The 230,686-nt window shown below is 43.8% G+C and carries 190 protein-coding genes, 7 tRNA genes and 1 pseudogene (2 of these 198 cut by a window edge); 107 read left to right on the top strand and 91 right to left on the bottom strand.

Annotated elements, in window-relative coordinates:
* Together hemL and QJS82_RS11295 are read left to right on the top strand one after the other, a co-directional pair.
* Positions 1 to 661 carry the 3' portion of a glutamate-1-semialdehyde 2,1-aminomutase gene (hemL, locus tag QJS82_RS11300; protein ID WP_281490550.1) on the top strand. Its footprint begins 641 nt before the window's first position, so only the last 661 of its 1,302 coding nucleotides appear in the window; its start codon lies beyond the left edge, outside the window; the stop codon is at positions 659 to 661.
* Positions 662 to 894: 233 nt separating this feature from the next.
* Complete coding sequence (locus QJS82_RS11295; RefSeq protein WP_281490549.1) at positions 895 to 2,658, top strand: AMP-binding protein; 1,764 nt, start codon at positions 895 to 897, stop codon at positions 2,656 to 2,658.
* A 162-nt stretch (positions 2,659 to 2,820) separates the two neighbouring features.
* Here QJS82_RS11295 and QJS82_RS11290 read toward each other — a convergent pair whose 3' ends face one another.
* Positions 2,821 to 3,228 (bottom strand): Mpo1-like protein, encoded by a 408-nt coding sequence (locus tag QJS82_RS11290; RefSeq protein WP_281490548.1) that lies wholly within the window; start codon positions 3,226 to 3,228, stop codon positions 2,821 to 2,823.
* Positions 3,229 to 3,741: 513 nt separating this feature from the next.
* Between QJS82_RS11290 and ppx the strand changes: the two genes are divergently transcribed.
* From ppx to QJS82_RS11265, 5 genes are all read left to right on the top strand, one after another.
* Positions 3,742 to 5,277, top strand: a complete 1,536-nt coding sequence (gene ppx / locus QJS82_RS11285) for an exopolyphosphatase (RefSeq protein ID WP_281490547.1) — start codon at positions 3,742 to 3,744, stop codon at positions 5,275 to 5,277.
* Positions 5,278 to 5,591: 314 nt separating this feature from the next.
* Positions 5,592 to 6,395: an acetyl-CoA carboxylase carboxyltransferase subunit alpha gene (locus QJS82_RS11280; RefSeq protein WP_281490546.1), complete on the top strand. Its 804-nt coding sequence runs from the start codon at positions 5,592 to 5,594 to the stop codon at positions 6,393 to 6,395.
* A gap of 174 nt (positions 6,396 to 6,569) precedes the next feature.
* Complete coding sequence (gene tilS, locus QJS82_RS11275) at positions 6,570 to 8,180, top strand: tRNA lysidine(34) synthetase TilS (protein ID WP_281490545.1); 1,611 nt, start codon at positions 6,570 to 6,572, stop codon at positions 8,178 to 8,180.
* 168 nt (positions 8,181 to 8,348) lie between these two features.
* Positions 8,349 to 9,182: a pyrroline-5-carboxylate reductase gene (gene proC, locus QJS82_RS11270; protein WP_281490544.1), complete on the top strand. Its 834-nt coding sequence runs from the start codon at positions 8,349 to 8,351 to the stop codon at positions 9,180 to 9,182.
* Positions 9,183 to 9,339: 157 nt separating this feature from the next.
* Positions 9,340 to 9,909 carry a YggT family protein gene (locus tag QJS82_RS11265; RefSeq protein ID WP_201564470.1) on the top strand — a complete coding sequence of 190 codons (570 nt, stop codon included), beginning with the start codon at positions 9,340 to 9,342 and terminating at the stop codon, positions 9,907 to 9,909.
* A gap of 122 nt (positions 9,910 to 10,031) precedes the next feature.
* Here the strand turns inward: QJS82_RS11265 and QJS82_RS11260 are convergent, their stop codons facing one another.
* Positions 10,032 to 10,826: a hydroxymethylpyrimidine/phosphomethylpyrimidine kinase gene (locus QJS82_RS11260; RefSeq protein ID WP_281490543.1), complete on the bottom strand. Its 795-nt coding sequence runs from the start codon at positions 10,824 to 10,826 to the stop codon at positions 10,032 to 10,034.
* A 355-nt stretch (positions 10,827 to 11,181) separates the two neighbouring features.
* On the opposite strand from QJS82_RS11260, the gene QJS82_RS11255 reads away from it, so the two are divergent.
* From QJS82_RS11255 to QJS82_RS11245, 3 genes are all read left to right on the top strand, one after another.
* Positions 11,182 to 11,271 (top strand) — tRNA-Ser (locus tag QJS82_RS11255).
* Positions 11,272 to 11,457: 186 nt separating this feature from the next.
* A tRNA-Arg gene (locus QJS82_RS11250) sits at positions 11,458 to 11,534 on the top strand.
* 266 nt (positions 11,535 to 11,800) lie between these two features.
* Positions 11,801 to 12,454: an RDD family protein gene (locus QJS82_RS11245; RefSeq protein ID WP_281490542.1), complete on the top strand. Its 654-nt coding sequence runs from the start codon at positions 11,801 to 11,803 to the stop codon at positions 12,452 to 12,454.
* Between the two features lie 101 nt (positions 12,455 to 12,555).
* Here the strand turns inward: QJS82_RS11245 and QJS82_RS11240 are convergent, their stop codons facing one another.
* The 11 genes from QJS82_RS11240 to QJS82_RS11190 form a co-directional block, all read right to left on the bottom strand.
* Complete coding sequence (locus QJS82_RS11240; RefSeq protein ID WP_281490541.1) at positions 12,556 to 13,569, bottom strand: calcium/sodium antiporter; 1,014 nt, start codon at positions 13,567 to 13,569, stop codon at positions 12,556 to 12,558.
* 173 nt (positions 13,570 to 13,742) lie between these two features.
* Entirely contained in the window at positions 13,743 to 14,123 is a 381-nt protein-coding gene (panD, locus tag QJS82_RS11235) for an aspartate 1-decarboxylase (RefSeq protein WP_045443274.1), read from the bottom strand.
* A 153-nt stretch (positions 14,124 to 14,276) separates the two neighbouring features.
* The gene (gene pth / locus QJS82_RS11230) at positions 14,277 to 14,858 is read right to left on the bottom strand and encodes an aminoacyl-tRNA hydrolase (RefSeq protein ID WP_201618983.1); all 582 of its coding nucleotides are present in this window, start codon (positions 14,856 to 14,858) and stop codon (positions 14,277 to 14,279) included.
* Between the two features lie 197 nt (positions 14,859 to 15,055).
* On the bottom strand, positions 15,056 to 15,733 hold the full coding sequence (locus QJS82_RS11225; RefSeq protein ID WP_281490540.1) for a 50S ribosomal protein L25/general stress protein Ctc: 678 nt from the start codon (positions 15,731 to 15,733) through the stop codon (positions 15,056 to 15,058).
* Between the two features lie 289 nt (positions 15,734 to 16,022).
* Entirely contained in the window at positions 16,023 to 16,970 is a 948-nt protein-coding gene (locus QJS82_RS11220) for a ribose-phosphate pyrophosphokinase (protein ID WP_149490452.1), read from the bottom strand.
* A 110-nt stretch (positions 16,971 to 17,080) separates the two neighbouring features.
* A tRNA-Gln gene (locus QJS82_RS11215) sits at positions 17,081 to 17,156 on the bottom strand.
* 242 nt (positions 17,157 to 17,398) lie between these two features.
* Positions 17,399 to 17,474, bottom strand: a tRNA-Gln gene (locus QJS82_RS11210).
* A 187-nt stretch (positions 17,475 to 17,661) separates the two neighbouring features.
* Positions 17,662 to 18,189 carry a hypothetical protein gene (locus QJS82_RS11205; protein ID WP_281490539.1) on the bottom strand — a complete coding sequence of 176 codons (528 nt, stop codon included), beginning with the start codon at positions 18,187 to 18,189 and terminating at the stop codon, positions 17,662 to 17,664.
* 40 nt (positions 18,190 to 18,229) lie between these two features.
* On the bottom strand, positions 18,230 to 19,195 hold the full coding sequence (ispE, locus tag QJS82_RS11200) for a 4-(cytidine 5'-diphospho)-2-C-methyl-D-erythritol kinase (RefSeq protein WP_281490538.1): 966 nt from the start codon (positions 19,193 to 19,195) through the stop codon (positions 18,230 to 18,232).
* A gap of 68 nt (positions 19,196 to 19,263) precedes the next feature.
* A complete protein-coding gene (lolB, locus tag QJS82_RS11195; RefSeq protein ID WP_281490537.1) occupies positions 19,264 to 19,890 on the bottom strand; it encodes a lipoprotein insertase outer membrane protein LolB in 627 nt (208 codons plus the stop codon).
* Positions 19,891 to 20,113: 223 nt separating this feature from the next.
* Positions 20,114 to 22,072: a tetratricopeptide repeat protein gene (locus QJS82_RS11190; protein ID WP_281490536.1), complete on the bottom strand. Its 1,959-nt coding sequence runs from the start codon at positions 22,070 to 22,072 to the stop codon at positions 20,114 to 20,116.
* 666 nt (positions 22,073 to 22,738) lie between these two features.
* On the opposite strand from QJS82_RS11190, the gene hemA reads away from it, so the two are divergent.
* From hemA to QJS82_RS11170, 4 genes are all read left to right on the top strand, one after another.
* Positions 22,739 to 24,118: a glutamyl-tRNA reductase gene (gene hemA, locus QJS82_RS11185; protein WP_281490535.1), complete on the top strand. Its 1,380-nt coding sequence runs from the start codon at positions 22,739 to 22,741 to the stop codon at positions 24,116 to 24,118.
* Positions 24,119 to 24,296: 178 nt separating this feature from the next.
* Positions 24,297 to 25,430 carry an aminotransferase class V-fold PLP-dependent enzyme gene (locus QJS82_RS11180; protein ID WP_281490534.1) on the top strand — a complete coding sequence of 378 codons (1,134 nt, stop codon included), beginning with the start codon at positions 24,297 to 24,299 and terminating at the stop codon, positions 25,428 to 25,430.
* 187 nt (positions 25,431 to 25,617) lie between these two features.
* Entirely contained in the window at positions 25,618 to 26,055 is a 438-nt protein-coding gene (locus QJS82_RS11175; RefSeq protein ID WP_271133818.1) for a YeeE/YedE family protein, read from the top strand.
* 112 nt (positions 26,056 to 26,167) lie between these two features.
* The gene (locus QJS82_RS11170) at positions 26,168 to 26,587 is read left to right on the top strand and encodes a DUF6691 family protein (protein WP_183619622.1); all 420 of its coding nucleotides are present in this window, start codon (positions 26,168 to 26,170) and stop codon (positions 26,585 to 26,587) included.
* A 120-nt stretch (positions 26,588 to 26,707) separates the two neighbouring features.
* On the opposite strand, the gene QJS82_RS11165 is transcribed toward QJS82_RS11170, so the two are convergent.
* Entirely contained in the window at positions 26,708 to 28,372 is a 1,665-nt protein-coding gene (locus tag QJS82_RS11165; protein WP_281490533.1) for an AMP-binding protein, read from the bottom strand.
* 493 nt (positions 28,373 to 28,865) lie between these two features.
* Between QJS82_RS11165 and QJS82_RS11160 the strand changes: the two genes are divergently transcribed.
* Positions 28,866 to 31,001, top strand: a complete 2,136-nt coding sequence (locus QJS82_RS11160; RefSeq protein ID WP_281490532.1) for an FAD-dependent oxidoreductase — start codon at positions 28,866 to 28,868, stop codon at positions 30,999 to 31,001.
* 87 nt (positions 31,002 to 31,088) lie between these two features.
* Here the strand turns inward: QJS82_RS11160 and QJS82_RS11155 are convergent, their stop codons facing one another.
* The 6 genes from QJS82_RS11155 to QJS82_RS11130 form a co-directional block, all read right to left on the bottom strand.
* Entirely contained in the window at positions 31,089 to 31,856 is a 768-nt protein-coding gene (locus tag QJS82_RS11155; protein WP_438656718.1) for a tetratricopeptide repeat protein, read from the bottom strand.
* A 151-nt stretch (positions 31,857 to 32,007) separates the two neighbouring features.
* Positions 32,008 to 32,529, bottom strand: coding sequence for a hypothetical protein (locus QJS82_RS11150; RefSeq protein ID WP_281490531.1), 522 nt, complete (start codon positions 32,527 to 32,529; stop codon positions 32,008 to 32,010).
* Positions 32,530 to 32,575: 46 nt separating this feature from the next.
* Entirely contained in the window at positions 32,576 to 33,181 is a 606-nt protein-coding gene (locus tag QJS82_RS11145; protein WP_281490530.1) for a hypothetical protein, read from the bottom strand.
* 1 nt (position 33,182) lies between these two features.
* Positions 33,183 to 33,722 (bottom strand): PAAR domain-containing protein, encoded by a 540-nt coding sequence (locus tag QJS82_RS11140; protein WP_281490529.1) that lies wholly within the window; start codon positions 33,720 to 33,722, stop codon positions 33,183 to 33,185.
* A 220-nt stretch (positions 33,723 to 33,942) separates the two neighbouring features.
* The gene (locus QJS82_RS11135; protein WP_281490528.1) at positions 33,943 to 34,962 is read right to left on the bottom strand and encodes a lipoate--protein ligase; all 1,020 of its coding nucleotides are present in this window, start codon (positions 34,960 to 34,962) and stop codon (positions 33,943 to 33,945) included.
* Positions 34,963 to 35,098: 136 nt separating this feature from the next.
* Positions 35,099 to 36,697 carry a GMC oxidoreductase gene (locus QJS82_RS11130; protein WP_281490527.1) on the bottom strand — a complete coding sequence of 533 codons (1,599 nt, stop codon included), beginning with the start codon at positions 36,695 to 36,697 and terminating at the stop codon, positions 35,099 to 35,101.
* A gap of 380 nt (positions 36,698 to 37,077) precedes the next feature.
* On the opposite strand from QJS82_RS11130, the gene trpB reads away from it, so the two are divergent.
* On the top strand, positions 37,078 to 38,304 hold the full coding sequence (trpB, locus tag QJS82_RS11125; RefSeq protein ID WP_281490526.1) for a tryptophan synthase subunit beta: 1,227 nt from the start codon (positions 37,078 to 37,080) through the stop codon (positions 38,302 to 38,304).
* Positions 38,305 to 38,399: 95 nt separating this feature from the next.
* Positions 38,400 to 39,302, top strand: a complete 903-nt coding sequence (locus tag QJS82_RS11120; protein WP_281490525.1) for a DMT family transporter — start codon at positions 38,400 to 38,402, stop codon at positions 39,300 to 39,302.
* A gap of 74 nt (positions 39,303 to 39,376) precedes the next feature.
* Here QJS82_RS11120 and QJS82_RS11115 read toward each other — a convergent pair whose 3' ends face one another.
* Together QJS82_RS11115 and QJS82_RS11110 are read right to left on the bottom strand one after the other, a co-directional pair.
* Positions 39,377 to 39,550: a hypothetical protein gene (locus QJS82_RS11115; RefSeq protein WP_281490524.1), complete on the bottom strand. Its 174-nt coding sequence runs from the start codon at positions 39,548 to 39,550 to the stop codon at positions 39,377 to 39,379.
* 32 nt (positions 39,551 to 39,582) lie between these two features.
* Positions 39,583 to 39,873, bottom strand: a complete 291-nt coding sequence (locus tag QJS82_RS11110) for a hypothetical protein (protein WP_281490523.1) — start codon at positions 39,871 to 39,873, stop codon at positions 39,583 to 39,585.
* Positions 39,874 to 39,954: 81 nt separating this feature from the next.
* On the opposite strand from QJS82_RS11110, the gene QJS82_RS11105 reads away from it, so the two are divergent.
* Positions 39,955 to 40,506, top strand: coding sequence for a hypothetical protein (locus QJS82_RS11105; RefSeq protein WP_281490522.1), 552 nt, complete (start codon positions 39,955 to 39,957; stop codon positions 40,504 to 40,506).
* Positions 40,507 to 40,598: 92 nt separating this feature from the next.
* Here QJS82_RS11105 and QJS82_RS11100 read toward each other — a convergent pair whose 3' ends face one another.
* Complete coding sequence (locus QJS82_RS11100) at positions 40,599 to 41,744, bottom strand: hypothetical protein (protein ID WP_281490521.1); 1,146 nt, start codon at positions 41,742 to 41,744, stop codon at positions 40,599 to 40,601.
* Between the two features lie 389 nt (positions 41,745 to 42,133).
* Here QJS82_RS11100 and nemA point away from each other — a divergent pair, with 389 nt between their 5' ends.
* On the top strand, positions 42,134 to 43,237 hold the full coding sequence (nemA, locus tag QJS82_RS11095; RefSeq protein ID WP_281490520.1) for an alkene reductase: 1,104 nt from the start codon (positions 42,134 to 42,136) through the stop codon (positions 43,235 to 43,237).
* 115 nt (positions 43,238 to 43,352) lie between these two features.
* On the opposite strand, the gene QJS82_RS11090 is transcribed toward nemA, so the two are convergent.
* Positions 43,353 to 44,336, bottom strand: a complete 984-nt coding sequence (locus QJS82_RS11090) for a pirin family protein (protein ID WP_281490519.1) — start codon at positions 44,334 to 44,336, stop codon at positions 43,353 to 43,355.
* A gap of 302 nt (positions 44,337 to 44,638) precedes the next feature.
* Positions 44,639 to 45,940 carry a BaiN/RdsA family NAD(P)/FAD-dependent oxidoreductase gene (locus QJS82_RS11085; RefSeq protein ID WP_281490518.1) on the bottom strand — a complete coding sequence of 434 codons (1,302 nt, stop codon included), beginning with the start codon at positions 45,938 to 45,940 and terminating at the stop codon, positions 44,639 to 44,641.
* Between the two features lie 548 nt (positions 45,941 to 46,488).
* On the opposite strand from QJS82_RS11085, the gene acs reads away from it, so the two are divergent.
* Both acs and QJS82_RS11075 read left to right on the top strand, forming a co-directional pair.
* Positions 46,489 to 48,450, top strand: a complete 1,962-nt coding sequence (gene acs / locus QJS82_RS11080; RefSeq protein ID WP_201564545.1) for an acetate--CoA ligase — start codon at positions 46,489 to 46,491, stop codon at positions 48,448 to 48,450.
* Positions 48,451 to 48,879: 429 nt separating this feature from the next.
* Positions 48,880 to 49,998 (top strand): NAD(P)/FAD-dependent oxidoreductase, encoded by a 1,119-nt coding sequence (locus QJS82_RS11075; RefSeq protein ID WP_281490517.1) that lies wholly within the window; start codon positions 48,880 to 48,882, stop codon positions 49,996 to 49,998.
* Here the strand turns inward: QJS82_RS11075 and QJS82_RS11070 are convergent.
* Entirely contained in the window at positions 49,985 to 50,866 is an 882-nt protein-coding gene (locus tag QJS82_RS11070; protein WP_281490017.1) for an IS982 family transposase, read from the bottom strand. The genes QJS82_RS11075 and QJS82_RS11070 overlap by 14 nt on opposite strands.
* Positions 50,867 to 51,197: 331 nt before the next feature.
* On the opposite strand from QJS82_RS11070, the gene QJS82_RS11065 reads away from it, so the two are divergent.
* The 3 genes from QJS82_RS11065 to pgsA all read left to right on the top strand — a co-directional run bounded on the left by QJS82_RS11065 (position 51,198) and on the right by pgsA (position 53,528).
* Positions 51,198 to 51,578 (top strand): MgtC/SapB family protein, encoded by a 381-nt coding sequence (locus QJS82_RS11065; RefSeq protein WP_281490516.1) that lies wholly within the window; start codon positions 51,198 to 51,200, stop codon positions 51,576 to 51,578.
* Between the two features lie 453 nt (positions 51,579 to 52,031).
* Positions 52,032 to 52,682 carry an IS1595 family transposase gene (locus tag QJS82_RS11060; protein WP_068325289.1) on the top strand — a complete coding sequence of 217 codons (651 nt, stop codon included), beginning with the start codon at positions 52,032 to 52,034 and terminating at the stop codon, positions 52,680 to 52,682.
* A gap of 267 nt (positions 52,683 to 52,949) precedes the next feature.
* Positions 52,950 to 53,528, top strand: a complete 579-nt coding sequence (pgsA, locus tag QJS82_RS11055; protein ID WP_233449093.1) for a CDP-diacylglycerol--glycerol-3-phosphate 3-phosphatidyltransferase — start codon at positions 52,950 to 52,952, stop codon at positions 53,526 to 53,528.
* Positions 53,529 to 53,625: 97 nt separating this feature from the next.
* Here pgsA and QJS82_RS11050 read toward each other — a convergent pair whose 3' ends face one another.
* Positions 53,626 to 54,120: a pyridoxamine 5'-phosphate oxidase family protein gene (locus QJS82_RS11050; protein ID WP_281490515.1), complete on the bottom strand. Its 495-nt coding sequence runs from the start codon at positions 54,118 to 54,120 to the stop codon at positions 53,626 to 53,628.
* A 527-nt stretch (positions 54,121 to 54,647) separates the two neighbouring features.
* On the opposite strand from QJS82_RS11050, the gene purL reads away from it, so the two are divergent.
* On the top strand, positions 54,648 to 58,658 hold the full coding sequence (gene purL, locus QJS82_RS11045) for a phosphoribosylformylglycinamidine synthase (protein WP_281490514.1): 4,011 nt from the start codon (positions 54,648 to 54,650) through the stop codon (positions 58,656 to 58,658).
* A 242-nt stretch (positions 58,659 to 58,900) separates the two neighbouring features.
* Here purL and QJS82_RS11040 read toward each other — a convergent pair whose 3' ends face one another.
* The 9 genes from QJS82_RS11040 to QJS82_RS11000 form a co-directional block, all read right to left on the bottom strand.
* Complete coding sequence (locus QJS82_RS11040) at positions 58,901 to 59,650, bottom strand: DUF3800 domain-containing protein (RefSeq protein WP_281490513.1); 750 nt, start codon at positions 59,648 to 59,650, stop codon at positions 58,901 to 58,903.
* A gap of 350 nt (positions 59,651 to 60,000) precedes the next feature.
* Entirely contained in the window at positions 60,001 to 60,555 is a 555-nt protein-coding gene (locus tag QJS82_RS11035) for a DinB family protein (RefSeq protein WP_281490512.1), read from the bottom strand.
* Between the two features lie 84 nt (positions 60,556 to 60,639).
* On the bottom strand, positions 60,640 to 60,831 hold the full coding sequence (locus tag QJS82_RS11030; protein ID WP_281490511.1) for a hypothetical protein: 192 nt from the start codon (positions 60,829 to 60,831) through the stop codon (positions 60,640 to 60,642).
* Between the two features lie 29 nt (positions 60,832 to 60,860).
* Entirely contained in the window at positions 60,861 to 61,745 is an 885-nt protein-coding gene (locus QJS82_RS11025) for an N-acetylmuramoyl-L-alanine amidase (RefSeq protein ID WP_281490510.1), read from the bottom strand.
* A gap of 93 nt (positions 61,746 to 61,838) precedes the next feature.
* Positions 61,839 to 62,609, bottom strand: a complete 771-nt coding sequence (locus tag QJS82_RS11020) for an MOSC domain-containing protein (RefSeq protein ID WP_281490509.1) — start codon at positions 62,607 to 62,609, stop codon at positions 61,839 to 61,841.
* 245 nt (positions 62,610 to 62,854) lie between these two features.
* Positions 62,855 to 63,268: a ribosome silencing factor gene (gene rsfS / locus QJS82_RS11015; protein WP_281490508.1), complete on the bottom strand. Its 414-nt coding sequence runs from the start codon at positions 63,266 to 63,268 to the stop codon at positions 62,855 to 62,857.
* 153 nt (positions 63,269 to 63,421) lie between these two features.
* Positions 63,422 to 64,318, bottom strand: a complete 897-nt coding sequence (locus QJS82_RS11010) for a nicotinate-nicotinamide nucleotide adenylyltransferase (RefSeq protein WP_281490507.1) — start codon at positions 64,316 to 64,318, stop codon at positions 63,422 to 63,424.
* Between the two features lie 205 nt (positions 64,319 to 64,523).
* The gene (pta, locus tag QJS82_RS11005) at positions 64,524 to 66,680 is read right to left on the bottom strand and encodes a phosphate acetyltransferase (protein ID WP_201619032.1); all 2,157 of its coding nucleotides are present in this window, start codon (positions 66,678 to 66,680) and stop codon (positions 64,524 to 64,526) included.
* A gap of 66 nt (positions 66,681 to 66,746) precedes the next feature.
* Complete coding sequence (locus tag QJS82_RS11000; protein ID WP_201564576.1) at positions 66,747 to 67,979, bottom strand: acetate/propionate family kinase; 1,233 nt, start codon at positions 67,977 to 67,979, stop codon at positions 66,747 to 66,749.
* Between the two features lie 707 nt (positions 67,980 to 68,686).
* Between QJS82_RS11000 and tnpB the strand changes: the two genes are divergently transcribed.
* The 5 genes from tnpB (at position 68,687) to QJS82_RS10975 (ending at position 74,127) form a co-directional block, all read left to right on the top strand.
* Positions 68,687 to 69,841 carry an IS200/IS605 family element RNA-guided endonuclease TnpB gene (tnpB, locus tag QJS82_RS10995; RefSeq protein ID WP_281490506.1) on the top strand — a complete coding sequence of 385 codons (1,155 nt, stop codon included), beginning with the start codon at positions 68,687 to 68,689 and terminating at the stop codon, positions 69,839 to 69,841.
* Between the two features lie 226 nt (positions 69,842 to 70,067).
* Complete coding sequence (gene lptM, locus QJS82_RS10990) at positions 70,068 to 70,394, top strand: LPS translocon maturation chaperone LptM (RefSeq protein ID WP_281490505.1); 327 nt, start codon at positions 70,068 to 70,070, stop codon at positions 70,392 to 70,394.
* A gap of 237 nt (positions 70,395 to 70,631) precedes the next feature.
* The gene (lysA, locus tag QJS82_RS10985) at positions 70,632 to 71,861 is read left to right on the top strand and encodes a diaminopimelate decarboxylase (RefSeq protein ID WP_281491716.1); all 1,230 of its coding nucleotides are present in this window, start codon (positions 70,632 to 70,634) and stop codon (positions 71,859 to 71,861) included.
* Between the two features lie 258 nt (positions 71,862 to 72,119).
* The gene (gene dapF / locus QJS82_RS10980; protein ID WP_281490504.1) at positions 72,120 to 73,007 is read left to right on the top strand and encodes a diaminopimelate epimerase; all 888 of its coding nucleotides are present in this window, start codon (positions 72,120 to 72,122) and stop codon (positions 73,005 to 73,007) included.
* Positions 73,008 to 73,086: 79 nt separating this feature from the next.
* On the top strand, positions 73,087 to 74,127 hold the full coding sequence (locus tag QJS82_RS10975) for a tyrosine recombinase XerC (protein WP_201619116.1): 1,041 nt from the start codon (positions 73,087 to 73,089) through the stop codon (positions 74,125 to 74,127).
* Between the two features lie 98 nt (positions 74,128 to 74,225).
* Here the strand turns inward: QJS82_RS10975 and QJS82_RS10970 are convergent, their stop codons facing one another.
* Positions 74,226 to 75,113: a carbon-nitrogen hydrolase family protein gene (locus QJS82_RS10970; protein WP_281490503.1), complete on the bottom strand. Its 888-nt coding sequence runs from the start codon at positions 75,111 to 75,113 to the stop codon at positions 74,226 to 74,228.
* A gap of 343 nt (positions 75,114 to 75,456) precedes the next feature.
* On the opposite strand from QJS82_RS10970, the gene rpoN reads away from it, so the two are divergent.
* Together rpoN and hpf are read left to right on the top strand one after the other, a co-directional pair.
* Positions 75,457 to 77,151 carry an RNA polymerase factor sigma-54 gene (gene rpoN, locus QJS82_RS10965; RefSeq protein WP_281490502.1) on the top strand — a complete coding sequence of 565 codons (1,695 nt, stop codon included), beginning with the start codon at positions 75,457 to 75,459 and terminating at the stop codon, positions 77,149 to 77,151.
* A 463-nt stretch (positions 77,152 to 77,614) separates the two neighbouring features.
* Complete coding sequence (gene hpf, locus QJS82_RS10960) at positions 77,615 to 77,995, top strand: ribosome hibernation-promoting factor, HPF/YfiA family (protein WP_201564601.1); 381 nt, start codon at positions 77,615 to 77,617, stop codon at positions 77,993 to 77,995.
* 262 nt (positions 77,996 to 78,257) lie between these two features.
* Here hpf and thiS read toward each other — a convergent pair whose 3' ends face one another.
* The 4 genes from thiS to QJS82_RS10940 all read right to left on the bottom strand — a co-directional run bounded on the left by thiS (position 78,258) and on the right by QJS82_RS10940 (position 80,665).
* The gene (gene thiS / locus QJS82_RS10955) at positions 78,258 to 78,458 is read right to left on the bottom strand and encodes a sulfur carrier protein ThiS (RefSeq protein WP_281490501.1); all 201 of its coding nucleotides are present in this window, start codon (positions 78,456 to 78,458) and stop codon (positions 78,258 to 78,260) included.
* A gap of 153 nt (positions 78,459 to 78,611) precedes the next feature.
* Positions 78,612 to 78,986 carry a DUF423 domain-containing protein gene (locus tag QJS82_RS10950; protein WP_201629177.1) on the bottom strand — a complete coding sequence of 125 codons (375 nt, stop codon included), beginning with the start codon at positions 78,984 to 78,986 and terminating at the stop codon, positions 78,612 to 78,614.
* A gap of 76 nt (positions 78,987 to 79,062) precedes the next feature.
* The gene (gene rpoH / locus QJS82_RS10945; protein WP_201545792.1) at positions 79,063 to 79,926 is read right to left on the bottom strand and encodes an RNA polymerase sigma factor RpoH; all 864 of its coding nucleotides are present in this window, start codon (positions 79,924 to 79,926) and stop codon (positions 79,063 to 79,065) included.
* A 241-nt stretch (positions 79,927 to 80,167) separates the two neighbouring features.
* Positions 80,168 to 80,665 carry a sulfurtransferase TusA family protein gene (locus QJS82_RS10940; protein ID WP_281490500.1) on the bottom strand — a complete coding sequence of 166 codons (498 nt, stop codon included), beginning with the start codon at positions 80,663 to 80,665 and terminating at the stop codon, positions 80,168 to 80,170.
* Between the two features lie 559 nt (positions 80,666 to 81,224).
* Here QJS82_RS10940 and QJS82_RS10935 point away from each other — a divergent pair.
* A complete protein-coding gene (locus tag QJS82_RS10935; protein ID WP_281490499.1) occupies positions 81,225 to 82,856 on the top strand; it encodes a M48 family metallopeptidase in 1,632 nt (543 codons plus the stop codon).
* Between the two features lie 64 nt (positions 82,857 to 82,920).
* On the opposite strand, the gene QJS82_RS10930 is transcribed toward QJS82_RS10935, so the two are convergent.
* Positions 82,921 to 83,370, bottom strand: a complete 450-nt coding sequence (locus QJS82_RS10930; RefSeq protein ID WP_281490498.1) for a GatB/YqeY domain-containing protein — start codon at positions 83,368 to 83,370, stop codon at positions 82,921 to 82,923.
* A 204-nt stretch (positions 83,371 to 83,574) separates the two neighbouring features.
* On the bottom strand, positions 83,575 to 83,790 hold the full coding sequence (gene rpsU / locus QJS82_RS10925) for a 30S ribosomal protein S21 (RefSeq protein WP_010195908.1): 216 nt from the start codon (positions 83,788 to 83,790) through the stop codon (positions 83,575 to 83,577).
* A gap of 416 nt (positions 83,791 to 84,206) precedes the next feature.
* Between rpsU and QJS82_RS10920 the strand changes: the two genes are divergently transcribed.
* The 4 genes from QJS82_RS10920 (at position 84,207) to QJS82_RS10905 (ending at position 86,804) form a co-directional block, all read left to right on the top strand.
* A complete protein-coding gene (locus QJS82_RS10920) occupies positions 84,207 to 84,599 on the top strand; it encodes a hypothetical protein (RefSeq protein WP_281490497.1) in 393 nt (130 codons plus the stop codon).
* A gap of 106 nt (positions 84,600 to 84,705) precedes the next feature.
* Positions 84,706 to 85,218 (top strand): c-type cytochrome, encoded by a 513-nt coding sequence (locus tag QJS82_RS10915; protein WP_281490496.1) that lies wholly within the window; start codon positions 84,706 to 84,708, stop codon positions 85,216 to 85,218.
* Positions 85,219 to 85,313: 95 nt separating this feature from the next.
* Entirely contained in the window at positions 85,314 to 86,372 is a 1,059-nt protein-coding gene (tsaD, locus tag QJS82_RS10910) for a tRNA (adenosine(37)-N6)-threonylcarbamoyltransferase complex transferase subunit TsaD (protein ID WP_281490495.1), read from the top strand.
* 60 nt (positions 86,373 to 86,432) lie between these two features.
* Positions 86,433 to 86,804, top strand: a complete 372-nt coding sequence (locus QJS82_RS10905; RefSeq protein WP_201619043.1) for a CrcB family protein — start codon at positions 86,433 to 86,435, stop codon at positions 86,802 to 86,804.
* A gap of 72 nt (positions 86,805 to 86,876) precedes the next feature.
* Here the strand turns inward: QJS82_RS10905 and QJS82_RS10900 are convergent, their stop codons facing one another.
* From QJS82_RS10900 to potA, 4 genes are all read right to left on the bottom strand, one after another.
* Complete coding sequence (locus QJS82_RS10900) at positions 86,877 to 87,767, bottom strand: LysR family transcriptional regulator (protein WP_201619044.1); 891 nt, start codon at positions 87,765 to 87,767, stop codon at positions 86,877 to 86,879.
* A 132-nt stretch (positions 87,768 to 87,899) separates the two neighbouring features.
* Positions 87,900 to 88,742 carry a spermidine/putrescine ABC transporter permease PotC gene (gene potC, locus QJS82_RS10895; RefSeq protein ID WP_281490494.1) on the bottom strand — a complete coding sequence of 281 codons (843 nt, stop codon included), beginning with the start codon at positions 88,740 to 88,742 and terminating at the stop codon, positions 87,900 to 87,902.
* On the bottom strand, positions 88,742 to 89,620 hold the full coding sequence (potB, locus tag QJS82_RS10890; RefSeq protein ID WP_281490493.1) for a spermidine/putrescine ABC transporter permease PotB: 879 nt from the start codon (positions 89,618 to 89,620) through the stop codon (positions 88,742 to 88,744). Before potB ends, potC begins: the two co-directional genes overlap by 1 nt.
* Positions 89,620 to 90,894 carry a spermidine/putrescine ABC transporter ATP-binding protein PotA gene (gene potA, locus QJS82_RS10885; protein ID WP_281490492.1) on the bottom strand — a complete coding sequence of 425 codons (1,275 nt, stop codon included), beginning with the start codon at positions 90,892 to 90,894 and terminating at the stop codon, positions 89,620 to 89,622. The genes potB and potA overlap by 1 nt, the downstream gene beginning before the upstream one ends.
* A gap of 514 nt (positions 90,895 to 91,408) precedes the next feature.
* Between potA and QJS82_RS10880 the strand changes: the two genes are divergently transcribed.
* On the top strand, positions 91,409 to 92,047 hold the full coding sequence (locus QJS82_RS10880) for a carbonic anhydrase (RefSeq protein WP_201619048.1): 639 nt from the start codon (positions 91,409 to 91,411) through the stop codon (positions 92,045 to 92,047).
* A 114-nt stretch (positions 92,048 to 92,161) separates the two neighbouring features.
* The gene (gene gloA, locus QJS82_RS10875) at positions 92,162 to 92,746 is read left to right on the top strand and encodes a lactoylglutathione lyase (RefSeq protein WP_281490491.1); all 585 of its coding nucleotides are present in this window, start codon (positions 92,162 to 92,164) and stop codon (positions 92,744 to 92,746) included.
* Positions 92,747 to 92,877: 131 nt separating this feature from the next.
* Here the strand turns inward: gloA and QJS82_RS10870 are convergent, their stop codons facing one another.
* From QJS82_RS10870 to ribA, 3 genes are all read right to left on the bottom strand, one after another.
* Positions 92,878 to 93,348, bottom strand: coding sequence for a c-type cytochrome (locus QJS82_RS10870; protein ID WP_281490490.1), 471 nt, complete (start codon positions 93,346 to 93,348; stop codon positions 92,878 to 92,880).
* 294 nt (positions 93,349 to 93,642) lie between these two features.
* Entirely contained in the window at positions 93,643 to 94,611 is a 969-nt protein-coding gene (hemF, locus tag QJS82_RS10865; RefSeq protein WP_201619119.1) for an oxygen-dependent coproporphyrinogen oxidase, read from the bottom strand.
* 75 nt (positions 94,612 to 94,686) lie between these two features.
* Positions 94,687 to 95,370: a GTP cyclohydrolase II gene (ribA, locus tag QJS82_RS10860; protein ID WP_281490489.1), complete on the bottom strand. Its 684-nt coding sequence runs from the start codon at positions 95,368 to 95,370 to the stop codon at positions 94,687 to 94,689.
* Between the two features lie 677 nt (positions 95,371 to 96,047).
* On the opposite strand from ribA, the gene dxs reads away from it, so the two are divergent.
* Together dxs and QJS82_RS10850 are read left to right on the top strand one after the other, a co-directional pair.
* Positions 96,048 to 98,096 (top strand): 1-deoxy-D-xylulose-5-phosphate synthase, encoded by a 2,049-nt coding sequence (gene dxs / locus QJS82_RS10855; protein ID WP_281490488.1) that lies wholly within the window; start codon positions 96,048 to 96,050, stop codon positions 98,094 to 98,096.
* Positions 98,097 to 98,381: 285 nt separating this feature from the next.
* Positions 98,382 to 99,209: an inositol monophosphatase family protein gene (locus QJS82_RS10850; RefSeq protein ID WP_201562429.1), complete on the top strand. Its 828-nt coding sequence runs from the start codon at positions 98,382 to 98,384 to the stop codon at positions 99,207 to 99,209.
* A 77-nt stretch (positions 99,210 to 99,286) separates the two neighbouring features.
* Here QJS82_RS10850 and QJS82_RS10845 read toward each other — a convergent pair whose 3' ends face one another.
* Both QJS82_RS10845 and QJS82_RS10840 read right to left on the bottom strand, forming a co-directional pair.
* A complete protein-coding gene (locus tag QJS82_RS10845; RefSeq protein ID WP_281490487.1) occupies positions 99,287 to 100,726 on the bottom strand; it encodes a WS/DGAT/MGAT family O-acyltransferase in 1,440 nt (479 codons plus the stop codon).
* 263 nt (positions 100,727 to 100,989) lie between these two features.
* Positions 100,990 to 101,829, bottom strand: a complete 840-nt coding sequence (locus QJS82_RS10840; RefSeq protein ID WP_281490486.1) for a thiazole synthase — start codon at positions 101,827 to 101,829, stop codon at positions 100,990 to 100,992.
* A gap of 461 nt (positions 101,830 to 102,290) precedes the next feature.
* Here QJS82_RS10840 and gspE point away from each other — a divergent pair, with 461 nt between their 5' ends.
* The gene (gene gspE, locus QJS82_RS10835; RefSeq protein WP_281490485.1) at positions 102,291 to 103,832 is read left to right on the top strand and encodes a type II secretion system ATPase GspE; all 1,542 of its coding nucleotides are present in this window, start codon (positions 102,291 to 102,293) and stop codon (positions 103,830 to 103,832) included.
* A gap of 106 nt (positions 103,833 to 103,938) precedes the next feature.
* Here gspE and QJS82_RS10830 read toward each other — a convergent pair whose 3' ends face one another.
* Together QJS82_RS10830 and QJS82_RS10825 are read right to left on the bottom strand one after the other, a co-directional pair.
* Positions 103,939 to 104,442: a RidA family protein gene (locus QJS82_RS10830; protein ID WP_281490484.1), complete on the bottom strand. Its 504-nt coding sequence runs from the start codon at positions 104,440 to 104,442 to the stop codon at positions 103,939 to 103,941.
* 74 nt (positions 104,443 to 104,516) lie between these two features.
* Positions 104,517 to 105,302, bottom strand: coding sequence for a DUF4442 domain-containing protein (locus QJS82_RS10825; protein ID WP_281490483.1), 786 nt, complete (start codon positions 105,300 to 105,302; stop codon positions 104,517 to 104,519).
* A 461-nt stretch (positions 105,303 to 105,763) separates the two neighbouring features.
* Here QJS82_RS10825 and QJS82_RS10820 point away from each other — a divergent pair, with 461 nt between their 5' ends.
* The 16 genes from QJS82_RS10820 to QJS82_RS10745 all read left to right on the top strand — a co-directional run bounded on the left by QJS82_RS10820 (position 105,764) and on the right by QJS82_RS10745 (position 122,656).
* On the top strand, positions 105,764 to 107,209 hold the full coding sequence (locus QJS82_RS10820; RefSeq protein ID WP_281490482.1) for an McrB family protein: 1,446 nt from the start codon (positions 105,764 to 105,766) through the stop codon (positions 107,207 to 107,209).
* 18 nt (positions 107,210 to 107,227) lie between these two features.
* On the top strand, positions 107,228 to 108,838 hold the full coding sequence (locus QJS82_RS10815) for an McrC family protein (protein ID WP_281490481.1): 1,611 nt from the start codon (positions 107,228 to 107,230) through the stop codon (positions 108,836 to 108,838).
* Positions 108,839 to 109,084: 246 nt separating this feature from the next.
* Positions 109,085 to 109,161: transfer RNA gene (locus QJS82_RS10810), tRNA-Pro, on the top strand.
* A gap of 93 nt (positions 109,162 to 109,254) precedes the next feature.
* Positions 109,255 to 109,331, top strand: a tRNA-Arg gene (locus QJS82_RS10805).
* Between the two features lie 38 nt (positions 109,332 to 109,369).
* Positions 109,370 to 109,445, top strand: a tRNA-His gene (locus QJS82_RS10800).
* A gap of 636 nt (positions 109,446 to 110,081) precedes the next feature.
* Positions 110,082 to 111,023 carry an AraC family transcriptional regulator gene (locus tag QJS82_RS10795; RefSeq protein WP_281490480.1) on the top strand — a complete coding sequence of 314 codons (942 nt, stop codon included), beginning with the start codon at positions 110,082 to 110,084 and terminating at the stop codon, positions 111,021 to 111,023.
* Between the two features lie 397 nt (positions 111,024 to 111,420).
* The gene (locus tag QJS82_RS10790) at positions 111,421 to 112,545 is read left to right on the top strand and encodes a hypothetical protein (RefSeq protein ID WP_281490479.1); all 1,125 of its coding nucleotides are present in this window, start codon (positions 111,421 to 111,423) and stop codon (positions 112,543 to 112,545) included.
* A gap of 79 nt (positions 112,546 to 112,624) precedes the next feature.
* On the top strand, positions 112,625 to 113,827 hold the full coding sequence (gene gspF, locus QJS82_RS10785) for a type II secretion system inner membrane protein GspF (RefSeq protein ID WP_281490478.1): 1,203 nt from the start codon (positions 112,625 to 112,627) through the stop codon (positions 113,825 to 113,827).
* Positions 113,828 to 114,320: 493 nt separating this feature from the next.
* Entirely contained in the window at positions 114,321 to 115,628 is a 1,308-nt protein-coding gene (locus QJS82_RS10780) for an RNA-guided endonuclease InsQ/TnpB family protein (protein WP_281490477.1), read from the top strand.
* 241 nt (positions 115,629 to 115,869) lie between these two features.
* Complete coding sequence (gspG, locus tag QJS82_RS10775) at positions 115,870 to 116,313, top strand: type II secretion system major pseudopilin GspG (RefSeq protein ID WP_281491715.1); 444 nt, start codon at positions 115,870 to 115,872, stop codon at positions 116,311 to 116,313.
* A 291-nt stretch (positions 116,314 to 116,604) separates the two neighbouring features.
* Positions 116,605 to 117,162, top strand: coding sequence for a protein-disulfide reductase DsbD domain-containing protein (locus QJS82_RS10770; RefSeq protein ID WP_281490476.1), 558 nt, complete (start codon positions 116,605 to 116,607; stop codon positions 117,160 to 117,162).
* A gap of 103 nt (positions 117,163 to 117,265) precedes the next feature.
* Positions 117,266 to 119,470, top strand: coding sequence for a protein-disulfide reductase DsbD (dsbD, locus tag QJS82_RS10765; RefSeq protein ID WP_281490475.1), 2,205 nt, complete (start codon positions 117,266 to 117,268; stop codon positions 119,468 to 119,470).
* 378 nt (positions 119,471 to 119,848) lie between these two features.
* Entirely contained in the window at positions 119,849 to 121,288 is a 1,440-nt protein-coding gene (locus tag QJS82_RS10760; RefSeq protein WP_281490474.1) for a phospholipase A, read from the top strand.
* Between the two features lie 27 nt (positions 121,289 to 121,315).
* The gene (locus QJS82_RS10755) at positions 121,316 to 121,462 is read left to right on the top strand and encodes a hypothetical protein (RefSeq protein ID WP_281490473.1); all 147 of its coding nucleotides are present in this window, start codon (positions 121,316 to 121,318) and stop codon (positions 121,460 to 121,462) included.
* Between the two features lie 46 nt (positions 121,463 to 121,508).
* Entirely contained in the window at positions 121,509 to 122,456 is a 948-nt protein-coding gene (locus tag QJS82_RS10750; RefSeq protein ID WP_438656714.1) for an IS256 family transposase, variant Zn-binding type, read from the top strand.
* Positions 122,457 to 122,536: 80 nt separating this feature from the next.
* Positions 122,537 to 122,656, top strand: a complete 120-nt coding sequence (locus tag QJS82_RS10745; RefSeq protein ID WP_281490471.1) for a prepilin-type N-terminal cleavage/methylation domain-containing protein — start codon at positions 122,537 to 122,539, stop codon at positions 122,654 to 122,656.
* A gap of 231 nt (positions 122,657 to 122,887) precedes the next feature.
* On the opposite strand, the gene QJS82_RS10740 is transcribed toward QJS82_RS10745, so the two are convergent.
* The 3 genes from QJS82_RS10740 to mutS all read right to left on the bottom strand — a co-directional run bounded on the left by QJS82_RS10740 (position 122,888) and on the right by mutS (position 127,116).
* The gene (locus tag QJS82_RS10740) at positions 122,888 to 123,424 is read right to left on the bottom strand and encodes an REP-associated tyrosine transposase (protein WP_281490470.1); all 537 of its coding nucleotides are present in this window, start codon (positions 123,422 to 123,424) and stop codon (positions 122,888 to 122,890) included.
* Positions 123,425 to 123,631: 207 nt separating this feature from the next.
* Positions 123,632 to 123,955 (bottom strand): ferredoxin FdxA, encoded by a 324-nt coding sequence (gene fdxA / locus QJS82_RS10735; RefSeq protein WP_149492489.1) that lies wholly within the window; start codon positions 123,953 to 123,955, stop codon positions 123,632 to 123,634.
* A 92-nt stretch (positions 123,956 to 124,047) separates the two neighbouring features.
* Positions 124,048 to 127,116, bottom strand: coding sequence for a DNA mismatch repair protein MutS (gene mutS, locus QJS82_RS10730; protein ID WP_281490469.1), 3,069 nt, complete (start codon positions 127,114 to 127,116; stop codon positions 124,048 to 124,050).
* 263 nt (positions 127,117 to 127,379) lie between these two features.
* On the opposite strand from mutS, the gene tnpA reads away from it, so the two are divergent.
* The 4 genes and pseudogenes from tnpA to QJS82_RS10705 all read left to right on the top strand — a co-directional run bounded on the left by tnpA (position 127,380) and on the right by QJS82_RS10705 (position 132,968).
* Entirely contained in the window at positions 127,380 to 127,778 is a 399-nt protein-coding gene (gene tnpA / locus QJS82_RS10725; protein WP_201629848.1) for an IS200/IS605 family transposase, read from the top strand.
* A pseudogene (locus tag QJS82_RS13775) lies at positions 127,775 to 129,055 on the top strand (RNA-guided endonuclease TnpB family protein). Before tnpA ends, QJS82_RS13775 begins: the two are co-directional and overlap by 4 nt.
* Before the next feature lie 357 nt (positions 129,056 to 129,412).
* On the top strand, positions 129,413 to 132,187 hold the full coding sequence (secA, locus tag QJS82_RS10710; RefSeq protein ID WP_281490466.1) for a preprotein translocase subunit SecA: 2,775 nt from the start codon (positions 129,413 to 129,415) through the stop codon (positions 132,185 to 132,187).
* Positions 132,188 to 132,416: 229 nt separating this feature from the next.
* Positions 132,417 to 132,968: a hypothetical protein gene (locus tag QJS82_RS10705; RefSeq protein WP_281490465.1), complete on the top strand. Its 552-nt coding sequence runs from the start codon at positions 132,417 to 132,419 to the stop codon at positions 132,966 to 132,968.
* A gap of 146 nt (positions 132,969 to 133,114) precedes the next feature.
* Here QJS82_RS10705 and QJS82_RS10700 read toward each other — a convergent pair whose 3' ends face one another.
* The 5 genes from QJS82_RS10700 to QJS82_RS10680 form a co-directional block, all read right to left on the bottom strand.
* Entirely contained in the window at positions 133,115 to 133,864 is a 750-nt protein-coding gene (locus QJS82_RS10700; protein WP_281490464.1) for a YsnF/AvaK domain-containing protein, read from the bottom strand.
* 175 nt (positions 133,865 to 134,039) lie between these two features.
* Positions 134,040 to 134,888 (bottom strand): PRC and DUF2382 domain-containing protein, encoded by an 849-nt coding sequence (locus tag QJS82_RS10695; protein ID WP_281490463.1) that lies wholly within the window; start codon positions 134,886 to 134,888, stop codon positions 134,040 to 134,042.
* 505 nt (positions 134,889 to 135,393) lie between these two features.
* Positions 135,394 to 136,575, bottom strand: a complete 1,182-nt coding sequence (locus tag QJS82_RS10690; RefSeq protein ID WP_281490462.1) for a thiolase family protein — start codon at positions 136,573 to 136,575, stop codon at positions 135,394 to 135,396.
* Between the two features lie 138 nt (positions 136,576 to 136,713).
* Entirely contained in the window at positions 136,714 to 138,063 is a 1,350-nt protein-coding gene (locus tag QJS82_RS10685) for a homoserine dehydrogenase (RefSeq protein ID WP_281490461.1), read from the bottom strand.
* Between the two features lie 225 nt (positions 138,064 to 138,288).
* Positions 138,289 to 139,149, bottom strand: a complete 861-nt coding sequence (locus tag QJS82_RS10680) for a DsbC family protein (RefSeq protein ID WP_281490460.1) — start codon at positions 139,147 to 139,149, stop codon at positions 138,289 to 138,291.
* 402 nt (positions 139,150 to 139,551) lie between these two features.
* On the opposite strand from QJS82_RS10680, the gene QJS82_RS10675 reads away from it, so the two are divergent.
* Complete coding sequence (locus QJS82_RS10675) at positions 139,552 to 140,475, top strand: DUF808 domain-containing protein (RefSeq protein ID WP_281490459.1); 924 nt, start codon at positions 139,552 to 139,554, stop codon at positions 140,473 to 140,475.
* Positions 140,476 to 140,654: 179 nt separating this feature from the next.
* On the opposite strand, the gene QJS82_RS10670 is transcribed toward QJS82_RS10675, so the two are convergent.
* Entirely contained in the window at positions 140,655 to 145,070 is a 4,416-nt protein-coding gene (locus tag QJS82_RS10670) for an Rne/Rng family ribonuclease (protein ID WP_281490458.1), read from the bottom strand.
* A gap of 1,266 nt (positions 145,071 to 146,336) precedes the next feature.
* On the opposite strand from QJS82_RS10670, the gene QJS82_RS10665 reads away from it, so the two are divergent.
* Entirely contained in the window at positions 146,337 to 147,347 is a 1,011-nt protein-coding gene (locus QJS82_RS10665; RefSeq protein ID WP_281490457.1) for an RluA family pseudouridine synthase, read from the top strand.
* Between the two features lie 154 nt (positions 147,348 to 147,501).
* Positions 147,502 to 148,215, top strand: coding sequence for an HAD family hydrolase (locus QJS82_RS10660; RefSeq protein ID WP_281490456.1), 714 nt, complete (start codon positions 147,502 to 147,504; stop codon positions 148,213 to 148,215).
* Between the two features lie 188 nt (positions 148,216 to 148,403).
* Here the strand turns inward: QJS82_RS10660 and yihA are convergent, their stop codons facing one another.
* The gene (gene yihA / locus QJS82_RS10655) at positions 148,404 to 149,207 is read right to left on the bottom strand and encodes a ribosome biogenesis GTP-binding protein YihA/YsxC (RefSeq protein ID WP_281490455.1); all 804 of its coding nucleotides are present in this window, start codon (positions 149,205 to 149,207) and stop codon (positions 148,404 to 148,406) included.
* A 408-nt stretch (positions 149,208 to 149,615) separates the two neighbouring features.
* On the opposite strand from yihA, the gene QJS82_RS10650 reads away from it, so the two are divergent.
* The 4 genes from QJS82_RS10650 to QJS82_RS10635 all read left to right on the top strand — a co-directional run bounded on the left by QJS82_RS10650 (position 149,616) and on the right by QJS82_RS10635 (position 152,793).
* Complete coding sequence (locus QJS82_RS10650) at positions 149,616 to 149,954, top strand: c-type cytochrome (RefSeq protein WP_281490454.1); 339 nt, start codon at positions 149,616 to 149,618, stop codon at positions 149,952 to 149,954.
* Between the two features lie 356 nt (positions 149,955 to 150,310).
* Entirely contained in the window at positions 150,311 to 150,979 is a 669-nt protein-coding gene (locus QJS82_RS10645) for a c-type cytochrome (RefSeq protein ID WP_281490453.1), read from the top strand.
* 255 nt (positions 150,980 to 151,234) lie between these two features.
* Positions 151,235 to 152,377 carry a hypothetical protein gene (locus tag QJS82_RS10640; RefSeq protein WP_281490452.1) on the top strand — a complete coding sequence of 381 codons (1,143 nt, stop codon included), beginning with the start codon at positions 151,235 to 151,237 and terminating at the stop codon, positions 152,375 to 152,377.
* On the top strand, positions 152,377 to 152,793 hold the full coding sequence (locus QJS82_RS10635) for an RnfH family protein (protein ID WP_281490451.1): 417 nt from the start codon (positions 152,377 to 152,379) through the stop codon (positions 152,791 to 152,793). Before QJS82_RS10640 ends, QJS82_RS10635 begins: the two co-directional genes overlap by 1 nt.
* 50 nt (positions 152,794 to 152,843) lie before the next feature.
* Here QJS82_RS10635 and QJS82_RS10630 read toward each other — a convergent pair whose 3' ends face one another.
* Positions 152,844 to 153,263, bottom strand: a complete 420-nt coding sequence (locus QJS82_RS10630) for an outer membrane protein assembly factor BamE (RefSeq protein ID WP_183619781.1) — start codon at positions 153,261 to 153,263, stop codon at positions 152,844 to 152,846.
* A gap of 324 nt (positions 153,264 to 153,587) precedes the next feature.
* Here QJS82_RS10630 and fur point away from each other — a divergent pair, with 324 nt between their 5' ends.
* On the top strand, positions 153,588 to 154,022 hold the full coding sequence (gene fur, locus QJS82_RS10625) for a ferric iron uptake transcriptional regulator (protein WP_201562358.1): 435 nt from the start codon (positions 153,588 to 153,590) through the stop codon (positions 154,020 to 154,022).
* A gap of 127 nt (positions 154,023 to 154,149) precedes the next feature.
* On the opposite strand, the gene QJS82_RS10620 is transcribed toward fur, so the two are convergent.
* Complete coding sequence (locus QJS82_RS10620) at positions 154,150 to 155,271, bottom strand: PilT/PilU family type 4a pilus ATPase (RefSeq protein WP_201619098.1); 1,122 nt, start codon at positions 155,269 to 155,271, stop codon at positions 154,150 to 154,152.
* 174 nt (positions 155,272 to 155,445) lie between these two features.
* Positions 155,446 to 156,501 carry a type IV pilus twitching motility protein PilT gene (locus QJS82_RS10615; RefSeq protein ID WP_149490560.1) on the bottom strand — a complete coding sequence of 352 codons (1,056 nt, stop codon included), beginning with the start codon at positions 156,499 to 156,501 and terminating at the stop codon, positions 155,446 to 155,448.
* A 424-nt stretch (positions 156,502 to 156,925) separates the two neighbouring features.
* On the opposite strand from QJS82_RS10615, the gene QJS82_RS10610 reads away from it, so the two are divergent.
* Complete coding sequence (locus QJS82_RS10610; RefSeq protein WP_438656712.1) at positions 156,926 to 157,642, top strand: YggS family pyridoxal phosphate-dependent enzyme; 717 nt, start codon at positions 156,926 to 156,928, stop codon at positions 157,640 to 157,642.
* 90 nt (positions 157,643 to 157,732) lie between these two features.
* Here the strand turns inward: QJS82_RS10610 and paeA are convergent, their stop codons facing one another.
* From paeA to QJS82_RS10595, 3 genes are all read right to left on the bottom strand, one after another.
* Positions 157,733 to 159,010, bottom strand: coding sequence for a polyamine export protein PaeA (gene paeA / locus QJS82_RS10605; RefSeq protein ID WP_281490449.1), 1,278 nt, complete (start codon positions 159,008 to 159,010; stop codon positions 157,733 to 157,735).
* A 205-nt stretch (positions 159,011 to 159,215) separates the two neighbouring features.
* Positions 159,216 to 159,917 (bottom strand): IS1 family transposase, encoded by a 702-nt coding sequence (locus QJS82_RS10600; RefSeq protein WP_200662116.1) that lies wholly within the window; start codon positions 159,915 to 159,917, stop codon positions 159,216 to 159,218.
* A gap of 193 nt (positions 159,918 to 160,110) precedes the next feature.
* Complete coding sequence (locus QJS82_RS10595; RefSeq protein WP_201562350.1) at positions 160,111 to 161,814, bottom strand: NAD+ synthase; 1,704 nt, start codon at positions 161,812 to 161,814, stop codon at positions 160,111 to 160,113.
* 706 nt (positions 161,815 to 162,520) lie between these two features.
* Here QJS82_RS10595 and QJS82_RS10590 point away from each other — a divergent pair.
* The 4 genes from QJS82_RS10590 (at position 162,521) to epmA (ending at position 166,344) form a co-directional block, all read left to right on the top strand.
* A complete protein-coding gene (locus QJS82_RS10590; protein ID WP_281490448.1) occupies positions 162,521 to 162,661 on the top strand; it encodes a hypothetical protein in 141 nt (46 codons plus the stop codon).
* Between the two features lie 146 nt (positions 162,662 to 162,807).
* Positions 162,808 to 163,989, top strand: coding sequence for an AI-2E family transporter (locus QJS82_RS10585; protein ID WP_227692274.1), 1,182 nt, complete (start codon positions 162,808 to 162,810; stop codon positions 163,987 to 163,989).
* A 126-nt stretch (positions 163,990 to 164,115) separates the two neighbouring features.
* Entirely contained in the window at positions 164,116 to 165,228 is a 1,113-nt protein-coding gene (locus QJS82_RS10580) for a 4-phosphoerythronate dehydrogenase (protein ID WP_281491714.1), read from the top strand.
* A gap of 90 nt (positions 165,229 to 165,318) precedes the next feature.
* On the top strand, positions 165,319 to 166,344 hold the full coding sequence (gene epmA / locus QJS82_RS10575) for an EF-P lysine aminoacylase EpmA (protein WP_281490447.1): 1,026 nt from the start codon (positions 165,319 to 165,321) through the stop codon (positions 166,342 to 166,344).
* Positions 166,345 to 166,496: 152 nt separating this feature from the next.
* On the opposite strand, the gene QJS82_RS10570 is transcribed toward epmA, so the two are convergent.
* The 6 genes from QJS82_RS10570 to QJS82_RS10545 form a co-directional block, all read right to left on the bottom strand.
* Positions 166,497 to 167,135, bottom strand: coding sequence for an NAD(P)H-binding protein (locus tag QJS82_RS10570; RefSeq protein WP_281490446.1), 639 nt, complete (start codon positions 167,133 to 167,135; stop codon positions 166,497 to 166,499).
* Between the two features lie 341 nt (positions 167,136 to 167,476).
* Positions 167,477 to 167,926 (bottom strand): YaiI/YqxD family protein, encoded by a 450-nt coding sequence (locus QJS82_RS10565; protein ID WP_281490445.1) that lies wholly within the window; start codon positions 167,924 to 167,926, stop codon positions 167,477 to 167,479.
* Positions 167,926 to 169,305, bottom strand: a complete 1,380-nt coding sequence (locus tag QJS82_RS10560; protein ID WP_281490444.1) for a 5-(carboxyamino)imidazole ribonucleotide synthase — start codon at positions 169,303 to 169,305, stop codon at positions 167,926 to 167,928. Before QJS82_RS10560 ends, QJS82_RS10565 begins: the two co-directional genes overlap by 1 nt.
* Before the next feature lie 297 nt (positions 169,306 to 169,602).
* A complete protein-coding gene (gene purE, locus QJS82_RS10555) occupies positions 169,603 to 170,163 on the bottom strand; it encodes a 5-(carboxyamino)imidazole ribonucleotide mutase (protein ID WP_281490443.1) in 561 nt (186 codons plus the stop codon).
* A 117-nt stretch (positions 170,164 to 170,280) separates the two neighbouring features.
* Positions 170,281 to 171,246 carry a metallophosphoesterase gene (locus tag QJS82_RS10550; protein ID WP_281490442.1) on the bottom strand — a complete coding sequence of 322 codons (966 nt, stop codon included), beginning with the start codon at positions 171,244 to 171,246 and terminating at the stop codon, positions 170,281 to 170,283.
* 195 nt (positions 171,247 to 171,441) lie between these two features.
* Positions 171,442 to 172,050: a rhomboid family intramembrane serine protease gene (locus QJS82_RS10545; RefSeq protein ID WP_281490441.1), complete on the bottom strand. Its 609-nt coding sequence runs from the start codon at positions 172,048 to 172,050 to the stop codon at positions 171,442 to 171,444.
* A 625-nt stretch (positions 172,051 to 172,675) separates the two neighbouring features.
* Here QJS82_RS10545 and QJS82_RS10540 point away from each other — a divergent pair.
* The 3 genes from QJS82_RS10540 (at position 172,676) to QJS82_RS10530 (ending at position 176,705) form a co-directional block, all read left to right on the top strand.
* On the top strand, positions 172,676 to 173,392 hold the full coding sequence (locus QJS82_RS10540) for a hypothetical protein (protein ID WP_281490440.1): 717 nt from the start codon (positions 172,676 to 172,678) through the stop codon (positions 173,390 to 173,392).
* A 32-nt stretch (positions 173,393 to 173,424) separates the two neighbouring features.
* Positions 173,425 to 174,639 carry an IS256 family transposase gene (locus QJS82_RS10535; RefSeq protein WP_281490439.1) on the top strand — a complete coding sequence of 405 codons (1,215 nt, stop codon included), beginning with the start codon at positions 173,425 to 173,427 and terminating at the stop codon, positions 174,637 to 174,639.
* 461 nt (positions 174,640 to 175,100) lie between these two features.
* Positions 175,101 to 176,705 (top strand): OmpA family protein, encoded by a 1,605-nt coding sequence (locus tag QJS82_RS10530; RefSeq protein WP_281490438.1) that lies wholly within the window; start codon positions 175,101 to 175,103, stop codon positions 176,703 to 176,705.
* A gap of 125 nt (positions 176,706 to 176,830) precedes the next feature.
* Here QJS82_RS10530 and nagZ read toward each other — a convergent pair whose 3' ends face one another.
* A complete protein-coding gene (gene nagZ / locus QJS82_RS10525) occupies positions 176,831 to 177,901 on the bottom strand; it encodes a beta-N-acetylhexosaminidase (protein ID WP_281490437.1) in 1,071 nt (356 codons plus the stop codon).
* 554 nt (positions 177,902 to 178,455) lie between these two features.
* Here nagZ and QJS82_RS10520 point away from each other — a divergent pair.
* Positions 178,456 to 180,666, top strand: coding sequence for a carboxy terminal-processing peptidase (locus tag QJS82_RS10520; protein ID WP_201562450.1), 2,211 nt, complete (start codon positions 178,456 to 178,458; stop codon positions 180,664 to 180,666).
* Positions 180,667 to 181,195: 529 nt separating this feature from the next.
* Here the strand turns inward: QJS82_RS10520 and QJS82_RS10515 are convergent.
* Positions 181,196 to 181,681 (bottom strand): FKBP-type peptidyl-prolyl cis-trans isomerase, encoded by a 486-nt coding sequence (locus QJS82_RS10515; protein ID WP_149490575.1) that lies wholly within the window; start codon positions 181,679 to 181,681, stop codon positions 181,196 to 181,198.
* 403 nt (positions 181,682 to 182,084) lie between these two features.
* Between QJS82_RS10515 and QJS82_RS10510 the strand changes: the two genes are divergently transcribed.
* Complete coding sequence (locus tag QJS82_RS10510; RefSeq protein WP_438656710.1) at positions 182,085 to 184,094, top strand: M61 family metallopeptidase; 2,010 nt, start codon at positions 182,085 to 182,087, stop codon at positions 184,092 to 184,094.
* Between the two features lie 157 nt (positions 184,095 to 184,251).
* Here the strand turns inward: QJS82_RS10510 and copM are convergent, their stop codons facing one another.
* Positions 184,252 to 185,088, bottom strand: a complete 837-nt coding sequence (copM, locus tag QJS82_RS10505; protein ID WP_281490435.1) for a CopM family metallochaperone — start codon at positions 185,086 to 185,088, stop codon at positions 184,252 to 184,254.
* 259 nt (positions 185,089 to 185,347) lie between these two features.
* Positions 185,348 to 185,974: a pseudouridine synthase gene (locus QJS82_RS10500; RefSeq protein ID WP_281490434.1), complete on the bottom strand. Its 627-nt coding sequence runs from the start codon at positions 185,972 to 185,974 to the stop codon at positions 185,348 to 185,350.
* 668 nt (positions 185,975 to 186,642) lie between these two features.
* On the opposite strand from QJS82_RS10500, the gene icd reads away from it, so the two are divergent.
* Complete coding sequence (gene icd / locus QJS82_RS10495) at positions 186,643 to 187,902, top strand: NADP-dependent isocitrate dehydrogenase (protein WP_281490433.1); 1,260 nt, start codon at positions 186,643 to 186,645, stop codon at positions 187,900 to 187,902.
* A gap of 216 nt (positions 187,903 to 188,118) precedes the next feature.
* On the opposite strand, the gene QJS82_RS10490 is transcribed toward icd, so the two are convergent.
* From QJS82_RS10490 to QJS82_RS10480, 3 genes are all read right to left on the bottom strand, one after another.
* Positions 188,119 to 190,338: an NADP-dependent isocitrate dehydrogenase gene (locus QJS82_RS10490; RefSeq protein WP_281490432.1), complete on the bottom strand. Its 2,220-nt coding sequence runs from the start codon at positions 190,336 to 190,338 to the stop codon at positions 188,119 to 188,121.
* A gap of 830 nt (positions 190,339 to 191,168) precedes the next feature.
* A complete protein-coding gene (locus tag QJS82_RS10485) occupies positions 191,169 to 191,552 on the bottom strand; it encodes a transposase family protein (protein ID WP_281490431.1) in 384 nt (127 codons plus the stop codon).
* 8 nt (positions 191,553 to 191,560) lie between these two features.
* Entirely contained in the window at positions 191,561 to 192,001 is a 441-nt protein-coding gene (locus tag QJS82_RS10480; RefSeq protein WP_281490430.1) for a transposase family protein, read from the bottom strand.
* A gap of 186 nt (positions 192,002 to 192,187) precedes the next feature.
* Here QJS82_RS10480 and QJS82_RS10475 point away from each other — a divergent pair, with 186 nt between their 5' ends.
* From QJS82_RS10475 to glyA, 3 genes are all read left to right on the top strand, one after another.
* A complete protein-coding gene (locus QJS82_RS10475; RefSeq protein ID WP_281491713.1) occupies positions 192,188 to 193,546 on the top strand; it encodes a GNAT family N-acetyltransferase in 1,359 nt (452 codons plus the stop codon).
* 86 nt (positions 193,547 to 193,632) lie between these two features.
* Positions 193,633 to 194,133 carry a chorismate--pyruvate lyase family protein gene (locus tag QJS82_RS10470; RefSeq protein WP_281490429.1) on the top strand — a complete coding sequence of 167 codons (501 nt, stop codon included), beginning with the start codon at positions 193,633 to 193,635 and terminating at the stop codon, positions 194,131 to 194,133.
* Positions 194,134 to 194,546: 413 nt separating this feature from the next.
* Positions 194,547 to 195,803 (top strand): serine hydroxymethyltransferase, encoded by a 1,257-nt coding sequence (gene glyA, locus QJS82_RS10465; protein ID WP_281490428.1) that lies wholly within the window; start codon positions 194,547 to 194,549, stop codon positions 195,801 to 195,803.
* Between the two features lie 106 nt (positions 195,804 to 195,909).
* Here the strand turns inward: glyA and gltS are convergent, their stop codons facing one another.
* The 4 genes from gltS to QJS82_RS10445 all read right to left on the bottom strand — a co-directional run bounded on the left by gltS (position 195,910) and on the right by QJS82_RS10445 (position 199,872).
* On the bottom strand, positions 195,910 to 197,184 hold the full coding sequence (gene gltS / locus QJS82_RS10460; RefSeq protein WP_201619822.1) for a sodium/glutamate symporter: 1,275 nt from the start codon (positions 197,182 to 197,184) through the stop codon (positions 195,910 to 195,912).
* Positions 197,185 to 197,268: 84 nt separating this feature from the next.
* Positions 197,269 to 197,667: a barstar family protein gene (locus tag QJS82_RS10455; protein WP_281490427.1), complete on the bottom strand. Its 399-nt coding sequence runs from the start codon at positions 197,665 to 197,667 to the stop codon at positions 197,269 to 197,271.
* Between the two features lies 1 nt (position 197,668).
* Positions 197,669 to 198,412: a ribonuclease domain-containing protein gene (locus QJS82_RS10450; RefSeq protein WP_281490426.1), complete on the bottom strand. Its 744-nt coding sequence runs from the start codon at positions 198,410 to 198,412 to the stop codon at positions 197,669 to 197,671.
* A 158-nt stretch (positions 198,413 to 198,570) separates the two neighbouring features.
* Positions 198,571 to 199,872: a glutamate-5-semialdehyde dehydrogenase gene (locus QJS82_RS10445; RefSeq protein WP_281490425.1), complete on the bottom strand. Its 1,302-nt coding sequence runs from the start codon at positions 199,870 to 199,872 to the stop codon at positions 198,571 to 198,573.
* Positions 199,873 to 200,423: 551 nt separating this feature from the next.
* Here QJS82_RS10445 and QJS82_RS10440 point away from each other — a divergent pair.
* The 9 genes from QJS82_RS10440 (at position 200,424) to QJS82_RS10400 (ending at position 209,805) form a co-directional block, all read left to right on the top strand.
* Positions 200,424 to 200,768 carry a hypothetical protein gene (locus tag QJS82_RS10440; RefSeq protein WP_227670488.1) on the top strand — a complete coding sequence of 115 codons (345 nt, stop codon included), beginning with the start codon at positions 200,424 to 200,426 and terminating at the stop codon, positions 200,766 to 200,768.
* A 357-nt stretch (positions 200,769 to 201,125) separates the two neighbouring features.
* On the top strand, positions 201,126 to 201,923 hold the full coding sequence (locus QJS82_RS10435; protein WP_281490424.1) for an ABC transporter ATP-binding protein: 798 nt from the start codon (positions 201,126 to 201,128) through the stop codon (positions 201,921 to 201,923).
* Between the two features lie 362 nt (positions 201,924 to 202,285).
* Entirely contained in the window at positions 202,286 to 203,086 is an 801-nt protein-coding gene (locus QJS82_RS10430; RefSeq protein WP_201619827.1) for a transporter substrate-binding domain-containing protein, read from the top strand.
* Between the two features lie 124 nt (positions 203,087 to 203,210).
* Positions 203,211 to 204,149, top strand: coding sequence for a transporter substrate-binding domain-containing protein (locus QJS82_RS10425; RefSeq protein ID WP_281490423.1), 939 nt, complete (start codon positions 203,211 to 203,213; stop codon positions 204,147 to 204,149).
* Between the two features lie 162 nt (positions 204,150 to 204,311).
* Entirely contained in the window at positions 204,312 to 205,274 is a 963-nt protein-coding gene (locus tag QJS82_RS10420; protein ID WP_281490422.1) for an ABC transporter substrate-binding protein, read from the top strand.
* Between the two features lie 437 nt (positions 205,275 to 205,711).
* Positions 205,712 to 206,461, top strand: coding sequence for an ABC transporter permease (locus QJS82_RS10415; RefSeq protein WP_201562301.1), 750 nt, complete (start codon positions 205,712 to 205,714; stop codon positions 206,459 to 206,461).
* Positions 206,462 to 206,473: 12 nt separating this feature from the next.
* Positions 206,474 to 207,199 (top strand): ABC transporter permease, encoded by a 726-nt coding sequence (locus QJS82_RS10410; protein ID WP_149490594.1) that lies wholly within the window; start codon positions 206,474 to 206,476, stop codon positions 207,197 to 207,199.
* Positions 207,200 to 207,262: 63 nt separating this feature from the next.
* Positions 207,263 to 207,979: a fumarylacetoacetate hydrolase family protein gene (locus tag QJS82_RS10405; protein WP_281490421.1), complete on the top strand. Its 717-nt coding sequence runs from the start codon at positions 207,263 to 207,265 to the stop codon at positions 207,977 to 207,979.
* Between the two features lie 359 nt (positions 207,980 to 208,338).
* Complete coding sequence (locus tag QJS82_RS10400) at positions 208,339 to 209,805, top strand: alpha/beta fold hydrolase (protein WP_281490420.1); 1,467 nt, start codon at positions 208,339 to 208,341, stop codon at positions 209,803 to 209,805.
* Positions 209,806 to 209,955: 150 nt separating this feature from the next.
* On the opposite strand, the gene hslO is transcribed toward QJS82_RS10400, so the two are convergent.
* The gene (gene hslO / locus QJS82_RS10395; protein WP_201562293.1) at positions 209,956 to 210,936 is read right to left on the bottom strand and encodes an Hsp33 family molecular chaperone HslO; all 981 of its coding nucleotides are present in this window, start codon (positions 210,934 to 210,936) and stop codon (positions 209,956 to 209,958) included.
* Between the two features lie 407 nt (positions 210,937 to 211,343).
* Between hslO and QJS82_RS10390 the strand changes: the two genes are divergently transcribed.
* The 12 genes from QJS82_RS10390 (at position 211,344) to QJS82_RS10335 (ending at position 226,770) form a co-directional block, all read left to right on the top strand.
* Positions 211,344 to 212,327, top strand: coding sequence for a glutamate/aspartate ABC transporter substrate-binding protein (locus QJS82_RS10390; protein ID WP_281490419.1), 984 nt, complete (start codon positions 211,344 to 211,346; stop codon positions 212,325 to 212,327).
* 95 nt (positions 212,328 to 212,422) lie between these two features.
* Entirely contained in the window at positions 212,423 to 213,169 is a 747-nt protein-coding gene (locus QJS82_RS10385; RefSeq protein WP_183619867.1) for an amino acid ABC transporter permease, read from the top strand.
* Positions 213,166 to 213,837, top strand: coding sequence for an ABC transporter permease subunit (locus QJS82_RS10380; RefSeq protein WP_183619868.1), 672 nt, complete (start codon positions 213,166 to 213,168; stop codon positions 213,835 to 213,837). The genes QJS82_RS10385 and QJS82_RS10380 overlap by 4 nt, the downstream gene beginning before the upstream one ends.
* Before the next feature lie 127 nt (positions 213,838 to 213,964).
* Positions 213,965 to 214,927 carry an IS30 family transposase gene (locus tag QJS82_RS10375; RefSeq protein WP_281490418.1) on the top strand — a complete coding sequence of 321 codons (963 nt, stop codon included), beginning with the start codon at positions 213,965 to 213,967 and terminating at the stop codon, positions 214,925 to 214,927.
* A gap of 100 nt (positions 214,928 to 215,027) precedes the next feature.
* The gene (locus QJS82_RS10370; RefSeq protein WP_201562444.1) at positions 215,028 to 215,810 is read left to right on the top strand and encodes an amino acid ABC transporter ATP-binding protein; all 783 of its coding nucleotides are present in this window, start codon (positions 215,028 to 215,030) and stop codon (positions 215,808 to 215,810) included.
* A gap of 219 nt (positions 215,811 to 216,029) precedes the next feature.
* Complete coding sequence (locus tag QJS82_RS10365; RefSeq protein WP_281490417.1) at positions 216,030 to 217,262, top strand: FAD-dependent oxidoreductase; 1,233 nt, start codon at positions 216,030 to 216,032, stop codon at positions 217,260 to 217,262.
* A 330-nt stretch (positions 217,263 to 217,592) separates the two neighbouring features.
* A complete protein-coding gene (locus tag QJS82_RS10360; RefSeq protein ID WP_281490416.1) occupies positions 217,593 to 219,347 on the top strand; it encodes an AMP-binding protein in 1,755 nt (584 codons plus the stop codon).
* 144 nt (positions 219,348 to 219,491) lie between these two features.
* Complete coding sequence (locus tag QJS82_RS10355; RefSeq protein WP_281490415.1) at positions 219,492 to 221,102, top strand: carboxyl transferase domain-containing protein; 1,611 nt, start codon at positions 219,492 to 219,494, stop codon at positions 221,100 to 221,102.
* 254 nt (positions 221,103 to 221,356) lie between these two features.
* Complete coding sequence (locus tag QJS82_RS10350; protein WP_281490414.1) at positions 221,357 to 222,151, top strand: enoyl-CoA hydratase/isomerase family protein; 795 nt, start codon at positions 221,357 to 221,359, stop codon at positions 222,149 to 222,151.
* Positions 222,152 to 222,310: 159 nt separating this feature from the next.
* Positions 222,311 to 224,434: an acetyl/propionyl/methylcrotonyl-CoA carboxylase subunit alpha gene (locus tag QJS82_RS10345; RefSeq protein ID WP_281490413.1), complete on the top strand. Its 2,124-nt coding sequence runs from the start codon at positions 222,311 to 222,313 to the stop codon at positions 224,432 to 224,434.
* 22 nt (positions 224,435 to 224,456) lie between these two features.
* A complete protein-coding gene (locus QJS82_RS10340; protein ID WP_281490412.1) occupies positions 224,457 to 225,377 on the top strand; it encodes a hydroxymethylglutaryl-CoA lyase in 921 nt (306 codons plus the stop codon).
* A 205-nt stretch (positions 225,378 to 225,582) separates the two neighbouring features.
* A complete protein-coding gene (locus QJS82_RS10335) occupies positions 225,583 to 226,770 on the top strand; it encodes an isovaleryl-CoA dehydrogenase (RefSeq protein ID WP_201619840.1) in 1,188 nt (395 codons plus the stop codon).
* Between the two features lie 231 nt (positions 226,771 to 227,001).
* On the opposite strand, the gene QJS82_RS10330 is transcribed toward QJS82_RS10335, so the two are convergent.
* Both QJS82_RS10330 and QJS82_RS10325 read right to left on the bottom strand, forming a co-directional pair.
* Positions 227,002 to 227,730, bottom strand: coding sequence for a pantothenate kinase (locus tag QJS82_RS10330; RefSeq protein WP_281490411.1), 729 nt, complete (start codon positions 227,728 to 227,730; stop codon positions 227,002 to 227,004).
* Between the two features lie 37 nt (positions 227,731 to 227,767).
* Complete coding sequence (locus QJS82_RS10325) at positions 227,768 to 228,718, bottom strand: biotin--[acetyl-CoA-carboxylase] ligase (RefSeq protein ID WP_281490410.1); 951 nt, start codon at positions 228,716 to 228,718, stop codon at positions 227,768 to 227,770.
* Positions 228,719 to 228,896: 178 nt separating this feature from the next.
* Between QJS82_RS10325 and QJS82_RS10320 the strand changes: the two genes are divergently transcribed.
* Positions 228,897 to 229,700 carry a sulfite exporter TauE/SafE family protein gene (locus QJS82_RS10320; RefSeq protein ID WP_281491712.1) on the top strand — a complete coding sequence of 268 codons (804 nt, stop codon included), beginning with the start codon at positions 228,897 to 228,899 and terminating at the stop codon, positions 229,698 to 229,700.
* A gap of 8 nt (positions 229,701 to 229,708) precedes the next feature.
* On the opposite strand, the gene QJS82_RS10315 is transcribed toward QJS82_RS10320, so the two are convergent.
* Complete coding sequence (locus tag QJS82_RS10315; RefSeq protein ID WP_281490409.1) at positions 229,709 to 230,008, bottom strand: DUF4298 domain-containing protein; 300 nt, start codon at positions 230,006 to 230,008, stop codon at positions 229,709 to 229,711.
* Between the two features lie 139 nt (positions 230,009 to 230,147).
* On the opposite strand from QJS82_RS10315, the gene QJS82_RS10310 reads away from it, so the two are divergent.
* Positions 230,148 to 230,686: the beginning of an AAA family ATPase gene (locus QJS82_RS10310; protein WP_281490408.1), read on the top strand. It continues 3,418 nt past the right edge of the window; only the first 539 of its 3,957 coding nucleotides appear in the window; its start codon is at positions 230,148 to 230,150; its stop codon lies off the right edge, out of view.

Genomic DNA, 230,686 nt, shown 5'->3' with positions numbered 1-230,686 from the left:
CATTCCAACCCAAGAATTCCATGATACTTTGCGCGCAGAATGTACCGCCAACGGCGCGGTATTGATTTTTGATGAAGTGATGACCGGTTTTCGTGTCGGACTTGGCGGCGCGCAAGCGCATTTTGGCATTGACCCTGATTTAACCTGCTTTGGTAAAATCATCGGTGCCGGCTTACCAGTCGGTGCTTTCGGTGGTAAAAAAGACGTGATGTCTTGTATCGCACCACTTGGCGGCGTTTATCAAGCGGGTACGTTATCAGGTAACCCACTGGCAATGCGCGCCGGTATTGCGATGTTTGAAGACTTAACCGTCGATGGCTTTTATGCGGAATTATCAGCGAAAGTAGATCAGCTCGTTGATGGTTTTCAAGCTGCTGCGGATAAGCATGGTATTAACTTGCGTACTAATAAACTGGGCGGCATGTTTGGTATGTTCTTTGTTAAAGACAAGGCGACAAACGTACCGCAAAACTTCGATGAAGTGACCGAATGCAATATGGACGTGTTTAATACTTTCTTCCATGGCATGTTAGATCGCGGTATCTACCTTGCGCCATCTGCTTATGAAGCGGGCTTTATGTCAATCAAACATAGTGATGCAGACATTGAAGCGTCTATTAAAGCGGCTGACGAGATTTTTGCTGAAATGGCAAAAGCTTAGTTTACTGCTTTGAAGTTTAGCGTTATAAATAAAAACCAGCCAACGTGCTGGTTTTTTATGTCTAAAATCTTTATCTTTTATACTTTCATTACAAAAAATAAAGATTTTTTGTAATGAAAGTATAGTTTAAAAAACTAAGACTGAGATAAATCCTTTGTTGAGTGAGTGCAAAATAGAGAATAAGTTGTGCTATTCTGAGACTAATAATAACAACTGAGCAAGGATGCTAACCGATGAATACTAGTTTTGATAATAATGCACCTAGTAGTACCACGCCGCCGCTATGGCAGGCTGCTTATGAGCAGTATGGACTCAGAAATAACCTAGATGAGTTAGAAGGTAAGCAAAACTTAATAGATTTACTACAACCAAAGATAGATCAGTATAGTGACTCTGTGGCCTTTAGTATGGGGGCTGCAACGCTCACCTTTGGGCAATTAGATATCGCTAGTCGCCGTTTTGCTGCTTTTTTGCAAGCACAAGGTATAAATAAAGGCGACCGCATCGCCGTCCAACTGCCCAACATATTGCAGTATGCCGTGGTGTTACTTGGTTGTATGCGGGCAGGAGCGGTACTGGTCAATGTCAATCCGATGTATACCCATTATGAATTGGCGCATCAGCTGACGGATGCTCAAGCCTGTGGTCTTATCGTCCTCGATGGCATGAGCTCTGCTTATGAGCAGTTAGACGATGCAGTTAAGGCGCAACTTAAATGGGTCGTCAGATGTTCTATAGATCCTAACGCTGCCATATCTGATAATGATATTGCCTTATTGAGTCAGATTGGCGCACATAAGACCCCCTCAACCAATGAATCCGATAGCGTATCAGAATCAGTAACGGATAATGAGCCATCATCGCAAGAAGATATAGCGCCTGAGAACATAACGTTTGCGCGCATTATGCAGTCGCAGCGTGAGCAAGACTTTAAAGCTGTGACTATCGAGCGCGAGGATTTGGCGTTATTACAATATACTGGTGGTACAACAGGTAAGCCCAAAGGCGCGATGCTGACGCATTATAATGTCATGGCTAATGTCTGCCAGTGTTATGCAATGTTTGGCAGTGCGATTGAAGCAGGACGTAGTGAGCAAATTAAGATACTCAATCCTTTGCCGCTCTATCATATCTTCTCATTTACGGTCTGTGGTTTGCTTGGGATGTATGGTGGTTGGGAAGATATATTGGTCACTAACCCGCGTGATATTGACGGGCTAGTCAAAACCATTGAGCAGCATCGTCCGCATGTCATACCTTCGGTCAATACTTTATTTATTGGTATGTTGCATCATCCAAAGTTTGCCAGTCTTGATTTTAGTCGCTTGGCCTTATCTATCGGTGGTGGTACCGCAATCATAAAAGCGGTATCTGATCAGTGGCAACAAGTCACCGGCATGATAATCAATGAAGGTTACGGCATGTCCGAAACCTCTCCAGTTATCTCTTTTAATCCACCTGGGATTAGCAGTTTTAATGGTAGCGTTGGTCTGCCACTAGCGATGATGGATATCAAAATCATTGATGAAGATGGCGGCTCTTGCGTGATAGGTATACGCGGAGAAGTCGCTATCAAAGGGCCACAAGTGATGCGTGGTTATTGGCAAAGAGACAATACTGATACCTTTACTGAAGACGGCTATTTTAAATCAGGCGATATTGGAGTGATGAATGCTGAAGGCTTTTTGACGCTCGTTGACCGTAAGAAAGACATGATATTGGTCTCAGGCTTTAACGTTTATCCCAACGAAGTAGAAGCGGCGTTAACTGAGCACTCAAAAGTGCTAGAAGTAGCGGTAATTGGTATTGCAGATGCGCATAGCGGTGAAGTACCCAAAGCGTTTGTGGTGAAAAAAGATTCGAGCTTGACGGTAGAGGAGTTACAAGACTTTGCAAGCGAGCGTCTTACAGGTTATAAACGTCCGCAGTCATACGAATTTATCGATGAACTACCTAAGACGGCAGTTGGTAAGATATTGCGCAAGTCTTTACGCTAAAGGCACATTTTATTTAATCTAAAAAAGAGCTTAATATTATTGAAACTCTTAAAAATATTTAAGCTCTGAAAATTATAAAAACACTGAGCTGCAAAAAATTGCAGCCCAGTGTTTTTTTTCATTTTCCATATAGCACCTTAATAATCACTGAAAGGTTTGGCTTTATCTGACCTTATCAAACTTACGGTCTTTTAAGCTGAGTCTACCGCGTAGCACATCGCTATACATGCGGAAGTCGCTGGCAAAGCTTTGTAGAGGGAATTTAAAAGAGGCCGGTTTGTTCTTTTCAAAGAAAAAATGCCCGACCCACGCGCAGGCATATCCTGCCGCAATCCCTTTCAGTAGTGGTTTTGCCGAGCGGTTTTTAACAGACTTTGCCAATCCCAAAAGTCCAAAGCTACTACCAGCGAAATGCCATCGGCGGCAAGCGATATTTTGATGTTCGTTTAAATAAAAATCGTAAAATTTCAGCTTGGCTGGACGTTTTATATGGATAAGGCTGCTATGACTGGTTTTTTCCGTGCCAGCAGGAGCGTTGGTTTTTGCGGCTTGGGCGGTTGTCTGATTCATAACTTTTGCTTCCTTGCAGGTTGTTATTGATTGCGCGTCATCATTCCATGATGGGCTTTAATGGTAAAAATGGGTGCTTATTATATATATATCGAATTATATCTATCGAACACTTATCGCTATAAGTAAGTGCTTGTTCTCTATTATAATATAGAGAATGACGGCGGTAGCAAGCCCATATTGTTAAATAGGCTATGTTAAAAAAGTATGAGAAGTGGCCGCTGTTTTTTAAGGCTAAAGAGTGTTTATTTTCGGTTTAATGCGTAGGTAGTAGTGCTAGCGTCTTACTTGCCAGTGTTTTGCATAAATGTTTTAATGGCAAAACTTGCTATAATCCGCATAATAATAGTTTCAATATATAAAAGCCTTATTATAAAAGCTCTGGTTTATATAAGAAAACCTTATATAAAAATCCTTATATAAAAACCTTAAGTTCCATTCCATGTATTCTTTATTTTAAAAGCCTTGGCGCTCTTAAATATCTTTTTATCTGACACGGTAACGATCTCGCTTATGCCCAAAGACTACCTGAAAAACCCACCACCTGCTGATGATGAAATGATGGCAGCCATTGATATTGGCTCTAACAGTTTTCATTTAGCCATTGCACGCCTCAACCATGGTGAGGTGCGAAAAGTGGTGTCTATGTCTGAAAAGGTGCAGCTTGCTGCCGGACTCGATGAGAATAATATCTTGGGCGCTGCTGCTGAAAAGCGCGGTCTTGAATGTTTAAGCCGCTTTGTCGCGCGTTTAGATTCGGTGCCACCTGAGCGTATCCGCGTCGTCGCGACCAACGCCTTACGCCAAGCCAAAAACGCCAATGACTTTATCACTCGTGCCAATAAAATTTTGCCCAAACCGATTGAGATTATCGCTGGACGCGAAGAGGCGCGTTTGATTTATTTGGGCGTCTCGCATACCAATGCCAGTAGTGATAAACGCTTGGTCATTGATATTGGCGGTGGTTCGACAGAGTTTATCATTGGGCAAGAGTTCGATCCGTTATTGACCGAAAGCTTACAGATGGGCTGTGTCGCCTTTACCCAGAAGTATTTTGCGGATGGCTTGATTACCAAAGACGCCTTTAATAATGCCATCTCAGCTGCCCGTAAAGAGGTGCTAGCGATTAATGGGCGCTATCAAAAAGTTGGCTGGAGTAGTGTCGTTGGCTCGAGTGGCACGATTAAAGCGGTGCGAAATGTCCTTGTCTCAAAAGGCTGGGCAGACGAGCAAGAACGCATCACTTATAAAGGTGTTAAAAAGTTAGAGAAATTATTGCTTAAAATTGGCAACGTCGATGACATTGATTTAGAAGGCGTGAAAGAACACCGTAAAGCCGTCTTTCCAGCGGGCGTTGCGGTATTGCGAGCCATCATGAAGGTGCTCGGCATCGAGACCATGGTGTACTCAGATGGCGCGCTACGCGAAGGCGTCATGTACGATATGCTCGGCCGCTTTGCAAGTGAAGACGTGCGTGACCGCAGTGTCTTGGCACTGATAAAGCGCTATTCAGGCGATAAAAAACAAGCCAAACAAGTGGTTAAAACCAGCCTTAATTTATTTGAACAAGTCAAAGCCAAGCTTGCACTCAATAGCGAAGATGGTGACTTACTCAGACGGGCGGCGTCCTTACACGAAATAGGCTTGGCGATAGCCCATAGCAGCTACCATAAGCACAGTGCTTATTTGATTGAATACTCTGATATTCCTGGGTTTTCGCAAGTGGATCAAAAGCGGATGGCACAATTGATGCTTAATCATCGCCGTAAGCTTAAAGCGGATATGCTAGAGCAGACGTGTACCATCGGCGGTGATTCGCTCGTTTATTTGTGTTTGCTGCTACGCTTAGCGGTACTGGCGCATCATAGTCGCAGCGATCATGAGTTACCAGAATTAGAGCTGAAAGTGATTGATGATAATCGCTGGCAAATCACAGTTGGCGAAAGTAGTGAGCACTATGCTTTCTTATTATCAGATTTGCATACTGAGGTTGAGCAGTTTGCTAAATGGGGCGTGAAACTGAGCGTGGTTGAGGCCAAGTGTGATTGAAGCATCAGTGCTAATTCTTGATACTGGCTTTTGACATTGATTTTTAACATTGATGTTTAATGCTAAGCCGTTACTATTGTAATAATTGCGCTACAGATTAACGTAACAAAAGCGGCGTTGTCGGTAATGTCATGCTATTTAAGATGTGCTACTATAGCTTCTATTGAGTTTACAACTGTACTTTGATAATCGATTGTCCAAAAGCCGATAGCGCCGATAATCCTGTTATTTAGCTTTGTCATCTAACATTGTCGTTTAACAGCGCCATTATTAAATATCACTACATTATATAGAATTACGAAAGGGAAGCGTCTATGAGTACCGTCTGGGATAGCGTTCAGCTTGCACGGCATGCCAAACGTCCATTGTTTATGGACTATGTGAATCAGCTGTTTACCGAATTTGATGAGTTGCATGGCGACCGTGCTTATGCAGATGATAAGGCTATCCTTGGCGGTCTTGCGCGCCTAGATGGTCAGCCTGTGATGGTGATTGGTCAGCATCGTGGTCGTAGTACGCGCGAGCGTATCGCCCATAATTTTGGCATGGCAAACCCCGAAGGCTATCGTAAAGTTATTCGCTTGGTGAAAATGGCTGAGCGTTTTAACATTCCGGTGATGACCTTTGTCGATACCCAAGGCGCTTACCCCGGTATTGGTGCTGAAGAGCGCGGGCAAGCGCAAGCCATCGCCGAAAGTATCGCCGTGTTTTCTAGCCTTAAAGTCCCTATCATCGTTACCATTATCGGTGAAGGTGGCTCAGGCGGTGCATTGGCAATAGGCGTTGGCGATAAGGTAAATATGCTGCAAAACAGTATTTATTCGGTTATTTCTCCTGAGGGCTGTGCGTCTATCCTGTGGAAAACGGCCGAAAAAGCACAGGATGCCAGTGAAGCATTAAAATTAAATGCCATTAATCTCTATCAAATGGGCTTAATTGATGCGGTTATCGATGAAGGTGAGGGTGCCCATATTCAGCCGCAGCCAGTCATGACGGCGCTAAAAGCATTAATCGTTGAGCAATTAGATGAGATTAAAGATATCGATGCGTATGAGCGTTGCGAGCTGCGTTATGAGAAGTTAAAATCCTTTAACTCAGAAGTGATGTTGCCTTGCTAAGCATTTATATGAAAGTATATTGCTAGGTTACTTAAACTTAGCTTTTAACGATATCAATTTACGCTTAATGTTAAAATAAAAACGTGTCATTTTTGGCGCGTTTTTTTGTGCCGATTCATTTATATGTCAATTGATTTATACGTAGATATAGCCACCTAATAAATAAGAATGATTATGACAAGTAGTGCAATCCTTTCCCATCCTATTGAGCCGATAGCCACCCTGCCTATTGATGATGCTTTAGCAGAAGCGTTATTAAGCAGTCTGGCTGAATATGGTGAGCAGCTACATGGTCGCCGACTTTGGCTGGCCTGTAGTGGTGGGCGTGATTCGTTGGCACTGGCAGCACTTTGCGTACAGCTTTATCGCCAAGGTAAATTGCCATTTTTGCCGCAATTACTGCATGTCAATCATGGTCTGCACGCAGATAGTGGCGCTTGGGCGCAGCATGTGGCTCAGTGGGCCAAGGTGCAAAAGATACCTTGTCGGATTTTACGCGCCCAAGTGGACGGTCATGATGAACAAGCCGCACGCCAAGCACGCTATGATGTGATGCGCGCGCAACTTAATCAAGATGATGTATTACTATTGGCACATCATGCCGATGACCAAGCGGAAACGGTTTTAATGCGCTTGATTCAAGGCGCCGGGGTAAATGGTTTATCGGCTATGCAGCCGTGGCGCATTCAAACGCAGGGTGCGCATCGTATAGCGTTATGGCGACCTTGGCTGACTATCAAACGCGCCACTATCAGTGCCTATGCTCAGCGTTTAAAGCTGCCTTATATCGATGACCCAACCAACGATGCTGGTGATAATGTACGTAGCGGCTTGCGTCGAGATATTATGCCGATATTGGCGAGCTATAACTCCAACGTTATTGATAATATTGCTCGTAGCGCGCAGTTACTAAGTGATGCACAATTAATAATCAATGCCCAAGCAGGCGAGGATTTGCAACAGATAGAGATTGCATCATTACAGCTACCACCTGCCCAGCGCGCGCTAAATATAGATAAATTGCAAAAACTACCGATTTATCGTCAGCGGCAATTATTGCATTATTGGCTTGGTCAAGATGAACCGTTACCGCCTGCCAAACAGCTCGTCGATGATGTCTTAAGTCTAAGCCAACGTGATAATAATGACCATCAAACGGTGCTATTTTGGCAAGGTCGCAAAGCGTCTTATAGCATTCGCCGCTATCGTCAGCAGCTTTATCGTCTAAGTAGCGACTGGCTCAAATGGCTTGAGTTGCCGCTTACCGAGCAGGCGCAAACCTTATTTAATTTTACTGAATCTAATCCTATTGGGGCTGATGTTCATGCAACTGGAAGACAATCCGTTGCAATTAATTTACGTAATGATGATAAATTTGCTTGGCAATTACAGATTCTGCCAAATGAAGTAATGCAGCTATTAGAAAGCTATAACGTAGAAAGCGATAAAGATAAGCTTAAGATTACCTTTGCGCCATTAGGTCGCAATCAGCATGTGCAAACCGCACTGGCCTCACGTCCACAAGCGGGCAAAAAGCTTTATCAAAACTTGGCTATTCCATTATGGATGCGTGAGAGTTTGGTGGTAGTTAGTGTGGCTTTTATGAATAAAGGCAACAGTGAAAGCGAGCTTTTAGAAAGTGAGCACTTAATAGAACTGCCTATTTTATTAATATCACCTTTTGAAAGCTGGGCGTTGAATGCTGAGCAGGCGAATATTAATGTAGATATAAAACAGCTTGTCGCATTTATCACCAGCCATTTAACTCTGCATAAAACCTGTTAAATAATAAATATGCGACGTTCTATAGTGATGATTACTTAAACAGCAACGCCATTACTGAGCCTTTGAATTTATCAAACGACGCCAGTAGCAGTATGGTAAACTGAGTGTCATTTTACCTATCATTATGTTAGTTTGAATGCCTTTGCATTTTTTGAATAGGAGACACGTATGTCAGTATTAGATAATAAGAAAATCAGCTTTATCGGTGGCGGAAATATGGCGCAGGCTTTGATTAGCGGGCTAGTCAGCTGCGGCGTCAAACCGAGTCTGATTACCGTTGCTGATCCGAGTAGTGAAGCGCGCGAGCAATTGGCTGCGAAAGGATTGAATACGGTTGATCCAACTGCCGATGCAAAAGCGGCGGTTATCGGTGCTGACATCGTGGTATTGGCGGTGAAGCCGCAAGTCATGAAAGCAGTGATTAGTGGTTTTGTTGACGTTTTAGACACGCAGCTGGTGATTTCAGTGGCAGCAGGATTATCGACTGCGCTGTTATCAAATATGCTAGGTGGCTATGGTAATATCGTCCGTGCGATGCCAAATACGCCGGCGATGATTCAAATGGGCGCAACGGGTCTGTACGGTACGGATGATATTTCTGCCGAACAAAAGCAATTGGCAACCGCAGTGATGGAAGCCTCAGGTTTGGTCATGTGGGTCGATAATGAAGAACACATGCATGCGGTTACCGCCGTATCAGGCTCAGCGCCCGCTTATATGTTTTACTTTATCGAAGCGATGGTCGATGGCGCAGTGGCGTTAGGATTGGATAAAGAGCAAGCGTCAGCACTGGCGCTGCAAACCATGCTGGGCGCGGCAAAAATGGCGCTGGGTAGTGAAGATGCACCAAGCGAGCTACGTCGCAAGGTCACCTCGCCAAATGGTACGACTCAAGCAGCTGTTGAATCCATGCAGGCCAATGACATCAGTCGTCAAATTGTTGAAGCCATGCAGGCTTGTTATGACCGTAGCCAAGCGCTGAGTGAAGAGATGAGTAAATAGCTAGTCGCTACTTGTCATCAACCTTTTGTAAATAGGGTATATCATGATTTATGAGATGCCCTATTTAAAATTATAAAAATTTAAAGTCATAAAAATGCCTGATAATGACATTCGTCATCCTAAATCCCGTTAATAATGTCACATTGAGTAGCACTTCATGAACAACCTGTTATTGCAAATTTTTGATTTGGTCACTACCTTCGCCATGATGTTGGTGTTTATCCGTTTTATGCTGCAGTTTGCTGGAATGGATGCTAGCAATCCTATGGTTGCCCCTGCTTATAAAGCCACCCATATCGTCGATGTGTTTGGGCGTATTTTCCCAACCGTCGCCCAAGGTCGTATTAGTATTGCTGCCATTGTATTGATGTTTTTAATTCGCCTGATTGATATCTCTGGTAAGGCAGCTTTGACGCATAAAGGTATTGCGCCTGTACCGCTATTTTTTACTGGTACTATCAGCTTGGTATTAGACTTTTTGCGTATGTGCCGCTATCTCGTTATCGGTTCTATCATTGTGAGCTGGATTGTGGTGTTTACCCAATCTCAGCATCCGATTATTGGCATTATTGTTAATTTAGCGGAGCCAATTTTAGCGCCGTTTCGCCGCATTACGCCAAACCTAGGTATGATTGATTTATCACCGATGGTTGCCTTTTTCGCCTTTTATTTACTTGAGATATTTATCGGTGGATTGGCATCAAGCTTTATGCCAATGTTGGGCTAAATGCCAATGGTGGGCTAAGTTAAATTCATTAAGTAAAAGTTAGTATCAAATCGAACACTGAATAAAAAGGCGCTCTATAAAATATAGAGTGCCTTTTTTTTATTTACCATCTATAGATTATTCTAAAATTCTACAAAACGATTGGGTATCAATTGGGCGTTAGCATTATCAGGGTGCGGCGCATCAGCGGCACGCAGCGTTTGGGTAATCCAACTATCCGCCGCTTTTACCGCCTCGACAAGCGCATCGCCCATTGCTAAGCGTCCAGCGATAAAGCTTGCTAATGAGCAGCCAGAGCCATGAAATTCGCCTTTTAGGCGTGGTAAGACACTTTTATGTACCATCTCTCCTTTGATATACAGATACTGCTCGATATCACCACTATCAAAGTCGTGTGAGGTCTTAACCAATACGGCATGACACCCTTTGGCGCATAGTTTTTGCGCACCGATATGCAAATCTTGCTCACCGCTTAAAGCCCGTAGCTCATGGGTATTTGGGGTGATTAATGTCGCATAGGGGAGCAGCTCTCGAAACGCCGTTACCAAGGTTTGCTCATCACCTAAGCTGCCACCGCTATTGGCAACCAATACCGGGTCGAGTACAAATGGCGTGTCAGCTGCGATAACCTGCTCAGCAAACAAACGCGTCAGCATAGCAATATTGTCAGTGGTGCCAAGCATACCTGACTTAATCACGCGCACAGGTAAATCATCGAGCACTGTGGTCGCCTGCGCTTCTAGCAAGGCGGCAGCACAAGCCTCAAAACTAAATACTTGCTGCGAGTTTTGTATAGTGATTGCCGTACAAGCGATGGCGGCATGTGCGCCTGCTTGGCCAATCGCCTCGATATCCGCTTGTAATCCAGCACCGCCTGACGGATCCAATCCTGAAAAACACAGTACCACTGGTCGCATAACCCTTCCTTTTATCTATTCTACAATGAATCATAAATACTATAGCCATCCATTGCCCAAAAAGCCATAGCCATTAGATTCTCGTCAATCAATAGTAAAGCCTAAAATAAAATTGGCTTTTTATGGCTAAATCAGGTGATTTTCACCCTTAAAAAATAATAAAGCCATTTAAATCGATAATTATGGCAAATGTAGGGTTAAATCTGTAGACAACGCTTGCAATTCGTTTCGGCTTTGCTATAATACCGCCCACGGCATAAGACGTATCATTAGCATCGATACTGTGTTTAAAAGGATATTTGGCTTAAAAAGCATTTTTTAATAAGAATATTCCGATAAGTGTCTTAAATCGTTCGGTGAAGTGGGTGAGTGGCTGAAACCAGTTCCCTGCTAAGGAACCATACGTGTAAGCGTATCGAGGGTTCGAATCCCTCCTTCACCGCCATTTATTCAGTTGTTATAAAGAGTAATAACGCAGAAATTGGCGTTAATGATTTTTTTAGTATCAAGTTTAAAAATAATTTGAATTTAACTAAAAAAGATGTTGACACAAGCGAGATTATCTATATAATGACCAACCTAATTTACTGCAATTGTTCTTGAATAATTCAGTAGATAATGTGCAAAGTACGCGCTTGTAGCTCAGTTGGATAGAGCACTTGGCTACGAACTAAGGGGTCGGGAGTTCGAATCTCTCCAAGCGCACCATTTGCATACTAGCTTATTTGTTCATGTAACTATTAAGCTAAAACTAAATCAATCGCCTGTCTTATGACAATTTGGCGATTTTTTTATGTCTGTCGTTTTTGTAGAGTTGCTATTTTAATGAGCTTCTCCCCCAATTTATTGCCTTCCTTCTAAATTTCAGTCAACAGCCTTTTGCATCAGAAGTCTTGTCTTATCATAATGTACGCTAAGTGCCTGAATTACGGTACAATGAGCGCTCTATTTTCCGCTTGTTATGGGCTTGTATCATGTCAAAATCGTCACCAAAAGCTGCTACTAAAGCAAAATCGCCACGCAAACAATCAGCGCATCAAACCCCTGCCGTTGAAGAAGCGATGGTTGCCAAACCTGGCACGCGCTTGGCGGCTATTCTTTATGATGGTATGTTGATTTTGGCTTTATTGTTTTTGGTCGGGACCATACTGACCGTGATTGGTACGCTATTGACGATGGAGACGGGCACGCAATCGCAACAAGCCAGATCGCTGCCGACGTGGTATCAGAATGCCATAATGACACCGTCATTTATACTGACGCTAGTGGGCTTCTATGGGCTGTTTTGGCGCCGCGGCGGGCAAACATTAGGTATGCAAACGTGGCGCTTAAAGACGGTCAATAATAGTGGTCACCTGCTAACGTGGGGGCAGTCGTTTAAGCGTATCTTGGCGGCGAGTCTGATGCCGCTGATATTTGGCCTTATTGGTAGTGTCATCGGTGGTTCACGGGCTATCTTATTGACCAGTGCCTTTTTGGGCTTTATTTTTAACTATGCCTTTTGTCTATTTAATCGTCGCGGTCTTGCGGTACAAGACATGCTCTCGAATACCATCACCTTAAAAATGCCAAAAACTGAGAATGAAGGGCTGTGGCGGGTGATTAGAAATCGCAAAGCCAATAAATAAGATGCTCAATATTTAAAATCTTTAATGTTAAGAGTCTTTAGTGTTAAGAGATTTTAACGTTAAGAGGCTTTAACGTTAAAAGGTTATAAAATCAAACGGCTTTATAGATTAGCGGTTTGCATCAGCCATAGCGTATAGCCGACAAAGAATAGCATCAGCGTTGCGCCAGACGTGCGACCAAATGGGCGTTTGCTGATAAAGGCAAAGAGAGATAAAACGACAAGCAATAAGGTGATGACGCCCATCGTCAGCACATCACGCGATAAGATGATTGGATTGGCTGTAATTGGTGCGATAAGTGTTGCAAGCCCAACAACGCCCAAGGTATTAAAGATATTAGAGCCAATAATATTGCCCAATGCCATATCATGCTCGCCTTTACGAGCGGCGGATAAGCTTGCGACCAGTTCAGGCAAAGACGTCCCAATAGCGACGATGGTCAAGCCAATAATCAGCTCGCTCAACCCCCAAAAAGTCGCCAATTCAACCGCACCCCAAACAATCGCGCGTGAGCTGGCAACCAACATCAATAATCCAAGAAATAGCCCACCCAAACCCCGTATTAAACTGGGTTCAGTATTATCTGATTTTTCTGCTTGGCTTTCTAATAACTCACTATCTACGATATTACCGTGACTGATTTCATCTACGTGTTTTAAGCTGCCTTCACGTAAGCTCATCACGATTTGAATAGCCAAAACCACCACAAGCAATGCCAACAGCACCAATCCATCATTAAAGCTTAGCAGCCCGTCACGCAGCTGCCACGCCGCCAAAGCAGTAATTACTACCAGTATCGGCAGATCACGCTTAACGATGCCTTTATGGATGATAATGGGGCTTATCAGTACCGTTGCACCCAATACCAAAGCGATATTGATGATATTTGAGCCGTAAGCGTTACCCAATGCCAACTTAGGGCTGCCTTCTATTGCGGCTAATACTGATACCACCATTTCAGGGGCAGAAGTGCCAAGCCCTAAAATAATCACCCCAATCAAAAAACTTGGCACATTTAGCTTTTTTGCCAGTGCGGTCGCACCATCAATAAAAACATCCGCGCTCCAAACCAAAATTGCCAAACCGACCAATACTGCAACAACCGCCAACCACATCAGTAATTTCCTTTCTTATAAATGGATAAATGAATAAATAAATGTAAAAAAAGCCGAATCCTATTTAGATTCGGCTTTCTTATTAAAATACAGTATTTACGTAGCTAACCATCCACTATTTATTAGCATTAAGCGTATTTTTGTGAAAATAAACACCTTAACATCGATAGTTATTAAGCAACTTGTACCGGAATGATATTGGCAGTGTCTTTGACGGTATTGTCTTCGTTGCAATAAACCAGCTTTGGCTGATAAGTTGCTGCTTCTACTTCATCAAAATGGGCATAAGCACAGATGATGACGATATCGCCTAAATCTGCCATATGGGCGGCGGCACCATTTAACGAGATAATACCAGAGCCCGCTTCAGCGCGAATCGCATAGGTGCGAAAGCGTTTGCCGTTGGTGACATTATAGATGTCGATAGATTCGTTTTCGCGTAGACCAGCAAGGTCGAGTAAGTCACCGTCGATACCGCATGAGCCTTCGTAGTGCAGCTCAGCATGAGTAACACGGGCGCGATGTAATTTGCACTTGAGCATGTTAAGTAGCATAGGTTGCTTCCTTAGGGTAACTGATATAAATGAGTCAAATCAAAAGCTTAATGGGGACAAGGTTGCTAGAATAAAAGTTATTTGCCTAAAAGTCACTGCTAAATTTACGTGTTAGTAATTTAAATGACTTAAAGTAATGCAAATAACGGCAGCTTATTCCGGTACTTTAAAGCCATTAATCTGTGAACGCGCTTTTTCAATATCGCCATCTAATAGCAATGGCAAGGCATCAAAAGCAGCACTTAAGGCACTATCAATGGCGATTTGCTCATCGGGAGATGCTTTCGATAACACGTGACCGCTGACTTTAGACTTATGACCAGGATGACCAATGCCGACACGTAGACGATGAAAGTCGTTGCCTATATGCGGCGTGATATCACGTAGACCATTATGACCGCCATGACCGCCATCGGTTTTGAGCTTGATGCTGCCGGCTGGAATATCGAGCTCATCATGGGCAATCAGCAATTCATCATTTTTAATGCCATAAAAATTAACCATCGGCACCACTGACTGACCGGATTTATTCATAAAGGTCAGTGGCATCAGCAGACGCACGTCATGCCCATGAATTTGCCCACGTCCTGTCACCCCGTGGAATTTTTTGTCAGGGGCGAGGGCGATATTAAACTGCTGAGCCAAATGATGCACGAACCAAAATCCTGCATTATGACGCGTAAACATATACTGCTGACCAGGATTACCAAGACCGACAATAAGCTTTATGGCCATAAAAACACCCTGCTTAAATTTAATAAATGAGTGGTAAGGCTTGTGATGATGCTATTTATTGATAGCACAACTGTTATTTTTCAAACCTTACTTACAAAAACAGCAGGAGATATTCATCACCTGCTATTTTTTTGACTAAACGAACCTTATATTACATAGTAAACGCTAGATTGCAGTCTCTATGTAACGGTGGTTTATTATTCGCCGTCTTTGTTTTCAGTAGCTTGCTCAGTTGCAGGTACGTCAGCGGCATCAACTTCTGCAGCGTCTTCGTCAACTTCTTCAACCGTTGGTGGCTGCATGTTAACGATAGTACGGTCGTGTGCATCTTCCATGTCAAGATCAAAGATAATCACGCCTTCAGGTAGTTTGATGTCTGATAGACGGAATAGATCACCGATTTCCATGCCTGATACGTCAACTTCTAAGTATTCAGGTAGTTGTGATGGTAGGCAAACGATTTCAACATCAGTCACTAGCGTAGATAGAACACCGCCAGCTTTCGTACCAGGCGCTTCTTCACGACCAGCAAAATGTAATGGAACGTTCATGTTGATTTTCTGACCTTTCACAATGCGCTGGAAATCAGCATGCATTGGGAAACCTTTAGCAGGATGGCGCTGCAAGTCTTTGATAACTACTTGTTGCTCATCGCCTTTATCGGTAGTGATGGTCAAAATTTGTGAGAAAAACGCTTCATATTCAAGCGATTTTACTAGCTCGTTGATTTTGATTGAGATAGGAGTTGGTTCTTCACCGCCACCGTAAATGATAGCAGGAACTAGGTTCTGCTTACGTAGGCGGCGGCTCGCACCTTTACCTTGTTGTTCAGCAGAGCGGTCAACTGCGTTGATTGCAAAATGATCAATAGCCATGGATATAATCCTATAGAGAGTATGTGAAGTATCTACCAGCAATAACAGACTTGCGACCAGTCTATCACCGGATAATCAATACTTTAGAAAGTATCAATCATGTCGCTAAGTATAAAAACCTACAAATAATAGGGGTTAACGAATGATGAATACAGGCGCGCATTATACGTGATTCTTTAACAATAATAAAGACCTAGGTAAAATGGTGCGCGACCATCTTACATAAAAAAACGCCAAGTCATTAAACTTAGCGTTTTTTTAGTAATATATTTTTTAGCGAAAGAAAATCTTAAGCATCAAACATGGCGCTGATTGATTCTTCGTTATTGATACGGCGTAAGCTTTCAGCCAGCATCGGTGCGATGCTCACTTGACGAATTTTGCTACAGGCTTTAGCTGCGTCAGACAATGGGATGGTATCAGTAACCACAATTTCATCGAGTGCTGATTCGCTGATGTTTTTCAGCGCATTACCCGATAGGACAGGGTGGGTAATATAAGCCAATACGCGGCGCGCGCCGTTTGCTTTTAGTGCTTCAGCGGCTTTGCATAACGTACCTGCGGTATCGACCATATCATCAACGATGACGCAATCACGGTCACGGACATCACCGATGATGTGCATCACTTGTGATTCATTGGCACGGGCACGGCGTTTATCAATAATCGCCATGTCGGTATCGCCCAACTGCTTCGCCATCGCGCGCGCACGCACCACACCGCCAACGTCAGGTGAAACCACCATGATGTTGTCATAATCTTGTTTTTTAAGATCATTCAATAATACAGGGGTACCGTAGATGTTATCGACTGGGATATCAAAGAAGCCCTGAATCTGATCTGAGTGCAAATCAACGGTCATGACGCGATCGATACTGACGATGTTTAGCATGTCAGCGACGACTTTAGCAGAGATAGGTACGCGAGCTGAACGCGGACGACGGTCTTGACGGGCATAACCGAAGTAAGGCATGACAGCGGTGATACGGCCAGCACTAGAACGACGCAAGGCGTCGGCCATCATCATGATTTCCATCAAATTGTCGTTGGTCGGTGCACAAGTAGGCTGCATGATAAACACGTCTTTACCGCGTACGTGTTCTTTGATTTCCACGGCAATTTCGCCATCAGAAAAACGCGTGATGTCAGCTTTACCAAGAGGTATATGGAGATGATCGGCTACGGTTTTTGCTAATTCTGGGTGGGCATTACCCGTAAAAATCGCCAAATAAGGCATGACAGAAGTCCTATTGATTAACTCAAGCAGCGACCGCTAAGCAGTATCAAACTGCTCAAATTTAGAAAAGAGTATGGAAAACTATTGATGACTACTATTACAGTAAAAAATGGCAGGGGTAGCTGGACTCGAACCAACGGATGTCAGGATCAAAACCTGATGCCTTACCAACTTGGCTATACCCCTGTAATGTCTAGGCTGTGTACGTCGATATCTAGGCATAATTTATACTAAATTACGCTTAAAATAGCGTCACGACCTGTTCGTTATATTATAAACAGATAAACTGTCTACAATATAACTTTTCCCTAACGGTGTTCATTGCGAACTATACCGAAACTGGGATAACGTTGTCAATGTCAATAAAATAAGCGTTTATTTAAAAACGGCTTATAATGACGACATATCGAACGCTTTACACTTAAAAATGGCAGGGGTAGCTGGACTCGAACCAACGGATGTCAGGATCAAAACCTGATGCCTTACCAACTTGGCTATACCCCTATTGAGGCGACCTATTATAAATAAATATTTAGATTTTGCAAGTCATTTGCGCCTTTTTATGGCTTTTATTATAAATAGGTCGAAAATAAAACCGATGTTGAGTTAATGAAAATTTATATATGGTATTTATACTCATTTTATTTATACGCTATGAGTAGGGTTTGGCCTCAGTTTTAGCTTGTATAGGCTAATTATTTGGTAAATCTGTAGCGTCCATAAACTGTGAACCCAAAAATACGATATATCTATTTTCCAAGCATTTAGGGTTGGCTTGTTGCTCGAAATTATAATTGTAACTAGGGTCGTATTTCCCGCCGCTTAAGGGTCCGTTAGTAAATAGCTCAGTGTTCAAAGGTATATCAACGCCATTGGCGGTCAGAGTCTGGGTCTCCTCATTCCAAGTGGTTATGCCATGAGGAAACACAGGAACGTTAAGCCTATCATCGTTTTGGATAAGCAAACAGCCGTCTTTCATAACCAAAATGCCGCCCATAGCTGGTTCTATTTCCGCACCATGTTTATATGGATAAGTAAAAAACTGGGCATAGGGCTTATTCTTAAAATCGTTAATACTGCTATCACTGGCCATATTATCGATAGATACTTTTGGCGCAGGTAACGTGACGTTTTGAGTATCAGAATTGTTGGTGCAGGCTGTCATGGCTATTGAAAGGGCCAAAATACTTATTGATAACGTAAAAGAATTGCCTTTCATGATAAATAACCTTTAAGCGAAGAAAATCATATTATTAATTCTATTTAACTTGTAGATTCCCCACTACGTACGCCGCACAAGGCGCATTGTTAACCCACTTTGCCAACAGCGTTTTATCATCAATAATACTCGCATCCAATGGCAAGAACACGGCGCTACCAGAGCCGGTCATACGAGCTGTGCTGAGTGCTTGCATCTCTAAGCCTTGCAAATACCGTAATGCCGCATCGACAGCCGGAGCGAGACTGGTGACGACATGACTAAACACATTTTGATAAGGTGTATTTAAACGTTGCACATAGTCATTGGTCTGGCTTTTGATAATGTCAATGGATAGGGCGTCGATATCTCGTTGTAGCTTTGGATGGGCGAACAGCTTAGCCGTGTTCACATGGGCGTTTGGGGTTAAGACTAAATATTGCTGCTCGGGCAAATCAATCGCTGTCAGCTCCTCGCCAATACCCATGGCAATCGCATCTTGCCCAAAGATAAATATCGGCACATCGGCGCCAATGCTTGCGCCAATTTTTATCAGCTCATTTTGATTAAAGTTGAGCTGCCAGATCTCATTTAAAACTAATAATGTCGTTGCCGCATTGGATGAGCCACCGCCTAAGCCTGCACCCATTGGTAAGTGCTTATCCAAGGTGATTTGCACTGAGTGCAGCTGCTTAGGTAGTCTGTCAGCTTGAAGAGCAAATGCTAGTAACGCTTGGGCGGCTTTAAAAATCAGATTGTCATCGATACTACTGGTTATGGTGTCGGCACCAGACAGCGTGAGAAGCTGATGACATAGCTTATCAGCGTCTAAGGTCTTATCTATAATAGAAAATGCTGCGTCGTCTACAAGCGTGAAATGCAGATAATCGCCCCAGTCAAGCAGGCGAAAGACGGTTTGCAGATTATGATAGCCATCAGCGCGCTTACCGGTGATATGCAAAAATAAATTAATCTTTGCCGGTGATAAGCGCGTGATAACCGATGTTGTTGTGGGGCGTTCAGTCATAAATAAATGTCTTTATGAATTGTTCGTAAATATCACAATGTATTCTGCTTTCTACTTTCTGCGTATTACTATTGTTTTTGATGATCGATGGTCATCACCACTTTATTGCCTTGTGACTGCATCGCACTGATTTTATTTGGCAGTTTATCATTGCCCTTATAAGTGAAACTGGCTTGCCATTCACCATTAACTGAGCTAATCAAACGGTTCTGGGCATCAAGCTGTGGCGCGCTGTCTGAAGGCGCTGGGCGACCCGATATCCAATACGGCATTTGTGAAATCGGTGCTTGCCAGCCAGTCGCTTTTTTTAGCAAAGTTTCAGGGTCATCGGCGGTTAAAGTGCCAGTTTTTTCACTGACTAAAGTCGCCGACTGACCATTATATTCGATATTGGTTTTGCCAATACCGAGCGCGCCAATCAATTCGATAGCAAAGCGGTCATTTTGTTGACCCCATGCATAAAACGCACTACCGCCTTGGTTTCCTGAATTGTCCTTACTAGGGGTTGTGACCCCGATTTTGCCCGTGATATTAAAGCTCTCAAGTTTTTTTGGTTGACCTTGTACCGTGCCAATAGGCTGATTGGTAGCGTTGGCGGTTTTTAGTGACTGGCAGCCAGAGGTAATCATAAGCGCGGTGGTTAAAGCAGTGAATAGCGCCAGTTTAGTTGGCTGAGTTTTTTTTAATACGGACATGGTTATTCCTCAAAAGTGACAAATGTACAAAATTAATGTTTTGATATTTAGAAGCTCATATATTTAAAAGCTTAAAAAGAGCTTAGCTTAAGCGTTATTTGTTACTCGCTGATGCGCGGCTGTTCATTTCTTATAACTGACTTGTAGTTTTTATGGTAAGCGTTTTTTTATTTTTATGCGCATTTTATGATGAGTATTAAATAAGTTTTAAGCAAAAAACGCATTAATAAAGCTGTATCCGGTCGTTGATATTGCGCTGCCCAAATGAGAAGCGCTGTTGTAAGTCTGCCAGTAATGCTTCGACTTTCTCATTATTGCCCAAGCCTTGATAAGCGCGTAGTAACAGCGTACCTGAACGTAGGGTCGGGAAGACGTCATACGGCGTTTGTAGATAGTCGATGACCTGCTGGTAGTCCTCGGTCGCTAAAGCATCTGCTGCCAGTATGTTGAGTGCTTGCAGATGCAGCTCATTGTCATAGCGCGGGTCATCATAACGGATTTGGATAATAGACGTTGCCAACGCTAAACCTTGCTCAGAGCTGCGCTCATTGGCTAGCAATAGCTGCGCGTAACTGAGCTGATAGGAGAGATTGGTCGGGTCAAGCGTTTGCAAATGATTGAGCAAAGTACGCTTAACGATATAATCGTTTTTATCATCAAGGAGTTGGACGCGGGCAAATAGTAGCATCTCATTATTAGGGTATTTGCGAGCGGCGCGCGTTAATAACCGTAGCGCTTCATCGGCTTCGTTTTGCTGCCACAAGATATCCGCTTGCATCACAAAGCTGTCAGGGGCGAAGACGCTAAAGTCTTTACGCAGCTTCTCTAAAGTTGCGATGGCTGCCTCGACGTCATCATTGAGCAGCTCAAACGAAACCACTTTTCGACGTGCTTCTAATACCAAGTCTTCTTGCATGACGCCATTGAGATAGTATTTTGCTTGCTCAAAGCGCTGCTGGCGCTCGGCACTGATACCAAGATAGTAGTAAGCTTGGTCAAGGTAAGCCGGACTTTTGGCCAACATATTGAGTAGCTGGTCAGCGCTGGCGTATTCTTCAACGTCTAAGCTGACCAGTGCGGCCAGCAAGGTAATCTCTTCATCATCGACAAAGCGCTCATGGGCGTCAAGCAATAGCTGCCAAGCCTGCTCGCTTTGTTTTAAATCCAGTAAGTAGCGAATCTCATATAAATATAAGCTCTTGCTATCAGGATTACGTAGGCGGGCTTGGCTAATATAATGAATGACTGCCTCTGATGGCTCAGTCTTGCGCAATATATCGGCTCTTAAAGTAATGAAAGGCACGTAATCAGGTTGACGGGCTAGGGCGCGATCAATATGGACAATGGCAACCTCAGGCTCATTAAACTGATACAGCAAACCGGCTTTTAACACTGACAAAGAAGCGTTTTGCTCACTATCGATAGGTTGCAGGGCAGCAAGTAATTCGCGTTTGTCTTCATCAGTGCTGGGATAAATGCCAATCAGAATTTCGCTAAGATCGGCACGCGGATCATAGCTTAAAATACGATTTAGGCTTTCGCCTGCCAATTCATAATCATGAGCGCGCAAGGCTAAGTGCGCCACATAAAACCACGCGGGCACGTGGTCGGGGTTTTGGTCTTGCCAAGTTTTGGCAAAGCGCAGCGAATCCTCAACGCTCTCATTACGTAAAGATAGGCTCAGCGCGCGCTCAAATACTGCGGTCGCATCTTGCTTAAAAGACTGCTGCTTATAAATGGTCAGCGCGCGCTCGGTATCATCGCGATCCGCGGCAAACTCGGCATCTAAAAGCGCGTACAGACTTGGCTCGCTAAGCGTCACTTGCCCGCCGCTTGTCGGTGCTAGACTGTTGACATTAGCCACGTTTTCAGTGGTTTGTGGCTGTTGATTAAATGATTGCTTGGTAAGCGTTTTATGAGCAGAAGTATTAATAGAATTTTCACTACTAGCATCACTAATATTTACATCACTAATATTTACATTATTAGTATTGGCATCATTGGCGACGACGGCAGAGATGTCATAGGAGCTGATATGTAATGAGGGGCTGATGTATTTGGCGTGGGCAGGTAATCCTAGGCATAAGCAAACGGCCAACGATAAAGTTAGCTGATGGCGCTGGCATAGCCGCTCAATAATAGCGTGCAATAAAGCGCGCAGGCGAGACTGATCATGATGCATAGGTTGCAATCTAAAGGATGAGCCAAAAAAAATCATAGCTAGCAGTGTTTACCCATTATTTACCCGTCAAATCGTTTGCAGCATAACAAGGTGATTTTATTGTTATTATTTTAGAAATAGCCGCGAAGAAAACCCGTCACTAGCATTATAAGAGTAGATTGAGGGGATAAACAATAGCGTCCGTGTTACTCAGATATTAGCAATATTTAGAGGATTAAGTAACTGCTAAATTATCCTAAGTTGGCTGTAATCACTCAATTATTGAATAACCTGCCATTGTTAATCATCACCGCCGGTCATTGCTAATAAACAAGATGAACGCTACTAGCGTTTTTTAAATTTAGCTATTTAGCAGCATTTACTTGAAAAGCCGTCATAGCAGTTGATTTATCACGGCCATGCCCAGATACAGACAAATACCATCGCCAAGCGTTGCCTGTTAAATAAAGCTGGCAATAATGATATAATAAGCGCTTTTTAGGCGTTTACACTGTGTCTCTCGTGGCGTATTGTGCGCATTGTTTATTAAAGACATTTTTTCAAAGACAGTTTATCAAGCGCTGTCTGTGAAAAGCTGTTTTTTAGCACTGCTGATTGAATAGGATTTCTTAACATTCTAAGAGCGTTTGGCTGGCAGGTAAACGTTATATTTATGGTCTATCAATAATGAGATTAGTGGTCATTGGGGTCAATCACAAAACCGCACCAGTCGCTCTACGAGAGCGCTTGGCGCTTGTTGGTGACGATGTGAATATCGCCCTTAAACAGCTAGAGCGCTTTACCGATGGTAGCGTCATTGTCTCTACTTGTAACCGTACTGAGATTTATGCGCTCGTCCCGCAAATCTCATTACCGCCAGAATCAGGCGCACATTTAGCAGAGCCACAAGCTGCTACTATTGCCAGCAATAATGCAATCGCTACGCAGACTGCTTCAGCGGCCATCAGCGCCCATATTCTAAAAATCAAAACATGGCTGGCGGATTTTAAACAGTTGTCGTTGGATGAGATTGACCCTTATCTTTATGTGCACCGTGATACTCATGCTTTGACCCATTGGCTCAGAGTCGCCGCTGGTCTTGACTCGATGATATTGGGTGAGCCGCAGATACTTGGTCAAATCAAGCGTTCTGTGCATTTGGCGCAGGATCAAAAAGCCCTAAGCAATCAGCTCGGCTGGATTGTCGATCAGGTATTTGCCGCCGCCAAACGCGTGCGTAACGAGACCCAAGTGGGCGCGCAAGCGGTATCCCTTAGCTATGCCGCTGCCAAATTAGTGACGCAAATATTTGACGATTTGCCCAGTCGTACCTTATTAGTCGTCGCAGCAGGCGAGATGAATCGCTTGGTAGCAACCCATATTGCAGGGCTTGGAGTCGGTCGGGTTATTATTTGTAACCGTAATCCTGAGCGTGCTGAAGCATTGGCCGCTGAGCTGCGTCGACCTGATCGCATTATAGAGGTGAGAGCGCTGCAAGAGTTGCCACAGGTATTGGCAGAAGCCGATATTGTCAGTAGCTGTAGTGGCAGCATGGATGTGCTGATTGATAAAACCATGACCTTGCGCGCGCTTAAAAGCCGTCGCTATCAGCCGATGCTGATGATTGACTTGGCGGTGCCGCGCGATATTGATTCGACCATTAGCCGTATCGATGATGTTTATCTGTACTCTGTCGATGATTTGCAACACGTGATTGCCGGTAATATTGAGCAACGTAGGCAAGCGGCGGTCGATGCTGAACTGCTCGTCAGTCAATTGGTCGTTGAGATGGATCGGCGCTTTCAAGTGCGCCAAGTCGGCAAAGATATTCAGCAATATCGTGCGCGCACCCATGACCAAGTCGATAAACTGCTGCATGAATCCATTGCTAAGCTGCAACAGGATAATGCCAGCCCTGAGGACATTCTTATTGAGCTGTCGCGACGTTTGACCCAGACACTGACCCATGCACCATCGAAGCTGATGCGTAAAGCGGCCCGTGAAGGTGATAATGAGTTGCTAGATTTTGTGGTTTCGGGATTACAAGAGGCGCATCGCGGTCGCTAAGCCATTTATCAAACCACTCATCTAACTAGCCGCTAAATGATTTGCTAAACACGGGTTGGTTTTTTGCTAAATTACCCCCTATAATCGATAGAGCAAAAAACATCAGTGATGTGGCAAAACCTCAGCCATGCCCAAAACCCAGTAACCAAATTTTCTCTTATTATACTAGGAGCGTCCTATGACTGCATTACGTCAAGATATTGATCCAAACGGCTTATTAGAATACTCAGTGGTCTATACTGACCGTGCCCTAAACCACATGTCAAAAGTCTTTCAGCAAGTCATGAACGACTTATCTAGCGACTTAAAATCAGTCTATAACGCTGATGCCGTTGCCATCGTTCCTGGTTCTGGTACTTATGGCATGGAAGCCGTGGCGCGTCAATTGGCCAATGATGAAGATTGCCTGATTATCCGTAACGGTTGGTTTAGCTATCGTTGGACGCAAATTTTAGAAAAAGGCAAAATTGCCAAGTCGTCTACAGTATTGACTGCCAATCGTGAAGAGGGTGATACCCCAAAGCCGTTTTCTCCAGTTGCTATCGATGAAGCGGTTGCTAAAATCAAAGCTGAAAAACCAGCCATGGTTTTTGCTCCGCACGTTGAAACCTCATCTGGTATTATTTTATCAGAAGACTATATCAAAGCATTGGCCGAGGCCGTTCATAGCGTTGGCGGCTTATTAGTCATTGACTGTATCGCTTCAGGTTGCGTCTGGCTCGATATGAAAGACTTGGGCATTGACGTGCTTATTAGCGCGCCGCAAAAAGGCTGGAGCAGCACACCGGGCGCAGGTTTGGTCATGCTAAGCGACGCTGCGGTGCAAAAAGTAGACAGCACCGAGTCTGATAGCTTTAGCCTAGATTTAAAACAGTGGTTAAATATCATGCGCGCCTATGAAAATGGCGGTCATGCTTACCATGCGACGATGCCAACCGATAGCTTACGTCAGTTCCGCGATACCGTTAATGAGGCCAAAGAAGTGGGCTTTGATAAACTATGTGCGGCACAGTGGGAGCTTGGTAAGCGCGTCCGTGAAGTATTAGCTACTAAAGGTATTGAAAGCGTGGCGGCAGAAGGTTTTGAAGCGCCGGGCGTCGTGGTTGCTTATACCGAGCGTGATGATATGCATAAAGGGAGCGCCTTTGCTGAAGCTGGCATGCAAATCGCTGCTGGTGTCCCGTTAAAAGTAGGCGAGCCTGATAACTTTAAAACCTTTCGCTTAGGTCTATTTGGTCTTGATAAATTGACCGATGTCGACGGCGCGGTACAGCGTTTTGAAAAAGCGCTTGATGAAGTACTGGCTAAATAGTTTAAATAATTACTATATTTATAATAATGACGGTATTTATTAAGCTGTTTTTATAGTAAAAAAATACTGAACCTGTGTAACGAGGGTTCAGTATTTTTTTACCTATTTATTATATTTTATTATATAATGTATTTATATAAAACGAATTTAAATCTGTATTTGATAAAAATTGGCTTAGGTAAACATTATGAGTATACAAATAGACTGGCAGGCATTTACGCCAATCTCCTTGGTAGGTGGTCTGATGCTAGGGGTGGCGACCGTTATTCTGCTATTGGGTATTGGTCGTATTGCGGGTATTAGTGGTATTTTCTCAAGTCTTTTAAAGCCCAAGCGCGTTGAGATGTGGCAGGTGTTATTTATCGCCGGTCTTGTTATCTCGCCGTTATTATATCGTTTGGTCAATCCGTTACCAGTGATAGAAGTAAGTACTTCTATACCGTTATTAATTGGCGCAGGTTTGCTGGTCGGCTTTGGCACGCGTTTAGGTTCAGGCTGTACTAGCGGCCATGGTATCTGCGGTAATGCGCGACTGTCACCACGTTCGATGGCGGCGACGGTGACCTTTATGTTGTTTGGTATTGTGACGGTTTATGTTGGTCGCCATGTCTTGGGCTTGATTTAAAAGTCATATAGGCAGTACGTTGCGAAGACAGCGATGAATATCGTTTATAACAGCTAGTCATAATAGATTGTTATAACAGCTTGGATTAACACATTAGGTGCGAGAAACAAACATGCTAAAAAATATAATTGGATTACTGGCAGGGTTATTATTCGGTTTTGGACTGCTGATATCAGGGATGACCGATCCTGTTAAAGTACAGGGCTTTTTGGACGTCTTTGGTGCGTGGGATATTTCTCTAGCACTGGTAATGGGCGGCGGTCTGGCGGTGGCGATAGTCGGCGTGCAACTGGCTAAGCGGCAAAAGAATAGCTGGATTGGCACCTTGATTGAGATGCCAACCAAAACCACCATCAATAAAAAACTGCTAATCGGCGCGATGCTATTCGGTATCGGTTGGGGCTTGGTGGGTATTTGCCCAGGACCAGGAATCGTGCTGCTAGGTACAGGACAATGGCAAGCGTACGTCTTTATCCCAGCGATGATAATCGGTATGCTGGTTTACCAATGGCTTGAGCCAAAACTTAATTAGTCGTTAGGTTGATAATAATCTTAGTTTTCTTAGTTCAATAAAAAAGGTCAGCCTAATTCAATTAGGCTGACCTTTTTTATACTCAATGACTTAGCATACAAAAATCTTATATTGCATTTTTTACGTGGTACTTGGGCTGACTTTTGGCGTCTCATGTGCCAATGATTTTGCCGCCTGACGCAGCTCAAACTTCTGTACTTTACCGGTGCTGGTTTTAGGGATTTCAGCAAAGATAATATATTTAGGTACTTTAAAACCAGCCAAATGCTGCTTGCAGTGCGCCATCACATTATCACGCTGTAAGGTGCTGCCAGCATGAATCTCGATAAAGGCGACAGGCACTTCGCCCCATTTATCATGCGGCGCGGCGACGACAGCACAGCTTTGCACTTCAGGCATTTTATATAAGACGTTTTCGACTTCGATACTAGAGATATTTTCGCCACCTGAGATGATGATGTCTTTAAGCCTATCCATGATTTTGATATAGCCATCAGGGTATTTAACGCCCAAATCGCCGGTACGGAACCAGCCGTCAGCAAAGGCTTCTTCGGTCGCTTTACGGCTTTTTAGGTAGCCTTTCATTACCATATTACCGCGCAGTGCCAGCTCGCCCATCTCTTCGCCATCTGCAGCAACCGGCTCAGTAGTGCCTTGTTTAAAAAGCTCAAAGCCTGTCATCAAATGCGACGTCACACCTTGGCGTGATTTCTTTTGCGCGCGAGCAGCGACATCAAGCGCATCCCATTCTTGTTGCTCAGCGCAGACAGTGACCGGCCCATAGACTTCGGTCAGACCATAAACGTGCGAGATATGAAAGCCCATTGCTTCCATAGCGGCAAGCATGGTTTCAGACGGCGGCGCGCCGGCGACCCAGCCTTTGACTTCATGGTTAATGGCTTCTTTATATTCCGGTTTACCGCCAGCAATCATATTGTGTACTACCGGCGCTGAGCAATAATGCGTGACTTTATGCTTGGCAATCAGCTGCAAAATCAAATCAGCGTCAATCTTACGCAAGCAGACGTTGACGCCCGCGCGCTCAGCGATGGTCCATGGAAAGCACCAACCATTACAGTGGAATAATGGTAGCGTCCATAGATACATCGGGTGCTTGGGCATATCCCAATCTAAAATATTGGAGACGGCATTGAGCGTGGCACCGCGGTGATGATAGACCACACCTTTGGGTTTGCCAGTGGTGCCAGAGGTATAGTTGAGCGCAATGGCATCCCATTCATCTAATGGTTTTTCCCAATTATCCAAACTGTCTGAGCTGGCGATTAATTCTTCATAGCTCATACTACCAAAACGCTCGATATTGAGCGCCGCATCGGTTGCATGAATAACGATGAGATTAGGAAAAGCTTCATCAATCATCTCAGCATGCTCAGCAAACTCGCTGTCTAAGATTAATACTTTAGCTTCTGAATGTTGCAGACAAAAACTTAACGCATTGATATCAAGACGGGTATTTAAAGTGCAAAGTACGCCACCTGACATGGGTACGCCAAAGGCACATTCGACCATCGCTGGGGTGTTTGGCATCATGACCGCCACGGTATCATTTTTATCAATCCCCAATTTACGCAGACCATCCGCTAATTGACGGCAACGATCGTAGGTCTGTTGCCACGTTTGCGTGAGGTTATTGTGTTCTAAATCGTCATAGATGATAGCGGTCTTATCAGGATAGACCTGTGCGCTACGGATGATGAAGTCAATAGGGGTAAGCGGTTGATAGTTGGCAGCGTTTTTGCCAAGACCTGTGTGGAAGTCTGTCATTAGGATAGTCCTTTATCGTATTGCTAGTATTCGATGGTGCAGAGATTTAGCGAAGCGGTTGCTGATACTCAATAAAACTCGTATTTCGCTTAGTATATGCTTTATATATCTAGCATGTCATAGCTCATGCTCATAGCGTATTTCTATAACAATGCCCTAGCTATTATAGCCAATCAAAGTGAAAATTGGGCAGGTTTTGTGGGGTTTGCTTTGCTAAATGCCGTAAAATCGAGTCATAAACCAAGTTGCTGAACATTCGCATCAATATATTGCTCACTCATCAGTCGCTTGTCCGCATAGCTGATAAGAATGGCGGTGTGTTAGGATAACGGTAATACTAAATCCCGCAGCCTAGCTATTTTAAAAAGCCTAACTGTTTTTAGAAAAATAATTATTTTTAAAAGCTTAACCATTTCTAAAAAGCTTAAGCATTTTTAAAAAGCCCAATTAGTTTTAATAAGTAGTCCCACAAACCATTCATAAGGAAAATGATATGACCGCCAGCCGCACTGCCAATACCATTGAGACCGCCAGCACCAACGCCCACTACCCGCATTTATTTGAGCCGCTCGATTTGGGCTTTACCACGCTTAAAAATCGCATGGTGATGGGCTCGATGCACACAGGGCTTGAAGACCGTTTTTATAATTACGGTAAACTGGCGGCGTATTTTGCTGAACGTGCGAAAGGCGGCGTGGCAATGATGATTACCGGTGGTATTTCACCCAATCGTGAAGGTTGGTTGCTACCAGCTGGCGGTACGATGAACACGCGCGCTGATGTCCTTAATCATCAACGCGTCACTCGTGCAGCACATAAATATGATAGCAAAATCATCATGCAAATCTTGCACAGCGGTCGCTATGGTTATCATCCTTTTGCAGTGTCAGCAAGCCCGATTAAATCGCCAATCTCGCCATTTAAACCCCGTAAGATGAGCATTAAAAACATCGAGCAAACTGTTAAAGATTACGCCCGCTGTGCAAAACTTGCCAAACAAGCCGGTTATGATGGCGTCGAAATCATGGGCTCAGAAGGCTATTTGCTCAATCAATTTTTATCGCGTCATGTCAATAAACGTACGGATGAGTACGGCGGTGATATTCAAAATCGTATGAAGTTTGCGGTCGATGTCGTTAAGGCGGTACGTGAAGCGACGGGTGAAGATTTCATTATCCTATTCCGCTTGTCAGTGATTGATTTGGTCAAAGACGGTAACGTCATGGATGAAGTCATCACTGTCGCTAAAGCCTTAGAAGAAGCGGGCGTTACCATTATGAATACTGGTATCGGCTGGCATGAAGCGCGTGTTCCGACGATTGTCACCAGTGTGCCGCGTGCGGCTTTTGTTGATTTCACCGCTGAGATTAAAAAGCATATCAGCATCCCAATGATGGCAGCCAACCGTATCAATATGCCTGAAACCGCAGAAGACATCGTCGCTAGTGGTCAGGCTGATATGATTCAAATGGCGCGTCCGTTCCTAGCTGATGCGCATTGGGTGAATAAAGCCAAAAATGGCCAAGCCGACCGTATCAATACCTGTATCGCCTGTAACCAAGCTTGCCTTGATCATACTTTTGAGAATAAACGCTCGACCTGTTTGGTCAATCCACAAGCTTGCTATGAGACAGAATTGGTTTATAAGAAAACCAAAAAACCTAAAAAGGTTGCGGTTATCGGTGGCGGCGTCGCTGGCATGTCAGCCGCTCATGTTGCCGCGCTACGTGGTCATGACGTCACCTTGTTTGAAGCGAAAGATATTTTAGGCGGTCAGTTTAACTACGCCAAGGTCATCCCGGGTAAAGAAGAATTCTTTGAAACCATTCGCTACTATATCAATGAGCTTGAGCACTTAGGCGTTGAGATTAAACTTAATACCAAAGTCGATAAAGCCATGCTAGAGAAAGCCAAGTTCCATCATGTCATCGTCGCAACTGGTGTAGTACCGAGAAGTCTTGAAGGTAAGCTAGAAGGGGCTGATTTACCACAAGTGATGAGCTATGCTGAATTGCTTTCAGGTGAGAAGTCCGTTGGTGAAACTGTTGCTGTGATTGGTGCTGGCGGTATTGGCTTTGATGTTAGCGAATATCTCACCGCCAATCACGGTCAGTCATTAGATAAAATCGGTCCTGACGCGCTAAAAGATCCAAGCTACCGCACCACGCCGCAGTCTATCAGCGAGTGGCGCGAAGAGTGGGGCGTGACCTCTGATACCAATTATCAAACCGAGGGTGGTTTGATTAAGCCTGAAGCCATCAAGCCGGTGCGCCAAGTATACTTGATGCAGCGTACCAAAGGTCGTTTGGGCAGTGGTCTTAATAAAACCTCGGGCTGGGTACATCGCGCTCACGTTAAATCGCACGGCGTCATCCAAGTATCAGGCGCCCAGTACGATAAAATTACCAATGAAGGCATTTGGATCACCAATAACCAAGGTCAAAGCCAGCTGTTACGTGTCGATAGCGTTGTGGTTTGTGCGGGTCAAGAGTCAGTCGTTGAGCTGATGCCAAACGTTGGCGATGCGCCAGACGCGCAATATCACTTAATTGGTGGTGCGAAACTGGCAGCTGAGTTGGATGCCAAACGAGCGATTCGTGATGGGGCTGAGGTTGCTGCAGCGATTTAAGGCTTGATTTAAGATCGTAGTGTTAATTTAGCAGACGGCAGGGGAGTGATTTCCTGCTGTTTGTTTAATTATAAGTTATGACTTTGTTTAGTTCCTCAAGCTATCTTCAATATAACCCAAGGTGAGACCAGTTTCTTGTGTACTGTAAATGGTAATTCCAGTATCGTCAATTTTACCATTTATGACCAATCTACCAATGCGATTGCTGGCTTCTTGATTGCCTTGCTCGGCCGCTTTTTTGTACCATTCAAAAGCTTTATCATAATCTTGCGGCACGCCATAGCCATTCTCGTAGAGACCACCAATATTAAGTTGTGCCACATCTAACCCTTGGTCAGCCGCTTTGGTATACCACTCAAAAGCTTTGTCATAGTCTTGCGTCACACCATAACCGTATTCGTAAAAATTACCAATATTATTTTGAGCGTCAAAAGATCCATTGTTAGCTGCTAATAGATACCACTGCATTGCTTTTTGATAACCTTGCTCAATACCAATACTCTCATGATACATAATCCCGAGATTGAATTGAGCATCAGTGTATCCTTGGTTAGCAGCTTGTTGAAACCATTCAAGTTTTTTTATCTCATCTTGTTCGACAGCAATACCTTCATTATATATAACTCCAAGATCGAATTGAGCATTAGCATATCCTTGGTTGGCAGCTTGCTCGATCCATTCAAATGCTTTTTGATAATTTTGATCTACGCCCAGCCCTTCATAATACATAATACCTAGATAATGTTTAGCAGGAACATAACCTTGATTAGCAGCTTTTTGAAACAGTTCAAAAGCTTTGTCATTATCTTCAGGGACTGAGTCACCTTCATAGTAGGCTAGTCCGAGTTTATATATTTCAGCAGGGGGGGCGTTGATTAGATAATATAGGTGTGTTTGAAGACTCCGCTGAACAAGCAGAAGTTATTAAGCTACTGGATAGCACTGTCGCTAGCAATATAGACTGGGTTAAAGGGGGGTTCTTCTTTAATACATTTAATTTTTCTTGTCACTCAGGTGTATAAGGATAGTCAAATTTTCTTTGAAAACTTATAAAGTGTTCTTCCTTGTCATCCAAGCCTCCGATTGAAACTACTAATAATTGCTTATCTAACTTGGAGTAAATAGTCTGTTTTAAATTGATGTTATCAGAGTTTAAGCATACCTTCTGACCATTTTTTAAGGAAAAATAATCTTTATTTGCAGGTTTAATTTGTATTTTGACATGACTACTTACTTCTGCGTTCGGGTCTAATATAACAAGCTCTTCCATTTTGATATAATTAAAGTTTATAGGATTATCCATGACAGTGGCAGAGCTAAATATTGGCATAAAACATAGGTCACCTTTACTATTTTTCGATATATCAACACTGCCTTCAATAGGAGGCCTATGCGTAGGATAATCTTGAAAACATCCAGAAAGACTAACTACTAACACTATAAAGTTGAATTTGAAGAGATGAAGTATATAAGATTTAGTAGTTTCATCAATACGTGTTTTTCTGCTTTTCTGCATGAATGAAGACATCACAAAATATCCTTTCTAATATTCAATAATAGTTATATTGTTTTTATTATTTTTTGACTACTGTATCCACAATTATCCTATAATGAGTTAAATAAGCATCGTTGCGATTAGTGGTTCTTATTGAGTTTCTGAGTTCAACATGCAGTCCATTTTTCATAGCCCAATAATCTGCAACGATAGACGCTTGTTGTTCTACTCCATAATCAAGTAAATCTTTTCGAACATCAAGCTGATATGTATATGCACCATTTCCTAAACCAGCTTTACTTGGAAGCTCTATCAACACTTGCGAAGTACCAGCACGTGTTAATACGGCTTGTCCATTTTGATATTGCCAAACATGAGTCATTTCATGTATAAAGAAATGCTTAGTACTAGCTGAAGCTAAAGAAAAGTCTTTCGTGTAGACATCAGGAGCAAAATATATATTACCATCAGGAGTCATAACTACTCTCTTACCCTGAAAAAAAGCCCATTTTCTGTCATAGATATGTACTTTAGTGTAATCTATGCTATTACCAAACATTTCTTTAGCAAGGTTTGTTTCACCCGAAGTTAGCTTCCTTCCTATCTCCACATCTATACATTTATTACCATTGTTATCAGCTCTAGTTAAATGGTAACTACCGCAGCTAATCTCTCTTTGTGCCATGTTATTCGTCCTTACCTACCAATAAATAGATATTTACTTCTGTTGAATAGTTTGCTTCAATTATCTCTGTAAAGCCTTTAACGTCTGTCTGACCCTCAACTGATTTTCCATCATAAACTAGTCTATAATTTACATGAGCTAATGGTAGTTGAGTAACTTTATCAAGTAATTGAAATCTATCATCGTAAATCTCATCCTCTATCTTTTCATCAAATAAGCTATCTACATCCGACTTCACAAACTGCAAAGGCACCGCCTGCTCAACCCCAAACACTTCAAAGTCAGACTCAGCAAACGACTGTTGATTAGCAATCAGCTTAGCACCGCAGCTGGTGACATCACCGCCTCGTGCAATAGGCGCACCATCGACGATAAAGGATGCATCACCACTAAGAATGGTGGTGACCTTTTTGCATTTTTTACAGATGACTTTATCGCCTTTACGCGCGACAGGAATACCGTTATGAGTGGTATGCGGTGAGCCGGAGACGACCGTCCCACCATGAGAGGTCTTTGCGCCGACGGTTATATAGGCTGCCATAGTGCTACCTTGCTTAAATATTTAAAGTTTGGACTTTTATAGCGGATCTATTATTTGCATCACATTATAGAGGGCAAAAGCGCAAAATATCAAACTTAAGTTTATTTAAAGCTATAAATGATATGACAACCTTAGTCGGCGTAAACTATGAAAGCTTTTGAGAAATTGACTGCAGGAGGAAATTGAGTCCCTTTATTTATTATTAATGACAAGCAAAAATCTACCCTTCCATTTCACCACGTAACCACGCAGACACGTCATCAATCTGCGCTGCCAAATCAGGATGCGCTCTGCTGAGCTCATCAAACTTAGCTTTAATGTCATGCTTGTCGTACTTAACATCTGCCAGTGATTCTTTTAACAGATCAATCAATTCAACGTTTAGCGCATCAGAGAAGATAACCACTTCGCGTATCACTGCTTGCTTGACATCAAGGTGCAAATCAATAATGCCCCAATCAAATCGCGTCTCAATGTGATGGGTAAATTCAGGCGTCTTGCCAAAGCGCCAATCCCAATCTGCCATCTGCTGATAGTATTTATTCAAGTTAGGCTGCTTGGCGAGACTGGCTTCATCCAATTCTTCTATTGGCGCAGTGTCACCATAACCTTTGTCGCGATAGTATTCGCAAAACGCCTCGATAATCGCCTCGGATAAAGTCTCGTGATTGATATCCTCGTTAAACTCGACCAGATTAGCGACGCGCGCACGCACCGATTTGATACCTTTTGCTTTGAGTTTAAGGGGATGCGGATTAAGGTAATCGCCCAGCTTTTGCATATTGGCGTTTACCAGCAACGTGCCGTGATGAAAGCTACGATCCGCCGCATGTTTAAAGGCGCTGCCTGATATTTTCTTATCACCGACTTGCATGTCGTTACGCCCAGATAAATCCGCCTCTATACCCAATTTTTTTAATGCATTGATGATAATGGTAAAGTTCGCTTCTTGGTCGTAGTCGTCTTTGGGCGATAAAAAGGTAAAGTTGGTATTGCCCAAATCATGAAACACCGCGCCACCGCCACTCTGACGCCGCGCCAAAAACACATCGTCGGCTTCCATCTTATCGATTTTGCATTCTACCCATGGGTTTTGCGAGCGCCCAATGACCACGGTATCGCTATTGCGCCATAAGAACAGTGTGTGTGAGTCGGGATTGAGCGTATTAAATATCCAATCCTCTGTGGCGAGGTTAAACCAAGGGTTGGTCACGGCAGATTTTAAGATGCGCAGTTTCATTGTTTGTCCTTTTTATTATGGAGATTGTTAGTAGAAGCTATTGTTGCTGATGCGAGGCTTTAATTCAATGAGGATGTGATGAGGATTTTGGTCTTCAGTTCATGAGCGTTTCTTATCTATCCAATTCTCCAGCAAGCTACCCAAAATCTTCCCTCAAAATACTCGCCATATTACGCTCGGCAAGTCCGGTGATAAACACATACGGATTGACGCCAGCGCTACCGGGAATTAACGCGCCATCTTGCACATAGATATTTTCGTGCCCTTTTAAGCGCCCAACTTCATCAGTCGCCAAGCCTAATACACAGCCGCCAAGCGGGTGATAGCAGAAGTTATCGCCGAAGCCTTTGGTGAATAATAAGCTTGAAGTAGAGCCACCATTTACTTTGGCGAGTTTCTCGATCAGCTCTTTAGCAGCGTTTACTGAGTACTCGTTTTGCTCGCGTTTCCAGTTGAGTTTGACGGTTTTTGTGGCTTTGTCATAGTAATAGTTGCCGCGTTCTGGGTTGTCAGTGATGGCGAGATATAGCGTTGTCCACGTCTCAAGTCCTAGCGGTAATGGCGCGAGTTCGGCAAAGATTTTGTATTTTGAACCGCCTCTATCGCCGTCCCACATATTGATGCCTTTGACCGGAATGGTAGATTGGGTAGTGCCAGCCGCGTGGACGAAATTGCGTCCGGCCATGATGTTGCCGTTTGGCCCCCAATGTTGTCCGATATGCTCGTTTAGATGCTTAAGCTTGCCTTCCGCTTGGCTTTTGAGTAGCAGCTCTGAGGTGCCTGTACTGCCGGCATTTAGAAATAACTTATCGCAGGTATAATGTTCAACTTTATCGATGCCGCCCGTGGTATTGAGGACATGAACTTCTAATCTGAGTTGCTCATTATCGAGCGCTTGGATGCTATTGACTTTGCGCAAGGTTTTTACGGTGACATTGCCTGTGGCTTCAGCATCTTTTAGGTAGGTTAAATCAAGTGAAAATTTGCCAGCATTATTACCATAAATGACTTCACCGCCGAGTGCTGACGGATAGACTTCGCCACGCGCTTCTTTTTGCATATAATCAAAGTCATAGCTATTACCAAAGAATTCGGTTTTAAGTCCCGCTTTTGCTGCTTGGCGTTCAGCAGCGCGAGTGTATTCATAATGCTCGGACTCATTAAAAAACGATTCAGGAATTTGGCTGACTTTCAGATTTTTCATGGCACGGGGAAAATAAGTATCGTACATCTCATCAGAATTAATCCATGGGAACACTGCTTCAAAGTGCGTGCGTTTTGGCTGAATGGCAATCGCGCCATTGACGATAGAGCCGCCGCCATAAGCACGCCCTGCGAATACTTTCATATCGTCGTATTCGATTAAATCCAACACCCCAGGATATTTTCTGATAGGAATTGGAATCGGGATAGGGGCGTTTGGCATATTGCTAAACCAGCTTGAGCGTTTATCGGCGCTAATCATTTTGCAAAACGTATCATGCTCGGGTGTTCTGTCCCAGCGCATCCCCATCTCAAGTATCAACACTTTATGACCTTTTTCGCTTAATCGTAGCGCTGATACCGCGCCGCCATAGCCACTACCGACGATGATATTGGGAAAGTATCCCGCTTGGGTGATGGTGCTTGGTAGTTTTGGCTGCTTGGCAAGCGTTTGGCAGCCACTCACCGCAGCGGAGGTGCTGATAGCGCCTAAGCTTAAACCCATCGCTTTAATCAGTTGGCGTCGTTGCATGGTGTATCCTAATTTGATATTTAAGCTAAAAAAAGCCCGAGTTGAATAGTATTAGCTTTCGCCTGCAAAGGTGCGCTAAGCCAAGCGAGCATCATACTAACAAACAAATGTTGCGTTATTATTTCAGTCACGCGATTGATTCAATGCTTATAGGAAAAAGGACTTTAATTTACTCATAGTCCTTGCCAGCTTTTAGTCAACCACTCGGCCAATCTTGTTAGATTGATTCGTAAACTTGACCGAATAGAGAATTTCGCTTATTATCTTGTTTCAATGTACTAGAACACAAATACATTAAAACATTCTTATCATTAAAAACGCTAAATAATTCGGCAAAGACAATAATATTAGTAATTAATTTAAAACAATAAGGCTTAACTATGACAACGAAAAATACCGCCACGGGCTACGGTTTACATCAATCCATCTTGCCGAATAGTGAGGGCTTATATGGTGAGTTCGGTGGCAAAATTGCCCACCCTGAGCTTGCCAAAGCCATGAGCGAGATCGAAGTAGGTTTTCGTGAAATCATTAAAAATGATGATTTTATCGCTGAGATGAAGCGCTTACGTGAGACTTATGTCGGTCGTCCAAGTCCTATTTATCATGCGCAGCGTTTGACAGAGCATTGCGGCGGTGCCCAGATTTATTTTAAGCGCGAAGATTTAAACCATACGGGCGCACACAAGATTAATCACTGTTTGGGTGAAGTGTTATTAGCCAAAAAATTAGGCAAAAAAAAGGTAATCGCCGAAACGGGTGCAGGGCAACATGGCGTAGCATTGGCAACGGCAGCGGCCCTGATGGGTATGGAGTGTGAGATTCACATGGGTGTGGTCGATATTAAAAAAGAACATCCGAACGTCAGCCGGATGAAGGTTTTGGGTGCCAATATCGTGCCAGTCTCACGCGGCGCAGGTACGCTAAAAGAAGCAGTCGATAGCGCTTTTGAGACTTATTTGAATGAGCTTGATACTAGCATGTTTGCGATTGGCTCGGCATTGGGACCAGCGCCATATCCTGAAATGGTCAGCTACTTTCAGTCAGTGGTCGGACATGAAGCACGGGCGCAGTTCCTAGCGACGACGGGTAAGCTGCCTAATAAGGTGGTCGCCTGTGTTGGCGGCGGCTCAAATGCTATTGGCATGTTTAGCGGCTTTTTTGATGATAAAAGTGTAGAAAAAATTGGCGTGGAACCTGCAGGTGAGGGCTTGGATACGCCCAATCATGCGGCGACGATGTCACTGGGCGTCAAAGGCGAGATTCACGGCTTTAAGTGTTATGTATTGCTTGATGAAAAAGGCGAGCCTGCACCGGTACATTCGATTGCCTCTGGTCTAGATTATCCGGGCGTTGGACCACAGCATTCGCATTTACGAGACTTGCAACTGGCCACTTATAAATCAGCGACTGATGCAGAATGTTTAGAAGCCTTTATGGCGCTATCACGCCTTGAAGGTATCATTCCGGCTTTAGAGTCGGCGCACGCCATTGCCTATGCGATGAAAATCGCCAAAGATATGTCAGCGGATGAGACGGTTTTGGTCAATTTATCAGGGCGCGGCGATAAAGATATTGATTTTATTTTGGATAAGGTAAAGCTATAAAAAATTGATAAGAAGTATAAAAAAACAACAGCTCTCAAGCGTGTAACCAGTTATCATCGTGGTTTTTTTACTCTAACGCTTGATAGGATTTACCCATGTCCAACCGCGACCTCATTATTTTTATGACATTGTCCTTTATGTGGTCGCTGTCCTTTATTTTTTACCGTGTCGGCGTGCCAGAATTTGGCTCGCTAGCATTTGCCAGTTTGCGCGTGGTGCTAGCTGGCTTGACCATGCTGGTTTTTGTCTTAATCAGCCCAAAAAACAGAGCAGGCATCCGTGATAACTGGAAAGTTTTGACCCTAGTCGGACTGTTTTCTGCCGCTATCCCTTTTATCCTGTTTGCCTTTTCAGCCCGCTCGGTCAATGCTGGGGTGTTGGCGGTGCTTAATGCGTCTGTACCGATGATGAGCGGTTTTATCGCCAGCACCTTTTTTAAAGACCGACTGTCAAAAAAACAAATTATCGGCTTAATTATTGGCGTGATCGGCGTGATTATTTTGATGAGTGAGAACTTATTTGGCGGCAGCGGGCAGGGCGCTGAGTCAGGCTCAGGGTTACTGCCGATGGGCTACGCATTATTGGCCTGTGTTGGTTATGCGGTCGGTGCCAATATCACCAGAAACTATTTATACGATGTCTCGCCGGTGGCGATTACCGCAGGCTCGCTTATCATTGCCAGTATTATCATGCTGCCGATAGCGGTGTATGAGTTTCCCTATGGCAAAACCATTAGCCTCACTGCTTGGGTATCAGTGATTTGTATTGGTGTATTCTCAACCGCCATCGCGCTGATTTTCATGAATCAATTGATTAAAAGTATCGGTCCGATGCGAGCGACCAGTATTACCTTAGTGATTCCGATTTTTGCCATTATTTTAGGCTATCTGCTGCTTGGTGAAGCTTTAGACACGCCAGCGATTATCGGCTCGGTGGTGATATTATTTGGTACGTATTTGTCTTTAGAGTTGTCTATCAAAAAGATGCTTAAATCCTAAGATATTGATTTTTTCTAATTGATAAATAGCCTTTTAATCAATGGCGCTTAATTAACACCTTCTACCATAATAAGTTAAATGGGAAAGGTAATGATGTCAAACGCCTTGGCAAATGGCATCAGCGCTTTCAGCCTTTTTTCTTCTGCTAATACTTTGTCTGGTTGATAATGATAAAAATTTAGAGTGGTCGGTTGCGGCAAGCAATAGGCGAGCGTCTCGATATTTTTCACCGCCGGAGCCACCGTCACAGGGAGGCGCCAGAGATTTTTTGTACAGCGCGTCATACCACCCGCGAAGCCGTCATGACAAGTAAAATCAAACCCTTCAAGCTTAGCAGTTTCACCGGCGCTAGTAGATGAGTCGGTTTTTCAAACCATAATATGGTGGCAATGCATCCTTGCTTTGATGTGCAGCCTTGCTCGCCTATTCTTATTCTAAAATATGGCGCATTGAATGCCGGCATCGGCTTAAAGGAAAAATAAGCCAAATCTACTTGCTCTAAAATATCAATAAATTCACGATATCTCTTGGCGCTCTGCACCAAATAGCTGCGCTTTTCTCCAGCAAACACAATGGCATGCTCAACGCCTTGAATAGGCGCAGCGCGCCCGCCAAATATTAGGTATTTGGGGTAGAGAACTTACAAGTTATTTTGCCGCCTATCGCTGGCGGTGATGGGGTAACACCGGGACCAGCTACTGATAAGTTGTCCTTACCGTTAGCGGGTAAGACCGAAGTTAAGATGCCGCAGTCAGTCAATTTAGATTTCCAAACGGGCCTCAGTGAAAAGTATCAGCTTTTAGGTATGGTCAACGCCCGCTGGGTAGATTGGAGTAACTTTAGTGTTGCCCCGCCTTTGGCATCGTTATCAACACAAGAGCCCTTAGCTGCTTATAAAAAAGACTGTTACGGGGTTGAGGTGGCACTGGGTAAGCAGTTTAATCCAAAAGTCTCAGGCGAAGTACGCTTGGGTTATGACCATGGTACTGGTGCGCCGCTCAGTTTATTAGGACCTTATGACTCTATCAAAAGCTTGAGGTTAAGCGCGCAATACAAACTGACCGAGCAGCTTAGTGTTTCTGCGGGCGGTCAATATATGTGGTTTGAAGGCGGTCCAGTCGATACTAAGGTTGATGGTCGGGTGGCCAATATCGATGATGGAACGGGCTACGCGCTCGGTATGAAACTTGGTTATCATTTTTAAGAGTTGACTGAGATTGTTTGTTAAAAATAACGATTAGAAAAAGCACTTACTTTAAAAAGCAGGTGCTTTTTTATTGCTTGAAATGCGCTTTATTAATCAACGCTTATATCTTGGCAAAACAACCCTTCCAAGCATTCTCGATTATCCCCATCAGTACGCCAAATGGATGGTATCTGCATCGCTTGATTTAATCGATAATAGGTCATTGACCTATAGTGCATCCCGTCACCATCTTTATCGGTACTAAGCGCTGGATAAAGCTGTTGACGCTCACTATCGGACAACGCCATAAAATTAAGATAGTTTGTTGCATCTTTTGCTAAAATACTATCGGGACGTTTGCTGAGTGCAACCATCGTCTGCTTATACTCTGGTTCTAGAAACTCACGAATATCATCATCCGTCCATCCGGTATTGTCTGAGCCAAAAAATAAGTAATAGCGATACGAATCTAGTAGCATCTTGGCATCTTGCACAGCATAGCCATTTGGATAACGCGTTATATAATCTTCCCAAAACACCGCCCGCTCAACCAACTCTTCAAAAGAGGTAGTAATGGCGGCATCACTCAAAAAAATGTCTTGATTTTCTATTGCCATCCGCTGGATAAATGCTTTTTGGTCTTGGCGCAAATAAGGGGTAAATATATCAGCCATTGCTTTCAAATCATGATTAAAGGCATAGTAACCTTCGCCTAAATTGTAAACTCTAACATCAGCATCATTTTGGATGAGGCCAACCAAGTAGCGTACGCGTGGGCTCAGATTGTTTAATTTTTCTTCCGGCGCTTTTTCGCCTTCCTCTAAGGCATTCATCACGTCAAAAAAATCTTGGTCAAATTCTGAATTACTAATATCAGTTTCCTCCCATAAAAAACGCTCATACATCGCTTGATAGTCTTTTAGCAGATTTAAGACTTCGGCATTACTGGCCGTTGGTAAACAGGCTGTTAATTGTTTTTGGATGGCATAAATAGCGTCAATCTTGCTGCTGTTATCCACTTTTCCCATGGATTTACTCAATACTAAACAGGTTTTTGCGTCTAGCGCTGAGTCTGTTGCGGTAGTCGTTTTGGTTGCTGATTTTTCTAAGGATGCCTGCTTATTGACTTGTTCTGTATTTTTCGCCTCATTTGCTTCAGATAACGTATCTGATTTGGGTTGGCAAGCGCTCACACCCACGCTCACACCCAAGAGGAAAATTAGCCCTATCGTAAGTGATAATATGGTTTTTTGCATGGACTCTATCCCTTCAGTGAATGCCAAAAAAGTGAAGGCTAATAATGGTGATAGTTATTTATAAAATTGGCAAAAGAAGAGTGGGTGGCGCATGTAACGTTTAATAAAATTCCCACTGATTTTATTAGCTTAATACCCTTATAAGGTCATATAAATAATAGCGTTTAAAAGGTTGAAAATATACTTGTGTCGGTGTTTTTGTTTGTAAGTTTTACTTGGAATCCTCCTCTCTACCCCCTATAAAGAATACGGCTGATAAATAGACGGCTTCATAATGATAAGTGACAATATGATAAGTGACAATATGATAAGTGACAATGACAAGCGCTATTTATCAATATTTAACCACTGTTAAATCCGTATTTTTATAACAACAAACAAGGCATCTCATGGCACACGATAACTTATTCGAACCCGTAAAAATGGGCATTCAAACTCTAAAAAATCGCATCATCATGGCACCGTTGACCCGCTTACGTGCGGTTGAACCGGGCGATGTTCCTACGGCGTTAGCCAGTGAATATTATGCGCAGCGTAGTGGTGCAGGATTGGTCATTACCGAAGCGACGCAGGTATCTTTTCAAGCAAAGGGCTATGCGGGCGCGCCAGGTATTCATACCCAAGACCAAACGACGGCATGGAAAACCATCGTTGATAATGTTCATGCTAAAGGCGGCAAAATTGTCGTCCAGTTATGGCACACGGGTTTGGTAGCCCACGAAAGCGTCCAACCAGATGGCAAAGCACCTATCTCAGCGTCTGATATCGATGTTGGTGTACGTACCTCATTGCGTGACAGTAATAATCAAGCGATTCGCGTTGCTGCTACACCGCCACGCCCAGCCACGCTTGAGGAAGTGCAACAAGTTATCGCTGACTTTGGGCTTGCGACCAAAAATGCCAAAGAAGCAGGCTTTGATGGCGTAGAGATTCATGGCGCGCATGGTTATTTACTGCATCAGTTTTGGGTTGAGCAAACCAACCAGCGTGATGATGAATATGGCGGTAGCCGCGAGAATCGTGCGCGTTTGACCCTTGATGTCATCGATGCTTGTGTCGCTGCGTGGGATGCTGACCATGTTGGTATTCGCGTATCACCGCTTGGTACGTTTAATAATGTCGAAGCGGGCTACAATGAAGACGAAAACATCTGGCTAATTGAGCAGATTAATAAGCGCGGTTTGATGTATCTGCATCTCTCTGAGCCTGACTGGGCGGGTGGTACGCCTTATAGCCCTGAATTCCGTCAGCGCGTTCGTGATGCTTTTGGGCAGATGATTATTGCTGCTGGTGGCTATACCGCTGAAAAAGCAGAGCAAAACATCAAAGATGGCTATATCGATGCGGTTGCTTTTGGTCGTGACTATATTGCCAATCCTGACTTAGCGGAACGTATCCGTGAAGGTGCGCCGCTTAATGAGCAACATCCGCAAACCTTTTATGGTGGTGGTACGGAAGGCTATACTGATTATCCATTTTTAAACCAAGCATAAATGTTGATCGGATAAATCATTCAACGGGCTTTATTGATTAGGATAAAGTGACAATGCATAAAAAAGCCACCCTGCGATAATCAGCAAGGTGGCTTTTTTAATGGGTAATATTTGGCTATTTACCAAAGTTACCCATTTGATAGTCACGAAACGTTTGCTTTAACTCTGCTTGGGTATTCATAACAAACGGCCCATAGCCTGCTACTGGCTCACCGATAGGCTCACCACTTAGTAGTAATAACTTAACCGTACTTGGCGCGTGCTCATCATCAGAGAGCTTAGGGTATGTCAGCTTAATGCTAACGCTTACCGGCGTTGCTGATGGTTCATTGGCAGCATTGATATCAGAATCAAGATCAGTATCACTTGGCGTGGCAAACTGAATCAGACTACCTGCGCTCACTGGGGTATCATTAATCAGTAGCGTACCTTCTTGTACCAATATCATGACATTATGGCTGTTTGGCACTTGCAGCGTCGTTGAGCCAGCGCTATGCAATGCAATATCCCACATATTGATAGGCGTAAAGGTACTTGCCGCGCCTGTCGTATCTTGCCACTCGCCTGCAATAATCGCTGCTTTACCTATCTCATTTCCGTTTTCATTATCGGTTAAATTAACGATAGGTAAGTCATCGCGTTTCAGCGTCTGATATTTGGGCTCAGTCAGCTTATGGGCGCTTGGCAAATTGACCCATAATTGCACCATGCTAAAAGGACCGCCACGCTGACCAAAGGCTGGCGAGTGGAACTCTTCGTGCATAATACCGCGCCCTGCGGTCATCCATTGCACATCGCCTTCTTGGATGACGCCATAACCACCGGCCGAATCAGCATGACTAATCTCGCCGGCGTAGGCAAGCGTTACCGTCTCAAAACCTTTATGCGGATGCTGCCCGACGCCGTGCGGCTGCGTCTTATAGTTTGGATTTGGGGCAAAGTTGGTCGGCTGACCATAATCTAATAATAAAAACGGGTCGGTATGACGATAATTAAAATCAGGATCGTCATCTAGGTGATTGAACAAGGTTTTGACATAAAAACCGTCGCCGACCCAATGCGGCTCTTTATCGCCATGAATATGTTTGATGGAACGCATTGAACACCTCGTAAGCCTAAGCGTATTAATAAATACCCATCTAATTAACAGTTATTCTTTAGCCACAATTATCTAACACGAGTTATTTAAATGCTCATGATTAAATAATAATGCTTCAATAATAACGTTCTGCTAACTATTAAGTAATTCTAAATTTATATGAGTCTATATAATGATTATATTCACAATTATCAAGCGTTTGGTGGTTTCTATCTCATTTGGATAACCTGCGTTTAGATAACTGGTGTTTGAATAGCTAGAATTTGAATAGCTAGCGTTTAAATTCAAGATATGCCTTAATATCAAACCACTTCGCCGCAAACAAAACCGCTGGCCCATGCCCATTGAAAGTTATAGCCACCAAGCCAACCGGTGACATCGAGCACTTCGCCGATAAAATATAGTCCGTCTTGATGTTTGCTTTGCATGGTCTTTGACGAGACTTCATCGGTTGTGATGCCGCCGCGCGTGACTTCAGCGGTTCGATAGCCTTCGGTGCCAGATGGTTTTAGCTGCCAGCCGTTCAGCGTTGTCCCAAGCTCTATCAGGCGCTCATCTTTAATATTGGCAAGCTCGGTATCTTTGATATCGTCCCACAAATGCGTTTGTAGCGCTGCCAGCAGTTTTTTCGGCAAAGCATTGTCGGTATTGTCTCCCAAAACCGTCCGGATAAGCTGGCGTGGGTGTGATTTTTTATGGGCAAGAAAAAGCGCCGTCATATCTATATCAGGCAGCAAATTGATGGTGATGGTTTCGCCAAGATGCCAATAATTGGACAGTTGTAGCATAGCCGGACCAGACAGACCGCGATGGGTAAAGAGCAGCGGCAGCTTAAAGGAGATGCGCTCATTACTAGCAATCACCGGCAGACTGATACCGGCAAGCGTACGAATCAGCTCACCGGTTTTATCGGTAAAGGTAAAAGGTACAAGGCTGGCATCGGTTGCTACCAGCGTATGTCCAAACTGCTGCGCAAGCTCGTAACCAAATCCGCTCGCGCCGAGTGTCGGAATCGATAAGCCGCCCGTCGCTACCACGACCGACTCGCAGCGATAGCTGGTTTGCGGCAGCTTGCTTTGATTGCCAGTATCTTTCCTCTCTTGTTTTTCTTTTTTACTCAGGCTTTTACTGGTAATTAATTCAAAGCGGGTTTTTTCATTATTCTCACAAGTTTTTACTTGTTCGATGTGGGTATTGAGTCTGACTTGCACACCCACGGCGGCGCATTCATCAAGAAGCATGGTTAAAATATCTTGCGCCGAATCATCACAAAATAGCTGCCCGTGCTCGCGCTCATGGTAAGGGATTTTATGCTGCTCAACCATGCCGATGAATTCCCAACTCGGATAACGGCTCAGCGCGGATTTACAAAAATGCGCATTGCTACCGATAAAATGCTCAGGCTCGACGAAGTAATTGGTAAAGTTGCAGCGCCCGCCACCTGACATGAGGATTTTTTTACCGGCTTTGTTGGCATGGTCGAGCACCAAGACGCGGCGACCACGGCGACCAGCGGTGAGCGCACAATATAACCCTGACGCACCAGCGCCGATGACGATGACATCATAGTGATTGTGTGATGGTGCATTGCGGGTATTTTCCATGACGATATGTTCCAAAAAGCGAGAGGTTATAAAGGTTAAAATAAAAGGTAGCTATAAAGGCAGTAATAAAAGTAGCTATAACATTAACAATAAAATTAGTAATAAAATAAATAGTAGGTTTTGAGGAAAAAAATAGCAGGTTATTGACTATAGCTTGCCGCTATTTTGAAGCCGATCTTTAAGGTAGCCATTGTCCATGTTTTCTTTCAGCTTACAAGGATTAAATAAGGCGATGAGAGATTCTCTATCCACCGAAAACTGCCAAAGATTCTAAATAGCCAGGTATGGAGAATATTATTGAATAATTAAGCAAAAGACGAAATAAGCGTGGCCTTATCAAGTATACAGCTGTGCAGCGGAATTGTTGTGATTCACGGTTGATGTCTTGCAACCCTCGCGCTTATTTGTCAAACTATCCTTAGGTGTCACATTATGGAAGATGACGCTTATCACCTGTAGCAACGATTGTTGTTTGGCGACTGGCGTTCGACGTCAGTCGCTTCATGAAAGCCGCTACAGGTCATAATAATTAGAAAAGGATGACTACGATGACTCAGAAATCATTTCCTCTCACGGCTGAATTTGTCGCCGCTGCCAATACCACCGCCGAACAATACACTAAAGAATACCAACAATCCATTGCGTCACCTGAGGCAAATGATGCCTTTTGGGCGAAGCGCGCCGAGCTGATTGATTGGATAAAAAAACCCACCAAAATTAGCAATGTTAATTATGACTTAGAAGATTTTCATATCAAATGGTATGAAGATGGTGAGCTTAATATCTCAGTCAACTGCCTTGACCGCCATGTTAAAAATAATCCCTATAAACCGGCGATTATTTGGGAAGGTGACCATCCGTCACTGCATAAAATCATCTCATTTAAAGAGCTGCATGAAGCGGTTTGTCGCCTAGGTAATGCCATGCGCAAACTTGGGGTGAAAAAGGGCGATCGCGTCACCTTATATATGCCTATGATACCAGAAGCAATGGTGGCAATGCTGGCGTGTACCCGTATTGGGGCGGTGCATTCGGTGGTGTTCGGCGGCTTTTCTGCTGAGAGTTTGGGCAACCGTATTATCGATAGCCAATCTAAATTGGTCATCACCGCTGACGAAGGTATCCGTGGTAATAAGCGCACGCCGCTCAAAGCCAGTGTCGACCGCGCTTTAGATATGGATGGCACCGATAGTGTGACCAACGTCATTGTCGTGCATCGTACGGGTAATTCTGTACCAATGAGTGGTCGCCGCGATGTTTGGTATCACAGTTTGGTCGATGGTGAGTCAAAGCATTGCGAACCTGAAGTGATGAATGCTGAAGATCCGCTGTTTTTGTTATATACCTCAGGCTCAACCGGCAAGCCCAAAGGCGTGTTGCATACCACCGGTGGTTATATCACTTATGCGCTTTCTACCTTCCGTGATGTGTTTGATATTAAAGAAGACGATGTCTACTGGTGTACGGCGGATGTCGGCTGGGTGACGGGTCATACCTATGCTACTTACGCGCCGCTTGCCAATGGTACGACGACCGTTATGTTTGAAGGCGTACCAGAATATCCAACGTGGGCGCGTATCGGTCATATTATTGATAAACACCAAGTCACAGTTTTGTACACGGCACCGACGGCGATTCGCGCCATGATGAAAGAAGGTGATACCTTTGTCCGTGAGTCGAATCGTTCAAGTTTGCGCTTGCTCGGCACCGTTGGTGAGCCGATTAATCCTGAAGCGTGGGATTGGTACTATCATGTCGTCGGCGGCGGTAAATGTCCGATTGTCGATACGTGGTGGCAGACGGAAACCGGCGGTATTTTACTGGCGCCGATACCGGGCACGGTAGATATGAAACCGGGCGCGGCGATGAATCCCTTGTACGGTATTGTACCCGTCGTCGTTGACGGTGATGGCGAGATACTCGAAGGCTCTGCCGAAGGCAACCTTGCAATTAGCGGCGGCTGGCCGGGGCAGATGCGTACCATTTATAATGATCATGAGCGCTTTTTAAAGACCTATTTTACAGAATATCCGGGCTACTACTTTACGGGTGATGGCGCGCAGCGAGACGAAGACGGGCATTATTGGATTACCGGACGGGTAGATGACGTGCTCAATGTCTCAGGACATCGATTGGGCACCGCAGAGATTGAGAGCGCGGTAGTTGCGCATCCGGCGACCGCTGAGGCGGCTATCGTTGGTATGCCGCACGACATTCGCGGTATGGGTATTTGCGCCTTTATTATCCTAAAATCGGGTGAAACTGCCACCGAATCCCTAAAATCAGAGCTGAATCGCCATGTACGTATGGAGATTGGTCCGATTGCCAATTTAGATGCTATCTATATGGTCAATGTGCTACCCAAGACGCGCTCTGGGAAAATCATGCGCCGTATTCTGCGTAATCTTGCAGCAGGGCAATATGTTGGACTGGGTGATTTATCGACCCTTGCTGATAGCGCCGTTATCAATGAGCTAGTTGATGTGGTGAAAGCTGAACGCGGAGACTGATAGTAGCTATTAGATAGGTATCTAATAGCTATCGATAAATAAAATAGTCAAAAGTGATTTTTTAGCGCCAATAGCCAATACTTAGGCTTATAAATAAGTTTTTATAAGTGTAAGTAAAACAATAAAGAGCCATGTTAGCAAAAATAGCATGGCTCTTTTACGTAGACGTTATTGATATTGACCGGCTGTAAAGGTTCAATATATTTAATATAGCTATGCTGTTTTAATCGCTTCAGCTTCTATGGTTTCTATAGTCAGTTTAAGATAAAAGAGCCACGTTCAAAACAATCTTCTGCTGGTATAAATTTTCTTCGCTTGCTGTGCGCTTCGCACTCCAGAGGCTTCGAAAAATCCATCCCAGCAGCACGGTGTTTTTTTACATTGAATCTACTATATTTTGCTCCCTACTTTATAAGGTTTACTGTCATTATGCCCGACACTTCTTTGCAGCTTGCTCAGACATCATCGCCGAAAATTGCCATTATTGGTGGCGGCTTAACGGGCTTATTTACCGCAACCTTATTAGAGCGAGCTTTTAGCCAAATGAATGACCAGCAAATGAATGACCAGCAAGTTAATGACAAAGCCTTAATACCAGAAATTACTATTTTCGAAAAATCGCGCAGCGTCGGTCGTTTAGCGACTCGTTATCGCACCGATAGCCATACTGGTAAAAACTGGCAATGGGCATTTGGTGCGCAGTTTTTTACCGCCAAGAGTGCAAGCTTTCAGCAGTTTATTAAGCCTTGGTTACAGACAGGTTTGCTACAGCCTTGGTGCGCGCAAGTAGTGAGCTTAACGCCAATAGATGCGAATAATCAGACAGCTGATATTCAAGCTAAAGAGCAATGGAGTAGGGTTCAGGCGCGCTATATCAGTACACCAAAAATGACCAGTTGGGGGCGAGCATTAGCCGATGAATTACAGCATACGACCATAACATTTAAAACCCGCGTGGCACCTTTGGTTCAACGTAACCAAGCACTGGATAATAAAGTCAGCAAAAAAACCAGTCAGAAAACCGAACTGTTTGATAAAGACGGCAACAGTCTTGGCAGTTTTGATTGGGTCATTTGTACCGCACCAAATGCTCAAGCTGTAGAGCTGATGGCAAATAGTGGTTTTTCTGAATTAGCAAAAATCACTGAGCCACAAATGCAAGCCTGCTATACCTTGATGCTTGGCTGGGATGATAAGCAGCCATTGCCTGAATTATTAAAGTATCAGGAAATGGTATGGGATGTGGCGTATGTGCAGGATTCTATACTTGATAGAATCTTTATCGAGCAACAAAAGCTTGCCCATGATGAGCTATTACCCAGTATTACTATTCATGCGCGCAATGATTGGTCAGAGCAGCACGTTGATGCCGATATCGATACGATAAAAGCGCAGTTATTAGCAGCCGCCAAGCAAGCTTTAGATTGGAATGCAGACAGTACACCGAGCCAAATTGACTGTCATCGCTGGCGTTATGCTGCGACCGTCAAGGTTTCTAATACAGACTCTAATAATACAGATGCTAACCCCACTCTCAACTTGAAATAAGCAAATCAAACTGAAGAGGCGGATTACCAAGTTTTTTGTTGAGTACAAAGCACAGATTGTGTGAAAGAATCTTACGAATCAATCGATGAGACAAATGCCATAAATCTCTTGCTCGTACCCTTTGTATATTAAATCGTTCTGATAGCTGACCAATGACTGTTTCAACGATACGGCGGGCTTTCATTAGCCGCCTTACCACAGGTTTGGGTCTATCCTCTTTCATGTTGGCTCTGAGTGGCGTTTGTAAATCCACGCCTTGAGCGTCGTAGTACGATGTCAGACTAGGGCTGATATACCCTTTATCAGCGCCAAGTAGCCCATGAATATGAGTGGTGATTTCTGGGGCAACCGCTCTTTCATCAACATTGGCAGGAGCAAAGGTAAAGCCTTTAATCATGCCCGATAAGTTAACAAGCAAATGGCCTTCAAAGCCATAGTACCTCTCTTGCTTAGCGGCACAGTAGCTAAAAGCTGCTAAGTCTTGATAATTCTTATGCCGATAAGCGCGTCCATAATGACAGACGGGTATCGGAAAGCCATCCATAAAATGAATGTTGTCACGGCCTTCAATTTGACTGACTTTATCTTGTATCTGCTGTTTGACTTGCCACAGATTAGCGCAATGCTTTGCGAAGTTAGGATATGAGCCGATGGCTGGAAACCAGGCTTGCCAATGCTGGGTAAAGTATTGCCAAATTTGTTTGTCTTGATCAAGGTGTAAAAATTCACCGACCATCTCCATGCAAATAACCTCAGGATCACTTAGCTTTGGCGCGTAACCTGCACTTCGCAAGGGTTTGGTGACGACTATTTTGTAATATTGCTCTACCATTAAATAGATATTGATGATAAATTCGTCTATGGGCATCTCACAACTCCATTGTATTCTTGGTCGAAAACAATAGATTAGTGAGGTGCTCTTCTTTTTTCAATTACTTTCGAAGTTGAGAGTGGGGTAGATGCTAATAAAGAAGCAGTAGGCATATTGGTTGATAACGAGCAGCAGTGGATTGTCAGCGGCGACTGGTGCGGGCAGGGCAATATCGAGAGCTGCTATCAGATGGCAACACAAACAGTGGCAAGGATGCTCATTAATTAGTGCGGATTAAGTCATCTGGGCGAACTAAATAAAAGGAGGTAGGACGCCATGTTTGGATTTGATATCGATATAGAGCTGATGCAATATCATTTTTTTTCAATTGGGTATAGCGTTTATTCTCTCCTTACCGATTGCCTTAAACCGTGAGATGAAAGACAACGGCGCAGGGCTTAGAACCTTTCCGCTCGTAACGATTGCTTCCTGTGCTTTTATGCTCGTAGGTATGGATATTTATGATTCAGCTGGGGAGGCGAGAATCATGTACGCCATTATCACCGGTATGGGCTTTATCGGCGGTGGGGCGATTTTTAAAAACGAAGAAGGCTCAAAAGGCACGGCGACGGCAGCCAGTCTTTGGAATACGGGCGCTATAGGTATCTCGGTCGCCTACGGTCGCTATGAGATTGCCATTATTTTATCTTTTGTGGGCTTTTTAATTTTGCAGTTCTCAGAGCCATTTAAATCCAAACATAAGCTTTAATGCTTGATAGTATTTAACAGTCAAGATAGTAATATTAGGCTATAGGAATAATAAGATTGATTAATACTAAAGCGCAGACAAAAAAAGAGCCCACGAAGGAGGTGTCGTGGGCTGAGGAAAACTTATCATGCGACCGAGTTACTTTTGCTATTAACGATTTTGATGTAAACGAGTCACAAATAAATTGAGCAAGATTTATTATTGTTAATATAAAGATGATGTCAGAATCCGATATTTCAAGAATTTCTTACATCTGCTTACAATTATCAGTGTACAACTGTATTTATTTGACCATAATAACCGAAAATGGCTGATTTACCTAGTTTGCTTACATGTCATTACGTTTTGAGGGCGTTATACCTGCCTATATTGTCAAGAAGTAGTAAAATAATAAGGCACTTATAAATCTCTATGGGGCTGTCCTAGATAAGTAAAATAATCTAGGATAGTCATATGAGAAAGAGTAGATTAAGTTGGTACAAACAAACTAAGCTTATCGAACTATTTGTTGCCGGTTCTACCGCAAGAACAGCAGCAAGCTTAGTGGGTGTTAATAAAACAACAGCCAGCTATTACTTTCACAGGCTAAGACTATTGATTTATGAAAATAGTCAGGAGCCAGGCCTTCTAGAAGGCGAAATAGAAGTTGATGAGAGCTACTTTGGCGGCAGACGCAAAGGCAAACGTGGTCGCGGTGCTGGTAACAAAGTTCCTGTTTTTGGACTGCTTAAGCGCAATGGTAGCGTCTATGCTTGTATCATCCCTAATGCCAGAGCTGATACCTTAATCCCTATTATAAGAGAGAAAGTAAAGCCTGATAGTATCGTTTACACAGACTCCTTTAGAAGTTACAACGCACTTGATGTCAGTGAGTTTACCCATTACCGCATTAACCATTCAAAAGAGTTTGTACAAGACAGTAATCATATTAACGGAATAGAGAACTTTTGGAGTCAAGCAAAGCGTCATATGCGTAAATATAATGGCATCCCAAAAGAGCATTTCCATCTGTTTTTAAAGGAATGTGAGTGGCGTTTTAACTACAGTGATCCGAAACGTCAATTACGTCAGCTAAAACAATGGGTTAAAAAGGAACTGAACTAGTTATCTAGGACAGCCCCATCTCTATTTATAAGCGTTTATTGGTCAAAATAAAGGGTAACGCACCAAAGCTAAAACCAACCTATAGAGATGGCATGACGCCATGCCGTAAAAGTGCTAAGCTAACCACATTCTTATCGTTCACTATCAACTGGGTTTGCCATGACCGAGAGTACACAGCTGCACACGCCAGAACAAAAACCGCTACCGGCGCAAAATGACAAAAGTATTTTTAATCTGCCCAATAATCTAACGATTGCGCGTATTTTAATGATTCCGCTATTTGTAGCGATTGCCTATTGGCCACCCGCCCTAGGTATTGGGATGCCCGCGATTTCAGATAACGTCATCGCTCGGGTCGGCATGAGTGAGTTTAGCGACAGTTTACTGCGCCATTTATTGCTGACCGGTGTCTTTATTATTGCGGCAATTACCGATTGGCTTGATGGTTATTTTGCTCGTAAGCTCAATGTCGTATCGGCCTTTGGGCGCTTTTTGGACCCTGTTGCCGATAAATTAATGGTCGCAGCTGCCTTGATTATTTTAGTGCAGTGGCATCCGAATATCATTATGGCGATTGCCGCTATTGTGATTATCTCGCGTGAGATCGCCGTATCGGCGCTACGTGAATGGATGGCTGAGCTCGGTAAAAGCACCAGCGTGGCAGTCTCTTATGTCGGTAAACTCAAAACCACTTTTCAGATGATAGCCATCACCGTTTTATTATTAAACTGGCAATCGCTTGAGATGATAGGTTATGTATTAATGGTTGCCGCGGTGATTTTAACCTTATGGTCGATGCTCATTTATCTAAAAGCTGCGTGGCCTTATTTAAAACAAAGTGGTTAATATAGATTAAAAATAAGCTTACTAAAAAACGCCAGTCGCATAATGTGACTGGCGTTTTTTTATGGGGATTTTGGACGTCCCATATTTTAGCGATAGTTTATAAAGAAACTGAAAAGGTTTCACCCATATCTTCAGCAGTTTTGCCATCTTGTACCGCTGCGGCTGCCATCTTAAACATATTCACCACAGTGCTGCCGCTAAGCCAGCATTCTGCACCATGAGGCACGACTTTAATCAATTGTACGTTTTCATCTTCTTTACCATGCTCAAAGAAAGCATTGTAAACCGGCGACCAAAGCTCATCTAATTTAGCTTTGTCTGTCGGCAATTCAGCGTTAGCACTAATAGAAACGAAGTTCTTTTCATCTTGGGTGGCATAAGTCAGACCGATTCTTGCATCATCTTGAATGTCTTTGACGACGTCTGAGGATTTATCGCCGATAAACCAAATTTCTTTCTTATCAAGATTGGCCTCATTGGTGGTCATCGGCCAAGCATGAATATCGCCTTTTTTATTGGTGGTACTCATCATGGCGAACTTCACGTCTTTAATAACGTCTTGAATTTTAGCGATATGCTCTTGGTTACTCATGGTGATTATCCTTTTTCATTATAGTGATTGATTTTACGTTAATGGATTATTGTTATTGATTAAATTTTTATCTTATTAGAGATTCAGTTTAAACGGTCAAGCTTTAGCTAAATAAGCAAATAGATAAGCGCTTAACTCGCCAGCAACTGCCATCTAGGATAACGATTACCCGTAGGAGATTTATATAGGCTGCCAGTAATGCGATGTGAGTGTTTGTAAGGACTATAAGCATTGGGTAAAAATTGTGACGCCAGACTTCATTCATTAAGGCTTTCTGTTGAGAAAAATTATTTATAAGATTTGCGGCTTAATAGGCATGACTGAAAAGGCTGCTAAAACCTAACTCAGAACAGTTATCTGCTAAGCGCTATTTTATAACGGTTTATAGCTTAGTAACTGACTTACTCACTGAGCTTTTCAGCAATTTATCTCGGTTTTGACCTGCTTATTACGGGGCTTCTTGTTATAATACGCAGACCATTTACTTTGCATGGCAGAGATGCCTTGATCTTACGGATTATGCCTTTATGATGACCATCGCCGGACAACCGTTTCTTACCGATTTTCAGACGCAGCAACTCATCAGTCAGTTTCAGCAAAAAACCGAGCTAAATGTCAGCCACATCAATACTCAGCAAGTTTATGTGCTATCACGCAAGCTTGAAGGTGATGAGCAGAAAAAAGCGCTGGACCTATTTGGGGTTAAGGCAGACACCCAACTTTCCGCTCCACAAAACAACCAATTACAAGTCATCGTAGGCCCGCGTTTTGGCACCATATCGCCGTGGGCGAGTAAAGCGACCGATATTTTTAATAACTGTGATATTGAGATTAACCGTGTTGAGCGCGTCATTGTTTATACGCTAACTATTGATGGAAAAGCAGACGGCGAAGTGGGTGCAACGCTACCTAAAGCCGCTGAGCAATTATTGTTTGACCGCATGACCCAGAGCTTGGTCTATGATTTAAATGACGTGAATAAATTGTTTGACGATGAAAAGCCGGCATCGCTCAATCATATCGATGTGATTGGACAAGGTCAGTCGGCGCTTGAAGCAGCCAATACAGAATTTGGCTTTGCGCTATCGAGCGAAGATATTGACTATTTGATGAATGCGTATGTCAATGAGCTAAAGCGTAATCCAACTGACGTTGAGCTCATGATGTTTGCCCAAGCAAACTCAGAGCATTGCCGTCATAAGATTTTCAATGCCGAATGGACCGTTGATGGCGCGGTACAGCCAAAGTCACTGTTCCAAATGATTAAGAATACTTATAAAGCCAATCCTCAAGGTATCTTATCTGCCTATAAAGACAATGCTGCAGTAATGGCAGGTTCTGAAGGTTTACGTTTTTACCCAGTCCCTACTGATGCAATGGATGCCAATTCAGCGCATCCTTACGATTTCCATCAAGAAGAAATCGACATCTTAATGAAGGTCGAAACCCACAACCATCCAACGGCGATTGCTCCTTATGCCGGTGCAGCAACGGGCGCGGGCGGTGAGATTCGTGATGAAGGCGCAACCGGTCGTGGCGGTAAACCAAAAGCCGGTTTAACGGGCTTTCATGTGTCACATCTTCATATCCCAGAGCTTGCGGAAAAATGGGAGCAGTCAGGTCAACTAAGTACGCAGGATTATGGTACGCCAGATCGTATGGCGACCAGTCTTGAAATTATGACCGAAGCGCCATTAGGCTCAGCCAATTTCTCAAATGAGTTTGGTCGTCCAAACTTATGCGGTTATTTCCGTAGCTTCCAATTGGACACCTCAGCGGCAAAAGATGGCAGCCAAATGCGCGGCTATCATAAGCCAATCATGCTGGCAGGTGGTTACGGCAATATCAAACGCAACCTGATTGAAAAAAATGCCATTCAGCAAGGTGACCTGCTTATCGTCCTTGGTGGCCCTGCGATGCAAATCGGTCTTGGTGGCGGTGCGGCTTCTTCGGTCGATAGTGGTTCACTCGATGAAGGCTTGGACTTTGCTTCTGTACAGCGTGATAACGCTGAGATGGAGCGTCGCTGCCAAGAAGTTATCGATCGCTGCTGGGCCTTAGCGGGTAACGATATCGACGCAAGCAATAACAGCAAAGATGGCAACCCAATCGTTTCGCTACATGATGTCGGTGCCGGTGGTCTATCAAATGCCATGCCAGAATTGGTCAATGACCATGAAATGGGCGCGGTGCTCAATCTACGGAAAATTCCATCGTTAGAAGCGGGCATGTCACCGATGGCTATCTGGTCAAACGAAGCGCAAGAGCGTTATGTATTGGCGATTCGCCCAGAGAGTAAAGATCAATTTGATGCCATCTGTGCGCGTGAGCGTTGTCCGTATGCCATCTTAGGCGAAGCCACTGAAGTACGTCAGCTTGTCGTTAATGATGAATTACTGCCTGAGCAGCCAGTCGATATGCCGATGCAAGTATTGCTTGGCGGTACGCCGCAGATGCAGCGCAGTTTTGAGCGTCAAAAGAACACATTACCAGCATTAGAGCTTAGCGACGTCAATCTAGCCGAATCAATCAAAGACGTGCTACGTCATCCAACCGTTGCTAGTAAATCATTTTTGATTAGCATTGGTGACCGCTCTATCACGGGTATGGTCGTGCGTGATCAGTATGTAGGTCGCTATCAAGTGCCAGTAGCAGATTGCGCCGTGACGGCTTCAGGCTTGATTGCGCTAGACGGTCAAGTGATGACAGGCGAGGCGATGAGTGTCGGTGAACGTACGCCTGTCGCGCTTATCAATCCAAAAGCCTCTGCACGATTGGCGGTTGGTGAGGCGATTACCAATATCGCAGGCGCGCGTATTACTCAGCTATCTGACATTACCATGTCGGCAAACTGGATGGCAGCATGTGGCGAAGACGTAGAAGATGCCGCATTATTTGACGCTGTCTATACGGTTGGTGAAGAACTATGTCCAGCATTGGGTATCGCTATCCCAGTTGGTAAAGACTCGCTATCGATGCGCGCCAACTGGACAGATAGCAACGAAGACGGCAGCACAAATAAATCAGTCGTTTCACCAATGAGCTTGGTGATTACTGCTTTTGCACCTGTCGTTGATGTGGCAAAAACTTTAACGCCTGAACTTATTAACGGTGACAGCGCGTTCTACCGTATTGACTTATCTAAAGGCAAGCTACGCCTAGGCGGTTCAATCCTTGCGCAAACGCTTAGCCAATTAGGTAACGACTGCCCAGATTTAGCGCAGCCAAGTGACTTGGTCGACTTCTTTAACTTTATCCAAGCGGGTAACGCGCAAGGCGTCATCAGTGCTTATCACGATATCGGTGATGGTGGTTTGCTTGCGACCATCGCAGAGATGCAATTCACCAGCCGCCAAGGTGTCAAGCTGTCATTGACTGATGATAACTTGCTCGGTCAGCTGTTCAGTGAAGAGCTAGGCGCGGTGATTCAAGTTTTACCAGAAAACGTTGCCGCTTTAATGCAATTAGCAGAAGAATTTAACGTCAGTGATATGCTGAGCCTCGTCGGTCAAAGCTCAGAAGAAGACAGCTTAATCATCCAAACACCAACGCTCATGGGTGACGACACCCTACGCTTTAAGCGTTCTGAGCTGCAACAAGAATGGAGTCAGGTCAGCTATCAAATCGCCCGTCGCCGTGACAACCCAGCTTGCGTGCAACAAGAGTATGACTTGATTGCCGATACTAACCATAAAGGTCTGATCGCTGCGCCAAACTTTGACCTCAATCAAAAGGTCGAAGAGCCATACTTAAACAGCCGTGACACTAAGCCAAGAGTTGCAATCCTGCGCGAGCAAGGCGTCAACGGTCAGACCGAAATGGCAGCAGGCTTTACCCAAGCTGGCTTTGAAGCGGTCGACGTCCACATGAGCGACTTGCTTGAAGGTCGCATCAATCTACGCGACTTCGACGGTTTAGTCGCTTGTGGTGGCTTTAGCTATGGTGATGTACTGGGCGCAGGCTCTGGCTGGGCAAACTCTATCTTGTTCCATGATGAGTTGCGCATGCAGTTCGTGCGCTTCTTTGCCCGTCCTGATACCTTCTCACTTGGTGTCTGTAACGGTTGTCAGATGATGGCGCAGTTAAAAGACCTTATCCCAGGCGCAGAAAACTTCCCACGCTTTATCGCCAATAAGTCAGCCCGCTTTGAAGCGCGTACGGTCAACGTCAAAGTTGAGCGTACCAAGTCTATCCTGTTCAAAGGTATGCAAGACAGTATCTTACCAATCGCTGTGGCGCATGGTGAAGGCTATGCCACGCTGGACAACACCGAGATCGACGGTATGGCAAAACACGGTCAGCTCGCCATGCGCTTTGTCGACAGCCAAGGTCATCCAACCGAGACCTATCCGCTCAATCCAAACGGTTCGCTCGGTGGTGTCACGGGTCTGTGTAGCACCGACGGTCGCGTCACCATCATGATGCCGCACCCTGAGCGTACGCTACGTGCCTACAATCATAGCTGGAAGCCAGAAGCGTGGGATGAGGATGGCGCGTGGATGCGTATGTTCCGTAACGCCCGAGCTTGGTTGCGTTAGGATATAGGTTAAGCTGTTTTAAAGTATTGTTTTAGACAGCTGTTTTTTAAAATGAGAAGGTGGGCGCAAAGCTCACCTTTTTTGTGTTTTCAGATTAAATATTGGATATATTTATAATATGGACTAATACTGCAATTTGGTTACTTAACTTGTGTTAAAAGCGCCTTCAAGCTATAATATTGATATGGACCGGGAGTTCCCAGTCGGTAAAAGGCTCTAGTGTAATGCTAGGGTCTTTTATTTTATGGAAAAACCTTTAGTCCAAACCCTTCATAGGCAGTTCCAGTGAACTCTCTGCCATATTTACAATAAAGTTTATGTTTAATAACTTCAAAGGCTCTATTGCCTTGGGTTGGTTTCAGAACATGATTTCCAATTGGACGAGCAATTAAATCTGCAAATTGTAGACCAGTAGAATTAACTTTTTTTGATGCCATGATTAACTCGAAAGGATAACACTTACGATGGTGGTTGTTACCTTGACAATAGTCTAAAAATTCACTTCTCACCTCATTATCTTCATTTAAACCACGTTGTTCGAAAATAATATGTGTTTTCTTATCCAGCTGGTTCTTCTCTTCTAAAAAATTATATAGTCGTTCTAAACCGAATTGAATACCAAGGTGGTATGGGTTTTGAGGGTTGGTATAACGCTTGCTTAACTTATCTTTGTGAATGACACAAGCTATAACAATAAATTTGGTTTTATCTATCAAAACAGTCAAATCATTGAGCAAAGACTGCTGTTGTACACGCGTTATATCTTTAAATTGCCCCGTATTCTTAAGGATATCTCTTTCATGAAGTATAACCATATCATGTCCAAAATACCTGAATTTTAGATTCTGAACATCCTTTACTACCGTGTTAGTATAATGTTTCTTGTGAAAGATACAGAAAGCTAGAACAAAAACAGGATATTGTGGATTATAGCCGGTCAGTCTTGGATCGCCACTTTCATCTACGTAAACTACGTAATCACTAAAATCCATTAACTTACCTAATTAATTATAAAATAAAATATTATAACTCATGTTGTGCTTAATGGCTTACACTTGGAGGCAGCAAAAGTAGGATGAGTGAGCAACAGCGTAATCAGTCATGAAGACTTAATCCTCATCTTCTGAAGGCTTTCTACCCACCCTCAGCTATCAACTCATGAATCTTAGAACTTTCTCTTAGCACACAAGCTTCATAAGCAGAGCGCGGCTCGGCTTTCTGCTCTGTCTCTTGTTTGGGTCTTTCTTCTATTACATGGGTTGGGTTGAGCTTGCGACACCCAACGATTTTGGGTCAATAATTTAAACAAATTATGTGTTGGGTCTCGTACCTCGACACCAACCTACAAATTTTTATCATCTACATTTGGAATCAACATCAATAGGTCTGTCTCTCCTACATCAATACCTATCTGAGCAAGTAAAGTAGTTACTTGCCCGCGATGATGAGTTTGATGATTAAAAAGATGTTGTAGCAACATAGGAAAAGACTTATTGAAGGTATCGTTATTAGTGTTTCGATAACTCAAATTCATTGAATAATCGCTTTCGTCTGATTCCTCAATGAATCGAATGATTATCTGATCTAGAGCTTGCCTATTTCTACTAAAACCGTGTTTATCATCATATAAAATCTGAGTAAGCTTAGTAGGTAATGGGAAATCTTTTAACGGCTCTAAAGCTTTAAATCCTGTTGGATAACTGGGATGTTGGTTTAAACGATTGAGCCAAATCAAATCGCCAACCATTAGATGATTTAGCGTACCCAGTATAGAACCAAAAAATGCCTTTTTGTTCTCCCATAAAACATTATCAGAAGTGGTCGAAATACTGTCACATATTTTTTTATTCATTAGCGCATTGTATGATGCCATGATTTCAAAGTTAGGTTTTATCATAGTATTTGCGCCATAGGCTTTTTTCAGGTTTCAGGCATTTTATATAGCGATAGTATTCCGAACTTTATGTCGCTAATACTAAAATTATTTTTTACCTTCTTTCTGAGCCTCAGCAATCAACTCATGAATCTTTGCACTTTCTTTTAGTACACAAGCCTCATACGCAGAGAGCGGCTCGGCTTCCTGCTCTTTTTCTTGTGCTTGTTTGGCTTTTTCTTCTAGATATTTCTGTAGCTCGTCTTGCTCATTTTGCTCATTGTATTGTGAGTTACTCATGGCTTATGTCTCCTAATATTTTTTATCGATTAATAAAAGTCATCACGACCAGCATACTTCTTATTGAGTGCCTTTAAAATAGCATAAGTTTCTAAATCCAGCTCGCCCGTTGGCTGCTGCGGACGGAAATGCAATTGAAAGGCATACACGACATTGCGACTGGCTTTATCCCATTCATCAGTGTTATTGATTTGATAACCGTAATCGCGAAACGCTTGCTTAATCTCGGGTATCGTTGCCGTTGCAAACGTGTCTTGATTCATAAAGTATTGCTTATCAAATTCATCATACCAAGCGCCAATGCCGTACTCTTTATAGAGTCGCTGCCAAGGGAATTTCGCCCCGGGGTCAATCTTACGCGAGGGTGCCATATCGGCATGGCCGATGATATTCTTTGCTGGGATATTATATCTTTTTGCCAAGCATTGCACCAGCTGCGCCACTTTTTTAATCTGTAACTCATCAAATTCTACATAGTGCTCATAAGGATGATAGTCGAGCGCGCCGTTTTTTAAGGCGTCTCGATATTCAGGCTTAATGCCTGCATTGACAATCTCGATACCGATAGAGGTATCGTTAAGTATCGTTCTACCGGCAAAACCGCCCGCGCCAGCATGCCACGCGCGTTCGCTTTCAGGCACTAAGTTATAAATTTTATTATCGTCACGATCTAAAATCAGATAGTGGGCGCTGACGTTACCGGTGGTCAAAAGCTTAATAGCGCGGGCATTATTGCTCACCGTATAATGCAGAATAATGGTTTTAATACGCTCGCTTTTACCAGTGGCTTGGTAAGTCTGGCTATCAATAACGAAGGGTTCAGTATTCGCTATTTGGGTGTTATTAGTCGTAGCGCAGCCAATTAAGGGCAGCGTTAAGGCACATGCTAATGCTAAAAAGATATTTTTTGCCATGAAATGCTCTGTATGAATAAGGGTAGGCGATGATGCTTACCTTTATTTGATATTGATAGTAGAGAGATAAAATTGAGATGTTTTTACAGCTTTTTAATCCTTGCGCATTTTCTTCGCCAAAACTGTTTTCCAACTGTCCTCCAAACACTCAATCGCAAGCCACGGCTCGATAACCTCAGCGTCAAACTTCTCTTTTGAATTGGCCAATTGCCATAACTTTTCCAGCGTCGCAAAAGGATAGGGACGTTCGATGAGATAAACCGGCAAATCAGCGCTAATCATACCGTCACGTACGACCTCAAAATACCAGCCAGCGATACCTTGCTTAGTCACCCAAGAGGCGATATTGGGCACTTTACTAAACTGCCCGATTTGGTCATTGATTTTGTAGCAGGGGCGGCGCGGTTGCACGATGCGTAATTGCACACTATCGCCACCATTCCCATCAATGATTTCATCTTGACCATACTGAAAAACGTCACCAATACAAACCGTGGCTTCCGTCATTTCTAGCAGACCAGTGACCGCTTCGGTCGTTAGGTTTTCACCTAATGTGCCAACGCGTACCTTTAGACCAAACTCAGCGTTAATCTTATCGTAAGTCGCCACCGCTAGTTGATGTACGGCTTTTAGCGGGCCGCCATGATGGCGTCGGTCGGCTTGTTCATCGGTGGTAAGCCCCATAAAATTGACCGCAACAGGAGCTTTGATGGGTGCTTTATCAATCGCGCTCATCTGTTCACGGGCGAATGGCATGGCTTTGCCAGCACGGACGCAGGTTAGATTGGCGATATGTAGCGGTAAAGGTTGATTGAAATCGGCGCTATTTTTTTGGCTAGAAGATGCTATTTGCTCTATGCTCATGGAATATCCTAATCGATAGGGATTTATTAGGCGAGTGGCTAACTCATTAATGATGTTAATGATGTTAATGCTGCATATTATCTTAGCTTAATCAGGCGGCTGATTATACGGTTACAGCATTTTAAAGTTTATCAGCAGCTTAAGATTTATGAGTGCTAATTTTTAAACAAAAAAAGACCAGAGTATTCATCTGGTCTTTTTGCTTGTGCTTTTTAAGTGTTGAACAATTATCGCAATCGATAATCTTATTTGTTTTTATTGCGGCGACCAACGGTTTTCTTTTCACGTGGCACAGCGACCAGTTCAGCCAATTGCTCAGGCGATGACCATAGGCCTTCTAAGTCATAGAAATCACGGGCTTGTGGCGTCATCATATGCACGACAACAGCGCCCAAATCGATCAAGGTCCAGTCAGAATCAATACCGCCTTCACGGCCAAGTGGCATAAAACCCGCTTGCTTGGCTTCAGCGCCGACACTGTCAGCCATGGCGCGTACATGGCGCTTAGAGGTACCGTCAGCGATGACGATACGCTCCATCACGTCAGTCAAACTTTCTACATTCATTACGGTGATGTTTTTTGCTTTCATATCGTCTAGAGCGCTTTGGACAAGGGTTAAGCACTCTTGTAAGCGTTCGTCAGTCATGGTGTTAGTCATAAATTGTAATCTCTTGAATCGTCAATATTAAAAATAAAATGGTAAATCGTCACAATGCCTTCTCTAACGTGCCCCTTAACATATAGGTAGATAGGCAGACGTTTTTTGAGACAAAATGGACAAAGTGGGCAAAATTAAAAGTATAAGGCGATTTTAACGGAATTGGGCAGCAGAATATAGCTGATGGGTAATAATATATTGATAAACAGCAGGATTTAGCCATTTAGCGAATGAATTGGGTGCAGTATCGCTAATGATAGCATTTATTGGCTGTAAAGATGCGATTTGCGTTTCGGCAGCGTGTTTTATATTTAGCGATTGAGATGCTTGCGGCAGTGGTTGGTAAAGTTGTTGCTGCAATTGCCGCCTTACTTGCGTGCTCGATATCGCTGCCACAGGGCGCGGGTCTATATAAATGCGACCTTGGTAAGTATTTTTCAACACACTGCTATCCGTTAAAGGTTGAATATTATGTATTAATAACTCAGTGATTGAATCGACGGTTAAAGGTTGCAGCGGCATAGGAAGTTGCGATTTTAATGGAGTTTGCCAATCAGTCTCAAGGAGTTTTTTATTAAAATCGGGGTTTTCCTCACGATTAAACACCCATAGATTGACATAATCAGTCAGCGCTAAACCATTTTTCCATTTATCCAAACTGCGCGCGCTGTCCATCCCCATGATAAATATCAAACTGTCATTAGGGTAGCGGGCGCGTAAGGTCTGTACGCTATCGATGGTATAAACGGGCGGCGCTTGCCAGAGCTCAAGCTCGTTAATTTGTAGCGGCGACTCTTGCGTTGCCAGCTTTAACATCGCCAATCGGTGCTCAGGATTGGTGCTGTCTTCTTTAAAGGGTGAGCGCGCATTGGGCAGTAATGACACCTGTAGCTCGCGCTGTTGCTGCTCAGCTAGCGGCAGTAAACTTTGATAAACGTACATCGCCAGTTGTAGATGACCATTATGTACAGGATCAAATGAGCCACCCAAATAGGCGCGAATGGCTGGGGCAGTATTGGTTATAGGGAGATGCTTAACAGTATTTGGCATAAATAAGTGAGTGAAAAAGTAAGTAAGAAGGTAATTAAGGTTAATTTATTGTAGATGGACTATAGCATGTGGCTATTCACTTATCGCACTTATCGATTTTATTATGCCTAACTATAGCGTTTAACAGCCATAAAAAAACCGACCATCATAATGACAGTCGGTTAAATATAGAGTGATTACTGATTACTGATAAGTTTTAATGCAATTAAATCGCATCGCTATGCGCTTGGATCGCAGTCAGGGCGATGGTATAAATAATATCATCGACTAATGCCCCACGCGATAAGTCATTAACGGGCTTATTTAAGCCTTGCAACATCGGTCCGACACTGACCACATTGGCACTACGTTGTACCGCTTTATACGTGGTGTTACCGGTATTTAGGTCTGGGAAGATAAAGACGTTTGCTTGTCCAGCAACCGGTGAGTCAGGCGCTTTTTGCTTACCAACGCTCATGACAGAGGCAGCATCATACTGCAGTGGTCCATCGACAGCGAGGTGCGGCGCACGCTGGCGGACGATTTCAGTCGCACGGATGACTTTTTCGACATCAGCGCCGGTACCTGAAGAACCCGTTGAGTAACTAATCATGGCAACTTTTGGATTGATACCAAAGGCGGCAGCAGACTGCGCCGATTGAATAGCAATTTCGGCCAACTCTTCGGCATTCGGGTCAGGATTGATGGCACAGTCACCATAAACGACCACTTGCTCAGGTAACAGCATAAAAAATACTGACGACACGAGTGAGTATTCCGGTGCCGTTTTAATCAACTGGAACGCTGGGCGCACGGTATTTGCCGTGGTATGTATCGCCCCAGAAACCAAGCCATCAACTTCATCCATCTGTAGCATGGTCGTACCCAAATAGACCGTATCTTTTAGGTATTCAGCAGCGACTTCAGCATTGGTTTTGCCCTTACGGCGCTCGACCACGGCAGCGATATATTTATCCATATCAAGGCTGTCAGGATCGATAATCTCAAGCCCTTCTGGCAAAACTAAGTCGCGGTTTTTAGCGACCTGTTCGACGTCGCTACGTTTCGCAAGCAATACACAATTGGCAATACCGCGGCTTTGGCAAATACAAGCAGCTTCTACCGTACGTGGTTCCGAGCCTTCTGGTAGCACGATGCGTTTTTTAGCGTTTTGCGCTTTTTTAACCACTTGATGGCGGAATGCTGATGGTGACAGGCGCGGCTCATGGTTTTGGCTAAAGTAGGCTTTAATCCAGCTCAAGTCCAAATGCGCGGCGACATAACGCGCCACTTCTTCAGCGCGCTCCGTATCATCGCTTGGAATCTCAGCGCTCATGTGTAATAGACTTTGTACCGTCTCAAAGCTGTCATCTTCGACACTCATCACAGGGATACCAGTTTTGAGCGCTGATTGCCATAGCTCAGCGACCGTTGGGCTTGGTACTACGCCACCGGTTAATACCAAGCCTGCCAATGGAATGCCGTTGATGCAGGCAAGTCCTGCTGCCAATAACACATCATCACGGTCACCGGGCACGACGATAAGCGTGCCACGTTTAAATACTTCATCGACACGCGCAACCGAGCGCGCGGTCAAGCTAATACGGTTGATACGACGTGATTTTGCTTCACCAACATTGAGCCACGTGGCGTCGAGCTCAGCGGCGATATCCCATGTCCGCGGTACAGATAATGAATCGCTAAATGGTACGACTCCTATTAAACGGAATTCTTCGGTATTAAAGTGTGGTGATAGGCGTTGGACTTCTTGCATAAAGCCTTCATCCAAGCTTACAACCGCTTCACCCGGTGCGACTATTTGATTTTCCATGGTGCTTTGTACGTTTGGCAAATCATGCATACGCATCAAGATGCAGCCAAGCGTACGGTCGCTTGCCATACCGCCAAATTCGCGGGCATGGACATCGAGCTTATCGGCCAAATAGGCGGGCTTACTGGTATCAGCGGTGCTGACAAAAATAATCTTGGCATCGAGCGCATGGGCAATCGCACGGTTGATTTGGGCGGCATAAGAGGTTTCAGTGGTCGAGACCAGTCCTTCACAAATGACCACATCATAGTCATCGCCAAGGGTATGGTAGTTGACGACCACTTCTTCCATCAAGTCATCAAGATTGTCGTCACCTATCATGCGCTCAACCCGTTGACGGCTGATAGATGCTGGCGGCTTAAGCCCAAAAGCGTGCATGGCCAAAGCGCTTGAGCTGTCCAAGCTGTTTTGCTTATCGAGGGTGTCATCTTGCAAAAACGGCTTCATAAAGCCCGCTTTAATGCCGTTATAATCAAAAGCACGAATCAAGCCTAACGCCGCTGACGTCACGCCGATACCGCGGCTGATGGGCACAAGTAAAATAGTTTGCATAATATATCCTACTGTTTATTATATTTTTAACGAGGTGGTACTACTCTTTATACGTTGCTATCAATCTTATTGTAAACCCAAGGCTTGACGGGTTTCTTGAGCGATACGGCATTCTTCATCGGTCGGTACTACCCACAGCTCAATGCTGCTATCGTCGGCTTGGAAACTGCCTTCGCGACCACCGACCAAGCTGGCGTTTTTATCGGCATCTACTTTGATACCAAAATGCGGCATCATCTCTAAGATACGCGTCCGCGTGGTGACCGAGTTTTCGCCAATACCACCGGTAAAGACAATACCCGTAAAGTTAGGTAGGGCACAGCTTAAGCTAGCAAGGTATTTGGCGACGCGATAGCAGAACATCTCAATAGCAAGCTTGGCGTCTTGATGACCTTCGTTGGCCGCTTGCTCAATAGTACGCAAGTCATTTGATAAGCCTGAGATACCGAGCAGACCACTTTCGTTATTAAGTACCTTATCAATTTCTTCTAAGCTCATACCGAGTTGGCGTTTAAGATGGATATGTAAGCTTGGATCCACATCACCGCTGCGCGTGCCCATCATTAGCCCTTCAAGCGGGGTCAGACCCATACTGGTATCGAGACTTTTGCCATCGTAAACAGCCGTTGCCGAGCAACCATTGCCTAAATGCGCCGTTAACCAACCGTGCGGGCCTTGTGCGCTAGTAATTTCGCTGGCGCGCTCTGATACATAGGCGTGCGAGGTACCATGGAAGCCATAACGGCGGATTTTATGTTCGTCATAAAAGGCTTTTGGTAGCGGATAACGGAAGGCCACCGGCGGCATGGTTTGGTGGAAAGCGGTATCAAAGACCACCACTTGTGGAATTTCAGGATAAATGGCCTGTACCGCTTCGATACCCAAAGCATTAGCAGGGTTATGTAAGGGTGCCAACACTTTTAAGCGCTTCACTTCTTCTAGCACATGCTGATTGACCCGCACCGCTTCTGAATATTCACGGCCGCCATGTACCACGCGATGACCGACCGCGATAAAGTGATACTGCTCTAAGAGCTCAAGGATTCTTTTTAGGGCAAGTTCGTGGCGACCACCAGCAATGGCGATTTCTAGTTTTTCACCATTTAACGTCGTGTGTTTGATACGGGCGGTGTCGAGGCCTAAGTTTTCGGCCAAACCTGTGATACGAGTAGAATTGTCTTCGCTGATGAGCGCGTATTTGATAGAAGAGGAACCGCAGTTGAGGACTAAGGTGGGGTTGGTCAGGTTTGATGTTTCAGTGTTTTTGTCATCAAAAGTCGTGGTTAGGCTGGCACTCATACTCTATCCTTAGATTATATTTTGTAAGTGGTGAATCGTCATCGATTATCACCGGTTGTATAAACAAAAACCAGCCATATCCTTGCTGGCGTACGCCGAACAGCTGACATACGTAAACAATGACATCGCTGATTTTTATTGTTCTTGGGCTGGGACTGCTTTAAAGGACGTTAAAGGTTTGCATCTATCTGTTTTTAAAAGCCAGTTTTTAGAAATCTGGTCTCGCAAACCTTAAGTTTTCGTACTTTTAAAGGTTAATAGGTCGCATGCTAGCGCCTCGTCACAGCCACAAGGGTTAAGTATAATGTACCATATTTTTACGTATATACCACGATAACTATAAGGCTTTAATCAGCAATCTCATAAGTGCTTAATACAAGTGCACACCGAAGGTCGCGAGTGTTTATCAGCTATAATGAGATAAAAATACACTCTATAAAAATTGTAAGTAAATTTTTCTGGGTTAATAGATTGATGCTTTATTAATGCTGTAAGACCTATCTATCAAAGCCATACATTCATACGTTCAGTCATTTATTTGAAGAAATTTGTGGCTCAAACAGAGGTGGTAGGCGCACAGCTTTAACATCTTAGCGCAGAATTCTCCCACCTCTAAGGTGGTGAGATGAATGCGTTGTTGGTGATAATAACCTCTACCTGTAGTATAATTAATAATAAATATAACACCAACTAACAATAAGTATTTCATGCCAAAGCAAATCCTAAAAGCCCATAAAGTCAGGCTGTACCCTAATGAAGAACAGCAAATATTCTTTGCTAAGTCGTTTGGCTGCACACGCTTTATTTGGAATAGGATGCTTAGTGACAAAATAGACCACTACAAGACCACAAAGACCACCTTAAACAACACCCCTGCTCAGTATAAAAAAGAGTTTGAATGGCTAAAAGAAGTGGATAGCTTAGCATTAGCGAATGTGCAGCAAAACCTAAGAGCTGCCTATAGTAAATTTTTCAAGCAAGGCGCCCGATTCCCTAAGTTCAAGAAAAAAGGGTTTAAAGACAGTTACACCACCAACAACCAAAAGGGTACAGTGGCCGTCACGCACAATACCGTTAAACTGCCTAAAATAGGTCACATCAAGGCTAGATTCCCAAGTGAAATAAACGGCTTAATTAAGAGCGCCACTATCAGCCGTACACCGTCAGGTAGGTATTACGTCAGCCTGTTGGTTGAAACCATCGTTGATGAATTACCAAAAACCCACTCTAACATCGGCATTGATTTAGGATTGACGGACTTTATCGTCTTATCAGACGGCAGCAAAGTTGCTAATCCTAAGTTTCTATCGAAGCTGCAAGCCAAGTTAGCTCGCGCCCAAAAGATGTTAGCCAAACGTAGAGCAGTTGCCAAAGTTGCTAATCGCAAACTTAGTGACAGTCGCAATTATCAAAAGCAAAAATTTAAAGTCGCTAAAGTTTATGAGAAAATAACCAATAGCCGCACTGACTTCCTACACAAACTCTCATTCAATCTCATCAAAAACCACGATGTGATTGCCATAGAGGATTTGAACGTCAAGGGTATGGTTAAGAATAGAAAATTAGCTAAAGCCATATCGGACAGCTCATGGTCAGCATTCACCACCATGCTTGCCTATAAAGCAGACTGGTATGGCAAAACGCTTGTCAAAATAGACCGATGGTTTCCATCGTCTAAGACTTGCTCAAACTGCAACCATCTACTGACTAAAGCTGAATTACCGCTGTCGGTTAGAATGTGGAATTGTCCAAGTTGCTTGCAGCAAAATGACCGCGATATCAATGCCAGTATCAATATCTTAAATCAAGGGTTGTTACTGGCTAAACAATCAAAAACTGTCGGTGCGACAGGGTTAGCTTAGTTGATTCGCTTAACCGCTGATACAGAATATCGTGTCAAGTAAGAGCGTTACCTAAGAAACCCCTACCTCTAAGGTAGCGGGTAGTTCATCGAATAATGCTATGATTAAAAAATTGTCCTATTTCCTTATTGCAGCCTTGGTTGTTTTTTATGGATAGTTATTTTATTCATATTCTATCTAAACCGTTGCAAGTCAAAATTTTGCAAGATTACAGGTTAGCCATTCTATGTTTACTATACGCCGCACTTCTAAGATTAAAAGCGCTTTTTCAAAAAATGTTCCAAGTGTAAGCGCCAGTCGCCCTGCTATTTATAAGCTTATCGCAGCTACTCTGGTGATAGGTTCTACAGTATTGACAGGTTGCGGGCAAAAAGGCGATTTGTATCTAGTAGAATCTAGCAGCCAAACAGTTGAGACTAATAGTCCGGTGCTTGATAGCAGCAGTCATCCGCAAGATGCTGCCTTTGCTAAAATTGACGACAATCAAAATAACCAGCAAAACACAGATAATTTTCAGCTGCCTAAACCGAGCACCGATCCCAACGATTATTAATCGTGTGTTATTGTTTATTAAAAGACAAACGCTCAAACGATTTTTAGCGTATCCGGCAAGCTGTTCACCTTTATACCTTTATACCTTAATGCCTTAAAATTTTAATACATTGATTATATTAGAGATACTTATATGAGTCAGTCAGTCACTACCCAAACTGAGCAGGGATTGTATGTGCATCCTGAAGCCTTAACCGCCCATTTGCCCGCGCTCGATTATCGAGGCGGTGCCTTGTATATGGAGCAGGTCAGTATTGATGAATTAGTTAAAAACTATGGCACGCCGTGCTATGTATACTCAAAACAAGCCATTTTAGATGTTTATCAAGCTTATATCACAAGCTTTGCCAGTCTACCGCACCAGATTTGTTATGCAGTAAAGGCAAACTCCAATTTGGCGGTATTGGGTATTTTGGCGCAAGCAGGGGCAGGGTTTGATATCGTCTCACGTGGTGAGCTTATGCGCGTATTGGCGGCAGGCGGCGAGGCTGCGCGCGTGGTATTCTCAGGCGTTGGCAAAACCTATAGCGATATTGAGTATGCACTGACGCAAGGCATTGGCTGCTTTAACGTTGAGTCGATTAGCGAGCTGACCTTAATCAATGACGTCGCAAAGCGGTTGGATAAATCAGCACCAATCTCGCTACGGGTCAATCCCAATGTCGATGCCAAGACCCATCCGTATATCTCAACAGGGTTAAAAGACAATAAGTTTGGCATCAGTCATGAAAATGCCGTAGCTGTCTATGAGCAAGCGGCGCAATTATCGCATATCGATATCGTCGGTATCGATTGTCATATTGGCTCGCAATTGACGGAAGTTACGCCATTTGTAGCAGCTTTAGATAAAGTGATTGAGCTGATACATAGCCTGCGTGATAAAGGCATTGTGCTGCGTCATATTGATTTGGGCGGTGGTCTAGGCGTGCGTTATATCGATGAGACGCCCGTATCTATCGATGAATTTGCCCAAGCGTTATTACCAAAACTTAGTGAGCTTGGTTTAACGGTGTTTTTTGAGCCCGGTCGCAGTATCGTGGCTAATGCGGGCGTGCTCTTAACTAAGGTTGATGTGTTAAAACCAACTGAGCATAAAAACTTTGCTATTGTCGATGCCGCAATGAATGACTTGATTCGTCCGGCTTTATATCAAGCTGAAATGGCGGTGATTCCAAGTGTTCTGCCCAACAAAGGCATCGATACTGATGGCACACGACCGTGGGATATTGTCGGCGCGATTTGTGAGACCGGTGACTTTTTAGCAAAAGACCGTTTATTGTCATTAGCAACAGGCGATATCTTAGCGATAACGGGTGCTGGCGCGTACGGCTTTACCATGAGTAGCAATTACAACTCGCGCGGTCGTGCCAGCGAGGTGATGGTAGCCGATAATCATCATCAATTGATTCGTAAGCGTGAAACGCTTGAAGCGTTATATGCCGATGAAATGTTGTGGCAAGATAAGTAGCCTATTAAAAACGCCGCGATGTTTAATAATTAAAGTTTTATGATGAAAGCTTAATGATTAAAGCTTAATAATTAAAAATGACCCATTGTTATAACGACAATGGGTTTTTTATGGCCTGCTTTAATTCAAAGTCTAATTAAAAATATTTGTTCGGTTATAGAGCACTAACTTAGCGTTTGATAGCGGTGATAATTATGATTGTATCTGACAGCGTGCTAATATAAGGCATACATAAAAATAGGATAGGATAACAAGGATATGCTAATAGAATTTACAAAGATGCATGGGCTGGGCAATGACTTTATGGTCATCGATTTGGTGACCCAGCGCTTAGAGTTAACCAAGGATTTGGTGCAACTGTTGGGCGATCGTCATTTGGGCATTGGCTTTGATCAATTGCTCGTTGTTGAGCCGCCGATGCGTCCTGACGTTGATTTTAGTTATCGCATTTTTAACACTGATGGGTCAGAAGTCGAGCAGTGCGGTAATGGCGCGCGCTGTTTTGCTCGTTTTGTGCAAGCGCGTAAGCTGTCATTTAAACAGCGCCTGCGGGTTGAGACGGCAAGCGGCATTATTTCGCTGACGACAGACCGCTATGGCTGGGTCGAAGTCGATATGGGTAAACCAAAGTTTGAGCCAAGCGAGATTCCCTTTACTCCAAGAGCGACGACGAAAATCCAAAATGCCTATCATTTAGACGTCAATGGCACGCCAGTGCAGCTGTATGTTGCCAATATGGGCAACCCGCATGCGGTTATCAAAGTTGATGACGTACTCGATGCTGACGTTGCAACCTTGGGCAAAGCTATCGAATCGCATCCTGCCTTTCCAGAGCGCGTCAATGTTGGCTTTATGCAAGTGATGAATCAGCGTCATATTCGTTTGCGTGTCTATGAGCGCGGTGTTGGTGAGACCCAAGCCTGTGGTACCGGCGCCTGTGCCGCAGTGGCGGTCGGTATCCGTGAAGGTTGGCTTGATGAAGGCGAAGACGTACGCGCGCAGCTTTATGGCGGCAGCATGATTATCAAATGGCAGCCGGGTTATTCGGTGATGATGACCGGCCCAACCGCATTTGTCTACGAAGGCGTCTTTAGCCCAGATGGTCTGATGGCGCAAGCGGGTATCAAGCCTATTCCAGAAGGTTAATGGACAATAGGTCAATGAACAATGACAAGCGGTGTAGGTTTGCTGCTAGGTAAATGTTATGGTCATCTCTAAGAAGGCTATGTTCAATAAAAACCGTCAGATGACCGAGCCTACCTCAGATTCTGAGTCAAAAGCGTGGCTATCCGTTGAGCACGCTGCTGCTATAGAGTCGGATGCTGCGCTACGTGAACTGTTAGCGCCGGTACATCGTTGGCTAAATACGCTGTCGGTGCGTAACCATTCAGAACATACGCTGGTGGCTTATTTTGCGGGTATGAACCAGTTGGCGCTATTTTTACGCGGTAAACGTTTGACGTGGACGCGCTGTGATAAGCGCCAATTAGCCCAGCATATCAGCCAGCGCCTAGATGAAGACAAGCTGGCACTTGCGAGCGTCCAGCAAGAGCTATCGGCTATCCGTCATTTTTATGGCTGGCTGATAGAAGAGGATTTAGCACGTATTAACCCAACCACCGGCTATCAGCTTAAGCGCAGCCCTAGACCGCTGCCATCTATCGCCGATGTGGATTTATTAACGCAATTGCTTGACCAAGAAATGCCTGATACGCCAGAGCAGGCGCGCTTATGGTTGCGTGATAAGGCGATGTTTGAACTGCTTTATAGCAGCGGTCTGCGTGTCGGTGAATTGGTGGCGCTCGATATGGCAGATATAGACTTGGTTGACCTGCGCGTGCGCGTGACGGGCAAAGGCAATAAAACACGTTTGGTGCCCTTAGGTATCAAAGCTGCCGAGGCGATTAAACGTTATCTGCCGCACCGAAATCTGTGGGTAGAGCAGATGGATAGCGCCTTGTTTATCAGTGAAAAATTAGGTATGCGCTTATCAACACGGGCAGTGCAGCAACGCCTCAAAGTTGCGGCTACACGTGCGGGTATTGCGCAAAATATGTATCCACATTTATTGCGCCATTGCTTTGCGTCGCACATGCTATCTGGTAGTGGCGATTTACGCGCTGTACAAGAAATGCTTGGCCATAGCGATATCAGCACCACGCAGATCTATACCCATGTTGATTTTGCTAAATTGACCCAAGTTTATGACCGAGCCCATCCGCGCGCGACTCATGCGCAAAATAACAGTGACAGTGATATTACTTAAATTACAGTTACTTAAGTTATAGTTACTTAAGTTGAAGCTACTTAATTTGCAGTTACAGATCTAGTCCCAGTTTCATTTTTAGTCATTTAAACCTACATCTATGCCAAACGATGGCAGTCTAAGATAGGCATCTTTTGTCGTCCTTGCACTTGGGCGGCTTTATCTAAGGATGCCAAGACTAAAGCATAATTTTTATTAGCAGGGTCTTTTAGGTCACTATCCTCATAGCTGTTGATAATCGTGCCATCATAAGCGGTAATCGTGCTATGTCCCCATGTCTGACGGCTACTGCCATCCTTATAAGTATGCTCGCCGCCTTGTGCTGCGCCAATGACCATGCATTGACTGTCTAACGCCCGCGCACGGAGTAGCAGCGACCAATGCGCTTGCCCGGTCAAATAAGTAAAGGCTGATGGCGCGCTTAGCAAATCCGCGCCCGCTTGCCGTAACCGGTGCGCCAATGCTGGAAAGCGTAAATCAAAGCAAACCATCATACCGAGCTGATAAATATCATCATTTGCTTCGAGTGTCGTAACGACTGTTTGGGTGCCGGGCTCAAAGGTCGCCGCTTCATTATAGCTGCCTTGCTTGTCGGCGACAGTCGCAGTAAACAGGTGAATCTTATCGTAGCGCGCCACTCGTGTACCATCGGGGGCAAACAGCTGACTGACTTGGCGTAATCTACCATCGGGTACGATGACGCCATCAGGGCGGTAAGGGCAGGGCAGTGAGCCTGCAAGTACATAGATACCATAAGTACGCGCATAGTCAGCTATCGTGTCGGATAGCTCATCAAAACGCTCAGCAGTGGCAAACTGTCGACCCATGCTACAGCAGTTTTCTGGTAGCACTACCAACTGAGCGCCTTGTGCGTGTGCATCGATAATGGCGGCTTTTATATCTGCTAAATTGTCTTCGATATTTTGCTGACTATTCATTTGCACAGCAGCCACGGTGAGTTGTCCGTTATTTCTCAAATCATTCATAGTATTGTTCCCGATTTTAAGCTGTATTGAGTTTCCCTTTTATCTGCTCTTTTATCCTATTGTTATTCACGACTTTTATGCATAGGTTTTGCATTGGTCTTACATGATTAAGCGCTTAGCAGCCCTACAAAGCTATTGATGTTTTTATAGTTTGAGCAAGAGCTAAAAAATAGCTTTTCTGGACAGGGTGTAAATTATCGTAGCAACATTGTAGCAAAAAATGCTATCGTCATGACCTGACCGCTTAAAGCCCATTTTTAATCGGTATAAGCGTCAATAATCGCAGGCTTTGACCAGCATAACATATAGAATCTCACCACGATCGGAGTGTAATAAGTCACCCATGAGTATGTCGTTTGGATTGGCGACCACGCTGAGCACCTCACAAAAACTGACCCCGCAAATGCAGCAAGCTATTAAATTGTTGCAGCTCTCTAGTCTTGAGCTCGCGCAGGAGGTACAGGCGAAGCTCGATAGCAATCCATTGCTTGAACGTATCGAAGACGATGATGATAATGATGAGTACGACAAGAGTGATGATGAGGCGCTCAATGAGTTTGGCGAGCCATTAACGCTAGATAGTTGGAATCAACACGCTAGCGTTGATACATTTTCTACATCGTCTACCACCTCATCTGGTGATGATGATAATGCCTCTGAATATGATAATGAATTTAGTGACAGTTTGGATAAATTACAACAATCCAGTTTTGACGATGATGCAATAGACAGTGATGCGCTGGGTGGAGAGGGGTATAGTAGCTTTGATACTGACAACTATACGTCCGTCGCTAAAAGTTCAGGCAGTAGCACGAACGATGAGTTTGATAGCTATCAGGGGAGCACCAGCGCAACCATTCAAGACCATGTGCGCTGGCAGCTAAATTTCAAACATCTCTCCGAGACAGATACGCTCATCGCCGAATACTTGATGGACTCTATGGATGATATGGGCTTTGTGCGCCTTGATATCGATGAGTTGTTACAGAGCTTTGATACCATGGCAAGCTTTTATCAATGGGATGAGCGCGTTGAGCATGATGAAGTCATGGCGGTACTGCGCATTATTCAATCGTGTGACCCGCTTGGTGTTGGGGCGCGCAATCTCAACGAATGCTTAGCGTTGCAATTATCCAAGCTTGATACAAATACAAAGTATCTTAAAGAAGCCAAAGCGCTTCTCTCAGCCAGTGAGCATTTAGTCAGTAATAATATCAAAGCCTTGACTGAGCTGACGGGACTCGCGCCTGAATATATCACACCCGCTCTTACTCTATTACGCACTCTGAATCCATCGCCTGGCTTGTTATTCCAGAGCAGTCAGCCTGATTATATGCAGCCATCAGCAAGCTATGATATTCCTGATGTGTTGGTTACGCCTATTCGTCGCCACAATAGCAATAATAGCAATAATAGCAATAACACCAACAGAGGTGATATTACTGCGCAAGTAGATGGCTGGCAGGTGCGCCTTAATCCTGAAACCTTGCCCAAGCTGCGGGTCAATCAAGAATATGCCAGTTTAGTCAAACGCGGTGATGATAGCCCTGACAATCAGTATCTGCGTGAAAACCTCACCGATGCGCGCTTGTTTATTCGTAGTATCGAGGAGCGTAATCAAAACTTGTTAAAAGTAGCGACCAGTATCGTGCGCTACCAGCAAGAGTTTTTGCAACATGGCGCAACCGCCATGCAGCCGCTTATTCTAAAGGCCATTGCCGAAGAAGTGGATTTGCATGAATCGACCGTGTCGCGCCTGACTACCAGTAAGAGTGTCCTAACGCCACAAGGGTTGTTTTCCCTCAAGCACTTCTTCTCATCTCACGTCAGCAGTAGCGACGGTGATATCTCCTCAACCGCCATCAGCGCCATGATTAAGCAGCTTATCGCTGATGAAGACCCTAAAAAACCTTTATCTGACAGTCGCATAAAAGATTTTTTATTAGCAGAAGGTATCGATATCGCCAGACGAACGGTGGCCAAATATCGTGAAGCGATGAATATCAGCTCCTCTACCCAGCGTAAACAAAAGTATTAAATGTTGTGATTCAACGGCTTATCAATGCACTATTGCTCTTATCAATATGATTTTTCGTAAATATAAAAAATAAAATTTTTTGATTATATAGAAACATGCAGGAAACATCAGTTTTTATTACATTTAGTTACAGTTTAGTGTCTTGCTACTATTCGCTTTTCATGACAAATTAGAGTCATACCAACAACGAAAACCAAGTATCGATTTGGCTTATTTGTATAAATCATCAATCTAAAATATGATAAAAATGCGTTTATATTTTACTAAAGGAGTAGAGGGATAAAGACGTTAATGATTAAAAAAGCTAAGCGCTAAATCTTATTAAATATGCTTATCAAACATGCTTATTAAATATAAAAAAATACTAGGTCAGTTGTTGGTAAGGCAGGGTGATAAAAGCATAAGTGCTGGCTCATCTGTTGATTATAAGTAGCAATATAAGCAATAATAAAAGGACAATAATATGAATGTTTCTATCAGTGGTCACCATATCAGTATTACCGATGCCATGGACAAAGCGGTTCGCGAAAAACTTGAAAAAGTAGAGCGTCACTTCGATCAGATTCAAAGTATTAAAGTGATATTATCGCTAGACAACAGCGGCGCAAGTGATGGCGGTAAAAAGACTCATAAAGCCGAAGCAATTATGCGAGTCGCAGGTCAAGAGATGTTTGTCCAAGCCCTTGAAGACGATATGTATAAAGCTATTAACGACATGGCAGACAAACTTGATAGACAAGTGCGTAAATATAAAACCCGTCAAGACCGTAAGAAAACTCAGGGTCCAGGGCGCGATGAACGCTATGAAGATTTAACCGATGTAGAGGCAGCGCCTGCGGTTTAGGTTTAAGTGCCACACGGTTTAATAGCAATGTTTAGCTGTCATGTTAGGTGAATTTTCTATCATATAAGCTTTATTGTCTTAACCATTGATAAGTCTTAGCTCATAAATAAATAGTACAAATAGCAGGATTGTTAATGATAGACGATTAATAGTGTTAATGATTGAGATGAAACAAACGATAAGCTAAGCAAAAAAAGACCTCTAACGTATTATCGTTGAGGTCTTTTTTATTGCCTTTTTTAAACGGTGTGGCTTATAAATCCTAACCGCCGCCAACCGCTTGTACGACTTCGATATTCATACCTTCAACGATATGCAGTTTATCAAGCTCGCTTTTTGGTATCAGCTCGCCATCGACTTCAACGGCGTAGCGTCCAGTACTAAGCCCAAGTTCATTGATGACCAATTGTACCGTTTGATGGGTGGTCTGCAGTGTCTTACCGTTTACATTAATATTACTCATAGTATGTGCTCCCTAATGACTTGAGATTCCTTTTTATCAAATTATCTTTAATCTATGTTTATCTGTAATTGAAATTTTATCGATGACGGTTAGCTGTGTTATTCATTTTAAACGACTGATTGTGCGTTTTAATTATTTAAACCAGAATAGCTATTAAATACCGGCGTGATTTAAACGAGACGTCGTTACTGCAAGCCATAACCAACCTGCAATCATCAATACACCGCCAATAGGGGTAATCGCCCCAAACCAGCGCGGCGCACCAAGCGTCATGGCATATAAACTACCCGCAAAGATAATCACGCCGACCTGCAATAACCACGCCGTGGTTTGAGTCGCATAATTTAGCCGAATAAGAATGCCCACCAGCAATAACCCAAGCCCATGTATAAACCAGTATAAGGTTGCTGTTTGCCACCATTCAAGCTGCTGAGTACTGACGATAGCTTTCAGACCATGGGCACCAAAGGCACCCAAAGCCACGGCAATAGCCATATTAAGCGCCGCAATACTTATCCAATTTAGCATGGTCAAACTCGTGTTATAAATAGGGCTTTGATAATGGTTTTTTTCATCTAATAAGAAGCCTTAGCTGACAAGCTGCTTACTGAATATCATCAGGTAATATCACACTATCGATGGTCATGGCTTCACGGATTTTATCCATGGCATTTTTCTCGATTTGGCGCACACGCTCTGCTGAGATAGAGTAAACTGCGGCCAATTCATGCAAGGTTGATTTTTGCTCAGAAAGCCAGCGCTGCTCAACGATATCGCGCGAACGATCATCCAAGGTATCCATCGCCGCCAGTAGTGCAGAAGAGTTATTTTCTTCCCAATCAGATTCTTCAACCATCTCGGCAGGGTCAATACCGTCCTCTAAGAACAGCTGCGGCGCATAGCGTCCATCGTCATCATCGCTTGACTGTGCTTCAAATGACGCATCATACGACGTCAAACGTGACTCCATTTCAAGCACTTGCTTGCGCGTTACATTTAAATCGTTGGCAATGGCATCAGCTTCTTCAAGCGTTAACTGGTTGTTGGTCTTTTTAAGGCTACGTAAGTTAAAGAATAATTTACGATGCGCTTTGGTGGTGGCAACTTTGACAATGCGCCAGTTACGAATGACAAATTCGTGAATTTCAGCCTTAATCCAATGCACGGCAAAGGATACCAAACGTACACCTTTATTAGGGTCAAAGCGTTTTACCGCTTTCATTAGCCCTAGATTGCCTTCTTGGATTAAATCGGCTTGCGGCAGACCATAGCCTGAGTAGCTACGCGCAATATGAATCACAAAGCGCAGGTGTGACATGACAAGTAAACGCGCCGCCTCGACGTCGCCTTCATCGTAATAGCGATGGGCAAGCTCTTGCTCTTGGGTCGGTGTCAAAATTGGTATTTGATGCACGGTATTGATATATGCACCCAAATTTACCCCAGGCGCAGATAAATGCGTTGGCATCGCAGGGACCAAATCGCGAGTACTGGTATCGCCAAGCGCGCTGGCGTCATAAGGCGGACGCGCCGCTGCAGCTTTTAGCGCCGCATCGCGTGCTTCGTTTTTTTCGGGCGCTGCGCTGTCTTTTTTACGGGAATTTGCAGCGTTAGTAGAAGTATTAGCCATATTCTTGACCTTGGTTAAATAGATAAGCAATGAGTCAGATAAAAATCTTTATAGTTGTAATTGTAAAGGATAGCGCCGCTTAGTTGCTATCAGTTTTGGTAATGATGAAGTGATATATTGTATCAACAGAATATTTAGATTTTGTTGCTGTAGTCTCTTCGCTATTTGCTGCTGTTGCCTGATTGATGACCAATAATAATGGGGTTACGGTATCTGCTTTCTGGCTCTGCTCACAAAACGCAGTGATATCGGCTTGCGAGTTTGGGTCGGTTGCAACCACGTATAGCGATTCACCAGCAGTTACATGACGCAGCGCCACTTTGGTTTTGAGCAGTGGCATCGGGCAGGCAAGTCCGCGCCCGTCTACCATATCTTTAATAATAATCGTCGCTTGCGTCAGACCTGCGCTATCATTTAGTTTACCGTTATCGGTTGCGCTAAGGGTATCTGCTGGCAACAATTCCAATAGCTGCCTTATCGCTTGCTGCTTTGCTTCAGGCAAGGTATCTGATAAAGCTTCTGACAGATGCACAGCATGCGAGCCTTGTACAATGATGGATTGGTTATCAGCAGACATAAAATTAACCTTTAAGATATCAATGTTTAAGGTAGCATTATTTAAGACAGTACGGCTGTTTAATAAGGCTTAGCTTGGTACAGTACTGCCCAGAAGCCTTTATCAAGGCCTACCATTATAGCAAATTGCCACTATGTAATTGCAGTTGAATATAGTCATCATAACGTTTGGTCAATCAGAACACCTTATTAGGGCGTGTCCTCAATTCAATCGATGGACATCTAAATGGGCTAAAAATGGCTAAATTTTGCCAAACCTCATCAAATAGCTGGGTAATATCCCGATATTAACTGCACTATTTTCCTCGTTTGGCTACCATTTATCTCACTTTTATCACCATTTTTAAAGTGAGGACACGCCTTAGCATTAAGCAATAGATTTATGTTTTAAACCTTAAGTTCGGACTATAAATTTACACTGTCTAGATTTACACAACCATGTTGCACAATCGTGACGCACGGCAGCGTGATTGGTAGCCAGAAGCAGACGGCAATTGACCTTGGATAAACAAGCTCGTATAGTCAAAAAGACGTTATGATTACTCGTATAGGATACGCACTTGTATTATTCTCATAGACCATCGCTGCTTAAAAAATCGCTGCTTAAAAAATCAGTAAAGACATTAGCAGAAGGCACGTATGCGCTAAAGTTAGGTATGTCTGCTACTCTACTGATGCTTGCAACCACGGCCAACGCTATCAGCACACAAGCTGCGCCACTTGCTTATGATTCATGGCAGTCTAGCAATGCAGACGAGTTAGATTTGCCCAATTTACGCGGGCAGGGTTTAAGTTTTGCTGAGCAGTATCAAAATAAACTGCTTGGCGAATGGTCATTAAGAAACATCAATGGTCGCACTAAGATGGAGCATGACCCTTGGATACACGAAACGGTCAAAGACATCACTTGGCGGTTAAATGCTCAAGCACGCCAGCAAGCGCCACTCGGCTTGGTCATTATTGATAATCCCAGTATCAATGCTTTTGCAGCGCCAGGTGGGGTTATCGGGCTGAATACCGGGACGATACTGGCGGCAAGCAGTATGGATGAGCTTGCCAGCGTCATTGCGCATGAAGTAGCACATATTAGCCAAAACCATTATGAGAGCGGGGCGGATGAGCGCAAAAAAGCCTTGCTGATGCAAATAGGCGGAATGCTTGCGGCGATTGCCGCGTCAGCGGTCGATGGTGATGCCGCCGCTGCCGTCATGATGGGCAGCCAAACGGCGACGATGAATAGCAGTATGGCTTTTAGCCGTAATAATGAGCGTGAAGCTGACCGCGTTGGGATGCAAATCATGAACCAAGCTGGTTATGATCCACGCGCGATGCCACGCTTTTTTGCGACGATGAATCAACAAAGCCAATTAAACCAAACCGCCAATCAATTCTTACCCAGTTTCGTACGCTCGCATCCTTTAAGTAATGAGCGCTTAAGTGAGTCGCAAAGCCGCGCTCAGCGTTATACCTCGTTGTCATTAAACCAGCAGCAGCGCCATCAAGCGTTGTTTGATTTGCTGTATTGGCGTGTACAAAGTACCGGCAAACACGTCTCTGAAACTGCACTGACGACCGCCGCTAAAAATAGCGTTGGCGCAAAATTGGCGCTGATGTATTGGTATGGCGAGCAGCAGCGTTTTAAAGAGGCTAATGAATTATATACTGAGCTATCAGCATTGCCCGCGCCGCAGCGCCAAGTATTAGAGCCTTTATTGTCTATTACCCAAAGCCAAATCCTTACTGAGAAAAATCAATGGCAACAAGCGGCTGAACTGCTAGAGAGTCAGCAGCGCCTATATCCTGAGCGTCGTGACCTGCGACTTTATTTGGCTGAAGCACTGACCAATAGCAATCAGCCAACCAAAGCGCAAGCACTGCTTAAGCCCTTGACTGAGCAGCAGCCAAGCGACCGTTATGCATGGCAAAGCTTGCAATTGGCCAATGAAAAAATTGCTAAAACCACCGATTCAGCGCCACTTGCAAAAATCGCCACTATTAATGCGCTGCGTTATCGCAGTCATGACCAGTTATGGAGTGGCCGCTATGACCGCGCGCTGACCTCGTTGACGCAAGCCAAGCAATTGACTGAGCAAATGCAAAAAACCGCGCAAGCGAGTAGCGCCGCTCCTCTGCTTGCTAATATTAATGCTGAAATCAAAGCAGTAAAAACCGCCAAAGACTTTAAGCCTTAGGCGGTTGTTTTTATCGCTTGGGTCGATACGCAGATTAAGAATATATAACTTTTCTTAACTTTGATTAACCCTGCAGCGCATCTTTCACCAATTTAGAGATGAGTGCAGGGTCAGCACGGCCCGCGGTTTTATTTTTTAACACACCCATCACGCTGCCCATATCACGCATCGATGTAGCGCCTTGCTCAGCGATTTCGGCATTGACCAAAGCGGCAAGCTCGGCATCATCCATTTGTTTTGGCATAAACTCGTTGATGATATCGATTTCAAACTGCTCTTTATTTGCCAAATCATCACGACCATTTTCGGTAAAAATCGTCAGTGACTCATGGCGTTGTTTTAGCTGCTTTTGTAGGACTTCCAATACTTGCGCATCATCAAGTTCGGTCTGGCGGTCAATCTCAATTTGTTTGACCACCGATTGGACGTTGCGCAATACTTTGACGCGCTCAAGCTCACGCGCTTTCATGGAATTTTTGATGCTGTCAGACAAGCTCTGTTTAAGTTGGCTCATTGTTATTATTCCTTATGAGTATGGATAAAATAGTTTTTAGTAAAATAACTGTTGGTAAAATAATTGGGGTAAAGTGTTAAATAAAAATCTGCTGAGCATTTATCAGCATGAATAACAAAAATTGTAGCATAAAAAACGCCACTGTTATTCATCGATAACAGTGGCGTTAGTGTAGCGCTGGTATTTAGCTAATCGTATTAGTGATTAGTACATACGAGTGGTACGAATAGTTTCGCGTTGTAATTTCTTTTTATAACGCTTTACAGCAGCGGCTTTTTTGCGCTTGCGTACTTGCGTTGGTTTTTCATAAAATTCACGCTTACGTACGTCTGATAGAACGCCGGCTTTTTCACAAGCACGTTTAAAACGACGGATAGCGATGTCAACTGGTTCGTTTTCTTTAACCTTAACTGCAGGCATGAAAGCTCCTTTATTAGGATGAGATGTAAGGGCATTAGTTTGGCTGTGTATTAGTATTTAGCCGTAATATCTCAAGATTATCGGCATCAGCTCAAACTAGGATAGTCTTGCGCAATAGCACAAGGGCGCTTATTTTAATCAAAAATGACAGTAAAGTCAAAGGCTTTTGCGCATTAATCCATAATTATCATTAAGTTGCACGCTATTATCAGCAATAAAGGTCGTAAGTCATTTAGACTCATGATTTGCTTGCCCTTAACATAGTGCTCCTTAAAAGTGTATGAATGGATAAATTTACTGCATAGTACAAACAGAAATAAAAAACCCTACTGTCTATAACGGTTTAGGCAGAGTTTATGCTATGATAATTTGCATAATATCAATCGTTTTATGTGCACTTTATTAAGGATGTTGCAATGAAGAAATCAGTACTAAACACGGCGCTAAGCACAGCATTTATCGTCGCCCTTGGCTTTGGTATCAGTGCTTGCAGTGGGGATAAAGAAGGCGAGTCGCACGAAGTTTTAGCAAAAGACCGCGTCGATGAAGCAGCAGAGCTTGCGCGTAAAAATGCACCTGAAGCAGAAGAGCTGAATTTCCCAGAAACAGCGCCAATGCCAGCGGCTGAAGCAGACGCCGCGGCAAGTACTGAATCCACCACAGCTACATCAGAAGCAGGCGCTGCTGCTACATCAGAAGATACTGCAACTGCAAGCGCGGATACCGAAGTGGCTAGCACTGAAACTGAAAGTACAGAGGCGCCAGCTACGGATGCAGCCACTACGGATGCGACAGCAGTAGCGAATTAGTAGCTTTTACGATAAAAGTACGTTGTGATGAAGGTAGCGACAGCCACTAGCCAGCTATTTTATTAACAAGCTGTTTTACTAACAAGCTATAGACGAGGGAATAACCATGAAACAAAATACCATGAAGAGAAAATCAGTTGTGAAATTGGTGCTGTCTGGCCTGAGTCTTAGTGCGTTATTAACACTCAGTGCTTGTAGTGGCGGCGACAATACGGCAGCTGAAGAACCTGCTGCTGTCAATGAAACAGAGACAGTGGTTGTAGAGCCTGAAGCGCCAGTTGCAGAAACTGAAGTAACCACTGAACCTGCCGTTGAAGCAGAAGCAACTGAAGTAGCCGAGGCCGAGCCCACAGCTGCTGCTGAGACAGAAGTATTAGCCGCTGATGCTGGTGCAAAGCTGTATGAAAAACAGTGTAAGGTTTGCCATGAAAGCGGTTTGTTAGAAGCGCCGAAATTTGGTAATAAAGAAGATTGGGCACCGCACCTTGCTAAAGACATAGATACGCTACGTATGCATTCTGCCAAAGGCTTTAATAAAATGCCGGCGCAGGCAAATGCGGAAGTAAGTGAAGCGCAAGTGCATGCCGCAGTTGATTATATGGTCGCTGCAGCCAGCTAATCTTGCTTGTTGAAATTTGCTCGACTGACCGCCATTGTAAGCTAACAGTGGCGGTTTTTTATTAATGCTACAAGGCAAAATATAAAGGCACATAAATGAAAGTATTGGGTTTAGAGACCTCTTGCGATGAGACTGGTCTGGCGATTTTTGATAGCGAGCAGATAACGAGCGACAATAAAGGCTTGCTTGGGCAGGTACTGTATTCACAAATAGAGCTGCACGCCCTTTATGGCGGTGTGGTACCTGAACTTGCCAGCCGCGACCATATTCGTAAGCTGGTGCCTTTATTTAACGAATTGCTAGAGCAATGTGATATCACTAAAGATGAGATTGATGCTATTGCTTATACTAAAGGTCCGGGGCTTATCGGTGCGCTGATGACGGGCGCATTATTTGGTCGCAGCTTGGCTTATGGGTTAAATATTCCAGCGATTGGTATTCACCATATGGAAGGGCATTTATTAGCGCCGCTCATGGGTGCGAATCCGCCAGCTTTTCCATTTGTCTCGTTGCTGGTTTCTGGTGGTCATACTTTGCTGATTGCCGCACACGGTATCGGACAATATGAAATCCTTGGCGAGTCTATCGATGATGCGGCGGGTGAGTGTTTCGATAAAGCGGCGAAAATGCTCGGTTTGCCATATCCGGGTGGCCCAAACATCGCTAAATTAGCGGAAACGGGCAATCAAAATGCCTATGATTTACCGCGCCCGATGCTCCATCGTGGTTTGGATTTTTCTTTTAGCGGTATGAAAACTGCGGTACATAATCTTATCAAGGACACCCCATGCTCAGGGGGCTCAGGCAATAGCTCTGCTAGTGATCCGCAAGTTCGCGCCGATATTGCCGCCAGTTTCCAGCATGCCGTGGTCGATACCTTGGTGAAAAAATGCGTCAAAGCCCTTAAACAAGTCGATATGAGCCGCTTGGTCATTGCCGGCGGCGTCAGTGCCAATAGCCATTTGCGTGAAACATTAGAAAGCGAGCTTGCTAAAATAAATGCTACCGTTTATTACGCACCGCCAGCTTTATGTACCGATAATGGGGCGATGATTGCTTATGCAGGTTACGAGCGTTTGCAAGCGGGTCAAGCAGATGATTTGGCTGTCAGCTGCGTACCACGTTGGCCGATGACCGAGTTACCTGCGGTATAAAAGCCCTATAAGGTCGCTTATATCCAGTTTATTAAACTTTATCTCACTCAAGGATAACTTATGCAGTGGCTTGCAATTGGACTAGGTGCTGCTATTGGCGCTTGCCTGCGAGGGTGGCTGGCGCGTTTTAATCCGCTGCATCACTGGATACCACTTGGGACGCTTGGCGCTAATGTCTTAGGTGGGCTATTGATAGGGCTAGCCTTGGTGTGGTTTGAACGAGTGGGCAGCGGCTTGTCTCCCAATATTAGACTGTTTGTGATAACTGGTTTTTTGGGCGGGCTGACAACTTTTAGCACCTTTAGCGTCGAAGTATTTACCTTTATCCATAATGGCAAACTGCTTGCGGGCTTAGGACTGATTGGGCTACATGTGGGGCTGACGTTATTAGCAACCGCAATTGGCTTTTATTTCTTTAAGTTGGTTTTGTAATAATAAAAATGCAGCAATAGAAAAGAGCCATATTAATTTTTAATATGGCTCTTTTTCTAGTGATAATTACTTCTAGATAGGTTTTACAATTCCTTCTAATAAACTCGCGAACCCTTGCATATACGCCGTATCTTGGCTCGAGGTGCGCGTCGCCGCATAGAGCTGACAGTAGACGCCACTGCCTAATGGCCGCGAAACCACCCAACCTTTTTTCTCATATTCAGCGACCACCCAATCAGGTAATGCCGCCACCCCGCGTTCACTAGCAACCAACTGAATAAGCATCGCAGTCAGCTCGGTGGTACGCATGCTTTTAAAGCTGACCTGTGCTGGCGTCATAAAATTAGCAATGATATCGAGGCGCTTAGCCTCCACCGGATAGGCAATCAAAGTTTCATCGACCAAGTCTTTGGCGTGGATAAATGTCTGTTCAGCCAAGTCATGGGTAGGTGACAGCACTAAGCGGCTCTCATACTCAAATAATGGCTGATAGCTGATACCTTCTATCGGTAAATTACTGGTGGTAATCAATAAATCGATATCACCTTCCATCAATAAATGATGCGGCTCAGGCTCAAAACCGGTGGCAAAATCCAATTCGACATCCGACCATTCACGGCGATAGTGATTGAGAATCGGCATCAACCAGTCAAAGCAGCTATGGCATTCAGACGCTAAGCGCAATCTGCCCGCTTGACCATGGGCTAAGCGTTTTAAGTTTGCTTTGGTGCGCGTGACCTGCGGCATGATACTGTCTGCCAGTGCCAATACCGTTTTGCCCGCTGGCGTAAAAGTCAGCGGACGCGTGCGCCGATTGACCAAACTGATATCGTAGTAATTTTCCAGCTCTTTTAACTGATGGGAGACCGCAGAGGCGGTGACATGCAGCTCATCGGCAGCAGCGGCCAATGAGCCATGGGCTCGCAGCGCAGTTAGTGTATTAAGATGACGAAGCTCTAGCATAAAATGACCTAACCACTGACGTTAAAAAAATGAGAAATTGCGACTTATAAAGGCTTAAAAATAAAGGCTGAAAAAACGGTTAAAGCTTTTTATCTAATGATGTTAAAGCTGTTATGAAAGTAAAATTTAACATCAGCGCCGACGTAGGAGCAATTGTGAGATAACCACCAAAATTAACGAAGCAACCAGTAAAATGGTCCCAATAGCATTGACCTCAGGCTTAAGTCCCACGCGTACCATAGAATAAATACGTAGCGGTAAAATCTCATAGCTAGGGCCGGTGACAAAGGTCGATACCACCACATCATCAAGCGATAAGGTAAAGGCAAGTAACCATCCTGCCATCACCGCAGGGAAAATCACTGGAATCAAGACCGTACGTACCATCATAGATTCGCTGGCACCCAAATCTCGCGCCGCTTCCATTAAACGCTCATCCAAACTACTTAAGCGCGCAAAAACGGTAATGACCACAAACGGCAGGCAAAAAGTAATATGCGCCAATAATAGCGAGACAAAACCGAGCTGCAGGCCGATTAATAAAAACAGCGCTAGTAGCGATATCGCTAGGACAATCTCAGGTGACATCATCAGCACAAATAGCAGCCCGTTTAGCAGCCCTTTACCGCGAAAGTCATAGCGATGCAGCGCCAGTGCAGTCAGGGTGCCGATAACGGTGGAAACCGTGGCGGCAACCAAGCCCAAGACAATAGAATGCCAAAAGGCATCTAGCATCGCCTGGTTGTTAAATAGCGACTCGTACCACTTTAAACTAAAGCCGCCCCAGTTATATCCAATTTTTGACTTATTAAATGACATTACCACCAAGACAATGATGGGCAGATATAATAAAGTATAAATCAGACCAAGATAGCCTTTGGCGGCCATACCGCCGATGCTAGGTCGCTTGATAGAGCGTTTGATTTTTATTGGTGAGCTATTGATTGACGAGTTATTAGATGAATTACCAGACATTAAGCCACCTCGCTAAAATCAGTCTTGCCAATACGGCGGCTACTGGCGCGATAAGCGAGTAATAATACCGCCATGGCAAGCGTCAAGAGCACACTGGCGGCCGCACCAAATGGCCAATCACGCGCATCTAAAAACTGGTTTTTGATAATATTACCAACGAGCAAATTACGCGAGCCGCCCAAAATATCGGCGACGTAAAACATACCCATCGCTGGCAGTAGTACCAACAGCACCCCTGAGATAATCCCCGGTGTGGTCAAGGGTAGTACCACATGCCAAAAGGTTTGTCGTTTTGAGGCGCCTAAATCCTGCGATGCAAGCAGCATATCATTGCGTAAGTCGCTAAATACCGCATATAGCGGCAGCACCATAAAGGGAAATAACAAATAGGTTAAACCGGCAATGACCGCCCCTTGGGTATATAAAATATCAATGGGCGCATCGATAATGCCGATTGCTAATAAGAATTTGTTAATCAAACCGTTACTGGCAAATAAGAGTTTTAGCGCATAAGTTCGTACCAAAGAGTTGGTCCAAAATGGCAGTATCAGCATGAGCATCAACAGTGGCTGCCAGCGTTTACTGACTCGAGATACAAACCAAGCAAACGGGTAGCCGAGTAATAAGCAGATGACCGTAGTGATGCCCGCCATCCATAATGAATGCACAAAGACATCGAAATAAAGCGGGTCAATCATGCGCACATAGCTGTCGATAGTGACCGGCAAACTGATAAAAGCCGTGCTATCACGGGTCAAAAAGCTGACCGCAATCACCAGTATATTTGGCAATAAGGCAAAGATGAGTAGCCAACCCCAAATCAGCCATAGTGTTGCGGTACGAAAAGGGCTCTTGTTGCTTAAGTTAGTACGCGCCATTAGCTGATATCCTTTTGGACAGCTAATTTTCTAGTGCTATTATTCATCCCATCATCAATGCCGCTATTAAGCGTATCTTCTTCTGGCAACACCCATTCCCAGCCATCTACCCATGACACTTTGACGCCTTCATTCAGCTTATAATCAAAACTTGGGTCATCTTCATCAAAAAATTCCGAGGCTTTAATAATATGACCGTTAGTCAACTCAATAATCGAGTCTAAGGTGCTGCCTTTATAATTACTTTCAATCACCCGCCCCAGTAAGCCGCCATGTTCTTTATCATTGGGATCATAAATGCGCAAATCTTCTGGACGTAGCAATAAATTGACGATATCACCAACTTGCACGTCATTGGCAAAGTCAGGACGGCGCAGATTACGTAAGGTCGTCGGACCCTCTTGCGCTTGTGCCTCGCAGACCTCGACTTCAATCCGCCCATTGGTCACGCGCCCATCACGATCGGGCTGCTCAGGATAAACGCCTTTGACTTCTGCCTTAAATAAATTGGTCTCACCGATAAACTTGGCGGTAAATAAATTGGCAGGGGTTTCATAAATCTCAATAGGTGTGCCAATTTGCTGAAATCTACCGTCTTTCATTACCGCAATGCGGTCTGACATCGACAGCGCTTCTTCTTGATCGTGGGTGACAAAGACAAAAGTAATGCCAAGCTCCCGTTGCAGACGTTTAAGCTCAGATTGCATTTGCAGGCGCAGTTTATGGTCGAGCGCCGATAAAGGCTCATCGAGCAATAGCAGTTTAGGACGATTAATCACCGCACGTGCAATCGCTACGCGCTGCTGCTGACCACCGGATAAATCTTGCGGTTTGCGATTGGCTAAATGCTCAAGTTGTACCATCGCTAGCATCTCACGCACCCGCGTTTGAATCTCATCTTTTGGTACTTTTTTTAATTTAAGTCCGTAAGCGACGTTTTGCGCCACCGTCATATGCGGAAATAGCGCATATTGCTGAAACACGGTATTGACCGGACGTTTATCCGCGGGCAAGCCTGCCATCTGTATGCCATCGAGATAAATCGCCCCAGCATTAGGCTGCTCAAAACCAGCAATCAACCGTAATAAAGTCGTTTTACCGCAGCCTGATGGACCAAGCAAGGTGATAAATTCACCATGCTGAATATCAAGGTTAATGTCCTTTAATACTTCGGTTTGGTCATAGATTTTTTTTAGACCAGTCAGTTGCAGCAGCACCTTGTCAGTATGGGTTGAGGCAGGCGTGGACTGCGTCTGTAAATTTGATTCGGTCATAAGGTTGATTCCTAAAATACCAAACGCTCAGTAGCGTTATGAATATTAGATACTGTCAGCAATGTCAGTAGCATAATGGCTTTTTGGTCTAACGAATTATTTAAGGTAGCTAATGGCTTATTGAGTCATTTGGTATCGCACGGTATTTAGCATGGCGATAAGCTGCGGCTATATATGAGGTCTGCTTGCTGCGTATTATAACAAACCCTTGCGGTAAATTAGTGCAAGTTCGTTATCCGTTGGTTGGTGGCGCTTGTTCATGTTTAGCATAGGGGCTGTATCTATGTGCCAAAGTTATCTCATGGTTGTTAATAAAGTGGCAAGGTAACGAGTGATATTAAAATAAAGAATTTTTACCATTTTTTTGGCTTGCTTCCTATACAATCATTTTATGTATGCTAAATACAGTGATATTTGCCATAGCAAACGGCTGAGCTTGAAGATAAGTCAACGTCAAAAGCAGTACGCTAGCGCAATTTATAATTTAAACTATTTTGATAAACAAGGACCCCTTATGCCTAACAGTAACCGCCCAAAAACTGGTCAAGAAGCATTAGCGCTGCTTAAAGAAGGAAATGTACGTTATGTGGAGAGCTTGACCAGTACTGACCCCTGTATGCAAAAACGTCCCGAGCTAATCAGCGATCAAGACCCGTTAGCGATTATTTTGGGCTGCTCGGACGCACGTGTGCCGGTTGAGATTGTATTTGATCAGGGCTTGGGCGATTTGTTTGTCATACGCGTGGCGGGCAATGTGGTTGCGCCATCGCAAATTGGTTCGGTTGAGTTTGCCGCCGAAAAATTTGGCACCAAATTGGTGGTGGTGCTTGGGCATTCGCATTGCGGTGCGGTAACCGCATGTGTTGAGGCGCTGATTAATCCTGAGCAAAACTACTCACCAAACTTACAATCAATCGTTGATCGTATCCGTCCCAGCGTCTATAACTTGCATGAGCTTGCCACTGCCAATGGTCAAGATGTCGATGCAGATGAGCTGGTCGATCGCTCTATCCGTGCCAATGTACGCATGTCGGTTAGCCAATTAAAACATGGTTCGCGCGCGCTAGAAGACCTCACCAATAGCGGTCAGCTGCTTGTTGTGGGTGCCGAGTATAATTTAGAGACAGGCAAGGTACGGTTTTTAGATGTTTAATAGACATTTAGCATTAAATGTCTATCATAGTTAGGATACGGCTGGCTGATACGCGATAACATCGAAACCGTATCCACTATTAACGATTAAAAATACTGAAATATTGGGGAAATTATGACTGATTCAGAAAGCTTAAATAGCAATCAAGCCACTAATAATCAAAAATCCGTAGCCCAACCTGCAAGCAGCGTAAAAACTGACGGTGTTCAACCGATTTCAGCTCAAACCACAGGCTATACGTTTAATCATACGATGCTGCGGGTAAAAGATCCTGCTAAGTCATTGGCGTTTTATACCGGCGTCTTAGGAATGACCTTATTGGCGGTAAAAAAATTCCCAGCGATGGGTTTTGATTTGTACTTTTTAGCCAAGCTGACTGAAAGCGAGCGTGAAAACTTGCCAGCTGGTGCTGATTTAGAGATTTTTGCCTTCCGTCAACGCGGTATTTTAGAATTGACTCATAACTATGGTACCGAAACCCAAGCGGATTTTAGTTATCATGATGGCAATGCTGAACCGCAAGGTTTTGGTCATATCTGCTTTAGTGTGCCCAATTTGGATGAAGCAGTTGCTTGGTTCGATGAAAATAACGTTGAGTTTAAAAAACGCCCAGATGAGGGCAGTATGAAAAATATCGTCTTTATTAAAGATATTGACGGCTACTGGATTGAAATCGTGCAAGCAGATTTGATGGGCTAATTTTTTAAAGGTTTGATAAACCTATTAATAAGATGGATTATCTAAACAAGTTTGTAGGTTTGAGAAATCACCAATAAAAAAGCCGCTATTGTTAAAATAGCGGCTTTTTTATTGGTGATAGCAAAGGCTCATTAGTCTTTTTTCACTTTAAAGTCGGTATGGCATGATTTACAGCTTTCACCCACTTGACCGAATGCTGGTAGGACCTGCTCCATACTGGTCGCTGTTTGTGCCACGGTATTTAATTCAGTAGTGGCTTTTTGAAAGTTATCTGCTTTAGTACGGAAACCATCAACGTCGCTCCAAACCGCTTCAGTAGCGTTACCAGTCGCTTTTTGGTTTTCAAAATGGCTCCAAGGACTTGCTGAGTCTTTCGCTAAAAATGCCGCTTGTTCTTTAAATACTTCGGCATCAAATGTATCAGGTGCTTCAGCCATATCACCCATGATACCCATTGCATCACCCCAGCTTTTCATGCTGTCTTGGCGCGCTTTAACGTCAGGGTCAACTGGCGTGCTACAAGCCGTTAGACCTAAAACAGCTGCCATTAAGGTGATGCCAACGATAGACTTAAATGATTTGTTATTAGAAACCTGTGCCATCTGTATTGCTCCTTTATACGTGGCTAATAAAAAGGCGCCGTAGCATCTTCATGCTCGCCACCTGATTAAATTGCGACTATTAGAATAAATGTTATGTTGTTGTTTTAAGTATTAAAGACGACGATATCTGCTCTGTACTTAATAGCTTGTTTTTAATCCATATCGCTGTTGCTTAAATAACAAGGGTCAGCATCTATCGCTGACCCTTATTGTTTTATAGCTTATATAGATTAAAAATAACCTATTACTGATGTAAACATTGATGCCGTCTGTGGTTTATTATGCCAATGATGATTACAAAGTCAACCAATCACGAGGTTTTAAATAAAAATCGGTCAATTCAAACTCAGGCGACCCTTCAGTAGGCTCAAAGCGATAATGCCAGCTAGCAAGCGGTGGCATGCTGACTAAGATAGATTCGATGCGTCCATTACTCTGTAGCCCAAACAGGGTGCCGCGGTCATAAACGAGGTTATATTCGACATAGCGTCCACGGCGATATAGTTGAAATTCGCGTTGGGCTTCGGTGTAGGGAGTGTTTTTACGCTGCTCAAAGATGGGCAATATACCTTCAAGGTAGCCATTGCCGACCGCCTGCATAAAGTTAAAGCAGGTCTCAAAATCCCAGCCACGACTCTCAAGATTGACGTCATCATAAAACAGGCCGCCGATACCGCGCTGCTCATCACGATGACGCAGATGGAAATATTCATCACACCATTGTTTAAAGTCAGGATAGACGCTATCGCCAAAGGGAGCGCAAAGGTCATGACAGACCTGATGCCAATGCACGCAGTCAGCAAGTACTGGATAAAATGGCGTCAAGTCAAAGCCGCCGCCAAACCACCAAATGGGGTCTTCGCCCTCTTTTTCTGCTACGAATAAACGCACGTTGGCATGGCTGGTTGGGACGTTGGGGTTTTTAGGATGCACGACCAGTGAGACACCCATTGCTTGCGCTTTACGACCAGCGATATCAGGATGGCGCGCCGTTGCCGAGGCGGGCAAGTTCTGCACATGAATATGACTAAACATCACTCCCGCTTTCTCAATCACCTCGCCATCTGCTAAAACACACGAGCGACCGCCGCCGCCTTCAGGACGCTCCCAATCATCAGGTACAAAGGTTGCTGGCTTATCATTGCTACTGCCATCACGCTCTTGCGCTTCTAATGCTTGACAGATACGGGCTTGCAAATCGACCAGAAACTCACGCACACGCATGATGTCGTTATGGGTCGGCGTCGTCGTTGCATTTGACATTGACATAGAATCTGTTGTGAGAGGATTGGTATTACTCTCTATATTTGGCATACTCATAAAATATCTAATTATTTACTATTTATTAAGGTGTAAGGCAGTATTAAAGTCTTTATCTAGTAGATGACCCATACGATCGCGTTTGGTTGCTAGATATTCAGCATTCATATCGTTAACCCCAACCAATAATGGCACTCGTTCAACGACATCGATACCATGCTGCGTTAAGTAAGCGACTTTATCGGGGTTATTGGTAATCAAGCGTACGCTATCAACACCGACATGGGCAAGCATCGGTCCGCACATATCATAAACGCGCGCATCAGCCGGTAAGCCTAACATGAGATTGGCATCTAAGGTATCATGACCTTGATCTTGCAAGGCATAAGCGCGGATTTTATTGGTCAGACCAATCCCGCGACCTTCTTGACGCAGATATAATATCGCCCCGCAGCCAGTCTCTTGTATCGCGTGCATGGCAGTGTTCAGCTGTGGACCGCAGTCGCATTTTAGCGAGCTAAAGGCATCACCCGTGAGACATTCCGAATGAATACGTATCAGCGGGATGAGGGGCTCTGCTGGCGCCGCGCCTTGTTGGTTTAGCGCCGTATCAGCCTGATTTACAACATCAGCTTGATTGACCACAGGTAAACCCACGGTAAGCATGACATGCTCTTGACCGTCTTCATTTTCAAAGATATGAATATCAAACTCGCCGTGACGAGTAGGTAGTTTGGCAGTAGTAATAAATTGATATGACATTAATGTCCTGCATAAGCCGATCATCGTGGCGCTAGAGGTCTATTTAAGCTTTGTGGTATCTGTTAAAGCTTTATAATAATAGCTAAGGTATTGCCTAGGCGCTGCTGATTTAATTAGCAGGTGGCTGATATTTATTGGAAAAACACACAAAGTTCACAGACGGCGCACGATGATTAAAGCGACAATTAAAAATAAATGCTATTATGCCATACTATTTTGACGGATACAGTGACAAGTCTTTGCCCTTACATTACTATGTCGTCACCAAGGTCCGATATGTATGCAAAATCATTGAGCATGGTAAACATTGTCATTAAGCATCATCATTAAACATTGCCATGATTTATAACAGCATTGATAACCATCTTTAGCATTATAAGATTAAAAGTAACGCCTTATATTAGATCTCTTGCATAAGTCATTGCTAGCCCTTGATACTCCGTTAGCGGAGGTCAATAAAACGGTACTTTTGCAAGAGTTCTATTAAATAGCGTATTTTTCGTTATTCACAGCTATATTAAAAGCTGTATTAATAATTATATAGCCTGTGGTATCAAGTGTTTTATGATGCCGAGCTATTATTAACGCCACTTAGACAGTTGCTAGTACCAGTTGCTAGTAATAGCCACTGTCTAAGGTAGCATCTTGTCAGCAGATTGGTAGGTATCGTACGTTCTATGCAGCAGTCAACTCATTCCCCACAGTCTAAGTCATTATCTGCGTCAGCCATTGATTCTGCTGCACCGCTATCAAATCTGCAGCAAACGTATGCAGCAATTCCACGTGAGCGTCCAATTACGCCGCTGCTTGATACGGTAGACGCACCGATTGATTTAAAAGCGTTTAGCGAGAGTCAGCTAATCACCTTAGCGGATGAACTACGGCTTTTTTTGCTTTATTCAGCCGGTCAAAGTGGCGGTCATTTTGGTGCTAATTTAGGCGTGATTGAGTTGACCATTGCGCTGCATTATTTGCTAGATGCGCCGCAAGATCAGATTGTCTGGGATGTAGGTCATCAAGCCTATGCCCATAAAGTATTGACCGGTCGCCGTGATAAGCTTGGCACCATTCGCTCAAAAGACGGTTTGACCGCTTTTCCTGAACGCGCCGAGTCGGTCTATGATACTTTTGGGGTTGGGCATTCATCGACGTCTATCTCAGCAGCTTTGGGTATGAGCTTAGCGCTTCGTTACCAAGGCATTAAACAAACGGTTGCCTGTATTATTGGTGATGGGGCGATGACCGGTGGCATGGCTTTTGAAGCGATGAATGACGCCGTACAACAAGATGCTGATTTGCTGGTAATTTTAAATGACAATGATATGTCAATATCTTGCTCTATCGGTGGCTTCTCGCGGCATTTAGCGACGCTATGGGAATCAGGTTATCAGGTTGATATCTCTGATGCAGGCGAGCCAGTACTGTGCAAGCGCCCTGATATGCAAGCCTTTGATCGCCGTAAGCGTCATAAAGAGCTGCGTGATGTCCCGCAATTAGAAGACAATTTATTTAAAGCAATTGGTTTTACCTATTTTGGTCCATTTGATGGGCATGATATTCCTGAGCTGCTGCGCGTACTATCGCTTGCCAAGCAGTTAAAAGGCCCTGTTTTAGTCCATATTTATACCACTAAAGGTAAAGGTTTTGCGCCTGCCGAATTAGATCCAGTCGGCTATCACGCTATCAGTAAATTACCTGCTGAAGATAGCCAGAAGGAAGCAGTAAAAGACAGTTTAACAACCAGCACACCGCTCTTAAAATACTCGCAAGTATTTGGCCAGTTTTTATGTGACAAAGCTGCTACTGACGAGAAATTGCTTGCCATTACCCCAGCGATGGAAGAAGGCTCGGGAATGATTGAGTTTGCCCGTCAATTTCCTAAGCGCTTTTTTGATGTGGCGATTGCTGAGCAACATGCGGTGACTTTAGCCGGTGGGATGGCAACCCAAGGCGTCAAACCTATCGTCGCGATTTATTCAACCTTTTTGCAGCGCGGCTACGATCAACTTATCCATGATGTGGCTTTGCAAAATCTTGATGTGATGTTTGCCATTGATCGCGCCGGTTTGGTCGGTGAAGACGGCGCAACCCATGCAGGGGTATTCGATTTTGCTTTTTTACGCTGCGTGCCTAATATGCTGATTGCCGCGCCAAAAGACGAAAACGAATGTTATCACTTGCTTAATACTTGCTATGAATATCAAGGCTGTACAGCAGTGCGCTATCCGCGTGGTGTTGGTACAGGTGCTGTTATAGAGCAGCCCGTACAAGTTTATCCCATTGGCAAAGCAGTGGTAGAGTCGGTATTAGGTCAAGATGACGCCCCTAATAAATTGGCATTATTAACCTTTGGTACGATGGTTGCGACGGCTCAGCAAGCGGCAGAAAGCCTAATTAACGATAATATAAAATCACACTGTCAGGTACATGTGGTGAATATGCGCTGGGTAAAACCTTTAGATACCCATTTGCTTGAAAGCTTAATCGAGCAAGGCATCACCCATATCGCGACGCTAGAAGAGCATATGATTATGGGCGGCGCGGGCAGTGCGGTAAATGAGTATTTACTTAACGAATCGCCAGCCTTCAAAAATAGCCACCCAGTTATCTGTAATATCGGTATCTCTGATCGCTTTATCGCCCATGGTTCGCCAGCAGAACAAATGGCTGATTGTGGTCTAGATGTTGCAGGGGTCGTCAGCCAGCTCCAGCAATTGCTAAAATAAAACACTATCATTCATAAAAAATTGCTAAAATAGCGGATTGAAAAATAAAGCATGTCTGCTTTCTTGCTTAGATCTCGCTTAAACCTCGCCTACTTGCCGTAGGTGTGAATTATTTGACAACTTGGGCGGTACAACTGCGGGCAACCATATATTTGGTTTGCTAGGCGGCTATGGGTTTTTATTAATTATTACTATGCGTCAGTTTTGAAGCAGATTTTATTTTTCGTACATTTTATAAGTCACATCTCTTAAGTAGTATTCATTCATCAAGCAAATAGGTTATTTATGGAACCCATGGTCGTCATCGCAGCGCGTGCTGCTGAAAAAGTCGGTAAAGAGATTTTATATGCGCATCAAAACCGCCACAAAATCGAGCTAGATATCGAGTCAAAAGGACTTGATGGTTTGGTCACCCGTATTGATCGTTTCAGTGAAGAGCTGACGATTGAGACCCTAAAAGCCAGCTATCCAAATCATTCGTTCTTGGGTGAAGAGTTTGGTATGCAAGAAGGTCGCGGCGAAGATGCTGATTGGTGCTGGATTATTGATCCGTTAGATGGCACCAAAAACTTTGTCCATGGTGTGCCGCAGTTTTGTGTATCTATCGCTGTGCAACATAAAGGCGTTACCCAACACGGCGTCATCTATGATCCTGTCCGTGATGAGATGTTTTCTGCCAGCCGTGGTAAAGGCGCGCGTCTAAACCAACGCCGTATCAACGTTAGTGAGCGTAAAACGATTGATGGTGGTTTATTTACTACCGGTCATCCGCTTGAGCGTAAACGCAATGGTGAAGTTATCTCTTATGCCAAGCAGCATTTTGAGAGCTTACAGAAAATCTCTGAAGAAGGTGGTCAAGTTCGCCGTTTAGGTTCAGCTGCGCTTGATTTGTGTTATGTGGCTGCTGGTCGTTTTGACGGTTATTTTGAGATGTCTATTAAGCCGTGGGATATTGCTGCCGGTGAGCTAATCGTGACCGAAGCACGTGGCGTGGTGGTTGACCATACAGGCGCGCACAACTCGATGACCTCAGGCTCTATTTTCGCTTGTAACATCAAACTATTAAAACCATTGATGCAAGTGGTTGTCCCAACTTGGGGTGATGCGTTTTAAGCACCGCCTAAGCGTCAACTCTAAGCATCATCTAAGTATAGTTATTGAGACAACTTAATATTAAAAAGCTGGTTCCGTTATGGAGCCAGCTTTTTTGTTTTGTTATTACCTTTATGGCTACTTTTATCTTCAACCGTAATCCCTTGGAACTCAAGTTCTTTACTGGTGCGCTCCAACAGCTGTAACTCTTCTTCTATTAATATCAGCATATCCTGCACGTGCGGCAAGGCTTTACTACAAGCGGTAATCCCAAACTCAATCTTGTCCAAGTAGCTGGCAAGGGTGATGTTCATCGCTTGACCGTTGAACACAATAGAGGCTGGGTATAAAGACTGCAGGCGCGCGCCATTCCAATAAAGCGGTTTTTCCGAACCGGGTACATTTGAGATAATCAGGTTAAATGCTTGCTTTTTAGGAAACAGACCGGTTGCCAAATTGATGCCTTCCCATGCATAAGAGACGACACTGTAATTGATAACCTGCGCTTGATTCATACGGCGGAAGCGGCGTTTACCATTGTTCATACTGCGATGAATTAGCTCGATTCTGCTGAGTGGATCGTCTAAATGTGTGCCTAAATTGGCCAGTACAAATGACAACTGATTGCCAGCAACGCTATTATCGGTACGTAATGACATCGGTACAAAAGCAATCAAGGGCTTACTCGGTAGCGCGTCTATCGATAGTAAATAGCGACGAATAGCACCAGCACAAACAGCAAGCACCACATCATTTTTACTGATGTTTAAGCGCTCAGCTATATCATTAAAGCGCTGTATCTCATACGACTGGGCAGCAATGCGCCGTGAGGCTGAAATACGTTTATTAAGCACACTCATCGGCGCGGCAAAGGTGCTGACATAACTGTCGTCGCCATAATTTTTTAAATTATCGAGCAATTCTGTAAATACTGGCTTAATGGTAGAAACTTGCTCTTTAAGGATGCCTAAAGCAGAACGCTCTTTAGGCAAAATCGCATCAACTTGGTTGCGATGGCGTGCCATTAACGACCAGATTGGTAATGTAACCGGTTCGGTCGGTGATTGAGATAAGGATTTTTTGACCAGTCGCATAGCTGCGATGCCATCAACCAACGAATGGTGGATTTTAAAATATAAAGCAAAACGCTCAGGAGCGCCTTCGTTTTCTGGCTCAATACCTTCAATGACGTGACATTCCCATAGCGGCATCGCACGGTCTAAGAGACGGCCATGCTCTCTTGAAACGTACATCAAGAGCTCACGTACACGGGCGGGCTTTGGTAGTGCCACATGATGCAAGTGATGCTCAACATCAAAGTGCTTGTCTTTTTTCCAGAATATTAAATGCTCGAGCACTTGGTTAAAAGGAAAGGTTGGCGGCACCTCAGAGTGTTGCATTTGTTTAACCAATTGACAGACAAAACTGTTATCCGCATTTTGTGGTAATTCGAATAGGAATAGACCCCCAACATGCATGGGTTGTTTACGCGACTCAAGAAGTAAGAACAACTGGTCGACTGCTGTGAGAAGTCGCATAATAAATCCTTTTATGACGATGAATGAAAAATGGCAATAAAATAAATAGGTGTTCAGTTAAACAAAGGTAAAGCATAACTAGGATAAAGCATTTAGCAAAAACGATTAAAAACCTAAAAGTAGTCACAAAAATATCTTAATATAAAAAGTATGGGTCACGGGACTTTTATTATTTAATTATGCCATAACCCATATTTTTAGCGGCTTAAGCTTATAAAAACAAGAAAATTATAGGCTAAAGTTTAAAAGCTTAAGCTAAAAAACTACTGAAAAAAGTATCCGGTCTGCGGCGAGCTAGCAGCAGCCATTTTGCGCATCGGCATACGACCCGCCAAAAATGCCTGACGTCCTGCCCAAATAGCATGTTTCATAGCATTTGCCATCATCACTGGATTTTGCGCATTGGCAATGGCTGAGTTCATTAGCACGCCATCACAGCCAAGCTCCATGGCAATCGCGGCATCAGAAGCAGTACCGACGCCAGCATCAACCAATACCGGTACATTGGCATTTTCGATAATGAGACTTAGGGTATGGCGATTGAGCAAGCCAAGGCCAGAGCCAATCAAGCTACCAAGCGGCATAATCGCCACGCAACCCATGCTCTCTAATTCTTGAGCGACAATAGGGTCGTCAGAGGTATAAACCATGACCTCAAAGCCATCATCGATTAACACTTTTGCCGCTTTTAAAGTTTCCATCACATTTGGATAAAGGGTCTTTTCATCGCCCAAAACTTCTAGCTTAACCAGATTATGCCCGCCTAATAGCTCGCGAGCAAGCTTACACGTCCGAATCGCGGTTTCGGCATCAAAACAGCCTGCGGTATTGGGCAAGATGGTATATTTATCCGGTGAAATGACATCTAATAAATTTGGCTCATTGCTATTTTGACCAATATTGGTACGGCGAATAGCAACGGTGACAATCTCAGCTTCTGAGGCACCAATAGCCGCACCCGTTTCAGCCATGTCTTTATATTTACCGGTACCGACCAACAATCGAGAAGAAAATGTACGACTGCCGACAGTAAAAGTATCTTTTGACAAGGTATCTTGTGAAAATGACTGAGCGTTGGCAGGAGAGTTTGCGGCTTGTGACATAAGGATAATCCTAATAGCGGGCGAACAAAGGTGACTAATGACGTAGTGAACAAGGTGACAAAAAGTAATGAGCAAAAACTGGCATCAATACTAGCAATGATTAACACAGAATAATTAAACAAACAATAATTAAATATAGCTAGTCATCATAGGATAAATAGAGGCTTGTGCTGTCTTGAGCCTCATCATACTGATGCTTAAGCGACAAAGCGATAAATCACATGAAAGCCTTGCTACTTGTATAAAACAAAATGTTATTATAACAAACTCATGCGCGCTTACTGACAATCTTTACCCAGTTTAACGATTTAGGTAGGCGGCTTTAAACAGTCAAGTCAGTAGTATTTTTTAGCATGTATTAGATTGTGTTTTCAAGGCTGTTTTCAAAGCCATTTTCAAAGTTATTTTATAAGCTGTTTTTTAAGTTCTTTTTTAAATTAACCACTCACTAGGTCGTCTTTATGCTGCAGCTGCCGTACAGTTTTGCAAAACGCCATCAAATTTTGGCCATTCTTGCTATTGATCCTGAGTTGCCACCGACCTTGGTGTTGACCAAAACCACGCCACTGTCCGCCATTAATGAGGCGGTGCGTTTTTTACAGCAGCAAGGCGTGCGCGGTGTGCCAAATTACGAAAGTATCAGCGCCGATGACTTCGAAAAACGCATGAATGCCGCCTATGCCGGTAATACGGGCGAGTCGCAGCATATTGCCGCTGGGCTTGAAGACCATCCTGACCTCGATAGCCTGGCCGATAGTGTTCCTGAAACGGAAGATTTGATGGATCAGCAAGACGATGCGCCAATTATTCGTCTGATTAATGCGCTGTTGTCTGAAGCGATACGTTTAAATGCCTCAGATATTCATATTGAAACTTTTGAGAAGCGCTTAGTGGTACGCTTTCGTGTCGATGGAGAGCTAAAAGAAATTATCACGCCAAAACGCCAATTGGCGCCGTTACTGGTCTCGCGTATCAAGGTCATGGCTAAGCTAGATATCGCCGAAAAGCGTGTGCCGCAAGACGGTCGCATCAGTTTAAGACTGGCAGGCCGTGAGGTCGATGTACGGGTATCGACCTTGCCATCGAGCTTTGGTGAGCGCGTGGTCATGCGTTTATTAGATAAGCAAGCCGGTCGTCTCAATATGACTTATCTCGGACTGTCTGATAATGACTATAGTGAGCTTAAGCGCTTAATCCATCGTCCGCATGGCATTATTTTGGTGACTGGACCGACCGGTTCAGGTAAAACCACTACGCTCTATTCGGCATTAACCGATTTAAATGACCAAACCCGTAATATTTTGACTGCTGAAGATCCGATTGAATTTCAGCTCGATGGTATTGGTCAGACGCAGGTGAATAATAAAGTTGATATGACCTTTGCTAAAAGTTTGCGCGCCATGTTGCGGCAAGATCCAGATGTGGTGATGGTAGGTGAGATTCGTGATTTAGAAACCGCCGAAATCGCCGTGCAAGCGTCTTTGACAGGGCATTTGGTATTATCGACACTGCATACCAATACCGCCATCGGTGCGGTCACACGTTTGCAGGACATGGGCGTAGAGCCATTTTTATTATCGTCATCGCTGATTGGTGTCGTCGCTCAGCGTTTGGTACGGACGTTATGCACACATTGTCATAGCTGGCAGGCTGCCGATAATGAACAGGCCAAATTATTTACTGAAATTGGCATGCCATTAGACTCTAAAAGCTTGGCAGCTGAGGTCATCAATTTACCCAAGCCAGTGGGCTGTGATAAATGTAATAATTCAGGCTTTAAAGGGCGGACGGCGATATATGAAGTGGTACCGATTGACGATACCTTGCGCCGGATGATTCATAGCAACACCGCTGAGTACGAGCTAGAAGAATACGCCCGTCAGCAGACGCCATCGATACGAGCTGATGGACTACGCAAAGTCATAGAAGGTCGGACGACGTTAGAAGAAGTGCTGCGGGTAACCAAAGAAAGCGCCCTGACTGATGATGCTATTATTGTATAAAAAAACGATTTTATAAAGAAAAACGGTTATTGAGTCAAAAGTCAGGACAATTGGCTCAATAACCGGGTAATCAAAAAGTCAGTTTGGTTTATTTGTAATAGCGCTGCTATTTCGCGGCGATACACTCAACTTCAACGCTTGCGCCCGCTGCCAGCTCTGAAACGCCAAAGGCTGAGCGTACAGGGTATGGCTTAGCCAACTCTGCTTTATAGACTTTATTAAAGTCATCAAAATCATCCATATCGGTCAGCATCGCCATACATTTGACGATGTCTGATTTTTGATAGCCGTACTTTAATAAGGTTTCATGGATATTATCGAGCGCTTGTTTGGCTTCCGCTTTTACGCCGCCTTTGACCAATTTGCCGTCTTTAAAACCAATCTGTCCTGACATATAGAGCGTATCGCCAACACGTACCGCTTCTGAAAATGGATAATTGCCACCATCACCGAGAAAGACTGGGCTAGATTTGGTGACGGTTGCATTATTAGTAGTCGTTGGCGCTGCATTGGCAGTAACGGCAAAGCCCAAGCCCAAGCCTAATGAACAGGCGCTAACCAGCACCGCTTTAGATAATTGAGTAGTCAGTTTATCAATATATATAGACATGCTTGTCTCCTTATTATTGTGGTATTTCTTAAATCCATTTTTTGGTAGCTATTTGCTTGTTTAACAAATTTAAATTAATTGCTCTCGAGTTCTGGCGTCGAGTGCTTGCTGCTTTCTTCACTTTCAGGTTGCTCTGTTTTAGGTTGCTTGTCTTCAGATGGTTGGTCTTCAGACGGCTCATCTTCAGTTTTTTTATTGTCAATTTGCTTATTTTCTAGCGCTTTAGCGGCTTTACCTTGACGGCGCGCTTCTAGCTCAGATTTGGGTATCCAAGCCCACGTCATCTCAACGACGATAGGGTCACGGTCGCTATCCGACTCACGGTCATGAATCACGCAAGGAATTACCATTTCACCCTTTGGCGTATTTAAGATATCCAAGCGCTGCTCGTCTGATAATGACGCCACGGCAGCAATCTGACCTTTTTTAATCGGGCGATAAAAATTCACCGAATAAGATTTAATCAATAATACGCGGTCAGACGGTAGGTTTAAACCCAAAATAAACCCTGTTGCGGTTTCAGCAAGCAAGGTGATGGCAACGGCATGGACTGAGCCAATATGATTTTGCACCGCTTTGGTATTATTTAAGCTGACCACCACTTGATTGGGGTCGACGGTCTCATAATAGATACCCGTTGTGCCCACGTACGGTACCACTTTACCAAAGGCTTTCGATAAAATGCTGGCGCGCGCACCCGCCGGTAAATATTTGGTGACTGATAGCAGTTTGGTAAATTGGTTGCTGATAGGTTTTAAGGTGCTATTTGGTTTTTCGACTGGCAATCTTGTGTTGTCAGCTACTTTGGCTGCTCGTTTATTGGTCAGCTTGGTAGGGAGTTTTTTTAATAATCCTGACATACAACATTCCTCAATTTGGAGTGGTTGAATCATATTAATTAACCAAGCTGGTTTATTAGGCTAGCCAACTGGGTTAATTAACGGATGGTTAGAAAATAAGCGCTAAATGAGAAAAGTAACCAGCTTTATCCTAGCAGCTATTTTAACGCTGGCGCATTTCTAACTTAGTAAATTTCTAACTATGGTACATTAAGTGCCGTATCGCTACTATTATTAACATGAACTACTGCGCTTATAAAATATGACTAACGTAACGATACCTTAAATGTTCGCAATAAATATTAGCAATAACATCGCTAACAGTAAGGTTGCTAAAAATAGTACGACTGAAAAACAGCATCGCTGAATGTTAGGTCATTTAATGCAAAAGAGCTACGTTATAATAGCTAGACTTTCACGTGGCTGAAATGCCGAGGTATCGTTGCCGTAATTTTTTAATACTGGATAAGGCTGTGCCGGATATGTCTCCTCAAAAACCGACTAATATCATTTATACCGGCGTCGCTGGTACGGGTAAAACCTATCGCTTGCTACAAATCGCGCAGCAATATACCGATTATCTGCCAAGGATAAATGACAAGGATTTATTGGGACAGCTGCTGCAGGAATTAAGCTGGCGTGATGTCGTTTGTTTAATATTTTTGGATTTTAAGTCCAAAAGACAGGACTTAGTCAAGGTACCAGAAATTGTCAATCATGAGTTTTTTGTTAGCAAGGCGGCGCAAAATGCGCGCGAGAAAAACTTAAGCAATACCGCTTGGTCTGTGCTACAAATGCATACGCCTGCTAGCTCACAAACGGTGAGTTATAAAAATCGAGCCAGCCAAGCCTATTTTGATAAAGATAATAGCGGCGCATGGTATCTGCTCCCAGAAAGCATGGATTTGTTAAGCGATTTAGCGCAGCAATTAGCCGAGTTTCAGCAGGCGCAGCGCGAGAATAACAGCCAAAATCAAGAGTTTCGCCAACAGCGTTTTAGTATGGTCAGCTTCCATCAGGCTTATGGTTATGAGGAATTTGTCGAAGGTATCCGCCCGGTGATGGCGGCGACCAGTCCTGCAACGAATAGTTCGTCGCAAATGAGTTATGCCATTCAAGACGGCGCATTCTTAAAATTGTGCCAACGCGCTGCCAATGACCCTGATCAACGTTATGCGATGCTGATTGATGAGATCAATCGGGCTAACGTTTCACGCGTCTTTGGCGAGCTGTTAAGTTTGATTGAGCCAGACAAACGTGCCGGCATGACAAACGCGATGACGGTCAATCTGGCTTATTCAGGGCGAACCTTTAGTGTTCCTGCCAACGTTGATATTTATGCCACCATGAACAGCCAAGACCATTCATTAGCGCCGCTTGATATGGCATTACGAAGGCGCTTTCGCTTTATTGATTGCCCGCCGCAGCCTGAATTATTGCCTATTCTTTATATCAATCAAGACTTAGAAGCAGTTAATTTAGAAACCCTTTATCCAACAGAAACCATCGATTTAGCGAAACTCTTAACGGGTTTAAATAATCGCATCGCGCAAACGCTTGGGGCAGAGGCGCAATTAGGTCATGCATTTTTATGGTCGGTAGATAGTCTTGAGCAATTGCAAACGGCACTTATTGAACAAATCATTCCGCAATTGGCGCAAGCCGCGGGTGGACAAGTGACTATTTTGCAATATATCTTTCAAGATGAGCAGCAGCCGCTGAGCGCGCAGTTTATACAAGATAGCCAAGCGCTCATCAATAATGATGCAAATAATTCGGTTAATCCAAATAGTCCAAGTCAACTATTTGCAGGACATCAGTCCTTTCTCGGTCAGTCTATAAGCAGTGGCAGTTATAAAACTAATGCAGATTTATTAGATAACAGCGCTGAGTTTACAAAGCCGTTTGTTTATCAGCGTTTATATTAACAAGGTTGCTAGCTAGTGATGAGTAGAGTATTACAGCCTGAGGGCAAAGCAATAGGTAGCATCGCTAATGGTGCTAATAGCGCTAATAGTACTAATAGCGTCAATGCAACTATGACTGATACTCATATCATCACGGTGTTTGAACACCAACGTTTAACGGCGCGTGATTTTGTACACGTAGCGGATTTTCACTGGTTAATGGCGCAAGAATATGCTGTTTTTAGCATTAAACGCCAGCAAGGACAGTGGCAGCTAAAGGTTGGCCATTATATTGGTATTATTTTATTGCCAAGTGGTATGACACTTGAGATATTGCCCAAGTTGATGGCAAAAACGTCTAGCAAGCATGATCAGCAGCAGCCATATGATTCAGCCAAATCTAGCGCTATTAATCAGACGCGCCAATGGGTGCAGGATATGTTGGCTGACTTAACCAATAACAGCCAATCTAAAAGCAAGCTCCCTAATACAAAAAACTTAGGTCAATTTAGCAATCAGTTAGCCGCGCTACCACTCACAGCACTGCCATTATCAGACTGGCTGATTGCACAGTTTTTACAGCGTTTATCTCACTATCGACCGACCAAGCATTATCAGGCACAAATTCATAACCAAGCAGCGCTACAAGGTCGCTTGCTTATTAAAGAACAGCTGCGCCATAACAGCATGCAGCCGCATAAATTTGTCTGTGAGAGCAGTGTGCTAAGCCAAGAGATGCTTAGTAATCGCTTGATTAAAAGTGCGCTGGTCTTACTTGCACCGCTATTTTTAGCATCGATGTTACTGCCATCATTGCAGTTATGGAAGCAAGTAGAAGTAGCAGTGCTAAGTTGCTATGAGCTGCAGCGGCTTGAGCTGTTATATCAGCAAGCAAAACGCCAGTTAGCGTTGCAGCCTTTATCTCGGCAGCAATTACAAGCGGCGCAGCAGTTACTAGATTTGGCTTATTGGCTCTTGCAACAATCTGACGCTCACACCGGTAATGGTATTGATCCGAATCCATCAGCCGCTCTCAATCCCTCTCAACCACGCTTATGTTTATTGATTGATATGAATCAAGCGTTTGAGCAATGGGCAAGCCAGCGCATAGCGACAATGTTTCAGCAATTCAATTCGGCTTATAAGCCCTTATTTCAAACACAAAGCGTCTGGCTAAACGATGCAGAAGGGCAGGCATGTCTGTCTATTCGTCCCGATTTATTGATATATAAAGCAGCTGCTGACAAAGGTGCTTATTTCAATTTAGGTCAGAAGAAAAATCAGGATGATATAGAAGTCAGTGAGAGCGAGAGCGCAGATGATTATAGCTTAGGTAGCTATAGCCACGTGATTGATATGAAATGGAAGTATCTAGCGCATGCCGGTGCGATTAGCGCCAATGACGCTTATCAGTTGACCAGTTATGCGCAGGCTTACCACGCAGAGCAAGTATGGCTGGTTTATCCGGTGCAAGATGATATCAGGCAACCCGTCGAGCTTAGACAACAAGCTTATAATAAAGGTGAGAGTACAGACCGCAGTAAAACACCTGACCGGCAGTCAAATCCCGCTCGATTATGGCTTATTCCTTTTAATGTTATTACTGGAAAGATAAATGGTAGCTTGCTTCCAGACGTAAATGTAGTATAATGAGCGCTGTCGAAAACGACAGTATGTATTATGGTTGATAAAATCAACATTGCGTCAGCGCTATTTACATGAAGATTTAAGATTTTTAAAAGAGTTTAACGATTCTTTGAAAATAATCAAAAATAAGTGTTGACACAACCGGCTTTAACCCTTAATATGTGCACCTCGATAGCAAGTAACATTAACAAGTTAGCGGTATTACCGACAATAAGTTAAACAACAAACTATCGTGATAATAGAAAATTTCGGAGTGTGGCGCAGTTTGGTAGCGCATCTGGTTTGGGACCAGAGGGTCGTAGGTTCGAATCCTATCACTCCGACCATCTATTTAAAGAGCCTTACAGGCTTTTTTTTATGTATAATGGTTTAGTTTCTGCTATGCTAAACTTACCAAGATATATAAAAGTCCTCTAAGAGCGCCTGTAGCTCAGTTGGATAGAGCATCTCCCTTCTAAGGAGGTGGCCGCAGGTTCGAATCCTGCCAGGCGCACCATTTAGCCTGTCAATCTTGCCTTTTTGGCAACAGTTATGGCGGTTGTAGCTCAGTTGGTAGAGCCCCGGGTTGTGATCTCGGTTGTCGTGGGTTCGAGTCCCATCAGTCGCCCCATATTTTATTCTGCATTACCTTCCTCACTACCTTCAAAAAATATTAAAATAACTCTATTTGCCATTACTGGCATTTTTTCGTGCCTGTCTGTTTAATATTTATGCATGCTCTCCATGCTCTCTAAGTTATGATGCCATGCAAACTATCCTGCTGTTTTAATTCTTATCAGTTATAAACTTCCTAGGCATTTAATTATCTAAGCGCCTGCTAGCCTTTTTTCGCTTTTTTTCTTATGATAGATGTTTTTGCTGACTTGCTAGGGTTGTCAAATAAATGTTTGATAGCTCTTCTTAAATCCGGCTAGCAAATCAAATTATATGCTTGATGTTTCTAGGTGTTTTTAGACGTTTTTTGCTTCGACTTTATCAAACATAAAAATTTTATCGTTAGTTCAAAATAAAATTGATACGTTAATAGTGATGGGCGATGCGACGGGTATAAATCTTCCTTGCTTGCTGCTATCACAGCGGCTAGGAAAAATTTATCCCAATCGCACTGTATCGGTTTTAATGTGAATCTCTTATAACAAATAAAAATTGCACCTTGAATACTTTAAGAGATTTTGCAGTGATAAGCGCTTTGTCTCTTTTTTTAAATGTGATGGCTATTACGTACATATTACTGAGGAAGTGATGGATGGACGCACTGAGTGTGTTGCTACAAAATGTGCATTTATTCGAAACGAAATATTATCGTTTAAATGGCGCTGGTCATTGGTCTTATTCAATCACAAGACAGGATACGATTTTATTTTATTTGGTGATGTCGGGTGGTTTTGCTATCGATGTTGGCAATGGCCCACGAGAAGTGCATGCCGGTGATATGATTATGGTTCCAAGTGCCCATAAGCATGTCAGTTACGCGCTAAATCATCATGGTGGTAATGCTGCATCGTTAGATGAGTCATTGGCAAATTGTCAAAAGGATACACTGGATCTTCAGGGTGAGGCTGACGGTGAGCCCAATTCATCGCTGATACTGATTGAATGTAAGTACGATAAGGCGATGATTCGGCCTTTATTGTCCGTCTTGCCAGCGATATTGCCTGAAATTAGCAAGGAAGCTGATGGTCGGTTTGAAGTCATTGATGTCGAGATTCGGCTGCTGACGTTAGAGACTGAACACGAGCGTATGGGCAAAGCTGCGGTCATCAATCATTGGGCAAGTATTATGATGATTGAATGCCTGCGGGTATATATTGAAAGTCTACCTGAAGCGACTGATAATTGGCTCATCGCCATGAAAGACCCGTTTTTGACCAAAGCGCTGGTAGCGATGCATGAGTCTCCAAGCAAAAATTGGACGATTCACAAGCTCGCTGAGGTGGCAGGAATGTCACGCTCAAGCTTTGCGCAGCGTTTTAAAGAAGTGGTCGGCATACCGCCATTGACCTATTTGATGGATTATCGCCTGCGCTTAGCCGCCCGTTATTTGCGATTGCAGCAAAATAGTATTAGCCGTATCAGTGAATTGGTCGGTTATGCTTCAGATTCGACCTTTAGCCAAGCCTTTAAGCGTGTTTATGGTGTCTCGCCAAAAGCCTATCGCCAGCAGTATCAGCAGCAAACGCTTGCTTAGTCAGCTCTTAACTGTCGTGCATCTTTAAAAAGCGCTCAGGCTATTTATTTGCCTGAGCGCTTTTTTTATTCAATACTCATTATTGGTTGGATGTTTTTACTGCTTAACAGACCCTTTATCACTGAGTTTGATGCCTAGTATTTCGGTGATGGACAGCTGACAATGTACTGAGGTTCAGGTACTATAGAATCATGAGTTGCCCAAGACAAGATGTACTGATGCGCGCTGATGCGTTGATTTCTTAGCAGGTAATATCTCAATCTCATGGTATGACAGCCAGGCGATGGTGATAGCTAATATGACTTGGGCAATGTTGATTTTTTGCAGCTGATGGTATTTTATGACTGAACCGACCGCTAAACCAACCGTAACCTTAAATGATTCTCAAGGCGCTACTATGCCTACTAATCATACAGACGACGTTAATCAAAAAAGCGTTAATCAAAAAGACGTTAAAAGTAAGGTAAAAAACAGTCAGCGAACGGTAAAAAATAAGCAAAAAGGTCAAGTGACGGCTGCGCTTGATAAAGCGGCATTATTGGCATTATTTACTTTGCCAAATGCTGAGCATAACTCTGACGAATTATCAGGCGAAAATCTAGCAGCTGAAAAATCAGCATCTAAACAATTACCGCTTGAACAAGCTGGTATAAATAGTGACAACGAAATACCTGCTAATCAAATATCTACTAACCAACTACCTGCCCATCAAACCCTAAGTACTGCCAACACAGAGACCAATGTCGCCGCTCAGCGAGTGGCGCTTTATCGTGCGCAGCATGAGCGCACGCGCCAACTTTATATGGCGTCTGCCGCGACCCGTCCTACTTATTTGGTGCAAACGCTAAAAACACAGTTTGCAGAATATCAGCAATATTTACTGGCGCAGCAGCTGGATAAACGTGGTCTGATGGATACCGATGGGCTAGAGCGCCTATGGCAGCAGCTGCATGTGGTTGATGATATTATCGAAGATATTGTGCGTCATATGCCCGCGCAGCAGCCCGCCGGTTGGCAGCTAACGACGCAAGATGGGCACAATCCACTACGCTTTGCTACCATCGGTAAGCTCAAACATGGCAAGCCTATTCTAGATCAAGGCAGTTTAAACAGTTATGTTCTTGGGCACTTTGGGGTCAGCAGCTTTACTTATGACCGTGGCTATTATATTGGTCATGTGGTTGGTTACTTATTTAGCTGTTACTTCTGCGCCCATTTGTCTATCAGTTATGGGGTTACAGCGCTTGGTCCGCAGGTTGTGAGTGACTATGAATACGCCAGTTTAGAGACGCCGCATATGGTGCGGCTGCTACAAGGTTTGGATGGTTATTGCAAAAAGCGTATTTACCAGCTTGCAGTTATTTGTGCAAGGTTGAGCGTCTTTGCCAGTGACAAGCGTATCGAGCGAATGCTGATAGCTGAGGTCAATGATTTTGATAAAAAGCTGCAACAACAGCATTTAGATGTTTTATTATTACAAGGTTTAATGCCCGATAGCAGTGATTCTACGCCGCTTTTCTAAATTATTAACCCTCTGTCATTTACGTTAAAACGTCGATTTATCACCCTTTTTAACTGACCACCTTAGGATATTCGCTGCTATGCCCGCTTATCATTATAAAGCGTTAGACGACCATGGCAGTGTCCAAAAAGGCTTACTTGAAGGCGATTCTGCGCGGCAAGTGCGCCAGCAACTGCGTGATAAACAATGGACGCCAGTTGAAGTCACAGCCGTCAATGACCGACAAAGTCAAAATAAAAATCGCTATAAAAAACCATCGGCTTATGAGTTGGCATTGCTAACCCGTCAATTATCAGTATTACTTGCCGCCGGTATTCCTTTAGAGGAAACGCTTGCTGCGGTCGCCAAACAATCGCCAAAAACTCACATAAAATCACTTATGCTTGCGGTGCGCTCGCATGTGCTAGAAGGTTTAAGCTTAGCGCGTGCATTGCAACAAGCCGCCAGTTTTCCGCCACTATATATCGCCACCATTGCGGCAGGGGAAAAATCTGGCCACTTAGATTTAATTCTTAATCAATTGGCAGATTACACCGAAAACCGTTTTGCCCTACAAAAGAAAATCCAAGGGGCGATGGTCTATCCGATTGTGCTGATGGTAATGGCAGTCGGGGTGATTATGGGCTTGATGAGCTTTGTGGTGCCAAAAATTGTCAAAGTATTTGAGCAATCTGAGCAAGCGCTACCGCTGATTACCCAAATTGTCCTGAGCTTATCGAATATCATTACCCAGTGGTGGTGGTTGATGCTTTTGGTATTGGCAGGGGCAGCGTTTTTGTTTTATCGCTTTGCCCAAACGCAAGCGGGTAAATTAGCCATAGACAGTATTGTGCTCAGACTACCGATATTGGCGCGCTTATCAAAAGGGCTTAATGCAGCGCGCTTTGCCAGTACGCTTGCGATATTGGTGCGCTCGGGTGTGCCGCTAATCGAAGCATTACATATTGGCGCGGCGGTCACCACTAACTTACACATTCAAAAAACCATTATCACCGCAGCTGATAGGGTGACAGAAGGCTCAAGCTTATCGAGTCAATTAGACAAGTCCAGCTACTTTCCACCGATGATGGTGCAAATGATTAAAAGTGGTGAAAATTCAGGCGAGCTTGAAAACATGCTCAGCCGCGCGGCTAATATGCAAGAAGCGGAAGCGACCAATTTTATCAGCACCTTACTGTCGTTACTTGAGCCGTTAATGCTAGTACTCATGGGCGTGGTAGTGATGATTATTGTGATGGCGGTGATGCTGCCGATTGTGAATATGAATGATTTGGCAGGCTAGTAAACCCTGTTTCTTATATATCTAAATCGCTTGAAATTACTTGATTTACTTTTATCCGACTTAAACTTTCCTTTTATCTACCTTACTAAATCCTGCGCTAGCTTTCTTAAGCTTTGCTCACTGTTGTACATTGTTGAAGAGGCGGGCTATATACTTCAGTCCGCTTAGGCATTGGGTTATAGTAGCTAGCGTCAATCCGCTTTGACTTTCACTTTGTATTCTAAAGGTTTTATATTATTTATTATCTGCTCATATGAGATTTGCCGCTTTTTTCAGGTTTACATTGACAAAATCAGTAACCGTGAGGATAATCTAATCGCAGCGCTGGATAAAAATAAAATCATGGTCTATCAAACCGCGAAAGAGGACTCCATCCGACATTAGGGTGGAGGTGAATTTCGCCTCATTGTTACTGTTTATTTACACATCCTGACCGTGAATTTGGTATGCTTATTAAGTATTATTGTATTAATAAACTCGCCAAGACTATTCCATGAAAATCAACAAAGCGTATCAATTTAGGCTTGAGCCTAATGTAGAGCAACAGATTATTCTAAATAATCTTGTCGGCTCTGCACGCTTTGTTTGGAATCAAATGCTAGCGATCTCATTTGAGATGTTTGCCAAAAATGAATTTATTAATGCCACCAACTTGGTTAATAAAATCATGGATCTAAAGAACAATCCTGATTTTTCTTTTTTGAAATCTCAATCAAATGCGGTGTCCTTACAGCAAAAGATTCGTGACTTGGCATCGGCTTGGTCACGATTTTTCGACCCTAAAGTTCATGCTAGGCTCAAAGAAAATAAAAAGAAGCTCCGAAAACCCAAGTTCTTTAAGCTAAGCGATGGCACAGAGATTCAACTACGACAACTGATGCCAAGATTTAAACGTAAATCCGATGGCTGCGACTCAATCAGGCTTGTTCAGTTTGATAAGTATTGCCGTATTGAAGGCAACCGCATCAAACTACCTAGCGGTATTGGCTTTGTGAAGTTTAGAAAATCACAAGACATCATCGGCACCATTAAAAACATCACTATTAGCAAGAAATCAGGGCACTGGTACGTGTCTTTTGGGTGTGAGCGAGAACTGGATCAAAACCCAATTCACCCCTCTACAAGCGCCATAGGTATTGATTTGGGCATCACTAAACTCATTACCACCTCAGAAGGTCAGCACATCAAACCCAAAAACAGCTTTAAAGCCAATCAAATTAAACTGGCCGCATTACAGCGCCAATTAAGTAGAAAAGTCTTATTCAGTCAAAACTGGAAAAAGCAGAACCGTAAGATTCAAAAATTACACCATCATATTGCCAATATCCGCCATGACTACTTGCATAAAATCACCACCACAATCAGCAAAAACCACGCCATGATTGCTTGTGAGGACTTAAAAGTAGCCAATATGTCGAAATCTGCAAGCGGTACGCTAGAAAACAAAGGGCGTAATGTCAAAGCCAAGTCAAGATTAAATAAATCCATTTTGGATCAAGGCTGGGGCATGATGATTGATATGCTTGAGTACAAGCAGCACTGGCAAGGCGGGGTGCTCATTAAAGTAAACCCACGCTACACCAGCCAAACCTGCTTTGAATGCAAGCATATCGCCAAAGAGAATCGACAAACTCAGGCTAAATTTGAGTGCGTCAAATGCGGGCATAAAGCAAATGCTGATATGAATGCAGCTAAAAATATTCTTGCGGCAGGACATGCCGTGTTGTCTGTGGAGGGAGGATGCGGTAAAGGTCGCCCGATGAAGCAGAAAACTTGTGACATTCGTGAGAAAGTCGCCTAAGCGCTAACGCTTTTAGAATCCCCCGCTTGAGCTTGGCGAAAGTGGGGGAGTATGTCAAAGTGATAATCGATTCAATATTCATTAAGACCACGCTAATATTACCTGAGCGCTCCTGACCACTTATATAACTGTGACGATAAAAGCGATGATTATGACTAAAGAAAACCAAGTAAATATGATGCCGCAGACTGTTATTAATAACGCTCAAAAACCTGACGCTATCGTGAATGACGATAGCAAAATGACGGTGCGCGGCCATCAGTCAATGCGTAATAGCCAGTCTGGATTTACCCTCATTGAGATTATGGTGGTGATTGTGATTTTGGCTATCCTTGCAGGTTTGGTGGTGCCAAAAGTGGTCGGGCAAAGTGATAAAGCTCGTGTCAAAACCACTGAAACGGCGCTTGCTACGGTATCCAATGCCCTTGATATGTACAAGGTTGATAATTCGCGTTATCCAACTACGGCCCAAGGTTTAGAAGCGCTGACCACACCGCCCGCCGATGCGAAAAACTATCCTGATGGTGGTTATATAAAAGGTGGCTATCCGACCGATGGTTGGGAAAATGAGATGCAGTATGTAGCGCCGGGTAGTGAAGGCCGACCTTATGATCTATTTTCGTTGGGTGCAGATGGGCAGCAGGGCGGTGAAGGGCAGGATGCGGATATTTATGCTCAGCTATAAGGCTAGCCTGAAGCATTATTAGAAATAAGCCGTCAGTTATTCGCTAATAATTGAGTTTTTATAGGTTAAGACCGTATTAATACTCTCTAAATATCAACCAATAAAGGGCTTTATTGGTTGATATTTTTTATTAAAACTAAAATAAGTATCAGTACAGATTCTAAGCAGCAATATCATTACTGTATGCTTTGATGTTCATACTATCGCCAAAACAGTTAGAGTTTAATCAGCGCTTATTGCAAGCGGTTATAACAAGCGATCATGAAAGTCCGTCATCAAAGGTAATTATTTATGTCTATAAAAACAGCAACTGTTATTAATAAATGCGTTTCTCGAAAATCTCGCTTACTGGCACTTGCTCTTATGAGCAGCTCATTGCTGACAGGATTATCAATGACGTCGATGAGCGCGCAAGCAGCAGGACTGGGTGAGCTGTTTGGCAATAATAATGCGGCGCAATCGAAGTTTTTGCCGGTTGATAAAGCCTTTCAAGTGGGCAGTGTAACCAAAGCGACCTCTAAAGGTACGCAGTTATCAATTACTTTTGATATCACGCCCGGGCATTACGTTTATAAAGACAAACTTACTGTCAGTTTTCCTAAGGGTATCAGTGCCGCGCCGTTTAGCTTCAGTCAGTCGCCAGTGTCTATTGATGATCCAACCTTTGGTAAAGTACCTGTCTTTACGCAAAAAAATATGGTCGCAACCACCACGCTGACCACCAATAATGGCAAAGGCGCCAAAAATGTACCGGTTATCATTGGCTGGCAAGGCTGCTCCAAGGCGGGGCTATGCTATCCGCCAGAGAAAATCAAAACCACGGTAAATATTGCTACGGTACGTAAATAAATAATCCCGTAAGCAAATAATCACGGAAGTAGATAGCGCTTCAATTTAAGCATAGTAAGCATAGGTAATACATAGCATATTAGTCATCAATAGGTAGCGTTTCATGTCCATTAAGACAGCAGAAAAAACTTCATCGCGAGCAACGATTCGTGCTTCCAAAAAGTCGTATCTCTTAGCATTTACTATCGCCAGTGGCTCGTTATTTACCGGGCTTTTACCGACGGGACTGACTGCGCTAGTTGCTATTGGAGTGAGCGCGACCTCCATGTCAACGCAAGCGGCAGGACTGGGTGATTTATTCGGTGATAAAAGCGCTGCCCAACCGAAGTTTTTGTCAGTTGATCAAGCTTTTCAGGTCAGCACTAGTAGCAAACCTGCCAATAATGGCACGCGCTTAGCGATTAATTTTGACATCACGCCTGAGCATTATGTTTATAAAGACCAGATTAAACTGACCCTGCCAGCGGGTGTTACTGCTGCACCTTTTACCTTTAGCCAAAAGCCAATTTCAATCGATGATCCAACTTTTGGGCGCGTACCGGTATTTGATCAAACCAATATGGTTGCCACTACCATTTTGACCAATAGTAATGGCAAGAGCTTGGATAATGCTGCTGTGACGATTGGTTGGCAGGGCTGCGCCAAAGCAGGACTATGCTATCCACCTGAAAAAATCAACACCACGGTGAATATTGCTGCCGTAACGCCAAATTCTGCCGCAAATAGCGCCAGTACTTCCGCTACAAATTCTGCAACGAATGATAGCGTTGCAGACAGTGCTCAGTTATCTACAAGTGCAACTGAGGCTAATAATGCTGCTGTAGAGCAAAACCCGTCAGATGATGAAGTGATTGATTATGCCTTGCTAGATGATGAGGCTTTAGAGGCAGAGCTTGGTGCTAGCAATACCATTTCTGGTGCAGATGAACAGGTGGTAGGTGGCAACGTCACAAGTGAGCCTACAAATAATGGCGCTGCAATAAATAATGCTGCTGCAACAGACAAAAATACAGTAACTGGCAATAATGCGGTCGATAGCGATCCTTTTGGTTTGGCTTCTCATCCGTGGTTGGCATTAGTATTATTATTTTTGGCAGGGTTAGGCTTGGCATTGACACCATGCGTATTGCCGATGCTACCGATTGTCGCCAATATCGTTGCTCGCGAAGATAACCCAACGGTGAAACGCGGTGTTATTTTGACCAGCAGTTATGCTATTGGTGTGGCAACGGCTTATGGTATTTTGGGTGCGGTTATCGCTGTGTTTGGCGAATCCTTAGGTATTATTGGTTGGCTGCAAAACCCTATTATCTTGATTAGCTTTGCCATTGTCTTTGTGCTACTGGCGTTATATATGCTAGGTGTGTTTAGCATCCGTCTGCCAAGTTTTATTAGCCGTAAAATGCAAGGCTTAAGCCAAGCGGGGGATAGCAAGCTTGGTAGTACAGGCGGTAGTTTAATCGCCGGTTTCTTATCCGCTTTAGTGGTATCGCCGTGTGTTTCTGCGCCATTATTTGGTGCGCTACTTGCGGTATCGACGATTGGTAGCCCGCTACTTGGGTTTGCCGCCTTATTTATGCTGGGTTTTGGTTTATCAGCACCGCTTATCTTAATCGGTGCGACCCAAGGTAAAATCATGCCCAAAGCTGGCGAGTGGATGAACTGGGTTAAGCAAGGTTTTGCTTTATTGCTTTTTGCCGTTGCACTGTTATTAATTGAGCGTGTCTTTATTTCGCCTGTGATGCTGATGGTATGGGCACTATGGTTTATGGTCGTGGCAATGTGGGCGTGGAGCTGGTTGGGTAAAGGTCGTATGCTGACCCAAGCGCTAGGATTGATTGCCGGTATTTGGGCAGCTTGTTTAATCATTGGTGCCGCATTGGGCAATGATGATAGCTTACATCCGCTGGCGTCATTGAGCGCCGCGCCGATGATGCAAACGACTGCAGGTCAGCCAATGGTCAATAATAACGCGACAGACGAACATATCACCACCCTTGCCGAGCTCGATACGATTATCGCCGCCAACCCCAAAGTTATTGTCGATTTGACCGCTGACTGGTGTGTTGAATGCCGGATTATGGATAAGAATTTATTTCATAATCGTCCAGCGCAGATGCAAGACTGGCAGTTGGTGCGACTTGATATCACAGAGACTACAGCCGATTCTAAAGCTATCTTAGCGCGTTATAAATTATTTGGTCCGCCAGCATTGTTGTATTATCAAGATGGTCAATTGACCAATCAGCAAGTCGGTGAAATTGGTCGCTCAGAGTTTGAACAAACCTTAACGGCACTAAACCAATAACGCCATTTAGATAAATCTTTCTTTATTCTTAATAGAAAAAAGCCAACGTCCTTTAATAATAGGGCGTTGGCTTTTTTACTTTTATTAAATAGCGTGTTTAGTTTATGCGCTAAAGTCTTGGTTTCGCGGCACTTATTCTCATTTAGCTTATTATTTATACTGGTATAATGCAGCGATAACGCTAGTATAGTACACATATTTTCATTACAATAAAGCAACATTGCCGCAGGAGCATTACCTTACGTGATGGCTGCCTTTTATGTCCCAATTTATTGATTTTCTTTTAGTTTTTATTCTATTTTAGCGTTAACGCTAATGGCTATATTAATTATCTCATATACTCTGCTGACGATGGTGTCAGTTAGATAAAGGACACTTATGCTTTCCCATATTACTCCGCAGCGCACCTCTTTGCCCTTTATTAAAGCGCGAAAATACACCAATACTCAGATGCCTAAACGCTATTTAACGATAGCGGTCGGTATGGCGCTTACTTGTTTTACGCTGCAAGGCCATGCGGCAAATGGCGGTGAAATTTATGAGGATTTGCCTGTAGAGGATATCGCATTTGAAGCTGAAGTGGATAAGTCCTCAAAAAGTGTCAATAAGCGCGTCGTAAATCCAAATGCTGCCGCGCAAAGCGATAAAGTGATAAGCAAAGATTTCGTCGCTCAGCAAGCACGATTGTTTTATGAATGTACCCAAGTTCAGACCAGTGCTGCCCGTTTGGCCTGTTTTGATAAAGTGGCGGAAGAAGGCAGAAAGCCAAGCTATACCACCACTAAGCAGCCAGTAGATTTGGCAAAAACCTTTCAAAGCACGCTTGCCGGTAATCCACAAGTTGTCCTTGTAGAAGAAAATAGCACCGTCATGACGAATGGCAATGCGGCAGCAGACAGTCAGCCTGCGGACACAGAAACTTTAGACACCGTTGGACTGACGCAAAGGGAAGCGGAGGTATTAGAAAGCGTGGGGGTCACCCAAACGGACATCGAAAAATTCACCCCACTAAGTTTATCTTATGATTTGGATAAAAACAGTGAGCGCGGGAAGTGGACGGCTAGACCGTACCGACCGACCTATATACTACCGCTATTTTATACCTTTGATCCCAATTTAGGCCCAAATACACCGTCTCGACCTGCAAAGCCTTTAACGTCCAATGACACGCGCAACACTGAGCTAAAGTTCCAGCTGTCTTTAAAGACCAAAGTCATGGAAGATTTGTTCGATACCAGTGCGGATTTATGGTTTGGTTATACCCAAGAGTCGCATTGGCAAGTTTATAATGAGGACAACTCGCGACCATTTCGCGCGACCGACTATCAGCCTGAGATATTTTTGACTCAGCCAGTGTCAGCCGACCTGCCTTTTGGTGGCCGTCTACGCATGTTGGGCGCTGGGGCAATCCACCACTCTAACGGGCAAGATGAGCCATTATCACGCTCGTGGAATCGTGCGTATCTCATGGCAGGGGCAGAGTGGGGCAAGCTGTCGGTTATACCGCGTCTATGGGCTCGCGTTAATAACGAGAGCTCTAGCAGTGAAGACAATCCAGATATTGAAGATTACATGGGTTATGGCGATATCAAATTCTTATATGACTTGCCTGCGCAACAGAGTATCAGCGGTACCTTGCGCTATAACCCAAGCACCAATAAAGGCGCGGCGCAAGTCGATTATGTCTATCCATTAAGCAAAAACGTCAATGCCTATGTACAGCTATTCCAAGGTTATGGCGAGTCCATTATTGATTATAATCATGAAAACACCTCTATTGGTTTTGGTATCATGCTTAATGACTGGAAAGGTTTCTAATATAAGCGCGCCTATAGGCATCGTCCGATGCGCCATTTAGCGCCTTATCAAAGCGGACTATGGCTGGCAGAGTATGGAGACATACGCTGCCAGTTATGCCGTATTTATCGCAGTACGCCGCAATCACAACACCTACAAAATTATTCCTCACCAAGTCCGCCAAATAAGGTGTAATGGACAAAATTCATGCTGGCGTAGGGTCTAACGCTATATACTGTCTATATTTGCAAGGAATCAAAGCCATGAATCAAAAAACTGCCCTTTTTGTCATGATAAACACACCAAGAAGAATGGACGCAAGCTAGGCAAACAACAGTATCAATGTCTCGCTTGCAGACGGCAGTTTTTAGGTGGCAAAAGACTCAATAACCAGACCCTTTGGACTGAATACACCCAAGGAAAACAGACCTACCAACAACTGGCTGACAAATACCATTGTAGTCTTAAAACCATTCAAAGACGTTTAGACAAAGTCAGTACCCAGTATCAAGTTAAGCGACCGAATACTGCTAACATCATCATGGATACCACTTACTTCGGTCGTAAGTTCGGTTTAATGGTTTTTATGGACAATACCACTAAAGCCGTTCTTTACTACGCGATAGTCAGTCATGAAACCAACAGTGCCTACAAACAAGGAATTGATCATCTAGCATCGTTAGGCGTTGATATACAAAGCATTACCTGTGATGGTAGACGAGGACTGCGTACGTTATTTACCCACACTCCTTGCCAGATGTGCCAGTTTCATCAGGTGCAAATAGTGACTCGTTACCTCACTCGTCGACCTAAGAATATCGCAAGTATTGAGCTTAGACGGCTCACTTTAAACTTAACACAGCTTAATAAAGCTGACTTCATAGAGCACTTAGATTATTGGTTGTTAACTCATGAAAACTATCTGAGTGAGCGTAGTACCAATGAAGATACTGGTAGAAGTTGGTACACTCACAAACGTCTTAGAAGTGCTTATCGCAGCCTCAGAACCAATAGCGATTGGCTATTCACTTATCAAGAATATGAGCACTTAGACATACCAAATACCACCAATTCTCTTGAAGGGTTATTCAGTGAGTTAAAGCGACAATTACACAGTCATCACGGTCTAAGTGAGCAGCGTAAGTTGCGGTTTATTAAAGACTTTTTAGGATCAAAGTCTCTCAAATAGCATGAATTATGTCCATTAGCGACTACCTTCTACTTTTTAGCATGAATTTTGTCCATTACACCTAATTAACTAAAAATGCTATGAGCATTATTCAAAATCGTCCATTACCCTTGCAATCAGGCTTTACCTTAATAGAGATTATGCTGGTAGTAGCAAGCGTAGGCTGGGCTTTTAGCCCAGCTAAAACTCTGCAAGGTTAAAAGACAGGGCTAAAGCCGCAGCCTACAAAGACTCTCGTTTCATATCAAAAAGCCAAACATCACGTTTGGCTTTTTGTGTTTAAAATTATTCAAAATTTTTTGCATCAAATATTTGCAAGGTTAATATGCTGGGCAAAATGCCTAGCCTACACCGATTAAACGATTAAATTTAATAAAAAGCCAAGCATAGCCCAGCCTACAAATCCTATAAAGGTAAGCTAATATATTAGCTTACACATCATATCGAATGTTGATACTTTTATCATTCTCATCCGTTCCCCAATCAGCGGGATACACGCCTTTTTTAATCAATTTATGCAATGTGGAATATTGCCAGTTTTGAGGATTGGTGACGTAGCTATGCTTAACAGGATTATGATGAATATAATCCATATGTTGCCGATAGTCAGCGTTATCTCGAATACGATGTTCCCAAAATCGTCGTTGCCAAATACCACGCTCTCTTTTTGCTTGTCGTGAGAGAGTAATGGCTTCGGTTTTATTGATTTGCCTAGAGAATTGGCTTTTGATACTCGCCACTATGACAGCGTAATTATCAGAATTTGGTGGCAAAGTAATCATGATATGGACGTGGTCAGGAAGGACGACCATCGCGTCTAATTTGAATTGGTGGTGTTGAATGGTTTTAGCGTAGGCATCACGAAACTTGTTAATATGAGTCAATAAGAGTGACGACTCTCTATCCAGTAGATTAAAGGTCAAAAAGTAACAACCGCCTTGGGTTTTGTCACGAATATAGTTGCTCATAAGGCAATCAGTGTATAGACGAGGTGATGGGCGTAGGTAGGCTGCAGCTTAAGCGTAGGCTGGGCTTTTTAGCCCAGCTCAAATCATGCAAAGTTACCATGCTGGGCTAAAGCCACAGCCTACGAGATACGAATGGGAGTTAGGTTATAAATAAAGAGGCTGAGCCAAAAGCCCAGCCTACATAGTATCCAAAGTATCAGTTGTTATCTACTTCTCTAAATACTGAATTTTACCTTCCACGCCATCCCACTTTTCAGCTTCTGGCAATTGTCCTTTCATCTCAGTAATGTTTGGCCACTTTTGCGCCAACTCTTCGTTTAGCTGGGTAAATACCTCTTGCCCTTTTGGCACCTCATCTTCTGAGAAGATGGCATTAGCAGGACATTCAGGCTCGCATAGCGCGCAGTCGATGCACTCATCAGGGTCGATGACGAGAAAGTTCGGTCCTTCATAAAAGCAGTCTACAGGACAGACTTCCACACAGTCGGTGTATTTGCAAAGAATGCAGTTCTCTGTAACGACAAAGGTCATAGTACTGTCTACCTGTTATTGGATTGGGCAAAATAGAATAGATTAAAAATAAGGCACATTTTAGCGCTTTTACCACTAATTGACAATTCCCTTTAATGACTAATGATTTCCTTTAGATGATAAAGTAAGTCATGCGCCTGCTTTGGCGTTAGGTTATCAGGGTTGATCGCGCTTAGCTCGTCTTGTAAGCTAAACAAATGATTTTGTTGTGGATTATGACCTGGTTTTTGAGTTTGAGTAGTATTACTGATACTTACACCTTCTAGTTTACTCTCATGATTTTGCTGCTGTTTATCGTTTAACGACTTAGTTAATTCATTTTTGTCATCAATGATTTTTCCGTTTTCCGCTTTTAAGTTATCTATCAAATAACGCTTAGCGTCATTTAATACCTGAGTAGGAATCCCCGCCATTTTTGCCACATGTAACCCAAAGCTAGAACTTGCTGCACCATCTTTGATTTGGTGCAGTAGTAATAATTGACCATCGACTTCGCTAGCAGCGACATGGACATTGCGAATATTGGCATGATTGCTTGCATTATTTTCTATATTTTTTTCTGTGTTATTTTGCGCCAATTTTGTCAGCTCAAAATAATGGGTGGCAAATAACGTCAGGCAGCCAATCTCGACCAGTCGATTGACGCAAGCGTGTGCAATCGCCAATCCGTCAGTAGTTGCCGTTCCGCGTCCGACTTCATCCATCAGCACCAATGATTTATTGGTTGCTTGATTGAGAATATTAGCGGTTTCAATCATCTCAACCATAAAGGTTGATTTGCCACCCGCCAAATCATCAGCCGAGCCAATACGAGTAAAAATGCGATCGATATCGCCAATATGAGCGCGCGCTGCTGGCACAAAGCTGCCATAATGGGCGAGTAAAACAATCAATGCCGTTTGGCGCATATAGGTAGATTTACCGCCCATATTAGGACCGGTAATCATTAATAATCGCTCAGGATTTGCTTCGCTGCCAAGCGCACAATCATTGGCAACGAAATGGCTGCTATGTTTCGCAGGGATATTATGATGAGTATGAACAGGATTTAACGCCGCTTCAACGACGACATGGCGGCCTGCTTTGATATCAATACTAGTTTGGCTATCAATTTTTGCATAACTGTCATTTTTTGAGTCGTTACTCATGACTGGTCGTTGCCAATTATAAATTATGGCAAGCTGTGCCCAATTGCTAAGGACATCTATTTGTGCGATAGCAGCACTTAGCTGTTGCAGTTCGGCTAGATGACTACTTAATATGGTCAATAGTTCGTGATATAGCTGCTTTTCACGAGTTAATGCTAATGTCTGTGCGCTTAGATATTCGGTCTCGACTTCTTTTAGCTCATCAGTAATAAAGCGCTCGCTACTTTTAAGTGTTTGCCGACGGATAAAATGCGCCGGTGCATTCTTCGCCTGCATTTTGGGCAATTCAAAATAAAAGCCGCTGACTTTATTAAAGCCTACTTTTAGGCTGGGCAACTGGCTGTCCTGACGCGCACGCTCTACCATCTCATCCAAGGTTACTTGGATATTGTCATGCAGATGGGTAAGACGATCAAACTCTGCATCGTAGCCTGCCGCAAGCATACCGCCGTCACGGATATGCGCTGGTGGCTCTACGATAATAGCGCGCTCGATTAGCTCGGCGACGGACTGTACGGCAGGTAGCTGTGCAGGCAATTGTTGCATCAGCATTGGCAGCAATCCTGCCTGCTCATGGCTAATACCTGCATTTATCAGTAAAGTATTAAGCTGGGTGCTACTAGCAATACCATCAGCCAATTTACGCAAGTCACGCGGCTTGGCACTCATCAGCCCGATACGGCTACTAATACGCTCAATATCACCGATAGCATTTAAGGTTTCACGTAAACTGATGACCAATGAATGTTTTTCTAAATTTTCATTAACCTGCTTATTTTCGTCAGATTGATTATCTGTCAGCAAAAGGCTAGTGATTGCATCTAAACGCAGATTAATACGTGCATGCTGACGCAAGGGACGTTTCATTTGCTGCATAAGTAAGCGGCGTCCCATTGGCGTTTGACAATGATTAAGCACTGATATTAATGATGTACCGTTGCTACTAACGGGCGAAAATAGCTCTAGATTCTGCTGACTATTGGCATCGATAATTAAATAGTCATCATTATATTCAACGATAAGCTGATTAACTTGTGGTACATGACGTTGCTGGGTTTGCCGTGCGTAGTGGATTAGGGCGGCACAGCTAGATTGGGCAAGTGGCGCGTCACTAATACCAAGCCCATCGAGGCGTTGGACGTCAAACTGCTGGCAAAGCGTCTCGCTGGCATGCTCACGATGAAAGTCATTAGCCGCAACTTCAATAATAGGGCAATCAAGATTTTGCCGTAGCCATAGTAGCCAATCTTCGCCATTACTACCACTACTGTCAAAACTGTTGCTAAGAGCTTCGCTAATAATACATTCACTCGGCGCAAAGCGTGCCAGCACCGTGAGCATTTGGGCTTGTAAAGCTTTAATATCATCATGGCTATTATTATAGCTAGCACTAAGTGTTTGCGTGGTCAACGTGCCAGCGGCTAAATCCATTTGGCTAATAGCTGCTTGCACAGGTTGTTTACTGTTAGATTTAGGAGTTTCAATATCAATGGCAACGACAGTCGGGGTGTGGTTGGGCGCAATTAAGGCATCATCAGTAATCGTACCAGCGGTCAGGGTTTTAACTACTTCACGGCGCATGATAGTGCCAGCTGCCGATTTACTTTTATCTTTCTTTTGCTTATCGCCCATCGTAGGAGCATTGAATGTAGTGTTTGCCGATTCGTCAATTTGTTCACAGACCACTACCGTTTGCCCAGCCGCAATGAGCCGTGCCATATAGCTATCAGCCGCATGAAAGGGGACGCCTGCCATCGCAATGGTATTGCCGGCTTTATCCGTACCACGGCGAGTGAGCGTGATATCGAGTATCTGCGCCGCGCGTTTGGCATCATCAAAAAATAACTCATAAAAATCACCCATCCGGTACAGCAGCAGCGCTTGTGGATAGTTGGCTTTCATGGTTAGATATTGCACCATCATCGGCGTATGGTCTGCCAAGTGATAAACGGCATCACCTATGACTAACGGTTCAGCTAAATGAGGGTTTTGAGCGGACGGCTTAACGGTCATGCAGGATCTCTTATGATGCTTAAATGGGTTTACGTGGGGTGAAATGCTGGTTTTTATAAGAATAAATAACGGCTGAGGGTTAGTAAATTATTACGTTAAAGGGAGTAGGGAAAAGCTTGAAAGATTAAGACTATAAGCGCTATTTTAACATTTTAGCGCAGAAGTCTCCCACCTCTTAGGTGGTGAGATGAATACGTATTTTATTGACTTTGATATTTTACTGGCTTACGATCAGTGTAAATCAATTAAGTTTATGTATAGCAATGATATTAGATACTAATGCTCATTCAGTCTTTTTGCTAAACTACCATCTTATCATGGTAACTAAGTATCGCCGTGAGGTTTTTGATAATGAAATATCTAATGCCGCTAAAGCAATATTTGAACGAATCGGTATGAGCTATAAAATCGAGCTACTAGAATGGAATCATGACAAAGACCATGTTCATGTTTTATTCAAAGCCCATCCTAAAACCGAAATCAGTAAATTTATTAATGCGTATAAGTCAGCTAGCTCTCGCTTACTAAAAAAAGGTTACCCTAGAATTAAAGATAAGCTTTGGGAATCTAAGTTTTGGTCGCAATCGTTTTGCTTAATCACTACAGGCGGCGCGCCACTAGAAGTTATTAAGCAATATATTATCAATCAAGGGGAGTCATGACTAAGCAAATCCGTAAAGCCTACAGGGTAAGATTATACCCAAATGACGAGCAGCAGATATTTCTTGCTAAGTCGTTTGGTTGTACGCGCTTTATCTGGAATAAGATGCTTGCTGATAAAATAAGTCATTACCAAGAAACCAATACTGAGCTTAAAAATACACCTGCCCAATATAAAAAAGAGTTTGAGTGGCTAAAGGAAGTAGACAGCTTGGCACTAGCCAATGTCCAGCAAAACCTAAGAGCTGCTTATAGTAAGTTCTTTAAAGGCGCGGGCTTTCCTAAATTTAAGAAAAAAGGTCAGCGTGATAGCTATATCACTAACAATCAAAAAGGCACAGTGGCGATCACAGATAGCACTGTTAAACTGCCTAAGATTGGTCATATCAGCGCTAAATTCCCTGACAAAATAAACGGCTTAATCAAGAGCGCTACGGTTAGTAAAAGCCCATCGGGTAAATACTATGTGAGCCTCTTAGTCGAAACTATTGTCAGCGAGTTACCAAAAACAGGCTTAAGAATAGGTATTGATTTAGGATTGACAGACTTTATCGTCTTATCGGACGGGTGTAGGGTTGCTAATCCTAAGTTTTTATCAAGGCTGCAAGGTAAACTTACGCGAGAACAAAAGATTTTAGCCAGACGTAGAGAAGTTGCTCAAGCTCAGCAACGTAAGTTGTCAGACAGTCGCAACTATCAAAAACAAAAGGTTAAAGTTACGCCAATCTCAACTTATCGTAGGCTTTTGATTTTTATAGAATTTAAAATTTTAATTGTTTTAACTGAAATTTTAAAAACTAAGTAAACCAATACCTTAGAAAAATAAGTTGAGAGTGGGGTTAAAGTTGCTAAAGTGTACGAGAAGATAACCAATAGCCGCAAAGATTTCCTACATAAGCTCTCATACAAAATCATCAAAAACCACGATGTTATTGCTATAGAGGATTTAAACGTCAAAGGTATGGTTAAGAATAAAAAGCTGTCTAAGGCCATCTCAGACAGCTCATGGTCAACCTTCACTACCATGCTTGCATACAAGGCAGAATGGTACGGTAAAACGCTTGTCAAGATAGACCGATGGTATCCATCCTCTAAAACTTGCTCAGGCTGTGGTCACTTACTGAGTAAAGCTGAATTACCGTTGTCAGTGCGATCATGGGATTGCCCTAGTTGTTTGCAAAAAAATAATAGGGACATCAACGCCAGCATCAATATCTTAAATCAAGGATTGATGCTGGTTGAACAATCAAAAACCGTCGGTGCGGCGGGGTTAGCTTAGCCAATTTACCTAACCGCTGATACAAAATATCGTATCAAGTATGGGTATTACCTAAGAAACCCCTACCTCTTTAGGTAGTGGGTAGTTCATCACGTCCTACTAGGTTTTTACGTCGGCAAATATCTACTGATTGCCCTTGTATCCATCGACGTCATAACCATATATAATGACGTCACACTTAATTGGGCGATACTTCATTAGGCGATACTTCATTAGGCGACACGTCATTAGTCAGTACTTCATTAAGTGGTACGTTAGTCGGGTGATGACTATGATAGCTATGATGACAAGGCGGCAGCATATGAAGCCTTGGCTAATGCGCACTAATTATCGAATATTTCCATAGGTCAAAAAATTATGTTATCAAAGATTATAGGCAGTGTCGTTGGCACTAAAAATGACCGCGAATTAAAGCGCATGCGCAAAGTGGTCAGCAAAATCAACGCACATGAGGCTACGATACAAGCCCTGTCTGATGAGCAATTACAACAAAAAACCGAAGAGTTTAAAGCAAGACACCAAAAAGGTGAAAGCTTAGATGCATTATTACCAGAAGCGTTTGCGGTCTGCCGCGAGGCATCGCTACGTGTCAACGGCATGCGTCACTATGATGTGCAGCTAATCGGTGGTATCACCCTGCACGAAGGCAAAATTGCTGAGATGAAAACCGGTGAAGGTAAAACCCTAATGGGAACCTTGGCCATGTATCTCAACGCTATCAGTGGTAAAGGCGTCCATCTAGTGACGGTCAACGATTATTTGGCCGCACGTGATGCTGAGTTAAACCGTCCGCTATTTGGCTTTTTGGGTATGACGGTTGGGGTGATTTACTCACAGCAGCCGCCGCAAGAAAAAATTGACGCTTATCAAGCCGATATCACTTACGGTACCAACAACGAGTACGGCTTTGATTATCTACGCGATAACATGGTTTTTAGCTTAGCTGAGAAAAAACAGCGTCCGCTTAACTTCTGTATTATTGATGAAATTGACTCTATTTTAATTGATGAAGCACGTACGCCATTGATTATCTCGGGTCAAGCCGAAGATTCATCACGGATGTACGCGCTGATTAACACCATTATTCCGGTGCTTATTCGTTCAAAAGATGAAGAAGCCAATAAGAATAACGAAGAAGAAGATTTTTGGATTGATGAGAAAAACCGTCAAATCGAGATTAGCGAAAAAGGCTATGAAAAAATTGAGCGTTTCTTAATCGAAGTTGGCGAGCTTGGCGAAAACGAAAGCTTGTATAGCCCAAGCCGTTTGCCACTATTGGCGCACGTCCAAGCAGCTATCCGTGCCCATCATGTGTTTGTTAAAAACGTCCATTATATCGTTGATGATGGCGAAGTGGTTATCGTTGATGAAAACACTGGTCGTACGATGCCCGGTCGCCGCTGGTCAGAAGGTTTGCATCAAGCGGTAGAAGCCAAAGAAAATGTTGAAATTCAAGCAGAGAACCAAACGCTTGCAACCACGACATTCCAGAACTACTTCCGTCTGTATGACAAACTTTCAGGTATGACAGGTACAGCTGATACTGAAGCGGCAGAATTTAAATCCACTTATGATTTAGACGTCATCGTGATTCCAACCCACGAGCCGATTGCGCGTATCGATATGGATGATCAGATTTTCTTAACCAAGTTAGGGAAGTATAAAGGTATCATCCGCGAGATTAAAGAAATTCAAGCCAAAGGCGCACCAGTATTGGTTGGTACGGCGACGATTGAAGCCAGTGAAGAATTGTCTTATTTGCTCGATCAAGAAGGCGTCAAGCATAACGTCCTAAACGCCAAGCAACATGAGCGTGAAGCAGAAATCATCGCACAGGCTGGTAGTCCAAAGGCTGTGACGATTGCGACTAACATGGCAGGTCGTGGTACCGATATTATTCTTGGTGGTAACTGGCAGTCATTTATCGAAGATATTGATTCGGTTAGTCCAGAAGAGATGGCGCGCTTAAAAGCCCAATGGCAGGTCAAGCATGACCAAGTCGTTGCCGCTGGCGGTCTACATATTATCGGTTCTGAGCGTCATGAATCACGCCGTATTGATAACCAGCTGCGTGGTCGTGCCGGTCGTCAAGGTGACCCTGGGATGTCGCGCTTCTTCTTATCACTTGAAGATGACTTGATGCGTATCTTTGCCGGTGACCGCGTTGTTAATATGATGCGCGCCATGGGTCTTAAAGAAGATGAAGCCATTGAGCATAAAATGGTTTCTAAATCGATTGAGAACGCTCAAGGTAAAGTAGAAAGCCGCGATTTTGATGCGCGTAAAAACCTGTTGAAATACGATGACGTCGCCAATGAGCAGCGCAAAGTTATCTATAGCCAGCGTGATGATTTACTGGCAGAGTTAGATTTGTTAGAGGCCATCGAAGTCATGCATCATGAAGTTTATAATGCCATGATTAACCAGTTTATCCCGCCGGGCTCTATCGATGACCAGTGGAATATCGATGGTTTAGAAGACGAGCTTGAGGACGAATTCAAGATTGCCATGCCAATTAACGATTGGCTTGATGAAGATCGCCGCCTAGATGAAGAAGGCTTGCGTGCTAAAATCATTCAAACGGCTTTGGATCGTTATCATAGCCGCCGTGAGCAAATGGGCGAAAAAGATGCCGCCCAGCTTGAGCGTCATTTTATGCTCCAAAGCTTAGATAAGCATTGGAAAGAGCATTTAACCCAAATGGATCAGCTGCGTAAAGGTATTCATCTGCGCGGTTATGCACAAAAAAACCCTGAGCAAGAATATAAGCGTGAATCATTTGAGCTGTTTCAGATGATGCTTGGTGCGATTAAATCTGAGACGGTACAAGATTTATCACGCGTACATATCCCGACCAAAGAAGAGCTTGCTGCATTAGAAGCGCAGCAGCGTGAAAATGCGGCACAGATGCAAATGCAGTTTGAGCACAGCGATATTGATAACATGGATAGCGGCGCCGATAGAGCCGCTGCACAAAACCGCAATCTTGCTGGGGCGACCGCAGCAGGCGCTGTGGCGGGTAGTGGTGGTGCAAATGAGCCAGACCCATACGCTGGTATGAATATCAGTCGTAACGCCCCGTGTCCTTGTGGCTCAGGACTGAAGTATAAACAATGCCATGGTAAAATCTAAACATTGATAATCAACCATTGTTAAGTTATGATAAAAAGTCCCTATCTAAAATAGATAGGGGCTTTTTTTATAGATATAGCCTTAGTACTTATATCGAATAATTGGTATGAGTATGAGACTTACGATTATAAAAGTATCAGTGTCTTTTTGGCGATTAATTACAAATTCAACATAGGCGTGAATTTACGGGCGCGCTATAGTGTTTAACATCTTTATTTGGGAGAGTGTGATGAATGTAGAATTATTAAAAAAATTGCGTACCTCTGTTGTCCTAACCAGTTTACTGGCGGGTGCCATGACGCTTAGCGCTTGTCAACAACAGCAAGAGACAGAGCTAAGTCTAGAAGACAGTATCAGTAAGGAGCAGTCTGTACCCATGTCTGCTGATCCTGCCGAGCCTAGTGATGTGGTAGTAGATGCGCCTGCCAGCGACGTAGAAGATGATACGATTGCTTCTGTTAATACCGGCGTCAATCAAATAAGTTATTCATGTTCACCTGCGCTCGCCGTTGAAGCGACGTATAAAGATACTGATAATCAGGTCATTCTTGCGACTGCCCAAGGTACAGTGACTTTAACGAAAACCAACGATGCGACTAACCCTGAAGTGTTTGAAGCAAAAACTGCCATCGATGGTGGTGAAGGCTTTGTACAGTGGCGCGTGGCTCATAAAGAGCGCGAAACAGGTGTGATGCGTACGGCGGGTGCAGATGCAACCAACGTCAGCACTTACGAATGTAAGAAAGCCGAAGATGCTGCAACTGTAGAAGAAGCAGTATAAAATAGGTTTATAAAATGAGGTTTATAAAATGAGGTTTTTTTCTGATTAAATTTAGATAAAACCTTATAAAAAAAGCAACCCTGACGTTGCTTTTTTTTGGTCTAATTTTTGAAGCTCTTAGAATAAATGCTCGATTTTATATAACTTTATTCTTTATACGAAGTACCCCGTTCACGTTCATGGGCTAAAAAACCTTCTTCGGTAACATCAAGCTCTTCATGCTTAACTTCTACTTGAATACTGTCGGTATGCGTATGGGTGGTTTTATTAATCTCTACTTCTTGAATCACATGAGTATCTTTGGTAATCGTCGCCACTTGACGCGATAAAATAATCTCAATTGGTTCAGCGCCCATCTCAATCTGTTTACCATTGATTGTTACCACGGCTCTGCTATCTAACGATGGCTCCACGTGACGTAATATGTCTTTATCATCGTACTTACCTGATAATAAATCCTGACTTTCTGCATCATAATAATCAGTGCGTACAGTGATATATTCTTCTACCAATTCAATAGGTACGTCGATGGTTTTTGTGCGCGTATGCTTAGTGACCGTTACCTTGCCGACATCCAAGCGTTCTTTGTTAATGACAGGGTGTTCTTCTAATAGTTCTAGATAACCACCATTTTTCGTGTCTTCTCGATTATTTGACAGATTATTTGCTGAATTATTGGATAAACCATCTTGCCCACTGCCCATTAGTGCTTGCGGCTGATTGGACTTAGAAGTAGGGGAGGAAGTAGATAAGGCAGATACAGCTACATCAGGCGCGGGTAATTTATTCTCACCACTATGGTTGGCTATTCTATCTAAAGAAGAAGCATGCGTTGTTGCTAAGTGTGCATCTTGCTTAATTTGCTGCTGTTTCATGTCATTGTCGTCGGCGTTCATGGTCATATTCCTTATGGGCAGATATAATAAATAGGTATAAAAAAAGACCAGAGGCGAGCTCTGGTCTTATTTACTGAGCATAACACTCAGCTGCTAATTACGGTCACATAGTAGGTATGCATCTTATGAAGAACTGCTTATCAAAGATGGTGGAACTATGCGAAAGAATTGCTTATTACATACCACGAGCGCGGCGTACATCTTCGGCAGTGATATCATCGCGGTCAAAAAGATTACCAGCGCGGTCAACCACGTTACCATCACCATCGATATCTAACTCTTCACGTTGAATGGTTTCAGCAATCGTTTCAGTATGACGCTCAGTTGTCTTACCGACATTTACTTCTTCAGAGACATAAGTTTCTTTGTTAACGCGGGCACGTTCCGCTTCTAACTCAACTTCCACGGTTTGGTTGCCATCAATATCGCCGATACGGCGGTCTGTTGGGCGGTCTACATTGGTACGCTGAATATTAGCGTGTTCTTCTTCTAGCTCGACGTCGATATTACGCTCTTCGGTCACCACATGCTTACCGACTTTTACCAAACCCGCTACGATACGATCTTTATTAACTGTCAAGCGCTCTTCTAGAAGCTCTAACGTATTTGGGGCATTATAGGTATGGTCTGCAATTTCCATACGCTCAGCTTCTGGAATGCTATCAGCCACAAATGATTGACGATCTTTTTCATACTGTTCTTTATAGCTGTATTGATAGTCGTGATCGTATACTTCCATCGCTTCGACTTGCGCTTGCGTTAGGCTATCAAAAAATACATCATCACCAACGATACGTGCTAAACCTGCTGGTACCAATACTTCTTTTGAGCTAAACCAACCGCCTGCGTCAACGATTAGATAACGAATGCGACCGGTAGTATCTTCTACTAAAGCGCCTTCTATTTTACCGATTTTTTCTTCATTGACGCCATAGGCCGTTTTGCCTGTTGGGTCATAATAGTCATCACCAATAAGGTCACGGTGAGTCGCTTGGATATCTCTTAAACGAATTAGTTGGCTCATTATTATCTTCCTTTTATATGAGTAAATGTTATTTAATGAAATTAGTAATTATTGTTTTAAAGTAAAATGCGTTAAAAATCGCATTACTGAGAAACTGGTAAGTTGTTGTCTTAAGCCAAGACGGCTCTAGTGGATAGCTAAGTTATCAATCTAATTAATAGCTTTAGTAAATAGCCTTTCCATCAACTTGTTTATATCGTAACAGTGCAGTTTTCAATGAGATATATGAGCAAGGTAGCAAAGTGTGCGCTTGAGGTAAGTGCGTGTAATAGGCTGTAAAACTCACTATCACTATATAAATTTAAGTTAAGGCTTTCTTACAGCAATAAACAAATTTTCGTGATTTATAAGTTTCACGCATAAAAAAACCGCATAGCCAAATGCCATACGGTTTTTAAATACTAAGAAAATCAGTTAACGCTTAGAACTATTAACTCAATATTAAGGTCTTAAAATTTTTTAAGGCGCTAAAATTTAAGAAGTTAAAAGGTTAAATAGCCTAAAACTAAGCCAGTTCAATTGCTACAGCAACCGCTTCACCGCCACCGATACATAAGGTTGCGACGCCTTTTTTGCCGCCCGTACGTTTTAGCGAGTTGATAAGCGTGACTAAGATACGCGCACCTGAACAGCCTACTGGATGGCCAAGGGCACAAGCGCCGCCTTCGACGTTGACTTTAGCGTGCTCGATGTTGAGCTCATCCATCGCAGCCATCGTTACCATTGCAAACGCTTCGTTGATTTCCCATAGGTCGACATCAGCAACTGACCAGCCCGCTTTGTCCAATACTTTCTCAATCGCGCCAACTGGAGCAATGGTAAATTCGCTTGGATGACGTGAATGAGAAGCAGCGGCTACGATACGTGCTTGATAATCTAAGCCTTCCTCTTTTGCTTGTGACTCTTTCATCATCAAAACAGCTGCCGCGCCGTCTGAGATTGAGCTGGCGTTTGCCGCGGTAATCGTACCGTCTTTAGCGAAAGCTGGGCGTAGGGTAGGGATACGCTCCGCATTGGCAAGGGCTGGCTGCTCATCAGTATCGACGCTTTGCTCGCCTTTACGAGTTTTGAAAGTAACTGGCGTAACTTCATCTTTAAAATGACCATCTTTAATGGCTGTCAACGCACGGTTAAGCGACTCAATGGCAAAATCATCCATTTGCTCACGCGTATAGCCTTTTTCATTGGCCATTTCTTGGGCAAATTGACCCATCAGCTTACCAGTTTCAGCGTCTTCTAGACCGTCTAAGAACATATGGTCTTTGACTTCTTTATGTCCCATGCGATAGCCGCCGCGCGACCCTGGCATAATATAAGGAGCGTTGGTCATTGATTCCATGCCACCTGCAACTGCCACGTTAAAGCTGCCCGCTTTAATACCATCGTGCGCTTGCATGACCGCTTTTAGACCTGAACCACAAAGTTTATTAATAGTAACGGCGCCCGTTGCATCATTTAGACCTGCTTTACGCATGGCTTGACGAGCAGGGCCTTGACCAAGACCGGCGGTCAAGATACAGCCCATGATGACTTCATCAATATTATCAACGCTTACGCCTGAACGCTCAACAGCGGCTTTAATAGCAGCAGCGCCCAATTCTGTGGCGCTCATGTCTTTAAGTGCGCCTTGAAAGCCGCCCATTGGAGTACGTGCGCCGTTTAAAATTACAATTGCATCATTTGACATTATTCTTCTTCCCTTTTAAGTTTTGAAACGAAAGTGCTATTTTTAATCATTAAAATAAAACAGTTAAGCTAAAGCCATCCGCTTAGGTACTAATAGCGGTCTGGCTTAATGAGTCATACAGCTTAAGCGCTGGATAAATTACGCCAGCTCATCTAAGCGGATACGCACTACTTTATCAGTAATAGTATCGAGCTTTTCTATTTTTTCAATGGCAATATTCATCTGACTTTCAACCACAGGCAGCGTCAAGATAATTACCGGTACTTGACCAAGTTTATGGGCAGGTTTTTGTAAAATGGCATCGATATTGATACCCGCATCGCTTAAGATGCGCGTGATATCAGCCAATACCCCAGGATTGTCATGCGCATGTACACGCAGATAATAACCGGTAATCATTTGCTCAGCGCGTAAGATAGGCGTGTCTGATAATTGTTCTGGAATAAAGGCTAGATGTGGCACATGGTGACCATTCGTGCTTTCATTGTTGCTATCTTTACTACCAAGAACACGAACCAAATCCATCACATCAGCCATCACCGCAGAAGCAGTTGCACCGGCACCTGCGCCATCGCCGCAATAGAGCGTTTGTCCAAGCGGGTGAGAATTGACCAGTACCGCATTTTTGACGCCATTAACGTTGGCAAGTAGGGCATTTTGTGGAATAAGCGTCGGATGGACGCGCAGCTCAATACCCGCCGTACTATTGTCACCTGAGCCATCGCCTTCACGGCGTACAGCAAAGCCTAGATGCTTGATGCGATAGCCAAGCTCTTCAGCGTAGTTGACGTCTTGCAAAGTAATAGCAGTAATACCTTCACAGTAAACTTTATCAAACTGTAGTGGAATACCAAAGGCAATAGAGGCAAGAAGGGCGAGCTTATGAGCAGCATCAATGCCTTCAACATCAAAAGTCGGATCGGCTTCGGCATAGCCAAGCTCTTGCGCCTCTTTCAATACATCGGCAAACGGGCGACCTTTATCACGCATTTCGGTCATGATAAAGTTGCCAGTACCATTAATGATACCTGCTAACCACTCAATCTTATTGGCAGCAAGGCCTTCGCGCATGACTTTAATAATTGGAATACCGCCTGCCACTGCTGCTTCATAAGCAACATGGACATTGTGGGCTTCCGCAAAGGCAAAAATCTCATTGCCGTGTTCAGCGAGCAGGGCTTTATTGGCGGTGACCACATGTTTGCCGTTTTTGATGGCATGCATAATCACGTCTTTAGCCAACGTCGTACCGCCAATCACTTCGATGACAATATCGACATTGTCACTGGCAGCGGCTGCCATCAGGTCACTGTTTTGAATAATGTTCGGGTCGATATCATCGCGCTGACGACGGGTACCGACTTCGGTAATCACAATATCGCGTCCGCTACGGCGTTTTAACTCATCTAAATTATCATTAATTAGGTTGATCACGCCCGTTCCGACGGTGCCGAGACCAAGTATCGCTAGTTTGATGGATTTGCTCACAGTATCCTCAAGAGATTATAGAGTTGGATAAGAATGCTTCTATACAGGCTCTTACATAAAAACGCTGGTATAAAAGGGTTGATATAAAGAGTGCTGATATAAGGAAGAACGGTGTAAAAATATACGACTAATATCGCCAAGCGCTTTATCGTATCATACCGACAAGCGCTTGTGGCGTCTACCCAAACTCACTGTCGCCAAAGTCAATAATATCAGGGCAAACGATTAGCTGGCATCAATCGCTGTTTGTGCCAATTGTGCAGCCGGTAAATAACCACCGATTTGCTGTCCAGACTCGGTAAAGATAGCGGGTGTACCACGAACGCCCAGTGCCATACCAAGCTCGATTTGCGATTTTACCGGACTATTACAGCTAGGAGCTTGGACGTTAGCGCCCATTTTTGCCTGATTCATGGCGGCAATACGATCTTCGCTACACCAGATAGCTTCCATCTTTGGGATACTGCCTTCGCTGCGCGGCCATGCCAAATAACGCACTTCAATACCACGCGCATTGATGTCATCTATCTCTTCATGAAGCTTGGTGCAATAAGGACAATCGGCATCGGTAAAGGAATACACGACAGATTTGGTTTCGCCTTTAGCAGGATAAATAATCATGTCTTTTTTGTCGACTGCTTTTAGCGCTTCTTGCGCGGTTTTGGCAACCAAAGCGCCACTGATATCAACCGGTGCTTCTGCGCCAACGGCGATAATTTGCCCTTGGATAATATGTTTACCAGATTTATCAGTAAAGAAAGACGGTAAGCCCGATGCCGTTACCCAATAAATATCTTTCATGTCCGTTGGTACGGCTGAAAGAATGTTTTCTTCAATGCCTGAAGCTTTTAAGTTTGCTTGTAAGGCTTTTACCACTGCTGAATCGTTATCGGCTGCCACCTGCGCGGTACTAACTTTGGCTTCTGCACTATTGACGATGCCTGTATTACTGGTTGCATCAGCCGCATTATTAGAGCAGCCCGCCGCAACCACGACTAGCAACGCACCCATCATCATATGAGATAAAGGCTTGCGAGAAAATGTATCATGAATAGCGGTAGTTTTAGAAAAAGAACGTAAAAACATAGGGTGTTCCTTTAGGCAGTCGTGCCTAAGCAAGATATAGATATAAAAAAGAGGGCAGTAAAAAATGTGTAAACGCTTGCCGCATATTCACTAGATTTTGTTATCAGGGCGATATATTGCAATGGTGATATACAATTTATTGATAATAAAAGATAAGTGGCAATAGCTGTCATATTAGCATATTTTTATAAATAACCACTAAAGGTGAGTTTTAGCATTATCAAATCTACAATTTATAGATAAATGTTACAACAAGAGAAATAAAATACATTTGCACTATTTCATCTCGGCTTATGTCTAGGTAGGCTACTATTTATAACCGTTTCTTATAAGCTATCTCTCAATTAAACTATATCCCAATCATTTACTAAAACAATTTTTCTAATTTTCTAAGGAGCCCATATGGCAGGTGCCAGTTTATTAACCCTACTTGATGATATCAGTGTGATATTAGATGACGTGTCGGTCATGACTAAGGTCGCCGCCAAAAAAACCGCGGGGGTGTTGGGTGACGATTTAGCGCTTAACGCTGAGCAAGTGTCGGGTGTCAAAGCAAATCGTGAGCTTCCAGTAATTTGGGCGGTCGCCAAAGGCTCATTTATCAATAAGCTTATTTTGGTGCCAGCGGCAATTCTTATTAGTGCCATTTATCCGCCTTTAATTACCTTTTTACTTATGTGTGGCGGCTTGTTTTTGGTTTATGAGGGTGCTGAAAAAGTCATTCACCGATTTTGGCCGCATGCCATACCTGATGATGAAGAACAAAATGCACGCCGACAAGCCAACGCCGATGAAACGGTCGATTTGGTCGCCTTTGAAAAAGAAAAAATCAAAGGGGCGGTACGTACCGATTTTATTTTATCGGCAGAGATTATCGTCATCGCGTTAGGCGCGACGGCAACGGCTACTTTGTTACAGCGCAGCTTAGTGCTGTCTATTTTAGCCATTGGTATTACCGTTGGTATTTATGGTTTGGTCGCCGGTATCGTTAAAATCGATGACGTGGGCCTACATATGATGGAGAAAGACGGCAAGTTTACTCAAAAAGTCGGTAAGGTTTTATTTGCGGCAGCACCTAAATTGATGAAGTTTTTGTCGATCGCTGGTACTTTGGCGATGTTCTTAGTCGGTGGTGGTATCTTGGTACACGGTATTAATTTTTTACACCATGAAGTTGAAGATATCGCCCATTTAACGGGCATTTTTGAGAGCTTTACCACGGCGTTATTAAATGGTGTTATCGGCTTTATTATTGGTGCTGCTATCGTTGCTTTGTTGACGGTGATTAACAAAATACGCAATAAAGACGCGACTTCTGCACATTAAGCTTATTCTCAAAAACGCTGAGTCTTCAAAGTTTTGACTACTAATGGGTCGTATTTATAATAAGCACTGTTGATAAAAACCGCTATTGATAAATAACTACATTGAACAAGATAAAGCCCCAAAGTTGCTAAGAACTTTGGGGCTTTTACATTTTCTGAAAGACTATTTATAAAAGGCGATTAGCTTTCGCTATCAGTATCGTCAGATTCTGATTTTTCCGCCTGCGTTGGCTTCTTATGCTCAGTCTTCGGCTTACGCGTGCGCGCCTTAGGTACTTTTGGCGTGGTTAAGTTAAACATGCCTTTTTGTGGCAACAGTTGCTCAGCCACATTTTCAATCATGTTTTTATAACTGGCGATGGTTGTTTTTGACTTCGCTGCTTGAATTTCTTCTTTTGTCGCTGGCTCTGATACTTGTTCAGTTGGCTCAGGCGCTTGCTCAGTTTCGCTTTGCTCGACATCAGAAACGCTGGTTTCAGTATCAGCATCTTCTGCTGCTTTAACGTCTTCCGCCTTCACTGCTTCAATATCAGATTGCGCCGCGTTTCCTTCTTCTAGTGCTTGCTCAACCTTTAACAGCTGCTCACTATCGGCGCTGACATCGTCTGTCTGACCTTGATTTGCAAGCGCATTTGCTTCTACTTTATGGGCATCTACATGAACATCGACGTCGCTGTCGGCTGCTAAAGCGTCATCTGCAGGCGCTTCAGACGTGGTAACTACAGCTACTTCCTGATAGCCAGGATGCTGACCGCGTGGGTCGTTGCTTGCGCGCTTGCTAATAGCGCGTGGTTCAACGGCTGTTTTACCTTGCGCGGCGGCAAACTGACTGACCGCTTGCGTCATCTTCTCAAAGCGGGCGATATAATCTGCTGCTAAAGGTTGATAACCATAGTTGCTAAAGTTGAAGTCTTGATTAGCAGCTTCGCCAGTCACTACTTTAGGCTCATTACTGCTATCGACTTTAACCTTGTCCTCGTCAGTAGTAGCGGCTTGAGCTTGCTCAACATGCAAGGCAATAGCAGCATTAAAGCAGTTGATAACACCCTCTGCTGCTAAGCGCGCTTGCGCCTCTGGTAGCGTCGCACGGATAAACTCACCAACCGTACCACGGATAGCTGGTACGTTTACAGCGGTTGGCTTGTCTTGCTGATTTGCCTGAGGCATTTCAGCGACCGATTTTTTAGTTATCGGTGTTTGAGCCTGCTGACGACGTACCAGACGTGGGTCATTGCTGGCTTGACCAAACTTATTGGCCGTCACGTAACGCTTGGCAAACAAGGCGTCATGGTTAAGCTCAAACGCTGGTTGCTTGCTGTTGCTGGCATCGTCAGCCTTAGCATCAGTAGCAACATCAGAAGCGGTTTCCTGAGCTTTCTCTGTAGCTACTTCATTTTCAGCAGTGACATCTACTGGCTTTTGACTTTCAGCAACCTTTTGACTTTCAGCAACCTTTTGGCTATCAGCTGGACGGTCAGTTTGAACATCACTGCTGTTAGACGTTGCTTGCTCATCTGCACCTGCTTCTTTAGCAGCAACTTTTTTAGCGGCGACTTTAGTATCGTCTACAGACTTAGCATCAGACATTTGCACCTTAGCTTCAGTAGCGCTTGGTTGTGCTTGGTCGGTTTTTGGCTCTGCTATTTTTGCTTCTTCTAGATGAGCTGCATCACTGTTAACAGCTTCAGCTGTATCAACTTGCTTACTGTTTTTTTCACTGTTATCAACCGAGTCACGGCTGTTTTTAGCAGCTTGACTGTCAGTCTTTTGCTCAACAGCTTCCGGCTTATCCGCATTTTTCGGAGTGCTGTCTTCCTGACTTGCTTTCTGCTTATCAGCTTCATTGCTAGCTTTCTCAGCGCTTTGCTTTTCAGGTGCTTGGCGAGTAGCTGTTACAGATTTACTGTCATCTAAGGATAAATGTACCACTTCTGGCGATTTGAGTTCCGTGGCTGCTTCATTGACCTGTAATATAACTTCATTAGGGTCTTGATTGCGGCGTGAGCTGGATTGGCTTTTGCCATTGCCACTATTAGCCTCTTTAGTGCTTTGCTGTGCATTGTCAGCGCTTAACGTCTCACCGCGCTCAAGTTTGCCGCGTGAGTGACGTTGGCTATTTGATTTACGCTTAGCACGAGTTTGCTCGTCTGCAGCATTGGCGCTTTTGTCATCAGCGTCGGTGCGCTCATGACGTTCATTGCCTTTGCTATTTCCGTTGCTCTCATTACCATTGCGAGCGCTGTCTTGACGATTATTACGATTACGGTCGTTAGGGCGTCTGTTATCCTGCTGACGTTTATCTTGGCTGTTCGATTCTTTGTTATCAGCGCTACTGCTGCTGTCTGTCGTATCGTCAGCGACGTTATCACTCGTTTCATCTGACGGCTCTTTTCTTTGGCGCGTCTTAGAAGGGCGTGATTTACGTGGCTTACGTCTTCTTCTTTCTTCAGCATCGTTATTGTCATCAGCTGTGTTGTTAGACGTCTGCTGACGATTGGCGTTTGACGGCTGATTATTGGCTTGTTGATTGCTCTCTTGCGGCGCAGCTGTAGCTTGATTGTTATCAGTAAGCACACTGTTATCAACTTGCCCAAACGAGCCTAAGCTTTGGGCGCCTGTATTGACCAGTGCTTCAATAGCTTCAGCGGCATCACGACTACTGACGCTATGAGTGGTCTGTGCCTGCGGCGCTTGTGCAAATAAATTGGACAACCAAGCAACGGCTTGCGGTTGGGCAGCAACAGGAGCAGTTTGGGTTACTACTGGCGCAGCTGTAGCCACAACAGCCGGTGCACTTTGTGTCGGCGCTTGTGTTTGCGGATGTGTCTGCGGCGCCCGCGCTGATGAAACATTGCTAGCATTGGTATTGCTAGCATTGGTATTGCTACGATGGTCATTACTATGACTGGTCGTATTCTGCTGCTGGCTCGGCGCACTTTGCTGGGTATTGGCGCTTGTATGCGCTTGACTGTTGTTACTGTTATTATTACTGCTGTTATCGGCTATTTGGCGTGGCTGGCGCGTCGGCTGCTGCTCAGGACGCTCTTTTTCAGCGGTTTGCCAGTCAACTTCATAACCCAAATCGCTATGTTCTTGAGCTGTATCCGTAATACGTTCATAGCTTGATGGGGCAAAGCCGTCACGGTTAAAGTGCAGCTTAAAGTTTGGCGATTCTAAATGTGCATGCGGCAAAATGGTAATACGCGTACCACTGTCTTGTTCCAAGTAAACCAAGGCATCGCGCTTTTCATTTAATAAGAAAGCAGCGATATCAGTCGGTACTTCTGCCTGTACTTCACCTTGACGTTCTTTTAAGGCGATTTGCTCAATTTGACGCATAATAGATAGTGACAGCGAACGCAAATCACGAATCATGCCATTACCATGACAGCGCGGGCAGATATAGCCAGTCGATTCTTCTAGTGATGGACGCAGACGCTGACGGCTCATTTCCATCAAACCAAATTTAGAGATATCACCAAACTGTACGCGGGCGCGGTCATATTTGGTCGCATCAACCAAACGTTTTTCAACTTCTTTTTGGTGTTTATTGTCATTCATATCGATGAAATCAATGACAATCAAGCCGCCCATATCACGTAGACGCAATTGACGAGCAATCTCATCGGCGGCTTCTAAGTTGGTATGATAAGCAGTTTCAGCAACGTCTGAACCTTTGGTCGACTTGGCGGAGTTAATATCGATAGACACCAAGGCTTCAGTCTGGTCAATAACGATTGAGCCACCTGATGGCAAACGTACTTCACGCTGATAGGCCGTTTCGATTTGTTTTTCGATATTAAAGCGTGAAAACATTGGCTCATAATCGGTGTATTTACGTAGCTTTTCAGCTTGTTTTGGCATCACCGCGTCGATAAAACCTGCCGCTTCGATATAAGCGTTTTCGTTATCGATCCAAATCTCAGCAATATCATCACGTAGATAATCACGCACGGCGCGCGTCACGACGCCAGCTTCTTGATGCACCAAACGCGGTGAAGGATATTTTTGATTTTGTTCTTGAATAGCTTGCCAGATATTAAGCAAGTGGTTTAAGTCATGCTGCAAGTCTTCTTGGGTTTTGCCAATACCAGCAGTACGAATGATAACGCTCATGCCTTTTGGCAAATCTAAGCTGCCAAGCATACGCTTCATATCTTCGCGCAATTTCCCCGAGATTTGACGTGAAATACCGCCGCCACGAGGGTTGTTCGGCATTAAAACCAAATAACGACCTGCTAGTGACACATAAGTTGATAAAGCCGCGCCTTTATTACCACGCTCTTCTTTTTCAACTTGGACGATGAGTTCGTCACCTTCTTTGATCAGTTTTTTGATGTTTTCATCGCGTGGATTGCCGCTTAAATATTCAGCAGAAATTTCACGAATCGGTAAGAAGCCTTGACGCTGTGAGCCATATTCGACAAATACCGCTTCAAGCGAAGGCTCGACACGGGTCACATGACCTTTATAAATGTTGGATTTTTTTTGTTCGCGGGTACGGTTTTCTAAATCGAAATCATAAAGATGATTGCCTTTACAAAGGGCAACACGAATTTCTTCGTTTTGAGTAGCGTTGATTAAAATGCGTTTCATATTGGTATCCTATGAGTACGCAGAACAACGACGAGACAGGCTTTAGGGCAGGGTGGCAAGTGTGGCTAATAATACAATTAGCCTGAGCAGACGTTAATGAGCGGTAGAACGTAAAGCATAAATGCAGTTAAGCGCGCGGGCTTTTCGCAATCGCTTTTTGACCTAAAATGTATTAGCGATAAGGTATGCTAATGTCGGTAACATTCATATAGATAAGATAGGGTGTAAGGCTACTATCTATAGAGTTATTATGAATAGGCTTGTTCTAATGATTAATGCAGGAGCAAGTTAGTGGTCTTTTATTAGCAGTCATCTTATCCAGTTTGAGGGTCAGCGCACGTTGTAAGGGTGGCGGTGGATAATGACTGAGAGTCAAGAGGTCACAGGTACTAAAAAAGCATCGTGCTGTCACAGTAATCAATCAAGGTCTAGCAATAATATCGCTGTCATTAAGGACTATTATATAAGTGTTATCGTATAAAATAGTGCCGTGCAGCGGTTATCCTTTTAGGTGAAGCAATTGGTCATTCTTTATTTATCGTTCTTTTGGGTATAACGTCAGTAATATCTGGGGTGTCTCAAAGCTAGGTGGCGCTGCTTTCGTCATCAGCGGGGCGTACTTGGCAAACAGAATAAATGACCGGCTTATCGGCACGGTGTCTCTTGTCTATTCTACTTATCGTCCTCTGTTTGACCACCAATACTCAGGCAGCTATCGACAATCAGTTAATGATGCTCGATTCTGGCTCTAAACGACCCATACTTGCTCATCTGCGCGCCTAAAGGACTGGATGATAAATAATTATGTATGATCATAAATAGTTATCAAGGCAAGTCGTGGTTATGCGGTAGTGAGTAAATGTTATGTTGTTATCGTTTGATAAAATTGTTTTAACAATCTATCAAAGCGATGTTGTCTAATGTCACAATATTCTGTAATGATAAACAATCTTATGCTGATAACTTATCTGGTACTAATACTGTTTTGTACTAATATAAATGTCAGCGTTGTTCTTACAATTTATGGGGCATTATAGGGTATATCAAGGGATATAACACCCTTAAAATCAGATGAAACACACAAGCTTGGCAGATTTTATAGCAGGCAGCGCTTAACTAACCAGTACTGACCAGCAGTAAAAATGGCGCTATACTGTCTGTAACAACGATGAATTATTGTCGCAGCCTCTGCTTAATTGGCGCTCAACATGCTAAACTATAGCAAATCTTTATGTAAATACCTAACTAAAAATGACAAACGACAAAATGACAAACGACGAACCTATCCACGAAGCTCCGGCTATCTTTAATAGCAAAACGCGCCCGCAAAGTGCCGATGACGAAATTAGTAACTTTGAAAAGGTCAACTACCTTGAAGTCACTCGCCATCAGCATGATCAGCGCTTGGACAACTTTTTACTCAATCGTCTAAAAGGCTTGCCTAAACCGCATATCTATAAAATGATTCGCTCTGATGAAGTGCGCGTCAATAATAAGCGCTGTAAAGCGCATGACAGATTACAGCGTGAAGACGTCGTACGTATTGCGCCTGTTCAGCTAGCCACCCGTGATAAACCTATTATCAGTACCGAATTTGCCAAGAGTTTATTGGCACGTGTGGTCTACGAAGATGAAGGTTTAATCGTATTGAATAAACCATCGGGCATCGCCGTTCATGGCGGTAGTGGTTTAGATTTTGGCGTTATTGAAGCCATGCGCGAAGTGACGGGCAAAAAGTACTTAGAGCTGATTCATCGTATCGATAAAGATACCTCAGGTCTGCTGATGATTTCTAAGAAACGCTCAGCGCTAAAAGCCCTACAACAGCATCTGGTCGACAAGACTATCCAAAAGCACTATCTATGTATCGCCAAAGGTCAACCTGCACTGAACGAGCAGCGTATCGATGCGCCATTATTGCGCTATACACTGGCTAGTGGTGAGCGCCGCGTAAAAGTAGATGCACAAGATGCGCAAGCTAAAGAAAGTCAGACAGATATTATCGTTCATGGTCGCTTTATGCTGACCAATCAGCCAGTCAGTTTGATTGAAGCTAAGCCACTGACCGGTCGTACTCATCAAATCCGTGTGCATTTGGCACATATTGGTCATGCTATCTTAGGTGATGATAAATACAACGTGCATGACAAGTCTGGCGTGCATCGTCTGTGCTTACATGCGTGGCGTTTGGACATTCCCGGCTATGAGAGCATTACTGCGCCATTACCAGATGAGATGGTAGCTTGGTTACCAGCAGACATTAAACTACCTGAATAAGCTTAAAGGACTGATATTCCATTCTCAGTTTTTATATTAATATTCAGTATGAAGCACAAACGTCACAGTGACTTATAAGGGCATGTTTTAGCCAAATAAGTGACCGTGACGTTTTCACATCCGCCATTTACGATGAATCGTTAAGGGTTAGTCCATGACAACAGCATCACTCGCTCATACATTAGCAACCGCTAATACTTCTAAATTAGCAGCCGAGCACCACTTAGCAGACAAAACGCTGATTATTTTTGATTGGGATGGCACTTTGATGGATTCGATTGGCTTAATCGTTGAGTCAATGCACGTAGCAGGCGAGGCGCATGGCTTTACCACCACCGATCAGGCCGTGAAAGACATTATCGGCCTGAGTCTAATGAATGGCATTGAGATTTTATATCCGCAAGCAACCGCTGCGCAAAAGCTAGCCATTCAGCAAAGTTATGCGGATTATTATATTCCAAACAGCCATCGTACGCCGTTCTTTGCGCCTATCGAAACTATGCTGCAAACCTTGCAACAGCAAGATAAGCAGCTTGCGGTCGCCACTGGTAAGAAAAGAAAGGGTTTAGATCGGGTATTAGATGGTTCTGACAGTCATCATTATTTTGCTATCACGCGCTGCGCTGATGAGTCGGGCTCAAAACCTGACCCACAAATGCTGAGTGATATTTTAGACCATACCAAGCAGCCCATCTCGCAGGCGGTATTTATCGGCGACAGTATTTATGATATCCAAATGGCCAACCGTTTGGGCATGACCAGTATTGCGGTCAATTATGGTACGGCGTCGAGTAGCGAGCTTGCCGCCGAGCAGCCAACTTATCAAGTAGATACCCCGCAAGCATTAGCTGAGCTATTGTGTGCTTAAATAAGCATTCGTTTAAATGGTAAAAGATGGTCATAAAAATCAAAAAGGGTTTATCGTTATTAGCGATAAACCCTTTTTGGCTGAAACTGTGACTGGTTAAAAACTGTAACTGACAAAAATCGTGACTGGCGAAAATCGTGACTGGCGAAAATCGTGACTGGCGAAAACCATGAGGTTTACTTGCCGTCTTATTCAGTACTGTCCTTTTCAACATTATCTTGTTCAGCACTATCTTTCTCAACATTGCCTGTTTGAGCAGCGTCCTTTGCAATCGCGTCTTCTAGCTCAGCACCTTCTAGCAAAGCAAAAGAGGACTCAATAATTTTATTGGCATCCAGCTGATACTCATACCAGTTGCCCATGACGCCTGCCAGCTCATCAAGCCCTTCTTTTCTTAACGCTGAAAATAGCTGAATGGTACAGTTTAAGCCCAATTGCTTCAGCCTTTTACGAGTATTTAGTAGTGCGTTTTTGGAAGCACCATATTTAAGCTTATCGGCTTTGGTCAGCAAGATATGCACCGGCAGATCACCATCTTTTGCCCAATGCAGCATTTGCTCGTCAAAGAACTTCAGGGGATGACGGATATCTGACATCAGCACCAAACCTGCAAGGCTTGAGCGCGATACGAGATATTCCTCTAACTCAACCTGCCATTCTTTTTTCATCTCAAGCGGTACGGCCGCATAACCGTAACCGGGTAAATCAACCAAACGTCTATCACTATCGCCAATACTAAAAAAGTTAATCATCTGCGTACGGCCAGGTGTCTTAGACGAGCGTGCTAACTGACGCTGATTGGTCAGTGCATTAATAGCGGATGATTTACCAGCGTTTGAACGTCCAGCAAAGGCAATCTCTAGCCCAACATCAGGTGGACAAAGGCGAAAAGTTGGCGCAGACATTAGAAATTCAGTTTGCTGAATGCGTTGACGGGCTTTGGTATTAAAATCCGCGTGTTCAGCGGCGACATCTTTGAACGGGGTACTCATAAGTGACTCATTAATCTTGAAAAATTGGATACGGTAATAAAAGTTTTTGAATTAAGCAGTGCTTACAGCAGCGTATGGAATAGGTGCGCTGGAAAAATAAGACTTCAATCATATAAGGGTTTTAGGATACCGCCTATTCTATACTATTACGGCGCTTAGTTATTGAAATAACGGCCATTACCCTTATATTAATTACATCCTATTGGCGACATAGCCTTAAAATAACTTTCAAGTAAATCGGCTCTTAGGGCAGTCTTCTGCCTCATTAGCAGCCGTTAACAAAGCTAAACTATATTTATATATATTAATACGACATATATTGTTACAATCTTTAGTCAGACAGATTGAATGAAAGACGTTTAATAAAATTATTGATTAAGCGAATGAAGAAACGATGTGAGGTGTCCCATGTTCTCAATCACCACAACAGTTGCCAAAAGCTATCGCTTATTAGCCAGTACGGCAACCGCGCTCATAATTGGTGGTACCGCGATGCTAAGTACTGCCAGTGCGGCTGATATTGCAACGTCCTATAATAACTCATGTGCCGCTTGTCACGATAGTGGCGCGCTCAACGCCATTAAAAAGGGCGACAGTGCCAAATGGCAACAGCTCATCAAACAAAAGGGCATGCCAGCGCTGATTAAATCGGTGAAAAGTGGCATGATTCAAATGCCCGCCGGTGGACTGTGCACAGATTGCAGCGATGATGATTACCGTAAGCTCATCGAATATATGAGTAAATAGCGTTCAACCCGTGCATAGGTCTTGTCTAAGTATAAAGCTATCCATCATTGTTTATAAAAATATATAAGGCGCAAGGTTGCTAAACCTGATGCGCTTTTTTGTTTTTATGAAGTAGGTGATTAGGATATGAATAGAAAAAATCCCCAATGCTACGATTAAGTAGGCAAATAGTAAAAAGTCTTGCTATAATAATCCAAAATAAACCCTGATATTAGTAAGTACTTTCGGGCTGCTTGTGATAAAGACCGCAGAATATATGGCTTAGCTGGCTAAATGATGGCTCTGTATATCTTTCGTCTTTAAATAATACAATCATGCTAGATAATGCTTACGCCGAGTTAGTAGGATTTGTATCAATGAAAAAGTTAATCGCTGCCGCCAGCTTATGTGTTGCAAGTTTCAGCGTACAAGCTGCTATCACTGTTCCTGAATATGATCTTAACGCTGGTAAACAAGTCGCCGAAACGGTCTGTGCTGCTTGTCACGGTGTTAATGGTGTGAGTCCTATACCAGCCCAGCCAAATCTTGGCGGTCAAAACGTGAAGTACTTATACAAACAATTGGTTGATTTTAAATCGGGCTATCGTAAAAACGGTATCATGCAATCACAAGTTGCCAATTTATCTCAGCAAGATTTGGCCAACGTGGCAGGATATTATGCGAGCCAAAAACCTTGGGGTGTAGCATTCGGTAATCCTGCAACCACACAAGAAGCGACTAAGCTGTTTTTAGGCGGCGATAAGACACGCGGTGTCATCGGTTGTGCAGGCTGTCATGGTCCAGATGCAGCGGGTAATGCTTGGGCTGCATTTCCACGTTTAGGTGGACAGCATGCTGAATATATCGCTACTCAATTAAAGCTTTTCCGTGCGGCTGGTCGTGTAGATGATATCGACAGCGATGAGCAAAAACGTGTCAACGATGCGGCAAAAGAAGGTGAGATGGGCATGATGCAAACCGTTGCTTCAAAACTGTCTGATCGCGATATTCGCATCTTGTCAGATTATGTGAGTGCTATCCACTAATTCGTTGCATGTTTAAATGAAATACTAACTTATGTACTTTCATGCAGCCGTTATGCTTTAGCTATTAAACCCCGATTTCGGGGTTTTTTTATAACTGTTAGTCCTTATATAATTTGCATAATCTTTTATACAACTTGTACAAGGTAAGTCGCCTGTATACACAGCTATATATAAAGCTAATAGAAACAATATCGGCGCTTATCAGGGCTTTATATCATTAAATGTTATTCACTTTGAATCGCTTGGATTTAAATTATGATGATTCGCTATGCTTCTTGCTTTATCGCCGCGCTGCTACCGCTACTACTGTTTCGTTGGTTTGCGCCAGCATCCATAGGTGAGATCGATTTCTGGTTGCTTTGGCTGTTAGCCATGGTGCTGGTCTCATTACCGGTCGTTTATGCTGAGATAGCCTTGGCCTATCGTAGTGCGGAGGCGCCTTTAGCGGGTATGCAAAAGCTCACGCGTGAGGCAGATGCCAGCTCTTTATGGCGCGGTTTTGGTTGGCTCGCCGCATTGGTGTCTATTATTATTGCAGCGTTGGTCATATCTGGTGCAAGTACTGGTATTTTAGCCGCTCTAACCGAATTAAATAGCGCGCCTGATGTGCCAAGCTTTGCCATTGCGGCAGGCTTAATGGTCATTGCTGTCTTATTGAGTTTACTGGGCGTCGCACCTTTGCCGATTGGCTTGGGTTTAATGCTGATAGGCTTACTGCTAGGAGTGGCAAACGGTTTACCAAATGTTGCTTTTGCGATGACCGATGTTAGCTTAAGCGAGTGGGCACGTGCTGTTGCCTTGGCGTTAGTCAGTGTGGGTGCAGGTACTGGCTTATATTGGTTTGGTCAGCATTTAGTCAGCAAGCAAGCCGTTACTGCGGTCGGGGTGGATAATCATAACGCCCAAAGACCTTCTCGTCATCATGCTACGCAAGAATATCGGGCAACCAAGCTTGTCCTACCGATTTGGATATTACAGCTGGTGGTTGGTGTTGTCGCATTATTTATCAGCGGTATGGCGTTGCCACCGATTGGGCAGTTACTGTATTGGGTCGGCGTATTGTTTGTGGCCAGCTACTTACTACACTATAGTACGCAGCAATTGGCGCATAAATTTGGCTTATTGGTCAGTGTGCTCTTAACCTTTGTAATAGCCCTGCTGCTAGTAGTTGCGATACCGACCAATTGGCTGGTTGGCATTTTGGTGATTATCAGTAGTATCGCCGTGTTATTACTGTCGGTTTTTGCCGGTTGGCAGATGAAAATCAGCCATTTGCGTAAGTCTTTAAACTTTGGCAATGAAGCTTTTTATAACTTATGGCGGGTTGCGATACGCTTGATTGTGCCATTGGCATTACTGTTAGCGTTAATCGGTTGGGTAATGCAGTGGTTAAGCTAATGAATGCTGCTAATAACCATGTAGCTAATAATCATGCAGCTGATAACGGTGAAGCTAGCAACAGTGAAGCTAACATTAATATGTCTCAAGCTGAACAAGCCAATTTGATGACGGTATATCTGGCGTATGCCGAAGAAGCAGAGCGTCAGCATTACCTAACCGTTAAAGTCAGTCAAGGTACTACTCTATATGAGGTATTGGCGCAAGTGGGTTGGCTGACACAGTTCGAAGAGCTGGCAAGATGGTGCGAACAAGTGGCTGATATGACGACGCCAACGGCTAAGCGTTGGCGTGTCGGGGTATATGCGCAAAAGCAGCCACTAAATTATATATTGCAGCCTTTTGATCGGGTAGAGGTATATCGCAGCTTAAGCGCTGATCCTATGTCTCAGCGCAAAAATAAATCTCGGGGTTAACCGTCAGTCGCTATAATTTGCTAGCTAGTCGTTATGGTTTTCGAACAGATTTACGATGCCGGTAAGCTGTCGATACCTTCGATACGAGTTACTATACCATTATCATCAAAATAGACAATTAAGTGCTGGCTGGCATTTTTAACATCGGCGATACCTTTGCGGCGACCTTCTGTCCCTGCTTTATAATCGTAAATATAATCCCAGCGCTTAGGCTCTAATGTATCTTTAATTGCCGGACTGCCAAGAATATAAAGTACCTGATTTTGATTCATACCCACTTGTAGTTTTTGTGCTTGGGTTTGGGTAATGGCGGTACCTTGTGGCAAATCAATCTTATACACACTTAGTAATGAGCAGCCAGACATAGCGACAGCGGCACTAAGCATACTGGTAATGGCAATCTTGCGTACTGCGCTTGCAGAGCTTAACGAACGAAAATTCAATGTCTTTATCATGGTAAGATGACTCATAAAAAATGGGTTAGGCGCAGCTAAGAACCGATAAGGCTGGTCTTGCAGGCAATCTTGGACAAATGATACGTCATTTACTTGCAATTGCCTACCACTTACGACATTATTTACCAAACGCTATCTGGCGGTATTTATTATTTATATTTTAAATTCATAGACTTGGCGTCAAATTTTTATAAAAAATTGCTCTAGAAATTCGCCTAAGAGTGGCTAGATTTTTATGGTTGATATTTTTTTATCCGTTATTATTACTCATGATTAATGATTTTTAACTCGTGTTTTTTGAATTTATTTGCTAAGACTTTCATAGTCAGAAGGGATATTATGGCTTCTTTTACCAATCAAGATTTACGTAAAGCGGGTTTGAAAGTAACGTTACCGCGTATCAAAATTTTAGAGCTGCTTGAAAGCGCAGAGCTGCATCATATGAGTGCAGAAGAGGTGTACAAGGCGCTGATTGAGCAAGGTGAGGATGTGGGTCTCGCCACCGTTTATCGCGTGCTGACGCAGTTTGAGCAAGCGGGTATCGTTGAGCGTCATAACTTTGAAAACAATCTATCGGTATTTGAGATTACCCAAGAAGAGCATCACGACCACCTGGTTTGTGATGTCTGCGGTAAGATTATCGAATTCCATAATGAAATTATCGAAGAAGAGCAGACCAAAGTAGCGGCAGAGCATGGCTTTAAGCTATCGGGTCATTCTTTAGTGCTCTACGGTATTTGTGACAATCAGGCTTGCAAAGACAACGCAAAATAAGCGTTTCAAAAGAATAGCTGATACTGCTAATTTTAAGGCTATAAAAAAGCCCTCACATTCGATGAGGGCTTTTTTATGGAAAATACTGAATAAGTTAATAAGTAGGATCAAGCTAAGTAATATCAAGCTAAGTAATATCTAGCGATAAACTATCAGCGCCTTCATCTAAATTGGCGGTGCCATTTTTATTGCTCAATTTGATTTTTAAGCGCAAATCATTAGGCGAGTCGGCGTGCAGAATGGCTTCTTTATAGGTGATTTCGCCCTGTTCATACAAATCAAACAGCGCTTGGTCAAAGGTCTGCATACCGCTCTCGCGTGAGCGCGTCATCACATCTTTGATTTCATGAACCTCGCCTTTACGAATATAGTCACTAATTAGCTGTGAGTTTAATAAAATCTCAATAGCAGCGCGGCGTCCTTTGCCATCAGGCGTTGGAATCAGTTGCTGAGCGATAATAGCTTGTAAATTCAGCGATAAATCCATAAACAACTGATTATGGCGACTGGTTTCAAAGAAGTGAATAATACGGTCAATCGCTTGGTTGGCGTTATTGGCGTGTAAGGTAGCAAAGACCAAATGTCCGGTCTCCGCATATTGAATCGCGTAGCTCATAACCTCGCGGTTACGAATCTCGCCAATCAAAATAACATCAGGCGCTTGGCGTAAGGTGTTTTTCAGCCCCGCTTCAAAAGAGTGGGTGTCGATACCGACTTCACGCTGAGTAATGATACAACCGCGATGCTTATGGACAAACTCGATAGGATCTTCGATGGTAATAATATGACCATGTGAGTTCTGGTTACGGTGCCCAATCATTGCCGCAAGGGTGGTCGATTTACCGGTACCTGTTGCACCAACCAACAAGATAATACCGCGCTTTTTCATGGCCAGCTCTTTTAATGCTGGTGGCAGGCGCAGCTCTTCGACTGTCGGAATTTTATTCTCAATTTTCCGTAAAATCATCCCCGCCATGTCGCGCTGTATAAAAGCACTAACCCGAAAACGCGCTTGCTGAGCTTGGTCTGTAATCGCAAACTGACACTCATTGGTTTCATCGAACTCTTTTTGTTGGCTTGGCGTCATCACCCCTTTAACCAATCTCATGGTTTGCTCAGCCGTTAATGGCGTTTTACCCACGGGGAGAATTTTGCCATTAATTTTCATGGATGGCGCAACGTCAGCGGTAATAAAAAGGTCAGAGCCGTTTTTATTGATCATTAACTGTAAAAGTTTATCAATGTCCATAACGTACCTACACTTGGAATATATAGATTAAAAGGTGCTTCAATAAACTTTTAAAGACTGCCAATAACGACCATTAAAAATGAATAAAGCCGATTAATTAAAAATCTATGATTGTCAATTTGTAATGTTATTAAAACTTAGTGCTATAAAGGTTTAATGCTTTGAAAAACAGTGCTAAATAAACGCCTCAGGCTGCTTGGCATAAGGACGTGCAACATCTTTGCTAATAGTACCTTTTGAGACAAGATTTTTAAGCGTTTGGTCAAGGGTAATCATGCCATCACCAGCACCCGTCTGAATAGAGGAGTACATCTGGGCGATTTTGTTTTCACGTATCAAGTTACGAATAGCAGGCGTGCCTAGCATAATCTCATGCGCGGCAATTCGTCCGCCGGTTTGACGACGCAAAAGAGTCTGTGAGATGACCGCTTGTAATGACTCCGAAAGCATCGCTCGAATCATGTCTTTTTCAGCAGCAGGGAAGACGTCAATCACACGGTCAATGGTTTTTGCCGCTGAGCTGGTGTGCAAAGTACCAAAGACCAAGTGCCCTGTTTCTGCGGCGGTCAAAGCTAAGCGAATAGTTTCAAGGTCACGAAGCTCACCAACAAGGATAACGTCTGGATCTTCACGTAACGCAGAGCGCAACGCAGGCTCGAAACCTAAGGTATCGCGGTGGACTTCACGTTGGTTAATCAAGCTCTTTTTAGACTCGTGGACAAATTCAATCGGGTCTTCAATGGTTAAAATATGCTCTTTACGAGTTTCATTGATATAATCAATCATGGCCGCCAGCGTGGTAGACTTCCCTGAACCCGTCGGACCTGTAACCAATACTACGCCGCGTTTAAAGTCAGACACACGTTTGAAAACCTCGCCCATACCCAAGTCTTCCATGGTAAGGACTTTAGAGGGAATGGTACGAAAGACTGCGCCTGCGCCGCGATTTTGGTTAAAGGCGTTAACACGAAAGCGCGCCAAATTTGGAATCTCAAAAGAGAAGTCGGTCTCAAAAAACTCTTCAAAGTCAGCACGTTGCTTATCATTCATGATGTCATAAATAAGCTGATGCACAACCTGATGGCTCATCTCTGGCATATTGATACGGGTCATCTCACCATCGACACGAATCATCGCTGGCATACCGGCTGAAATATGTAAATCTGAGGCTTTATGCTTGACCGTAAAGCGCAGCAAGTCTTCGATGCTTAAATTATTCTTTTCAGCCATAATCGGATATTACTATCAATAAATAAGGGTGAGCCAAAAAGCGTATAGAATGTATAACGGATACTTATTCTATAACGCCATCTAAGCCAATCATCTTAAAAATATGTTGATCTTCGCTGTATTTGTTACCATTACTACTGTCTTTAGTAGTAAATGTTAGACCATGTAACAATATCATAACAAGACTATGGCTATTTAACCATCTACTATATAAATAAAATGCAAAAATAGTTCAGTAATTCTTAGTTTTATGAATATTGATTTATTATTTCTCTATTAAAAGAGTATTTATCAAAAGTTAAAATAACTTATAAAAATAATGATCTAAGACAATAGCATCCTTTATCCCTGTGAGCCTTTTATGAACGATATCTCTAAGCAAACCCATAAAAATAATATTCCTACTGACATTATTTCACCTAACATGCAAAATGAGGAAAGTGATGTCAATAATATAAATCTAATTGAAAGTTGGCAGCAGGTTAATAAGCAGGTGGCGCAGGCGTGTGCCCAAGCGACAAAGCAGCATCATGAAGTCACTTTACTGGCGGTATCCAAAACCAAGCCTGCTGAGATGGTTGCGACATTAGTACAGCAAGGGCAGCGCGATTTTGGCGAAAACTATCTACAAGAAGCGCTTGAAAAAATACAAGTTTTGCGAGAACAGCCAGAATGCGAATCTATCATTTGGCATTATATTGGTAGTATTCAGCGTAATAAGACCCGTGATATTGCTGAGCATTTTGATTGGGTGCAAACGCTGGAGCGCGAGATTATTGCCAAGCGTCTTAATGAGCAACGCCCAGCCGAACTACCGCCGCTTAATGTGCTGATACAAGTCAATATCGATAATGAAGACAGCAAGTCCGGCTGTTTACCAGCCGAATTGCCCGCATTGATATCTGCCATTAAACATTACGAGCGCTTGCAACTGCGTGGTTTGATGATTATTCCGGCAAAAGCCAACACCGATGCCTTTGCTCGCACCAAGCAGTTATTTGAAGATATCAAGATTGAGCATCCAGAATTGCCGCAGTGGGATACGCTGAGCATGGGCATGAGTGGTGACATGGGTGAAGCCATTGCCAATGGCTCTACCATGGTGCGCGTCGGCACGGCAATATTTGGCGCGCGTGCTTAATTTTGAGCTTGTCATTAATTGACTGTTAAATCATTAAGTCAATATTAAATCAATTCATCAAATGTTAATACCAGATTTGAACCGCTCTTTTTACTTAACCGTTTCTTCAAGTTTGGTGACGAGTAGTTGGGTAATTTTAAGATTGTCGGTAGCGATAATCTCAAAACGATAATTGGCGTATTCGATGGTATCGGTTTTTTTAGGAATTTTGCGCAGCATATACATCATAAAGCCGCTGATGGTTTCATAGTTCTGACTGCGCGGCAAATTGACAATATCTAGCGCTCGAATGACGTCTTCAATCGGCGTCATACCATCGATAAGCCAAGAGTTATCCGTACGCTGCACGATAGGCTGCTCTTCAACGGTCACTAGCTCACCCATCACAATACTCATCACATCGCGTAGGGTAATGACGCCAACCACCAAGCCATATTCATTAACGATAACGGCAAAGTCAGCACCCGTTGATTTAAACATCTCTAATACTTCAAACAAAGACAAGGTATCGGGTACAAATAACGCCGGTTTTAATAGCGTTTTGTCAGTTAGGCTGACTTCTTGTTGGTTAAGTACCAAGGCTAAAAAGCTGCGCGACTCTACATAACCGATAATTTGTTCTAAATCGTCTTCCTCACAGACCAAAAACTTATTATGCGGCTGCGCAATCATCACCTCGACCACTTCCTCTGTACTGGTCTTGCTATCAAAATAGACGATATGCTCACGCGGATTCATCACTGAGGTGACGGTACGCTCTTGCATCTCAAAGATGTTTTCGATCAAATGGTGCTCTTGTTTTTTGAGCACACCAGCTTCAGCGCCAGCGTCCATTACCGCATAGATATCTTCTGGAGTAATGTCATCTTGGCGGATGGTTGATATGTCAAAAAGCTCAAAGATAAGGTTTGCGGCGCCATCAAAGACCCAAATAACCGGCTTAAAAATAAAAGTCAGTGCCATCATAGGGCGTACCAGTCGCACAGCAAAGATCTCTGCATTAGACATCGCCAAGCGCCTAGGCATCAAATCAGCAAGTAGGGAAAATAAACTGGTAATAAGCACGAATGAGATGATAGATGCCGCCGCTTCATGCTTGATTAACAGCTGCAAATAAGGGCTAATGGCTGACTCACCAACCGCACCGGCTGAAATGGCGACGGCGTTCAGAACAACTTGCACCACAGTAATAAATCCACCAGGATTTTCTTGCATATGCAGGACATCAAGGGCGCGGACTTCGCCTTCTTTTGCCATGATTTGTAGCTTAATCTTGCGACCAGCAGCGATGGCAATCTCGGCGGCAGAGACAAAAGCACTCAAGGTAAGTAATAAAAGAAGGAAGATAGTAGCGGTGATCAAACTCATGACGGACTCGGATAAAAATAGGTAGGGTAGTTAAATTAAAAACAGTAGTTGGGATAAGGTGAAGTAAGAGATTATGTATAAAAATTTGGGGTAAGTAGCAGTTAATGAAAATTATTTATCAATAAAAACTAAAAAAGCTGGGTAAGCACCCAGCTAATTATAAAACACTTGAATAAAGGGTGGTGTTCTAAAAAGTATGCTGGCATCAGACGTAGCCATAATTGACATAAAAGAACACCAGATCGAATACTTTAAAGTGATTATCAAGCTTTTTTGAGAAGCAACAAGTCTTTCTAACCGCTCGACGTAATCGGTGTCTCAAGCGACAGTTATTACCTTCTATACCTACCGTATGCTGTTTGCCAACTCGCTTATGATCTGGTTTAAAAGCCGTTATAAAGCTATCCCAATTGTCCATACTAATAGAGTCATAGCTGACTTTGAGCTGCTTTAGACGTGCTCTTAGCTTCTTAGCCGTTCTCAAATCACGTTTGCCCCAGACATAAGCGACAATCTCACCCGTATCACGGTCATAAGCATAAATAAGCCAGACTTTACGTTTCTTGCGATACACGTAAGTCCAGAACTCATCAACTTCTAAGCGTTCATAGTAGCTCTGCTTAGGCGCAATCTTATATACGGATGAGCTTATGGTGCTTAGCACTTTACCAATGCTAACTGAGGCTATAATAGCAATGTCTCTAATGCCACAGCCTCTCACTGTCATTAGCCGTATTTTATCTTCTATTCTAGAGTGACAGCCGTTATAAGTTAAGGCATGATCACCAATGAACTGACGCTTGCAGGCTTTGCATTGGTAGTTTTGCTTGCCATAGCTTTTTTTGCCATTTTTCTTTAAACTGGGACTGTGACAGTCGGGGCAGTTGATATCTATTTGTGTCTTCATAACCTCAAATATATCATCTTGCCTCGGCTGTCACTCTCCTTTATTACCTCAGCATACTTTCTGATACACCACCGAATAAAGTTATATAAAAACTTAAATCTATCCAACCTTTTAGTTTGTCATTTAAATAGACGTTAATCTAAAAAATAACGGCATATCTAAAAGGTTGTAATGATAAATCAGTAGTTAATTCTTAGCCTTTTATTGACCATTTATTCACCAATGGGAAACGACGCTCGCGACCAAAGGCTTTATGGCTAATCTTAGTGCCAATCGGTGCTTGCGAGCGTTTATACTCGCTGTTATCAACCATTTTGATAACCTTGGCGACCAAGTCAGCATCAAAGCCTTTATCGACAATATCTTGATAGCCCATATCTTCATCGATATACGACATTAAGATACCATCTAAAACGTCATAATCAGGCAGGCTATCTTGGTCTTTTTGATCAGGACGCAGCTCAGCCGATGGCGGACGCGTAATCACGCGCTCAGGGATAACCGGCGTATCTTCTAAGCGGTTACGGTAGCTGGCAAGTTTATAAACTTGTGATTTATAAACGTCTTTTAGCACATCAAAGCCGCCGGCCATATCACCGTATAACGTTGAATAACCAACCGCTAACTCTGATTTATTACCCGTAGTAATGACCAAATGACCAAATTTATTAGACAATGCCATCAGCACCACACCGCGTGCGCGCGCTTGGATATTCTCTTCGGTAGTATCAGCAGGTGACTTATTAAATAGTGGCGCTAAGGTATGGCGGATACCTTCAACCGCATCAAAAATCGGGCAAACGGTATAAGAAACGTTTAAGCGACGGGCCTGTGCTTGCGCATCTTCTAAGCTGATTTGTGAGGTGTATTCGTACGGCATCATCACCGCATAGACTTTATCAGCGCCCAGAGCGTCGACAGCGATACACAAGGTCAAGGCTGAATCGATACCGCCTGATAAGCCAACGATGATGCCAGTAAAGCCTGAAAGATTGACATAATCACGTAGACCAACGACCAGCGCTTGGTACATCTCCGACTCACGGCTTAATGATAAAGGCGCTTTTGCTTGCGTATCAAATTTCGCCGTCTTCACATTAAATGTCGCTAGCATGAGCTGATTCATAAAGCGTGATGCTTCGTGAGCAACGCTGCCATCGGCTTGAATCGCCATAGAGCCGCCGTCAAAGACCAAGTCATCTTGACCGCCAACAGCGTTTAGATAAACGATAGGCAAGTTGTTTTCGCGACTACGTTTGGCCAGCATGGTTTTACGGTTGTCTTGTTTTTCAATCTCGAACGGTGAGGCGTTTAAGCTCACAATCAGGTCAGCGCCTTGTTTTTTAAGCTCGGCAATTGGACCTTTTTCCCACAAATCTTCGCAGATAAGCAGACCGATAGTAATGCCTTTATAGTCAAACAATACTTGGTTGCGACCTTTATCAAAATAACGACGCTCATCAAATACGCCATAATTTGGCAGGATTTGCTTGTGATAAAAGCCTTTTTGATGACCGTTATGCAAAATCGCAGCCGAGTTAAAGGTGCCATGATGGTCGACATGCGGATAGCCCACAATCATCACGATATCATCGATATCACTTAAAGACGACAGCGCGCTTTTGATACGTCCTGAAAGACTAGGGCGTAGCAATAAATCTTGCGGTGGGTAGCCCAATAATGCTAACTCTGGGAAGATAATAACATCAGCACCTTGCTCACGGGCTTGTAGTGCGAGCGTGCGCATTTTTTCAGCGTTAGCAGTGATATCACCAACCAAAAAGTGCGATTGGGCTAGCGCAAAAGTCACGCTGTCTTGCGGTTTAGATGCCGTATTGGCGTCATTTGAGGCAGTAGAATTGGGATTATCAGTATCTTTTGCAGTGTCTCTTGACATTGTTATTGTTCCTATCAATAGGTTGTGTAAATGTGTTGAATCCGTCTTGGTTTCAAATAAAACCAAATCAAAGTAATTTATAAAAGTAACGCAAAATATAAGTGTTTAAACAGGCACTCAAAACACGACGCTTGAATAGTGAGTCGAAATAATGAGCGCCAAGCTTGGATAGGCATCAATATAATGCTTATCGACAATACCAAAATATGCAGCGCCGCTCTAAATACCAGTGATTAAGACAGTCTAGAGTAGGGTGGCAGATGAGGATTGCAAGAAGTAATTTTCAAAACGCCAAGGCTGATAATGCTAAAAACCTATAAGGTCATACTAACTTAACAGCATTCGAGCGTTCAGATTAATCCCTTTAGTATAACATCAATTGTCGGTACTAATAGAACTGAGCAGTGATTTAGCTGGCAAGATACCACAGCATAATTGACTAAAAAGGCGATAGATAGCCGTTATGCTACAAGGATAAATCTACTCAGGAGTTTTTACGTGCAAGCACCCATATTCACTGTTAATGCCTACAGATAAATGTAAGTAAAGATTACAACATAGTCTTATTTATTGGGTTTATTTTATTGCATAATAAACCGTTACTGTCGGCGGGTTACCTCATTTAAGCGCAGGTAAATATCAAATTAACGCTATTTTAATCAGCAAAGATTGTTTTTAGAAATTAATGCTGTTTTGCTAGCCAAATATGATGTTTATAAAGGTGCTGTATGGTACGGTAGCTGTATTGCGCGCTGTATTGCGCGCTGTATTGCGCGCTGTATTGACAGCAACTATTTTACGCCGCAGTTATGATGAAACTTATTATCCAGTATTAACTATTACCTAATATTTACCACCTGACATACTCGCTAAGGGATACCAATAATGGACATGGTCTGTAACGCACATGCTCTGTGATTTTTATCCACCTATTTATAAACGTTACAGCAAAGCCGGATTGGCTTTTTGCTGCCTGCTCTTGGTTTATACGCTATGATTGAAAACTGGACAAAAGAATTTCTTATTCAGCGCTTATTGGCCATTACCTTATTGGTGGTGCTGTTCGTATTATGTTTCCAAGTCGTACAGTTTTTTATTGTACCAGCGCTATGGGCAGCGATTTTAGCCTACGTGACTTTCCCTATTTATAATTTTTTTCACCAAAGAGTTCGATTCAGCTCAAACTTTAGCGCCGCTATTATGACGGTGAGCATCACGCTTATGATTGGTGTGCCGCTCGTCGTTGGTATCTTTATTTTGCAGCAAGAAGCGTTAAGCCTCATTAGTAATTTAGTTTATCGCATCAAAGTGGGCTATTTGGATGTGCCTGATTCTGTCAAAGATTTGCCCATCATCGGTCAGCAAGTCAAAGATGTGCTATGGAGAATCAATAAAAACCCTGAGGGGACGCTAGAGGCTTTTCGTCTTTGGGTACAGTCGCACCTGTATTATGGCAAAGTCGCTTTTGATGTCGTCTTCAGTGGTTTGGCCAAACTTGGGATGGCGCTGATGACATTGTTTTTCTTTTATCGCGATGGCACCAGCTTGGTACGTCAAATCCGTCAAGCGCTGCGTAATATCATTGGCAATCGTATCGATGGTTATATTGATTCGGTCGGTACGACCACGCGCGCGGTCGTCTATGGTATCGGCTTGACCGCATTGGCGCAGGCATTACTCGCGGGTATTGGTTACTATTTCGCTGGCGCGCCAAGTCCTATCTTACTCACCATTGTGACTTTTATCATTGCCTTAATTCCCTTTGGTACGCCATTTGTTTGGGGCGCGGTATCGATTTGGTTATTGAGCCAAGGACATACCGTAGAAGGGATAGGCTTAGCGCTCTGGGGTATACTGGTTATTAGTTGGGTTGATAACCTTATCCGTCCTATCGTCATTAGCGGCGCGACCAAAATCCCTTTTATCATTATTTTTATCGGGGTATTGGGCGGTTTAACCGCGTTTGGTTTTGTTGGTTTATTTATTGGTCCTGTGGTATTGGCAATCGGCCTTGCCGTATGGCGTGAATGGATATCACAGCATAAGAACGAATTATTTGCCCAGCAAGAAGGGATGCTGGTTGACGGTCCACTGCAACCTAAGATGGCTGAGCAAAAAGCTACTGAGCAAAATAAAGACGAAAATACCGTTTCTACTGACCAAACAGAAGGTTAAAAAGAGAAGCGCATAAAGTTTGATAATAAAAAATACACTGTCCTAATGATGCGATGGTTGATAAGAAACCTTTATAAATAGGGATATTTAAAGATGCCTAATGCCAGCACTACGAATAACGATAATATGCGTCCTCTGACCATTGTTGCTGATAGCAATATCGCCAGCCTTAATGAGTTTTTTAACGTATCAACGCTTGGGCAAGAGACGAAGCGTAAGGTGAAGATTTTTGCCGTCGCTGGACGTGATATCAATGCCCAGTTGCTCGCAGAGTTGCAACCTGATGTGCTATTGATACGTTCGGTAACGCCAGTAGGCGCGGCGCTATTGGCAGATAATAACAGTGTGAAGTTTGTTGGTTCGGCGACCATCGGTACCGATCATGTCGATCAAGACTATTTGGCAGCACGCAATATAACCTTTGCTAATGCTGCTGGCTGTAGTAAGCATTCGGTTGCGCAATATGTACTAACTGCGGCCTTAACCTTACGCCCGCAGTATTGGCAGCCATCGATGCCGCCAGTAACCTTAGGCATTATCGGACTGGGCAATATTGGCAGCACCCTTGCGCAATATGCTCATGATTTAGGTTGGCAGGTATTGGGTTACGATCCGCTGCTGCCTGCATCGAATATTAATAATGCCAGCTTTGCGCAAGTGCTTAGCCAAAGTGATGTTATCAGCTTGCATGTGCCGTTAACCGATAAAAAAGATAATAATAATCCTAATGGCAGTGACTATCCAACACGGCATTTAATTGATAAAAATGCCTTGGACACGATGCCAGCAGATACATTATTAATCAATAGCGCGCGCGGAGCGGTTATTAATGCGCATGAGTTAGCAGCTGATATTGAACGTACGGGTCGCCAAGTGGTGCTCGATGTTTTTGAGCATGAGCCAGAGATTGCTGAGCGCTTACTGTCCAAACTTGCGATTGCCACACCGCATATCGCAGGCTACACGGTCGAAGGTAAACTGCGTGGTACGCAAATTATCTATGATGCGCTTTGTGAAAAATTGGCGGTCACACCGGCGCAGTCTATGCATACGCTATTGCCGCTCAATATGTTTTTATGGTCTGAGCTAAAGGCGCATCCGGAGAGACTGATTAAGTTTTATAATATCATGCAAGATGATGCTGCATTACGAAGTAAGTTAGCTGATGGTCAAGTAAAGGGCGCCGACTTTGATCAATTGCGCCGAGATTATCATTTACGCCGTGAATGGCAGACGTAAAATTCAGGTGTTTTTAAAAGTCAGGCAGCCTTAAAACTTAAAACATCATTTTAAAATCTATTTTTTATCCTTAAATTGCAGTAAATAATAATGACTCAAGCAAGTAATTCCTTTTCTAAACCCAGCTATGCGCCGACCATGACCGTATCAATGGCACAAAAGCGTGCGCAATTCATGAGTGCTATTCGGCAATTTTTTGCCACGCGTCACGTGCTCGAGGTACAGACGCCCTTGTTATCGCAAGCAGGCAATACCGATACCTTTTTGCAATCAGTGGCGGCGCAGGTCACCTACCAAGATAAACCTTGCACCTATTATCTGCATACGTCGCCTGAGTTCGCTATGAAGCGGCTACTTGCTAGCTGGCAGGTGCCCATTTATCAGATTTGTCCGGTATTTCGAGATAATGAAATAGGTGTGCGTCATAATATTGAATTCACCATGCTCGAATGGTATCAGCCGAACTACAGCTTAGATGATATGGCTGCTGAATTGGGCGAGCTACTTGAAGCGCTTTATGGTTATCCGATTGTGCTGAGTCATTACCGTTACGTCGATGCCTTTATGGATTTCGTTGGTATCCATCCGTTAACGGCCAGTATTGCGGCGCTACAAGCAGTGGCCGAAGATAAGGGTTTAACAGGGTTTGATTTTAATAGTGCAGAAAATGGTGCCACCAATAGTGAAGAAGATATTCGTCAAAGCTGGTTAGATTTACTATTTAGTCATGCCGTCGAGCCAAATTTGGGTCATGATTTGCCGACGTTGATTATAGAGTATCCCCCTGCAACGGCGGCATTGGCAAAAACGGCTAAGGATAAAGACGGTAATACAGTTGCTAAGCGCTTTGAGCTCTATATCAATGGTATTGAGATTGCCAATGCTTACGATGAGCTGGCAGATGGGCAGGCGTTAAGAGCGCGCTTTGAGCGCGACAATCAATTGCGTCAGCGTCATAACTTGCCACAAATGCCAATCGATGAGCATTTATTAGCAGCGTCTGATGACTTAATACCTTGTAGCGGTATCGCCGTCGGTATTGATAGATTGTTGATGGTTATAACAGGCGCTAGCAGCTTAGAGGATGTGATTCCTTTTCCCAGTGGCTTAGCTTAGTTGCTCTTTGATATCGTTTAACGTAACCGTTAATTTTTAAACAATCTATCAGAAAAAAGCGCGTAAACCGGAAGGCTTACGCGCTTTTCTATTATGGTACTGCTTTTAATAATGCTGCAAAGCTGCATATTGTTTATTATAACTTTTGTTTATTACAGTTTAGCAAGCGCTGCATCAATGGTAGTTTCGCCATTGTGCAAGCTCAAGACTTTTTTAGCCGTATTCTTAGCATTGAGTACAGCTGCCAACGTCGTAGCCACATCTGCAATTGAGTTTTCACCCGCATTGTCATCATTAATAGTGATTTTACCCGTTGCTTCACGCTCTTTTAACGCACCTGCTTGCACGATGGTGTAGTCAAGGTTGCTATTATTAACCAACCACTGATCGGCGTAATGCTTACAGATATAGTATTCTTTTAAATCGGCAATACCAGGCTGATTCCATTTGCTGGTATCTAATGAAAATACTGTACTTAACATGATATAGCGTTTGATACCTTTATCTTCTGTTGCTTGCATGGTTTTGACCGCACCATGTAAATCAACTTCTAAGACGTCTTTACCACCAGAACCAGCAACAAAGTAAACGGCATCGATATCTTGCTCGATTTGCTGTTGAATAGCATCTTTTTCAGCAGTAATATCTAAATCTAACTGACTATAATGGTCATCACTAAAGAGTTTTTCTTCTTGACGGGTAGTACCAATCACTTGATGGTTATCTGCTAATAACTGCTTAACCAAATCTGTACCCACTCGACCACTGGCGCCAATCACTAAAATTTTCATATTCATTCCTATTTTTATATGCGTTTTATATACGTTATCGTTATTTTAAAATTTATCGTTTAAAAACCATTTGTTTAAAAACCAGTTATTCAAAAACCGATTGTTTTAAAAGCTGCATATAGCGTAACAAGAATGATGAGCACACTTCGTTATGAAGCGTGCCGGTTGCATAGTGTTTGGTTATGGAGTGTATACGGTTTGCAAGCCTGTGCTTTATAAAAACTGTTCTTTATAAAGGTGCTCTCTATAAAAATTGCTATTTATAAAAGCAGTTATTTATAAGAATAATAAAGTCATAAGAAGGACTAGAAAAGTTAGCTGTCAAATAATGCGTAAGAAAATTAACGTACTAAGCGATTCAGACCATCGGCAAAGGCTTTTTTATCGCGGTCACCATAAGGTTTCTGGCCACTCATTTCTTGCAGCTCGAGCACGCCCGTGCCACGCATGGTATCCATAAAATCGCGCATATTAAGCTTTTGCTTGATGTTATTTTTATCATAGACCATACCGCGGGTGGTTAAAACCATACCGCCTTTATCCAAAATATCATTGGCCAAGGGAATGTCGCTAGTGATGGCTAAATCGCCTGGCTGGATTTGCTCAACGATATAATCATCGGCTTTATCAAACCCTGATGGCACCACTGTCATGACGAGCAGCGGTGATTTGCGTAATTTAATGTGCTGATTGGCGACAAATATCGCCATGGTTTGGGTACGTTCAGCCGTTTTGATAATCAAATCTTTGGCAATCAGTGGCACCGAATCCGCATCTACCCAAATCTGCATTATTTCTGAGCCTTATCTGTATTTGATAGCTGGTCGTTTGATAGCTGGTCTATATCTCCTAAACCCTCTGGTTGGCTCTCTTTAACATTGATAGCCGCATCTTCTACAGCGTGGCCAGTTTCCGTGCTGGCTGTTTGCTCTGGTGTTTTTGCTTGGTTCTCGGTAACCGTAGGCGCTAACTTTTTATCAAGACCAACTTTATTAGGCAAGACAGCAACCAGTTTAGCAAGGGCGATATCTAAGTCAGCAACGTCATTTGGCATCAAGGTAATATGCGCAATTTTACGATCCTCGCGCTCAGCCTTATGGTAGCTATGATAATGGGCGCCATCGATATTGAGCACCGCGCTGATATCAGGATATTGACCCAATACATTCAGCATAATCGCTGGGTGGACGTTATCGGTATCGCCTAAGGGTAGATTGACCACCGCGCGAATATGGTTCTCAAACTGACTGGTAATCGCGCCTTCGATACTCCAATGTCCAGAGTTATGGACGCGTGGGGCAATCTCGTTGGCCAGCAGATAGTCGTTACCACGCGTATCTTTGCTCACAAATAGCTCAAGCGCCATCACACCAACATAACCTAGATGATTCATCACCGTGGTAATGGCATTGGTTGCTTGTTGGAACAAATGGCTAGTACCAACGGCAGGCGCGCGGGTTTTGGCCAATATGCCATTATGATGATGGTTTTCGACCAAATCATAGCAGCGTACTTGACCGTTTTGGGCGCGTGCAGCAATGATAGATACTTCACGGCTAAAGTTAATAAAGCCTTCTGCAATGAGTGGTGCAGGCGTTGGCGTTAGTGCGCCTTTACCGCTAACCGCATCTTTAAGCTCATGCCAAGCAACGGTAATATCACTTTCTTCTTTGATGACAAACTGACCTTTACCGTCATAACCACCGCGGCTGGTCTTTAGGACGATAGGCAATCCTAGCTCGTCGCAAGCTTGCTTTAATTCTGCCTCAGAATTAACCACCATAAAGGGTACGGTGGCGATATCAAGCTCATTAAACATGCCTTTTTCTTTTAAGCGATCTTGGGCGATATCAAGAGCAATCGGTGGTGGAAACATGCCTTGCTTGCTGCCAGATTTTGACAGGCTGGCCAATTGCTCAACGGTAGCAGTAGGCGTGTTTTCAAACTCTAAGGTAAAGACGTCAGCTGCGGCAATAAATGCTTCTAATTGCTCGCTATGAAAAACTTTTCCGTATAGGCTGGCAGGACATTCGGCATTGTCTTCTAAAAATACGCACTGATAACCGAGCGGCATGGCGGCTTCGGCGAGCATCATACCAAGCTGACCACCGCCTAAAATACCAATGGTACGAATGGTTTGGGTTACAGGATAAGCGTTCGCTGTAGTCATGGCAGGCTCTTTACATTAAAAATGAATAAGGGATTTTGAGTACTAATATCTAAAACTTACGGGATAAAACTTATGCGATTAAAATAGGAAAAGGTGCACTGTATGCACCTTGTATTTAGTAGAACGCATCTGAGTAAAAATATCAAGTTTAGAATATTGAGCGTTAATTTGGTATTCATGTTTGATATTTAGAGTTAAAAACCAGATGATTGTGCTTAATTTTTTTTTGTTAAAATTGCAGTTCTGCTAAGGGTGTTTTTGTCAAAACTTAACGCAATCTGGCTGAGTTTACTTACTTTATTGATTAATAATACCGGGTGTTGGGCTGGCAAGAATGGTATCAGTTTGCGCTTGGCGCATATTATCCAGCTTAGTCGCAATTGATTCATCATGCAATGCTAACACCTGAATAGCAAGAAGGGCAGCGTTATAGGCGCCAGCTGCACCAATCGCTAATGTCCCAACGGCCACGCCTTTTGGCATTTGTACGATAGAAAGTAAGCTATCCCAACCACTGAGTATTGATGATTTAACAGGGACACCAAAGACAGGTAGCGGCGTTTGACTGGCACACATACCGGGCAGATGCGCGGCACCACCAGCCCCAGCGATAATCACCTGCAAGCCATTACCTTTGGCGCTTTTGGCATAATCAAACAATCTATCAGGAGTACGATGCGCTGACACCACTTCACATTCAAAGGCAATATCAAAGTCGGCAAGCAATTGCGCCGCGGCACTCATGGTTGCCCAATCAGACTGCGAGCCCATGATAATACCTACTTTTGGCTGACCAGCAGGAGAAGTGATTGGGCTGCTTTGCTCAACAGGGGTAACGGTAGCCGATGTAGTGCTCATGCTTTGATATCCTCAAAAGGACCATCATACAAAAGTTTTGCTGCCTTCGTAAAGCCAAGTTTGCTGTTTAATGGCAAAGCTGGCTAAATAACGCCGATTTTATGCATTTATCTTTTTTTATGCCTTTATCTTTGAGTCTTCATCATGACGATACTGTACGAAGTTATGGGCTTTAAGCGGTAATGGCTGCTCGGTATCCAGCTGATAGCAGGTTAAATAACCGCTATCAATCGCTGCCGAATAATCGGTACAAGCAACCTGCGGGCTAAGGGGTTGCGGCGCGCCTGTTAGCCAATAATGACCGACGAATACCGGTTTATGAGTTTTAAGGGCAAATTCGATATTTTCCGCTAAGGCATCGCTTGGAATCTGTGCCAATCCTGAGCTTGGCGCACGGGCAATCTCATGAATAGTGCGTTTATTCAGCTCATCAAGCCACCAACGCACGCGTACTTGCGAGCGCGCTGCCCCATCTTTGTCGACCATGACTAAACCATCGGGTAATGCCGTTTCTACGCCTTTTAGCACGCGCTCAAGCGCTTCATAAGCAGGGCTATGCTTTTGCGCCGTGGCGACAACGGCGTCAGGCGTTAAGCAATTATCGGCAGTCAATAGCGGCTTTAATACCGCCATGCTATCGACATCCCAGCAAGCGTGTACAAAGCAAGCATAGTCAGTTTCAAGCCACAATGGAATCTCATAAAAGCGCTGCAACCAATATTGATGCGCTTCTGAGCCAAACGGTACTTCGGCTAAAAAGGTTTCATGCTGGCGCACATGAACATCACTATGCGAGCGTAAATAGCTCTCAGGTTGCTTTGGGTCAAGCATAGCAAAGGTGAGCGCATTGTATTCATGATTGCCCATCACCGCATCGGCAACGCCTGCATCTAGCATAGCAAAGACTATCTCTAGCGAGGCTGCTTGCTGTGGCCCACGGTCAATGAAATCACCAATAAATAGCGCCCGATGACCCGCTGGCGGTACAAAATAGGTGCCATTATGAACATAGCCCAACTGCTTTAGGAGTCCGACCAACTTGTCAGCATAACCGTGAATATCACCAATAACATCTATAATCATAATAATTATCAAATTCTTAAATGTTTTATTAAATATAAGTTTGCGCAAGATACTAAGCAATACAAAGCGATCTAAATAGCGATATAAATGAAGCATTCCTTGGCTATTTAAACTGCGTTAATGAACTAAGCTTCGATTTCAGTTTTTTTACTAAAATTGAATACTGAGCTTTATGACTTGGTTTTAATAGCATCTCTAAAACCCAGGAGATAAGAGCGCATTTAAAAAGTGCGGTAGTACTTGAGGTTCTAAAATAATCGTCGCAATTACCCCAAACGCGCCGCCCCACATATGTGCCATATGATTGATATTAGAGCCGCCGCGTTTATCGGCATAAATACTATAAGCGACGTAAGCGACCGCAAATAATATCGCTGGGATAGGGACAACGGCAAATAGATAAATCTTTTCCCATGGCGCCAGCAGAATAAAGGCAAATAAGACCGCCGATACACCGCCTGACGCCCCTAGGCTTAAGTAGCTGGCACTATCTTTATGTTTAATATAGCTGGGAATCATCGCGACAACGATAGCCAACACATAAAAAACCACGAAACCATAACCGAATAAAAACGACTGATATAAGCCTTCGATAGCCCGACCAAAAAAGTATAGGGTAAACATATTAAACAGCAAATGCATCCCATCAGCATGAATGAAACCATGCGTCACAAAGCGATCCCATTGACCATTTTTCACCGCCGGCGGATAGAAAATAAGTCGATTAAACACTGCTTTGTTTTGCCATGCCAATAAACTGACAATCACGGTGATAATAATAATAAGCGTCGTATGGTTAAACAAAGGGGAGTCCTTAGGCCGAGCCTGATAGATGGCAATGATATAAATCGTAACGCTTAAAGCCCAAGTGTCTTGGCTCAATAACAACTACTATTATGATAATAATAACGCTAAAACGGTAAGCTAAAACGGTAATTAGCTACTATAAATAGCTACTAATATAAGTAACCACTAAATATGAGTAATGATAAAGCATTCAGGCATGATATTAGCAATAATAACAGCGATGCCGAGGCAAAAAACCAATACACGACAAAATTGTGCTTTAATAATCGTTTATATTAAATAATATAACAGCGTAGCAGGCAGAATGAGTAATGCTTCGTATACTGACCGTAACGATTCACCACAGCATAAAGACCAAACATAATAGTTAATAATAGACCTAAAAATTAATAATAAAGTTCTGGCAGTCGTTTAGGTTTATGGCATTAAGCGTTGTCAAATTCATTGTTATTTAATTTATAGTCATTTAAAAAGTAATGAAAGTTATAAATGATAGGCAATTTATATACCAATATTGCTTGTTACGCGTTCAGCTTCCTACAATTTTTAGAATATAAAGTTAAATTAAAAAAATACATCTCCGTTATATCCCCTAAATCAACGCCGACAGAGGCAATAACTTATGAATATTATCGACCAATTAGAACAAACGGTGACCTCAGCGGTGTTGGGTGGCTATAGTAATGACGACCATACTAATCAAGCTGATAATGGTAATGTGTCCCATGTCAGCTTATTAGAGCAGTTTTATGCCATTTTGGCGGCGCGTTTGGCGTTGCCACAAGTTTACTCGCAGTTACTGCGTGATGATCAGCCGATTGCTAATGACAATATAATAGAGACGCCGTTATTTGAGCAATTATGGCAAGCACCGAACGCGCGCCAAGTTATTATTCAAGAGCTTGCGGCTACTCATCATATTGATGAACTCACCACCACAAAGCTTATTATGAATGCTGCACCGCTGGTTTATCGTGAGCTCAAAATAATGGCAAATGGGCAGTTCTTGCCGGCATTTTTGCAAAGCCAGCAACCCACATTTCGCCATTATCTGCCGATATGGGCGGCTCCAATGATTACCGCGGCGCAACATGCTGAGGATGAATTGTTCAATGCTCAAAGTACGCTAGCTGAGATAGCTGCTACGCCTGTTTTATTAAATAAGCATGATGCCACTGAAGCAAGTAGGGCAAATCCTTCTGCGAACTTGATAACAGAACCAAATATGGCAGCAGAACTTGCTAATGAAAGTTTTGATAACAGTCTAAGTACAGCGGCTATCGATACAGGTGCTATCCACGCCAATCCCGCAGCCGAGCCTTTCCCAAACTTTGTGTAACTGCTTATAATCCACTAACCGGAGAATAAGCAATGACTACTCAATCTGACATTAAAAAACTGGCCGAGCAAATGGCTGGTAGCATGAAAAGCTTCGATGACATCAAAGACTTCCAAAAGCAGCTCATGCAATCCTTTATCGATACTGCCCTTGAAGCTGAAATGGAAGACCATCTCGGCTACCCCAAACATGAAAAGGCGGATAAACCTAATAAGCGTAACGGGCACACTAAAAAGAGAGTCCACAGTGACACAGGCGATCTTGAGATATCCACCCCAAGAGACCGCGGTGGCAGCTTTGAGCCTGTACTCGTTAGTAAGCATCAAACCCGTATCTCAGGTCTCGATGATAAAATCATATTCCTTTACGCCAAGGGTCAAACCACCACCGAGATTGTAGAGAGCATTAAAGAGCTCTACGATGTCGACATCTCAAGCTCTCTTATCTCAAGAGTCACCGATAATATATTAGAGGACATCACCGCTTGGCAGAACAGGCCGCTGAGCAGTGTTTATCCTATCGTCTATTTGGACTGCATCGTCGTTAAGGTACGCCAAGACAAGCAGATCATCAACAAGGCGATCTATCTGGCGCTAGGCGTGGGACTTGATGGTAAAAAAGAGCTGCTTGGCATGTGGCTATCAGAGAACGAAGGCGCTAAGTTCTGGCTAGGTGTTCTCACTGAATTACAAAACCGCGGGGTACAAGATATCCTCATTGCCTGTGTCGACGGCTTAAAGGGCTTCCCTGATGCCATCAACACCGTCTACCCCAACGCTCAGGTTCAGCTGTGTATCGTACACATGCTGCGCTATTCGATGAAGTTTGTGCCGTGGACAGATAAAAAGGCCGTAGCGGCTGATTTAAAGGCCATCTATGGCGCTGATACGCTTGAGATAGCAGAGGCCAATCTTGAACACTTTGATGAGACTTGGGGCACAGAGTACCCACATGTCATCAAGTCTTGGCGTAATAACTGGGAGGGCTTAACGGTGTTCTTTGAGTATCCTAAAGACATCAGAAAAGTGATTTATACCACCAATGCTATTGAGTCTTTAAACAGCGTGATTCGGACAGCGGTGAATAAGCGTAAGGTGTTCCCATCTGATCAGGCAGCATTCAAAGTGGTGTACTTAGCCACCCAGCAGGCGTCTAAAAAGTGGTCGATGCCAATCCGTAACTGGACGTCTGCTCTGAATCGTTTTATGATTATGTTTGATGACCGTATCAGTAAGCATTTAATCTAAATGGCAGTTACACAGAATCTGGGATGGTCTCCCAGTCGCCCATAACTATTAACGCATCGTTTTTATTTTGAACTGACTATACTTAAAACAGTTAATGCAAATTTCTATTTAACTTACCAACTACAGTGAAAGTTAAGCGATTAGCTGTTCATATGTTAGTAATTTGTACTTTCTAAGCATTGCAGTTACGAGTAACAACCGAAACATTACTTATCGTAGCAATTGCACAACAGCCTGTCGATTGTGAACACATACTTAATACTTTTATAATAACAAAAGTTGAATCTAGTTATGGCTGCTATCTAATACTATTAACTTAATATTAATAGCATGAGCTCATATTAAATAGCAGCCATAAAATATCAATATCAACGCTCTACTTTATCAACGCTCTACTTTTTGAGAATGCACGCGATATAAAACAAGCCATTTAAAATAACAATTCATTGAGGAATGACATTATGGATATTATCAGTCACTTAACGCGGACGGTCAGTCCAGCAGTGCTAGGAGATGACCGCACTCCTGCTAAGAAAAATTTACTTGAGCAGTTTTATGCTATTTTTGCCGCGCGCCTAGCCGATAACGATACCTATAATCGTTTTGCTAATGAAAATATCGCCCGTGATGATCAAGGGTTTTATGATCGGGTATGGACAGATGGCGCGCACCGTGACCAAATCGCTCGTGAGCTGGCTGGTAAACATAATGTTGACGCTACTGCTGCGCGCGGTTTAATTGCAATGGCCGCGCCACTGGCCTATCACGAAATCAAAAGCTTGGCAGGAACGACGCCTGTACCGCAGTTTTTAAATGACAATCTTGCTAGTTATCAGCATCATATCCCAGCATGGGCGAGTGCAATTTTACCTGCTGGTATGATTGCGGCTGCACCCGCTGGCGCTCGCGTGTCTGATACGGTCAGCACTGACCCTATCCGCCGTGAAGAGGAAGAAAAAGGCAGCTTTATGAAAGCGCTGCTACCGATTATTGGACTGATTATCTTGGGTGCGTTGGCGTGGGCGCTACTAAGAGGTTGCCAAGACAATCCTGAGCCAGTCGGCAAGCCTGTTGCTACTGAGCAGCAAGCCGTGAACGATGATGGGCAATCAGTGGTTGCCGCGGATATTGAACCTGCGTCATTGCGTATTGCGACTGGCGAAAACAGTGAGCTATACGCTTGCCGTATGAACGTTGGTAATGAGACGCTACAGGGCAATGTTATGGACGCTCTGACCGCCACATTTGGCGATGAAGCCAATAATTGCCGTGCGGATGTCGATGATAACTTCTCAATTGACATGCCAGCTGCCGCTCAACTTGCGTCTATATTACCTATCGTCAAAAACGTACCGAATGCGAGCATGTTAATCAAAGGCGATACGATTACCGTTAATGCGCCTGACGCTGCGGCATTAGATAAATTGGTTGCAGATTTACAAGCGGCTGCGCCAGCGATGACCGTCAAGCCAGAAGCGCCATTAGATACCCAAGCTGAGATTGATAATAGCTTAACGGCGTCTCAAGCAGCGATGGATAACCTTGGCCAAAACCCTGACCCGCAAGATGTGGCTCGTGCGCTCAGCCTACAAGTGGTGAATTTTGAAGTAGATAAAGCAGTGATTCCTGATGCCAATAAAGCGCTATTAGACCGCGCTGTAAAATTGATGGAACAAGTACCAGATATGAAGTTGATGATTATTGGTCATACTGATAAAACTGCTGATGCTGCTTACAATATGAAGCTGTCAGAAGAGCGTGCCCAATCTATGAAAGATTATTTGGTCGCGCAAGGCGTTGATCCAAGTAAGCTGATGACTAAAGGTATGGGTGAGACCGATCCTATTGCTGAAAACGCCACTGAGCAAGGTCGTTTCCGTAACCGCCGTATTGAGTTTGTGGTCTATGATGAGACAGCAAATGCAAACGATGGCATGGCGATTAGTAACAGTGCCCTTGACCCAGACTTAAATCCATTAGACAGTGATAATGATGATCTAATGCCTGATGCTGATGATGCCAGTCGTGGTACGGCATTAGACCCACAAGCAAGTACCAGTAATTAGTATCATTTTAGACGCGCTTATGGATAACCAGTAAGCTTTAAGTGGAATTCGAATAGCAAAAAAACCGCATCTTGATAAGGTGCGGTTTTTTATTTTGTTAAATCAGCTTTGTTTTGTTAGCTGCATTATTTATAAGCAGTGGGGTCTTTTAAAACCGCTTGCGCTTCTGTTTGAACCGGAAAGAAAGTCTGTAAAACGTTATCTTTTGCTTGTTGCCAATAATCAAACTGCTGGCATGTTGACTCAAGGTCACCTTGCCAAACAGGTATCTGTCCACACATGGTCTTGATGCGTTTTTGGTCAGGATAGGGGAGCTCTTGTGCCGCTGCCGCAGCTTCGTGAGCAGCAACGCGGTCATTACAGACCAAGGCAATATCGCAGCCTGCTTCAATCGCCGCTTTGACACGGGCGCTAACATCGCCTGCAGCTTGTGCGCCTGCCATCGATAAATCATCAGAAAATAACACCCCATCAAAATTAAGCTGCTCACGAATGATGTCTTTGAGCCAAATTTTTGAAAATCCTGCGGGTTTATTATCGACTTGGGAGAAAATCACATGCGCTGGCATTAAGGCATCAAGCCAAGGCAACGTCTGCGCAAAAGGCTGCATATCACTATTCATAATCTCATCTAAGCTACGCGTATCAATGGCTTCTGCCACATGTGAATCAGGGGCGATGGCACCATGACCGGGAAAGTGCTTACCGGTAGTTGCCATACCGGCATCTTTCATACCGCGCATAAACTGGCTGGCTAGGGCAATAATCGCTTGCGGCTCACGATGAAAGCTACGGTCGCCGATAACTTGGCTGATACCGTCTCTATCGAGCACGGGCGCAAAACTTAAATCAATGCCGACTGCCAATACTTCGGCCGCCATCAAATAACCGCAATCGTAAGCAAGGCTCAGGGCGCGGTTAGGGTCTTGATTAAATAACTCACCAAGTCTTCCCATTGCAGGCAATGGCGTAAAACCGTTACGTAATCTAGCAACGCGCCCACCTTCTTGGTCAACGCCAATCAAGATATCGGCATTGTGATAGCGTATATCGTCACATAAGGCGCGCACTTGCGCCGCGTCTGCCACATTACGGGCAAATAATATTACCCCGCCCACTTGTGCTTGTTTGATTAAACTGACATCTTCAGCAGTCAGTGCGGTACTATCGATATCAATCATTAAGACGCCGTACATTGCGTGATCCTTATTAGGCTATACCTTATTATATTATCGTTTATGGTCAAAAAACATTTAAGCTCAAAAAAGCGCTAAGCCATGAGCTGCATGATTTATCGTCATGATTCGCTATCGCTGTTCATTGCCATATTGGTTATATTATGACAGTTATTATAAGATGAGCATAATGTCGCGGCTTAATTGATTTAAAACAGTTATGTTGATGAGCTAATGAGTACTTATTTAGTTAGAGCAATAAATAGGTTTGATAGAAAGTTCGTTCGTTGGCTCATAAGACACAGCGCCATGGCGGGTAAGATTATTTATACAGTTTGAGACAGCAGCGTATTTATAGCCATGCTAGTATTGATTGATTTTTTAACGATAAAACTAAAATAACTATCATGTGTTTGCGCGCTTTTAATGCTAGCGTATCGCATGGTTTAATGGTAAATATAATACAGTTAAAAACAGTCAGATTTGTGGATAGCCGTTTATTAGATAACTTTTAATATGAATAACAACTAAGCATATTTTGCATACTTTTCACTTAAAATAATTAGGTATATATGATGAAAAAACAACCAGCACAGTGGTTACTCAGTGCAGCGTCAGTGGGTATCGCTGGTCTTATTCTTACCCAAAGCTATGGCACCGCAGTGGCTGATAGCAATACTGAAGGCTTTAAGGCCACCCCTGAGCAACAGGTCACCACCCGTCAGGTAGCGGCATTGCTGGATCGTAGCCATTATCTCAATCAGCCGCTCGATAGCGCAACGGGTAGCGAGATTCTATCCATGTATATCGATAGCCTTGATCCAAACCATACCTTGTTTTTGCAATCTGATGTCGATGAATTTAAGAAAAAATATGCCGATGAATTTGGTGCACGCTTAAAACGTGGCGACTTATCTGCTGGGGTAGAAGTTTTTGAGCGCTATCGTAAACGCTCTAATGAATACTTCGCGATGGCAAAGAAGCTGCTAAACACAAATCTTGATTTAACCAGTAAAGATAGCATTGTACTTGACCGCGAAAAGCTCAGTCATTTTAAAACCAAAAAAGAGCAGCGTGATTATTGGACGCGTCAGTTAAAGTTTCAGCTGATGAGTATTACTTTGGGTCAAGAAGATGAAAAGGCGAAAGAAAAAGTATTCTTGGACAATCCTGATATCACGCGCGGACAAGATTTGGTGCGTAATGATGAGCGCACGCCAAGTGAGATTTTGCTCAATCGTTTATCACGCCAGCAAGAGCAGTTTACCCGTCTAAAAAACGACGAAATCATGGAAACCATCTTGAACACGGCGATGCTGACTTATGATCCGCACAGTAATTATTATGCGCCGATTCAAGCCAATGAGCTGCAAATTCAATCTAGTTTACAATTAGAAGGCATTGGGGTTTCTATTCGCCCTGACCGTAAAAACCCAGATTATACTCGCATTGTGACCTTGGTTGACGGTGGTCCAGCGGCAAAGTCTGGTCAGATTAAACCTAATGATTTGATTATCGGTATCGCCAAAGACGGCGAAACCATGACCGATGTGGTCGGCTGGTCAACGCGTGAAATTGTCGGCTTGATTCGTGGTAAGCGCGGCACTTCGGTAACTATTAAAGTACGTCAACCAAATACCCCAGACGCTAGCGCCCGTAACGTAACCGTGGTTCGTGACATTATTCAACAAGAAGAATCTGGCGTCACCCAGCGCGTCGTTGAAGTTCAGCGCCCTAATATCGATAAAACGCCCAAACGTATCGGCGTCCTTGAGATACCAAGTTTTTATCTCAACTATCGCGCCCGTCGTAACGGCGAAGAGTACCGTAGCGTCAGTGTCGATACTGAAAAAGCCCTTAAAGAGTTGAATAAAAAAAATATCGACGGTCTAGTGGTTGATTTACGTAACAATCCAGGCGGCTCGCTCGATGAAGTTGCCAAGATGCTTGGCTTCTTTATCAAGAGCGGTCCACTGGTGCAAATTCGCGACAATCGTGGCAATATCCAAGTCTATCGTGATGATGACGGCGGTGAGCAGTTATATGATGGCAAGATGGTCGTTATTACTAACTTAGCATCGGCATCTGCCAGTGAGATCTTTGCCGCAGCGATTCAGGATTATGGTCGTGGCTTGGTCGTCGGCAGTACAACGACGGGTAAAGGCTCTGCGCAAATTCAATTAGATAGTCTAGCTTTGGGTTCAGCCACTTTAACGCAGCGTAAATTCTATCGTATCACCGGTGGTAGTACGCAAAATAAAGGCGTGGTACCTGATGTTGAATTGGTCAATATCTATGATGATGCGACCTTTGGCGAGCGCGCGCAGAAAAAAGCTTTGCCGTGGGATACCATTAAAACCGCGCCTTATAAGCCTGAAGGTAAATTTTCTGCCAATACGTTAGCGACGCTAAACCAGCAATCAAAAATCCGTCAGCAGAAAAACCCGCAGTTTGTTTATCTATCAACGCTAAACGATATTCGCAATATGGAAGATGAGAAAAAACCAATTCCTCTTGATATTAATAGCCGCCGTGCCAAGATGCAGCTGATAGAGAAGCGTTCATTGGAAGCTGAAAATAAGCGCCTTATCGCAACGGGTGAGCGTCCTTATGCCAATTGGAATACTTATCAAGCCGCGATGGATGCAAAATTTGAAGAGCGTAGTCAGATGAAAGAAAGTGAACGTCCTGAGCTACCTGAAGACGAAGCCTTTATTAATGAAGCCGCTTATATCATGCTTAGCGCTGATGCAAAAGTACTCGCTAGCCCAGAAGAAAAGTTATAGCAAATAGTATCTTTTAGGCTATCTCTGTTGTCACTAAAAATGCGTGTAAGCATATGCTTACACGCATTGACGTTTAGACCTCTTACTAACCTTGGGTCAATCTGCGATTATAACTGTACGGCACGATTGAACGAAAAGGTTCATAGGTACTAGGGATTGGTATCTTAAAGGTCGCATCAGGGATAGGTGGTTTGCTGATTAGGGATGATAAGGCTGGAAGCCTGAACGTTATAAGATGCTCCGGGATTAAGTATCTAATAACATTAACATGGATGGTTAGTGATAAAAGCCGCATAATGCTTGTCGTTATGCGGCTTTGTTACGTCTGCAATCTCGATAATGCTTATAAGGGTGCTTTTTTTAAAATTGCTTGTATTGCAAACATTGTATTAAAGGTAGTGCGAAAAAAAGGTCAGTAGATTGCTCTACTGACCTTTTTTAGTTAGACGATAACACTATCGTTCATAACTAAGTATTCGCCTAACTATGTTAAGCATACTAACGATGGTACGCTAAACTCAGAAAGAGATTAGTGCTCAACGCCACCAGCGCCATGGATATGGCCATGGTTCAATTCGTCTTCAGTTGCTGCACGTACTTCTTGGATTTCAACGTCAAACGTTAAACGCTTACCAGCCAATGGATGGTTTGCATCAACAGTCACTTCTTTGTCGTTTACATCAGTAACGGTCACTAGCATAACTTGACCGCCAGCTTCTGACTGAAACTGCATACCAGGCTGGATGTCCTCAACGCCTTGGAAGTTTTCACGTGGTACATGCTGTACCGCTTGTTCTTGGTATTCGCCGTAACCATCAGCAGGCTCTACAACGGCATTGACTCTTTCGCCAGCAGATTTGCCTTCTAGTTGTTGCTCAAGACCTGGGATGATGTTGCTATGGCCATGCAAATAAGCAAGCGGTTGACCTTCTGGAGACTGGTCAAGGATGTTACCTTCGTCGTCTTTTAGAGTGTAGTTGAACTTGACGGCAGTGTCTTTTGCGATAGTAGTCATAAATTATCCTAAATATGTCGATATTAAAATTTAAATACGGTTGGAATAAACCTAAAAAAGCCAATCAGCCAGCCAAATAGCCACGTCATTAGTCAATTATCATCAGTTTATTAGGGTAACTTTAGCAGTTAGCATCTTTAATTGCGATGCCCCCTATCGGTTTCAAGGTTAAAAGCATAAAAAATGCCAATTAATCGGCGAATTAATGTAAATAAATATGATTTTTCTGATTTTTACGCTCTTTAACGACTTCTTCTCTCTTTAATATAAGCAGCGTAAGGTTTGCCAGTTGCGTTTTTGCATAATGACTCCTACCATAGAGACGATCATAACAATAATAATAGTAGTGAATAAATAGTACGACTAAAATAAATAGTGAAAATTATAAGGATAAGAAACAATGATGACTGCATCTTCTCAAGCTTTGCCTACTAGTACTTTGAACAGCACTTTAAATCAGCAAACCGCTCCTATCTCTTACCAATTCGACTTTGCACGCTTTTTTGAGCATTTGGTCGATGTAGCGCTGACCTTTACCGCTGATACTGACGCGCCGAGTTTGTGGTTGCCAGCATGGATACCGGGTAGTTATTTGATGCGCGAATTTGCCCGTAATATCACCGCGGTGCACTATGAGATTTTAGATAGCCAAACTCTAAACAATCAAACATTAGATAGTCAGCTCACGGACAGTGATAAAAAAACAAATACGTATCGCGCGCAAAAAATAGATAAAAATACTTGGCAGCTACCGCAAGTGCGCGCAGGGCAGAGCATACATGTCCATTATGAAGTGTATTGTTATGATTTATCGGTGCGTACTGCGTATGTCGACCAGCAGCGTTTATATGGCAATTTTACCTCGCTTGCTTTAGCGATTGAAGGACAAGAGCAAAAAGCGGTAGAGGTTGATTTAATCGTGCCAGCGGTATTTTTAGCCGACAAAGATGCCAGTCATGTGCGCTTGGCCTGTGGACTTGAGGCAGTACAATCACAAGGTGATAAGCTGCGCATATATACTCTACAAGCAGGCAGCTATTACGAGCTTATCGATTATCCGTTTGAAATTGCTGAACAAGATAGCTTTGATTTTATTATTCAAGATGATAAGCACCAGACGATTGGCCATCATTTTTATCTTGCCGGTAAGCATAGCGCCAATATGGGACGCTTGCAGCAAGACGTCACTCAAATCTGTCAAACTTATCTAGATTGGCTCGGCGATGCGCCATTTAATGATTACACCTTTATGACCTTTGCCAGTGGTCAGGATTACGGTGGTCTGGAGCATATCAATTCGACCAGTTTGATTACCCCGCGTCGCGATTTGCCCAATGCTGATGAGCCAAAAGTACCAAGTACCGATTATCAACGCTTTTTGGGCTTATGCAGCCATGAATACTTTCATGCGTGGTGGGTGAAAACTGTCCGTCCAGATGTGATGTTGGATGTGGATTTGCGCCGCGAAGCCTTTACGCCATTGCTATGGGTGTTTGAAGGTTTTACCTCTTATATCGATGATTTTATTTTGCAAGCGTCAGGCGTCATTGATAAGGCAAGCTATCTTAAATTACTCGACGAACAAATCAATCGCTATTACCAAACCCCTGGGCGCGCGCATCAAAGCGTTGCCGAGTCGAGCTTTGACGCCTGGATTAAGCTCTATCGCAACGATGAAAACACTGGCAATGCAGGTATCAGTTACTATAATAAAGGTGCCTTGGTAGCGTTATGCTTAGATTTAACCTTACTAGAAAAAAGCGCTGGACGTTATCGTTTGTTTGATGTCGTCAAAGCCTTTTATGGTCAAGCAAAGCAAAAGGATAATAAGCGCATCGGCATCAGTAGTGCTGATATCGGGGCAGTTATCGGGCAGTTTATGCCATTAGCGGATTGGGAAGAGTTTGAGCGTCGTTATGTTAATGGCGTTGAAGAGCTGCCCCTAGAGGCGCTGCTTACAGAAAATGGTATTAAAATTTACCCTAATACCAAAGAGACGGCAGATAAACATGTGCCATGGGGCATGCGCTGTAGTGAGACGCCACTGGGTCTTAAGGTTAATCGCGTAACACGTGACAGTATCGCTGCTAAGGCTGGCATTTCAGCCCATGATGTCGTCGTCGCAATCGATGGTATTAAAGCAGACACTAAGCAATTAGCAACGCTTAGTAAGGCCACGCGCGCTGTGGAATGTCATTTATTCCGCCGTGATGAGTTGATGACGGTGAAAGTTTTACCTAAATCTGATTTCGCTGATAAAGACGCGCATGATGATAATGAAAAAGCATTTCCGCATAGCGTCAGCTTACGTCTAGCAAGGGCTAGTACCGATTGCGAAGGCGATGCCAAATATGCAGACTATGCAAATACTGAAAACGCTTGGCTTAATGCGATAGCGCGCTATAAAAATTAATAGCTAGAGTAGCTAGGCAGGTTAAAAGCGATTAGACATTTAGATATTAAAAAACCCTTGCTAAGCCGCATCACTTAGCAAGGGTTTTATGTTTTTAAGGCTTAAATCGTTAGAGGCAAAAATTAGGGAGAAATGTTACTGCCCTAAATATTTAGCCTTAAGACTTAGTATCCTCTTTAATCTCTTTTTCATCTCCAATAACGGCTTCAGCATTATCATTAACCGTCGCTTTATTAGCTTTATTGGCTTTATGAGACGTAATCCAATTTTGCATCAGTGCAATCTCAGGCTGCTGAGCATCGATAATGTCTTGGGCTAGCTTACGCATCTCTTCATCCGTACCGTATTGAAGCTGTACTTTTGCCATATCTACGGCGCCAATATGATGCGGCAGCATACCGCGCGCAAAGGCCATATCAGCCTCAGGTTCGGCAATACCAAGCATCATATCACTATGCATGGTATTCATCCCTTTAGCATAAGCTGCTTGCATGGCCTCGGTATTGGGTTTGGGTTTGGGCGCATCAGGGTGGCTGGCCAGCCATTTATTCATGATATCGATTTCAATTTGCTGTGAGTCGATAATGTCTTGGGCAAGTTTGCGCATGGTCTCATCAGTCCCATATTTTAGCTCAATCTTTGCCATATCGACCGCGCCGCGATGATGACCGAGCATCCCTTTGGCAAAGGCGGTATCGGGATCGTTATAACCCATACCAACCATCATCTCATTATGCATACTGGTCATCGACTTCGTATAGTCTTTTAGCATATCCGTCATTTGTGCTTCGTCTACTACATCGCCACTCGCAGACATATCATGGCCAGCATGGGCGTCCATATCGTCAGCAGCTTCAGACGGCTCAGTCGTGGTTGTTATTGCTTCTTCTGCCGGCATTACCTCGGTATCCTCTGTTGCGGGCTGGCAAGCACTCAGCAGCAACGCCGCAGAGATACTAGTGGCAAACAAGGTAAAACGACGAGAAGCAATCATGATATATCCTTACTATCAATAAAAAATAACAAACCAGACAAACAATAAGCAAGCTGCAGGCGATATCCGCTACATTAAATACAGATTTCGCCCAAAGATAATATGGTTTTGTAGCTTAGCAGATAAACCTTGCTCATTCGAGACGCTATGTTTAACAAGTCGTAATATCTTTAACAAGCTCAACAGCAAAATCAATTAATAGGTACTTAAAATAAGTAGAAATGAACAGTTTATAAGGCTAAATACCTTATTAATAACCCTAATCAATAACGCCTAATTGCTGACAACGCTCACGACTTAAATGAATACGCACAAATTCACCAACGCCAAGCGACCCAAGCTCGAATCCAGCCACTGACCAACGAATAAGACGCAGACAAGGTAAGCCTACATGCGCGGTCATACGCCTGACTTGGCGATTTTTGCCTTCATAGATGGTCAGCATAAGCCATGAAGTCGGTACACTTTTGCGCTCACGAATAGGTGGGTCGCGTTGCCATAGCGTAATAGGTAAATCCGCTTCATCAACCAGTAGCGCCGTTGCCGGTAAGGTTTTGCCATCTTTTAACTGGACTCCAGCAGCCAATTGCTTTAGTTGGTCAGCGCTTATTAGACCTTCTACTTGTACCAAATAAGTCTTACCTTGTTTTTGCTTATTTTGCGCAAAATTCTTGGCAGAGGGCGGCTGGGTAATGGCTTTATTAACCCCTCCGTCACTGGTCAAAATCAGCAAGCCTTCTGAGGTGGCATCCAGTCGACCGGCGACGCGAAGAGATTTATCGGTGAAATACTGCGATAGGGTACTGTGGTCATTATTGCTGTCATCACGAAATTGACTTTGTACTCCGTAAGGCTTGTTGAATAAAATCAGGCTGGAGGTCGACATAAAATAGCGTTTCCCAAAGATAAAAACTGAATGTAGGGTAAATAGAAGTAGTATTAAAAGCGTAAGTGCTTGCTAAAAAACGCGCAAGCTATAAGGCTATTCTTACAATTATCGATAACCATGTTATGATTGTGGTATTTATCATAATGATAACTAAAAATGGCTCATGCAAAACAAAAATCATCAAGCACGCTTTATCTTAGTACAATGGCTAAGGCAGCTTGCGGTTTTTTTGTATGACTTCATTCGCAAAATCTGAAAAATTTCATGCATTTTTTATAAAGTTTTTTTGTCATTTTACTTATTGTAATGACATCTGATTTTGTCGATAAATGACCAAGCAATTTTTGCAGTAGCTTTGATTTTTTCCATGATTATTAAAAATAAGTGTTAATCATATCATCAACAATATCTTTAAATATTACTCTTAAAACTATTATACATCACCTCGCCAAGCATGTCGGCCTAGCTATATTCTGCTCAGTACGTTCTGCGCAATATGTACTGCTCAGCATGTGCTGCTCAAATAATTAGCGTTTAACTCGCTACGCTGCTGCTTAGCTAAAGCCAAAAGCAAAACATAAATAGCTAGCGAACATAACAGAATGCCAATGATGCCATGATGCTTGCGCTATCTACTATAAAAATACAATCAAGGAGTTTGATCCATGCCATATGAAAAGGTAATCGTCCCAAGAGACGGCGAAAAAGTAACCGTTAATGCTGATTTAACCCTAAACGTACCCAATCATCCAATTATTCCCTTTATCGAAGGCGATGGTATCGGTGTGGATATCACGCCGGTGATGATTAAAGTCGTTGATGCCGCGGTATCAAAAGCCTATCAAGGCAAAAAATCCATCGTTTGGATGGAAGTATATTGCGGCGAAAAAGCCTCGAAAATTTATGATGGCGAATATCTACCGACCGAAACGCTCGAGGTTCTGCGCGAATACGTGGTGAGTATCAAAGGTCCATTGACCACGCCAGTTGGCGGCGGTATGCGTTCGCTAAACGTGGCGCTACGTCAAGAGCTTGACCTATACGTCTGTCAGCGTCCAGTACGTTGGTTTGAAGGCGTGCCAAGCCCTGTGCATAGCCCAGAATTGACAGACATGGTGATATTCCGTGAAAACTCAGAAGATATCTATGCAGGTATCGAGTGGAAAGCGGGCAGTGATGATGCCAAAAAAGTCATCAAGTTTTTGAAAGAAGAGATGGGCGTGACCAAAATCCGTTTTTCCGATGACTGCGGTATCGGTATTAAGCCTGTATCAAAAGAAGGCTCGCAGCGTTTGGTGCGTAAAGCTATTCAACATGCTATCGATAATGACTTACCGAGTGTCACCCTCGTGCACAAAGGTAATATCATGAAATTTACAGAAGGCGCGTTTAAAGAATGGGGCTATGAGCTTGCCGCTGAGCGTTTCGGTGCTGAATTGCTCGATGGCGGTCCTTGGATGACGATAAAAAATCCAAAAACGGGCAATGAAATTGTCATTAAAGACGTCATTGCTGATGCTTTTTTACAGCAGATTCTCATGCGTCCTGCTGATTATTCCGTTATCGCAACGTTAAACTTAAACGGTGATTATATTTCTGATGCGCTGGCCGCAGAAGTGGGTGGTATCGGTATCGCACCGGGTGCCAATAAAGGCGGGTCAATCTCTGTCTATGAAGCAACTCATGGGACAGCGCCTAAATATGCTGGTCAAGATAAGGTCAATCCAGGTTCATTGATTTTATCTGCTGAAATGATGCTACGCGATATGGGTTGGACAGAAGCTGCCGACCTTGTGATCGATGGTATCAAAGGGGCGATTAAGAACAAAACCGTCACTTATGACTTTGAGCGTTTGATGCCAGATGCTGTTTTGCTCAGCAGCTCTGAGTTCGGTCAAGCCATTATTAAACATATGGATGCTTAACTGGCTAATAAGTTAAGAAACTTTGGTTAGCTAAGTTTTACCCAGTTATATTTTGAAGAGCTATCTACTGCGACGTAGGTGGCTTTTTTATGGTTATCTATTTATTTAGCCATAAAAAACACCCCAAAAGTCTCAGACCTTTGGGGTGTTTGATTCATGCTGACTTAGCAATGTTTACTAAGTCAGTTTAGAGCCATTTATTCAGTTTAGAGCCAGTTACAACGAAGCAATAGTCTCGTTGAATAAGGCACTTGGGCGCATGGCTTTTTCAGCTAAAACTTCATCTGCCAAGTAGTAGCCTTTTAGATCCATAGGCTTACCCTGAACCGCATTCATCTGTTCAATGATAGCCGCTTCATTGCTTTCAAGCTTTTGTGCCAATGGCGCAAATTGTGCTTTTAGCTCGCTATTCTCATCTTGTGCTGCCAACTCTTGAGCCCAGTACATAGCCAGATAGAAATGGCTACCACGGTTATCCAATTCGCCCGTTTTACGTGAAGGCGACTTGTCATTTAACAGCAGCGTTTCAGTGGCTCTATCAAGGGTATCGGCCAATACTTTTGCTTTAGCATTGCCGTCGTTCTTAGCTAAATGCTCTAAAGATTCGGTCAAGGCTAAGAACTCACCAAGAGAATCCCAACGTAGATGGTTTTCTTCAAGCAATTGTTGCACGTGTTTCGGTGCTGAACCACCTGCGCCTGTTTCAAACAAACCGCCGCCCTTCATTAGTGGGACAACTGACAGCATCTTAGCACTGGTGCCTAACTCTAAAATCGGGAACAAGTCAGTTAGGTAATCACGTAAAATATTACCAGTAGCAGAAATGGTATCTAGACCGCGCGCAACGCGCTCTAAGGTATAACGCATCGCACGAACTTGTGACATGATTTCGATATGTAGACCGTCAGTGTCATGATCTTTTAAGTAGGTTTGTACTTTTTTGATCAGCTCGTTCTCATGTGGACGGTAAGGGTCTAACCAAAAGATAACTGGCGTATCTGATTCACGGGCACGGCGTACGGCAAGCTTCACCCAATCTTGGATAGGCTCGTCTTTGACCTGACACATGCGCCAGATGTCACCTTTCTCAACACGCTGCTCAAGCAATACTTCGTTGGTTTCTTCGTCAACGATACGAGCTATGCCCGAATCGCTTGCTTCGAAGGTTTTATCGTGCGAACCATACTCTTCTGCTTTTTGCGCCATCAAACCAACGTTAGGTACGGTACCCATCGTGGTTGGGTCAAAGTTGCCATGCCATTTACAGAAGTTAATCATTTCTTGGTAAATACGCGCAAAAGTAGATTCAGGCATGACTGCTTTACAGTCATACATTTTGCCATCAGCCCCCCACATTTTACCGCCTGAGCGGATCATAGCAGGCATAGAAGCATCGACAATCACATCACTTGGTGAATGGAAGTTGGTGATACCTTTTGATGAATCAACCATCGCTAGACGTGGACGATGTACTTGGCAAGCATGTAAATCGCGCTCAATCTCTTCACGTAAGCTGGCTGGTAATTCGGCAATTTTTTCGTACAAACTTGCCATGCCGTTATTGACGTTGATACCTAACTCGTCAAATAACGCGCCATGCTTATTAAAGGCATCTTTATAATAGGTTTTAACCGCGTGTCCAAAGACGATAGGATGCGATACCTTCATCATGGTGGCTTTTACGTGTAGTGAAAATAAGATACCGGCTTCACGGCAATCTTCCATTTCACGCTCATAAAATTCAAGCAGCGCTTTTTTGCTCATAAACATCAAGTCGATGACTTCTTTATCGAGCAAAGCGATGCCTGATTTGAAAACATTAACCGTGCCGTCTTCAGCCACGCGCTCCATACGTACGGTACGGGCTTTATCTAAGGTAATCGATTGCTCGCCGTCATAGAAGTCGCCACTGTGCATGTGTGAAACGTGCGTTTGTGACCATTGCTTCCACTCACCCATAGAATGCGGGTGCTTACGGGCGTAGTTTTTCACTGCTTTTGGTGCACGGCGGTCTGAGTTACCTTCGCGTATGACAGGGTTTACAGAGCTGCCTAGGCTCTTGCCATAGCGACGACGGATTTCTTCTTCTTCTTCCGTTCGTGGCTCATCTGGAAAGTTAGGAATCGCGTAGCCTTTGCTTTGTATCTCTTTAATTGCCGCTTTTAATTGCCCCACAGAGGCACTGATATTTGGCAATTTGATGATATTGGCGTTTGGATCTTGGGTTAATTGACCAAGCGCAGCTAGGTTATTAGGAACGCGCTGCTCTTCCGTTAAGTATTCTGGAAATTCAGCCAACACACGCGCTGCAACAGAGATATCACTGGTTTCGACTTCGATGCCTGCTGTTTGGGTAAATGCTTTTACAATAGGCAAGAATGATAAGGTTGCAAGCGCTGGGGCTTCGTCAGTTTTTGTATAAATAATTTTTGACATGTTAGTAGAGTATTCCTTGTTGTCATTAATGAGGCCAATAAAGCTGAGGTATTATTTAACAGCTCTATACAGCCTGCATACAATAATGGGCTACGGGTTGGTTCAAATACATCAAGTGTCGTCGTTTATTGCCATTCTAGAGTGTCAAGACTGCTAGAAAAATCTTTCATAAGCAGTGACTGACCTTTCTTAGGTTGGCCTTTGTTAAAAAGTCGCTGTAGCAAGCACTTATTTTATTAAAGGTCATTATTCAAAGGTCATCTTGACCATTTACTTCAAAGCTCTCAGACTAAAATGGTCTGAGAATGTATGACTGACGCCATATTATAGTCGATCCACTATAAATTCGATATGATGTCAATCTTGTACATTGAACTAAGTATACTATTTTCGCTCATATCCTATGTATCTGAATTATATTAAGCTAGTAATAACCTTATTCTACCAGTCATCAACGTCGATATCATCTTTTGCAGACAATTTGCACGCTTTTAATACTATTTTCTGCACACATGAGCTTATTTCTATAACAATGTGCTTGTTATAGTAGTTATTCTCCAATAAAGCGGTTCTTTCAAATAGCCATTTTTTAGCGTTTATTGCAGTCCAAACCAAATCTGTACTTAAGCTTAATTTTCAGCCATAAAAATAAAACAGTCATTAACAAATAAGCCATTTGGTCAGCTGCTTTGCTGACGATGGCTTTTTTGTGCTGCTTTTTCTTCCCTTTTTTGACAAAGGTGTTTCGAAGAGGGCGTTTTAAGAGGACGTTTTAAACATAAACAAAGTGCTCTTTTTTTGAGGATTAGATAGTAGACCTCTTGCAAAAGTCATAAACCAAGCTCGAAATTAACAACACCGGCGAATAGCTTAATTCTAAGATCATAGCGCTGACGACGGTTGCGATATTTATGAGCAACAATTTTGAACAATTTAATTAAGCCTATTTTATGTTCAATCATAATACGAAACTTTGCCAGATAGTGATTGGCTTGTTTGCAGAGCTCTAACAGTTGGCCCCCACGTGGCTTTTTAAAGGGGGTGAAGCTCTGTTCATGTAACTTTGCTATACCTTGATAACCACTATCTGCTAATAGTTTAACGTCACAAGGTAACCAGTCAGGACAAGTATCTTTATAGAGCTTAAAATCGTGGATTGACCCTTTGGAAGTTTGAACATCTAATATCAAGCCTGTTTTCCAGTGGACGATCACTTGCGCTTTTAAGGTGTGTTGTTTCTTCTTGCCGCTATAGTAGTCTCTTTGGTTTTTTTTGGACGCTCAATAGGGGTTTCAGTGGCATCGACGATGACGACTGACCAATTAATATCGTCATCGACTCTACTAGGCAGCTTTTTAGGTAAATCAAACTTTCCTGAATCAATAAGAACATCTTCTACTTTACGAATGATACGGCTGGCAGAAGATTCATGAATACCAAAGTCCATACTGATGTGGTACAGCGTCCGGTATTCACGCCAATAAGTAAGGGCCAGTAATATTTGCGCCTCAAGACTAAGCACGCTTGGTCTACCTGATTTGGTCTTTTGGGTTTCATGCTGCTGCATGGCCTCAAGCATTTCATAAAAGGTCGCTTTATGAATGCCCGTGTAGCGTTTGAAGCCAGTGTTATTTTGTTCGAGTAGCTTATCTATGTTTGGCATGGTTCCTAGCCAGTTGTGAATGTATTAGTTATTGTAAAATCCTCTGCTACTTTTGCAAGAGGTCTAGTGAGGATTGGATAAACTCATGAGTTTTTGCAAATTGTGACAGCAAAAGCATGGTAGTTTGATAGGCTAAACGCTAAAGAAAAATGGTCTAGGAAATAGCAGGGTGAGAGTGTGGTGATGATGAATTTGCAATATGCGTTACTCAGCGATAGCAGCTGGCAGCAATTGACCAACTGGCAGACGCCAGATACGCCTTTTATGTCGTTTGAGTTTTGGCAGGCGCTGAGTGATACGGGCGCAATCGGCGAAAAAGCCGGCTGGTTGCCGATTTATATCTTAATTCATCGCCCAAACGATATAGATGGTAAGGCAATTGAGGAAGCGCTATCTTCGGCAAAGCTATCTTCCTCAAAGCTATCTTCAGAACAAATAGGCCAACCGATTGCAGTCATGCCCGTTTTTATTAAAGGTCACCATCAAGGCGAGTTTGTCTTTGACCATGCGTGGGCACAAGCCTATGCGCAGTATGGCCTCGATTATTATCCGCGTTTGGTAACCAGCGCACCTTATACACCCATTACGGGACAACGTTTATGGCTAACAGAGGGTGAGGTGCTAGATGCTGACATTTTAAAGGCAGCTATCGCAGGGGTTGACGATATCGCTCAGCAAGTGGAAGCGTCTGGCTGGCATGGCTTGTTTGTCACGCCTGAGATGGCGGCTATCGCTCACGCAGCGCTGCCGACTGATATTGATATAGAAATGGCGCTTAACAGTCAAGCAAATGGCGAGGCGGCAAAACCGATTGAGTTACCGATACTGGAGCGCCAAGGCTGCCAGTTTTTATGGCAAAATAAATATTTGAGCCAAGACAGTCAGCCGTTTGTCGACTTCGAGGCATTTTTGGCGACACTCAGAGCCAAAAAACGTAAAACCATTCGTGCTGAGCGGCGCAAAGTCGCTGAGCAAGGTATTATATGCCAGCGTAAATGCGGTGATGCTATCACTGAGGCAGATTGGCAGACGTTTTATCATTGTTATGTAATGACATACGCTGTACGCGGGCAGCAGCCTTATCTCACACTAGATTTTTTCAAGAGATTGGCAGCAACCATGCCTAAGCATTTGATGCTCGCGCAAGCGCTTGATGCCAATGCTGATATTATCGCCAGCAGTTTATTTTTATATGATAAGCCTGATAGTAAAAATGCAACGCTTTATGGTCGTTATTGGGGCGCGCTGGGTGAGTATGATAGCTTGCACTTTGAGCTGTGTTATTATCAAGGTATCGAGTTTGCTATCGAGCAAGGTTTGACCTATTTTGACCCAGGCACTCAAGGTGAGCATAAATTAATTCGTGGTTTTGTTCCGACCAAAACTCACTCGTTGCACCGTATTTACGATGGGCGTTTTGTCCCGGCGATTAGTAATTTCTGTGTAAAAGACCGCATGCATATGGCGCAATATCGTCAGCAAGCCTTTGCAGCATTGCCCTTTAATATTGATAATATGCCGACGTTTAATGACAGTGATTTTTGATAACACTAATTAATGCACAATAAATGTTCTTTGGTAATCTCTACTCAATAACTTTCTATCTAATACTTTCCTATCAGCCGTAAACTATGACCTCTAATCTTTGTTGTTCTGATCCGTTATCGCCTCCCAGTGAGCTATTAGATTTTCTCAATACGGAAGGTTCGCTCACTGCCATGCTCGAGGTAAAATCAGGGCAGCCGTTAGGTGTCGAGCGTAGCTTTGAGGGTTATCGGTTATTATCCTTGGCACAAAAAAAACAATTGGGTGTAAAAGGCGCGGCGCTGAGCCGTCCATTACTAGCGTGGGTACGTGAGGCACAGTTATATGGCAATGATGAGCAGCCATGGGTGCAAGCACAAAGTATTTTCCCGCTAGCAAGTTTAAAAGGGCGTGCCCGCCGTTTGCAGCAGTTAAAAAGCACGCCGATTGGCTACGTGTTATTTAAGCGCAGACGCACCTTGCCCAATCAACGTTCTATCGAAAAAACGGCAGAGGGCTGGCAACGGCAGACGCTGTATGATTGGTATGGGCGCAAAATACTGATTAGTGAGACTTTTTTAGCAGCGTTTTTGTCTAGTGATGCTTGATGTCGATGCATGCATTAACTGATGTATCAATAAATAAAACAGTCACTCTTAAAAGTGGCTGTTTTTTTATGGGCGACAAATAATTATTTGACTAAAAAATCAAGCAAGACCTAGAAATCAGAAATATAAAACAATGATTTTATTGCGCATTTATTTGCTTGATAATCTCATTATGGCGTCATTTAAATCCTTCAGCTTTCCGTGAGGTTTTTTTGCGCTCACAGTACAAATTTTCATGTTACACTTAATCTTTAGCGATGATATCGATGCCTTTATCTTTCGATTTTATTGCCAATCTGGACAAGTTAATAACAGGTTAATTGTCTTTACTTGCCCATTTTCACCTCCTTTTATTACTCGCCTCTTTTCAATGAGCACCACCATTAACGATAGCCACTACCTAGGACATCACTATGTTTAAAGATATTTCTATCAAAGAGTTTGATCCAGTACTTGCTGCAGCCATGGCCGCTGAAAGCGTTCGTCAAGAAAACCACATCGAGCTTATCGCTTCAGAAAACTACTGCTCACAAGCAGTGATGGAAGCACAAGGCACTGACCTAACCAATAAATACGCTGAAGGCTATCCTGGTAAGCGTTATTACGGTGGTTGTGAGCACGTCGATGTGGTTGAGCAATTGGCCATTGATCGTGCAAAAGAGTTGTTTGGTGCTGAGTACGTCAACGTCCAGCCACACTCTGGTAGCCAAGCGAACTCTGCTGTTTTCTTAGCATTATTAGACGCCAATGACACGGTGCTAGGCATGAGCCTAGACGCAGGTGGTCACTTGACGCATGGCGCGCATATCAACTTCTCAGGTCTAAACTACAACGCCGTACAGTATGGTTTGGTTGAAGAGACTGGTCTTATCGATTATGACCAAGTTGATGCTCTTGCGCGTGAGCACAAGCCAAAGATGATTATTGCTGGTTTCTCAGCGTATTCACAAGTCGTTGATTGGCAGCGTTTCCGTGACATCGCTGATGAGGTTGGCGCGTACTTGCTTGTTGATATGGCACACGTTGCAGGTTTGGTTGCTGGCGGTGTTTACCCAAGCCCAGTACCATTTGCTGATGTGGTCACGACTACAACGCACAAAACCCTACGTGGCCCACGCTCAGGCATGATTTTGGCTCGTGATGAGAAGCTTGCGAAAAAGTTAAACTCTGCGGTATTCCCAGGTAACCAAGGCGGCCCGTTGATGCACGTCATCGCGGCAAAAGCGGTTTGCTTTAAAGAAGCCTTAGAAGATAACTTCAAAACCTATCAGCAGCAAGTGGTTAAAAACGCCCAAGCGATGGCAAAAGTCATCCAAGATCGCGGTTATGAAATCATCTCTGGCGGTACTGAAAACCATCTCATGCTGATCAGCCTAGTCAAGCAAGACATGACCGGTAAAGAAGCCGATAAATGGTTGGGTGATGCGCACATTACGGTTAATAAAAACGCTGTACCAAACGATCCAAAATCTCCATTCGTGACTTCTGGTATCCGTATCGGTACGCCAGCGATTACCACTCGCGGTTTTAACGAAGCGCAAGCAGGTGATTTGGCTGGTTGGATTTGTGACGTATTAGATAGCCGTGGCGATGAAAAAGTCGCTGCTGAAGTACGTGGTAAAGTTGAAGCTATCTGTAAAGAGCTTCCTGTATATGCTAAAAATCAGTAATTTCTGATTCATTAGTTTTATAATTTAGAGATAAAAAAACCGCTTAGCTTTTGCTAGGCGGTTTTTTGTTTTACAGCTATTTAAATCAGGGTTTAACTTTATCAAATCACATAAATGGCAACTTGGTAAATATCTGCAATACCGTCGCGTTAACGATATCGACAAAGAACGCGCCAACCATAGGTACGATCAAAAATGCTTTAGGTGACGGCAGATAGCGATCGGTGACTGCCTGCATATTGGCAATCGCCGTCGGGGTTGCGCCCATACCAAAACCGCAATGTCCGGCTGCCAAAACGGCGGCATCATAATCTTTGCCCATGATTTTAAAGGTGACAAAATAAGCATAACCAATCATGACGGCAGTTTGTACCAGTAAGATAATCAAGACTGGACCTGCCAAATCTGTCAATTCCCACAGTTTCAATGACAGTAGCGCCATGGCTAAAAATAGGCTTAACGACGCATTACCAATCACATCGATAGCACGGTCGAACATATCAAAATTGAACACCATGGTTAACGCATTACGGATAATAACGCCGCCTGCTAATGCCCAAACGAAGGTAGGTAACTCAAATGCGGTGCCCTGTGCAACGATGGTCATCAAATCGGCAAATGCTAAAGCGCCTGCAAACAATGCCAAACTTTCGATAGTAGAAGAAGCGGTAATCAGACGAATATTATCAGGCTTCTCAAACATCTCTTCATGTCTATGATCGTCATCTTCGGTATGCTTGGTACTGTATAACGATTGCTTACCAGCCAGTTTTTCCACCTCGCTTGGATTTGGATTTACCGGTGTTGGTTTAAGGCCCATTTTGTTGATCAATCTGCGTGCAACAGGACCACCAACCAGACCACCTGCCACCAAACCATAAGTAGCAGCGGCAATACCAAGAGTCGTGGCACCAACCACACCGTATTGTTCTTCTAACACAATACCCCAAGCGCCTGCAGTACCGTGTCCACCTGTTAGGGCAATTGAACCTGTTACCAAGCCGAGCAGAGGATCAAGTCCAAGCACACTTGCCATTGCCACGCCCACGACATCTTGTAAGATGATAAACACCGATACTACGATAGTGAAAATCAATAGTGGTGAGCCGCCCGCTTTAAGGCGTCCAAAATCGGCACTTAGACCAATAGAGGCAAAAAACATGAGCATGGTCGCCGTTTGTAATGCTTGATTGAAGTTAAAACTATAACCCCATACTAAATTAAGCGCATATACAATTGTAGCAGCAACCAGACCGCCCGCGACAGGCTCTGGAATATTAAAGTCCTCTAAGAATTTGATTTTCTTGACCAAGAAGCGTCCAAGCAACAGTACCAATGTGGCTAATATCAGAGTGTAATAGCCGTTTAGGGTGACTTCCATATATTTGTCCTTTCTATAAATATCAATATAAATTAACCTAAATTCGGGATAAATCTGTTTTTATCTCGAATTAAGATTCTTATCTTATGGGCGGCTAAGAGAATCGTCGGTCGCCCTAATAATCCACAATTGCGGTTTACCAAAATCTTTATAGGCGTCCTCAATGAGACGCTTAAAGACATTAAAGTCTTCAGTGTTAATTTTCTCTATCCCATTTAAGTAAAGTGTGAGGTGAGTAATATCACTATCGGTTAAACAGTCCCAAGCGCTGTCCCAATTATGGGCAAAATAGTCGGGAAAATTGGCTACTTTCGCTAAGCTATTTAGTAGTGTTTCTTTATCCAAAACATCGCCAATGGGAATGTTAAGCGCTTGCTCAGGAATACTGTCAATGAGGGCAGAATCGCTTTGATTGATTTTATTTTGTTTGATACTGTTTTGGTCAACGCTGTTTTGATTAACATAGTAAATAGCTTGGCTCATATCATCTCACCTGCAATTGTCGGAAGCTATCATAATGGTCGACGGTCAAATAATAAATGGTCGGTGGATGACCGCCGGTGACAATGCGCCGTGCACCGCGATGGGAAACCCCCGGCGTGGGCACGGTATATTCGCGGTAATAGCCTTGCGACTGGGCGGGTAGCTTGCCTTCGCGATTATAAAAGGTTGTGCCATCTTTGTTAGGATAAGGAAAAGGACCGCCTTGCTTAATAAGTGCTAGCGTTTGGTCGATTTGCGCATCACCTGTGATAGCTTCGACACCTGAACTGCTGGTTTTAGAGGCCGTCTGCGATATAGAAGTTGCTGGCGTGCTATCTGTAAATAAACTGGATTTTAAATCCCCAAAAAAGTAAACCGCAACGGCAATAAGGGCGATGACACTCAATAGGGTAGAGAAGCCATTTTTCTTGTTTTGGCTACCACGAGTATTTTTATATCGATTGTTCTTCTGCTGCGCATTATCTAGGTTGCGATGCGCTGAATTTGATGCTGAATTTGATACTGATGTTTCTAAAACACTCAATTCATTAGAGGTGACTTCAGTTGCGCGCAATTGGTTTTTTTCATTACGCTGACTGTTAAAATAGACGCGTTGACCTTCGCCTATAGGTTGCGACAAGCGTACGGTGCTTATATGAAAGAAGACATCTTCACTTTGATTGTCTACCTCAATAAAGCCGTAGCCTTTATCAGCATTCCAGTGTTTAATCTTGCCACTTTGCATGGGCGCGCTATCCTGTCGACGGTTTTTATTCAGCAAAATAATTTTTATGTGCCATATATAACATATTTATCAATAATAAAAAAACGTCAGCAATTAAGCTGACGTTGTTTAAGATTATACTCGAATTGGACAATAAATTATAGTGCAGCAATCATGCCCTAGGCGCGCGTTTCGCCGTGACCGTAAACGATCCATTTTTGCGAGGTTAAGCCTTCAAGTCCAACCGGTCCACGCGCATGGATTTTATCGGTTGAGATACCGATTTCCGCCCCAAGCCCGTATTCAAATCCATCGGCAAAACGGCTAGAGGCGTTAATCATGACGCTTGCCGAATCGACTTCACGGATAAAGCGTTGCGACTTGGTATAATTGTCGGTAATGATAACGTCGGTATGCTGGCTGCCATGGGTGTTGATATGCTCAATCGCTTCATCGATACCCGATACCACTTTCACCGCTAAAATAGGCGCTAGATACTCTGTATCCCAGTCTGCGCTAGTCGCCGCTGACAGATGACCTTGAAGGGTAGCATTGTCATTTAAGATAGCCTGTGCTTTATCATCAAGGCGCAGTTGCATGGCATCATCAGCTTTTACGATGGCTTCAGCAATTTTTGGTAATAACTCATTGGCAACTGATTCATCGACCAATAGCGTCTCCATGGTATTACAAGTACCATAGCGATGGGTTTTGGCATTGACGCTGACCTTGATGGCAATGTTGGCATCGGCGTCGCTATCAATAAAGGTATGACAGTTACCATCTAGATGTTTAATGACAGGGACGCGGGCATCACGGCTGATACGCTCAATCAAACCCTTACCGCCGCGCGGCACGATAACATCGACATATTCTGTCATGGTAATCAGCTCGCCAACAGCAGCGCGGTCAGTGGTTTCTAATACTTGTACGCTATGCTCAGATAGACCAACCTTGTTTAAACCTTTTAAAATACATTTGGCAATCGCTTGATTGGATTCAAAGGCTTCAGAGCCACCGCGTAAGATAATGGCGTTACCGGATTTTAGCGCAAGCGAAGCCGCCTCTAAGGTGACGTTGGGGCGCGACTCATAAATCATACCAACTACGCCAAGTGGCACGCGCATTTTACCCAAATGAATACCTGATGGCTGATAGGTCATATCCGTGACTGCGCCAATAGGGTCGGGCAGCGCGGAGACGTCTTTTAAACCTTGCAGCATACCATCGAAGCGCGCGTCGTTTAGCTCTAGGCGATCTAGTAGAGCGGCGTCTAAGTTGTTTTTTGCACCCTTATCCATATCGACTTTATTGGCCGCTAAAATATCGGCTTTGGCGCTTTTTAATTCGTCATAAATTGCCATCAAGGCGGAATTTTTATCGCCGGTATTGGCCGCCGCTAGCGCTCGTGACGCGGCACGTGCTTGCTGACCAACGCTTTGCATATAAGCGGTAACATCTGTGGTATTCGATTGACTCATAAATTAACTTCCTTATAGTTATCAATAGAGGGTTTGCAGATTAATAATGATGAATCCTAAATAATGAATCCTAGATTTTATAACATGCTCATATATAGGTTCAGGCATAAAGAAACGCAGCTCACGCCGCCAAAAAGCAGTAAATCTGCTAATTATTATCACTAATCTACAAAAATATGTTTTTAGCACTTGTTTATTTTTTAGCGCCTGTCTGTTTTTTAGAAACTAATGGCTTTCTAGAAACTAATGGCACTCTGCTATTTAACATAGAGGAGATGAGGACGATAGTAAAGTCGATTTTGTGAACAAAGACCGTTTATCAAGCACTACAGAGTTTTTTTAACGTTGTTTTTAGGGTTATTTGCTAAATGTTTGAATGGATGTTTTTACTCGTATTTAAATTTTATCCATAATAAATAGCATTTAGAAATGAAAAGATAAGCAGTTAAAAGTCAGGGCGCTGTTACGTATTTTTAACAGAACTGCGCTGTAACTGCTAAGGTAGTACTGATAAATCGTGAGTATAGTGGGCGCTAATATGATAAATACTTATGATGGAGAATAAAATGGCGATTGAAAATAAAACCTATAAAAACTGGTTAACAGTTGGTTTGGTGGCAGCGGCATTAAGTATCAGTGCTTGTGGTAAAAAAGATGAAGCGCCGATGGATGTTGAGCCAACTGCCGATGCTCAAACAGCGGTAGAAGATGAAGCGACTGGCGTTGCTACAGCAGGCAGCAATGATGATGTTGCGGTAGCTAGCGCCAACGACAGTGCTGCCAACACTAACGAAAGTATGGTAGTCGGCGAAAATGATGATGTGGCAGTCGCAACGGCCGATGAGGCAGAGGTACTCGATGGTACTGAAAGCGAAGAGCATGTTTCGACGTACTAATGCCGCAGATAAAACAGCGCTAACGCCGTTAAGATGATAAAATGAGGCCCATAACTGACTGTGCGTTATGGGCCTCATTTTATAAAGGGTATTGCTTGGTCAAAAGCTCATAGGTAAAAGCGACAAGGTTTGCCTTTTTATTGCATTATGAGCGACAATATCGCGCCTTTATTGAACCCATCATAACGTTATCAAAATAATGCGACTAACACAGCACTACTAAAATACTGCTCGTTTTAGCTTTGTATTACTCATACTGATAAAGCAGCTATTAATAGAGTTACTTATTATAGAGCTGTTTGATAGCGCATTTTTTATTCATGTTTTCACTCATATTTATGGGAAGTCTGCTAAACCATGCTTGATACTGCAAAGAATCCGACTCGGCCTATCGCCTTAGATTTACAAGACGTCCATAAAAACTATGGCTCATTAGACGTGCTAAAAGGGGTGTCACTCACCGCCTATGATGGCGACGTCATCTCTATTTTAGGCTCGTCTGGCTCCGGTAAGTCGACCTTGCTGCGCTGTATTAATCTGCTTGAAAAGCCCAATCAAGGTCGTATCATCATCGGTAATGATGAGCTGATGCTCAAACCTACTAAGTCGGGCGAATTGCAAGCGGCAGACATCAAGCAGCTAGAGAGCTTACGTGCGCGCGTGGGATTTGTTTTTCAGAACTTTAACTTGTGGCCGCACAAGACCATTTTGCAAAATATCATCGAAGGGCCAACGCAAGTCCTAAAAATCAAAAAAGCCCAAGCGATTAGTGATGCTGAAAAGCTGCTCGATAAAGTCGGTTTGCTTGATAAAAAAGATGCGTATCCCGCAAATTTATCAGGCGGTCAACGTCAGCGTGTGGCGATTGCGCGTGCGCTTGCGATGCAGCCGCAGGTGTTATTATTTGATGAGCCAACCTCGGCACTCGACCCTGAACTGGTCAATGAAGTGCTCGCCGTCATGCGCGAGCTTGCTGAAGAGGGGCGTACCATGTTGATTGTCACCCATGAGATGCGCTTTGCCCGTGAAGTATCGAGCAAGGTGGTGTTCCTTCATCAAGGTGTGATTGAAGAGATTGGTACGCCTGAGCAAGTCTTTGATAACCCGAAATCTGAACGCGTTAAAGACTTTATGGCATCGCATCGCAAAAACTAACAGGGCGTTTTCATTTGTTATAATTCTAGTCGTTTCAATTTTATTGACTTTAACTTTAACGGCTTTAATTTTAACGGTTTTGATTTAGACGCTATTTTAAGTTTTTAGATGTTTAAAGCGATTAAAACGCCAAAATTACTCATTGGTAATTTTCTTAGGGTGTTTATTACTCAATAATCACAGTCGGTATGCAAAACGTTTGTTTTTGATATTTGAGTCAGGTATTATCAAAAGGTTTACAGGCAGTTGCTCATGATGCCTGCCTGTGTCTTCTGTGCATTGAATTGCTTTTCTGGCAGGGACGTCAGAGAACAAAATATCAGAACCCTATATTAAAAAATCCATCAGAATTTAAGGAATGTATGATGTCGAATTCTCGCCTATTGTGGTCATCGATGACCGTTACCGCCGCGCTCATGCTAAGTGCTTGTAGTCAGCCTGCTAACGAAGCTACTGATACCAATGCTGATGCCCCTGCCGCAGAAACGGCTGGCAAGACCATTCGTATCGCCACCGAGGGCGCTTACCCTCCTTTTAACTATACCAATGCCGATGGCAGCTTGGCGGGTTTCGATATCGATGTTGCCAATGCGTTATGTGCGCAAATGCAAGCCAAATGTGAAATCGTTGCCCAAGATTGGGACGGTATCATTCCAGGCTTATTGGCGCAGAAATATGACGCCGTCATCGCTGGGATGTCTATCACCGCTGAGCGTCAAGAAAAGGTTGATTTCAGTGAGCCGTACTTTGCCAATACCATGGTTTGGCTCACCGATACCAAAGGTGGTTTTGACCCTAAAGCAATTAAGAGCCTAACCCTTGGAGGTCAACGCTCAACGACACCGGGCGCGTACTTACAAGACAATTATGAAGGTAAAGACGGTAATACCGTTAAGCTTTATGATAATTATGACAATGCCTATTTAGACCTAAAGTCTGGTCGTAGTGATGCGGTACTGGCTGAAAAAGTCTCTGCCAAGTCATGGTTAGCGGACAACCCAGAAGGTTTCGGTATCGTGGGTGATGAGATTGATAACGACGATAATATTGCCATTGCTGTTCGTAAAGGGGATTCAATCAAAGACGACTTTAATAAAGCGCTGAGCGAAATCCGTAGTAACGGTGAGCTTGCCCGTCTTGAACAGGAAAACTTCGGTCAATAATTTGCTTGCTACGCTTTGAGAAAAGTCTTCAATCAATAGACTGTTTTGAGAAGCGTTGATTAACGAATGACTGACCCATTGCGGATTAACAAACGGCTGGTCAATATATTAAGGAATAAACCCTATGATTACTTCAATGACATCATCAATAAGCAGAAAAGCCTTGTGGCTTGCCCCACTTAGTGCGGCGATGCTTATGCTTACAGCTTGTAATAACAGCTCAGCACCGACTGAAAGCACTGAGACAGATGCCGCTACTGATGCGCCTTTAAACATCAAAATCGCTACAGAATCCAGCTATAAGCCTTTTAGCTATACCGACGCTGATGGCAAATTAATCGGCTATGAGATTGAGCTGGTCGACGCTCTATGTGCGCAAATGAAAGCCGAGTGTGAAGTTATCTCGCAAGATTGGGATGGCTTAATTCCAGGGCTGAATGCGCAGAAATTTGACGCGGCCATCGCTGGTATGTCAATCACGCCTGAGCGTAAAGAAGTCGTAGAGTTCAGCGACCCATACTTTCATACTGGCATCATCCTAATCGGTAAAAAAGGCGATGATATTAGCGTCGATGGTCTAAAAGGCCAGCCGATTGCCTCACAGCGCTCAACAGTTGCGTCACAGTATCTGCAAGAAAAACATGCCGACTCTGATATCAAACTTTATGATACCCAAGACAATGCTTACCTAGACCTAACCTCAGGTCGCGTCCGTGCCATGATGTCTGATAAAGTCACCGGTATTGATTGGCTAAAAACCGAAGCCGGTAAAGACTATGAAGTTAAAGGGCAAGAAATTAGCACCAGTGATGATGCGATGGGTATTGCCTTCCGTAAAGGCGATCCATTAGTTGCTAAATTTAATAAAGCACTGGCTGAACTAAAAGACAACGGCACTTATGACCAAATCACCGGTAGTTATTTTGGTACCAGCTCAACAGCGGCGGCACAAAAAGCAGTAGCAACTGAAGGCGTCAAAGAAGTGGTCGTGGTTGATGATGGTAATGTCGATGCCAATGCTGTGATTGCTAAAGAAGAACAAGCGGAAGCGGCGACTAATTAATAGAGTTTTCTATAATAGCCTATTAGATAAGCGCTGGTTTTAATAAAGCACGTTTTGACTAAAGCGTGCTTTATGCCATTTATAATATTTTGCTAAGTGATAATGCTAAGTCTAATTAATAATACTAATTAATAATACCCAGTAACAACATCAAGGATGATTATGAGCAACCATCTTCTCTCAGCCAGCATATTTAGTACGTCTGCTACTTCTTCATCCGCCAGTAAACCTTTCTTAAAGGCAAAGCCGATACTAGCCCTAACGGCATTATTGGCGTTGGCGGGTTGCAGTAATGGTCAAAATGAGACTAACGAAAACGCTAGCTCAGAGGCAACGAAGACAACAGAAGCGACGGAAAAAAACAGCGCTGCGGCAGATGACAATGTGCTGCGTATCGGTACCGAAGGCGCTTATGCACCCTTTAACTATACCAATGCTGATGGAACGCTTGGCGGCTTCGATGTTGAGATTGCCAATGCTATCTGCGACGATATGCAGATGACCTGTGAGATTATGGCGCAAGATTGGGATGGTATTATTCCTGGGCTTAAAGCGGGCAAGTATGACGCCATCGTCGCAGCGATGTCGGTGACGCCTGAGCGCGCAAAGCAAGTTGCTTTTACCGATCCGTACTTTAGCAATGCGTTGGTATTTTTAGCCAAAAAAGACAGCAGCTTTGATCCAACCAATAGCAGCGATATCAATGCGCACTCTATTGCCGCGCAGCGCTCGACTATCTCATCACAGTGGTTAGAAAATACTTATCCAAAAGCCAATATGAAGCTTTATGATACCTTGAGTAATGCCTTTTTGGATTTGGGTTCTGGTCGCGTTGATGCCATGATATCGGACAAATTGCCCGCACTTGAATGGCTTGGCTCACCGTCAGGCAGCAATTATGCAATTAAAGGCGATGAGGTTGATATTAATGATAACTTTGCTATTGCCGTGCGTCCTAATGATGAAGCCCTGCAAGCAAAAATCAATCAATCATTGGCCAATTTAAAGTCAAATGGTACTTATGATAAAATCAATCAAAAGTATTTTTCTGTACCAGTAAGTGCGACGCCAACACCAGCAACATCAACAACAGCACCAACAACGTTAGATAGCGCCGCACAATAGCAGTTTGATGCTATTAGTATCGTGAATGAATGCTGTATTAATAAGCATAAAGACATTTAAGCGAAAGACATTGCCATGATGGCGATGTCTTTTTTGCTTTTTATAGCAAATCATTGCGTTTTAAGGGTGATTAACAGTCGGGTTTTATCAAATCCTACTGATTTATTTGATATTTATGCTGATAAGTATCTATTTAGACCGTGCTTTTACGCGTCAGTATTAACATAGCTGGCAGCGAATATGATAAAATCAGCGCTCATTTCTACTGTGTCAATTACCGCCGCAATAATCGTATTTATCTGTCGTCACTCTATGACGCAAAAGGCCAAGGTCTATTTGATCTGGCAGACGATTATCAGCAGCGCTCAGCTATTGATGCTGATTCTTTTAACTCATATTTTGCAAATTGCTAATATAAAGAGACTGAGTGGATAATTGTGTTTGATTTACAAGGATTTGGCGCGCTATTACTAAGCGGCGCTACCGTCACCATAAAACTTGCCATGACCAGTCTGATCATCGGCATGTTCTTAGGCTTGCTCGGTGCCACAGCAAAGTTGTCTAATATCTGGCTGCTGCGTAAGCTTGCGACGGTCTATACCGCCACGATGCGCGGGATTCCTGAGCTGCTATTGGTGCTGTTTATCTATTATGGTGGCTCTATCGTGCTGATGAGCATCCTCAAAAAGTTCGGCTATAACGACTATGTCGAGATTAGCGCTTTTTGGGGCGGCGTCATGGCATTGTCTATTGCTTTTGGTGCTTATGCGACTGAAATTTTTCGCATGTCGATTCAAGAGATTCCAATAGGACAACGCGAAGCAGCGCAAGCGATTGGGATGCGTCCTTTTCAGACCTTTTATCGTATTACCTTGCCGCAAGTATGGCAAATTGCGCTGCCGGGTTTGGGCAATTTGTTTTTGGTATTGCTTAAAGATACGGCCTTGGTCTCGGTTGTCGGTCTTAAAGACATCATGTATCAGTCCTCGCGTGCGGCGCAGTCGACACAGCAGCCGTTTACTTTTTATATGGCAGCGGCGATTATTTATTTGGGTCTGACCATGTTGATTACCGGCTTTATGATGTGGCTTGAATGGCGCGCCAATCCAGCGGCGCGTTATGCCAAAAAGCTTAGCCGTCAAACTAGCCCCCATCAAACCACTCAAAGTCAATCGACCATAGGGTAGAGGAGAGATACTATGGATTGGAATTGGCAGGTCATTTTTGATCATATCCCTGATTTACTCAACGGCGCGGTATTGACCGTACAGCTAGTCGTGTTCTCGGGTATTATCGGCTTGTTTTTTGGTTTGATTTTGGCGTTATTACGGCTATCCAAAAATTGGCTAGTGCAAGTATTACCATTTTTATATATCTTCTTTTTCCGTGGCACGCCGCTACTGGTACAGATATTTCTGATTTATTATGGTCTTGGGCAGTTTGAAGCGGTACGCAATTCGTTTTTATGGGAGCCGGTACTTAGCCAAGCTTACTGGTGTGCGATTATTGCCTTTACCTTAAATACCAGTGCCTATTTGGCAGAAATTATTCGCGGTGCTATCCAAAATATTCCTGTGGGCGAGCTTGAAGCCGCCGATGCGATTGGCATGTCAAAATGGCAGAAGCTGACGCGCATCACCTTACCGCGTGCCTTTGGTATTGTGATTCCAGCCTACAGTAATGAAGTTATTTTTATGCTAAAAGGTAGTGCATTGGCATCAACCATTGCTTTGATGGATATCACGGGCGTTGCTCGTACGATTAGTGCGCGTACTTATACCTTGATGGAATTGTTCTTTGCCGCCGGTGTGGTTTACCTGTTGCTGTCGTGGGTTATCTTATTTAGCTTTAGATTGTTTGAAAAGCGTATGAATCGTCATGCCAGCTATGTACCACCCGATGTGGTTACCAATACGATTCCTTAGTAATAGTAAATATAAGATAAAAATCTACTCCTAAATGTTTATAAATTGCCGTGAGAATCTAATATGAGCCAATCACCACATATGTCTTTAGCCGATGCGATTGCTGCGGGCGTTAATGATGGTAATAGTGTTAACGATGCCAATGAGCGTTTACGTGCGTCTATCGGTAAAGTGGTCTGCGTCGGTCGCAACTATGCGGCGCATGCTGAAGAATTAGGCAATGAAGTACCTAAAGCACCGATATTGTTTATGAAGCCTGCCTCTTCGGTGGTGTCTATCCGTCAAGGCGTTGTACGTCCAAATCCAGCGCTATATGGCGAGACTCATTACGAAGCTGAGCTGTGCGTGCAATTAGCAGCAGACTTATCAGCGGCAACGATTGAAGAAGCCAAGCAAGCGATTGGTGGCGTGACATTGGGTTTAGATTTAACCTTGCGTGAGCTACAAGCCGAGCTGAAAGAAAAAGGTCATCCTTGGGAGCGCGCTAAATGCTTTGATGGTGCTTGCGTGCTTGGCGATTGGCTTGACCCGCAAGTATTTGGCGATTTCACAGATATTCATTATCAGCTGACTATTAATGATGCGCTCACGCAAGACGGTGATAGTGCTTTGATGCTATTTCCTGTTTATGAGTTATTGGTAAATATCAGTCACGCTTTTAGCTTACAAGCAGGTGATGTGATTATGACTGGTACGCCAAGCGGCGTTGGTGCCTTACAAGCAGGCGACCAATTGAGCTTAAAACTGGGCGCTCATGAATGGCAGGCAGAGGTTAAATAAGCTGTCAGTTAGTGATTAATGATAAATTTATTAATCACCATGCTTTCAATGACAAATCTGTAAATGACAAATCTCTAAATGACAAAACTGCTAATCACTATTCACTATCAAAACCCCAAATACTATTTGGGGTTTTTTTATATTAAAAACTGAGCATAATGATGATATATTTTTGCTTAGTAACAACCTAAAAAATGATAAATAAAATGCTAAATAAAACACGATAAATACCATCTATACTCATACTCTTGTAACCGCTATGACAATAAAGATACGGGATAGTTCAATCATTATCTTCTGTTTATGGCATTTACAAGCTAGTATGGCAAATCTCCTTAATTGCTCGATGTATCAAAACTATGCTTAAACCAAGACCTTTAGAAAGCATTCATGATTTATTTGCTACCACTCGGCGTCCCCCCGATGAATTGGATACTGACGAAGGTTTTCAAGGCGATGTCTATGAAGAGTTGGCGAAACTTGAATATATTTATGTCGATGAGCTAAGCGCAGAAACGGTCGATAACAGCTATAGCAAACCGTATCAGCCCATATCCTTGGTAGATTTCTTTGAAGGCTTGGCGCAGCTAGCTACGATGGGCGTGGTTGAAGTCACGGATATTGTAGAAGCTATCCACCGTGAGATTTTATTGCGTCCTTTAGGGCGCTTTAATAAAGGCAATCTTGAGCATTGGCAGCGCGGTATCACCGGTCGCATTTATGGCACGGTACGTCAGGCGATGCAAATGGTCGGCAATAATATCGCTACAGGGATGCGGCTTTATAACACGGTTTTAAAGCCCAAAAAAATACAGCCGTTGCCGAAAAACTTACGCCGCGTGGTTAATATTTTAAACGGCGTCATGGGCGATCACCTTGTCACCCATCATAATCCATTGGCCGTATCGATGGTGCTATACGATAAATACAATCGCGTACAAAGCGATGCACTGTCAGGGCGGGTGATTGTTTTATGCCACGGGCTTTGTATGAGTCACTTAAGCTGGCAAGTAGCTGACGATGGCAATCTGGCTGAAACGCTGAGTAGCAAGCTGCTAAACACCACGGTATTGTATTTGAACTATAATACCGGTCGACGTATCTCCACTAATGGACGTAGCTTTGCAAAAGTTTTGCAAGATTTGGTGGAGAATAATCCCGATATCACCCAGCTTGATTTAATCGGCCATAGCATGGGCGGTTTGCTGAGTCGTAGCGCGCTGTTTTATGGCAAAGAACAAGGTTTTAGCTGGGTCGAACGCGTGGGTAATCTTATTACTTTAGGCTCGCCACATCATGGCGCAAGCTTAGAGCAGATTGGTCATTTTGTTCAAGATAAAATCGCAAAGCTGCCTTTTGCAGGCTCATTAGCCAAGTTAGGCGACTTGCGTAGTGCAGGTATTATTGATTTACGTTACGGCAGTATTCGTGATGCGGATTGGAAGTCAGCTGAAGGGCGCAGTGTGCTGCCAGCAGAGTTCCGCCACCCGACGCGCTTACCTTTACATGTAAATACCTATCTGGTCGCGGCGGCTATGGTTGAGGTGCATTATAAATCTAAGACCACAAGCTTGCTCGGTGATGGTTTGGTTTCAGTAGAATCGGCGCTTGGCGAATATACCGAAGAGCATACGTTGAATGTGCCCGAGGGTCATAAGGCGATTTTTTATGGTGTCAATCATATGAATCTAATCTATAACGATAGGGTACATCAGCAAATCATTGCTTGGTTATTAGCTAACCGCCAAGGCGATGCACATGAAGCGAAATATGCGCTTGAGGACCGTATTTACTCTTATCCAGAAATAGATGAAGTTGCGGATTAAGCGTTTTTTAAATTATTAATATCACCTTTAATGAGCCTAGCGCCGTAAATGTGGAATAGTAAAAAACAAAAACCCTCAAGCATGACACTTGAGGGTTTTTTTGAATTAAGCAAAATCAAATACGCACAATCAAATAAATAAAATTAAAGACTACTCAGCGAAAATTGCCGCCACATCATCTTTATTAAATTTATAGACTTCACCGCAAAATCCGCAATCCATCTCAAAAGTACCGCCTTGCTCTTCAACGATATCTAAAACCTCAGTTTCGCCGATTTGCTCGATGGCCATTTCACACTTCTCGCGTGAGCAGGTACAACCAAACGATAAAGACACAGGGTCAGGGGCGACGACTTTTTCTTCATTATATAAGCGATAAAGAATCTCGTTGGTATCAAGCGTGGTCAGCTCTTCTGCTTTCACCGTGCGCGTGAGCACACTTAAGCGCGTCCACAAATCATCATCGATACCAGCGTCTTGGTTTTGCTCGACTTCATAGGTTTCTTCAGCCGTACGAGGCAGCATTTGTACCAAGATACCGCCCGCTTGCAAACCATCAGAGGCCAAGTTAATCAGCGTTGGAATCTGTGCCGATTGCTTTTGATAATGCGCCAAGCAGTCCGCCAAATTATCATGGCTACGCTCAACGATACCTTGATACGGCTCGCCGCCATCAGGTTGGATATTGATAAACAATACGCCTTGACCGGCAGCACCCAATTCCGCAAACGCTTCTTTGGCGTGCCGCATATTTTCCCATGCTTGCACTTGCTCGTCAGTGTCGCCTTTCCAGCTGGCAAGGGCACGGATGATACCGTCTTGGTCACATTCTGCCATCGCCCAATTCAGCAAGCTATCACTATCTGATGACTGCAACTGAATCGATAAACGACCATTGATTTTAACGGTACTGATTAGCAAACTTGCTGCCGTTAGCATCTCGCCCAATAAGCGCTTAATCGCTTCAGGGTAAGGCTTTTGCGCAATCGTTGTCGCATAGCTGCGCGATAGGCGCACCACATCGCCGCGCACCGGTGAATCTTCGATAAAAAAGCGTTGGCGTACGTCGTTATCATGATGCTGAACAACCGCTTGGCTCTCAGTATTTGGGGCTTGAGTATCTTGTGTCATAGGTCATAGGTAGTATTAAGAAGTTGTTAGCTTTATGGGGATTGATCATGATTTATCAATCACAGCGCTTAGATTGCTTGCTGATTTTAAGTTATTTATTAAAATAAATGCTCGTATTCAGCGCTTAAATAGCCTGTAGTATTTTCTACGCTTATGGTGGTTTTATTGGCTATCTATTAAGATAGATAAGCTTAAGTATTTTGCAAGTCGCCCTTATTAAAAAAAGTTTACCCCCACCGCTCAAATTGTTGTACAGTAACATTAAGTTGCATAGTGATAAATAACAGCAACAGCATGGATGCATGGCGGAAAAGTCATTTAATGACCAACATAAAGTCGAGCAATGGCTTACACAACGCCAAAGTCCCCTCTTAATTTTGTGATAATGTGATAAAAGGATGTATCTCATGACCTACTTAATCTCTAAACCCTTAACTCTGGTCGCCTTTATGGCACTTGGTTTGGCGGGTTGTAATAATAGCAATCAAACCAACACTGAAGCGACGCCAGCAGATGGGGCGACCACGACAGAAGCGGCAGCAAATGCCAACGGCACGCTACAAAAAATCAAAGATTCAGGCACTATCGTGGTCGGTCACCGTGATTCTTCTATTCCGTTCTCTTATATCGCTGATGATCCAAATCAGCCGATTGGCTATGCCCATGATTTAGAGATGAAAGTGGTTGAAGCGGTAAAAGAAAAACTGAATATGCCTGATCTAAAAGTTCGTTATAACCTGATCACCTCGCAAACTCGTATTCCTTTGGTACAGAACGGCACGGTCGACTTTGAGTGTGGCTCAACGACCAATAATGAAGAACGCCAAAAACAAGTGGCCTTCTCAAACGGCTTCTTTGAAATTGGCACGCGTTTATTGACCAAAAAAGACTCAGGCATCCAAGATTTTGAAGACTTAAAAGACAAAACCTTGGTCACTACCGCCGGTACGACCTCAGAGCGTTACATCCGTCAGTACAATGATGATAAGAAAATGAATACCAATATCATCTCAGCAAAAGATCATGGCGAAGGCTTCTTGATGCTAGAGAATGGTCGCGCTGATGCCTTTATGATGGATGATGTGTTGCTTGCGGGCGAAAAAGCCAAAGCAAAAAATCCTGATGACTGGGTTATCGTTGGTACACCGCAATCATTTGAGATTTATGGTTGTATGATGCGTAAAGACGACCCTGAATTTAAAGCGGTGGTCGATGAAGCGCTCGCCAATGTCTTTAGCTCCGGTGAGATTAATAGCATTTATGACAAATGGTTCTTAAACCCAATCCCACCAAAAAATGTCAATCTAAACTTTGAGATGTCAGACAATCTAAAAGCCTTGATTGCCAATCCACATGATAGCGCTCAGCCAAAAGTCGCGACAGCACAGTAATTATTGTCCCTCAACATAGCTTGCTTGCGCGCTCAGATTGACAGCAATGTCAATCGGGCGCGACGGCTTTTCAATCGCTGCTTGGAGAGACAATCATGAATTATAGCTGGAACTGGGGTGTGCTCTTTGAGCAGACCGGTATCGGTAACGAGCTTTATATCCATTGGATGATTACAGGTCTAGGCTGGCTGTTATTGATTGGCAGTATCGCTTGGGCTATAGCCATGGTCGTTGGTACTATTTTTGGCATCATGCGTACCTTGCCGAATAAGGCTGCCCGTAGCATCGGCACCGCCTATGTGACGTTTTTTCGTAATATTCCACTTCTCGTACAATTATTCTTTTGGTTTTATATTGCCCCCGGTTGGCTGACGCCCGCGATACAGGACTGGTGGTATAAAGACTTATCTCCCAATACCTCAGCCATGCTGTCAGCAAGTATCGGTCTAGGGTTATTTACCGCGGCGCGTATCGTCGAACAAGTGCGTACTGGTATCGAATCGCTTCCTGAAGGGCAGGTCAATGCGGCTTATGCGCTTGGCTTTACGATTCCGCAGGCTTATAAAGAAGTGCTATTACCGCAGGCTTTCCGCATTATTTTGCCACCGTTGAGCTCAGAGCTGACCAACTGCTTTAAAAATGCTTCAGTAGCATCCCTCGTTGGGGTAATGGAGCTGATTAGCCAAACCAAAACCATCAGTGAATATACCCAAAACAGCCTCGAGATTTATACTTATGCGACCATTATTTATCTGGTCTTTAATCTGTCCTTGATTGCTATTATGGGTTTGATAGAACGTAAATTACGTGTGCCCGGGCTGATTGCAGGAGGTCAAAAATGAATATGATGACCGAACTTGCTACCGCTTATCCCGGTTTGATGGGCGGGATGCTGACCACTTTAAAGGTATTGTTTCTCGCTATTTTAGGTGGCATCAGCTTAGGAACGGTACTGGCCTTGATGCGTCTATCTGGTATCAAAGCGCTAGAAATTCCTGCCAAACTATACGTTAATTATTTTCGCTCAGTACCGTTGCTATTGGTGCTGCTATGGTTTTATTTTGCCGTACCGATGATTTATTTTTGGATAGCGGGTAAGTATCTACAGTTAGATACTGCATTCACCTCATGTGTCGTCGCCTTTATGATGTTTGAAGCAGCGTACTTTTCAGAGGTGGTGCGGGCTGGTATTCAATCGATTGGTAGCGGGCAGGTTAATGCGGCAAAAGCGCTTGGCATGACTTATGGGCAAACGATGCGTTTGGTTATCTTGCCGCAAGCTTTTCGTAAAATGCTACCGCTGATTTTGCAGCAATGTATTATTTTATTCCAAGATACGACGTTGGTATTTGCCATTGGTCTGACCGATTTCTTCCGTGCCGCTTACGTCCGTGGTGAGCTGATGGGGCTATTAACGCCTTATATTTTAGGTGCAGGGGCTATTTATTTTATCATTAGCTTAAGTGCCTCTATCGGCGTGCAACAACTGCAAAAACGCCTCAGGTTTTAAGGTAAATTTAACGCAGTATTTTAAGACCTAGATTCAAATAAGAAGTGCAACGTTTTAAAAGAATGAGTTGAAGAGTAAGATGTGCCGTGTTGCATTTCAAACTTCAACTCCTACATATCAGAACGTTATGAAACACTATACACATCTTACCCAAGAGCAAAGATATCAAATATCAGCACTATTGCAAGCTAAAAAAGGCATGAGTGAAATAGCTAGAATTATCGGCTGTCATAAATCAACGGTGAGTCGAGAGATAAGGCGAAACCTGGGACAAAGGGGTTATCGCCCCAAACAAGCCCATCGTTTGGCAAAAGCGCGCAAAGTTAAGAATAGCACACAGATTAGTCGCTTTGGCTGGTGCTATATTGAGCATCTACTCAGCAAGCACTACTCCCCTGAACAGATAACAGGGCGACTGAGGATGCTGGGTTGGCAAGATGTCCCAAGCCATGAATCGATATACCAACACATCTATACTGACAAAAAGGCAGGGGGTGATCTACACACCACCCTCAGATGTCAAAAGCGTTATAAGAGACGGTATCTGCACGGCAATGATAGGCGCGGGAAAATAGCGAACCGCTGTGATATCACTGAGCGTCCTAGCATCATTGAGACACGCAGTCGTATGGGCGATTATGAAGGGGATACGGTGGTTGGTCATGGACATCAAGGTGTTCTGGTTACTTTAGTAGATAGAACGACTCGAGAGACTAAGATCAAAGCGCTACCCAATCGTAAGGCAAAAGCTGTCACACAAGCTTGTATTGACATGCTAAAAGGTGAGCAGGCGTTAAGCATCACCTTTGACAACGGTAAAGAGTTTGCTGACCATGAAGCGATGGCAACCGCGTTAAAGGCTGATATTTACTTCGCTCAGCCTTATCATTCTTGGGAGCGCGGAACGAATGAGAATACCAATGGTTTAATTCGTCAGTTTCTACCTAAGTCGATGCGTCTAGATAACCTATGCAGGCACTTAGTTCAGTCGATTGAAGACAGTTTAAATAATCGACCTAGAAAGGTGCTAGGGTTTAGAACACCGCTTGAGGTAAAATCTAGCTTCGGGTGCGTTGCACTTCGATGTTGAATCTAAGAGATTAAGACTTTAATTTAATAAATATTATCGAAAGTAATGTGGTTAGGAGCCAGTGATGAATAAGCCAGTGGTAAATAATGCTGACACGTATATGAATAAATTTGGCGGACTGGTCACTGATAATGGGCATGCGAGCGATGAGATAGTCATTGAGATGTCTAATGTCAGTAAATGGTATGGCGACTTTCAAGTGCTGACTGACTGTAGTGCTCATGTGCATAAAGGTGATGTGGTCGTGGTCTGTGGCCCATCGGGTAGTGGTAAATCTACTTTGATAAAAACCGTTAATGGACTTGAGCCGTTTCAAAAAGGTAACATCATGGTCAACGGTATCTCAGTTGGCGCATCAAAGACCAATTTACCCAAATTGCGCAGCAGTGTTGGGATGGTATTCCAGCATTTTGAATTGTTTCCGCATCTGACCATTATTGATAATTTGATGGTCGCCCAAATCAAGGTATTGGGTCGTAAAGAAGACGAAGCTAAGAAAAAAGCCATGGCGTATCTCGACCGCGTTGGGCTGACGGTACAAGCGGCAAAATATCCGGCTGAGCTGTCCGGTGGTCAACAGCAGCGTGTGGCGATTGCGCGTGCCTTGGCAATGGATCCAGTAGCGATGCTGTTTGATGAGCCGACCTCCGCGCTTGATCCAGAGATGATTCAAGAAGTGCTTGACGTGATGGTTGAGCTGACCCGTGATGGTATGACCATGATGTGCGTGACCCATGAAATGGGCTTTGCCAGTCAGGTGGCCAATCGGATTATCTTTATGGATGAAGGTCATATCGTCGAAAACTGTAGTAAAGATGAGTTTTTTGAAGGCGCAAAAAGTGACCGCGCGCAGATGTTTTTATCTAAAATTCTCAATCATTAAAGATATTATTAAAAATATCATTCAGATTTACATCATCCAAAGCGTCTATTGATAGGCGCTTTTTTATGCCCGTAGCATATCAATAGGTTGATATAACAAACCTTAATATCAAGATAAATGGCCAGATGAGTAACTATATGAGTGAATGGCTGTTTACTGATACAATAACGGTCAATATGTTAAAAATTAAAATAATTCATAAATAATATTGGAGCTAATATGAGTGTAGAAAATCCAACAGTAGCGGCAAGCAACGCTTCTAAAGGTATTGTGATTATTGGTGCAGGCTTGGCAGGATGGCACGTGATTGATGCTATTCGTGCAAAGGATAAAGACATTCCGATTACCTTAATCACCTCTGATAATGGCGATCGTTATCATAAACCTATGCTAACGATGGCAATCAGCCAACAGAAAAGCGCAGCCGATTTGGTGCGGGCAACGGGTAGCGATGCTGCAGAGGCGGCGAATATTACCTTACTTGCCAATACGCAAGTGACGGATATTGATGCTACTGCTCAAACCATACAGCTTATCTCGGCGCTGCGCTCAGACCCTGTTTATACCAATTATGCCACTATCAGCTATGAGAAATTGGTACTGGCGATGGGTGCGCATCCTATCTTTCCATCAAGCTTACCAGAGGACTTGGTTTGGCATGTCAACCATATCGAGCGCTTTGGGCAATTACAAGAGAAGCTCGCAGCTGGCAGTCAGCATGTTGCCATCGTTGGGGCTGGTATGGTTGGAACGGAAATTGCCGAAGATTTATTAAAAGCCGGTCATAAGGTTACGTTGATTGATTTAAATGACGCGCCGCTATCGCAAATGCTGCCACCACAAGCCACTGCTCGTATTGCCAAAGCAGTGCAGTCGCAGGGCATTAATTTTTTAGGCGGTTATCAAGTCTCTAATGTCATGCGTAATAATGACGGTAAGCTGCAAGTCAGCTATGAGCCGGTCGCAGCAGCTACCGACAGTAATATTGCTCAGCCTCTCGAACCATTAATCGTTGACCATGTCATTGCCAGTACGGGCTTGACCGTTGATGATAAATTGCCAGCAGCTGCTGGGGTTGAGTTCAATCGCCGCACCGGTATCGTAGTCGATGCGCCAACGCTGCGTACCAATACTGATAATATCTATGCGATTGGCGACTGTATGTCTATCAATGGCATCGCCTGCCGTTATGTCGCGCCACTGCGCGCGCAGGCGGCAACGATTGCTGATGATATTTTGGGTCACGAGCACGGCGGCTACGATCATAAGCCGCCGATGATTCGCTTAAAAAATAAAGCGATATCGGTGATGGCAACGGGCGTACCGCAGGCTGCTGGTAATTGGCAAGTAATCACTGAAACTGATGAAGAGCTTATTATGGAATTGCTTGATGAGAATAATGCAGTCAGCGCGACGGTGACGATTAAAGCGCCGCCAATGGTTAAAGCCTAATCGTTAGCGGGCTAAATATTATCTAAATCTAGAATTTGTTGTCTAATTCTAATAATAGGTTTAAAAATTAACTCTCATCAAAAAGCCAGTTATGCAGCAAATGCATCACTGGCTTTTTTGGGTCAAATATTTGTCATGCTTTTATGCTATCTTTTACTGAGCGATTATTTTTAGTAACTAATTAAATGATACATATTGTATTACTATTATTGACAGCCTTCGATTTAAGGCGGTATAGTAGCTAACGCTCGTCAAGACCTGTTCAAGGAACAATGAATGGGTGACAGGCGACTCATTAGCACCACAATAAGTAAAACGAAAGGACTCGTTATGACTCAAGTTTCTGACTTCGATACCATTCTAAATAATATCCCCAGCATCAATATGGGTGCACGCTCAGCAAATGCGCCACTTACCCAAAGCTATGATAAAGGTCCTGATGTGCCGCTGATTGAGGCAACCATTGGTGATTTCTTTGATGCGATTGTCTCCAAATATCCAGAGCGCGAAGCACTGGTCGTGCGCCATCAAAATATCCGCTGGACATATCGTGAGCTACAACAGCATGTCAATCAGTTGGCTAGTAGCATGATTGAGATGGGTCTTGAGATTGGCGATCGCATCGGTATCTGGTCGCACAACAATGCTGAATGGCTTTTGATGCAACTAGCAACCGCGAAAGTCGGCGTTATCCTCGTCAATATCAATCCTGCCTATCGTACCTTTGAGCTGCAATATGCCTTAAATAAACTCGGCTGCTCAGCACTCGTGCTCATGCGCCATTTTAAAAGCAGTGATTATGCCAGCTTAATCCGTGAGCTGTGTCCCGAGATTTATCATAAAGATTATACCCAGCTTGATTTGGTTGAGATTCCAACTATTGAGCGCATCATTTGGATTGATGAGCCAGACTCTGATGAAGAGTTTGGTTTTATGCAGAAGTTCTCAGCCTGGATGGCAGAAGGCGATGTCAACGATCCACGTGTTGCAGAACGTCAAGCTCAGCTTAAAAATACGGATGCTATTAACGTCCAATTTACCAGTGGCACGACCGGTACACCAAAAGGCGCCACCTTAAGCCATCGCAATATCTTAAATAACGGCTACTTTATCGGTGAGGCCATGAATCTCACTGAGGAAGACAGACTGTGTATTCCAGTACCTTTATATCACTGCTTCGGTATGGTGCTCGGCAACTTAGCGATTCTGACGCATGGCGGTTGTATCGTCTATCCGAACGATGGTTTTGAGCCATTGTCAGTCCTACAAGCGGTTGAAGAAGAAAAGTGTACCGGTCTGCATGGCGTACCGACGATGTTTATCGCCGAGCTTGACCATCCTGAGTTTGAAAATTTTGATTTATCGACTTTGCGTACTGGCATCATGGCTGGCTCTAGCTGTCCGATTGAAGTCATGCGTCGTGTCATTGATAAGATGCATATGAGTGAGGTCACCATTGCTTATGGCATGACTGAGACCAGTCCCGTTTCCTGCCAGACCAATGAGCATACGCCACTTGAGAAGCAAGTATCGACCGTTGGTTTGGTGCAGCCTGCGCTTGAAGTCAAAGTCGTTGATACTGAAACAGGCGAGATTGTACCCTTAGGTGAGACTGGTGAGCTATTGACTCGTGGTTATTCAGTGATGAAAGGCTATTGGGGCAGTCGCTTTAAAACCCGTGAAGCCATTCAAGATGGCTGGATGCATACCGGTGATTTGGCCACCATGGATGAAGATGGCTATGTCAAAATCGTTGGTCGTAGTAAAGACATGGTCATTCGTGGCGGTGAAAATATTTATCCAGTTGAGATTGAAAACTATTTATATCGCCATCCAAAGATTCGTGATGTGCAAATCGTTGGCATCCCAGATGAGCGTTATGGTGAGGTGCTTGCAGCATGGATTATTCCTAAAGAGCCAGATTGCCTGACTGAAGAAGAAGTGCGCCAGTTCTGTAGCGAGCATATCGCTCATTATAAAGTGCCGACCTACTATCGCTTTGTGACCGAATACCCGATGACCATCACTGGCAAAATTCAAAAATATAAAATTATCGAACAAATGAAAGAAGAGCTAGGCTTATAGTAAGCTTGCTTGTCAGGTATGAAATAACCAGACCTGAAAATCACGGATTAATCATGTGAGTAACGCTTAAAATAAATAGCAGCTAGAATAACTCGCATAACATAAAAAGCTACTCGCATTTACGTATAAAAGAAAAGGGATATCATGAGCGCTATCATAACCAGTAAACTGAGTCCAAACGCTGCTGAATTTCAGCAAAACAGTGCCGCCATGCAAGCGGTAGTCGATGACCTATATGTGCATTTGCGTAAAGTCGTCCAAGGTGGTTCAGAGCGTGCGCGTGCTAAGCATCTAGCACGTGGCAAGCTACTGCCTCGTGAGCGTGTCGAGCGTTTGCTTGATGTCGGCACGCCATTTTTAGAAGTGGCTCCGATGGCGGCGCACGATATGTATGGCGAAGAGATTCCCGCTGCTGGCGTGATTGCGGGTATCGGCCGTATTAATGGCACTGAGTGTATGATTGTCTGTAATGACGCCACAGTAAAGGGCGGCACGTACTATCCAATGACGGTCAAAAAACACCTACGTGCGCAAGAAATTGCGCAAGAAAACAACCTACCTTGCGTATATTTGGTGGATTCAGGCGGTGCCAACTTACCTAACCAAGATGACGTATTCCCTGACAAAGAGCACTTCGGGCGCATCTTTTTTAACCAGGCGAATATGAGTGCTGCAGGCATTCCACAGATTGCTGTGGTTATGGGCAGCTGTACGGCGGGCGGTGCATACGTACCAGCGATGAGTGATGAGTCTATTATTGTTAAAGATCAAGGCACCATCTTCTTGGGTGGCCCGCCACTCGTAAAGGCAGCAACCGGCGAAGAGGTCACCGCTGAAGATTTGGGCGGTGGCGATGTACATACGCGTCTGTCAGGGGTGGTCGATCACTTAGCGCAAAACGATACTCATGCATTATCGATTGCGCGTAATATCGTCAGTCATCTCAATCGTCCTGCCAAGAAAATTCCGAACCAAATTAAACCGCGTCCACCCCGCTATGATGCCAAAGAGCTATACGGCGTCATTCCAACCGATAAGCGCAAACCGTTTGATATCAAAGAAATCATCGCTCGTATCGTTGATGACAGTGCCTTTGATGAATTCAAAGCACGTTTTGGTACCACGCTGGTTTGTGGTTTCGCTCATATCGAAGGTATGCCAGTTGGTATTATCGCAAACAACGGGATTTTATTTAGTGAGTCGGCGCAAAAAGGCACACATTTCATTGAGCTGTGCTGTAAGCGTAAAATCCCGTTGATATTCCTGCAAAACATAACCGGCTTTATGGTTGGTCGAAAATACGAAAACGAAGGGATTGCCCGTCATGGCGCTAAAATGGTCATGGCAGTAGCCAACGCGAGAGTGCCGAAATTTACCGTCATTGTCGGTGGCTCATTCGGTGCTGGTAACTACGGCATGTGTGGCCGTGCTTATAGCCCACGTTTCTTATGGATGTGGCCAAATGCGCGTATCTCGGTGATGGGCGGTGAGCAAGCAGCCTCGGTATTGGCGACCGTCAAGCGTGATAATTTCGACCGTAAAGGCGAGGAGTGGAGTAGCGAGGACGAAGCAGCATTTAAAGCCCCAATTCTCGATATGTATGAAAAGCAAGGTCATCCATATTATGCAACGGCACGTCTCTGGGATGATGGGGTTATTGATCCTGCCGATACGCGTAACGTATTGGCATTGGCACTTAGTGCGGCTCACAACGCACCGATTGAAGAAACAAGTTTTGGTGTCTTTAGAATGTAGATTAGTATTATATTTTCGATGAGAGAATGCTTTAGTTTAAAATGAAAGCTGTGTTACTAAGGTCAGTACGTGACTGGTAAAAAATTTTCTTGCGTGCTGTGCCTATGCCGACAGAGGCTACGAAAATTTCTACCAGTCACCCATTTCTTTTCGAAGATAGAATGACGGTGTTAGAAATAAAAAAGAACATTACGCAAAACTATCTGTAAAAAAAGACATGCAAAAGTTATCACAAAACATTGAGAAAAACCTATATGAATAATTATAAAAGCCTATTGGTCAATATTGAGCAGCACGTCGCGACGGTAACATTAAATCGTCCTGAGATACGTAATGCCTTTAATGACGAAATGATTGCTGAGTTGACCGATGCTTTCAAGACGCTTGGTAATGATGAGCAAGTACGCGTTATCGTTTTAGCGGCTGCTGGTAAAGCCTTCTGTGCTGGCGCGGATCTGAACTGGATGCGCGCGATGGCAGATTATAGCTATGAAGAGAACCTAACCGATGCGGATAAGCTCGCGCAAATGCTGAAGACCATTTATGAGTGTCCCAAGCCGACGGTTGCTGCTATTCAAGGTGACGTTTATGCAGGCGGTATGGGCTTGGTCGCCGTTTGTGATGTGGCAATCGCCGTTAAGATTGCCAATTTCTGCTTGAGTGAAGTGCGTTTGGGATTAGCGCCTGCAACGATTAGCCCTTATGTGATAAAGGCATTGGGCGCACGAGCTTCGCAGCGCTATTTTTTAAGTGCGGAAGTATTCGATGCTAAAAAGGCGCGTCAGTTGGGCTTTATCCATGAACGCGTCAGCGAAGAGTCGCTTGACGATGCGGTTGCTGCATTCTGCGATAAAATGGTCAAAAACAGCCCCGACGCAGTCAAAACCTGCAAACGCTTATTGCATGAAGTCGCGGACGCACCCATTACCGATGAATTGATTGCCGTTACCGTCAAAGGCATCGCTGATATCCGTTCATCAGAGCAAGGTAAGGAAGGGGTGCAAGCATTTTTACAGAAGCGCAAGCCTGATTGGCTGACCGCAGATTAATAATAGAAGAGACTTTTGTTAAATTGACGTTAAATTAATAGCAGATGCCATTTTTTTTAAAACAGTCACACGTGAACATCAACCTATATTTTATTATTATTAATTAATGTCACAAACGAATGTTAAAAACGATAAAAACGACAAGACACAGGGATAGTTATGTTTTCTAAAATTCTAATCGCCAACCGTGGTGAAATTGCCTGCCGTGTTGCAGCGACTGCTAAGCGTCTAGGTGTAAATACCGTCGCTGTTTATTCTGATGCTGACCGTGAAGCTAAGCATGTCGCTGTCTGTGACGAAGCGGTTTATTTGGGCGGATCGTCTCCCAAAGACAGCTATCTTAAAGGCGATGCTATCATTGCGATTGCTAAAGAGACTGGTGCAGAAGCGATTCACCCCGGTTATGGTTTTTTAAGTGAAAACGCCGATTTTGCGCAAGCCTGTCAGGATGCTGGCTTGGTTTTTATCGGTCCATCAGCAGACGCTATCCGCGCGATGGGCGGCAAGTCTGAGTCCAAGCGTTTGATGGAAGCCGCTGGCGTGCCACTGATACCGGGTTATCATGGTGACAATCAAGATGCCGAGTTTTTAAAACAGCAAGCGGATAGCATTGGCTATCCTGTGCTGATTAAAGCCAGTGCGGGCGGTGGCGGTAAAGGCATGCGTATTGTGGAAAAAAGCAGCGACTTTATTGACTTGCTAGATTCCTGTCGCCGCGAAGCCATTACCAGTTTTGGCAATGACCAAGTATTGATTGAAAAGTACGCGCTAAAACCACGCCATATCGAAATTCAAGTATTTGGTGATACGCATGGCAACTATGTGCATCTGTTTGAGCGTGATTGCTCGGTACAACGTCGCCATCAAAAGGTATTAGAGGAAGCGCCAGCTCCCGGTGTTGATGCCACCATGCGTGAGGCGATGGGCACAGCAGCTATTGAAGCGGCGCGTGCGGTAAATTATTTCGGTGCAGGTACCGTTGAATTTATCGTTGAACAGCGCGAAGGCTCTATGAATTTTTACTTCATGGAGATGAATACCCGTCTGCAAGTTGAGCATCCAGTCAGTGAAGCCATCACTGGTGTCGATTTGGTCGAGTGGCAACTCTTGGTCGCCGCGGGTCAGCCATTACCTAAGCAGCAAGATGAGCTGGCGATTAATGGTCATGCGATTGAAGCGCGTATCTGTGCAGAAAACCCTGACAATGGCTTTTTACCAGCGACAGGTACTTTATTTACTTATCAAAAACCTGAGCACAGCACTTTTGTTATTAATAAAAGCGGTACCGATGTACGTATCGATGATGGCGTACGCGAAGGCGATGTGATTAGCCCATTCTACGACTCTATGATTGCTAAGCTTATCGTTCATGCACCCACTCGCGAGCAAGCATTGGCGAAACTTGATCGCGCATTGGGACAAACGCGTATTGTTGGCTTGCCGACTAACGTAGCGTTTTTGCGCTACATTCTCAATACCGAGTCGTTTAGTCAAGCCAACCTCGATACCGCACTAATAGAGCGTGAGGCGGATGAGCTGTTTAATCAGCATCCGCTGGAATTATCGACGCTTGTTGTGACTGCTATCGCCCAGCAGCTTGCCAGTGAAGGGATTGTACAAGACGCAGATGCAGATCCGTTTAGTAAGCCTACTGGTTTCCGTGCTTATAACGATTACACAAGATCGTTTAGCTTGGTTTATGATGAGCGAGCGTACCAAGCACGTATTAGCAATTGGCGCAACGCACATTATTCTGATAGTAAAAAGGGTGCTGAAAACACCAGCAGCTTTACACTGGTGATTGAAAAAGAAATCGCTACCACTCAGGATAATAGCAATATCAATGTAGCTGCTGAGTTGGAAACTGTTTATGAAGGTGAAGTCAGCTATGCTAGCAGTGACGCACATAATCATACTTTATGGTTAGAAGGCGCACGTATTAGCGCCCAGAGCTGGGTACATAATGAGACCGTTTATGTGTTCACTGATAGCGGTCGTGATGAGATTACACTAATTGATATCATGGCGCACGTAGGCGAAGAGTCTGCGGCGGTCGGTAGTTTGAAGTCGCCAATGCCAGGACAGGTCGTTGCCTTCAAAGTGGCTGTCGGTGATAGCGTGAAAAAAGGCGAGCCACTTGCCGTTATCGAAGCGATGAAAATCGAACATACCATTACCGCACCGACTGATGGCGTGGTAGCAGAGTTATTATTCGCTGCGGGTGACTCGGTTGCTGATGGTGATGAGTTACTGCGTATTGACACAGTAGCTAGCGAAGCATAAGGACAATAAGAGGATAATAACCATGAGCCATTCGTATCCAGACCATGTCAGAATCGTTGATGTTAGTCCACGTGATGGCTTGCAAAACGAAGCAATGACGGTACCGACTGCGGTTAAACAAAGGCTGATCAACGATTTAATCGCAGCAGGCGTCAAAAAACTCGAAGCGACCAGCTTTGTCTCGCCAAAATGGGTGCCGCAAATGGGCGACAACAGTGAGCTGATGACCGTGCTTGCAGATAATAAGCGTGATGACGTTATTTATTCGGTACTCGTGCCAAATATGCGTGGTTTTGAAAATGCCATCGTACACCGTCCTGATGAAATCGTCATCTTTGGCTCAGCCAGTGAGACCTTTAGTCAAAAAAACATCAATTGCAGTATCGATGAAAGTATTGAGCGTTTTGCCCCCGTTGCCGCTGCAGCAAAGACGCAAGGCATAAAGGTACGTGGCGTTATCTCTTGCACGGTCGGTTGCCCTTATGAAGGCGAGATTGACCCAAGCCAAGTGGCTTATGTGACCAAGCGTTTGGTTGAGATTGGTTCAGAGCAAATTGGTATTGCCGATACGATTGGTGTTGGTACGCCGCTGAAAGTGCAGCGCGCGCTGCAAGCTGCGCTAGAGTACGCTGATATCAGCATGCTATCAGGACATTTTCATGATACTTATGGTCAAGCTGTAAGTAATACTTTAGCCGCTTTACAAATGGGCGTCAGCGAATTTGATACCTCAGTGGCTGGACTTGGCGGCTGCCCTTATGCCAAAGGCGCAACGGGTAATGTCGCAACTGAAGACGTCGTTTATATGCTGCACGGTATGGGTATCAGCACTGGCATTGACTTGGATAAATTAGTCGTCGCTGGTGAGCGTATTAGTGAGTTTCTAGGTCGCCGCAATGGTTCAAGCGTGGCGCGTGCGTTGATTAATAAACGTCAGTCTTAACTAAAAAAATAAAGCTAGTCATAAGCTAAATGAATAGAAATAAATGAATAGAAATAAATGAATAAATAGCTGGTATAAATTTTTTGAAGCCTCTGGAGTGACGCAGTCGCACAGCAAGCGATAAAAATTTGTACCAGCTATATGGTCTCTTTTTAAATGGATCTAAATTTTTAAGATTTAAAACTTTTACATACAAGGAATGGTTATGAGTTTACCTGGATTGAACTTTCAGCTTGGCGAAGATATCGATGCTTTACGTGATGTGGTGCAGCAGTTTGCGGCGAAAGAAATCGCCCCGCGTGCCGCTGAGATTGACAGCAGTGATGAGTTTCCAATGGATTTGTGGCAAAAGATGGGTGATTTAGGTTTGCATGGCATTACTGTTCCTGAAGAGTACGGCGGCTCTAACATGGGTTACGTTGCTCATATGGTCGCGATGGAAGAGATTAGCCGTGCTTCTGCCTCTGTAGCGCTGAGCTACGGTGCGCATTCTAATCTGTGTATCAACCAAATTAAACGTAATGGCTCAGAGGAACAAAAGCAAAAGTATCTGCCTAAACTCATCAGCGGTGAATTCATCGGTGCGCTGGCGATGAGTGAAACCGGTGCTGGCTCAGATGTGGTCAGTATGAAGCTCAAAGCCGAAGAAAAAGGCGGTAGCTACATTCTAAACGGTAGTAAAATGTGGATTACCAATGGTCCTGATGCGGACGTAATGGTGGTTTATGCCAAGACCAATCCAGAAATGGGTGCGAAAGGCATGACGGCATTTATTGTCGAAAAAGGCATGGCAGGCTTTGGTACGGCTCAAAAGCTCGATAAGCTCGGCATGCGCGGTAGTCATACAGGTGAGATGACTTTTGACAATGTTGAAGTCCCTAAAGAGAATATCTTAGGCGGCCTCAACGAAGGTGTTAAGGTACTGATGAGCGGTCTTGATTATGAGCGCGCGGTATTAGCCGCAGGTCCTATCGGCATTATGCAAGCCGTGATGGATAACGTTGTTCCTTACATCCATGATCGCAAGCAGTTTGGTCAAGCGATTGGTGAGTTCCAACTCATCCAAGGTAAAGTCGCAGACATGTATACCATCCTGCAAGCGGGGCGCAGTTTCTTATATACCGTTGGTAAAAATCTCGACATGCTAGATCAACGCGGCGCTGGTCATAGTCGAGAAGTGCGTAAAGATTGCGCCAGTGTGATTTTATGGTGTGCCGAAAAAGCCACTTGGATGGCAGGCGAAGGCATCCAAATCTTTGGCGGTAATGGCTATACCAACGAGTATCCACTTGGTCGTTACTGGCGTGATGCCAAGCTGTATGAAATCGGCGCGGGTACCAGTGAGATTCGCCGTATGTTGGTCGGTCGTGAATTGTTTAACGAGACCAAGTAAAAATTATTGCGGATTCGTTAGATAGTAAATTCGAAATAAAATGGATACATTAATATCTTCGTGCTAATGGGCAAAATTTTTCTTGCTTGCTGTTCGCAGGCGTGACAGAGGCTGCGAAAAACTCATCCCTTTAGCACTCTGTATTGGTCTCAAATCTAATAGACATAAAAAAGCAGGACGTTTTAAGCGTCCTGCTTTTTTAATTTCTAGCTTATAAAAATTTTTCAGTCATCATGTCTGTTTACTATGATCAAAATAGCGCGCAAGACCATTTAATAATAAATCATCACGCAGGCGCACTGGGCGGTTGACGTGTTGCGCGATGATGGCTGCATCACCACCCGTCATAATGACTTCAAAGTTTGGATGCCGGTTACTGATCTCGTTGATGGCACCAACGATGGATAATAATATCCCACGATGGACCGCATCTTGCGTGGTAACTCCCTGACTGACGCTATCAAAAGTACCGTTAGAGATGGTGATTTGCTTGGTACCAGAGAATAGGGATTCACGTTGCAGATAGATGCTTGGGAAAATATAACCGCCTAAATGCTCAGCGTGATCAATCAAATCAATCGTCACCGCTGTACCGCAACCAATCACACATTGGCGTTTTTTCTTATCAACCGCGCCCAGCATTTGTAGCCAACGATCACAGCCGAGCTGCTCGTCATTGTAGGCGCTACGCATCAATGGGTGCGCCGCATCGACATGGACAAACTCAAACGGAATATCTAGACGACTCAAAGTCTCTGATACTTTTACGTTGAGCTCGTCACCCAGTACCGACGAGATACCGATAAAGTCGGGCGCATAACGCTCAAAACGATCGGTCAGACCCATGAGTAATTCGGCAGGCGCTTGCAAGTGCTGCTTGGCATCGTGCGCGACTATCTGCCCGATATCATCGGTGAGCCAGTATTTTAGACGGGTATTGCCAAGATCTAACCAGAGCATAAAAATCCTTTTATATAGTGCTCGTTAAGTATGTGGTTTAAGCTTCAGGAATCACATCAATACGACCGGTAAAAAGCGCAGAAATCTTACCGTTATCTTCGCGCAATTGCAAACAGCCGTTTGTATCAATACTGCAGGCGTCACCAGTGATGACATGCGCTTTATCATCATGGTCTTGGCTGACCCGTAATCGCAGACCCGCCAATGCATCCATCGTCGCAAACTCTTGCAAAAAGCTATCCAGATAGTAGGTATGCCCAGTGGGTCTTTCGATATCAAAATGCTCAAAGCGCGTCATAGCCGCCAGTAATGCTTCACTAATTTGCTGATAAAGCGTTTGTAAGGTTGGTAGACTGTTCGCATTATCTGACGCTAGCATTCCATAAATATCTTGCAAGCTAATGGCTTGATAACTCATGCCTTCGCAAGTCTGCGCGGTTAGCTTTGGCGTGGCTTGTACATTCAATCCAACACCCATGACCACGCCAACCAATTTTCCTGCCTTCCATACTGGTTCAATTAAAATACCAGCAAGCTTATTAAATTGGATGATTTGCGTGTCTGGTTCAGCTTTATCTGCTTCAGGTAAATTTTGATAAAAGCCCAAATCATTGGCCCATTTTACGCCAATAGGAGTTAAACCTTGCGCGCGTAATTGTTCATTTAACCTTTGGATAATAGGCATTTTTGCCAACTCGACGCCGATAATTAACGATAATAAACCGCTAATGGGCATGTGTACTGGATGATATAACGACAGATAGGCATTGCCGCGCGGTGATTGCCATGAACGACCGCGCTGTCCACGTCCTGCACTTTGGGTCTCAGCTGTTAATAGATGCAACTCAGTAGCGTCAAGCGTAGTATCTTGCACAGCGTCTATCAGCTCACTATTGGTAGAGGCGCTGCTGGTCACATGACGATGGGTAAGCTCAGGTAAATGGACAGAATAATTGGCTGGTGACGGCATGGATATAGATAACGGCATAAATTTAGTCGCTGTAGTTCATATAAGGTTTAATCGAGTCTTTAAGATAGCATTTGATATACTAAGGCAATTTTAAAAATGACAGCCATCGGCAGAATTGTCACGACTTAAATACTAATGACGCGCAGGCGCTGGTTATTATCATCTAAAAATAACCATTATAAAAGGTAGTACTATGATGCTGTATGTGTGGTTTGTCATTGCAGGAGCGTTTGCTGGGGTAAGCGCAGGTTTGTTTGGCGTCGGTGGCGGCATGATTATCGTGCCAGCATTGGTATGGATTTTTACTGCGTATCACTTTCCTCCTGAAGTGGTGACTCATTTAGCGATTGGCACTTCCTTGGCGACCATCGTCGTGACTTCGATTAGCTCATTGACTGCGCATAATAAGCGAGGCGGTGTACGCTGGGAAGTATGGCGAAAAATGGCGTTGGGCTTGGTCATCGGTAGTTTGGTTGGGGCAGGCATTGCCGATATGATCGACGGTAAGGTATTGCAAGCGATTATCGGTGTCGGTGCTTTATTGGTCGCGTTAAAGATGTTGTTCTTCTCTAACAAAGAGCAGATAGGTAAGCCGTTACCGTCAGCTGGTGTGCAGTTTGGCGCGGGTACGGGTATTGGTATGGCATCGTCTATCTTCGGGATTGGTGGTGGCAGTTTGACCGTACCGTTTTTAAATTGGGCGGGACTGCCAATGAAGCAGTCGGTTGGCACTTCAGCGGCTTGCGGGCTACCGATTGCATTGGCTGGCGCGGCAGGCTTTGCATGGTTTGGTCAAGACGTGGTCAATCTGCCTCAGGGTACGATAGGCTTTGTACATATTACGGGTTTTCTATGTATTTCCGTCGTTAGTTTCGCGATGGCAAAGGTCGGTGCCAAGCTTGCCCATGTATTGCCGGCGCTCACGCTTAAGCGTGCTTTTGGCATATTGTTATTATTTGCTGGCGGGCAGCTGTTGTTAAGTGGTATTGGAGTGATTTAGGCTAAGGCTTATTTCTTATCAATCGCATCAAGCCCCAAACGCATCCACTGTCGTGCCAGCTCGTCACGGTCAGTGAGCATATTCCATAGCGCATCTTCGCTAAAGATGGAGTGCTCTTTACCCGAGTGCTCAATGGGCAGATCCGCTTCACGATCCGCCATCCATTGCGGATTAAGATAGTAATCTTTCAGCTCGTTTAGCAAGGTTTCAGCTTGCAAAAACTGCTGCTGCGCCTCAAGCTGTTTACGATGTAGCTCACACCATTCTTCATATTTTTGTTGTAGTTCTTGCGGATTATAGTTAGTCATTTTAATTCTCTTAATTTTTAGTGTTTAAATTAATGATATTGATTTTGAGCCATATTATAGCATCTGTCACAAACCCTAAAAATTTAGCACAATTTGAGGTAGAATAGCCGCCTGTTTTTGCTAAGTTTATTGATCCTTCATGCGTCTAAAATCTCTAAAGCTGGCAGGCTTTAAATCCTTTGCCAATCCAACGACTTTTACCTTCCGTCATGGCATCACCGCCATCGTTGGGCCGAACGGCTGCGGCAAATCCAACGTCATCGATGCCATTCGCTGGGTGCTGGGCGAAACTTCGGCCAAGCAATTACGCGGCGGGGCGATGAGTGATGTCATCTTTGCTGGCACGCAAGATAAAGCGGCCAAAAGTGTCGCCAGCGTCGAGCTGACTTTTGAGCATACCCAAGATGAGCAGACGGGTATTCGCCATGAGTTTAATCTCTATCAAGAGCTGTCTGTCCGCCGACAGGTAAATTTGGATGGGCGCTCAGACTATTTTATCAATGGTACGCGCTGTCGTCGCCGTGATGTGGTCGATGTATTCTTGGGAACTGGGCTTGGCGCGCGCAGTTATGCGGTCATCGAGCAGGGTATGATTGGGCGTATTGTTGAATCTAGCCCGCTGCAGCTGCGTGAGTTTATCGAAGAGGCGGCAGGGGTTTCACGCTATCAAGCGCGCCG

It is taken from the genome of Psychrobacter maritimus, assembly GCF_029953575.1.
GTDB lineage: Bacteria > Pseudomonadota > Gammaproteobacteria > Pseudomonadales > Moraxellaceae > Psychrobacter > Psychrobacter maritimus.
The sequence above is the reverse complement of the archived record's forward strand: the minus strand, read 5'-3'. Positions and strand labels throughout refer to the sequence as shown.

Excerpts from the sequence above, each read along its gene's own strand:
- QJS82_RS10445 (WP_281490425.1), bottom strand. The coding sequence starts at position 199,872 with ATGAGTCAATCGAATACCACAGATGTTACCGCTTATATGCAAAGCGTT.
- QJS82_RS11240 (WP_281490541.1), bottom strand. The coding sequence starts at position 13,569 with ATGTGGTTGGCGGTTGTTGCAGTATTGGTCGGTTTGGCAATTTTGGTT.
- QJS82_RS11180 (WP_281490534.1), top strand. The coding sequence starts at position 24,297 with ATGACTGCATTACGTCAAGATATTGATCCAAACGGCTTATTAGAATAC.
- QJS82_RS10820 (WP_281490482.1), top strand. The coding sequence starts at position 105,764 with ATGTCTCCTCAAAAACCGACTAATATCATTTATACCGGCGTCGCTGGT.
- QJS82_RS10740 (WP_281490470.1), bottom strand. The coding sequence starts at position 123,424 with ATGAGCAACTATATTCGTGACAAAACCCAAGGCGGTTGTTACTTTTTG.
- QJS82_RS10760 (WP_281490474.1), top strand. The coding sequence starts at position 119,849 with ATGCTTTCCCATATTACTCCGCAGCGCACCTCTTTGCCCTTTATTAAA.
- QJS82_RS10535 (WP_281490439.1), top strand. The coding sequence starts at position 173,425 with ATGACTACTCAATCTGACATTAAAAAACTGGCCGAGCAAATGGCTGGT.
- QJS82_RS11260 (WP_281490543.1), bottom strand. The coding sequence starts at position 10,826 with ATGCGACCAGTGGTACTGTGTTTTTCAGGATTGGATCCGTCAGGCGGT.
- QJS82_RS10815 (WP_281490481.1), top strand. The coding sequence starts at position 107,228 with ATGAGTAGAGTATTACAGCCTGAGGGCAAAGCAATAGGTAGCATCGCT.
- QJS82_RS10325 (WP_281490410.1), bottom strand. The coding sequence starts at position 228,718 with ATGCCGTTATCTATATCCATGCCGTCACCAGCCAATTATTCTGTCCAT.
- QJS82_RS10675 (WP_281490459.1), top strand. The coding sequence starts at position 139,552 with ATGGCAGGTGCCAGTTTATTAACCCTACTTGATGATATCAGTGTGATA.
- fur (WP_201562358.1), top strand. The coding sequence starts at position 153,588 with ATGGCTTCTTTTACCAATCAAGATTTACGTAAAGCGGGTTTGAAAGTA.
- QJS82_RS11040 (WP_281490513.1), bottom strand. The coding sequence starts at position 59,650 with ATGGATTTTAGTGATTACGTAGTTTACGTAGATGAAAGTGGCGATCCA.
- QJS82_RS10590 (WP_281490448.1), top strand. The coding sequence starts at position 162,521 with ATGATGTTTATAAAGGTGCTGTATGGTACGGTAGCTGTATTGCGCGCT.
- dapF (WP_281490504.1), top strand. The coding sequence starts at position 72,120 with ATGCTAATAGAATTTACAAAGATGCATGGGCTGGGCAATGACTTTATG.
- hemF (WP_201619119.1), bottom strand. The coding sequence starts at position 94,611 with ATGTCAAATGCAACGACGACGCCGACCCATAACGACATCATGCGTGTG.
- QJS82_RS10385 (WP_183619867.1), top strand. The coding sequence starts at position 212,423 with ATGAATTATAGCTGGAACTGGGGTGTGCTCTTTGAGCAGACCGGTATC.
- QJS82_RS10425 (WP_281490423.1), top strand. The coding sequence starts at position 203,211 with ATGATTACTTCAATGACATCATCAATAAGCAGAAAAGCCTTGTGGCTT.
- QJS82_RS10695 (WP_281490463.1), bottom strand. The coding sequence starts at position 134,888 with ATGAGCCAACTAATTCGTTTAAGAGATATCCAAGCGACTCACCGTGAC.
- QJS82_RS10330 (WP_281490411.1), bottom strand. The coding sequence starts at position 227,730 with ATGCTCTGGTTAGATCTTGGCAATACCCGTCTAAAATACTGGCTCACC.
- QJS82_RS11075 (WP_281490517.1), top strand. The coding sequence starts at position 48,880 with ATGCCCGACACTTCTTTGCAGCTTGCTCAGACATCATCGCCGAAAATT.
- QJS82_RS11220 (WP_149490452.1), bottom strand. The coding sequence starts at position 16,970 with ATGCCTTATTTGGCGATTTTTACGGGTAATGCCCACCCAGAATTAGCA.
- acs (WP_201564545.1), top strand. The coding sequence starts at position 46,489 with ATGACTCAGAAATCATTTCCTCTCACGGCTGAATTTGTCGCCGCTGCC.
- QJS82_RS10390 (WP_281490419.1), top strand. The coding sequence starts at position 211,344 with ATGACCTACTTAATCTCTAAACCCTTAACTCTGGTCGCCTTTATGGCA.
- QJS82_RS10400 (WP_281490420.1), top strand. The coding sequence starts at position 208,339 with ATGCTTAAACCAAGACCTTTAGAAAGCATTCATGATTTATTTGCTACC.
- QJS82_RS10475 (WP_281491713.1), top strand. The coding sequence starts at position 192,188 with ATGAATTTGCAATATGCGTTACTCAGCGATAGCAGCTGGCAGCAATTG.
- rsfS (WP_281490508.1), bottom strand. The coding sequence starts at position 63,268 with ATGACTAACACCATGACTGACGAACGCTTACAAGAGTGCTTAACCCTT.
- QJS82_RS10870 (WP_281490490.1), bottom strand. The coding sequence starts at position 93,348 with ATGGCACAGGTTTCTAATAACAAATCATTTAAGTCTATCGTTGGCATC.
- QJS82_RS10585 (WP_227692274.1), top strand. The coding sequence starts at position 162,808 with ATGATTGAAAACTGGACAAAAGAATTTCTTATTCAGCGCTTATTGGCC.
- QJS82_RS10940 (WP_281490500.1), bottom strand. The coding sequence starts at position 80,665 with ATGTCTGCTGATAACCAATCCATCATTGTACAAGGCTCGCATGCTGTG.
- yihA (WP_281490455.1), bottom strand. The coding sequence starts at position 149,207 with ATGAGTACCCCGTTCAAAGATGTCGCCGCTGAACACGCGGATTTTAAT.
- QJS82_RS11140 (WP_281490529.1), bottom strand. The coding sequence starts at position 33,722 with ATGGCAGCCTATATAACCGTCGGCGCAAAGACCTCTCATGGTGGGACG.
- gltS (WP_201619822.1), bottom strand. The coding sequence starts at position 197,184 with ATGGAAGTCACCCTAAACGGCTATTACACTCTGATATTAGCCACATTG.
- QJS82_RS10665 (WP_281490457.1), top strand. The coding sequence starts at position 146,337 with ATGACAAACGACGAACCTATCCACGAAGCTCCGGCTATCTTTAATAGC.
- QJS82_RS10600 (WP_200662116.1), bottom strand. The coding sequence starts at position 159,917 with ATGAAGACACAAATAGATATCAACTGCCCCGACTGTCACAGTCCCAGT.
- QJS82_RS10435 (WP_281490424.1), top strand. The coding sequence starts at position 201,126 with ATGCTTGATACTGCAAAGAATCCGACTCGGCCTATCGCCTTAGATTTA.
- QJS82_RS11025 (WP_281490510.1), bottom strand. The coding sequence starts at position 61,745 with ATGGCAAAAAATATCTTTTTAGCATTAGCATGTGCCTTAACGCTGCCC.
- QJS82_RS11205 (WP_281490539.1), bottom strand. The coding sequence starts at position 18,189 with ATGAAAGGCAATTCTTTTACGTTATCAATAAGTATTTTGGCCCTTTCA.
- tnpA (WP_201629848.1), top strand. The coding sequence starts at position 127,380 with ATGATATTAGATACTAATGCTCATTCAGTCTTTTTGCTAAACTACCAT.
- QJS82_RS11020 (WP_281490509.1), bottom strand. The coding sequence starts at position 62,609 with ATGAGCATAGAGCAAATAGCATCTTCTAGCCAAAAAAATAGCGCCGAT.
- QJS82_RS10920 (WP_281490497.1), top strand. The coding sequence starts at position 84,207 with ATGAAGAAATCAGTACTAAACACGGCGCTAAGCACAGCATTTATCGTC.
- QJS82_RS10580 (WP_281491714.1), top strand. The coding sequence starts at position 164,116 with ATGCGTCCTCTGACCATTGTTGCTGATAGCAATATCGCCAGCCTTAAT.
- thiS (WP_281490501.1), bottom strand. The coding sequence starts at position 78,458 with ATGAGTAATATTAATGTAAACGGTAAGACACTGCAGACCACCCATCAA.
- QJS82_RS10515 (WP_149490575.1), bottom strand. The coding sequence starts at position 181,681 with ATGACTACTATCGCAAAAGACACTGCCGTCAAGTTCAACTACACTCTA.
- QJS82_RS11085 (WP_281490518.1), bottom strand. The coding sequence starts at position 45,940 with ATGGAAAATACCCGCAATGCACCATCACACAATCACTATGATGTCATC.
- QJS82_RS10830 (WP_281490484.1), bottom strand. The coding sequence starts at position 104,442 with ATGTCTATATATATTGATAAACTGACTACTCAATTATCTAAAGCGGTG.
- QJS82_RS10340 (WP_281490412.1), top strand. The coding sequence starts at position 224,457 with ATGAGCCATTCGTATCCAGACCATGTCAGAATCGTTGATGTTAGTCCA.
- QJS82_RS10970 (WP_281490503.1), bottom strand. The coding sequence starts at position 75,113 with ATGAATGATTTGAGAAATAACGGACAACTCACCGTGGCTGCTGTGCAA.
- QJS82_RS10405 (WP_281490421.1), top strand. The coding sequence starts at position 207,263 with ATGAGCCAATCACCACATATGTCTTTAGCCGATGCGATTGCTGCGGGC.
- QJS82_RS11145 (WP_281490530.1), bottom strand. The coding sequence starts at position 33,181 with ATGGCACAAAGAGAGATTAGCTGCGGTAGTTACCATTTAACTAGAGCT.
- QJS82_RS10840 (WP_281490486.1), bottom strand. The coding sequence starts at position 101,829 with ATGTCACAAGCCGCAAACTCTCCTGCCAACGCTCAGTCATTTTCACAA.
- QJS82_RS10975 (WP_201619116.1), top strand. The coding sequence starts at position 73,087 with ATGTTCAATAAAAACCGTCAGATGACCGAGCCTACCTCAGATTCTGAG.
- hemA (WP_281490535.1), top strand. The coding sequence starts at position 22,739 with ATGAGATTAGTGGTCATTGGGGTCAATCACAAAACCGCACCAGTCGCT.
- nagZ (WP_281490437.1), bottom strand. The coding sequence starts at position 177,901 with ATGTACGGCGTCTTAATGATTGATATCGATAGTACCGCACTGACTGCT.
- QJS82_RS10610 (WP_438656712.1), top strand. The coding sequence starts at position 156,926 with ATGCAAAATGAGGAAAGTGATGTCAATAATATAAATCTAATTGAAAGT.
- QJS82_RS10595 (WP_201562350.1), bottom strand. The coding sequence starts at position 161,814 with ATGTCAAGAGACACTGCAAAAGATACTGATAATCCCAATTCTACTGCC.
- QJS82_RS10915 (WP_281490496.1), top strand. The coding sequence starts at position 84,706 with ATGAAACAAAATACCATGAAGAGAAAATCAGTTGTGAAATTGGTGCTG.
- QJS82_RS11295 (WP_281490549.1), top strand. The coding sequence starts at position 895 with ATGAATACTAGTTTTGATAATAATGCACCTAGTAGTACCACGCCGCCG.
- lolB (WP_281490537.1), bottom strand. The coding sequence starts at position 19,890 with ATGTCCGTATTAAAAAAAACTCAGCCAACTAAACTGGCGCTATTCACT.
- QJS82_RS10825 (WP_281490483.1), bottom strand. The coding sequence starts at position 105,302 with ATGTCAGGATTATTAAAAAAACTCCCTACCAAGCTGACCAATAAACGA.
- rpoN (WP_281490502.1), top strand. The coding sequence starts at position 75,457 with ATGAGTATGTCGTTTGGATTGGCGACCACGCTGAGCACCTCACAAAAA.
- QJS82_RS11060 (WP_068325289.1), top strand. The coding sequence starts at position 52,032 with ATGAGAAAGAGTAGATTAAGTTGGTACAAACAAACTAAGCTTATCGAA.
- rpsU (WP_010195908.1), bottom strand. The coding sequence starts at position 83,790 with ATGCCTGCAGTTAAGGTTAAAGAAAACGAACCAGTTGACATCGCTATC.
- QJS82_RS11035 (WP_281490512.1), bottom strand. The coding sequence starts at position 60,555 with ATGATAAAACCTAACTTTGAAATCATGGCATCATACAATGCGCTAATG.
- mutS (WP_281490469.1), bottom strand. The coding sequence starts at position 127,116 with ATGACCGTTAAGCCGTCCGCTCAAAACCCTCATTTAGCTGAACCGTTA.
- gspF (WP_281490478.1), top strand. The coding sequence starts at position 112,625 with ATGCCCGCTTATCATTATAAAGCGTTAGACGACCATGGCAGTGTCCAA.
- tsaD (WP_281490495.1), top strand. The coding sequence starts at position 85,314 with ATGAAAGTATTGGGTTTAGAGACCTCTTGCGATGAGACTGGTCTGGCG.
- glyA (WP_281490428.1), top strand. The coding sequence starts at position 194,547 with ATGTTTAAAGATATTTCTATCAAAGAGTTTGATCCAGTACTTGCTGCA.
- pgsA (WP_233449093.1), top strand. The coding sequence starts at position 52,950 with ATGATTCCGCTATTTGTAGCGATTGCCTATTGGCCACCCGCCCTAGGT.
- QJS82_RS10540 (WP_281490440.1), top strand. The coding sequence starts at position 172,676 with ATGAATATTATCGACCAATTAGAACAAACGGTGACCTCAGCGGTGTTG.
- tnpB (WP_281490506.1), top strand. The coding sequence starts at position 68,687 with ATGCCAAAGCAAATCCTAAAAGCCCATAAAGTCAGGCTGTACCCTAAT.
- QJS82_RS10550 (WP_281490442.1), bottom strand. The coding sequence starts at position 171,246 with ATGATTATAGATGTTATTGGTGATATTCACGGTTATGCTGACAAGTTG.
- QJS82_RS10420 (WP_281490422.1), top strand. The coding sequence starts at position 204,312 with ATGAGCAACCATCTTCTCTCAGCCAGCATATTTAGTACGTCTGCTACT.
- trpB (WP_281490526.1), top strand. The coding sequence starts at position 37,078 with ATGACAACGAAAAATACCGCCACGGGCTACGGTTTACATCAATCCATC.
- tilS (WP_281490545.1), top strand. The coding sequence starts at position 6,570 with ATGACAAGTAGTGCAATCCTTTCCCATCCTATTGAGCCGATAGCCACC.
- pta (WP_201619032.1), bottom strand. The coding sequence starts at position 66,680 with ATGCAAACTATTTTACTTGTGCCCATCAGCCGCGGTATCGGCGTGACG.
- QJS82_RS11010 (WP_281490507.1), bottom strand. The coding sequence starts at position 64,318 with ATGCCAAATACTGTTAAGCATCTCCCTATAACCAATACTGCCCCAGCC.
- gloA (WP_281490491.1), top strand. The coding sequence starts at position 92,162 with ATGACTGATTCAGAAAGCTTAAATAGCAATCAAGCCACTAATAATCAA.
- QJS82_RS10630 (WP_183619781.1), bottom strand. The coding sequence starts at position 153,263 with ATGAGTCATCTTACCATGATAAAGACATTGAATTTTCGTTCGTTAAGC.
- QJS82_RS11190 (WP_281490536.1), bottom strand. The coding sequence starts at position 22,072 with ATGCATCATGATCAGTCTCGCCTGCGCGCTTTATTGCACGCTATTATT.
- QJS82_RS10905 (WP_201619043.1), top strand. The coding sequence starts at position 86,433 with ATGCAGTGGCTTGCAATTGGACTAGGTGCTGCTATTGGCGCTTGCCTG.
- QJS82_RS10565 (WP_281490445.1), bottom strand. The coding sequence starts at position 167,926 with ATGCAGATTTGGGTAGATGCGGATTCGGTGCCACTGATTGCCAAAGAT.
- dxs (WP_281490488.1), top strand. The coding sequence starts at position 96,048 with ATGCAGCAGTCAACTCATTCCCCACAGTCTAAGTCATTATCTGCGTCA.
- lptM (WP_281490505.1), top strand. The coding sequence starts at position 70,068 with ATGTTTACTATACGCCGCACTTCTAAGATTAAAAGCGCTTTTTCAAAA.
- QJS82_RS10880 (WP_201619048.1), top strand. The coding sequence starts at position 91,409 with ATGCCTAACAGTAACCGCCCAAAAACTGGTCAAGAAGCATTAGCGCTG.
- QJS82_RS10620 (WP_201619098.1), bottom strand. The coding sequence starts at position 155,271 with ATGGACATTGATAAACTTTTACAGTTAATGATCAATAAAAACGGCTCT.
- QJS82_RS10680 (WP_281490460.1), bottom strand. The coding sequence starts at position 139,149 with ATGTTTTTACGTTCTTTTTCTAAAACTACCGCTATTCATGATACATTT.
- QJS82_RS10380 (WP_183619868.1), top strand. The coding sequence starts at position 213,166 with ATGAATATGATGACCGAACTTGCTACCGCTTATCCCGGTTTGATGGGC.
- QJS82_RS11165 (WP_281490533.1), bottom strand. The coding sequence starts at position 28,372 with ATGACAGACTTCCACACAGGTCTTGGCAAAAACGCTGCCAACTATCAA.
- QJS82_RS10510 (WP_438656710.1), top strand. The coding sequence starts at position 182,085 with ATGACTGCATCTTCTCAAGCTTTGCCTACTAGTACTTTGAACAGCACT.
- QJS82_RS10500 (WP_281490434.1), bottom strand. The coding sequence starts at position 185,974 with ATGTCGACCTCCAGCCTGATTTTATTCAACAAGCCTTACGGAGTACAA.
- QJS82_RS10320 (WP_281491712.1), top strand. The coding sequence starts at position 228,897 with ATGCTGTATGTGTGGTTTGTCATTGCAGGAGCGTTTGCTGGGGTAAGC.
- QJS82_RS10335 (WP_201619840.1), top strand. The coding sequence starts at position 225,583 with ATGAGTTTACCTGGATTGAACTTTCAGCTTGGCGAAGATATCGATGCT.
- QJS82_RS10795 (WP_281490480.1), top strand. The coding sequence starts at position 110,082 with ATGGACGCACTGAGTGTGTTGCTACAAAATGTGCATTTATTCGAAACG.
- QJS82_RS10755 (WP_281490473.1), top strand. The coding sequence starts at position 121,316 with ATGCGCCATTTAGCGCCTTATCAAAGCGGACTATGGCTGGCAGAGTAT.
- QJS82_RS10365 (WP_281490417.1), top strand. The coding sequence starts at position 216,030 with ATGAGTGTAGAAAATCCAACAGTAGCGGCAAGCAACGCTTCTAAAGGT.
- QJS82_RS11150 (WP_281490531.1), bottom strand. The coding sequence starts at position 32,529 with ATGTCTTCATTCATGCAGAAAAGCAGAAAAACACGTATTGATGAAACT.
- QJS82_RS11120 (WP_281490525.1), top strand. The coding sequence starts at position 38,400 with ATGTCCAACCGCGACCTCATTATTTTTATGACATTGTCCTTTATGTGG.
- proC (WP_281490544.1), top strand. The coding sequence starts at position 8,349 with ATGTCAGTATTAGATAATAAGAAAATCAGCTTTATCGGTGGCGGAAAT.
- QJS82_RS10450 (WP_281490426.1), bottom strand. The coding sequence starts at position 198,412 with ATGCAAAGTGGCAAGATTAAACACTGGAATGCTGATAAAGGCTACGGC.
- icd (WP_281490433.1), top strand. The coding sequence starts at position 186,643 with ATGCCATATGAAAAGGTAATCGTCCCAAGAGACGGCGAAAAAGTAACC.
- QJS82_RS11050 (WP_281490515.1), bottom strand. The coding sequence starts at position 54,120 with ATGAGTAACCAAGAGCATATCGCTAAAATTCAAGACGTTATTAAAGAC.
- QJS82_RS10700 (WP_281490464.1), bottom strand. The coding sequence starts at position 133,864 with ATGAACGCCGACGACAATGACATGAAACAGCAGCAAATTAAGCAAGAT.
- QJS82_RS10780 (WP_281490477.1), top strand. The coding sequence starts at position 114,321 with ATGAAAATCAACAAAGCGTATCAATTTAGGCTTGAGCCTAATGTAGAG.
- QJS82_RS10560 (WP_281490444.1), bottom strand. The coding sequence starts at position 169,305 with ATGACTACAGCGAACGCTTATCCTGTAACCCAAACCATTCGTACCATT.
- QJS82_RS10745 (WP_281490471.1), top strand. The coding sequence starts at position 122,537 with ATGAGCATTATTCAAAATCGTCCATTACCCTTGCAATCAGGCTTTACC.
- QJS82_RS11000 (WP_201564576.1), bottom strand. The coding sequence starts at position 67,979 with ATGAGTGCCAGCCTAACCACGACTTTTGATGACAAAAACACTGAAACA.
- QJS82_RS10635 (WP_281490451.1), top strand. The coding sequence starts at position 152,377 with ATGAATGCTGCTAATAACCATGTAGCTAATAATCATGCAGCTGATAAC.
- potB (WP_281490493.1), bottom strand. The coding sequence starts at position 89,620 with ATGGCGCGTACTAACTTAAGCAACAAGAGCCCTTTTCGTACCGCAACA.
- ispE (WP_281490538.1), bottom strand. The coding sequence starts at position 19,195 with ATGACTGAACGCCCCACAACAACATCGGTTATCACGCGCTTATCACCG.
- QJS82_RS10790 (WP_281490479.1), top strand. The coding sequence starts at position 111,421 with ATGCCTACTAATCATACAGACGACGTTAATCAAAAAAGCGTTAATCAA.
- QJS82_RS11070 (WP_281490017.1), bottom strand. The coding sequence starts at position 50,866 with ATGCCCATAGACGAATTTATCATCAATATCTATTTAATGGTAGAGCAA.
- QJS82_RS11245 (WP_281490542.1), top strand. The coding sequence starts at position 11,801 with ATGTCAAAATCGTCACCAAAAGCTGCTACTAAAGCAAAATCGCCACGC.
- QJS82_RS10570 (WP_281490446.1), bottom strand. The coding sequence starts at position 167,135 with ATGAAAATTTTAGTGATTGGCGCCAGTGGTCGAGTGGGTACAGATTTG.
- QJS82_RS10900 (WP_201619044.1), bottom strand. The coding sequence starts at position 87,767 with ATGCTAGAGCTTCGTCATCTTAATACACTAACTGCGCTGCGAGCCCAT.
- QJS82_RS10850 (WP_201562429.1), top strand. The coding sequence starts at position 98,382 with ATGGAACCCATGGTCGTCATCGCAGCGCGTGCTGCTGAAAAAGTCGGT.
- QJS82_RS11100 (WP_281490521.1), bottom strand. The coding sequence starts at position 41,744 with ATGCAAAAAACCATATTATCACTTACGATAGGGCTAATTTTCCTCTTG.
- potC (WP_281490494.1), bottom strand. The coding sequence starts at position 88,742 with ATGTCTGGTAATTCATCTAATAACTCGTCAATCAATAGCTCACCAATA.
- secA (WP_281490466.1), top strand. The coding sequence starts at position 129,413 with ATGTTATCAAAGATTATAGGCAGTGTCGTTGGCACTAAAAATGACCGC.
- lysA (WP_281491716.1), top strand. The coding sequence starts at position 70,632 with ATGGAGCAGGTCAGTATTGATGAATTAGTTAAAAACTATGGCACGCCG.
- QJS82_RS10930 (WP_281490498.1), bottom strand. The coding sequence starts at position 83,370 with ATGAGCCAACTTAAACAGAGCTTGTCTGACAGCATCAAAAATTCCATG.
- QJS82_RS11225 (WP_281490540.1), bottom strand. The coding sequence starts at position 15,733 with ATGGCTATTGATCATTTTGCAATCAACGCAGTTGACCGCTCTGCTGAA.
- QJS82_RS10315 (WP_281490409.1), bottom strand. The coding sequence starts at position 230,008 with ATGACTAACTATAATCCGCAAGAACTACAACAAAAATATGAAGAATGG.
- QJS82_RS10690 (WP_281490462.1), bottom strand. The coding sequence starts at position 136,575 with ATGTCAAATGATGCAATTGTAATTTTAAACGGCGCACGTACTCCAATG.
- gspE (WP_281490485.1), top strand. The coding sequence starts at position 102,291 with ATGCTGCAGCTGCCGTACAGTTTTGCAAAACGCCATCAAATTTTGGCC.
- QJS82_RS10640 (WP_281490452.1), top strand. The coding sequence starts at position 151,235 with ATGATGATTCGCTATGCTTCTTGCTTTATCGCCGCGCTGCTACCGCTA.
- QJS82_RS10470 (WP_281490429.1), top strand. The coding sequence starts at position 193,633 with ATGACCTCTAATCTTTGTTGTTCTGATCCGTTATCGCCTCCCAGTGAG.
- hslO (WP_201562293.1), bottom strand. The coding sequence starts at position 210,936 with ATGACACAAGATACTCAAGCCCCAAATACTGAGAGCCAAGCGGTTGTT.
- QJS82_RS11290 (WP_281490548.1), bottom strand. The coding sequence starts at position 3,228 with ATGAATCAGACAACCGCCCAAGCCGCAAAAACCAACGCTCCTGCTGGC.
- QJS82_RS10670 (WP_281490458.1), bottom strand. The coding sequence starts at position 145,070 with ATGAAACGCATTTTAATCAACGCTACTCAAAACGAAGAAATTCGTGTT.
- QJS82_RS10345 (WP_281490413.1), top strand. The coding sequence starts at position 222,311 with ATGTTTTCTAAAATTCTAATCGCCAACCGTGGTGAAATTGCCTGCCGT.
- QJS82_RS10355 (WP_281490415.1), top strand. The coding sequence starts at position 219,492 with ATGAGCGCTATCATAACCAGTAAACTGAGTCCAAACGCTGCTGAATTT.
- QJS82_RS10430 (WP_201619827.1), top strand. The coding sequence starts at position 202,286 with ATGATGTCGAATTCTCGCCTATTGTGGTCATCGATGACCGTTACCGCC.
- QJS82_RS10440 (WP_227670488.1), top strand. The coding sequence starts at position 200,424 with ATGATGGAGAATAAAATGGCGATTGAAAATAAAACCTATAAAAACTGG.
- QJS82_RS10350 (WP_281490414.1), top strand. The coding sequence starts at position 221,357 with ATGAATAATTATAAAAGCCTATTGGTCAATATTGAGCAGCACGTCGCG.
- ribA (WP_281490489.1), bottom strand. The coding sequence starts at position 95,370 with ATGTCATATCAATTTATTACTACTGCCAAACTACCTACTCGTCACGGC.
- QJS82_RS10370 (WP_201562444.1), top strand. The coding sequence starts at position 215,028 with ATGAATAAATTTGGCGGACTGGTCACTGATAATGGGCATGCGAGCGAT.
- potA (WP_281490492.1), bottom strand. The coding sequence starts at position 90,894 with ATGACCGAATCAAATTTACAGACGCAGTCCACGCCTGCCTCAACCCAT.
- QJS82_RS10615 (WP_149490560.1), bottom strand. The coding sequence starts at position 156,501 with ATGGCTGAAAAGAATAATTTAAGCATCGAAGACTTGCTGCGCTTTACG.
- QJS82_RS10520 (WP_201562450.1), top strand. The coding sequence starts at position 178,456 with ATGAAAAAACAACCAGCACAGTGGTTACTCAGTGCAGCGTCAGTGGGT.
- fdxA (WP_149492489.1), bottom strand. The coding sequence starts at position 123,955 with ATGACCTTTGTCGTTACAGAGAACTGCATTCTTTGCAAATACACCGAC.
- QJS82_RS11135 (WP_281490528.1), bottom strand. The coding sequence starts at position 34,962 with ATGAAACTGCGCATCTTAAAATCTGCCGTGACCAACCCTTGGTTTAAC.
- dsbD (WP_281490475.1), top strand. The coding sequence starts at position 117,266 with ATGTCCATTAAGACAGCAGAAAAAACTTCATCGCGAGCAACGATTCGT.
- QJS82_RS10950 (WP_201629177.1), bottom strand. The coding sequence starts at position 78,986 with ATGCTAAATTGGATAAGTATTGCGGCGCTTAATATGGCTATTGCCGTG.
- QJS82_RS11030 (WP_281490511.1), bottom strand. The coding sequence starts at position 60,831 with ATGAGTAACTCACAATACAATGAGCAAAATGAGCAAGACGAGCTACAG.
- QJS82_RS11130 (WP_281490527.1), bottom strand. The coding sequence starts at position 36,697 with ATGCAACGACGCCAACTGATTAAAGCGATGGGTTTAAGCTTAGGCGCT.
- QJS82_RS10660 (WP_281490456.1), top strand. The coding sequence starts at position 147,502 with ATGACAACAGCATCACTCGCTCATACATTAGCAACCGCTAATACTTCT.
- QJS82_RS11160 (WP_281490532.1), top strand. The coding sequence starts at position 28,866 with ATGACCGCCAGCCGCACTGCCAATACCATTGAGACCGCCAGCACCAAC.
- QJS82_RS11280 (WP_281490546.1), top strand. The coding sequence starts at position 5,592 with ATGAGTACCGTCTGGGATAGCGTTCAGCTTGCACGGCATGCCAAACGT.
- paeA (WP_281490449.1), bottom strand. The coding sequence starts at position 159,010 with ATGAGTTTGATCACCGCTACTATCTTCCTTCTTTTATTACTTACCTTG.
- QJS82_RS10480 (WP_281490430.1), bottom strand. The coding sequence starts at position 192,001 with ATGCCAAACATAGATAAGCTACTCGAACAAAATAACACTGGCTTCAAA.
- QJS82_RS11265 (WP_201564470.1), top strand. The coding sequence starts at position 9,340 with ATGAACAACCTGTTATTGCAAATTTTTGATTTGGTCACTACCTTCGCC.
- QJS82_RS10770 (WP_281490476.1), top strand. The coding sequence starts at position 116,605 with ATGTCTATAAAAACAGCAACTGTTATTAATAAATGCGTTTCTCGAAAA.
- QJS82_RS10650 (WP_281490454.1), top strand. The coding sequence starts at position 149,616 with ATGTTCTCAATCACCACAACAGTTGCCAAAAGCTATCGCTTATTAGCC.
- QJS82_RS10845 (WP_281490487.1), bottom strand. The coding sequence starts at position 100,726 with ATGCGACTTCTCACAGCAGTCGACCAGTTGTTCTTACTTCTTGAGTCG.
- panD (WP_045443274.1), bottom strand. The coding sequence starts at position 14,123 with ATGCTACTTAACATGCTCAAGTGCAAATTACATCGCGCCCGTGTTACT.
- copM (WP_281490435.1), bottom strand. The coding sequence starts at position 185,088 with ATGATTGCTTCTCGTCGTTTTACCTTGTTTGCCACTAGTATCTCTGCG.
- QJS82_RS10530 (WP_281490438.1), top strand. The coding sequence starts at position 175,101 with ATGGATATTATCAGTCACTTAACGCGGACGGTCAGTCCAGCAGTGCTA.
- QJS82_RS11175 (WP_271133818.1), top strand. The coding sequence starts at position 25,618 with ATGAGTATACAAATAGACTGGCAGGCATTTACGCCAATCTCCTTGGTA.
- hpf (WP_201564601.1), top strand. The coding sequence starts at position 77,615 with ATGAATGTTTCTATCAGTGGTCACCATATCAGTATTACCGATGCCATG.
- epmA (WP_281490447.1), top strand. The coding sequence starts at position 165,319 with ATGACTCAAGCAAGTAATTCCTTTTCTAAACCCAGCTATGCGCCGACC.
- purE (WP_281490443.1), bottom strand. The coding sequence starts at position 170,163 with ATGAGCACTACATCGGCTACCGTTACCCCTGTTGAGCAAAGCAGCCCA.
- ppx (WP_281490547.1), top strand. The coding sequence starts at position 3,742 with ATGCCCAAAGACTACCTGAAAAACCCACCACCTGCTGATGATGAAATG.
- purL (WP_281490514.1), top strand. The coding sequence starts at position 54,648 with ATGATGACCATCGCCGGACAACCGTTTCTTACCGATTTTCAGACGCAG.
- nemA (WP_281490520.1), top strand. The coding sequence starts at position 42,134 with ATGGCACACGATAACTTATTCGAACCCGTAAAAATGGGCATTCAAACT.
- gspG (WP_281491715.1), top strand. The coding sequence starts at position 115,870 with ATGACGGTGCGCGGCCATCAGTCAATGCGTAATAGCCAGTCTGGATTT.
- QJS82_RS10360 (WP_281490416.1), top strand. The coding sequence starts at position 217,593 with ATGACTCAAGTTTCTGACTTCGATACCATTCTAAATAATATCCCCAGC.
- QJS82_RS11170 (WP_183619622.1), top strand. The coding sequence starts at position 26,168 with ATGCTAAAAAATATAATTGGATTACTGGCAGGGTTATTATTCGGTTTT.
- QJS82_RS10645 (WP_281490453.1), top strand. The coding sequence starts at position 150,311 with ATGAAAAAGTTAATCGCTGCCGCCAGCTTATGTGTTGCAAGTTTCAGC.
- rpoH (WP_201545792.1), bottom strand. The coding sequence starts at position 79,926 with ATGCCAACGCATTTATCTGCGCCTGGGGTAAATTTGGGTGCATATATC.
- QJS82_RS11090 (WP_281490519.1), bottom strand. The coding sequence starts at position 44,336 with ATGCGTTCCATCAAACATATTCATGGCGATAAAGAGCCGCATTGGGTC.
- QJS82_RS10375 (WP_281490418.1), top strand. The coding sequence starts at position 213,965 with ATGAAACACTATACACATCTTACCCAAGAGCAAAGATATCAAATATCA.
- pth (WP_201618983.1), bottom strand. The coding sequence starts at position 14,858 with ATGGCCATAAAGCTTATTGTCGGTCTTGGTAATCCTGGTCAGCAGTAT.
- QJS82_RS10705 (WP_281490465.1), top strand. The coding sequence starts at position 132,417 with ATGAATGTAGAATTATTAAAAAAATTGCGTACCTCTGTTGTCCTAACC.
- QJS82_RS10490 (WP_281490432.1), bottom strand. The coding sequence starts at position 190,338 with ATGTCAAAAATTATTTATACAAAAACTGACGAAGCCCCAGCGCTTGCA.
- QJS82_RS10455 (WP_281490427.1), bottom strand. The coding sequence starts at position 197,667 with ATGAGCCAAGCTATTTACTATGTTAATCAAAACAGCGTTGACCAAAAC.
- QJS82_RS10410 (WP_149490594.1), top strand. The coding sequence starts at position 206,474 with ATGGATTGGAATTGGCAGGTCATTTTTGATCATATCCCTGATTTACTC.